Below are 223,341 nucleotides of genomic sequence, written 5' to 3'. Positions count from 1 at the left end.
TCTGAGCGCGTATGCGAGGAAGAACTCTCTTTCCTGCGCGAACCGCTCGCCCGTACGCGCCGCCGCCATCGACGCGGATGCGCGGTGGCGACGGTACCGGAAGGTGAGGGGGTCGAGGATGACCATTCGGCCACCGTCGAGAGCGATATCGAGGATCAGGCCGAGGTCGAGCGCGATCGCGTAGCGCTGATCGAAGCCCAGACGGCGTGCTCGTTCGGTCCGCCAGAGGAGCGAAGGGAAGTAGGCCCAGTCGGCGCGCGTGAGGCTGGACGCGAAGGACTCGCCCTGCAGTTCTCTGTCGCGCCGCCTCGTGCGTGGACGGAGCGCTGCTTTGACGATGTCGGGGAGCGGACGAGACGGCCGTCCTTCGTCGTCGATGATCTCCACGCGCGTCTGGATGAGATCCGCCTCGGGGTAGCGCCTGCGAGCAGCGTCGAGGACTTCGAGATGGTTTGGGAGCATGAGGTCATCACTGCCCATCATCACGAAGTGATCGGCTTCGACGAGCGCGAGGCACAGCGTGAAGTTTCCGGCGACGCCGAGATTGCGCTCGTTGCGCACGTGGACGACACGTGGATCGTGGAGCGAATCGATCCACTCTCCGGCATCGCCTTCCGGGCTCGCGTCCTCTACGCAGACGAGACGGAACCGCGTGAATGTCTGCGAAAGAACGCTCTGCACCGCCAGCCTGAAGTGGGCGCTGTCGCCGAAGTACGGCAGCATCACATCGATCGTGTCGGTCATGCGTCTGCCCTCTCGATGGCGCCTTGGGGAGCGAGGAAGCGGTCGGGGCGGTGTGATCTCGCCAGCGTCAGCCTGATGGAAAGAGTCTATCCGGGCAGGTTTCACACACTCGACGGACTGCAGGCCCGCTGACCGATGGCGCCCCGTGAATTCGTCCGTGACGCCGTGGGCTAAACTCTTCCGAGCGGTCGACCGGTTCCCGAGCCAGTGTCCCGCCCACATCTCACTCGACGAACGGCGTTATCCATGGATCTTCTCATCGTCGGCTCTGGTTTCTTCGGTCTCACGATCGCTGAGCGGGCCGCGGCGGCGGGCCGTCAGGTCACGGTCATCGATCGTCGCCACCACATCGGCGGGAACGCGTTCAGTGAGGCTGAGCCGACAACGGGAATCGAGGTGCACCGGTATGGTGCGCACCTGTTCCACACGTCGAACGCGACGGTGTGGGAGTACGTGAACCGGTTCACGACGTTCACGAACTACGTGCACCGCGTGTACACGAATCACCGGAACGTGGTGTTCCCGTTGCCGATCAATCTCGGCACGATCAACCAGTTCTTCCAGGCGGCGTACACGCCTGATGAGGCGCGCGCGTTGATTCATGAGCAGGCGGGGGAGTACGACCCGAAGACCGCGCAGAACCTCGAGGAGCGGGGGATCGGTCTGATTGGTCGTCCGCTGTATGAGGCGTTCATCCGCGATTACACCGGCAAGCAGTGGCAGACCGACCCGAAGGAGCTGCCGGCGGAGATCATCAGCCGTCTCCCGGTGCGGTACACGTACGACAACCGGTACTTCAACGACACCTGGGAGGGTCTCCCCACCGACGGGTACACGGCCTGGTTGGAGCGGATGGCAGATCACCCGAACATCGAAGTGAAGCTGTCGACCGACTACTTCGACGAGTCGCAGCCGCTGAACAAGAAGGCCACCGTCGGCCAGGTGCCCGTCGTGTACACCGGGCCGGTGGACCGGTACTTCGATTACACCGAGGGGGCGTTGTCGTGGCGCACTCTGGACTTCGAGGAGGAGGTGCTGGAGATCGGCGACTTCCAGGGCACCAGCGTGATGAACTACGCGGATGCCGCGGTGCCGTTCACCCGCATCCACGAGTTCAAGCACTTCCACCCCGAACGTGCTGACCGGTATCCGACCGACAAGACCGTGATCATGCGGGAGTTCTCCCGGTTTGCCACGCGCGAGGACGAGCCGTACTACCCCGTGAACACCCCCGACGACCGGGCAGGTCTCCTCGCCTACCGCGACCTCGCCAAGGGCGAGCAGGACGTCCACTTCGGCGGACGCCTGGGTACCTACCAGTACCTCGACATGCACATGGCCATCGGGTCCGCCCTCTCGATGTGGAACAACCAACTCGCCTGACGCGCACCTCATAGACTCGAACCCGTGACCACCGCCGTCGTCGGCGCCCCAGGCTCCGCCCGGCGCAACCTCCACTCGCTGTGGTTGTTGTCGGCGCGCGACCTCAAGGTGCGCTACTCGACCAGCGCGCTCGGCTATCTGTGGTCGATCCTCGATCCGCTCGTGATGAGCGCGATCTACTGGTTCGTGTTCACGCTGATCTTCCAGCGCGACGGCATCGGCGGCGAGCCGTACATCGTGTTCCTGCTCGTCGGGCTTCTCCCCTGGGTATGGTTCAACGCATCGGTCATCGACTTCACGAAGGCGTTCCGGAAGGATGCCAAGCTCGTCCGCTCCACGGCCATCCCACGCTCCATCTGGGTGGGCCGTATCGTCCTCAGCAAGGGCATCGAGTTCCTCTTCTCGATCCCCGTTCTCATTCTCTTCGCGCTGTTCGCGCAGCCCCGCGTGCAGTGGAACCCGCTCATCCTGCTCTTCCCGCTCGGCATCGTGCTGCAGGCGGTGCTGCTCGTCGGCCTCGGCCTGCTGGTGGCGCCGCTGTGCGCACTGTGGGGCGACCTGGAGCGGACCACCCGGCTCATCCTCCGCGCCCTCTTCTATGCGTCGCCCATCATCTACGGACTTTCCGACCTCCCCTCGCCCTTCCACGAGATCGCCCTCTTCAACCCCCTCTCGGGAATCTTCACGCTCTACCGATCCGGTATGTTCCCCGAGGAATGGAACCCGCTCGCGGTGTCCGTCGCCGCGGCGATGTCGCTGGCCTTCCTCGTGCTCGGCGCTCTCGTCTTCCGGCGCCTCGAGCCGTCGGTGCTGAAGGAGCTGTGATGAGGGAGGAATTCGCCATCCGCGTCGACGACCTCGGCGTGCGCTTCCGCCGTCGTCGGCGCGGTGGTCGGACCCTGAAGGATCTGTTCGGAGGGTCGGCGCGGCGCATGCGGCCGGGAGCGTTCTGGGCCCTCCGCCACGTGACGTTCGACGTCGCCCAGGGCGAGGCGATCGGCATCGTCGGTCGCAACGGACAGGGGAAGTCCACGCTGCTGAAACTTGTCGCGGGCGTCCTGCTGCCCGACGAGGGATCGGTCACCGTCCACGGGGGAGTGGCACCGCTCATCGAGATCACCGGCGGCTTCGTCGGCGACCTGACCGTACGGGAGAACGTCCGTCTGACCGCGGGCCTCCACGGCATGTCGAAGACGGCGATCGCTCGCCGTTTCGACGACATCATCGCGTTCGCCGAGCTCGACGACTTCGTCGAGACTCCCTACAAGCACCTCTCGAGCGGCATGAAGGTGCGCCTCGCCTTCTCCGTCGTCTCGCAGCTCGACGAGCCGATCCTTCTCGTCGACGAGGTGCTCGCGGTCGGCGACAAGGCGTTCCGCGAGAAGTGCTATCGCCGCATCGACGAGCTCCTCGCCGAAGGTCGCACGTTGTTCTTCGTCAGCCATAACGAGAAAGACCTGCGCCGCTTCTGCACGCGAGGCCTCTACCTCGACAAGGGCGCGCTGAAGCTGGATGCCCCGATCTCGGACGTCCTCGACGCCTACAACGCCGACTATAACCGCTGAGTCGCCGCCCGCTCGGACCTCAGCCCTCGGCGCCCACGAGCGCCGGCATCGGCTGCCAGTCGCGGTCCCGGGCGATCTTGCGGCCGTCGCGCAGCCCGCGGAAGAGGTTCGAGGTGCCCGACACCTTCCGCTCCACGAACAGCAGGCGGATGAGCTCCTTGCCGAAGGTGAGGGCGGTGCCGAGGCCGAACGCCACCGGGTGGTAGACGCCGGCTGCGCGGTAGTACTGCTTGATGAGGGCGCGGTTGCGCATGATGTAGTACCGGTAGGCATCCGATGACGCGTTCATGTGGCGGATGCCCATGTCCCACTGCTTGATCTCGCGCGTGCGGCGCAGCACGAACTCGTTCACGATCACCGACGTCGTCACCCGGGAGGCGAGCCAGCCGTAGGTCTGGTCGTCCCAGTAGATGAAGAACCGCGGGTCGGGCAGGCCGATCCGGCCGACGATGTCGCGGTGGATGAACATCCCCTCGAAGCAGCCCGAATTCATCTCCTTGTAGCCCGACGCGTCGAAGCCGCTCGGCGCGAACGGGATCGGGATGCCGAGACGCTCGGCTATGCGGTACTGCCAGTAGAACTCGCTGCCGTCGAAGTCGTAGCGCCGGCCCTGGATCGATTTGAACCGCGGCGCCCACGCGCCCATGCGCGCGAGCCCGTCGGGCATGACCTCGACGTCGTCGTCCATCACCCAGATCCAGGTCGACCCCAGCTCGTAGGCGATGCGCATGCCCTCGCTGAACCCGCCCGACCCGCCGGTGTTCGTGTCGAGGCGCCGGTAGACGATCTCGGTTCCGGACGCGCCGATCCGCTCGCGGTACGACTCGACGACCTCGGTGGTGTCGTCGGTCGACGCGTTGTCGACGATGACGACGTGCCCGGGCTTCGGGTCCATCGCGACGATCGAGTCGAGCAGCCGCGTCAGCAGTGCCGAGCGGTTGAACGTGACGACCGCGATCGTCGCGCTCGACGGTTCGAACGGCGCGGCGGAGGGCGCGTCACGCGAAGCAGGGCGCGGAGAAGTGGGGAGCGTCATGACCAGGCGATTCTACCCCGGCGGAAGTGTCGGGATCGTGCCCGTCGCCGGCGGGCCGCCCGCCCCCAGCCGCTCCCGCCACCCCCGCGACTGACCGGCGCGCACCGCGCACAGCACGAGCAGCAGCCAGCCGAGCCCGAACAGCGCCACCGACTCGAACACGCTCGTCACGGCGAGGGTGATCACCATCAGCGGCGTCCACGCGTACACCACCGAGCGCCGCTGGCTCGCGTCGACCCACGACCGCACGAGGGCGAGCCCGCCGAACGCGCACACGAGCAGCACCCCCACCCAGCCGAGCTGCAGCTGTACGTCGACGTACGCGTTGAGCGCCGTCGTGTGCCGCTGCGACAGCAGCTGGTTGATCGAGGCGAACGGCTGCTCGGAGACATCCCACGACCCGAACCAGCCCCACCCCTGCACGGGCCGCCGCGCCGAGAAGTACCGCGCCATCGCCCACAGGTTCGACCGCATCGCCAGATCGTCCTTCGCGCCGAGCAGGTCGATGATGCGCGCGCGCTGCAGATACACCACCACGGATGCCACGGCGACGACGGCTCCCACCGTCCACTGCACGCGCGTGCGCTGCGCCGCCGGCACCGCCCGCACGAGGGTGAGCACGGCGGTCGCCGCCCCCACCACGACCGCGAGCACCAGCACCGTCGGCGACGCCGACAAGAGCCCCAGCGCCGCGCCGAGCGACAGCGAGAACACCGCGACCCCGGGCCGCACCGAGTGGGTGCGCATCTCGACCGCGAAGGTGATGAGCGCCACCACCGCGACGAACCCCAGCATGTTGCGCGTGCCGAAGATGCCCTGGATCGGTCCGAACGAGGCGATGTTGCCCTGGATGCCGAGAAAGCGCAGCGGCGTGTCGAAGATGATCCCGCTCAGCACCTCGAGCACGAGTGAGACCGACAGCGCGGCCCGGAGCACGTCGCCGAGCGCCCGTACGGTCTGCAGCGTGTCGCGCACGTGCCCGATGGTGACGGCGAGGAGAGCCACGGCCGCCATGGCCGTCCACCGCCAGAAGCTCGAGAACGCATCGGTGCTCCAGAACACGCTCGCGAACGCCCAGGTCGTGAACATCAGGAGCGTCGTCGGCACGAGCCGGAGGAACGAGATCTCCTCGCGGCGTGCGACGAGGATGCCGATGGCGACGACGCACAGGCCCGCGATGATCGTCCGGAGGGTGACGATACCCGCCACCGCGACGATCAGGTGCGTCCCGACGAGCGTCGCGAATACGGTCAGCGTGAACGCCCGCGCGAAGTCGGCCGAGGCCGCGAGGCGCTCGAGCGCACCCGCGACGCCGTGCGCACCGGAGCGGCCCGGCGCACCGGCATCCGACGTCATCGCGGAGCCCGCTCCCACTCGCCCTGTTCCCCGACGAGCCGCTGCTCCGACGCGCCGCGGCCGACGAGCGGCGCCTGCTTGATCTTGAACGCCAGCATGACGAGGAACAGCCAGCCCCAGCCGAGCAGCGGCGCGGACTCGGCGAGCCCCTGCACGAGCAGGATCGCGCCGGTCAGCGTCGGAACGAGCGTGATCGGCGAGTACGGCCGGGTCGCCACGAGATCCCAGCGCGGGCGGTCCACCGCGAAGAACCACGAGCGCCATACGAACGCGAGCATCGTCAGGGCGATGAGCGCGACACCGATGGCGCCGAGCTGCAGGAAGACGTCGAGCCACATGTTGTGCGCCTGCATCACCGTCTCGCCGTGGTCGACGATCCAGCCGTCGAAGTGCGGCTCGGTCGGCACCCACGGGGTCGAGAAGCCCCAGCCGTGCCAGGGATGCTCGACGGCGCGCTCCCACACCGCCGCCCAGATCGTCTCGCGGCCGGTGAGGTCGGCGGAGCGCCCGAGCGCGGAGAAGATGCTCCCCCGCAGCAGCCAGAGCGTCGTCAGGCCGCCGAGCGCCACGACGGCGTAGGCGAGGTAGAACCGGGTGCGCCCGCCCGGCCGACGGGTGGTGCGCATGAGCAGCACCGCCGCGAGCACCACGACGACCGCCGCCGCCGCGAGCGACGCCGTCACCGACCCGGCGCGCACGAACAGGAACGCGGCGAGCAGGAACCACAGGGCGAGCAGCGTCCGCCGGGGCGCACGCGAGGCGAACTGCACCGCGAACACGATCATCGCGAGCAGCGCCGCGTAGGCGAGCGGGTTCGCGTTGCCGAACAGCCCCTGGATGCGCCCGCCGTCGAAGAGGTTGTCGCGCGACCAGTACACGATCGGGTCGTAGTGCACGCCCGCCTCGGGCCGCACGAAGCCGGGCAGAATCGGCCCGCCCCAGACGAGCGAGACCCACAGCTCGAACAGGATCGACAGCCCCAGGATCCACTTCAGCGCCGACGCGATCGCCCGGATCAGCTCGCGCCAGGTCAGCACCGCGCCGACGAACATCGCCTGCACGGTCGTCGTGAGCAGGAGCAGCAGCGTCAGCGCCGTCGCCGAGGGGTACGCGCTCCAGAGGAGGGATGCCACGGCCCACACGACGTACAGGACGGCGAACCAGGGCAGGCGCCGCCACTGCACCTCGGGCCGCAGGATCACCCACAGCACCCCCGACACGAGCCCGGTGCCGACGGCGACGATCGCCGAGACGAGGGGGCCGAACGCCATCAGCCAGGAGGTGCCGGCGACGGCCGCCGCGATGACGAAGATGCACCAGCCGCGCAGCAGCAGGTGGCCCGTCGTCTCGCGGAGCGGAGCCGAAGGCGGCGCCGCGACGGGATGCTTCGTGTGGACGACCATGGTCAGATCAGGCTATCGCGCGCGCGTCCTAGGCTGAGGGCATGCTCATCCCGATCTCGAACACCCCGCGCGACTACTCGTGGGGCTCCACCGACCTGATCGCCCGCCTGCAGGGACGGGAGCCAACCGGGTCGCCCGAGGCCGAGATCTGGTACGGCGACCACCCGGGCGATCCCTCCGACGTGGTCGGTGCCGGCGGCGGCACGCTCGACGCGGCGCTGAGCGCCGCCGGCGAGCCGCGGCTGCCGTTCCTCCTGAAGCTGCTCGCGGCGGGCTCGTCGCTGTCGATCCAGGCGCACCCCACCCGCGCCCAGGCCCGTGAAGGGTTCGCCCGCGAGGAGGCGGCGGGCATCCCGCGGGATGCCGCGGATCGCCTGTACCGCGACGACAACCACAAGCCCGAGGTCATCGTCGCGCTGAGCGACGAGTTCCGCGCCCTCGTGGGCATCCGCGACCTCGCCGCGACGCGCCGCCTGATCGCGGCGCTCGGCGACGGCCCCGCGCTCACGCGCCTCGACGCCCTCCTCGCGGGCGATGACCCGGAGCGGGCCGTGCGCGGGGCGCTGGAGTGGGCGCTCACCGAGGCGACCCCCGCCGACGTCGACGAGCTCACGGGCGATCTCGCGCGGGCGACGGATGCCGAGTTCGCGCCCGAGATCGAGGCGCTGCGCACCGCGGCATCCGACTTCCCCGGCGACCGCGGGCTCTTCGTCGCCCTGCTGATGAACCTCGTCGTGCTCCACCGCGGCGAGGCGCTGTTCGCGCCCGCCGGCGTGCTGCACGCCTACCAGTCGGGCCTCGGCGTCGAACTCATGGCCGCCAGCGACAACGTGCTGCGCGGCGGGCTCACGCCCAAGCACGTCGACGTGCCCGAACTGCTCCGGGTGCTCGACCCGACGGTCGGCCCCGCGCCGCTCGTCGCCCCGCGGGCCGTGTCATCGAGGGCGGGGGAGACCGGCGCTGCCGCGGAGTTCGCGCCTCCCGTCCCCGACTTCGCCCTCACACGCGTCGAGCTCGCCGGCGACCCCGTCGCCGTGCAGCTCCGCGGCGCGGCGATCGTGCTCGCCACGGCGGGCGAGGTGAGCGTCGAAGACGGCGACGAGCGGGTCGCGCTCGCCCCGGGCGACGCGGTGTACGTCGGCGGGGGAGTGCGCGAGGTCGTGCTCGCCGGCGCCGGCGAGGCATTCGTAGCGCAGCCCGGCGCCCTCGTAGAGGCCTGACTCCCCGCGCCGATGGGCGCGACACGCCGGTCGGATTGCGGGTGAAGGTTCAGGGACGCCTTGAGGGTTTACGATCTGCGACTTGACCCGAGCGAATGACAGCGGTGTAATTATTCGAACACGCGCACCGGCGTGAGGGGAATCAGTGGGGAGAACGATATGACGGGTTACCGTTCCGGAGTTCCCGAGAACTGGTTCGTCGATCCGGTCAACCTCGGGGTTCCCGGGGTCAGGCGGCCGGCCGCGACCGACGAGGACAGCGCCCTGGCCTGGCAGGCCGACGCGCTGTGCGCACAGACCGATCCCGAGGCGTTCTTCCCGGAGAAGGGCGGCTCGACTCGCGACGCCAAGCGCATCTGCACCACGTGCGACGTGCGCGACCAATGCCTGGAGTACGCGCTGCAGAACGACGAGCGCTTCGGCATCTGGGGCGGGCTCAGCGAGCGGGAGCGCCGCAAGCTCAAGCGACGCGCCTGATCCGTCGCCCGCGCGCCCCCGTGCACGCACCGACGATTGCGGCGGCGGCCGTGTCGCGGGGACGGGTGCGGGGCGGGCGCGCTTAGGCTGACCAGGTCATGCCCGCCCGAGTTCACGCGCTGCTGGTCGTGCGCCCCGACGGGCGCGTGGCCGCCGACATCCATCTGGAACGGACGCTCACCGCGCTCCGCGCACAGTCGCGCCCTGTCGACGCCCTGACGATCGTGCTGTGCGACGCGGATGCCTCGGTGCAGGCCGTCGCCGCCGCGTCGCACGCCGAGGCCGTGATCTCCGCCGACCGCCGCACGAGCTTCGCCGACGCGCTGACGCTCGGCTCGCACCGACTCGACGGCGACGCGGTCTGGGTGCTCAGCCACGACACGATCCCGGACCCCGACGCCCTCGCACGCCTCGCGGGCGCCCTCGAGACCGCCCCTTCTGTCGCGTTCGCGGCCCCCAAGCTCGTGCGCGCCGACGAGAAGGACCGCATCGTCTCGCTCGGTGTGTCGGTGACGCGGTACGGCCGCACGGTCGGCCTCGCCGACGGCGAGCACGACCAGGGTCAGCACGATGCCGGTGAGGACGTGCTCGGCACCGATGTGCGCGGCATCCTCGTGCGCGCCGACGCGTGGCGGAGGCTCGGCGGCATCGACCGGGCGCTCGCGGGCGCCGACGAAGGCCTCGACCTCGGCATCCGCGCCCGGCTGCGCGGCGGTCGCGTCGCGCTCGCGCCCACCGCGATCGTCGCGATCGCCGGCTCCGGGCCGTCGCCGGTGCGCGCCGCCTGCGCCGAGCGCACCGCGCAGCTGCACCGGCGCCTGAGCTACGCACCCGCCGCGGTCGTGCCGCTGCACTGGCTGAGCCTGCTGCCGCTCGCGGTGCTGCGCTCGCTCGGGGCGATCCTCGGCAAGCGGCCCGCCCGCACCCTCTCCGAGTGGGGCGCCGCCGTCACCGCGGCCGTCCGTCCCGGCGCCGTCGCCCGTACCCGTCGCGGCATCCGCCAGGAGCGCGCCGCCTCGTGGGCGCAGCTCGCGCCGCTCCGGGTGACCGGCACCGAGCTGCGCCACCGCCTCGACGACGACGTGCCCGCCGGCACCGGCCGGGGCGACCTGCACTTCTTCAGCGGCGGCGGAGCATGGGTCGTGCTCGCGGCGCTCGTCGTCTCGGTGATCGCGTTCCTCTCGCTCCTCGCCTGGCCGGTGCTGGGCGGGGGCGCCCTCGCGCCGATGCGCGCGACCCTCGGCGGACTGTGGGCGGATGCCTCGTACGGCCTGCGCCCGCTCGGCTGGGACAGCTCCGGTCCCGCCGACCCGTGGAGCGCGGTGATCGCCCTCCTCGGCTCGCTCTGGCCCGCCGCGCCGTCTCGCACCATCGTCGTGCTGTGGGTGCTCGCCCTCCCGCTCGCCGCTCTCGGCGGATGGTTCGCCGCGACCCGGTTCACCGACCGCGCGCTCCTGCGCGCCGTCGCGGCTGTCGCCTGGGCGCTCGCCCCGAGCCTCCTCGACGCGCTGATCTCGGGTCGACCCACCGTCGTCATCGCGCACCTGCTGCTGCCGTGGCTCGTCTGGACCGGCGCCGTCGCGCAGCGGTCGTGGAGCGCCGCCGGCGTGGCATCCATCGTCGCGGTCGGCGTCGTCGCCTGCGCCCCGAGCGTCGGCCCCGCCCTCGCGATCGTGTGGATCATCGGGATCGTGCTCACCGCGGCGCTCCGTCGCGGCCGGGGGATCGCGCGCATCATCTGGCTCGCGGTGCCCACGGCGGTCGTCTTCGCGCCGCTCCTCTGGCATCGCGTGCGCACGGGCGACCTCTGGAGCCTCCTCGCCGATCCGGGCGTGCCGCTCGCCGACTCGGGTGGCACCGATCTCGGTCGCCGGCTCGCGCTCGGCCTCGGCTTCCCCGGGGGCGACGGCTGGGCGGCGCTCAGCGGCCTGCCGGTGTCGACGTGGAGCCTGCTGCTCGTCGCGCCCCTGTTCGTGCTCGCGCTCGCCGCTCCCGTGATCGGCCGCACGCTCCCCGCCGTCGTGCTCGCCATCGCCGCTCTCGCCGGGCTGGGCACGGCGCTCGCGGCGATCGGTATCGCCGTGGCATCCGATGCCCAGCAGATCGTGACCCTGTGGCCGGGCGCCGCGCTGAGCCTCTACTGGCTGGCGGTGGTGTGCGCCGCCGTGCTCGCGCTCGACGCGCTGCCCGCGCGGCCGCCGCTGCGCACCGTGCTCGGCACGCTCGTCATGGTCGCCCTCGCCGTCAGTGCCGTGCCCGCCCTCACCGCGCCGCTGCGCGGCACGGCGGCGATCACCGAGTCGACCTCGAGCACCCTTCCCGCGTACGTCGAGGCCGAAGGCCGCGGCGGCCTCTCGACGGCGACCTTCGTGCTCACTCCGACCCCCGACGGCGCCGTCGTCACCGACGTGGTCTGGGGCGAGACCGCCTCCCTCGGCGGGCAGTCCACGCTCCGCTCGGCGCGGCTCTCCGCCGACCCCGGCGACGAACTGACCGCCCGCTACGCCGCCCAGCTGATCGCCGACCCGGAGGGCCCCGTCGTCGGCGACCTCGCCGCGCACGGCGTCGCGTACGTGCTGCTCGGCGGCGCCGACGTCGGCACGGACGCGGGGGTGGATGCGGCGACCGGCATGAGTCGGCAGGCCGAGACCTCGCTCGATCAGCGCGACGACCTCGAGATCGTCGGCGACACCGCCAAGGGCAAGCTCTGGCGCATCACCGCCGACGTCACCGCGCGTAGCGCCGACGACGACGGTGCGGCCTGGCGGGTCGGGCTGCTGCAGGCAGGCATCGTGATCGTCGCGCTGCTGCTGGCCCTGCCCACCCGGCGCTCGCTCGCCGAAGCCCGCCGGCGCCCGCGCATCGTCGGGCTGTCGCGGCGGGCGCCGCGGGCGCGGATGCGGGCCGCATCGAGCGTCGCGCCGGCTACGGCGACGGGCACGCCGGTCGAGCCGGAACACGTGGCGTCCGATCCGCTCGGGCCGGAATCGCTCGCGTCCGATCCGGTCGAATCGGCGCCGACCGACCGTGAGGGAGACGAGTCATGAGCCGCTTCTCGGCCGCCCGCACCGCCGGGTTCGTGATCGGCGGGGTGGTGGCCGCGGCATCCCTCGTCGGTGCCGCCGGCCTCATCTGGCTCGACCTGCCCGGACTCACCCGCGACACGGTCGAGGTGTCGGCGCAGCCGCCCGCCGCGGCGTCGGTCGCGACGTGCGCGGGGCCGCTCCTCGCGAGCGGTCGCGACGCCACGCAGGCCTCGCTGCTGACGGATGCCGCACCGCAAGCGGTCACCGCGGCCTCGTCGGCGAACGGCGAGGTGGCCGAGGCCACGCTCGCCGCCCCCGACGTGTCGGGCGGTGCGGGGCCCGCGTCGCTGACCGCGCCGCCGAGCCCGGGCGGTGACCGGGTCGATCTCGCCGCCGCGGGGTCGTCGACCGTCCGCGCCGACGACGCGACGGGCTTCGCCGCGTCGGCGTGCACGCGCGCCGAGATGGAGTCGTGGCTCGTCACCGGAACCGGCACCACCGGGTCGGCCGACCTCGTCGTCCTCGCCAACCCGGGCGACGTGGCCTCGCTCGTGACCCTCAGCGTCTACGGGGCATCCGGGCTCGTCCAGCCGGCGGCGGGCAAGGGCATCGTCGTCCCGGCGGGCACGCAGCGCGTCGTGCCGCTCGCCGCCCTCGCGCTCGGCGAGGAGAACCCCGTCGTGCGCGTCACCGCCGCCCAGGCTCCCGTGCAGGCCGCCCTGCAGTCGAGCCTCACCCGCGTGCTCGCCCCGATCGGCATCGACCAGTCCGCGGCCGTGGCCGCTCCCGCGACGACTCTCGTGATCCCCGGCGTGACGGTGACCGTCGCCCCTGGCGAGGCGGGCGCGAGCGACGTGTCGACGTATCTGCGGCTCGTGGCCCCGTCGACGGACGGCACGGCGACCGTGACCGTGCGCGGCGGCGCGGTCGGCAGCGGCGGCTCGGGCACGACGGCCCAGACGCAGACCATCCCGGTCGCGGCGGGCGTGCCCCTGCAGCTCGATCTCAGCGGCCTCGCGATCGGCACGTACACGGTCGGCGTCGAGGCGACCACGCCCGTCACGGGCGCGGTGTGGTCGACGACGGGATCGGCGGCCGGGAGCGACTTCGCCTGGTACACGCCCGCGCCGGAGCTCGCCGCGCAGACGCTCGTCGCCGTGGCCGCCGGCCCCGGAGCCGTGCTCACCGTCACGAGCGCGACCGAACAGGTCGTCACCCTCGACAGCGGCGCCGCGGGCGGCGGCGACGATCAGCTGCGCCTCGCCGCCGGCGGCTCGGTGAGCGTGCCGGTCACCGCGAACGCGACCTACCGCGTCCGCGCCGACGCCCCCGTGCGGGCGGCGGTGAGCTACAGCGGCACCGGGTCGCTCGCCGGCTACCCCGTGCCGTCGGGCGACGCCGCCGAGTCGGCGATCCGGGTCTACCCGCGCTGACGCGCGCGGCGCGCGGACCGCGTCAGGCTCAGAAGTAGCGGAACCGCTCCGGCCCGAGATCCCACGGGTCGCGGTCGAGGTACTCGGCCGCGGCGCGGAAGACCGCGCCCTCGATCATCATGCGCCGGTGCAGCTCGTCCTCGCGGTGCAGGTGGCTGAGCCGCTCGATCGGCAGGCGGTAGAGCACGATCAGCTGGTGCTCGGTGTGCACGCTCCAGCGCGGGATCCCGTCGTCGTCGGAGGCCGGCGGCATCGCCGCGACCTCGAACCGCACCTCGCGCAGCTCCGGCCAGGCGCTGCGCAAGAACTCCGCCGCGGTGCCCACGGCGAAATCGAACCGCTCCTCGCGGGTCTCGAGCGCCAGCAGCGGCGGGCGGACGACGGGGCTGCGGTCCTCGCGCCCGTGCCGGCCGTGCCGGGAGGGACGCCGGCGCGGGGTGCTCGTCGCGCGCCGCCTGACCATGCCCCCAGTCTAGAGCGGTGGGCCGGGGCGGGAGCGGGGACCTCTGCGGCGCGGCTCCGCCGCGGGGGCACGGGTCGCGGTTAGCGTGGAGCCGATGCGTACGAGACTCTGCTCGAAAGTCGGGTGTGCCCGCGAAGCCGTGACCACCCTCACCTACGACTACGGCGACCAGATGGCCGCCGTCGGGCCCCTGGGGGCGTCGGGCGACCCGCACGCCCACGACCTCTGCGCGATCCACACCGACCGCCTGTCGGTGCCGAAGGGCTGGCTCGTCGTCCGCCACGAGACGCTCCGCGCCTAGCCGGACGACGCTCCGCGCCTCGTCGCAGACGTCCCGACACACTCCGGATCACCGGGGCCCCGCGTGGGACAATGGCCGGATGCCGCATCGCCGGCCTCGAGGCGATCCCGGGCGTGGAGAAGATCGAGATCAAGCCGCAGGTGCACGAGTACCGGATGCCGGGCGGCGCGAGCATCCTCGTGCTCTCCGAGGGGCGGCTGCTGAACCTCGGCAACGCGACGGGGCATCCGTCGTTCGTCATGAGCGCCTCGTTCACGAACCAGGTGCTCGCCCAGCTCGAGCTGTACACGAACCGGGCGGCGCGAGCATCCTCGTGCTCTCCGGGGGGCGGCTGCTGAACCTCGGCAACGCGACGGGGCATCCGTCGTTCGTCACTACCGGTATTGACCTCGCCTTTTTTGAACTGATCAAATCATGCGCTACGCTGGAGGCGTGACCGATCTGCGCGCACCCGAACCCGCGGCAGCGGTCGTGGCCTCGGCATCCGATGCCCTGCGCGCCGCCGGCCTCCGGGTCACCGAGCCACGCCTCGCGGTGTACGACGCGCTCCGCGGCCTCCCGCACGCGAGCGCCGACGCCGTGCACGCGGCGGTGGCGGAGCGGATGCCGCGCGCCAGCATCCAGTCCGTCTACAACGCCCTCGGCGACTTCACCGACGCGGGGATCGTCCGCCGCATCGAGCCGGCCGGCCACGCGATGCTCTTCGAGCTGCGCATCGGCGACAACCACCACCACATCGTGTGCACCTCGTGCGGCGCCGTGCAGGACGTCGACTGCGCCGTCGGCCACGCGCCGTGCCTGCACCCGTCGGATGCGCACGGGTTCACCCTCAGCTCCGCCGAGGTCACGTACTGGGGGCTCTGCCCCTCGTGCGCGGCCGCAGCCGCCTGACCCTCGACCGCCCCCAGGAAGGAAAACCATGACCGAGAACGACCCGTCCGCCGCCGGCATCGGCGAGGACGTGACCGACATCGATCAGTCCGTCACCGTGACCGACACCGACGAGGCCTTCGCCGAAGAGGCGGCGACCTGCCCCGTCATCCACGCGCAGCCGCACCCCACGTCGGGTTCGGCGAACCGCGTCTGGTGGCCGAACCAGCTGAACATCAAGATCCTCGCGAAGAACCCCGAGTCGCGGAACCCGCTGGGCGGCGACTTCGACTACGCCGCCGCGTTCGAGGCGCTCGACCTCGCCGCGGTGAAGAAGGACATCGCCGAGACGCTCACCACCAGCCAGGACTGGTGGCCGGCCGACTTCGGCAACTACGGCCCCCTCATGATCCGCATGGCGTGGCACTCCGCCGGCACCTACCGCGTGACCGACGGTCGTGGCGGCGGCGGCGCCGGGCAGCAGCGCTTCGCGCCCCTCAACAGCTGGCCCGACAACGTCGGCCTCGACAAGGCGCGCCGCCTCCTCTGGCCCGTGAAGAAGAAGTACGGCCAGTCGATCTCGTGGGCCGACCTGATGATCCTCGCCGGCAACGTCGCGCTCGAGAACATGGGCTTCACGACCTTCGGCTACGCCGGCGGCCGGGCGGATGTCTGGGAGCCGGACGACGACGTGTACTGGGGCCCCGAGACGACCTGGCTCGGCGACGAGCGCTACACCCGCGACTCGGGCGAGCGCAAGATCGACGGCCCGCTCGCGGCCGTGCAGATGGGCCTCATCTACGTCAACCCCGAGGGTCCGGCCGGTCACCCCGACCCGCTCGCCTCGGCGCGCGACATCCGCGAGACGTTCGGCCGCATGGCGATGAACGACGAGGAGACCGTCGCCCTCATCGCCGGTGGTCACACCTTCGGCAAGACGCACGGCGCGGCCCCCGACTCGAACCTCGAGGACAACCCCGAGGCGGCGGGGCTCGAGATGCAGGGCCTCGGCTGGAAGAACAACAACGGCACCGGCAAGGGCGACGACCAGATCACCTCCGGCCTCGAGGTCACCTGGACCTACCACCCCACCCGGTGGGACAACGAGTTCTTCCACATCCTCTACGCCTACGAGTGGGAGCTGTTCCAGAGCCCCGCCGGCGCGCACCAGTGGCGCCCGATCAACGGCGGCGGCGCCGACATGGTGCCGATGGCGCACTCGAGCGGCCGTCGCGAGCCCCGCATGCTCACGAGCGACCTGGCCCTGCGCATGGACCCCGCGTACGACAAGATCTCCCGGAAGTTCAAGGACGACCCGGAGGCCTTCGCCGACGCGTTCGCCCGCGCCTGGTTCAAGCTGACCCACCGCGACATGGGCCCGATCGCCCGCTACCTCGGCTCCGACGTCCCGGCCGAAGAGCTCCTCTGGCAGGACCCGGTGCCGGCGCCGTCCGCCGACCTCATCGACGCCGCCGGCGTCGCCGAGGCCAAGCGCCGCGTGCTCGAGTCGGGTCTGACGGTCGCCGAACTCGTCGGGACGACCTGGGCCGCGGCATCCACGTTCCGCGGCAGCGACAAGCGCGGCGGCGTCAACGGCGCTCGCATCCGCCTGGCACCGCAGAAGGACTGGGAGGTCAACAACCCGGCCCAGCTGCACAAGGTGCTGGGCGTCCTCGGCGGCATCAAGAGCGACCTGGATGCCGCGGGCACGCCGGTCTCGCTCGCCGACCTCATCGTCATCGCGGGCAACGCCGCGGTCGAGAAGGCCGCGGCGGACGCCGGCGTCGAGGTCGAGGTCCCGTTCCACGCGGGGCGGACGGATGCCTCGCAGGAGCAGACCGACGTCGAGTCGTTCGCCTACCTCGAGCCCGCCGCCGACGGGTTCCGCAACTACCAGGGCCCCCTCGCGGAGATGCCCGCCGAGTACCACCTGCTCGACAAGGCGAACCTGCTGACCCTCACCGCGCCGGAGATGACGGTGCTCGTCGGCGGTCTGCGCGTGCTCGGCGCGAACTGGGACGGCTCGCCGTACGGCGTGTTCACCGAGCGCCCGGGCGTGCTCACGAACGACTTCTTCGTGAACCTCCTCGACCTCGGCACGACGTGGAAGCCGCTCGACCCGGGTTCGCACGCGTTCGCCGGGGCGAAGGACGGCTCGGGCGAGAAGGTCGGCGTCGGCACCCGCGTCGACCTGCTGTTCGGCTCGAACTCCGAGCTGCGCGCGCTCGCCGAGGTGTACGCCTCGGACGACGCGGCCGAGAATTTCGTGCGCGACTTCGCCGCCGCGTGGGGCAAGGTCACCGAGCTCGACCGGTTCGACCTGCACCGCTGAGCGCGGCTGCGCTCCGAGCGACACCTCGAGGGCCCGCCCCCGGATACGATCCGGGGGCGGGCCCTCGCCTGTGCGCGGCCCTCCGCTCGGGCAGGGCCGCTCGCTCAGATGTTGGTGCGTTCGAACAGCGCGCGGTGCGCGAACCCCGCCAGGAGTGCGCCCACGATCGGGAAGAGGATGAACACCCAGAGCTGTGCCAGGGCATCCGTCCCCCCGTAGATCGCCGCCGCGATCGAGCGCGCCGGGTTCACCGAGGTGTTGTCGACCGGGATCGAGATGAGGTGGATGAGGGTCAGGGTGAGGCCGATCGCGAGGCCCGCGAGGGCGGGCGTGCCGCGCGTCGCGTGGGTCACCCCGAGGATCACCAGCACGAAGATCGCGGTGAGCACGATCTCGACGGTGATCGCCGCGCCGAGCCCGAACCCGCCGGCGGAGTGGTCGCCGAAGCCGTTGCTCGCGAAGCCGCCGTCCTGCGCGGTCGCGAGCCAGCCGTCGGGGCCGAAGAGCCCCACCAGCACGATCACGCTCGTCGCCAGCGCGCCGCCGACCACCTGCGCGATGAGATAGCCGACGGTCTCGCGCCAGGGGAACCGGCCCGCCGCGGCGAGGCCGAGGGTGACGGCGGGGTTGAAGTGGCCGCCCGAGATCGGGCCCCAGGCGTACACGCCCGCGACGACGGTCAGGCCGAAGGCCAGGGCGACGCCGACGTAGCCGACGCCGACCGGGAAGCCGTTGGCGGCGAGGCCGTTGTTCGCGGCGATCAGCGCCGTGCCGCGATCTCGGTCGGGTCGATGGGGATGTCGGGGCGGGGGTCGTCGGTGCTCACGGTGGGTCCTCTCGTTCGAGTGGTCTCTGCTCGCGATTGTGCGCCCTCGCCAGCCCCGTGCGCGTGATCCGCGTCGGAATGTGTCGACACGGCACTGCACGGCGCGCCGTCAGGAGGGTCCGATACTGTAATTGGTGCGCATCCCCGTTGCGCGCTGCGGCATCCCGCCGACTCGAAGGACGTATCCGCCCCCATGACTTCTCGCATCCTGGTCGTCGATGATGACACCGCGCTCGCGGAGATGATCGGCATCGTGCTGCGAACCGAGGGGTTCGAGCCCGTGTTCTGCGCCGACGGCGCCGCCGCCGTCGACGAATGGCGCGCACAGCGCCCCGACCTCGTGCTCCTCGACCTCATGCTGCCCGGAATGGACGGTATCGAGGTGTGCACCCGCATCCGTGCCGAATCCGGCGTGCCGATCATCATGCTGACGGCACGCACCGACACCGCCGACGTGGTGCGCGGGCTCGAGTCGGGCGCCGACGACTACATCGTCAAGCCGTTCAACCCGAAGGAGCTCATCGCCCGCATCCGCACGCGCCTGCGCCCCGGCACCGCCGCCGACAGCGAGACGCTGCGGGTCGGCGACGTCGTCGTCGACGTCGCCGCGCACGAGGTGCGCCGCGGCAACGACGCGATCGCCCTGACGCCGCTCGAGTTCGAACTGCTCGTGGCGCTGGCATCCAAGCCCCAGCAGGTGTTCTCGCGCGAGATGCTCCTCGAGCAGGTGTGGGGCTACCACTACAAGGCCGACACCCGGCTCGTGAACGTGCACGTGCAGCGCCTGCGCGCGAAGGTCGAGATCGACCCCGACAACCCCAAGATCGTCTCGACCGTCCGGGGCGTGGGCTACCGCGCCGGCGCGGTGGTCTGACCGGGTCCTCATGCCGCCGACGACGGCCACCGTGCGCACGCCGGGCCTTCGGGGCTGGCGTGACTGGCGCAGCTGGCGCTCGTGGCCCGAGCGCTTCGCGCACGCGTGGCGCGGCTCGCTGCGGTTCCGCACCCTCGCCGTCACCCTCGCCCTCACGGCGTTCGCGATCCTCGGCGCCTTCGTGACGATGGCCCTCGCGATCCAGAACGACCTGTTCGAATCGCGCGTCGAGCAGGCGCAGGAGTCGGTGGCGCGCGCGACGGCGGCGACGCAGCGCACCCTCGACTCCGCGCAGGTCGACGGCGACTCGGCGGCGCTGCAGTCGCTGATGGATGCCGCGGTGCTGTCGATGACCCGGCAGGCCGGCACCGACATGATCGCGGGGTTCCGCATCTCGAACGAGCCGTCGGTGATCGCCCCGCAGGACTTCGCCCGGGGCGGCCTCACCGCCGACATGATCAGTGACGGCCTGCGGATGACGGTGCAGCAGGGGCCCGACAAGCGCTGGTGGCAGTCGATCGGCCTCCCCGAAGGCGACGACGGCCGCGCCGATGTGCCGGGCGTCGTGATCGGACAGCAGCTGATCCTGCCCGAAGTGGGGGCGTACGAGTTCTACTTCGCGTACGACCTCGCCTCGGAGGCGGAGACGCTACGGTTCGTGCAGGTGACGCTGTGGCTCGTCGGCGCGGGGCTCGTGCTTCTCATCGGGGCGATCTCGTGGGTCGTGCTGCGCACCGTCACCGTGCCGATCGCGCAGGCCGCCGAGACGAGCGCCATCCTCGCCGGCGGAGACCTGGGCGTGCGGCTCCCGGTGCGCGGCGACGACGAGTTCGCTGTGCTCGGCCGCTCGTTCAACGCGATGGCCGACTCGATCGAGGCGCAGATCAAGGAGCTCGCCGAGCTGTCGCTCGTGCAGCAGCGGTTCGTCTCGGATGTCTCGCACGAGCTGCGGACGCCGCTCACGACCATCCGGCTCGCCAGCGACATGCTCAACGATCGGCGCGACGAGTTCGACCCGTCGACGGCGCGCGCCGCGGAGCTGCTGCACGCGCAGGTGCAGCGCTTCGAGGTGCTGCTGACCGACCTCCTCGAGATCAGCCGCTACGACGCCGGCTCGGTGCAGCTGGAGAACGAGCCGACGAGCCTCGCGCACCTCGCCGAGGAGGAGATCGCCTCGATGCATCAGCTCGCCCTGCAGCACGGCTCCGACGTGCGCCTCGTGGCGCCCGGAGGCTACTCCCCGGTGGACATGGACCCGCGCCGCGTGCGACGGATCGTGCGCAACCTGCTCGGCAATGCGATCGAGCACGGCGAGGGGCGACCCATCGTCGTCACGGTCGACAGCGATCAGCGCGCCGTCGCGATCGGGGTGCGCGACCACGGCCTCGGCATGAGCGCGGCCGACTCCGAGCGCGTGTTCGACCGGTTCTGGCGCGCCGACCCGTCGCGGAAGCGCACGATCGGGGGCACGGGCCTCGGACTCTCCATCGCCCTCGGTGACGCCAGGCTGCACGGCGGCACCCTCTCGGTGTGGTCGGAGCTCGGCCGCGGCACGAACTTCGTGCTGACCCTGCCGCGACAGGGCGTCGTCGGAGACGGTGCGCTCGGCTCCCCGATCCCCGTCGACCCGGGCGACGACGGCGCCGCGCTCGACGACATCGGACTCACCCAGCCGATCGCGGTGCCGTCCGCGGCGGCGTCCGAGGCATCCTCGACCGCCTCCTCCTCGACCGCTTCCTCGACCGAGACGGCGGGGCGATCGTGATGCGCGCGGAGGTGCAGCCCGGATCGCGGGTGCGCGCCGCGGCGACCACGGTGATCGCGGCGCTGCTGCTGATCGTGCTCACCGCCTGCGGGGGCCTGCCGACGTCGGGCCCCGTCAACGCGGGAAAGTCGATCCCCGACGCCGGCACGAACGGCGGCGTGGTGTTCTTCCCCGACAAGCCGAGCCCGGATGCCACGCCGGAGCAGATCGTCGAGGGGTTCATCGCGGCGGGCTCGGGTCCGACCGACAACTGGGGCACCGCCCGTGAGTTCCTCGCCGGCGACCTGCGGAGCACCTGGAACCCGCGGGCGGGGGTCACGGTGTACCGCCCCGGCGATCGGGCGCTCCGCCAGGTGTCGGAGGGGGAATACGTTCTGTCGGTCACCCCCGTCGCCACGGTCGACGAGGCGGGGGATCTCGCCGTCGCAGGGGATGCGGGCGACATCTCGCTGCCGTTCACCCTCGCACGCCAGGACGATGGGCAGTGGCGCATCACGAAGGCGCCCGACGGCGTCGTGCTCGACCGCAACCGGTTCGAGCGGGTCTACAGCAGCTACGACCTCCAGTTCTTCGACCCGAGCTGGACCTACCTCGTGCCCGACACGCGCTGGTTCCCGATGCAGTACGCGGCCACGAGCATCGCCGAAGCCCTCGTGAACGGCGGACCGAGCACCTGGCTCGAGGGCGCCGTCTCGACCGCGTTCGTCGACGGGGCACGCCTCGCCCAGGTGGCGGTGCCGGTGCGCTCGAACGTGGCCTCGGTCTCTCTGCAGGAGGGGGCGCGCGCCCTCGGACGCGAGGCGCTCAGCCGCATGCAGACCCAGCTCGAGACGAGCCTCGCGCCGACCGGCATCGACCAGGTCGACATGCTCGTCGACGAGCAGCCGCTGGCCGCCGACACCGTCACGGTGCGGCAGACACGCATCGATTCGCGCCCGCTCGTGCGCACGGCCGACGCGTTCGGGTTCGCCTCGGGCGCCTCCGGCGGCTCGATCGAGGAGCTGCCCGGGCTCTCCAGCGCGCTGCTGCAGGTCGCCGCCGCCGACATCGAGATGAACGCCGACCGCACCGTCGCGGCGGTGCGCGACACGACCGGCGCGGTGTCAGAGGTCGGCAGCGACGGCACGGTCACCTGGCTCGACGCCCGACCGGGACTCGTCGCGCCGTCGGTCGACCCGGGCGGCTACATCTGGTCGGTTCCCGCCGGTGCGCCCTCGGCGGTCGTGGCGTTCGGTCCGGGCGGCACCGAGGTGCTGCTGCCCGATGCGTGGCCCGCGGCGTCGCAGCTCGCGGCGCAGCGCATCTCGCGCGACGGCACCCGCCTCGCGGCGATCGTGCGCGACGGGGAGCGGTGGGCGATCTGGGTGGCGGGTGTCCTCCGCGACCGCGATGGCGTGCCGACGGGGCTCGGCGCGACCAAGGTCATCGCCGTCCTCCCGGGCCCGGGCACGGCGCTGACGTGGCTCGACTCCTCGACCCTCGCCGCCGTGACCTCGAGCCAGGACACCCCGTCGCTCCTCACCCAGAAGCTCGGCGGCTTCGGTGACACTCAGCGCATCCCCGAGGCCGTGACGAGCGTCGCCGGCGGCACGCAGTCGGGCGCGGTGCGCGTGCGCGATGCGGCCGGGGAGCTGTACTCGCAGCAGGGCTCGAACTGGCAGAACGTCGCCTCCGGCATCGTCGTGCTCGCGGTCCAGCAGGGCTCGCCGCGCTGACCCGACCGCCTCGCGGCGACTTTGTCCCTCGCCTCCTCCCCAGGCGGCGATCGGCGGAATCCGTCCACAGATGCGGGCGACGCGCGTCCGTGCGGGCGCCGGGGCGGGGAGGCTGGGGCGATCATGCGTTCCGCCTCCTCCGGGCATCCGCCCGCCGCACCGACGCCCGTCGCGCCGCTCGCCGCGGCGGCACGCGACGCGCTGGCCGGTGCGCTCTCGCTCGTCTTCCCGACGTGGTGCGCCGGCTGCGACCTGGCCGATGCGACGCTGTGCGCGCCCTGCCGCGCGGCGCTGCAGCCCGAGGTGCGCACGCGGGCGCTCGGCGGGACCTTCACCGTGTTCGCGGGGCTGCCGTTCGAGGGGGTCGTCGCCCGGGTGCTCCGCGCCTATAAGGAGGAGGGGCGCACCGCCCTCGCCGCACCCCTCGCCGTCGCACTCCGCGCGGCCGCGCACGCGGCGCTCGCCGGCGGACCGGGAGAGCCGGTGATCGTCGTGCCGGTGCCGACGTCGCCCGGCGCGATGCGCCGCCGCGGATACCGGGTGGTCGAGCTGCTCGCCCGTCACGCCGGACTGCACCCGCAGCGCGCTCTTCGGGCGGGTGTTCGGGCGGCCGATCAGCGCGGGCTCGGCGCCGAGGATCGGGAGCGCAACGTCACCGGCAGCATGCGGCTCGGCCGCGGGTGGGACACGCGGCTCGCGGGGCGCGCGGTGCTCCTCGTCGACGACATCGTGACCACCGGAGCGACCCTGCGGGAGGCGGCACGGGCGCTGTCGGCCGGGGGCGCCCGCGTGGTCGGGGCGGCGACGGTGGCATCCACGCCGCGCCGACGGTTTCTCACGGCAACTGGCAGGTGACAGGGGGCGTGCACCCCGGTAGCGTGGGGAGACCAAGGCGAACTCAGGGTTCTCCCTTGACCTCGTGGGAAGGCGGAGAACCCGGAACTAGGGGGTCAAGGATGGAAACCAGCATCGTCGGCGTAGGTGTCAGCATCTCGGATCGATTCCGCACCGTCGCCGAAGAGAAATCCCTCCGCATCGAGAACATCGCCCCCCGGGCGCAGCGACTCGACATCAAGGTCACCCACCGGGCCTATCACAACGGTGCGCGCGAAGACGAGACGGTCGAGCTGACCGTCACCGGTACGGGCCCCGTCGTCCGGGCCGAGGCGACCGACAGCGACAAGTTCGTGGCGCTCGACCTCGCCGTCGACAAGCTCGCCGAGCAGCTCCGCCGCGCGAAGGACAAGCGCATCGACGCGCGCAACCACCCGCGAGGCGCGAAGCTCGACAAGGGCAGCGGCGCGATCGAAGGCATCGACGTGCAGCCCGCCTCGGTCGACGTGCTGCGTGCGGTCGCCACCGGCAGCATCCCGATCGTCGGCGACGGCGAGGACGGCGAGGACTACACGCCCGTCGTCATCCGCAACAAGCACTTCGATGCGGAGTGGATGACCGTCGAGGAGGCCGTCGATCGGATGGAGCTCGTCGGGCACGACTTCTTCCTCTTCATCGACGCGCGCAGTGACCACCCGAGCGTCGTCTACCGCCGCAAGGGCTGGGACTACGGCGTGATCTCGCTGCTCGCCAGCGCCCCGCCCGCCGCGGAGGAGCTCGCCTCCTGACGCTCGCCCGCGGGACGCGCGGGCAAGCAGAATCGGAAAAGCGCAACAGAATCGGATGCCACGGCTCGTGGCATCCGATTCTGCTGTCGTTCTGCGATTCTGCGCGGCGCCCGCGAGGGGCGCGCGTCAGTCGAAGATGCCGTCGAGGATCGAGCCGATGACGAGGCCGCCGAGGATGCCGCTGGCGATGCCGTTGCCGCCGCCGCGCTGACCGCCGGCGCCCGGGCCACCCCAGCCGCCGTCGTTCGGGCGCGACGAGTCGATGTCGCGCTGCGCGAGCTGCAGGGCCTCCGCGGCGAGCTGCCCGCAGCGCCGCGCGTCGGCGAGCGCCTGCTCGCGGTCGTCCTCGTCGATCGGCGTCGCCGCGAGGGCGCCAAGGTCGAGTCGCAGCCGCTCGGCTTCGGCGAGCCGGGTGCGCGCGTCGGCGCCGATCCAGCCGCGGTGGCCCGAGATGACGGTGCGGGCGACGCCCAGCTGGCGGTCGGCGTCGTCTATCGCGTGTCGCACGTGCGACTCGGGCGGCACGGGGCGGGCGGCACGCTCGCGGGCCTTCGCGACGATGGCATCCAGCGCCGCATTCGCCTCGCGCAGGCGCGTCAGCTCGGTGAACGGGTCAGGCTTGTCGCCGGCGGGCGTGAGGGCGCCGAGCTCGCGCTCGAGCGTCGCCATCGCGCTGCCGACCGCCGGGAGGTGCTCCAGATCGCGCGCGGCGATGAGGTCGTCGCGCGAGTCCTCCACGATCGCGTCGAGGGTCGACTCCGCCCGCAGGGCCTCGATCTCGAACGCGTCGACCGCGTCGAGGAGGGTCGTCGCGCGGCGGGATGCCTCGATCGCGGTCTCGAGTGCGAGGTTCGCCTGCTCGCGCTGACCCGACTCGCGCCGGGCCTCGGAGATGTCGGCGCCGTGCGTGGCGAACTCGAGCAGCTGCGCCGCCTCGCGCGGGTTCCCGGAGATCTTCCGCAGCGCCGCGGGGGAGTAGCGCGCCTCGACGCGGGCGAGCGTCGCCTCGGCGCGCGCGACGCGCGCGCGCTCGCGCGACACGTCGGCGCGGATGCCGGCGATGATCTCCGGGGCGCGCCGCGCGCGGGCGACCGGCTCGGCGAGCGCCTCGAGGCGGTCGTCGAGGAGCTCCTCGGCCCACTCGCACAGCTGCACGATGCGGGCGTTGCGGGTGCGCGCCTCCTCCGGGGTGTCGGGGATCTCGTCGTGGTTGAGCTGGTTCAGCTGGAACGCCTCGCGCAGATGCGTGCGGACGGCGACGAGCGCGTCGCGGAGATCCCGCGTCGCGTCACGGCCGAGTTCGAGCTCGGCGAAGGTGAGCTCGTCGTCGGTGGTGCGGAGCCTCTCGTCGGCGGCGACGAGGGCCGCGTCGGCCCGGCGGCCGAGGTCGGCGTCCTGCGCGGCGAGCTGTTCGCGCTCCTTCTTACGGGTGCCCCAGAATCCGGTCATGGCACGATCCTACGTCGGCGCCCTCCCGGCCGGGCCGGGGCGGCGCACACCCGCATACAGCGCGCATCAAGGTCACGACCGCATAACATAGGAAGTCGTGTCGCGCGTGCCGCGCGCGCCAACGGTGGCATCCCGTGCCGCCGGCCCCCGAACGTATGGAGATCCTCCGTGGCCAACCCTCTCGAGAAACTGCTCCGCGCCGGCGAAGGACGCATCCTCCGCAGGCTGCAGCAGGTCGTGAAGGCCGTGAACGCCCTCGAAGAGGACTACGCGCAGCTCACCGATGAGGAGCTGCGCGGCGAGACCGCGGAGCTGCGTGCGCGCTACGCCGCGGGCGAGTCGCTCGACAAGCTCATGCCCGAGGCGTTCGCCGCCGTGCGCGAGGCCGCCAAGCGCACCCTCGGCCAGCGGCCGTACGACGTGCAGATCATGGGCGGCGCGGCGCTGCACCTCGGCAACATCGCCGAGATGAAGACCGGTGAGGGCAAGACCCTCACGGCGACCTTCGCGGTCTACCTCAACGCGATCGCCGGCGAGGGCGTGCACGTCATCACGGTCAACGACTTCCTCGCGTCGTACCAGTCCGAGCTGATGGGCCGCGTCTACCGCGCCCTCGGCATGACGACCGGCACGATCGTCGCCGGGCAGACCCCCGAGGTGCGCCGCCAGCAGTACGAGGCCGACATCACCTACGGCACGAACAACGAGTTCGGCTTCGACTACCTGCGCGACAACATGGCCTGGCAGAAGCAGGACCTCGTCCAGCGCGGCCACTTCTTCGCCATCGTCGACGAGGTCGACTCGATCCTCATCGACGAGGCGCGGACGCCGCTCATCATCTCCGGACCCTCCTCGGGTGAGGCCAACCGCTGGTTCGTCGAGTTCGCGAAGATCGCGAAGACCCTCGAAGCGGGCGTCGACTACGAGGTCGACGAGAAGAAGCGCACGATCGGCGTGCTGGAGCCCGGCATCGAGAAGGTCGAGGACTACCTCGGCATCGACAACCTGTACGAGTCGGCGAACACCCCGCTCATCTCGTTCCTCAACAACTCGATCAAGGCGCTCGCGCTCTTCAAGCGCGACACCGACTACGTCGTCATGAACGACGAGGTCATGATCGTCGACGAGCACACCGGACGCATCCTCGTCGGCCGACGCTACAACGAAGGCATCCATCAGGCGATCGAGGCGAAGGAGGGCGTGCCGGTCAAGGCCGAGAACCAGACCCTCGCCACCGTCACGCTGCAGAACTACTTCCGCCTGTACGACAAGCTCGCCGGCATGACCGGCACCGCCGAGACCGAGGCGGCCGAGTTCATGTCGACCTACAAGCTCGGCGTCGTGCCGATCCCGACGAACAAGCCGATGATCCGCAAGGACCAGGCCGACCTCGTCTACAAGAACGAGCAGGCGAAGTTCGCGCAGGTCGTCGAAGACATCGCCCGCCGTCACGAGACCGGGCAGCCGGTGCTCGTGGGCACCGTCTCGGTCGAGAAGAGCGAGTACCTCTCTCGCCTCCTCGCCAAGAAGGGCATCAAGCACGAGGTGCTGAACGCGAAGAACCACGCCCGCGAGGCGGAGATCGTCGCGCGCGCGGGGCGCCTGGGCGCCGTCACCGTCGCGACGAACATGGCCGGCCGCGGCACCGACATCATGCTCGGCGGCAACGCCGAGTTCCTCGCGGTGCAGGAGCTCAAGGCGCAGGGCCTCGACCCCGTCGAGACCCCCGAGGAGTACGAGGCGGCGTGGGATGCCGCGTACACCGCCCAGCGCGACACCGTCGCCGAGGAGGCGGCGAAGGTCGTCGAGGCCGGCGGCCTGTACGTGCTCGGCACCGAGCGGCACGAGTCGCGCCGCATCGACAACCAGCTGCGCGGCCGGTCGGGCCGTCAGGGCGACCCCGGCGAGAGCCGCTTCTACCTGTCGCTGACCGACGACCTCATGCGCCTGTTCCAGTCGGGCGCGGCCGAGGCGATCCTCGCGCGGGCGAACTTCCCCGACGACGTCGCGATCGAATCGACGATGGTGTCCCGCGCGATCAAGAGCGCGCAGAGCCAGGTCGAGTCGCGCAACGCCGAGATCCGCAAGAACGTCCTCAAGTACGACGACGTCCTCAACCGTCAGCGCGAGGCGATCTACGCCGACCGCCGGCACGTGCTCGAGGGCGATGACCTGTCCGGCCGCGTGGAGCACTTCATCGAGGATGCCATCGGCGCGGTCATCGACGATCACACCGGCTCCGGCCACAACGAGAGCTGGGACTTCGACGCGCTCTGGACGGAGCTGAAGACCCTCTACCCCGTGAGCGTCACGATCGACGAGGTCGTCGCCGAGAGCGGCAGCAAGGGCCGCATCACGCCGGAGGGCCTCAAGCGCGAGATCCTCTCCGACGCGAAGATCGCCTACGCGAAGCGCGAGGAGACGCTCGGCGCCCCGGCGACCCGCGAGCTCGAGCGCCGCGTGGTGCTGCAGGTGCTCGACCGCCGCTGGCGCGACCACCTCTACGAGATGGACTACCTCAAGGACGGCATCGGCCTGCGCGCCATGGCGCAGCGCGACCCGCTGATCGAGTACCAGCGCGAGGGCTACCAGATGTTCCAGGCGATGATGGGGCAGATCAAGGAGGAGTCGGTCGGCTTCCTCTACAACCTCGACGTCGAGGTGCGCCAGACCGGTGACGGCCAGGTCGAGGCGAAGGGCCTCCAGGCTCCGCCCGTCGAGGCGCAGAAGCTGCAGTACACCGCAGCCGGCGAGGGCGGCGAGGTCGAGGTGCGCAACGACCGCGGCCAGGTGCAGCAGGCCGCGACCAGCAAGGTGCGTCAGGCGGCCGCCGCCGCCGCGGCCCCGGCGGCTCCCGCCTCCTCGTCCGAGGCGCCCCGCGGCGCGTTCGGGCAGCGGACGGATGCCGGGGCATCCACCCCCGCCCCGCAGAACCGCGCGGAGCGCCGCGCCGCAGGCAAGAAGAAGTGAGTCGCGGCCTCGAGGCCACGGCGCGGCGATTGGCCCGGTGAGGGCGGGGATATTCTGAACGGATGACCCCGCGCATCCTGGACCAGTCGTCGAAGCTCAAGGACGTCCTCTACGAGATCCGCGGCGCCGCACTGGTCGAGGCCGACCGGCTGGAGGCCGACGGGCACCGGATCCTGAAGCTCAACACAGGCAACCCCGCGATCTTCGGCTTCGAGGCGCCGTACCAGATCGTCCGCGACATGATCGAGGCCGTGCCGCACGCGCACGGCTACAGCGACAGCCGCGGCATCATGTCGGCCCGCCGAGCGGTCGTCTCGCGCTACGAGGAGGTGCCGGGCTTCCCGAAGTTCGACCCCGACGACGTCTACCTCGGCAACGGCGTGTCCGAGCTCATCACCATGACGATGCAGGCCCTCCTCGACACCGGCGACGAGGTGCTGATCCCCGCGCCCGACTATCCGCTCTGGACGGCGATGACGAGCCTCGCCGGGGGCACCGCGGTGCACTACCTGTGCGAGAGCGAGAACGGCTGGGAGCCCTCGCTCGACGACATCCGCGCGAAGATCACCGACCGCACCAAGGCGATCGTCGTGATCAACCCGAACAATCCCACCGGCGCCGTGTACTCACGCGAGGTGCTCGAGGGCATCGTCGAGATCGCCCGCGAGCACGAGCTGCTGCTCCTCTCCGACGAGATCTACGACCGCATCCTCTTCGACGACGCGGTGCACATCCCGCTCGCGACGCTCGCGCCCGACCTCCTCTGCCTCACCTTCAACGGGCTCTCCAAGACGTACCGCGTGGCCGGATACCGCTCGGGTTGGATGGTGATCACCGGGCCGAAGCGGCACGCCGAGGGGTTCCTGCAGGGCATCCAACTGCTCGCCTCGACCCGCCTGTGCCCGAACGTCCCCGCCCAGCACGCCGTACAGGCGGCGCTGTCGGGCGTGCAGTCGATCGACGCGCTCATCATGCCCACCGGGCGGCTGCACGAGCAGCGGGATGCCGCGTGGGAGGGCCTCGAGGCCATCCCGGGCGTCTCGTGCCACAAGCCCGCGGGGGCGCTGTACGCCTTCCCGCGGCTGGATCCCGAGGTGTACGAGATCCACGACGACGCGAAGCTCGTCTACGACTTCCTCGTCGCGGAGCACGTGCTGCTCGTGCAGGGCACCGGTTTCAACTGGCCGACACCCGATCACCTGCGGATCGTCACGCTGCCCGAAGCGCGGGTGCTCACCGAGGCCATCGAGCGCCTCGGGAACTTCCTCTCGTCGTACCGGCAGTGATCTCGCCGCGCCGGCCTGCAGGTGCGGCTGGCGCGGTGGTCAGAGCGCCGGGTCAGCGCGCCGCGCTCAGAGCGCCGCGAGCGACGTGGCGCGCCAGCGGCCGTCCCAGCCCTCCAGGCGCACGGCGACGGCGCGCGTGCGGGCGGGACCGGCGGTGATCACGACCCCCTCGACGACGCCGTCGGCGGGGGAGGAGACGTGGGTCGAGACGATCCGGTACGAGGGCCGTGCCGGGGCGACGCCGCGGGCGCTGCGCGCACGGGCGGACAGGTTCGACCGGGTCACGAGCGCGCGGAACGCGTCTTCGCCGAGCCACCGGGCCAGCTGATCGGCCTCGCGCACGCCGGCGAGCACCTCCAGCACGCCGATCGTGAGGTTCGCCAGCAGCGGTTCGGGGTCGGGCAGCGCCTGCGACGGCGTGCGCTGCGGGGCGAAGTACTCCTCGACCTCGAGTGCGGTGCCGGCCCGTGACGGCCGGGGCGCGGAAAGCGACGGCGACGGGACCATGGTGACCTCCTCCAGCGGTTGACGTGGGATCGAGTACAACACAGCCCGTTCACAGGGGGGATGAGAATCCCCTCACCTGTGGATAGTGGCAACGCCGCCGATCGCGGGTCGCGTACTGTCGCGACGTGCGATGGGATCGGTTCTTCGAGGACCTGGAAGATCAGCTCGACTCCGAGTGGGAGGCCGAGCGTGCGGCGCTGGACACCGAGGCCGAGCGGCTGCGGCTCTCGCGTGTCGCGCTGCGGGAACGGCTGGTCGCGCTGTGCCGCGAGCCGCGGGGCGTGGCGCTGCACCTGCAGGACGGTGGCGTGCACTCGGGGCGGCTCGCCCGGGTGGGCGCGGACTGGTGCGCGCTCGTCGGGGATGCTCCCGGCGGGGCCGGCAACGGTGCGGGCGCCGGCGCGGTCGTCGTGCCGCTCTGGGCGGTGACGGACGTTGCGGCGCCGATCGACGCGGTGCTGGCGAGCGTCCGCGACGCCGACCCGGGGCCGGCGCTCGCGCAGCGGATGGGCTTCGGCTTCGTGCTGCGCGATCTCGTGCGCCGCCGCATCCCGGTGGCGCTGCACCTCGAGGGTGGCCGCACCCTCGACGGCACGATCGACCGCGCCGGCGCCGACCACCTCGATGTCGCTCTGCACGAACCCGGAGCGCCGCGGCGGGCGGAGAACGTCACGGGGTATCGCATCGTGCCGTTCGCTGGCGTGCTCGCCGTGCGGCTCGCCTCGGCATCCGATCTCGCCTGACGCCGCTCGCGGGAGGTCGCGCTGGGACCGCCCTCGCGGTCAGTCGCGCGCACGCGAGATCGCCCTCCGCGGCAGGCTGCAACCGCCGGCAGTCGCCGCCGGTCAGTCGCCGCCGCGGGCGGGGCCGCGGCCCCACAGCTCGGGGAAGCTCGCCGCGTTCGACTCGCGCCACAGCGCCATCCGCCGCGCCTCCTCGGCCTGATCGTCGAGGTAGCCCTCGACGCTGTCGGCCTCGATGCGCCAGCGCGCGGGGGAGCCGACCTTCATGCCCCGAAGCCGCGCGTCGAGCACGAGCGCGATCACCTCGTCGACGGAGAGCTGGAGCATCTCCGCGACTTCGGCGGGCGTGAACAGTCGCGCACCGGCGTCGGGTGTGTCGGGCATGAGGCAATTATGACCGCCGTGGTCTTTGATGCGGCTGAGACGTTCCGGCTGTGGATAACCTCCGCGCCCGCCCCGCCGCGCGGTCACCATGGAACCCATGAGCGATCACACCGCTGCGCGCCCCCGGCCCCGCGCGTTCTGGGCCGACATCCGGTTTCTGCTGGGCATCGCCCTGATCATCGCGTCGGTGGCCGGCGTGTGGCTCGTCGTCTCGGCGGCGCGCCAGACCGCCCCGGTGTTCGCCGCGGCGCGCACGATCGTCGCGGGAGAGGCGGTCGGCGCCGACGATCTCACCGTCGTCGATGTGGCTCTCGGGCAGGTCGAGGGGGCCTACGCGTCGCCCGCGTCGCTCACCCCCGGTTCGGTGGCGACCCGCACGATCCCCGAGGGGCAGCTGGTGGCGAAGGATGCCATCGGTGACGCCGCGGGTCTTCGCACCACCACGGTCGTCGTGCACAGCGCGACCGAGCTGCCAGCCGCCGTCGGGCCCGGCTCGACCGTCGAGGTCTGGGCGGCGCCGCAGCTCGAACGGGGCCAGTACGACAAGCCCCGCATTCTCGTCGCCTCGGCGACGGTCGTCTCGGTGACCGCCGACGACACCATGATCGGCTCGGCGGGCTCCGCCGTCGAGCTCGTCATCGAGCGGGCCGAGGTCGCCGACACGCTCGCGGCCATCTCGGGTGGCGCGAGCCTGTCGATCGTGCCCACCTCGGCGGTGCAGCCGTGACCGGCGCGGGCGGGTCGATCGGCGCCTTCCGCCGCCGCGGTGAGGAGGAGCCGCGCGGCGGCCCCGCCGTGGTCGTCGCCGTCGCCGATGAACGTGGCGCGGAGCTCGCCGCCGATCTGCGCGACGCCGGCGCCGAGGTCCGGCTCGTCGTCGCTCCCGACGCCCCCGCCGCCGCGGCGGTCGACGCGATGAGCGGGCGGGCGGCGGCGGAGATGCTCGGCGAGCTCGCCCGCGCCGACCTGCTGGTGCTCGATGCGGACCGGCGCACCCTGACCGCCCAGCTCGTCGCGGCCTGCGATCGCTTCGGCATCCGGATCGTCGCCCTCTGCGCCGGCGCGGCCGAACGTCGGTTGGCGGGGGTGTTCGGCGTCGACGCCTGCGATGCGCAGGCGGACGCGGCCGAGGTGCTCGCGAGCGGTGCCCGCGCGCAGGATGCCGAGGCGCCCGAGCCCACGCGGGGCCGGGTGATCGCGGTGTGGGGCGCGGCGGGCGCCCCCGGGCGCACGACCACCGCGATCGAGCTGGCCTGCGAGCTCGCCCGCGACGGGCGCCGCGTCGCCCTCATCGACGCCGACGCGCACGCCCCGTCGATCGCGATGGCGACCGGCCTCGCCGACGAGGGACCGGGGTTCGCCGCGGCGTGCCGGCAGGCCGAGCGCGGCACGCTGACGGTGGCGGAGCTCGCCCGCATCGCCGCGCCGCTCGGCACCGTCGAGGTGCTCACCGGCATCAACCGTCCGGGGCGCTGGCCCGAGCTCTCCCACGACCGGGTGCAGGCGGCGCTCGAACGGTGCCGCGAGTGGGCCGACGACATCGTCGTCGACGTCGCCGCCTCACTCGAGCGCGACGAGGAGATCGTCAGCGACCTCGCCGGCCCACGGCGTAACGCCGCGACCCTCGCCGCGCTCGCCTCCGCCGACCTCATCGTCGCGGTGGTCTCGGCGGATCCGATCGGCGTCGCACGGTTCGTGCGCGCGCACGCCGACCTCCGCTCGGTCGTCGGTGCGACCCCGGTCAAGATCATGGTCAACAAGTCGCGCACCGGCCCGGTCGGCCTCGACGCGCGGGCGCAGGTGCGGCGCACCCTGGAGCGGTACACCGACGCGCGGGACGTGTGGTTCGTGCCGTGGGATCCGAAGGCGACCGACGCGGCGATGCTCGCCGCTCAGCCGGTGGCGCACGTCGCGGCCCGTTCGCCGCTCGCCGGCGCGGTGCGGCGGTTCGTCGGCGAGGCGATCGAACCCCCTGTGCCGGTGCGTCAGGCCGATCGCCGGCGCCGCGGCCGCGCTGGTCGCGGCGAGGCCACCGAGCCCCGCCGCGCCGGCACCGTGCTGTCACGGCGCCGCGCACGCACGGCATGAGCGCGGCCCAATAGGCTGGGGGCGTGTCGACGCTCAGCGATCTCGTGTACGCCCAGGGCCGCTCCACCGATGCGGACATCGAGTGGCTGCACCGCCTTGCGGGCGACGGGCAGCTGCTCGCCGATCTCGCCTTCGCCGACATCGTCATCTGGGTGCCGACTGCCGACGACTCGTTCATCGCCGTCGCGCACACCCGCCCGTCGGGGGCGGCGACGCTCTTCTACCGCGACATCGTCGGCGACCTCGTGCGCCCGCAGTGGCGCACGCAGGTGCGGGATGCCTTCACGCGCGCCACGATCGTCGATTCCGCCTCGCCCGACTGGTTCGAAGAGACGCCGACGCGCGTGCGCGCCGTCCCGATCGTGCGCGAGCGCGGCAACGCGGAGCATTCGCCGACGGTGATCGGAGTGCTCACGCGCCACACGAACCTCGGCGAGACCCGCACCCCGTCCCGGCAGCAGATCACGTTCAACGACTGCGCCGACGATCTCTTCGGCATGATCGCGTCGAGCGACTTCCCCGACCTCGCGGCGCCCACTTCGCCCCGCCGCGGCGCGCCCCGGGCATCCGACGGTCTCATCCGCCTCGACGTCGACGGGGTGACGACGTTCGCGAGCCCCAACGCGCTGTCCGCCTTCAACCGGCTCGGCTTCGACGACGAGCTCGAGGGCGAGTCGCTGCTCGAGGTGGCCACGAGCATCCTGCCCAAGGGTCGCGACTTCGACGAGTCGCTGCCGATCGTCATGGCGGGCCGGGCCCCCTGGCGGGCCGACCTGGAGGCGCGCGGGGTGACGGTGTCGCTGCGCACCATCCCGCTGAAGGACAACGGGCACCGCGTGGGCGCCGTGGTGCTCTGCCGCGACGTGACCGAGATCCGCCACCAGGAGCAGGAGCTCATCACGAAGGATGCCACGATCCGTGAGATCCACCATCGCGTGAAGAACAACCTGCAGACCGTCGCGTCGCTGCTACGCATCCAGTCGCGCCGCACGCACTCCGACGAGGCGCGCGACGCGCTCACCCACGCCATGCGGCGGGTGTCGGCGATCGCGGTGGTGCACGACACGCTGTCGGAGGGGCTCGCGCAGAACGTCGACTTCGACGACGTGTTCGACAGGGTGCTCAAGCTCGTCGCCGAGGTCGCCGCCTCACCGAACACGCGGGCGCGCACGATCAAGACGGGCACGTTCGGTACGCTGCCGAGCGAGTACGCGACCCCGCTCGCGCTGGCCCTCACCGAGCTCGTCACCAATGCGGTGGAGCACGGACTCGCCGATCAGGAGGGCGAGGTCGAGATCATCGCCGAGCGCACCGACGACCGACTGGACGTCAAGGTGCGCGACACGGGTGTTGGCCTGCCCGAGGGGCAGGTGGGCCGCGGGCTCGGCACCCAGATCGTGCGGACGCTCATCCAGGGAGAGCTGAGCGGCTCGATCGACTGGCACACGATCGTCGGATCGGGCACCGAGGTGACCATCGACATTCCGATGCGCTACCTCGACCGGGGCTGACGCCCGGCGCGGGTCGGTTCACCGGCGCGGGTCGGCGGAGGCGGCGGGTCAGCTGGCGCGGCGGGCGCGGGCGGCGCGACGCTTGAGGGCGCGACGCTCGTCTTCGGAGAGGCCGCCCCAGACGCCGGAGTCCTGACCGGTCTCGAGCGCGTACTGCAGGCACACCTCGGTGACGGTGCAGCGGGCGCACACGGCCTTGGCCATCTCGATCTGCTCGACCGCGGGCCCGGTGTTGCCGACCGGGAAGAACAGCTCGGGGTCGACCGTGAGGCAGGCAGACTTGTCGCGCCAGTCCATAGTGAATTGCTCCTTGAGTGGGGAAGTGACCGATGTCAGGGAGGGACTCGGGTGTCCGTTACCCTGGTGGGTGTGCGAGCTCGAGGGCTCGCCCCACTTCGCTGTGGGAGCACACTGGTTCTTCAATGGTCCCACGCACATTCGGATGAATCAAGAGTGAACGGCGCATTTCCCGGCGGGGATAGCTGTGCATTGGCTCCACGCGCACCCGCCGCACGTTGATCCCGCCCCGGCAGACGAGGAGCCGCCCGCATGCCGATCACCCCCGTCGAACGGGTCGCCGCGGCCCTGCTGGCCCTCGAGGGACTCGCCCTGCTGATGGTCGCGGGGTGGGAGGTCGTCGCCCTCGTCGGCGGCGACACCGACGACGTCGGCAGCTCGATCGCGCTGATCGTGCTGACCGTCGTGGGCGCCGCCGCGGTGGTGGCCTTCGCTGTCGGGGTCGCGCGCGGTCAGTCGTGGGGGCGCTCCGGCGGCATCGTCACGCAGCTTCTCGTGCTCGCGGTCGCCCTCGGCGCGCTCACCGGACCGGCTCCCTCGGCCGGGTTCGCGACGGTGCTCGCCGTGCCCGCGATCGTCGGGCTGATCGTGCTGTTCGCCGCCGCGCGTCGTGCGGGGGCGCGACGACGGACGGATGCCCCGGACCGGTAACGGCCTCGGCGGCGTCGGCACGCAGGCTTCGGCCTGGCGCGCTCGGCTCAGCCGACCTCGAGCAGCGCGCGCAGGCGCGCGACGTGGCCGGTGGCCTTGACGTTGTACAGCGCGTGCGTGACGGTGCCGCTCGGGTCGACGACGATGGTGGAGCGGATGACGCCGACCACGGTCTTGCCGTAGTTCGACTTCTCGCCCCACGCGCCGTACGCCTCGTGCACGGCGTGGTCGGGGTCGCTCAGCAGGTCGTAGGTGAGGCCGTCGCGCTCGCGGAAGGCGCGGAGCTTGGCCGGGGCGTCGCGCGAGATGCCGACGACCGCGTAGCCGGCCTCCTGCAGTGGGGCGAGGCTGTCGCGGAAGTCGCACGCCTCCTTCGTGCAGCCCGGCGTCATCGCCGCGGGGTAGAAGAACAGGATGACGCTCCGCCCGCCACCGGACTCGCCCGCCGCGTCGACGCCGCGGAGCTCCCGCAGCGACACGGGGCGCTCGTCCTGGTCGACGAGGGTGAAATCGGGGGCGGCGGCGCCGGGGGAGAGCTTCGTCATGGCATCCAGCCTAGGCGCGGCCCTGTTCAGTGCGCGAAGGTCGCGAGCAGGCGCTGCAGCGAGTCGAGTCGCGCCGCGCCGCGCTCGCCGAGCCGGCCCTCCTCGACCGCCTCGATGATCGCGCAGTCGGGTGCGTCGGGCAGATGCGTGCAGCCGCGCGGGCAGTCCTCGGCGACGACGGCGAGGTCGCTGAACGCTTTCAGGATGTTCGCGGGGTCGACGTGGCCCAGCCCGAACGAGCGGACGCCGGGCGTGTCGATGACCCAGCCGCGTCCGTCCTCGCCGACGTAGCGCAGCGACACCGTCGAGCTCGACGTGTGCCGCCCGCGCCCGGTGACCTCGTTGACGTGGCCCGTCGCGCGCTCCGCGGTGGGCACGAGCGCGTTGACGAGCGTCGACTTGCCGACGCCCGAGTGCCCGACGAACACCGTCGAGTGTCCGACGAGGTGCCGGCCGATCTCATCGACGGGCATGTCGCCCGTACCGCTCGTGAACACCGTCAGGTCGTCGACGCCCTCGAAGTGCGAGAGGAAGTCGGTCGGGTCGGCGAGGTCGGTCTTCGTCACGACGAGGAGGGGGTGGATGCCGGCATCGAGCGCCGCGATCAGGTAGCGGTCGACCAGGCGAGGCCGCGGCTCGGGGTCGGCCGCGGCGACGACGATGAGCATCTGGTCGGCGTTCGCCACGACGACCCGCTCGACCTGGTCGGTGTCGTCGGCGCTCCGGCGGAGGAGCGACGTGCGCTCCTCGATGCCGACGATGCGCGCGAGCGTGCCCTCGTCGCCGCTCGAGTCGCCGACCACCCGCGCGCGGTCGCCCGTGACGATGGGCTGCTTGCGCAGTTCGCGGGCGCGCGAGGCGAGCGCGACGTGCTCGTCGGGGCCGTCCTCGTCGGTCAGCACGGTGTAGCGGCCCCGGTCGACGCCGAGCACCCGCGTGATGCGGGCGTCGGCGTGGGCGGGGCGCCGCTTCGTGCGGGGACGATTCGCCTTGGGGTTCGGGCGCACCCGCACATCGGCTTCGTCGAACTCGGGTTCGTCGTCGTCGGCGTCGTCGAGCCAGCTCATCTCATGCCTGCTTCACGCGGCGTCGGAGTCGCCGTCGTCGGTCGCCAGCAGCTGTTCCCAGAGATGGGGGAACTGCGGCATCGTCTTGGCGGTGGTCGAGATGTCGTCGACCTCGACGCCGGGCACGCGCAGGCCGATCAGGGCACCCGCGGTCGCGATCCGGTGGTCGTGGTGTGCGTGCCACAGACCGCCGTGCAGCGGGCGCGGCGTGATCCGGATGCCGTCGGGCAGTTCCTCGGCCTCGCCGCCGAGGGCGCGGAGGTTGCCGATGAGGGCGTCGATGCGGTTCGTCTCGTGCCCGCGGATGTGTCCGATGCCGTGCAGCGTCGTCGGGGCGTCGGCGAACGCCGCGAGGGCGAACAGCGTCGGGGTGAGCTCGCTCGCCGCCGACAGGTCGAGGTCGACGCCGGCGAGCGGGCGCGCGGCGGTGACGGTGAGGGCCCCGCCGCGGCGGCCGGTGCGGGCGCCGAGGAGCGAGAGGATCTCGGGCAGGAGCGCGCCGGGCTGGGTCGAGGTGGGCGGCCAGCCCGGGATCGTGACCGAACCGCCGGTGAGGAGGGCCGCGGCGAGGAACGGCGCCGCGTTGGAGAGATCGGGCTCGATGACCGCGTCGCGCGCGCGCGGCACCCCGGCGGGCACGACCCATTCGTTGGCGTTCGGGCGCTCGACCTGGATGCCGCGCCGCGCGAGGGTCTCGACGGTCATGTCGATGTGCGGCATCGACGGCAGCCGCTCGCCGGAGTGGATGAGGTGCAGTCCCACGGCGAAGCGGGGAGCTGCCAGGAGGAGACCCGAGACGAACTGGCTCGACGCGCTCGCGTCGATCGTCACCTCACCGCCGCGGATGTGGCCGCGGCCGCGCACCGTGAACGGCAGCGCCCAGTGGCCGCCGTCGTCGATGTCGGCGCCGATCTCGCGCAGCGCCTTGATCGTCTCGCCCATCGGGCGGTGCAGGGCGCTCGCGTGCGCGGTGATCGTGACGTCGCCGGTCGCGAGTCCCGCGAGCGGCGCGATGAAGCGCATGACGGTGCCGGCCTGTCCGCAGTCGATCGTCACGTCGCCGCGCAGCGCGGCGGGCGGGGCCACGTACAGGTCGGGACCGAACGGTCCCTCGCCGGGCACCTCCTCGATGCCGACGCCGAGTGTGCGCAGCGCCTCGACCATGCGCGCCGAGTCGTCGGAGTGCAGCGGCGAGTTCAGCGTGCTGGGGGCGTCGGCGAGGGCAGCGAGCACCAGCTCGCGGTTGGTGAGCGACTTCGAGGAAGGCACCGCGATGGTCGCCTGCACGGGTTCGTCGGCGAGGGGCGCGGCCCACGGCGACGACGAAGCGGGCTGAGTGAGGGAATACCCGGTCTTGGTCATCGGGTTCTACCCTAACGAACCCGCCCGGAACCGGAGAAAGAAGAGGTCACAGTTGACAGCGACCCTCGCACCCGTTATCGCGGACCTGTCAGACGTAGACTGGGCCGCGATGGAAGAGCAGGCGGCCACAGACGCGCAGACGGCCCAGGACCCGCGCACCCAGTTCGAAGACCAGGCGCTGCCGTTCATGGACCAGCTCTACGCGGCCGCGATGCGGATGACGCGGAACCCCGCCGACGCGGCCGACCTCGTGCAGGAGACCTTCGTCAAGGCGTTCGCGTCGTGGGCCTCGTTCACGCAGGGCACGAACCTCAAGGCGTGGCTGTACCGCATCCTCACGAACACCTACATCAACACGTATCGCAAGAAGCAGCGTGAGCCCTACCAGGGCACGATCGACGAGCTCGAGGACTGGCAGCTCGGCGGCGCCGAGTCGACGACGGCGACCAGCTCGCGCTCGGCCGAGGCCGAGGCGATCGACCACATGCCGGCCTCCGTCGTCAAGGATGCGCTGCAGTCGATCCCCGAGGACTTCCGCCTGGCCGTCTACCTCGCCGACGTCGAGGGATTCGCGTACCAGGAGATCGCCGACATCATGAAGACCCCGATCGGCACGGTCATGAGCCGTCTGCACCGTGGCAGACGCATGCTGCGTGACCTGTTGGCCGATTATGCGCGGGAGCGCGGCGTCGACGTGCCCGTCCCCGCGACCTCGAAGAGCAAGAAATGACCGGGAGCGAGAAATGAGCGACTGCGGCTGCTCCAAGGCGCGCAAAGACCTGGAGGAGTACCTCCGCCACGAAGTCTGCAAGACGCAGCACTCCGACATCACCGAGCACCTCGAGAACTGCCCCGCGTGCCGTGACGAGGCGCTCGTGGCGACGACGCTCACCGCGGTGATCGCGCGGGCATGCAAGGAGACGGCCCCTGACCAGCTGCGCGACCAGGTGCTCGCGCGCCTGCGCGCCGAGCAGTCCACCCACCACTGACACGGAGCGGGGCATCCACGGATGGATGCCCCGCTCACCTCGTCAGAGGGTCGTGCTCAGACCGTGAGGGCCTGCTCGATGATCGCGGCCTGCTCGCGGGCGTGCACCTTGGGCGACCCGGTGGCCGTCGAGGCCGCCGCTGCGCGCGAGATGCGACGGATCGTCCGCCCGTGCAGGTGCTTGACCACCTCGAGGGCGATGAACGGCCACGCGCCCTGGTTCTCGGGCTCGTCCTGCACCCACACGAGCTCCGCGTTCGGGTAGCTGTCGATGACGGCGTTGAGCTCGTCGATCGGCGCCGGGTAGAGCTGCTCGAGGCGCACGAGCGCGATCTTCGGGTTCGGCTTCTTGTCGAGCTCGGCGACGAGGTCCCAGTGGATCTTGCCCGAGTGCAGCAGCACACGGGTCACGGATGCCTTGTCGACGCCGCGATCGTCGTCGAGCACGGGCTCGAAGCGGCCCGTGGTGAACGCCTCGACCGGGCTCGTCGCGCCGCGCAGGCGCAGCATCGCCTTCGGGGTGAAGACGATCAGCGGCCGGCGGGGGCGCGAGTAGGCCTGACGGCGGAGCAGGTGGAAGTGCGAGGCCGGGGTCGACGGGCGCGCGACGATCATGTTGTCCTGCGCGCACATCTGCAGGTAGCGCTCGATGCGCGCCGACGAGTGGTCGGGCCCCTGGCCCTCGTAGCCGTGCGGCAGTAGCAGCACGACGGACGACTGCTGGCCCCACTTCTGGTCGGCGGCGGAGATGTACTCGTCGACGACCGACTGCGCGCCGTTGGCGAAGTCGCCGAACTGCGCCTCCCACAGGGTCAGCGTGTCGGGGCGCTCGACCGAGTAGCCGTACTCGAACGCCATCGCGGCGTACTCGCTCAGCAGCGAGTCGTACACGTAGAAGCGGCCCTGGTTCTCGCCGAGGTTCGCCAGCGGCAGCCACTCCTGGCCGTTCGCGCGGTCGTGGATGACCGAGTGACGCTGCACGAAGGTTCCGCGGCGCGCGTCCTGCCCGGCGAGGCGCACGTTCGTGCCCTCCATGAGGAGCGAGCCGAAGGCGAGGAGCTCGCCGAAGCCCCAGTCGATCGAGCCGTTGCGGCTCATGTCGAGGCGCTTGTCCAGCAGCTGCTGGATCTTCGGGTGCACCGTGAAGCCGTCGGGCTTGTTGACGAACGCGTCGCCGACCTGCCGCACGACCTCGACGCCGACGCCGGTGGTCTCGGGCTGACCGACGGCCTGCTCGATCGCGCCCGTGCTCGGTGAGACGATGCCGGTGGCCCCGGTCTCGGCGGCGTGGGTCTCGGCGAACGCGATCTCCAGGCGGTTCTGGAAGTCGGCCTTCGCCTTGTCGTATTCCTCTTCGGTGATGTCACCGCGACCGACGAGCGACTCGGTGTACAGGCGGCGCACCGAGCGCTTCGCCTCGATGAGGTTCGTCATGTGCGGCTGCGTCATCGACGGGTCGTCGCCCTCGTTGTGACCGCGGCGGCGGTAGCAGACGAGGTCGATCACGACGTCGCGGGCGAACTCCTGGCGGTAGGCCACCGCGAGATCGGCGACCCGGACGACGGCCTCGGGGTCGTCGCCGTTGACGTGGAAGATCGGCGCCTGGATCGTCTTGGCGACGTCGGTGGCGTACACCGAGCTGCGGCCGTCCTGGGGGAGGGTGGTGAAGCCCACCTGGTTGTTGACGACGACGTGCACCGTGCCGCCCGTGCGGTAGCCGCGCAGCTGCGACATCTGCAGCGTCTCGACGACGACGCCCTGGCCGGCGAAGGCCGCGTCGCCGTGCACGAGGATCGGCAGCCACGGGAAGGTGCCGATCGGGGAGCGGTCCTGCTTGGCGCGGACGATGCCCTCGAGCACCCCGTCGACCGTCTCGAGGTGCGACGGGTTGGCGGCGAGGTAGACGGGCAGCTCCTCCCCGGCATCCGAGACGAACGTCCCCTCGGTGCCGAGGTGGTACTTCACGTCGCCCGAGCCCGACTTCGAGCCGATCGCGACCGATCCCTCGAACTCGCGGAAGATCTGGCTGTAGGTCTTGCCGGCGATGTTGGTGAGCACGTTCAGGCGCCCGCGGTGGGCCATGCCGATCGCGGCCCCGTCGAGGCCCGCGCCCGCCGCGCCCTGCAGGATCTCGTCGAGGAGCGGGATGAGCGACTCGCCGCCTTCGAGCGAGAACCGCTTCTGCCCGACGTACTTGGTCTGCAGGAAGGTCTCGAACGCCTCGGCCTGGTTGAGCTTGTCGAGGATGCGCAGCTGCTCGTCGTGGCTCGGCTTCTGGTACTTGACCTCGACCTTGTCCTGGAACCACTTGCGCTGGGCCGGGTCCTGGATGTGCATGTACTCGACGCCGATCGTGCGGCAGTACGAGTCGCGGAGGACACCGAGGATGTCGCGGAGCTTCATCGTGCGCTTGCCGCCGAACCCGCCGGTGACGAACTCGCGGTCGAGGTCCCAGAAGGTGAGGTCGTGGTTCTCGATCTCGAGGTCGGGGTGGGTGCGCTGCACGTACTCGAGCGGGTCGATGTCGGCCATCAGGTGACCGCGCACGCGGAACGAGTTGATGAGCTCGACGACGCGGGACTGCTTGTCGACGCGCTCGGCGAGGTCGACGTTGATGTCGCGCGACCAGTGGATCGGCGCGTACGGAATGCGCAGCGCCGCGAAGATGCCCTCGTAGAAGCCGCGCTGGCCGATGAGCAGCTCGTGCACGATCTTCAGGAACTCGCCCGAGCCGGCACCCTGGATGACCCGGTGGTCGTAGGTGCTCGTGAGGGTGATCGTCTTGCCGATGCCGAGCTCGACGAGGGTCTTCTCGCTGGAGCCCTGGAACTCGGCGGGGTACTCGAGGGCGCCGGCGCCGACGATGCAGCCCTGGCCCTTCATGAGGCGCGGCACCGAGTGCACCGTGCCGATGCCGCCCGGGTTGGTCAGCGTCACCGTCGTGCCCTGGAAGTCGGCGGCGGTGAGCTTGTTGGCGCGGGCGCGCTTGACGAGGTCCTCGTACGAGGCGAGGTATTCGTTGAACGTCAGCGACTCGGCCTGCTTGATGCTCGGCACCATGAGCGCGCGGGTGCCGTCGGGCTTGGGCAGGTCGATCGCGATGCCGAGGTTGACGTGCGCCGGCGCGACCACCGAGGGCTTGCCGTCGATCTCGGCGTACGACACGTTCTGGCTCGGGAAGGCCTTGAGGGCCTGGATCAGCGCCCAGCCGATCAGGTGCGTGAAGCTCACCTTGCCGCCGCGGGTGCGCGACATGTGGTTGTTGATCACGATGCGGTTGTCGATCATGAGCTTGGCCGGCACGGTGCGCACGCTCGTCGCGGTCGGCACGGTCAGCGACTCGTCCATGTTCGCCGCGAGGGTCTTGGGCAGGCCGCGCAGCGGCGTGACGACGTCTTCGCGGGCCTCCGCGGTCGTGCCCGGCTCCGCCTTCGGCGCCTGCGCCGGAACGGGCTGGGGCGCCGCGGGGCGGGTCGTCGTCTTCGCGACCGGCTGCGCGCCGACGACGGGGATGGGCGCGGTCAGCGGACGCGCGTCGGCGGTGGGGGTGGATGCCGCGGGCTTCGCCTGCGACGGCTCGGCGGGCTTCGCCGGCGCGGCGGTCGCCGTGTTCGCCTGCGCGGGCTTCGCCTCTGCCGGGGCGGCGGCCGAGGCATCCTGCTGCGTCTTCTCGTACGCTTCGAGCACCGGCCACCACGACCGGTCGACCGAGTCACGGTCCTTCGCGAACTGGTCGTACATCTCGGCGACGAGCCACTCGTTGGCTCCGAAGTCGCCGTCTGTCGAAGTACCCACGCCGGTCGCCTGACTGGACACGGTTTGCGCCTGCTTTCGTCGATGAAGTTCGTACGGTGCCGGGCCCGGACGGGCGCTCACGCACACATCCATCAAGGGTATCCCAGGTTTGTCGGCGGGTACCGTGGGTACATGCACTTGTCCGGCTCCCAACCGACCGTCGACCTGACCTACTCCGACGTCTTCCTCGTGCCGCGGCGCTCGGGCGTCACGAGCCGGCTCGACGTCGACCTGTCGCCGGGCGACGGCACGAGCGCCACGATCCCGCTCGTCGCCTCGAACATGAACTCCGTCACCGGGCCGCGCCTGGCGGCCGCCCTCGCCCGTCGCGGCGGCCTCGGCGTTCTGCCGCAGGACATGCCGCTGCAGGACATCGACGCGGCCATCCGCTGGGTGAAGGACCAGCCCGTGCGGTGGGACAGCCCCGTCGTGCTGCCCGCGTCGGCGACGGTCGCGGAGGCGGCGGCGCTCCTTCCCGCCACCGCGGGGCACGGCATCGTCGTGGTGAACGAGCCCGTCGAGCGCGTGCACGTCGACGACATCATCGGCGTCGTCGCGGCGACGCGGCTCGGCACGGCGCTCCCCGACGCGCGGCTCGGCGACCTCGCCCGCGGGCGCACCCCTTCGATCGACGCCGACGACGTGACCGACGCCCGGCACGCGTTCGACCTCATCGTCGCCGCCGAGGCCGAGACCGTCTGCGTGCTCCACCACGGCTACCTCGTCGGCACGCTCTCGCAGCGGACGGCGCTCCGCTCGACGCTCTACCGGCCCGCCGTCGACGGCGACGGGCGGCTCATCGTCGCCGCGGCCGTCGGCATCAACGGCGACGTCGCCGCGAAGGCGAAGTCCCTCGCCGCCGCCGGTGTCGACGTGCTCGTCGTCGACACCGCGCACGGTCACCAGGAGGGGATGCTGCGGGCGCTCGAGACCGTGTCGGGCCTCGGGCTCGGCATCCCGATCGCGGCGGGCAACATCGTCACCGCCGAGGGCGCGCACGACCTCGTGAACGCGGGGGCGTCGATCCTCAAGGTCGGGGTCGGCCCGGGCGCGATGTGCACGACCCGCATGATGACGGCCGTCGGCCGCCCCCAGTTCTCCGCGGTGCTCGAGACCGCGCAGGCGGCGACCGAGCTCGGCGCGCACGTCTGGGCCGACGGGGGAGTGCGCTACCCGCGCGACGTGGCGCTCGCGCTCGCCGCCGGCGCCGCCTCGGTGATGATCGGCTCGTGGTTCGCGGGCACGATCGAGGCGCCCGGGCAGCTGCAGGTGGACGAGGCGGGCCGCGTCTACAAGGAGTCGTGGGGCATGGCATCCACGAAGGCCGTGCAGGGACGCTTCGGCCGGCTGGACGCCTACGACCGCGCCCGCAAGGAGCTGTTCGCCGAGGGCATCTCGTCGTCGAAGATCTACCTCGACCCGCTTCGACCCTCGGTCGAGGACCTCATCGACATGATCACGTCGGGGGTTCGCTCCTCGTTCACGTACGCCGGGGCATCCACCGTGCCCGAGTTCCACGATCGCGCGACGGTGGGGCTGCAGTCCGCCGCGGGCTACGAGGAGGGCAAGGCGCTGCCCGTCAGCTGGTGACGCGGGGCGGGGCCTGGCCGCCGCGCGGGCTTCGGCATTCGCGGCCGGGCTTCCGCTACAGAAATCGGCATCCGCGCCAGGAGAATCCTGTGGCGCCTGCGGGTTGCTGTCGCGCCGGCGGCGCCGCGCGGGGGTGTGGGTCACGGTCGGGGCAGGATGCTGCGCAGGCCGTCGCCGGTGAGGATGTCGTAGACCCGTCGTGGATGCTCGGCATCCAGCGCGTCGAGGCGTGAGAACCCCCGCACGATCCGTCGGATCTCGTTCTCCCGGGCCTTCTCGTCGAGCACGATCTGGGCGGCGTCGCGGCCGCCGGTGTACTCGGGGCTGAGGTACTTGCCCCGGCCGTCGATCTCGACCCAGTGATCCGCGTCGGGAAAGTACAGGTCGCCGAAGGCGACGCGGCCGCTCCGCAGCACGCGCCGCTCCTGCACCGTCGGCAGGCCGAATCCGAGCTCCACGACGAGCACGCGCATCTGCGACTCGCGCACGTTCGCCGCGCCCGTCGAGGCGAAGGCGAGAACCCGGGATGCCCGTGCGTCGCCGCGCGGGGAAGGCTGCGCGGCGCGGAGATGCTCGATCTCGGCGAGATCCGTGAGCGCGCCGCCGGGCCGCTCGGTCCAGATCGCCTGATCGAGGGCCGCGACGCCGCGCACGAACGGCAGCGCGCGGGCGAGGTCGAGGGCGGTCTGCGCGGGAGTCGTCACCCGGTGTCGGCCGAACGGGGCCGTCGCGACGTCGTCCACGCCGAGCGGGTAGCGGCGGATCCGCCCGGTCGAGCGTCCGCCGCTCGCGCGCGGCACCCGGACATCCACCCGTTCCGGCCACCTCCCGAGCGTGTCGATGCCCCACGCCGCAGCCGCGGCATGGTGCGAGACGAGCGCGGGAGTCTCGAGGCGATGCGTCACCTCGAGGACACGGACGCGATGCTGCTCATGCGGACGCAGCGCGCGCCACGCCTCGGCGCGCGCGTAGACACCGGGAATGATCCGCACCCACGCGCCCGCCGCGACGGCCGCGCGCACCCGTCGGTCATCGATCGGGTCGAACCGGCCGCGGCGGCGGAACACCTCGATCGGACTGGAGGTCAGGGGTTCGTGCGTCAGGGTGTCCACGCCGCCAGCATGGCGCCCACGCCGCCCCGGCGGCCGCCGCGGGCAGCGATCTGTGGGATCTCGGCGAGAATCCGTCGCTGGGGAGGAGGCGGCGCGGAGCGGCGGTGCGATGTCTGACGCTACAGAAACCGGCATCCGCGTCAGGAGAATGCTGTGGCGGATGCTGATTCCTGTAGCGCGAGCGGGGAATGGATGCCAGGAGCTGTCGCCGATGCCGCAACCTGTCGCCGATGCCGCAACCTGTCGCGGATGCCGGGATCATCCCACCCCGCGCCGGGGCTTGACTGCCGGGGCGGGGCGTCGTGCCGTAGAATCGTTCGCACAATGGACGACCCTCCTAGTAGCAGACGATCGCCCCCCCCGACCCTCCCCGACCACGATCGGGGGTGATGCGTGATGGATTACGTCATGTTGGGCGTGGGGCTGCTGCTCACCATCGGGACCGGTCTGTTCGTCGCGAGCGAGTTCGCGCTCGTCAACCTCGACCGCGCCGACCTCGAAGCCCGCCGTGCGGCGGGCGAATCGCGTCTGTCGCTGACCATCGACGCGCTGAAGATGACGTCGACCCATCTCTCCAGCGCGCAGCTGGGCATCACGCTGACGACCCTGCTCACCGGCTACACGATGGAGCCCGCCCTCACGAACCTGCTGAGCCCGCTGTTCACCGCAGCAGGAGTGCCGGATGCCGTGGCCCGCACGATCTCCACGGTCGTCGCGATCGCGATCGCGACGACGTTCTCGATGATCATCGGCGAACTCGTGCCGAAGAACTTCGCCCTCGCGATCCCGCGCCAGACGGCGAAGCTCGTCATGCCGTTCCAGGTCGCCTTCACGACGGTCTTCCGCCCCGCGGTCGCGCTGCTCAACGGCAGCGCCAACGGGATCCTCCGCCGCATGGGCATCGAACCCAAGGAGGAGCTCTCCGGCGCCCGCACCGCGGAGGAGCTGTCGAGCCTCGTGCGCCGCTCCGCGAGCGCGGGCGTGCTCGAGCAGGACACGGCGTCACTGCTGAACCGCACCCTCACCTTCGCGCGGCTGACGACGGCGGATGTCATGACCCCGCGCCCGTCGATCCACGCGGTCGCCGCCAGTGACAGCGTCGAGGATGTCATCCAGCTCGCGCGCCGCACCGGCCACAGCAGGTTCCCCGTGTACGCCGAATCGATGGACGACATCACGGGCATCGTGCACCTCAAGCAGGCCGTCAGTGTTCCCCGCGACCGCCGCGCCGAAGTGCCCGCCGCCGCCATCGCCGAGGAGCCGCTGCGCGTTCCCGAGGCGGTGCACCTGGATGCCGTCATGGCGGAGCTGCGCGCCCGCGGCTACCAGATGGCGATCGTCGTCGACGAGTACGGCGGGACGGCCGGCGTCGTGACGCTCGAGGACCTCGTCGAGGAGATCGTCGGTGAGGTGCTCGATGAGCACGACCGGAACCGCGCGGGTGTCGTCCGCGTCGCGGATGCCGTCATCTTCCCCGGTGAGCTGCGCCCCGACGAGGTGCTCGACCGCACAGGCATCCGCGTGCCCGAAGGTGAGGTCTACGACACCGTCGGCGGGTTCGTGATGTCGACGCTCGAGCGGATCCCCAACGTCGGCGACAGCATCGAACTCGAGGACGGCACCCTCGAGGTGCAGCGCATGGACGGTCGCCGCGTCGACCGCGTGAAGTTCACCCCGCGTCCGCTGCCGGAAGGGTCCGAGATCGAGGGAGGTGAGCGGCGATGAGCGACTGGGCCGGACTCGCATGGCTGGTCGTGCTGCTGGCGATCAACGCCTTCTTCGTCGGGTCGGAGTTCGCCGTGATCTCCGCCCGCCGCTCTCAGATCGAGCCGCTCGCCGAGCGCGGGTCGAAGACCGCCAAGACCGCGCTCTACGCGATGGAGCACGCGACGCTCATGCTGGCCACCTGCCAGCTCGGCATCACGATCTGCTCGCTGCTGATCCTGAACGTGTCGGAACCGGCGATCCACCACCTGCTGGAGGGTCCGCTGGGCCTCACCGGCTGGAGCGAAGCCGTCATCGGCGGGGTCGCGTTCGCGATCGCGCTCGTCGTCGTGTCGTACCTGCACGTGGTGTTCGGTGAGATGGTGCCGAAGAACCTGGCGTTCTCGCTGCCCGATCGCGCCGTGCTGATGCTCGCGCCGCCGCTCGTGTGGGTGTCGAAGCTCTTCTATCCGATCATCGTGGCGCTGAACTGGATCGCCAATCACACGGTGCGACTGTTCGGCGTCGAGCCGAAGAACGAGGCCGCGTCGACGTTCACGCTGGACGAGGTCGCCACGATCGTGAACCAGTCGCGCATCGAGGGGGTGCTCGACGACGCGTCGGGCGCCGTCGCTGCGGCGGTGGAGTTCACCGACAAGAAGGCGCGCGACATCGCGGTGCCCCTATCGCAACTGGTGACGCTGCCCGAGGTGACGACACCCGACGAGATCGAGCGGGCCGTCGCCAAGCACGGGTTCTCACGCTATGTGATCGTGGATGCCGAGGGGGTGCCGGTCGGCTACGTGCACCTGAAGGACGTGCTGCGCGCGGCCGAGGGCCCCGATGCGGAGCGCGCGGTCGCCGCTCCCGTCAAGCCGAAGCGCATCCACCACATGGTGCCGGTGTCGGAGACGACCGACCTCGAGGACGCGCTCGCGCTCATGCGGCGGTCGAGCCGTCACCTTGCGCAGGTGCGGGATGCCTCGGGCACCGTGACCGGGGTGCTGTTCCTCGAGGACATCATCGAGGAGCTCGTCGGCGAGGTGCACGACGCGACCCGCCGCGAGTAATGATCCCGTGGCCCGGCTGACCCGGGCGACCCGGCTGATCCGCTGACCATGGCCCGGGATCGAGTCGGGCCGGTCAGCGGGCGGCGAGCACGGCGTGGCAGCGCTCGAGACGCGCCAGCCACCACGCGTGCCGGTCGGGGGATGCCGCGTGCTGCCGCAGCAGCCCGGCATCCGCCTCGACGCGTCCGGCGACGAGCGCGCCGCCCTGGGGGCGGAGCGGCGTCGCGGTGACGTCGGCGGCGAGGAGTGACGCCGTGCCGAGCCCGCAGTCGTAGGGGAGGTCGGGGAGTGCGGCGGCGAGGGTGAGACCCATCGAGAGGCCGATCGAGGTGTCGAGCGCGCTGGAGACGACCGCCGGCAGGCCGGATTCGGCGACGATCCGCAGGGCCGCGCCGACGCCGCCGAGCGGCTGCGCCTTGACGACCACGAGGTCGGCGGCGCCGGCGCGGGCGACGGCGAGCGGGTCGGCGGCCTTCCGCACGCTCTCGTCCGCGGCGATCGGGATGCCCCAGTCGGCGAGGCGCTCCCGGAGCTCGGCGAGCTCGGCGACCTCCGCGCAGGGCTGCTCGAGGTACTCGAGGTCGAACTCGGCGAGGGCGTGCACGGCGTGCTCGGCCTCGTCGATGTTCCAGCCGCCGTTGGCGTCGAGCCGCACACGGCCCTCCGGACCCATCGCGGCGCGCACGGCGCGCACCCTCGCGACGTCGTCGCGGAGGCTCTGGCCGCGCTCGGCGACCTTGACCTTCGCGGTGCGGCATCCGTCGTAGCGCGCGAGCACCGCCGCGACGTCCTCCGCGGCGACGGCGGGCACGGTGGCATTCACCGGCACCCGCTCCCGCACGGGCGCGGGCTGGGGGCGCCACCCGAAGTCGAGCGCGGCGGCGAGCCACACGGATGCCTCGGCGTCGTCGTACTCGAGGAACGGCGAGAACTCGGTCCACCCCTCGGGGCCGCGAAGGAGCAGCGCCTCGCGGTGGTCGATGCCGCGGAAGCGGGTGACGAGGGGGAGGGAGACGACGTGCGCCGCGGCGCGCAGGTCGGCGAGGTCGGGCAGGTCCATGGCATCCATCCTGCCGTGCCGGCCCGTTGCCGCGGGGCCCGGGGCCCGGGGCCCGGGCGTCAGCGCGCGTCGTACGCGGTGCGCGCCCGTTCGATCTCGTCGTGGTGCGCGACGGCCCAGTCGGCGATTGCGCGCGCGGGCACGAACAGCGTCTCGCCGAGCTCGGTCAGCTCGTACTCGACGCGCGGGGGCACCTCGGGGAACACCGTGCGGGTCACGATGCCGTCGCGCTCGAGCTGGCGCACGGTGAGGGTGAGCATGCGCTGCGAGATGCCGGGGATGTGGCCCTGCAGCTCACCGAAGCGCAGGCGCCCCTCGTGCAGCGTCGCGATCACCAGCAGCGACCACTTGTCGCCGATCCGGGCGAGGATGTCGCCGATCGCGCGCCCGTCGTTGCCGTGCGCGCGACAGCTGCCCTCGTAGCCGCTGCGCGGCTCGACGAGCTCGATGGTTCCCGCGGTGTGAGTCGGTGACATCCGTGTTCCTTTTGCACGCGTCCGCGAGATGACGCATGATGTGGTTGCTTACCGATAGTAACCAGAGAAGGAACCCCTCATGCTCATCGCCCTCTGGATCGTCAACATCGTCCTCGCCCTGCTCATGCTCGGCGCCGGCTTCGCGAAGGCGACCAGCTCGAAGGAGAAGCTCGCGGAGAACCCGCGCATGGCGTGGACCGAGGGCTTCTCGCCCGTCGCCATCCGCCTGATCGGCATCGCCGAGGTGCTCGGCGCGCTCGGCCTCATCCTGCCGCTGGCCACCGGCATCGCCCCGATCCTCACCCCGATCGCGGCCGTGGGCCTCGCGATCCTCATGCTCGGCGCGACCGTCGTGCACCTCCGCCGCAAGGAGTCGGTCATGCCGGCGCTGCCGCTGACGGTGCTCGCGATCGCGAGCGCGGTGCTCGGCTTGCTCGTCGTCCTCGGCTGACCCGGGCGAGGTGTGGCGGGGCCGGGCGACGCGGGGGCGGCCCGGCCCCGCTCAGTCGTTCTGCAGCGTCGGACGGATCAGCAGCTCGTTGATCGTCTGCCGCCGCGGGCGGGTGACGGCCCGGTCGGTGATGTCGGCGACGATCGCGAGGGCGCGGCCGCCGTCGGCGGTGATCTCCGCGGCCAGCGCGTCGAGGCGCGCGGCCGGGCGTCGCCGTCAGGCGACCTGCTGCCCGCACATGCCGCAGACGCCCGTCGGCGGCACCTGCACGAAGCAGTCGGGGCAGAGCACCACGGCGCGCTCGGGGATCGACGGCGCGGCGGGCTTGCGCGGGCCGGACGACGCGGCGCGGCGCGCGCGCTCGGGCGCGGAGACCGGGGGAGCGAGCTTCGGCGTCGGCTTGTGCTCGGCGCAGTAGTACCGCACGTAGCCGGCGGGGTTGGTCGGATGCCGGTGCTTCACGACCCACAGGGTTTCGCGCGGCCACGGCTCACTGTCCACGCCGCACCCCGCGCAGCGCGTCAGCTCGCCGGGCACCGCCTCGGCGGCCGCGACGGGCAGCTCGAAGGGGAGGGCGTCGCGCCAGTCCGAGGAGTTCCTGATCTGCACGATGAGCCTTCCCGGCGGCATCCGTTCGGGAGTGGATCTCGCCGTGTCTCATTCTTCCACGGCGTCGGAGCCCGCGGCGTCGGAGCCCGCGGCGTCGGAGGCCGAGTCATCGCCGTGCGCATGGACGACGCAGAAGCGATTGCCCTCGGGGTCTTCCATGATCACGTAGTCGGCGTCGGGCGGCCGCTTACTCCAGTGCACGCGTCGGGCGCCGAGCGTCTCGAGTCGGGCCACCTCGGCGGCCTGGGCGGAGGTGTACAGGTCGAGGTGGATGCGCGGCGGCAGCATGCGCGGCGAGGCCACCACGTCGAGCGAGAGGCCGACGCCCGCGCCCGTCCGCGGTCCGAGCAGGGCGAAGTCGTCCGCGATCAGCTGGCGTGGCACGTAGTCGAGCGCCGCCGTCCAGAACGCGAGCTGCGCGTCGAGATCGGTGACCCGGATGACGATCGACCCGACGGTGAGGCTCATCGCACCTCCGTGAAATGCTCGACCACCGGGAACGGCTCGTAGAAGCGGTGCAGCAGGTGCCGCCACCGGTCGTAGGCGGCCGATCCGCGGAAGCCCTCGGTGTGCGCCGCGACGCTGTCCCACTCGACGAGCAGCAGGTACTCGTTCGGCGTCTCGATGCTGCGGCGGAGCGCCACGCCCCGGCCGCCGCCCGCCGCCTCGATGAGCGGCCGCGCCTGCGCGAATGCCGCCTCGAAATCGGCCTCGAGGCCGGGGCGGACGGGAAGCAGGGCGTGCTCGAGGATCATGCGGATGCCTCTCGCGGCGGCATCTCGCACCGGTAGCGGCGGCGGGCCGGCCAGCGGGCGTCGCGCGGGGCGCCGGTCACCGTGAAGCCGAGCGTGCGGTAGAAGTCGACGGCATCATCGTCGGTCTCGGCGCGGAGCGGCAGCGGCGGGTCGGCGGCGCGGACGGCGTCGATGAGACGCGAGCCGAGCCCGGCGCCGCGGGCGGTCTCGGACACCGCGAGGTAGTGCAGCTCGAGGTGGTCGCGGTGACGCGCGAACGCCGCGAATCCCACGACGTCGCCCGCGTCGTCGGCGGAGCCGATGACCTCGAGATGCGGGAGCTCGACGTCGCGGATGTGCATCAGGGCGTCCGCATCGACGCTCGCCGCCTCCCACAGCAGCGGTCCGAACGCGGGCGACACGATCTCGGCGCGGGTCAGCGGGCGGATCGGCGTGTCCATGCGTCGACTGTACTCAGGGTGTGCGACAGAGCCCCCGGCACGGCCCGGACACCGCCCCGACATGACCGCGCGCGTAGGCTGGGCGGGTGACCGCGCCCTTCGTCTCCGACCTGTTCGACCCGGCCGAGTGGGCGCCCGCTCCGGGGTCGGTGACCGACGGGGCATCCGTCTACACCGACATCACGGCCCACGTGTCGACCGACGGCCGCATCGCCCGCATCGCGTTCGACCGCCCCGAGGTGCGCAACGCCTTCCGCCCGCACACCGTCGACGAGCTGTACCGCGCGCTCGACATCGCCCGGCAGGACCCGAAGATCGGCGTCGTGCTCCTCACCGGCAACGGCCCGAGCCCGAAGGACGGCGGCTGGGCGTTCTGCTCCGGCGGCGATCAGCGCATCCGCGGCCGCGACGGCTACACCTACGCCGCCGACGACGCGACGGCGCCCGACGCCGCCCGCGCCGGGCGCCTGCACATTCTCGAGGTGCAGCGGCTCATCCGGTTCATGCCGAAGGTCGTGATCGCGGTGATCCCGGGCTGGGCGGCCGGCGGCGGACACTCGCTGCACATCGTGTGCGACCTCTCCGTGGCCTCCGCCGAGCACGGCCGCTTCAAACAGACCGACGCCGACGTCGGCTCGTTCGACGCCGGGTACGGCTCGGCGTACATGGCGCGCCAGGTCGGCCAGAAGGTCGCGCGCGAGGTGTTCTTCCTCGCCGAGGAGTACTCCGCCCAGCGCGCCTACGAGATGGGGGCCGTCAACCGCGTCGTGCCGCACGCCGAGCTCGAGCGCGAGGCGCTCGCGATGGCGCGGACGATCCTCGGCAAGTCGCCGACCGCGATCCGGATGCTGAAGTTCGCGTTCAACGCCATCGACGACGGCATGGTCGGTCAGCAGGTGTTCGCCGGCGAGGCGACCCGTCTCGCGTATGGCACCGACGAGGCCGTCGAAGGGCGCGACGCGTTCCTCGAGAAGCGCGATCCCGACTGGTCGCCCTACCCGTACCACTACTGAGGCCGGGCGCGTGAGGCTCGAGCGGGTGGATGCCACCGACGCACGCGCCGTGCTGCGCGGGCTCCGCGGAGCCGTGCTCGGCGCGGGACCGGCGATCGCCTGCGGCGCCCCCGCCGGCACCCTCCCGGACGAGGTGCCGGCGGGCACCGCGGTCGTCGTAACGACGTCGGGCTCGACCGGCTATCCCAAGTCGGTCGCGCTCAGCCGCTCCGCGCTCACCGCGTCGGCGCTCGCGACCGCCGACCGGATCGGCGACGGCGCGTGGCTCCTGGCCCTGCCGGCCGGCTACATCGCCGGGGTGCAGGTGCTCGTGCGCTCGCTCGTCGCCGGGCGTGAGCCGGCGATCCTGGCCGGCTCCTTCTCGGCCCATGCGTTCGCGGCCGCGGCGGCGGCCATGGCCTCCAGCGACGGCGGCGTGCGCGTCCCGACCTACACCTCGCTCGTGCCGGCGCAGCTGCAGACCGTGCTCGACGCGGTCGACGGCGGCGACACCGCCGCCGCGCGGGCACTCGCCGGGTTCGAGGCGATCCTCGTCGGCGGGCAGGCGCTCGCCCCCGCCCTCGCCGCGCGCGCCGCCGCTGCCGGGGCCCGGATCGTCCGCACGTACGGGTCGAGCGAGACCGCCGGCGGGTGCGTCTACGACGGCGTGCCGCTCGTCGGCGTCGGCGTCCGCATCCAAAACGGCGAGGTGCAGCTCTCGGGGCCGACGCTCGCGGACGGCTACCTCGGCGACCCCGAGCGCACCGCCGCGGCGTTCGTGCGCGACGACGCCGGCACCCGCTGGTACCGCACGGGCGACCTCGGCGAGACGGACGGCGGGCGCCTGCGCGTCACCGGCCGCGCCGACAACGTCATCGTGTCGGGCGGGGTGAACGTCTCGCTCGACCGGGTCGAACGGGTCGTCCGTCAGATCCCCGGCTTCGCGGGCGCGGTCGTGGTCGCCGTCCCCGACGAGCGGTGGGGCGAGGCATCCGTCGTCATCGCCCCCGGCGACGCCTCTCGCCACGCGGATGCCACGGAGCGCGTGCGCGCGGCGGTCGAGGCCGCCCTCGGCAAGGCATCCCGCCCGCGCGCGGTGATCGCCGTCGACGCGGTGCCGATGCTGCGGAGCGGCAAGCCCGACCGGGTCGCGCTCGCCGGGCTCAGTCGAGCATTCCGCGACGGAGGAGCCGCCCGCGCGGAGTGACCCCGTCGATCGGCTCCCCGTGCAGGAACGTCGTGCGCACGACGCCCGCGAGCGGCTTGCCGTGGTACGGCGTGAGCGGGTTCTTGTGGTGCAGCTTGCCCACGTCGACGACGAACGCGTCGTCGGCGGCGACGATCGAGAAGTCCGCGTCGTAGCCGGGGGCGATCCGCCCCTTGCCGGTGAGGCCCGCGAACTGCGCGGGGCGCTCGCTCATCCAGCCGACGACCGTCTCGAGCGGGATGCCGCGCCGGCGCGCCTCGGTCCACACGAGCGACAGGCCGAGCTGCAGTGACGCCACCCCGCCCCATGCGACGGCGAAGTCGCCGTTGTCGAGGTCTTTCAGCTCGAGGGTCGAGGCGGAGTGGTCGGAGACGATGAAGTCATCGCCTCCAACAAGTTCCAGGGCTCCGCCACGGGCACGGACGTCGCCGCCGCGCTCGCCGCGGGCATCGCCGAGGTGCTGCCAGTTGCCGAGGACTCGGCCGTGCCCGTCGCCGACGGCGGCGAGGGCACGCTCGAGGCGGCGATCGCGGTGCGCGACGGCGAGGCGATCGTCGAGATGGCGGCGGTCAGCGGGCTCGACCTGCTGCCCGGCGGGGAGCGCGCGCCGCGCACGGCGACCAGCCGCGGCACGGGCGAGCTGATCCGGGCCGCGCTCGACCGGGGAGCGCGCACGATCGTGCTCGGGGTGGGCGGCAGCGCGAGCACCGACGGCGGCGCCGGCATGCTGCAGGCCCTCGCCGCGCGGCTGTCGACCGCCGCGGGCGAGGTCGCGCCCGGGGGTGCGGCGCTCGCCGAACTCGTCGAGGTCGACCTGTCGGGCCTCGATCCGCGCCTCGCGGAGGTGGAGGTCGTGCTCGCGAGCGACGTCGACAATCCGCTGCTCGGACCGCGGGGGGCGGCGGCCGTGTGCGGCCCGCAGAAGGGGGCGGATGACGACGATGTCGCCGCCCTCGAGCGCGGGCTGGCACGGCTGGCATCCCTCGTCGGCGCGCACCCGTTCGCCCGTCCGTCCGCCGCACCCGCCGCACCCGCCCACGCGGAATAGGATTTTCGGGTGGCAGGCAGCACCCGCAAGAAGAAGCACACCGGACGCCAGAGCGCCGGGGCGCAGAAGCAGAAACGGCACGGCAACCCGCAGCGCGCGCACGTCTCGCGCGACCTCGCGCACGTCGAGCCGGCGACCCTGCGCGACTGGATCGGCGCGGCGCGCCTGCGCACCCTGCCGCTCGCCGTCGCGCCCGTGATCATCGGCACCGGCGCCGCGCTCATCGTGCGAAGCGAGTTCCACTGGGTGATCGCCCTGAGCTGCCTCGTCGTGGCGGTGTCGCTGCAGATCGGCGTCAACTACGCCAACGACTACAGCGACGGCATCCGCGGCACCGACGACGAGCGCGTCGGACCCGCCCGCCTCACCGCCTCGCGCAAGGCGACGCCCCGCACCGTGCTGGCCGTCGCGCTGACCTGGTTCGCCATCGCCGCCGTCACCGGCACCGCGATCGTCGTCCGCACCGGCCACTGGTGGCTGCTCCTCGTCGGGGCGGCGTGCGTGCTCGCCGCCTGGTTCTACACCGGCGGCAAGCGGCCCTACGGCTACGCGGGCCTCGGCGAGCTGTTCGTCTTCGTCTTCTTCGGACTCGTCGCCACGGTCGGCACGACCTACGTGCAGGCGGCCTCCGTGCCGCAGGAGGCCTGGTGGGGCGGCACCGTCGCGGGCCTCCTCGCGTGCGCCGTGCTGCTCGCGAACAACCTCCGCGACATCGACCAGGACCGCCTCGCGGGCAAGAAGACCCTCACCGTGCGCATCGGCAAGCGCGCCACCCAGGTGCTGTACACGGTGCTCGTGGTCGCCGCGTTCCTGATCGTGGCGTTCCTCGCGCAGTTCTACCCGCTCGCGTGGCTCGGCCTTCTCGCCCTCATCCCCGCGGCGTGTGCGATCCTCATCGTCTGGACCTACCGCGCTCCGCGCGAGCTCGTCGTCGCCCTCGGGCTGACGTCGCTGACCTCGCTCGCCGTCGCGGGCTTCCTCTGCTGGGCGTTCGCCGGCTGAGGCATCCGCTTCTCTCAGGCGGCCGGGCTCGACGGCGTCGTCGGGGGCGTGGATGCCTCGTCGTCGCCCGGCTCGTCGGCGGAGATGTCGGTGGCGGCGTCCTCGACCTGCTCGTCGCTGACCCGGCGCGCGCTGCGCTCGCCGCGGCCGGCCGCGAGGTCGGCGGTCATGTCGGCGAGGGGACGGCGCAGGAACAGCGTCGACAGGCTCAGACCGATCAGGGCGGCGAAGATCGCCGACAGCCAGTAGTACTCGCGCATGACGGGGAACAGCATCATGATCCCGAACGGCACCAGAAAGGCCGCCAGGCGCAGCACGGTGTACAGGAGGGCCGAGCGAGCACGCATGGCATCGAGTCTACGTGCGCCCGCGCTGCGCGAGAACGCACGATAGCACCGTTCGCGGGCCTCGACAGGTGCTGTTGTGCGTTCTCGCGGCGGACGGGCGGCGTCCGTGGCGAGTGCGGCGCGCCTAGGATGGATGCGTGGTGCGCGTGCTTCTGCCGGTGTTGCTGCTGCTGATCGCGTTCTGGGTCTACAGCATCGTCGACTGCGCCCTCCTCTCGCCGACGCGGCACCGCGGGGTGAGCAAGCCGGTGTGGATCCTCATCGTCGTGCTGCTGCCCGTGCTCGGCGGCATCCTCTGGTTCATCGTCGGCCGCGGCCGCCAGCGCACGGCGCCCGTGTCGACCGCCCCCGACGACGATCTCGAGTTCCTCGGCAGCATCGGTTCGATCAGCGATCAGGACGAGCGCATCCGGCGCCTCGAGGCGGAGCTCGCCGCCCTCGACGCCGAGGACGCCGACCCCGACCGGCCGGGACCGCCGCCCTCGGCCGCCCCCGACGACGACCCCGACGGCCCGTCGCGCGGTGCGCGCGGCTGACATGGCCTCCCGACCCTCCGCGGCGCCGGCGACCGACGCCGCCGCCGCCCTCCTCGGCCGACTCGTCGAGCTCGGCGTGCGCCACATCGTGGTGAGCCCGGGCTCGCGCTCGCAGGCCCTCGCCCTCGTCGCCGCAGAGCTCGAGGCGCGCGGCGCGGCATCCGTGCACGTCCGCATCGACGAGCGCGTCGCGGGCTTCACCGCGCTCGGCATCGGACGGGAGAACGGGATGCCCGCGGTCGTGCTGTGCACGTCGGGGACCGCCGTGGCGAACCTCCTCCCCGCGGCGCTCGAGGCGCACCACGCGGGCGTGCCCCTGCTGCTGCTGACCGCCGATCGGCCGCCCGAGCTGCGCGGTGTCGGCGCGAACCAGACCACCCGACAGCCCGGGATGTTCGCCCCGAGCGTGCGGTTCGAGACCGATCTGCCCGTGCCCGACGAGGTCGACGAGGAGGGCACCGGCGAGCAGTCGGCGATGCTCCGCCGCGTCGCCGACGAGGCGATGGCCGCGGCCCTCGGCGCGGGCACCCGCCAGGCCGGGCCCGTGCACCTGAACCTGCCGTACCGCGAGCCCCTCGCGGGGGAGCTGCCCGGCTGGCTCGGGATGCCCACCGTCGAGCTCGCCGCCACCGCGCCGGGCCCTGATGACGCGCCCGCCGCGCCGGCTCCCGAGCAGGGCCCCTCCGGGGCGCTCTACCAGGGCGGCGGCGGTATCGGCGAGTCCGACCGGCCGAGCGATCCCGACGTCGACCCGCACGTGCTCGAGCGGGGTCCGCGCACCATCGTCGTCGCCGGAGCCGACGCCGGCGCGGGCGCCGAGGCCCTCGCGCACGCCGGCGGCTGGCCGCTCGTGGCCGAGATCGTCTCGGGGGCGCGGTTCGGTCGCAACCTCGTGCACGGCTACCGGACGCTCCTCGCCGACCCCGAGCTCGGCGGGCGCGTCGAGCGGGTGATCGTGTTCGGGCATCCGACGCTCAGTCGTGAAGGGACGGCGCTCCTGTCCCGCCCCGACGTCGAGGTGATCGCCGTGCGCGGCCCCGGCGAGCCGCTCAACCTCAACGACGCGACGACGGCCGTCGACGCGGTGATCGCCGCGATCGGCGATCAGGACCGGGAGTGGTTCGGGGCATGGATGCGCGCGTCGCGCGCGGCCGCCGTCGACCTCACCCCCGCTGCCCCCGACGCCGACGCCCTGGCATCCACCGTGCCGAGCGAGCGGCTCGGCGCGCTCGCTGCCGAGCTCGACGTGCTGCGTGCGCCGATCGACCGCGCCGCCCTCGTCGACGCGGTGTGGCGGGCGACGTGGCCGCACGACCGGCTGCTGTTCGCGTCGTCGCGGCTCGTGCGGGTGGCCGACCAGCTGCTCGCGGGCAAGAAGGTGCCTGTCCACGCCAACCGCGGCCTCGCCGGCATCGACGGCACGATCGCGACGGGGCTCGGCATCGCCCTGACGAGTCAGGCGGCCGGCGGACCCGGCCTCACGCGGGTCGTGATCGGCGACCTCGCGCTGCTGCACGACGTGGGCGCCCTGCTGCTGCCGGCGGGGGAGCAGGAGCCCCGCATCCAGGTGATCGTCGGTAACGACGGCGGCGGCACGATCTTCGACGGGCTCGAGGTCGCGCAGACCGCCTCTGCGGCGGCGATGGACCGCGTGCTTTACACGCCACAGGACGTGCGCGTCGACCTGCTCGCCGCGGCGTACGGCTGGGAGTACGTGCGCGCCACGACCCGCACCGAGCTTGACCAGGCGCTCGTCGCCCCGGTCACGGGACGCCAGCTCATCGAGGTGGCACTGGCCCGATGAGCGCGTCGTCGGCCATCATGGCTGAATGACTGCGAAGAGCCAGAAGCACTGGACGGGCGACCCCGCCGACCTGCTGCGCGTCGGTCAGGGCTTTCGCCTCGCCGACGTCGACCCCGACGCCAAGCCCGGCTACACGAAGGGCAAGAAGCGGGGGGCCGAAGACCTCTCCGCCGGCGCCGACGAGCTGGACGAGCTGCAGGAGCGCCTCTACGCCCAATCGCGCGTCGACGACGGCTCGCCCGCGGTGCTCCTCGTGCTGCAGGGGATGGACACCGCCGGCAAGGGCGGCATCGTGCGCCACGTGATCGGCGCGGTCGACCCGCAGGGGGTGTCGCTCGCGGCATTCAAGAAGCCGACCCCCGAAGAGCTCGCGCACGACTTCCTCTGGCGCGTCGAGAAGCACGTGCCGCAGCCCGGGTTCATCGGCGTCTTCGACCGGTCGCACTACGAGGACGTGCTGATCGGGCGGGTCCGCCACCTCGCCGATGACGCCGAGATCGAGCGGCGCTACGGCGCGATCAACGCCTTCGAGAAGGGGCTGGTCGACCGGGGAATCCGCATCGTCAAGGTGATGCTGCACATCTCGTCGGACGAGCAGAAGGCGCGCCTGGCCGAGCGCCTCGACCGCCCGGACAAGTATTGGAAGTACAACCCCGCCGACGTGGACGAGCGGGCGCTGTGGCCGCAGTACATGGATGCCTACCAGACGGTCTTCGACCGCACCTCGACGCCCGACGCACCCTGGTTCGTCGTGCCCGCCGACCGCAAGTGGTACGCGCGGCTCGCAGTGCAGGCGCTGCTGCTCGACGCCCTCGAAGACATCGACCCGCAGTGGCCGGCCGCCGACTTCGACGTCGCCGTCGAGAAGGCGCGGCTCGCCGCGTCGTGAGCCTGCCGCGGCTCGGGGGCCGGGCGCTCGCGCCGCGGCTCAGGCCGCGAGACCTCGTGCGGCTCAGGCCGCGAGACCTCGTGCGGCCCACGCGGTGCCGGTGATCTCCACCGGTCCGCCACCGAAGCGGTCGCGCGCGGCCGCGCGGATCCGCCCGATCGCCGCGTCGTCCAGGCCGTCGAGGGTGTGCGCCGTCGAGCCGACGCCGAGCGTGTGCACCCCCCACCACTCGTCGACGTCGTCGAAGACCGCCGTGACCGACAGTTCGGCCTCGGCGACGTCGCGGCATCCCGCGTCGCGCAGCCGGAGGGCGAGGTCGCCCCGGTCGGTGCCGGGCCGCGCCGCCCCGCGGCCGCGGCCGGTCTCGGCCGATGCGAGTGTGAGAAACGCGGAGTGTGGAGCGCGGGCGTTCTCGAAATCCCACACGCACGCCGCGACGACGGCGCCCGGGCGCGCGACCCGCACCATCTCACCGATCCCGGCGTGCGCGTCGGTCATGAAGTGCACGACGAGCTCCGCGTACACACCGGCGAAGGTGTCGTCGGCGAACGGGAGATGCTCCGCCGGGCCCACCCGCGCGTCGACGCCGGGCACGCGCAGGGCGAGCTCCGCCACGAACCCCGGCTTCGGATCGATCGCCGTCACCGCCGATGCGCCGCGTCGCTCGGCGAGGACGGCGGTCAGCGCGCCCGGGCCGCTGCCGACGTCGAGCATCCGCCCCTCGTCCGGAACGCCGGCCCACGTCGCGAACACGTCGGCGAGGGGGACCGAGAACCGTCCCATGAAGCGGTCGTAGTCGGCGGCGGCGACGTCTTCGAACACCATGGCGCGAGTGTACGCTGCGGCCTTCCGCCGTTCAGGCGAGAGCGCTGCTCAGGCGGCCACGCCGCTCTCGGCGCCCGGGCCGCTCAGGCGAGCGCGTCGACGATGGGGCGGAACTTCACCCGGGTCTCGAGCAGCTCGGCCTCCGGGTCGCTGCCGGCGACGATCCCGGCGCCCGCGTGCGCGGTGAACGGGATGCCGCGCTCGTCCGCCCCGGCGAGGTCGAACTGCGCGCCGCGGAGTGCGATCGCCCACTCCCCGTCGCCGTGCGCGTCGACCCAGCCGACCGGTCCGGCGTAGCGCCCGCGATCGGAGGGCTCGATGCGCGCGATGGCCGCGAGCGCGGCATCCGTCGGCGTTCCGGCGACCGCGGCCGTCGGGTGCAGCACTTCGATGAGGTCGAGCACCGAGGTCTCGGTCGAGGTCGTCGCCTCGACGTCGGTCGCGAGGTGCCACACGTTCGGCAGCGCGAGGGTGAACGGCTGCTCGCTCGTCGCGAGGGCCTTCGTGAGGGGAGCGAGGGCGTCGACGAGGCTCCGGACGGCGAAGCCGTGCTCGGAGAGGTCTTTTGCGCTGGATGCCAGGGCGAGCGCCGCCTCGCGGTCGGAGTCGGGGTCGGCGCCGCGGGCGAGCGTGCCGGCGAGCACGCGGGCGGTGACCGTACCCCCCGATACCGTCACGAGGGTCTCGGGGCTCGCGCCGATGAGGCCGTGCACCGCGTAGACCCACGTGTCGGGGTAGCCCGAGGCGAGGGAGCGGACGAGGCGGCGGAGGTCGGAGCCGGCCGGCACGGTGCCGGCGAGGTCGCGTGCGAGGACGACCTTGCTCACCTCGCCGGCGGCGATCGCGGCGAGGCCCGCGCGCACGGCGTCCTGATATCCCTCGGGCGTGAGCGCGCCCGGGCCGACGGCGGCCGACCAGTGCGGGCCGAACGGGACGACCCGCGGCTCGTCGGGGTCGGGCGCACCGGCATCCGGCAGCACCCACGTCGCCCACGTGCGATCGCCGGCGTGCCCGATCGTGAGCCGCGGCACGGTCAGCACCGCGGGCGCGGCCGAGTGCGCGTCGAAGGGCAGCGCGCCGAACGCGACGAGCCCCGACCCGGGCGTCTCGACGTGGTCGTCGACGTGCGCGGCGGCGGCGACCTCGCGCCAGCGCGCGGCGAGGGAAGCGGTGTCGGTGCCGGGGGCGGTGAGGGTCAGGGCGTCGCCGACGCCGACGAGCCACGATCCGCGGCGGCCCCAGACGAGCGGGTCGGCGGGATCGGCGTAGGCGAGCAGATCGCCGCCGAGGGGCGCGATCTCGCGGGTCACGACGCGCAGCCGAGCGGTGCGGGTTGCGGCGGAGATCACCCGTCCAGCCTAATCCGGCCCCGCCGCGCCCCGGCCGCCCGCCGGCCGCGCCGCCCGCCGGCTCTCGTCCGGACTGAGGTGCGAACGCGTAGGCTCGCGCACATGAGCACCGCGGCCCCCGCATCCCCGCCCGACCTGCCCGCGCCGGGCACCCGGCTCGTCTTCCGGTGGACCAAGTGGGACGGGTCACCGCACTGGGAGCACGACTGCGTGTTCCTCGGCAGCGACCGGTGGGGCGACTGGGTGGGGCAGCGGTCGGGGTGGCGGAGCGTCCGCCCCGGCTACGACTTCGGCTCCGACGGCGACAACGTCACCCTCATCCCGCCGACCGGCGAGTTCGCCGCGACGTTCAACGCCACGCACCCGCGCGTCGCGATCTACATCGACATCGCCTGGGACGTGCGATGGCAGGACGGCAGCCCGACCGGCATCGACATGGACCTCGACGTCATCCGCGCCCGCGACGGCCGCGGCATCTGGATAGACGACCGCGACGAGTGGGCCGAGCACCGTGTGCAGTACGGCTATCCGCTCGACATCGCCACGCGGCTCGAGCAGGTCGCCCTCGATCTCGAGCGCGAGGTCACCGAGGAGAGCACCCCCTACGACGGGGCGACCGCGGCGCACTGGCTGGCCGCGCTCGACCGCCTGGCGCCCGCCTAGGATCGAACGGTGACCGAGCCTCGCCCCGAGCATCCCGCCGACACGCCCCACCCCGACGCCGCGCCCGCCGCGCACGACGCCGCGCCCGCCGCGCACCGCGCCGACCTGGGCAAGGACCCGTCCCGCGTGAGCGGCATGTTCGACGAGGTCGCGAGCGGCTACGACCGCACCAACACGGTGCTGAGCCTCGGGCAGGACAAGCTCTGGCGCGTCGCGACGACCCGCGCCGTGGCGCCCCGCCCGGGGCAGCGCATCCTCGACCTCGCCGCCGGCACCGGGGCGAGCTCGGTGGCCCTCGCCCGGAGCGGCGCGGAGGTCGTCGCGGGCGACTTCTCGCCCGGCATGATCGCCGAGGGGCGCCGCCGGCACGGGCACGTCCCGAATGTCACGTTCGTCGAAGCGGATGCCATGGCACTGCCCTTCGGTGACGGCGAGTTCGACGCGGTCACGATCTCGTTCGGGCTCCGCAACGTCGCCGACCCGCACGCCGCGCTCGCGGAGATGCTGCGCGTGACCGCGCCCGGCGGGCGCATCGTGATCTGCGAGTTCTCGCACCCGCAGAACGCCGCGTTCGCGGGCCTCTACGGCTTCTACAACGACCGGGTGCTGCCGCTCGTCGCGAAGGCGGTGAGCTCGAACGCCGACGCGTACGACTACCTGAACGAGTCGATCCGCGACTGGCCCGACCAGAAGACCCTGTCGGGGTGGATGCGCGAGGCCGGGTGGACCGAGGTCGCGCACCGCGACCTCACGTTCGGCATCGTGGCGCTGCACCGCGGCGTCAAGCCGTTCGCGTGAGGCGAGCCGTTCGCGTGCGGGTGCGGGTCGGCGGCGGACCGCGCCCGGGCGGGCCCCGGTAGGCTGGAACCGTGACTGCGAGCCTTCCCGCCTCCGGCGAGCGCCTCTCGGCCCAGCTGGGCCTGACCGAGCGCGTGCTGGCCGGCCCCCGCATGCGCAAGCTGCTGCGGGTCGTCGAAGACGGCCTCGACCGCGTCGAGCAGACCCTCGCGCGCGAGCTGAAGGTCACCGACACCCTCGCCGACGCGACCACCCGCTACCTCTATGAGGCGGGCGGCAAGCGCGTGCGCCCGATGCTGACGCTCCTCACCGCCGAGCTCGGCGAGGGCGCCACCGACGACGTGATCGCCTGCGCCACGGCGCTCGAGATGACCCACCTCGGATCGCTCTACCACGACGACGTCATGGACGGCGCCGACGTCCGCCGCGGGGTGCCGAGCGCGCACGCGGTGTGGGGCAACAACGTCGCGATCCTCACCGGCGACCTCCTCTTCTCCCGGGCCAGCCAGCTGATGGCGCAGATCGGCGAGCGGGCGATCCGCCTGCAGGCCGACACCTTCGAGCAGCTCGTGCTCGGCCAGATGCACGAGACCGTCGGGCCGCAGGCCGGGGAGGACCCGGTGGACTTCTACCTGCAGGTGCTCGCCGACAAGACCGGATCGCTCATCGCGGCATCCGCGCACGCCGGCGCGCTCTTCTCGGATGCCCCGTCGGAGTACCGCGACCCCGTGCGCCAGTACGGCGAGAAGGTCGGCGTGGCCTTCCAGCTGCTCGACGACGTGATCGATCTGTCTCCCGACGCGGACGAGACCGGCAAGGTGCCCGGCACCGACCTGCGCGCGGGCGTGCCGACCATGCCGTACCTGCTGCTCGGCCGTTCCGGCGACCCCGCCTCCCAGGCGCTCAAGGCGACGATCGACGATGGCGTCCTCCGCATCGCCGACGGCGCCGACCCGGCGATCCTCGACGACGCGATCACGGCGCTGCGCGAGCACCCCGCGACCGAGGCCACCCGGCAGCAGGCGTACGAGTGGGCGGATGCCGCGGTCGAAGCCATCGACCCGCTGCCGGCCGGCGTCGTGCGCGACGCGCTGGTGAAGCTCTCGCACGTCATCGTCGACCGCTCCAGTTGAGGCATCCTCGACCGTCTCGACACGCTCACGACACCATCAGGGATCGACTCGCGGTCCCGCACTGCAAAGGAACACCATGACCAAGCTGAGGCTGGCCATCGTCGGCGCGGGCCCCGCCGGCATCTACGCGGCGGACATCCTGCTGAAGGCCGAGCGCAAGTTCGACGTCTCGATCGACCTGTTCGACCACCTGCCCGCGCCGTACGGCCTCGTCCGCTACGGGGTAGCTCCCGACCACCCGCGCATCAAGGGCATCATCACGGCGCTGCGCGACGTGCTCGACCGCGGGGACATCCGCATCTTCGGCAACGTGCGCTTCGGCGAGGACCTCACCCTCGAGGACCTCAAGCAGCACTACAACGCCGTCATCTTCGCGACCGGCGCGATCCGCGACGCCGCGCTCGAGATCCCCGGGATCGACGCGGTCGGCTCTTACGGGGCCGCCGACTTCGTCAGCTGGTACGACGGGCACCCCGACTTCCCGCGCGAGTGGCCGCTGGATGCCGCGTCGGTCGGCGTCGTCGGCGTCGGCAACGTCGCCCTCGATGTGGCGCGCGTGCTCGCCAAGCACGCGGAGGACCTGCTTCCCACCGAGATCCCCGCCAACGTGCAGGCCGGGCTCGAGGCATCCCCCATCACCGACGTGCACGTGTTCGGGCGCCGCGGCCCCGCGCAGGTGAAGTTCACGCCGCTCGAGCTGCGCGAACTCGGTGAGCTCCGCGACGTCGACATGGTCGTGTACGACGAGGACTTCGACTACGACGAGGCATCCCAGGCCGCGATCGCGTCGAACAAGCAGGTGATGGTCATCGACCGGGTGCTGCAGTCGTGGCGCAAGCGCGAATCGGTCAACAATCAGGGCGGGACGGCGTCGCGCCGACTGCACCTGCACTTCTGGGCGAAGCCGGTCGAGGTGCGCACCGATGACGACGGCCGCGCGGCGGCGCTCGTGTACGAGCGCACCCGCCCCGACGGGCAGGGCGGCGTCGAGGGCACGGGCGAGCTGCGCGAGATCCCGCTGCAGCAGCTGTACCGGGCCGTCGGCTACTTCGGGTCGCCCCTGCCCGGCGTGCCCTTCGACAAGAAGCACGGCGTGATCCCGAACCACGAGGGTCAGGTCCTGCGCAAGGACTCGAACGAGCGCGTCCCCGGCGTCTACGCGACGGGCTGGATCAAGCGCGGTCCGGTCGGTCTCATCGGACACACGAAGTCGGATGCGATGGAGACGGTCAGTCACCTCATCAACGACCAGGGGTCGTGGTGGCAGCCGGCCGATCCGTCACCCGAGGCGATCCCGGCGCTCCTCGAGTCGCGCGGCGTGGTCTGGACCGACCTCGACGGCTGGCACCGTCTCGACGCGCACGAGATCGCCCTCGGTGAGCCCGTGGGTCGCGCGCGCATCAAGGTCGTCGACCGCGACGAGATGGTGCGGGTCTCGCGGGCCGAGTAAGCCGCGCGGCGGCGTTCGGGAGGACATCGGCATTCGGGAGGACTCCTGAGCCGCATTCGCCCTCCCGAGTGCAGAAACCCTCCCGAACCACACCCGCATCGCGTTCTCCCCAGGCGCCGATCCGGGGGATCTGTCCACAGATGCGCCGGATCGGCATCCGCCGGGGCGCCCCCGGGTCGAGCATCGTGTCGTGGACGTTTCAGCATGGACGGCAGCGCGCGGCGGGGTCGTGCGCGTGTCGGCGCTGATGGATGCAGGGGCATCCCGACACACGATCGCCACCGCCCGCGAGTGCGGGACGCTCGTCCGTGTCACGCGCGGGTGGGTCGCCCTCCCGGGCGCCGACGACCTTCTGGTCGGGGCGGCGCGGCGGGGCGTCGTGCTCACGTGCGTGACTCAGGCCGCCCGGCTCGGGCTCTGGGTGCTCGCGAGCGGGCCCCGCCCGCACGTGGGCGCGTCACCGCACGCCGGGCGGGCGCCGACGCAGGAGGCGGTCGTGCATCGTCACCGCCCGCTCGTGCCTCGGCATCCGGATCATCTCGTCGATCCCGTCGAGAACGTGCTCCTCACGGTCGCGCACTGCCAGCCCTTCGAAGCCGGGCTCGCCGTATGGGAGTCGGCGCTGCGACAGGGGCTGGTCTCCGCGCTGACGATGCGCCGGCTCGCGTTGCCGTCGTGCGCGCGGCGGCTGCTGGATGCCGCGGACGTCTGGTCGGACTCGGGCCTTGAGACACTCGTGCTGCCGCGGTTGCGATGGATGCGCCTGCCGCTGCGCCGCCAGGTGTGGATCGCGGGGCATCGGGTGGACCTGCTCATCGGGGACCGGCTCGTCCTCCAGATCGACGGGGCGCACCACACCGGCGCGCAGCGCGACGAGGACATCGCGCACGATGCCACGCTCACCCTCATGGGCTACCACGTCATCCGCGTGAGTTACCGGCACGTCGTGGATGACTGGGCATCGGTGCAGGACACGATCATGCGTGCGGTTGCGCAGGGCCTTCACCGGGCCCGGTGAGCGGATTCCGGGCGCGGCGTTCGGGAGGACATCGGCATTCGGGAGGACTCCCGAGCCGCATTCGCCCTCCGGAATGCAGAAGCCCTCCCGAAAGCGGGCCGGCGGCGGACCGCCGCGGAGGCCTCGTTAGGCTGGCGGCATGACCGACGTGCAGAAATGGGTGCCCGACATCCTGGGTGCGCCGTTCGAACAGCTGACGCTGCTGCTCGGGACGGATGCCGAGGGTGACGTCGTCGCGACGCTCGTGCGGTCGCGGCCGCGCGCAGCGGCGCTCGCGCCCCTCGTCGACGTCGACGTCCTGTACGTACACGGCTGGTCGGACTACTTCTTCCAGACCGATCTCGCCCGCTTCTGGAACCGGCTCGGCGCGCGCTTCTACGCCCTCGACCTGCGCAAGTACGGCCGGAGCATGCGGCAAGGTCAGACGCCGGGCTATGTCGCGAGTCTCGACGAGTACGATGCCGACATCGCCGCCGCCCTCGACGCGATGCGCGCGCGCTCGCGCGGGCGCGCGCGCCGGTCGCCGCGGCGCCTCGTGCTGATGGGGCATTCGACGGGCGGACTGACCCTGAGCCTGTGGGCCGCACGTCACCCCGGCGAAGCGGCGGCGGTCGTGCTGAACAGTCCCTGGCTCGAGCTGCAGACCGGGGCCATCGGGCGGCAGGCGATCGCGCCGCTGGTCGCCGCGCGGGCGCGTTTCGATCCGCTCGGCACGAATCCCGTCGTCGACCTGGGGTTCTACACGCGCGCGCAGCGCGAGCTCGGCACGCTCCCGGACAGTCCCGAGGGATGGCGCCCCGAACGCGGCTTCCCGACGCATCCGGGCTGGCTCGCCGCCGTCATGAAGGGGCACTCGACCGTCGCCGCCGGGCTCGACATCGACTGCCCGGTGCTCGTGCTGCTGTCGAAGGGATCGACCTCGCCGATCCAGTGGTCCGACGCGATGACGACGACCGACAGTGTGCTCGTCGTCGACGACATCGCCCGCACCGCGACGCGGCTCGGCAATCGGGTCACGGTCATCCGCGTCCCCGACGCGATCCACGACGTCGTCCTGTCGGGTGCCGAGCCGCGCGCGCACGCCCTCGCGGCGCTCCGCGCGTGGCTGATCGAGGGCGCCCTGGCGCCGATCGAGGCGCGGGTGTGAGCGACGCGGATGCCGGGGCGGACGCGACGCCGAGCGAGTTCGACCAGGCAGTCACGTGGCTGCAGCGCCTCACCGGCGACCCGCTCGCCGACGCGGTGCCCGGTCGGATCCGCATCGATGAGGTGACGGACGCCTCGCCCCGCCCGCGCTACCAGGAGTGCCGCATCGAGGCCACCGCCGAGGCGCCGGGCGTTCCGCCGACGCCGGTGACGCTGCACGTCGTCATCGACCGACGGTTCTGGCCGCGCGTGGGTCAGGTGCTGCCGGCGCGGGTGCCGCCGGGCAGCCCGGCCGCGCTCGAGGTGTCGTGGGACGCGCTGCGTCGGGCTTGACCCGCCGCAGCGTGGCTCGCGCGCGACGCCCCGCGCGGCGCGGCGCCCACCCCGCGCGGTGCCCGCGTCAGCCCAGCAGCTCGGCCGGATGCGTGAGGCGCCACCAGTCGGTCGGCGGCTCGATCGTGCCGCGCACGCGGAGCGCGGCCGTGGTGTACGCGGGGCCGGCGGTCCAGGTGACCGATCCGACCTGCTCGCCGTCGCGGTACTCCGTCGGGTTCGTGATGTCGGTGGCGATCGTGATCGGGGTGTCCGACCAGGTTCGCAGTGAGGCGGCGTCCGCGACAACCAATTGAGCGGTGGCGCCCCAGGCGGTCGTGTACGAACCGACGAGCGTCTCGGCGGAGACGAGGGGCACGTCCCGGAACCCGGCGCGGATGCTGTCGAGGAGGCCCAGCACCGCGGCATCCTGCGACGATCGCGAGGCGCCGCCGAGGGTGATGCCGGTGACGTCGAGGGGCTCACCGACGCCGGTGTCGACCGTCGCGGTGAACAGCAGGCTGAAGGTGCCCTCGCCGAGGTTGCCGGTCTTCAGACCGGTGACGCCCCCCTCGCCGAGCAGCGTGTTGGTGTTCGTGAGGTGCCCCGGCCCGGGCAGGGTGATGTCGGGGGTCGCCGCGATGGCGCGGATCGTCGAGTTCGCGGCGGCGAGCTGCGCGATGCGCAGGAGGTCGCTGGGCGTGCTGACGTTCCGGGGGCTGATGCCGGTCGGCTCGACGAGGGTCGTGCCGGTCAGGCCCTCGCGGGCGAGGAACTCGTCGGTCGCGGCGAGGAAGGCGCTCCGTGATCCGTAGGCCCAGGTCGACACCGCGTCGGCGTAGTTGCTCGCCGACGGGATGAGCATCGTCGCGAGCGCGTCGCGCAGTGTCATGGAGCTGCCGGTGGGCATCTCGGCGACCGCCGCATCCTGCACGTAATAGACGTCGTACAGGTCGTGGGCGGCCTTGTCGAACGTGACGGTCGGGCCGGCCTCGCCGTCTCCGATCGGGTGCGCGTCGAGCACGACCAGCGCGGTGACCACCTTGCTGATGCTCGCGATCGGGCGCGGCGAGTCGTCACCGGTGCTGAGGTGCAGGCCGTCGGCGCCGAGATAGTCGGGGGCGCCGGTCACGGTGACCGTGGTGGCTCCCTCGGCGGGCAGGGCGAACGCCGCCGGCGCGACGACCGGCGCCGTGAGGCTGCGCGTGTTCGCGACGGGGGAGGGGAGCGGGGCGTTCAGCGCCCAGGCGACGTAGCCGACGATGGATGCCGCGATCACCGTCACCACGATGGCGAGGGTGAGGAGCGCTCGCCGCACGCGACGACGCCGCGCGGCGCGCGCCGCAGGATCGGGCGCTGCCTGAACGCCCGGCTCGAAGAGGTCGGAGAGATCCGGCAGCAGGTCGGGGTCGTGCACGCCTTACCGGTAGTTGACGAATTGCAGGTCGACGTCGAGATCGGCGGCCTTCAGCAGGCGCTGGACCTCCTGGAGGTCGTCGCGGGACTTCGACTGCACGCGCAGCTCGTCGCCCTGGATCTGCGACTTGACCGACTTCGGAGCCTCGTCGCGGATCATCTTTGAGATCTTCTTCGCGTCTTCGGAGGAAATCCCTTCCTTGAGCGTCGAGGTGATGCGGTACTCCTTGCCGGAGGCCTGCGGGTCGCCCGAGTCGAGCGACTTCAGCGAGATCCCGCGCTTGATGAGCTTCGACTGGAAGACGTCGAGGATCGCCTTCGCGCGCTCTTCGCTGTTGGCCTTGATCAGGATCGCGTCGCCCGACCATTCGATCGAGGCATCCGTGCCCTTGAAGTCGTAGCGCTGCTCGACTTCTTTGCGCGCCTGGTTGAGGGCGTTGTCCGCCTCCTGGCGGTCGATCTTGGAGACGATGTCGAACGAAGAGTCAGCCATGCCGCCAATCTACCCACCTCGCGCCCGCGCGGTCACCTCGCCCGCTGTGCGGGTGGCGCGTGCTCGCTGCGTTCTCGCCGGCTGCTCGCCGTCGTTCGCCGTTCACAACGTCGGAGATTCTCGGACCCGCGGCCCGGGAATGCCCCATACGGACCCCCGGGCACGAAATCTCCGACGTTATGAACACGGCCCGCGCCACACTGGTCGGGGAGCAGCCTGATTTCCCGAGCCGAAGGACACCCCGGCATGAGTGAGTTCGTCTATCACGCGGTCGTGGATCTGCTGCCCGGGACCGACGCGCTCCTGCCGGTGTCGGCGCTTCGGGGCATCGACGAGGCGGCCTATCGGCGTGCGATCTCGAAGTATGACGACACCCCTGAGCGTCGCCGGCTGGCGCAGACGCAGATCCCGGTCATCGATCGCGGGTGGACCGAGGTGGTCTTCCTCTCGCCGGTCCATCCGCACGCGATCTGGTCCGCATGGATGAAGATCGCCCCGCCCCGCCGCCGCCGCCGATGGAGTTCTGGCAGATTCCCGTCGAGTCCTTGCAGGCGCCGCCGGCGAACCGCGCGTGGCTGGCATCGCTCGCTGCGGCCGGCCGGCGGGGCGCGTGGTTCAACCGCACGCCGCACGTGGTGACGGCCGGACCCGTGCTGCTCGGCGCGGCGACCAGTGTCTCGTCGGATGCCGCGCCCGCGCCCTGAGCGCCGATGCGCGCAGCCGCCGGTTCGCAACGTCGGAGAATCGGCCTTCAGCGGCCTCAGAAGGCCCGAATCCGGGCCCCGCGCACACAGTCTCCGACGTTATGAACGCGGCCCGCGCCGCACCGGCTGCGGGCCCATACGCAAAATCTCCGACGTTATGAACGCGGCCGCGCCGGCGCCGGCACCGCCGGCACCTCGACGAGGTGGAACCAGCGGCCGGTCGGGCCGAGGCGGGTCCACACCGGCAGGAAGTGCGGGTCCGACACGTGCCCGTCGAAGACGACATCGGTCTCGCCGCGCGCGGCGAGCACGTCGAGAGAGCGCCGGACGCAGCCTTCCACGAGGCGCTCGCCGTCGGGGGTATCTGCAGCGGTCGTCTCGGCAGTGACGACCGGGGGTGACTCGTCAAGATAGACCATGCAGTTTGCGACGACCCGCCCCGCGACGACCCGCCCCGCGACGACCGCCACCGACGTCGCGTCGCGGTCGAGCTCGTCGGCGAGGTCTTCGTTCAGCGCCTCTGCGAACTGCGGGCCCACGGGACTCCACGCCGCGTGCGTCCAGGCGTAGACGGCGGCATTCGCCTCGGCGATCTGCAGCCACTCGACATCGGCGGCGCTCCGCACCGCGGGGTGGTGTCGCAGCGCGGTCCGGGACGCGACGGCGATGTCGGCGGGCGGCACGACCTGGATGGTCCGAGCGGCGAGTGCGCGCGCGAACGCCATCCGGTCGTCGTCGACGTAGCCTCTCGTCATGAACGCGAGGTCGTCGCCGCGTAGCGCGCTCAACCGCGCGGACATCTCGCGCCCGAGTCCGCGCCGCCGGCGATAGGGCGCGACGGCGATCTCGAACCAGTACCGATCACCGTGCACGCGCGAGGTCCAGAGGATGCCCGCAGCCACGGCATCCTCGCCCTCGATCCCGACGACGGAGCGCGTGTGCGCGTCGCGCCACCGATCGGGTCGCAGCGGGATCTCGCGCATCCACTCGGGCGCCGCGTCGATCGCGTCCTGCGTCAACGGTCGGAAGTCCACCCGATCACCCTCGCACAGCGCGCCGCGGCCCAAGCGCCCCCGCCCCGGCACCGCCACCCCGGTCACACCGCCGGCCAGCCCTCCTTCGGCGTGCGGTCGTCGGTGCGGAGCATCTCGCCGGTCCAGCACTGGATCGGCGACCCGTCGCGGTTCGGGATGCGTCCGGTCTGTTCGCCGGTGAAGCGGAATCCGCACTTCTGCGCGACGCGCATCGAGGCGACGTTGCCGACGGTGCACTCCCAGCGCATGCGGTCGACGTCCGTGCGGGCGAACGTGGTGTCGATGACGGCCTCGAGCGCTTCGGGCAGGATGCCTCGCCCGCGATACGGCGAGCCGAGCCAGTAGCCGACCATCCCGCCCTCGAGGCGCACGCTCACCACTCCGAGCAGCGCCGACTCGCCCCGTTCGCGGATCGCCCACGTCCATTCCCGGTCGGTCGTCCATCCCTTCGGCGCGTAGCCCTCGATGAAGCCGACCGCGTCGTTGCGGGTGTACGGCCACGGCGTCACCATGAACCGCTCGAAGACGGGTTCGGCGCAGTAGCGGGCGACGTCGTCGACACCGGCGTCCGTCAGCTGGTCGAGGGTGAGGCGCGCGGTCTCGAGTGCGAAGGGGGTCATCCCTCGATCGTAGGGATCGGTTCGCGGCCCCGCGCCCGTGCCGCCGCTCGCTCATAGACTGGACGGATGCTGGCGCTGACCGATGACCAGGTGCGCGCGGCGCTCGTGAACGCGACGCCCGACGAGCGCGCACGCTTCGCCGCACCGTTGTCGCTCGTGCTCGCCGACTGGGATCACCTCGACTTCCTCGCCTGGACCGACCCCGAGTTCCGCGGGCGCGGCTACGTCGTGGTCGAGCACGACGGCGTGCCGACGGGAGTCGTGCTGCGCGCAGCATCCGGCGCTCGTCCGCGCGCTGCGATGTGCAACCTCTGCCACACCATGCAGCCGGGCAACCAGGTCGCGCTGTTCACCGCCCGCCGCGCGGGCGAGGCTGGGGAGCGCGGCGACAGCGTCGGCACGTACATGTGCGCAGACCTCGGATGCCACGACAACGTGCGCCTGGCCGCACCGCTCGCTCCGAGTGAGGTGCGCGCGAGCGTCGATCGCCGCATCGACAGCACGCGGGAGCGCGTCGAGGCGTTCGTCGAGCGCGTCGTGGACCCGGTCTGAGGGCTCGGTTTTTCGCATCGCGCGCGGATGAGTAAGATAGGTGATCGCGCCTCCGCTCGACTGTACAAGCCGGTCGGGTGCGCACCCGGCGAGTTACCCAAGCGGCCAAAGGGAGCTGACTGTAAATCAGCCGTCTTAGACTTCGGGGGTTCGAATCCCTCACTCGCCACCCGGAAAATCCCCGGTGAGACCGAAAAGTCTCGCCGGGGATTTCGGCGTTTCGGGCCTCGCCCCGGTGCGGTGTCGGCCATTCGTGTCAGGATGGGAGCGACGCCCGCCGGATGCTCCGGCCGCCCCGCCGAAGGGACCGATATGAGCCAACCGATCACCTCACCCGAGTCGAACAAGATCCTGCGCGCGTCGATCTGGGTCGCGATCGGCGCCCTGATCGCGGCCGCCCTGGTCTGCGTCGTCTGGGTGCTCATCGGCGACGAGAACGGCATCGTCGGCAAGGCGTTCCTAACGGTGCTGCTGCTCGCGGCCTTCGCGGGGGTCGCGATCCTTGAGACGAACCTCGCCGCCCGGCGCCCCGCGTGGCTCGCCCTCGCGAGCATGCTCGCGTGGGTGCTGATCCTGCTGATCGGCGCATTCCTGATCTGGATGCCGACGAGCGGGCACTTCGGCGTCGGAGCCGAGCGGTTCTTCCGCTTCATCCTCATCGCGCTCATCATCCAGGGCGTGCTGCTGCACGCCCGACTCCTGCTGCAGGCGTACTCGCGGCACCAGACCGGGTTCACGACGGCGGTCACCTCCGTGACGATCGGCCTCGTCGTGATCCTCGGGGTGATGCTCGTGCTGCCGCTCATGACCGACGAGTTCGTCCACTACCGCCCGCTGTACTGGCGCGTCGTCGTGGCGCTCGCGATCCTCGCGGCGGTCGGCACCGCGATCGTCCCTCTGGTCAACGCGCTGTTCGCCCCCAAGGCGCCCCGCGCGGCGGCGCCCGCTCCCTACAACGGCGTCCCTCCCGCGTACGGACGAGTTCCCGCTGCAGCGCTGACGCCCGCGCCGCTGCCTTGGCCGACCTTCGCCGACGGCGTGACCCCGCTCCCGGCACTGCCCGACGGCACTCCCGACTGGAACGCCTACTACACGGGCCGTCCGACGTACGCACCCGCGGCCTCGGCCGCGCAGGCGTCGCAGCCCATGTCGGCCGCCGCGGCTGCGCCCACCGCCGCCGCTCCCGCGGCCCCTCCCACCGGCGCCCCGGCATCCGATCCCGCCGCCGCGCCCTGGTACCGCGGATACCCGCCGCCCCCGCCCGTACCGACGCAGCCTCCGGTCGCCCCGCGGGATTGACGGAGCCATGGTGGATGCGTCCGACCTGCTGCTCCTGGCCGAGCAGATCGCCCGTGAGGCGGGGGAGCTGGCACGTCGCCGCCGCGACGAGGGAGTGCGGATCGCCGCGACAAAGTCGGCGCTCGCCGACATCGTCACCGAGGCCGATCGCGAGGTCGAGACCCTGATCCGGGCGCGGCTGGCCGCCGCGCGTCCCGGCGACGGCTTCCTCGGGGAGGAATCCGGGGCGGAGCGCGGCTCGACGGAGATCACGTGGGTCGTCGACCCGATCGACGGCACGGTCAACTACGCCTATGGCATCCCGCACTACGCCGTCTCCATCGCTGCGGTCGCCGGCGACCCCGATCCCGAGCTGTGGTCGGTGCAGGCCGGCGTCGTCTTCGCGCCCGTGACCGGTGACCTCTTCCGCGCGGCGCGGGGGAGCGGCGCCTGGCTCGGCGCCGACCGCCTCGCGGTGTCGCGGCCGACGGATGCCGGGGCGCTCCTCGCGACCGGATTCGGCTACGACCCGGCCACCCACGCCGGAGACCTCGAGCGCGTGCGCACCGTCATGCCGCTCGCCCGCGACCTGCGTCGCGCGGGCGCCGCGTCGCTCGACCTCGCGTACGTCGCGGCGGGGCGGCTCGACGGTTACTTCGAACGCGGCCTGGCGCCGTGGGATCACGCCGCCGGTGCGCTCCTGGTCGAGGAGGCGGGCGGCGTCGTCGGCGGTGCGCCCGGCGGTCGCCCCGGCAGGCAGATGACGATCGCCGCGGGGCCGGACCTCTACGCCGCCCTCGACACAGCGATATACCACTGACCATTCGTGGCATTCCCGGACCCGCAGGGGTAGTGTTTACCCGATCGTTACCTTCGCCGCCCGAACGGTGCAGGTGATCAGAAGCCCGATTCACGACGCCGCTGCCCCCGGAGCGGCCGGACGAGAGCCAGCATTTGACGTTCGACACCCCCCAGGCTGACGCCGCGCCCACGCACCGCTCCAGCCGCCGACCCTCCGCGCCTGTCGCGGCGGAGGCGCCGGGTGCTCCCCTCACCCGCGCCGAGCTCCGCCGCCGGGCCGCTGCAGCCCAGGCGGCACCGTCCTCCGTCGACGCGCCGTCCGCGGACGCCGCCATCGGCGTCGAGCAGGTCGCCCCGTTCGGCGCCGAGATCTCCGTGGCCGAGGCCGTGGTCGCCGACGTCGCCGCCGCCATCATCGGCGAGACCGTCGGCACCGAACCCGACGCCGCGTCGCGCCGCCGCCTCCGCGAGGCCACCGAGGCCGTGTTCGCCCACGTCGCCGAGAGTGAGGCGGCGACGCCCGAGCGCGCGGCGGAGCCGGCCCCCGAGGCATCCACGTCGGCCTTCGTGAACCCCGAGCCGTGCCACCTCGACGAGTTCGAGTTCGCCGCCCGGCTCTTCTCCTTCACGGGCGAGACGCCGGTGCAGCGCACCGCGGCGTCGACCGCCGACGAGGCCGCGGAGACCGCCGCGCCGGTGTCGGCCTCGACCGTGCATCTCGCCGCCCGCCGGCCGCGCCGCGGACGCGTCGTCTTCCAGCGCGTCGCCGCCGCCTCGTTCTCGATCGGCGTCATGACGATCGTCGGCATGCTCGCCGTGGGCACGACGACCCCCGCCGCGGCCGTCGCCTCCGCCTCCTCCGCGCTGACGACCGACATCTCGGCGTCGGCGAAGGGCGCGGCGAAGAAGTCGGACGGCACTGTTCAGGCGTTCGTCACCTCAGGCGCGAAGGATGCCACGGCACTCGACCGTCCCGAGGGGTACAACGTCGCCTCGATGTCGGAGATCGCCGCCGACTCGGGGGTCACGATCTTCGCGGGCACATGGGTGAACAACCCGTCCGCGCCGATCCAGTGGCCGTTCCCGGTCGGGGTGCCCGTCTCGGCGGCCTACGGCTCGTCGTCGTACCTGGCGGAGTTCTCGTCCGCGCACAGCGGCGTCGACCTCACGCCGGGCGAGGGTGCCGAGGTGCACGCGGTCGCCGCCGGCACCGTGCGCATCGCGACCGAATCGGGCGGCGACTACGGCGTGACGGTGCTCATCGACCATGTGATCGACGGCCAGGTCGTCTCGACCCGGTACGGCCACATGCAGTACGGCTCGCTGCAGGTCTCGCAGGGCGAGATGGTCACCGCAGGGCAGGTCATCGGCAAGGTCGGGCAGACCGGCAAGGCGACCGGTCCGCACCTGCACCTCGAGGTCCTCCTCGGCGGCACCACGACCACCGACCCCATGCCGTGGCTCGCCGAGCACACGACGGGCACGCACACCGTCGGCTGACGGTTCGGCACAGCGCTTCGGCTCTGATATTCTTTTCTGGTTGCCCGCTCGCGGGCAGCACGCCCCGATAGCTCAGTGGCAGAGCACTTCCATGGTAAGGAAGGGGTCGTCAGTTCAATCCTGACTCGGGGCTCGCAGCATCCGCATCTCGCCGTGCGGGTGCAGCGCGGCAGGGTAGCTCAGTTGGTGAGAGCGCACGACTCATAATCGTGAGGTCGCGGGTTCAAGCCCCGCTCCTGCTACCAGACGAAGGGCCCCGATCGGGGCCCTTTTCGCCTCTCCGGAGGCCCGTGACGAAAGTCACCTTTGCCGCCTGCGGCGTGCACCTGGTATCTCTGGGGTGATCGGTCTGGGGCCGGTCATGGGGAGCGGCGCCGTGGGGGCGCAGCACCATCGAGGACGGGGGTCCGATGGAGCAGACCGTATTGATCCCGGCGGCGTATCGCTGCCCCGATCACGACAACCAGCAGGCCGTCACCGACGGGGTGCGCCGACTCGTCGAAGTCGAGCGGGTCGTGCACGCCGACCAGACCAGCGGCCCGTTTCGCGTGAGCGTGACCTGCCCCGGCCGCGCCGGCGACCCGGCGAGTGCCCACCGCCGGGTCTGCGAGGGGTCGTGGCGGGTCGCCGACCTCGCCGTACCCCGAACGCGCGCCGCGCACCGCGCGCCGCGCACCGCGCAACGCGCACCGCGCGCGGCGCCCGCGCCCGCGCCCGCTGAGGCATCGCGGCTCACCCCGATCCGCGCCCGTGTCGGACCTGGATCGTGTCAGATTAGTGCCCCACGCCCGGCCGGAGTGCGGCGATGATGTCGGCGGCTTCCTCCGTTGGCGGGGTGGTCGCGGTGAGTTCGTGTCCGTCGATGGTGATCGTGACGTCACGCAGCGGGCGCAGCGCGCGGACGATACGGCGGACCGTCACGCCGGTGGTCTTGTAGAGGTGCCGGCTGATCGCGAGAGCGCAGAACACGACGGTGAGGTGCGCGTGGATCGAGTCCGCGGTCGACGCGAACATCGGCCTCGCCCGCAGGTCGGTCTTTGCCATCCGGAACGTCGCCTCGACCTGGAACAGGTCATGGTAGGCCGCCACGATCTCTGCAGCGGAAGCCGTCGCGGTGCTGAGGTTGGTGACGTACCCCTTGAGGCCGATGTATTCGCGGGCCTTCTCGACTCTTGCCCAGTTCACGCCGGGCCCCGTGCCGAGGGTGACGAACCGGTCCTTCTTCGCCGGGCGGGTGCCGGCAGCGATCTGCTCGGCGCGTTCGATCTGCTTGTTCAACGTGATGTTGTCGCGGATCTTCCGTTTGTGGGAGTACTGCCACACCACTTGCCGCTCCCGCGCGTTCACATCCGCACCCATGGTTCGGGTGGTCTCGACCGTCTCCCCATCGGTGACGATGTTCCCGACGGTCGCGTAGTGCTCGGCGAGATCGTATGGCGCGGAGGAGGTGCGGGAGCCGACGATGAAACCGAACCCGGCGTCCTCCAGCCGGTTCAGGTTCGCTGCGGACAGCATGCCGGCGTCCGCGACGACCACGACCTCGGTCGCGGAGTGACGTTCGCGGAACTGGTCGAGGACGGGCAGCAGGGTGAGGGTCTCGCCCCTGTTGCCCGCGAACTCGTGGACTTCGAGGGGGAACCCGCCCTGGTCCACGAGGAGGCCGACGAGGATCTGCGGGTCGACGCGGCGCTCTTTGCTCATCCCGACCTTGCGGAGCTTGTCTTCACGCTCCGCCTCGAAGTAGAGGGTGGTGACGTCGTAGAGCACGACGGTGAGCGGGCCAGATCGGGTCGCATGCGCGTAGGCTGCGGCGGCGATCTTCGACCGCCAGTCCTGCTCAACGCTGCGGGCGAGGGTCCGCCACACGGTCGACAGCGACGGCGCACCCGGGACACCGAGCTCGTCCCACACCCGCAGCGTGTCCGCCTTGCTGGTCGGCTCGACGACGCGGGCCAGGACCAGCTTCATGAATGTGTCGTTGCCGACCGCGTCGAACCCGAGACGGGCGTAGGCGTCCTCGAGGACATCCCACAACAACCTGGACCTCGACCCGGTCACCGTCGGCGCGGTCGTGGCCGGCGGCGTCGCGCCCAGCCCGTCCAGATCGAACGGGACATGCCCGGCCAGCTCCGCGATCCGCTCCCGCGCGATCGCGACCAGCACCGCGAGCTGCTCATCGTCGTGCGCGGAGCCGAGGTGCTCCACGATCGTCCGCACACCACGGGTCTTCGACGCGATCTGCACCGCCGTCGCACCCGACGCGGTGCGCACCTTCCGCACGAACCACCCCACCGAGCGAGTCTAGATCGACGCCATTAGTGCCCCGCACGAGGCACCAGCACCCCCGGAAAATCAAGCCTCAACGATCCTCAACCCGCGAAATCACCCGACGGTGACACGATCCAGGTCGGAGCCCGGCGATAGCATGTAGCGTCCCCTCCTCGCCGCACTTCGGGAGACCGCGCATGCTGGGAAAGCTCCTCGTCCGGTACCTCCGGACCTACAAGTGGTGGCTCGTGGGGGTGCTCGTCTTCCAGTTCGCCTCGGCCATGGCGTCCCTCTACCTGCCGCGCCTCAACGCCGACATCATCGACAAGGGCGTGGCCGCCGGCGACACCGCGTACATCTGGTCGCGCGGCGTCTTCATGCTCGCAATCGCCCTCGGGCAGATCGTCGCCTCGATCATCGCGACCTATTTCGCCGCCCGAGCCGCCATGAGCGTCGGCCGCGACATCCGCCGCGACGTCTACGAGAAGGTGAGCGGATTCTCCGAGCGCGAGGTGTCGTCCTTCGGCGCGGGCACGCTCATCACCCGCAACACCAACGACGTGCAGCAGGTGCAGATGCTCGCCATGATGGGCGCCACCATGCTCGTCACGGCACCGCTGCTCGCCATCGGCGGCATCATCATGGCGCTGCAGCAGGACGTCGGGCTGAGCTGGCTCATCGCCGTGGCCGTGCCACTCCTCCTCGTCATCGCCGGGTTCATCGTCAGCCGCATGGTGCCGCTGTTCCGCAGCTACCAGGAGCGCCTCGACGGGGTGAACCGCATCATGCGCGAGCAGCTCACCGGCGTCCGCGTCGTGCGCGCGTTCGTGCGCGAGCGCATCGAAGAGGCGCGCTTCCGGGTCGCCAACACCGGCATCCTCGTCGTCGGGCGCAAGGTCGGGTCGCTCTTCGTCATCATGTTCCCGCTCGCGATGCTCGTGCTGAACGTCACCGTCGTCGGGGTGATCTGGTTCGGCGGCATCCAGGTCGACGCCGGCCACGTGCAGATCGGCACGCTCTTCGCGTTCATGCAGTACGTCGGTCAGATCCTCATGGGCGTGCTCATGGCGACCTTCATGACGATCATGATCCCGCGCGCCGCCGTCTCCGCCGACCGCATCGGCGAGGTGCTCACCTCGAACGACGCCCTCGAGCGGCCGGAGAACCCCGTCGCCACCTTCCCCGAGCGCGGCGTCGTCGAGTTCGACGACGTCTCGTTCACCTACCCCGGCGCGGAAGCGCCGGTGCTCGAGGACATCACCTTCCGCGCGGATGCCGGGGAGACGGTCGCGATCGTCGGGTCGACCGGCTCGGGAAAGACGACCCTCGTCTCCCTCATCCCGCGCCTGTTCGACGTCACCGGCGGCACGGTCCGCGTCGGCGGCGTCGACGTGCGCGCCGCCGACCTCGACCTCATGTGGCAGGGCATCGGCTACGTGCCGCAGAAGGCGTTCCTGTTCACCGGCACCGTGGCATCCAATCTGCGCTTCGGCCGCGAAGAGGCCACCGACGACGAGCTCTGGCATGCCCTCGACATCGCCCAGGGGCGGGACTTCGTCGCGGAGATGGAGGGCGGGCTCGGCGCCCGCATCGCGCAGGGCGGCACGAACGTGTCGGGCGGCCAGCGCCAGCGCCTCTCGATCGCACGCGCGATCACGCACCGCCCCGAGATCCTCGTGTTCGACGACTCGTTCTCGGCGCTCGACGTCGCCACCGACGCGCGCCTGCGCGCCGCGCTCTGGCGGGAGCTTCCCGAGGTGACCAAGATCGTCGTCGCGCAGCGCGTCTCGACGGTCGTCGACGCCGACCGGATCATCGTGCTCGACGGCGGCCGCATGGTCGGCGCGGGCACCCACACCGAACTCCTCGAATCCAACGAGACGTATCGCGAGATCGTCCAGTCGCAGCTGGGGGTGGACGCATGAGCGCCTCGCCCGGTCCGGACACCGCGCGCGAGACGCCGCTGTCCGAAGAGGAGCAGTACGAGCTCGAGCTCGCCGAGCAGGCGCGGCTGAACTCCGGCGACTGGGATTCGGTCGCCCCGGGCAAGGCATCGAACTTCCGACAGAGCTTCTTCCGCATGATCGGGCTGCTCGCACCCTACAAGTGGGCGTTCGCGTTCGTCTCGCTCCTCGGCGCGATCGGCGTCGTGCTCGCCGTCATCGCGCCGAAGGTGCTCGGCGAGGCGACCAACGTCATCTTCGAGGGCATCGTCTCGGTCGCCCTCGGCGACCAGTTCCCGCAGGGCACGTCGCAGGCCGACGTCGTCGCGGCCCTCCGCGCGGCCGGTCAGACCGACATCGCCAACATCGTCTCGGCGATGCAGAACTTCCAGGTCGGCGCGGGCGTCGACTTCGACCGCCTCCGCGGCGTCGTGGTCGCGGTGCTCGCGATCTACATCGCCTCGGCGTTCCTCACCTGGGTGCAGGGCTACGTTATCAACGTGATCATGGTGCGCACGATGTGGCGGCTGCGCGAAGAGGTCGAGGCGAAGATCAACCGCCTGCCGCTGGCCTACTTCGACCGCGTGCAGCGCGGTGAGCTGATCTCGCGCGTCACGAACGACATCGACAACATCACCCAGACGATGCAGCAGTCGCTCTCCACGGCGGTCACGAACGTGCTCACCGTCGTCGGTGTGCTCGTCATGATGTTCTCCATCTCGTGGCAGCTCGCCATCGTCGCCCTGATCGCGCTGCCGCTCATGGCCGTCGTGTTCGGCGTGATCGGCCCGAAGTCGCAGAAGGCGTTCAACACCCAGTGGCGCAAGGTCGGCCGCCTGAACGCACGCGTCGAGGAGTCGTTCTCCGGCCACGCCCTCGTGCGCGTGTACGGGCGCGAGAAGGACTCGCGGGAGAAGTTCCAGGAGGAGAACGAGGAGCTCTACGAGGCCGCGTTCAAGGCGCAGTTCCTCTCCGGCCTCATGATGCCCGCGATGATGTTCATCGGCAGCCTGAGCTACGTCGGCATCGCCGTGCTCGGCGGTCTCATGGTGGCATCCGGTCAGCTGCGCCTCGGCGACGTGCAGGCGTTCATCCAGTACTCGCAGCAGTTCACCCAGCCCCTCTCCGAGCTCGGCGGCATGGCCGCGGTGGTGCAGTCGGGCACGGCATCGGCCGAGCGCGTGTTCGAGTTGCTCGACGAAGACGAGCAGGAGCCGGATGCCCCGGGCGCGCCCGCGCTCGTCGAAGGCCCGGGCGTCATCGAGTTCGAGCACGTCGCCTTCAGCTACAGCCCCGACAAGCCGCTCATCCGCGACCTGTCGTTCCGCGTCGAGCCGGGACAGACGGTCGCGATCGTCGGCCCCACCGGCGCCGGCAAGACGACCCTCGTCAACCTGCTGATGCGCTTCTACGAGCTGGACGGCGGGCGGATCCTGCTCGACGGGCAGGACATCGCCGCGCTCACCCGCGACGACGTGCGCTCGCGCACCGGCATGGTGCTGCAGGATCCGTGGCTGTTCGCCGGGTCGATCCGCGACAACATCCGCTACGGCAACGAGGATGCCTCGGACGAGCAGATCGTCGAGGCCGCGGTCGCGACCCGCGTCGACCGGTTCGTCCACTCGCTGCCCGACGGCTACGACACGATTCTCGACGAGGACGCGGCGAACGTCTCGGCGGGGGAGAAGCAGCTCATCACGATCGCCCGCGCGTTCGTCGCCTCGCCCGGCGTGCTCATCCTCGACGAGGCGACCAGCTCCGTCGACACCCGCACCGAGCTGCTGCTGCAGCACGCGATGGCGGCCCTGCGCGAAGGACGCACGTCGTTCGTGATCGCGCACCGGCTCTCGACCATCCGCGACGCCGACCTCATCCTCGTGATGGAGCACGGCGACATCGTCGAGAAGGGCACCCACGACGAGCTGATCGCCGCCGAGGGCGCCTACTGGCGGCTGTACCGCTCGCAGTTCGAGCAGGCCGCGACGAGCGACGACACCGTGGCCGACGAGGCGACCGCGTGAGCGCGGTCGCCTCCCGGCGGAGCCCCCGCTTCGTGCTGTCGTGTATCGGCATCGGGCTCGCCGCGGGACTGTTGTCGGGCCTGTTCGGCGTCGGCGGCGGCACCGTCATCGTGCCGATGCTCGTGCTGCTGCTGCATTTCGACCAGCGGCTGGCCGCCGGCACGTCGCTCGCGGCGATCGTGCCGACGGCGACGGTCGGGGTGATCTCCTATGCGATGCACGACTCGGTGGCGTGGATCCCCGCGCTCATCCTCGCCGCCTTCGCCGTGATCGGCGCGCAGATCGGCACCTGGCTGCTCGCGCGGCTGCCGCAGAATGCGCTGCGCTGGGGCTTCGTGGTCTTCCTCGCCTTCGTCATCGTGATGATGTTCGTCGTCGTCCCCTCCCGTGACGCCGAACTGGTGCTCACGTGGGGGACGGGCATCGCCCTCGCCGCGCTCGGTCTGATCACGGGCATTCTCGCGGGCCTGCTCGGTGTCGGCGGCGGCGTCGTCGTGGTGCCGGCGCTCATGATCTTCTTCGGCACGAGCGACCTCATCGCCAAGGGCACGTCGCTGCTGATGATGATCCCGACCGCCATCTCGGGCACGATCGGCAACCTCCGGCGCGGCAACGTCGACCTGCTCGCCGCGGCGCTGATCGGGGGAGCAGCCTGCACCACGACGGCGCTCGGCGCGTGGCTCGCGGCCCTCCTCGATCCGGCGGTCGCGAACATCCTCTTCGCGGTGTTCCTCGTCTTCATCGCCGTGCAGATGGCGTTGCGTGCCCTGCGCTCGCGCCGTGCCCGCTGATCGGGTGTCCCGGCATCCTCGGTAGAATCGACGGGTGTCCGTGAATCCTGAGCTGGTGGGTCGTGCCTTCCCGCCGACCGCCCCCTACCTCGTCGGGCGTGAGAAGGTGCGCGAGTTCGCGCGCGCCGTCTTCGCCACCGACCCGCAGCACACCGACCCGGCCGCCGCCCGCGCCCTCGGCTACGACGACGTCGTCGCGCCGCCGACCTTCGCGATGGTGATCCAGGACCTCACGCTGCAGCAGCTGCTCGCGCAGGAGGACTCCGGCATCGCGCTCGAGCGCACCGTCCACGCCGAGCAGCGCTTCCACTACACCCGCCCCATCGTCGCGGGCGACGAGCTGGTCGCGCAGCTGCGCATCACCAACGTCCGCCCGTTCGGAAAGGGTGCGATGGTCACGAGCGAAGCGGAGATCGCGGATGCCACGGGCGCGCACGTCGTCACGGCCACCTCGGTGCTGCTGATCGGAGGAGAGGTCGCATGAGTTCTTCGACGAACCAGAACACCGCAGCCGCCGCGAACGCCGTCGCCGTGGGCGACGTCGTCGCCGAGCGCACCGTGCACCTCACCCGTGAGTCGCTGGTGCGCTACGCCGGGGCATCCGGAGACTTCAACCCCATCCACTATCGCGACGACGTCGCCGAGCGGGTGGGCCTGCCCGGTGTGCTCGCGCACGGGATGCTCACGATGGGCCTCGCCGTCGAGACGGTCGTGCCGTGGCTCGGCGACGCGGGTCGCATCGTCGACTACGGCGTGCGCTTCACCCGCCCCGTCGTCGTCGACGCCGAGTCGGGCGCCGACGTCGTCGTCGCCGCCACCGTCGGCCAGGTCGACGACGAGTTCCTGCGCATCGACCTGACGGTGTCGGCCGGTGAGACGACCGTGCTCGGCAAGGCCCAGGTGCGCGTGCGCCGGGACGGCTGAGAGATGCCCGAGATCGAACCGGTCGCGCTCGCGGACCTCACGACGCTCCGCGTGGGCGGGATGCCGGAGCGCATGATCGAGGCGCAGACCCGCGACGAGCTCGTCGCGGCGCTGCGCGACGTGTGGGCGAGCGGCGAGCCATGGCTCGTCGTCGGCGGCGGGTCGAACCTGCTCGTCGGAGACGACCCGTTCGAGGGCACCGTGGTGCTCGTGCGCACGAGCGGCATCGAACGCCTCCCGTCGCCCCGCGAGGGCCACACGCGAGTGCGCGTCGAAGCCGGGCACGACTGGGACGACCTCGTCGAGTACGCGACGCGGGAGGGGCTGTCGGGCATCGTCGCGATGTCGGGCATCCCGGGCACGGTCGGTGCGGCTCCCGTGCAGAACATCGGGGCGTACGGCCAGGAGATCGTCGAGACCCTCGTCGAGGTCGAGCTGATCGACGAGGCGACGGGGGAGGTCTCCACCGTGCCCGCCGCCGATCTCGCGCTCGGGTTCCGCACGTCGGTGCTGAAGAACCACTACGGCTCGGTCGCGCCGCGGCCCGCGGTTGTGCTCTCCGTCACGCTCGAACTGCGCGACGTCGGCGACGAGGCGTTCGAGCTCTCCGGCGCGCAGCTTCGGCAGGCGCTGGGCGTCGCCGAGGGGGAGCGGGTGACCCTCCGATGGGTGCGCGAGACCGTGCTCGCGACGCGGGCGCGCAAGGGCATGGTGCTCGACGACACCGACCCCGACACCCGGAGCGCCGGCTCGTTCTTCCAGAACGCCATCGTCTCGGCATCCTTCGCCCGCACCCTCCCCGACGAGTGCCCGCGGTGGCCGATCTCGACGACGGCGGCGCCGCTCGCCGCGCCGGACCGGGTCATCCCGCTCGACGACTACGCCGGCCTCTACCCCGTGCCGGTGCCCTCGCTCCCCGACGTTAAGGTGAGCGCCGCGTGGCTCATCGAGCACGCCGGCCTGCGCAAGGGATTCCACCTGCCGCGGTCGCGGGCGGGGCTGTCGACCAAGCACGCGCTCGCGCTGACGAACCGCGGGGATGCCTCGGCGGGCGAGCTCGCCGAGCTGGCGCGCTACATCCAGAGCCGTGTGCAGAGTGAGTTCGGCCTCATCCTGCAGCCCGAACCCGTGCTCGTCGGCGTCGAGCTCTGACGCGGGCGCGCGGCGCACCAGAATCGGAGATCAGCAACAGAATCGGATGCCGCGGTCGTGATCGTCCGATTCTGTTGCGATTCTCCGAATCCGCTGCGCCCGCGCCCGCGCGACGCGGGCCGTGCTCAGGCGAACAGGCGCTGCAGGCGCTGCACGCCCTCGAGCAGCTGGTCGTCGCCGAGCGCGTACGACAGGCGGAGATATCCCGACGGGCCGAAGGCCTCGCCCGGCACCACGGCGACCTCGGCCTCGTCGAGGATGAAGTCGGCGAGCTCGAGCGAGGTGTCGATGCGAGTGCCCCGCCACTCGCGGCCGAGCAGGCCGCGGACGTCCGGGTACACGTAGAACGCGCCGAGCGGCACCGGCACCGTGACCCCGGGGATCTTCGCGAGTTCGGCGACGATCACCTGACGGCGGCGGTCGAAGGCCTGGCGCATCTCCTCCGCCTCGGTCTGCGGCCCGGTGAGGGCCGCGAGCGCGGCGCGCTGGGCGATGTTGTTGACGTTGGAGCTCAGGTGCGACTGCAGGTTGCCGGCGACCTTGATGGCGTCGGCGGGCCCGACCATCCAGCCCACCCGCCAGCCCGTCATGGCGTACGTCTTCGCCACCCCGTTGACGAGGATCGTCTGGCCGGCGAGCCCGGGGACCGCCTCGACGATCGAGACGGCGCGCACGTCCTCGTAGACGAGGTTCTGATAGATCTCGTCGCTGATCACCCAGATGCCGTGCTCGAGGGCCCACTGCCCGATCGCGGCGGTCTCCTCGGGCGTGTACACCGATCCGGTGGGGTTCGACGGCGAGACGAACACGAGCGCGGTGGTGCGATCGGTGCGCGCCGCCTCGAGCTGCTCGACGGTCACCTTGTAGTCCTGATCGGCGCCGGCGAACACCTCGACCGGAACGCCGTCGGCGAGGGCGATCGCCTCGGGATAGGTCGTCCAGTACGGCGCGGGCAGCAGCACCTCGTCGCCCGGGTTCACCACGGCCTGGAAGGCCTGATAGACCGCCTGCTTGCCGCCGTTGGTGACGATCACCTGCGACGGGGAGACCTCGAGACCCGAGTCGCGGAGGGTCTTCGCGGCGATCGCCTCGCGCAGCACCGGCAGGCCGGCGGCGGGCGTGTAGCGGAAGTTCGCCGGGTCGCGCAGCGCCTCGGCCGCGGCATCCACGATGAACTGCGGTGTCGCGAAGTCTGGCTCGCCGGCGGCGTACGAGATGACGGGCTTGCCCTCGGACTTGAGGGCCTTCGCCTTCGCGTCGACCTTGAGGGTCGCCGATTCGGCGATGGACGACAGCTTGCGGGAGACGGGGGGGCGTTCGGTCACGGCACCCAGCGTAGTCGGCGGGGTCAGGCCGCGAGCGCGCGCCGCTTGCCGTTCACGTGCGCACGCCACACGAGCGCGGCCGACAGCGCCGCGATGACGGCGCCCGCGACGAACAGGGTCGGGTAGCCGATCACGGGACTGATCGCCGCGAGGACGGCGGGCACGAAGAAGCCCACGTAGCTCAGCGAGTAGAACACCGCGGTCAGGCCCGCGAGATCGTCGGGGCCCGCGATCCGCTGCACCTCCATGAGCCCGCCCACGAGCAGCAGCCCGTAGCCGATGCCGAGGGCCGCTGCGGCGACGAGGGCGAGGGCGACCGACCGGGTCAGCGCCGTCGCGGCCGCCAGCAGCATGCCCGGCACGACGGCCGCGAGGGCCGCGGTGACGCCGCGGCATCCGCCCGGCAGGTCGATGCGGCGCGCGAGCGTCTGGGCCCCGACGCCGCAGCCGAGGCTCACGAGGCACATGAGTCCCGCGAAGCCGACCTCGAACCCGGCGACCCGGTCGACCAGCAGCGCCGGGAGGATCGCGTAGGCGGATGCCGCAGTGCCGAACACCCACGGCGACATTGGCGCGACGACGCCGAGGAAGCGCCGGTGGCTCGCCGACGGGATGCGCAGATCGTCGCGCAGCCGCCCGCCGCGGGCCGGGTCGCGCGGGTGCGACTCGGGGGTGCGCAGCGCGAAGGCGAACGACGCCGCGCACAGCGCCACGTTGACGAGATAGGGCAGCACCTCGGGGAGCGGGGCGAACTGCGCGAGCGCCGCCGCGACGGCCGCGCCGAGCGCGAACCCCGTCGTGAGCGAAAGGGCCGCACGCCGCGCGCCCGACCCCGATGCGGAAGCGTCGAAGGGGGCCTCGGAGAGCTCTTTGATCCAGGCCGTCCCGACGGCCATCACGAGGCCGAGCGCGACGCCGGAGAGCACCCGGCCCGCGAACAGAAGCACGGGCTCGCCCGCCGCGGCGGCGAGCACGGCCGAGCCCGCGAGCGCGATCAGGGGGGCGGGCAGCAGGAGGGGGCGACGGCCGAAGCGGTCCGACAGGGGCCCGCCAAGCAGGAGCGCGGGGACGATGCCGATGACGTAGGCGCCGAGCAGGACGTTCACCGTGAGCGCGCCGAGGTTGTCGTGCAGCCGGTAGGTGACCAGCAGCGGCGTGAACTCGTTGCCGCCCCATGCGACCGCGAACAGCGCGGCGGCGGCGCGCAGCCACGGCTTCGTGCGGTGCCGACCTGCGTCGGCGATCGCGATCGGCGTCGTCGCGGCGCTCATCGGGCCGCTCCCGCCGTCTGATCGGCGGGCGATGTGCCCGCGCGCACGCCGTGGGCGGCCTCGAAGTGGGCGTCGAGCGTCGTGCGGAACGCGTCCGCGTCGCCCGCGGCGATCGCGGCGGCAAGGCGCTCGTGTCGGGCGACGACGGCCGTCATCCGCTCGGGGGTGCGGATGGAGGTCGCGGTGACGCGCTGCTGCCGCTGGCGCAACCCCTCGGCGAAGGTCGCGAGGAGGGTGTTGCCGGCGGAGCGGATGATCGCGTTGTGGAAGTCCGCGTCGGCCAAGACGAAGGCCTCGGTGTCATCGGCCTGCGCCGCGCGGCGCTGCGCGTCGACGGCGCGAGCCAGCTCCGCCGCGAGGTCCTGCCGGGTGTGCTCGTCGCGGACCGTGCGCTGCACCGCATAGTTCTCCAGTAGGCGCCGCGCCTCGAGCACCTGCGCGATCTCGCCGGGCGTGGATTCGACCACGAGCGCGCCACGCTTCGGGTACAGCCGCATCCAGCCCTCGGCCTGCAGCCGGAGGAACGCCTCGCGCACGGGCGTGCGGCTCACGCCGTGCTCGGCGGCGAGTTCGCCCTCGCTGAGCATGCGGCCCCCTTCGAGGTCGCCCTGCAGGATGCGCTGCTTGACGCGCGCGTAGACGAGGTCGGCGGCATTCGGGGTCGTTTCGTTCACAACATAGATACTAGTCGTATTCAAGGCGAGATGCAGAGGGGGCGGATGCCTCGGCATCCGCCCCCTGGCCCCCGTCCCCCAGGGGGGTCGGTCAGCCGAACTGGTTCATCGTGTTGTCCTTGCCGCCGGCCTTCAGGGCCGCGTCACCGGCGAAGTACTCCTTGTGGTTGTCGCCGATGTCGGAGCCGGCCATGTTCTGGTGCTTCACCGTCGCGATGCCCTCGCGGATCTCGCGGCGCTGTACGCCCTTGACGTAGGCGAGCATGCCCTCGTCGCCGAAGTAGCCCTTCGCCAGGTCATCGGTCGACAGCGCGGCCGTGTGGTAGGTCGGCAGCGTGATGAGGTGGTGGAAGATGCCGGCGCGGGCCGACCCGTCCTTCTGGAACGAGCGGATCTTCTCGTCGGCGAGCGTCGCGAGCTCGGTGTCGTCGTACGCGACGTTCATGAGGTCGGCCCGGTCGTACGCCGAGACATCCGCGCCCTGCGCCGCGAGCGCGTCGTAGGCCTGCTGGCGGAAGTTCAGCGTCCAGTTGAACGACGGGCTGTTGTTGTAGACGAGCTTCGCGTTCGGGATCTCCTCACGGATGGCATCCACCATCCCCGCGATCTGCTCGACGTGCGGCTTCTCGGTCTCGATCCAGAGGAGGTCGGCGCCGTTGCGCAGCGACGTGATGCAGTCGAGCACGCAGCGCTCCTCGCCGGTGCCGGAGCGGAACTGGTACAGGTTGGATGCCAGGCGCTTGGGGCGCAGGAGCTTGCCCTCACGGCGGATGATGACGTCGCCGTCGCTCAGCTCGGCGGCGTCGATCTCCTCGACGTCGAGGAACGCGTTGTACTGGTCGCCGAGGTCGCCCGGCTCCTGCGAGACGGCGATCTTCTGCGTGAGACCGGCGCCCAGCGAGTCGGTGCGGGCGACGATCACGCCATTGTCGATGCCGAGCTCGAGGAACGCGTAACGGACCGCGTTGATCTTCGCGAGGAAGTCCTCGTGCGGCACGGTGACCTTGCCGTCCTGGTGGCCGCACTGCTTCTCATCCGAGACCTGGTTCTCGATCTGGATGGCGCACGCGCCCGCCTCGATCATCTTCTTGGCGAGCAGGTACGTCGCCTCGGGGTTACCGAAGCCGGCGTCGATGTCGGCGATGATCGGCACGACGTGGGTCTCGTAGTTGTCGATCTGCGACTGGATGAACTCCACCGCCGTGTCGTCGCCCGCCGCGCGCGCCGCGTCGAGCTTCGTGAACAGCAGGTCGAGCTCGCGGGCGTCGGCCTGACGGAGGAAGGTGTAGAGCTCCTCGATCAGCGCGGGAACGGCGGTCTTCTCGTGCATCGACTGGTCGGGGAGGGGCCCGAACTCGCTGCGCAGCGCCGCGACCATCCACCCCGAGAGGTAGAGGTAGCGCTTGTTGGTCGACTTCAGGTGCTTCTTGATCGAGATCAGCTTCTGCTGCCCGATGAAGCCGTGCCAGACGCCGAGCGACTGCGTGTAGACCGACGAGTCGGCGTCGTACTCGGCCATGTCGGCGCGCATGATGTCGGCGGTGTACTGCGCGATCTCGAGGCCCGTGCGGAAGCGGTTCTGGGCCCGCATTCGGGCGACGGCCTCGGGGTCGATGGCGTGCCAGCTGTCCCCGTTCTCGTCCTTGAGTGCCCGGATGGCGTCGATGTCGTTCTGGTAAGCGGTCATGATGTGTCCTTTGTTGCGGTGTCCAAGCTGTTGCGGTGTCGGTGCGTGGTCGGGTCGGGTCAGGCCGACTCGACGAGGAAGCGGTTGTAGGCGGGGATCGTGAGGAAGGAGGGGAAGTCCTCGCCGAGCGCCACCTCTTCGAAGATCGCCGCGGCGTCGTCGAAGCGGTCGCCCTCGGTGCGGGTGACCTCCTCGAGCACCCGGGTGATGAGGCCCTCGATGTACTCGCGGGTGATCTTCGTGCCGTCGTCGGTGGAGCGGTCCTGGTGGATCCACTGCCACACCTGCGAGCGCGAGATCTCCGCCGTCGCGGCATCCTCCATCAGGTTGTCGATCGCGACGGCGCCGAGGCCCCGCAGCCACGCCTCGATGTAGCGGATGGCCACGGACACGTTGGCGTGGACGCCCGCCGTGGAAATCGGCAGTCCGATGTGCACGTCGATGAGCTGGGATGCCTTGACCTGCACCTCTGGACGCTGACGGTCGACCTGGTTCGGCCGGTCGCCGAGCACCGCGTCGAACTCCGCGCGGGCCACCGGGATGAGATCGGGGTGGGCGACCCACGTGCCGTCGAAGCCGTCGCCGGCCTCGCGCTTCTTGTCGGCCGACACCTTCTCGAACGCCTGCGCCGTGACCTCGGGGTCGCGCCGGTTCGGGATGAACGCGCTCATGCCGCCGATCGCGAAGGCGCCGCGCTTGTGGCAGGTCTTGACGAGCAGCTCGGTGTAAGCGCGCATGAACGGCACCGTCATCGTCACCTGGCTGCGGTCGGGCAGGACGAACCGGGCGCCGCGGCCGCGGTAGTTCTTGATCATCGAGAAGATGTAGTCCCACCGGCCGGCGTTCAGGCCCGCGATGTGGTCGCGCAGCTCGAAGAGGATCTCGTCCATCTCGAACGCGGCCGGCAGCGTCTCGATCAGCACGGTCGCGCGGATCGTGCCGTGCGGGATGCCGATGTAGTCCTCGCTGAACGTGAACACGTCGTCCCACAGCTTCGCCTCTTCGGACGACTCGATCTTCGGCAGGTAGAAGTACGGGCCGACGCCGTTCTCGATCAGGCGCTTGGCGTTGTGGAAGAAGTACAGGCCGTAGTCGACGAGCGAGCCGGATGCCGCGAGCGCGCGCCCCGCGCGGTCGGTGAAGGTCACGTGGTTCTCGGTGAGGTGCCAGCCGCGCGGACGCATCACGATCGTCGGGGTCTGCGCGGCGGTGACCTCGTACACCTTGCCCTCGGGGGAGGTGTAGCGCAGCTGCCCGCGAATCGCGTCGTAGAGCGAGAGCTGACCCTCGATGACGTTCCGCCAGGTGGGGCTCGTCGCGTCCTCCTGGTCGGCGAGCCAGACCTTCGCGCCCGAGTTCAGGGCGTTGATGGTCATCTTCGGGTCGGTGGGGCCGGTGATCTCCACGCGACGGTCCTCGAGGCCCGGGCCGGCGCCGGCGACGCGCCAGTCGGCGTCGTCGCGGATGTGGGCGGTGTCGGGCCGGAACTGCGGGTCGTGCCCGTTGCCGATCTCGAACCGGCGGCGCAGCCGATCGGCGAGCCGGTCGTGCCGGCGCCCGGCGAAGCGGGCGTGCAGCTCGCCGAGGAAGGCGAGCGCGTCGGGGGTGAGGATCTCCTCGTACCGCTCGCGGATCGGACCCGTGACGACGATCGCCGCGGTCGGGATCGGCCCGGTCGTCGGGCGAGTGGTCTCATCAGGCGCGGTGCCCGTGGCGGTCGGAGTCATGGACTTGCCTTTCGTGTCGGATGCCTCGCGGTCGGGAAGCGGTGTGCGAACCGTGCCGCGGTGGCTGGTGACACCACTCTGGGTGAAGATTCGGCGCCTCAGTGACCAATTGCGCTGTGAAGATTGACGCTTCTTCTGCTTTCGTGACACACTTCGGGACATGACGAACGTCGATGTTCCTTCCGCCACCGCCGCGACGGACGCCGCGATGGATGCCTCGGGAGACGCGGACGCCCTGACGATCGGACGCCGGATCCGTCAGCTGCGGACCGCTCGCGGCATGACCCTCGATGAGCTCGCCGCCGCGGTCGAGCGGGCGCCCAGTCAGCTGTCGATGATCGAGACCGGCAAGCGCGAGCCGAAGCTCACCCTGCTCCGCGCGATCGCGCGCGCACTCGGCGCGACCGTCGACCAGCTGCTCGAGGCCGAGACCCTCGACGAACGCGCGACGCTCGAGATCGCCCTCGAGCGCGCGATGAAGGGGCAGACCTTCCGCGCGCTCGGCATCGAACCGTTCCGCATCGGAAAGTCGGTGCCTGACGAGGCGCTCCGCGCCCTGCTCGCGCTGCAGGGCGAGATCCAGCGCCTCGGCGACGAGCGGTCGGCGACCCCCGAGGAGGCGCGTCGGGCGAACGTGGAGCTCCGTCACCTCATGCGGCGGCAGGACAACTACTTCGCCGACCTCGAGGAGCACGCGCGGGCGATCCTGCGCGCCGTCGACCACCCGGGGGGTCCGCTCACCCAGCGCACGGCGTCGGATATCGCCGCCCACCTGGGATTCTCGCTGCACTACGTGGCCGACCTGCCGGCATCCACACGCTCCGTCGCCGACATCCGGCACGGCCGGCTGTACCTCTCGAGCACGGTGCCGATGAAGGGCGATTCGCGCACCGCGGTGCTGCAGGCGCTCGCCAGCCGCATCCTCGGGCACAGCGAGCCGCGGTCGTACGCCGAGTTCCTGCGCCAGCGCGTCGAGACCAACTACCTCACCGGCGCGCTCCTCATCCCCGAAGAGCATGCGGTGCCGGTGCTGCGCGACGCCAAGGAGCGGCGCGCGATCTCGATCGAAGACCTCCGCGACGCGTACTCGGTCTCGTACGAGACCGCCGCGCACCGGTTCACGAACCTCGCGACCGAGCACCTCGGCATCCCGGTGCACTTCCTCAAGGTGCACGAGTCGGGCACCATCACGAAGGCGTACGAGAACGACGACGTCAACTTCCCCGCCGACCGGATCGGTTCGATCGAGGGGCAGCTGTGCTGCCGGCGGTGGACGAGCCGCACGGTGTTCGACATCCCCGACAAGTTCAACCCGTACTACCAGTACACCGACACCGGGAACGGCACGTACTGGTGCACGGCGCGCGTCGAGGCATCCAGCGAAGGCGCCCACTCCGTCTCGGTCGGGGTGCGCTTCGACGACACGAAGTGGTTCCTCGGGCGCGAGACGACCAATCGCGGCGTCTCGCGGCACGCGGTCGAGGTGTGCTGCCGGCGTGCCCCCGCCGAGCTCGAATCGGCCTGGCGCGACCAGGCCTGGCCGAACGTGCGCACGCCGCGGACGCTCCTCGCCACGCTGCCGTCGGGCTCGTTCCCGGGCGTCGACACGACCGACCTGTACGAGTTCCTCGAGGCGCACGCGCCGCGCGGCTGACGCCGCCAGCGTCACGGAGGCAGGAGATCTCACGGAGGCAGGACGGCTTCGGGGGGATCCGTCCTGCGTCGGTGATTTCTCCTGCCTCCGTAAGGCGGGCGGGGGGGTGGCGGAAGGGCGGGTCAGCGCAGCGCGACGAGCGCGGCCCACAGCTCCGCGCGGGCGGGGAAGGAGCCGAGGTCGACGCCGAGCAGGCGCTGAGCCTGCGCCACCCGGGCGCGGACGGTGTGCCGATGGATGCCGAGGGCCTGCGCCGTCTCGTCGATGCGGGCGTCGCTCTCGAGCCACGTGCGCACCGTGTCGACGAGGGCGGTCGCGTGCGCGTCGTCGTGCTCGCGCAGGGGCGCGAGCCGCGCCTCGGCCAGGGCGCGCGCGGCGGGGGAGTCGAGGGCGCCGAGGAGCCCCCGCGCCGCGTCGTCGGCGAAGCGGGCCGGGATGCCGGCAGCCGCCCGGCGGCGCGCGGCGACCGCCTGGACGTGCCCGGTCGCGAAGCCGGCGTAGTCGACGGGCTCCGACACGCCGCAGGCGGCGTCGAACAGCGCCGCGAAGGCGGGGATCGTCGCGGTGTCGGCGGCGGGCACCACGAACACGACCCCGTCGGGGCCGCGACCGTGGAAGAGCGCGCCCCGCGCCTCGGCGGCCCGCAGCTCGAGCCAGTCGACGGCCGCGTCGAGCCGCGCTGGGGCGACGGTCGCGACGGCCACGATGACGGGGGCGGCGGGCAGCGGCCCCCACAGCTCCCGCGACACGCGCCGGGCGAGCCCCGCATCCCCCTCGAGCAGCGCGTGCACGAGGCCCGCGCGCAGCGCCGACCGCGCCCGCCCGAGGCCGACGTTCTGCTCCAGCGCCAGGCCCGCCATCGCGATCACCGAGGTGACGACGCTCCGGCCCTCGAGGTCGAGTTCGGCGCCGGCGATCGCGATCAGCCCGCGCAGGTGGCCGCCCCGGCCGAGCGTCTGCATCGTCACGCGCGCCCCGTCGATCTCGAACTGCGACGCGGCGCGGCTGCCCCGCCGCAGTACGGCGCCCGCCTCGGCATCCAGCGCCGCGCGCGCCGCCCCGCCCGGCCCCTCGTGCGGATGGCTCTGGGTGAGCACGCCCGCCGCGTCGTAGAGTCCGACCCACGCGCCCAGCTGCTTCGCCAGCTCGGCGACCGTCGCGGCGAGCCCGTCGGGGCGGAGGGCGGCGAGCGAGATCGCGCGCCGCGCCGACAGCGCCCACGTGCGCCGCGCGTACGCCTGCGCGGCGATCGCCTCGGCGTTGGCCCGGGCGAGCGCGATGAACGGTGTGCGGTAGGGCACCTCGAACAGCGGCATGCCCGCGGCGCGGCACGCGCGCTCGAGGGTCGGCGGGATGCCGTCGCGCACGACCTCGGTGCCGAACCCCAGGCCCCGCACGCCCCGGGCGCGCAGGCGCGCCACGTACGCCTCGGCCGTCGTGGGTGCCGTGCCGGTCCGGGCGTCGGGCGCGAACTGGGTGCCGGTGGTCAGCAGCAGCAGATCATCGGCGAGGAACGGCGTCGGGTCGGCGAGATCGGAGGAGTGCACCCACCGCAGCGGTGCGTCGAGCGCGTCGCCCGGCAGGTCGCCCTCGCGCGAGGCGAGCCGCAGCGCCAGCTCGGTGCGGGCGAGGAGAGCCCGCAGCGTCGGCTGCGTCTCGGTCGTGGGCATCGTCGCTCATCTCGGGTCGGTGGTGCTGTCCGCGACGTACGCGTCTCGCAGCAGAATGTACACGACGGCGAGTGTGAGCGGCGCGCGCGCCGCCCTACGCTCCCAGGCATGAGCACTCCCACCACGACCCTCCTCGGCGGACCCACCCTCCCGCAGCAGCGTTCCCTCGTCACCGCGATCCCCGGTCCGCGCTCCCAGGAACTGCTCGCGCGCAAGGCATCCGCCGTCGCCTCAGGCGTGGCGCACACCGTGCCGATCGAGGCCGTCGCCGCCGGCGGCGGGGTCGTCGTCGACGCCGACGGCAACTCGCTCATCGACCTCGGCTCGGGCATCGCCGTCACGAGCGTCGGCAACGCGCACCCCGCCGTCGTCGCGGCCGTGCAGAACGCCGTCGCCCAGATGACCCACACCTGCTTCATGATCTCGCCGTACGAGTCGTACGTCGCCGTCGCCGAGCGCCTCAACCGGCTCACCCCCGGCGACCACGCCAAGAAGTCGGCGCTGTTCAACTCGGGCGCCGAGGCGGTCGAGAACGCCGTCAAGATCGCGCGCAGGTTCACCGGCCGGCAGGCGGTCGTCGCGTTCGACCACGCCTACCACGGCCGCACGAACCTCACGATGGCCCTCACCGCGAAGTCGATGCCGTACAAGAGCGGTTTCGGCCCGTTCGCCTCCGAGGTCTACCGCGCTCCCGCCTCCTACCCGTTCCGCGACGGCCTCTCCGGCGCCGAGGCCGCGGCTAAGGCGATCTCGCTGATCGAGAAGCAGATCGGCGCCGACAACCTCGCCGCCGTCATCATCGAGCCGATCCAGGGCGAGGGCGGGTTCATCGTGCCCGCCGACGGGTTCCTCCCGGCGGTTGTGGACTGGTGCCGCGCGAACGGCGTCGTCTTCATCGCCGACGAGGTGCAGACCGGCTTCGCCCGCACCGGCGCGATGTTCGCGAGCGAGCTGTTCGGCATCGTGCCCGACCTCATCACCACGGCCAAGGGCATCGCCGGAGGCATGCCGCTCGCGGCCGTCACGGGCCGCGCCGAGATCATGGATGCCACGCACGCCGGGGGCCTCGGCGGCACCTACGGCGGCAACCCCGTCGCGTGCGCGGCGGCCGTGGCATCCATCGACGCGTTCGAGAACGACGGTCTCGTCGGCCGCGCGACGGAGATCGGCGAGGTGCTGCGCGCGCGGCTCGACGCGCTGCAGGCGGCCGACCCGCGGATCGGCGACGTGCGCGGCCGGGGCGCGATGATCGCGGCCGAGTTCGTCGACCCCGTGACCGGGGCGCCCGACGCGGCGCTCACCTCGGCCGTGGCGAAGGCCGCGATCGCGGAGGGCGTCATCGTGCTCACGTGCGGCACCTACGGCAACGTCATCCGCTTCCTCCCGCCGCTGTCGATCTCCGACGAGCTGCTCGGCGAGGGCCTCGACGTCGTCGCCGCCGCCCTCGCCGCCGCCTGACCCCCATCCGCCACCACGCACGCCGCCCCACCGACCCCATCACCACCGAAGGAGATGCACCTATGACGGAGATCACCCGAGACGTCGTCATCGTCGGCGCCGGCGCCGCCGGACTCACCGCCGCCAACGAGCTGAAGAAGGCGGGCCTGTCGGTCGCCGTGCTCGAGGCGCGCGACCGCGTCGGCGGGCGGCTGTGGACCGACACGATCGAGGGCGCGATGCTCGAGATCGGCGGGCAGTGGATCTCGCCCGACCAGACCGCGCTCATCGAGACGGTCGCAGACCTCGGCCTCGACACCTTCAGCCGGTACCGCGAGGGCGACAGCGTGTACGTCGGTCCGGAGGGGACGGCGCACCGCTTCACCGGCGAGATGTTCCCGGTCTCTCCCGAGACCGAGGCGGTCATCGCCCGCCTCACCGAGCGACTTGACGCGATGGTCGCCGAGATCGACCCCGACCGGCCCTGGGCGCACGAGAAGGCCGCCGAGTGGGACAGCGTGTCATGGGATGCGTGGCTGCGCGCCCAGACCGACGACGACGAGGCGGTGCGAAACCTCGCCTTCGCCACCGGCTCGGCCATGCTCACGAAGCCCACGCACGCGATCTCGCTGCTCGAATCGCTCCTGATGGCGGCATCCGCGGGGTCGTACTCGAACCTCGTCGACGCCGACTTCATCCTCGACAAACGGGTCGTGGGCGGCCTGCAGCAGGTGCCCCTGCTGCTCGCCGAGCGCCTCGGCGAGGACGTCTTCCTGAACCAGCCCGTCCGCACGCTGGAGTGGTCCGACGAGGGCGTCACCGCCGTCGCCGACGGGATGACGGTGCGCGCGCGCCAGGCGATCCTCGCGCTCGCGCCCGTGCTCTACAGCCGCATCTCGTTCGTGCCGGCGCTGCCGCGCCTGCAGCACCAGATGCACCAGCATCTGTCGATGGGCTTCGTCATCAAGGTGCACGCCGTGTACGAGACGCCGTTCTGGCGCGAGAAGGGCCTGTCGGGCACCGCGTTCAGCCCGTACGAGCTCTCGCACGAGGCGTACGACAACTCCAACCACGGCGAGGAGCGCGGCACGCTCGTCGGCTTCGTCAGCGACCTGAACGCCGACGGCGTGTTCGAGCTGTCCGCCGACGAGCGCAAGCAGCGCATCCTCACCTCGCTCAGCCACTATTACGGCCCGGAGGCGCTCGACCCGGTGGTCTACTACGAGAGCGACTGGGGGAGCGAGGAGTGGACCCGCGGCGCCTACGCTGCGAGCTTCGACCTCGGCGGGCTCTCGCGCTACGGCAAGCACCTGCGCTCGGCCGTCGGCCCGATCCACTTCGCGTGCAGCGATCTGGCCGGCGCCGGCTATCAGCACGTCGACGGCGCGATCCGCATGGGGCGCCTGGTCGCCGCGCAGATCGTCGACGAGGTGCGCGCATGACGAGCCACGTCGTCGTCGGCTACACCGCGACGAAGACGGGGCGGGATGCCGTGGCGTTCGCCGCGCGTCTCGCCCGGGCGACCGGGGCCGTGCTCGACGTGTCGATCGTGCTGCCGAGCGCGGATCGCAGCGTCATCACCCCGCCCGCCGACGGCTACAGCCGGGTGCTCCTCGACCAGGCCCAGAAGTGGATCGCCGCGGCGATCGACCGCATCCCCGACGACGTCGTCGCACACGCGCACGTGCGCGCGGCGGAGTCGTTCGCCGAGGGGCTGGTGGAGATCGCCGACGGCCTGGATGCCGCCTACATCGTCGTCGGCGCCGCCGACGGCGCGTCGCGCGGTCACCACAGCCTCGGCTCGACCACGACCGAACTGCTGCACTCGTCGGACGTTCCGGTCGTCCTCGTGCCGCGCGGAGCGCGCAAGGTCGCGCCCGAGACCGGGATCACCCGCGTCACGGTCGCGATCGGCACGCGTCCGGGGGCCGATGCGCTGATCGGCGCGGCCGCCGACCTCGCGGAGGCCGCCGGCGTCGCCGTGCGCCTGCTGTCGCTGCTGCCCGTCGATCTTCCAGCGACCGCCGACACGGCCGCGATCCGCATCGCGGGGTCGACCGAGGCAGACCAGGTCCTCGCGGCGGCGAGGGCCGAGCTTCCCGCAGGCATGGCGGCTTCGGTCGTGGTCGCTGCCGGTGACAGCATCGAGGACGCCGTCGCCCATCTCGACTGGCAGGGTGGCGAGGTCGTCCTCGTCGGCTCGAGCCGCCTCGCACAGCCGCGACGCCTGTTCCTGGGCTCGACCGCGGCCAAGATGCTCAAGGAGATCACCGTGCCGGTGATCGTCGTGCCCCGCACCGCGCGCAGCGCCGGGGCGGCAACCCCCGAGGAGACGCAGCGATGACCCCTCCCGAAGCCGTCCCGCCCGTCGCCGCCACCGGTGAGAACGCCGGCGGGCTCTCCAGCAAAGGCCTCAGTGCCGGCACGATCGGCGTCGTCGGCGCCGTCGTGATCGGCATCTCGACGATCGCCCCCGCCTACACGCTCACGGCATCGCTCGGCCCCACCGTGTCGGAGGTCGGCTTCCAGGTTCCGACGATCATCATCGTGGGGTTCCTCCCGATGCTGCTGGTCGCCTTCGGCTACCGCGAGCTGAACAACCGGATGCCCGACTCGGGGACGTCCTTCACGTGGGCCACCCGCGCCTTCGGCCCCTGGATCGGATGGATGGCGGGCTGGGGTCTGGTGGCGGCGACGGTCATCGTCCTGTCGAACCTCGCCGGCATCGCCGTCGAGTTCCTCTTCCTGCTGATCGATCAGCTCGCCGGTAGCCCCGGCTGGATCGCCGACCTCGCGTTCAACCCGTTCATCAACGTGGCCGTCTGCCTGTTGTTCATGCTCGGCGCCACCTTCGTCTCGTACCGCGACCTGCAGACCACGCAGAAGCTGCAGTACGTGCTCGTCGGCTTCCAGGTGCTCGTGCTCGTGATCTTCCTCGTCGCCGCGTTCGTGCACGTGGCCAACGGCACCGCCTACGACGGCACGCCGGTCGACTGGTCGTGGTTCAACCCGTTCGCGGTCGGCGACTTCGGCGCTGTGGTCGCGGGCCTCTCGCTGTCGATCTTCATCTTCTGGGGCTGGGACGTCGTCCTGACCATGAACGAAGAGACGCGCAACCCCGAGAAGACGCCGGGGCGCGCCGCGACCGTCACGGTCCTCATCGTGGCGGGCCTGTATCTGCTGCTCTCGATGTCGCTGCTCTCGTTCGCGGGAACCGGCGACGGCGAGCTCGGACTCGGCAACCCCGACATCCAGGGCAACGTGTTCTTCTACCTGTCCGGCCCGATCCTCGGCCCGCTCGCCTTCCTCGTCTCGCTCGCCGTCCTGACGAGCTCGGCGGCGTCGCTGCAGTCGACGGCCGTGGGTCCCGCCCGCACTCTGCTCGCGATGGGGCACTACGGCGCGGTGCCGCCGGCGTTCGCGCGCGTCAACCCGCGATTCTTCACGCCGGGCTACGCGACCGTGGTGTCGGCGATCGTGGCATCCGTGTTCTACGCGGTCATGCGCTTCGCGAGCGAGAACGTGCTGTGGGACACCATCACCGCCCTCGGCATGATGATCTGCTTCTACTACGGCCTCACCGCATTCGCGTGCGTCTGGTACTTCCGCAAGCAGTGGTTCGACTCTGTGCGGATGTTCTTCTTCTCGTTCCTGTTCCCGCTCGTGGGTGGCGCGATCCTCGCGATCCTCTTCGTCATCACACTGCGCGACAGCATCGACCCCGACTACGGCAGCGGCTCGAACATCGGCGGCGTCGGGCTCGTCTTCCTGCTCGGCGTCACCGTCATCGGCGTCGGCGTCGTCCTCATGATCTGGCAGTCCATCAAGCGCCCCGCCTTCTTCAAGGGTGAGACGCTGGGAATGGATGCACCCCCCAGCACCCGTCGCCTGAAGGAGGCCGCACGTTGATCACCGAAACCGCCCTGCTCGAGAAGCTCCCCCGAGGACTGTTCATCGGCGGCGAATGGGTCGACGGGTCGGCCGGGACGTTCGCGGTGCACGATCCGGCGACCGGCGACGTGCTGGTCGAGATCGCCGACGCGTCGCCGGAAGACGGCATCCGCGCCCTCGATGCGGCGGTCGCCGCGCAGGATGCCTGGGCCGCCACCGCCCCGCGCACGCGCTCCGACATCCTGCGACGCGCGTTCGACCTGCTGACCGAGCGCGCCGACGAGTTCGCGCTGCTGATGACGCTCGAAATGGGCAAGCCCCTCGCAGAGGCCCGCGGCGAGGTCACCTACGGTGGTGAGTTCCTGCGCTGGTTCAGCGAGGAGGCGGTGCGCATCGCGGGGCGCTACGGGTCGAACCCGGAGGGCACCGGACGCATGGTGATCAGCCAGCGCCCCGTCGGCCCGTGCTTCTTCATCACGCCGTGGAACTTCCCGCTCGCGATGGCCACCCGCAAGATCGCACCCGCGCTCGCCGCCGGCTGCACGGTCGTCGTGAAGCCGCCGGAGCTCACGCCGCTGACGACCCTCGCGTTCGTGCAGCTGCTCGTCGAGGCGGGCCTGCCCGCGGGTGTCGTCAACGTCGTCACCACGACGACCTCGAGCGCCGTGTCGGGCCCCATCATCGCCGACCCGCGCCTGCGCAAGCTGTCGTTCACGGGCTCGACGCCGGTGGGCAAGAAGCTCATCGCGCAGGCCGCCGAGGGTGTGCTGCGGGTGTCGATGGAACTCGGCGGCAACGCCCCATTCGTCGTGTTCGACGACGCCGATCTCGACAAGGCCGTCGATGGCGCGATGGCGGCGAAGTTCCGCAACATCGGCCAGGCGTGCACCGCCGCCAACCGGTTCATCGTGCACGAGGCCGTCGCGGGCGAGTTCGCCGACCGGGTCAGCGAGCGGGTGCGGGCCATGAAGATCGGCCGCGGCACCGAGGAGGGCGTGCAGATCGGTCCGCTCATCGACCAGAAGGCCGTCGACGGCACCGCCGCGCTCGTGAAGGACGCCGTGGACCGCGGCGCGGTCGTCCGCGCGGGCGGCTCGGCGATCGAAGGTCCCGGCACCTTCTTCGAGCCGACCGTCATCACCGAGGTGGCCGCCGGCAGCGACATCCTGCGCGAGGAGATCTTCGGCCCGGTGCTCGCGATCGCGACGTTCGCGAGCGAGGACGAGGCGGTGCGCCTGGCCAACGACACCGAGTACGGGCTCGTCTCGTACGTCTTCACCGAAGACCTGCAGCGGGGCGTGCGCATGATCGACCGCCTCGAGACCGGGATGATGGGCCTCAACATCGGCGTCGTCTCCAACGCGGCCGCGCCCTTCGGCGGCGTCAAGCAGTCGGGCGTCGGCCGCGAGGGCGGCCTCGAGGGCATCCACGAGTACCTGTCCACGAAGTACACGCTGATCCCGGCATCCTGATCCGGGCATCCGCCCGCCTTCTCCCATCGACCGCATCGACGCGAAACGAGCAGCCCATGACCGACTACGCCGTCACCAACCCCGCCACCGGTGAGGTCCTCGCCACCTATCCCACCGCGACCGACGCCGAGGTGCAGGCGGCCCTCGCGGCCGCGGACGAGGCCTTCCGCACCTGGGGGCGCACCTCGGCGCCCGCGGAGCGCGCAGACCTGCTGCGCAAGGTCGCCGAGCTCCACCGCGAACGGCGCGACGAGCTCGCCGCGATCATCGTGCGCGAGATGGGAAAGCCGCTCGCCGCGGCCGAAGGCGAGGTCGACTTCGCCGCCGACATCACCGAGTACTACGCCGACCACATCGACGAGATCACCGGCGACACGCCCCTCGACATCCTGGGGGAGGGCACCGCCGTCATCCGGCGGGCGCCGCTGGGCGTGCTCCTCGGGATCATGCCGTGGAACTTCCCCTACTACCAGGTGGCCCGCTTCGCGGCGCCGAACCTGGCGGTGGGCAACACGATCCTCCTCAAGCACGCGCCGCAGTGCCCCGAGTCGGCCGCGGCGATCGCGCAGATGTACGCCGACGCGGGGTTCCCGGCGGGCGCCTACGTCGACGTGCGGCTCACGAACGACCAGGCTGCGGAGGTCATCGCCGACCGCCGCGTGCAGGGCGTGTCGGTCACCGGCTCCGAGCGGGCGGGCGCGGCGGTCGCCGAGATCGCCGGCCGGAACCTCAAGAAGGTCGTGCTCGAGCTCGGCGGGTCAGACCCCTTCCTGCTCCTGTCGACCGACGACCTCGACGCGGCCGTGCGGGCGGCCGCCGAGGCGCGCCTGGACAACAACGGGCAGTCCTGCAACGGCGCGAAACGGTTCGTCGTGGCATCCGACCTGTACGACGGGTTCGTGGAGAAGTTCAGTGCGGCGATGGCGGATGCCACGGTCGGCGACCCGTTCGACGGCGACACCGTGCTCGGCCCGCTCTCCTCGCTCGCGGCCGCCGAGCGCCTCGCCGAGCAGGTCGACCGCGCCGTCGCGCAGGGCGCCACCCTCGTCACCGGCGGCGTCCGCGACGGCGCCTTCTACCCGGGCACGGTGCTCACCGGGGTCACCCCCGAGATGAACGCGTACCGCGAGGAGTTCTTCGGCCCCGTCGGCGTCGTCTACCGCGCCGAGGGCGAGGACGAGGCCGTCGAGATCGCCAACGCCACCCCGTTCGGGCTCGGGTCGTACGTGTTCACGACCGACGCCGAGCAGGCCGACCGGGTCGCCGACCGCCTCGATGCGGGCATGGTGTACGTCAACGTCGTGCTCGCCGACTCGCCGGAGCTGCCCTTCGGCGGCGTCAAGCGCAGCGGCACCGGGCGCGAGATGGGCCTCCTCGCCGCCGACGAGTTCGTGAACAAGAAGCTCGTCCGCGTCGGCTGACACCGCAACCCGCCGCGAGCGGCGTTTTCCCTGCGGGGACGCCTTCCCTTGCGATGCGCCCGGGGGCAGGATGGGGGCATGAGCAACGAGTCCGATGCCGTCGTCTTCCTCACCGATCGCGAGTGCTGGGACCGCCTCGCCGAGCAGCAGCTCGGCAGGCTCGTGACGCACGTGGGCGACGTGCTCGACGTCTTCCCGGTGAACTACATCGTCGACGGGCAGAGCCTCGTCTTCCGAACCGCGGAGGGCTCGAAGCTCACCGAGGTGACGATCAACGACGACGTGCTGTTCGAGGTCGACGAGTACACCGACACGGATGCCTGGAGCGTCGTCGTCCGCGGGCGTGCGCACCGCCTCGAGACGACCGAGGAGGTCGACGCCGCCGATCGGCTGGCCCTCACGCCGTGGGTGCCGACGCTGAAGTACAACTACGTGCGGATCGTGCCGACCTCGCTCTCGGGCCGCGACATCCACCGCGGCGACGAACCCGATCGGTACGGGGTGCAGCAGTACTGACCGGGCCCGTGCGTTCGCGTGCCCCTGGGCCATGACGTACACTGGACAGTGCAGTGGAAGTCTGCATTCTTTCGCCGTGCCTGCCGGGCACGGCCGGGGAGATGGCAGACTCTCCTGAGACCGGAACGGTCTCTAGGGCGGTAGCTCAATTGGCAGAGCAGCGGTCTCCAAAACCGCAGGTTGCAGGTTCGATTCCTGTCCGCCCTGCGCGTCAGCGCTGAGTTGACACAGAAGGCGTGTCGGCTGATGCCGGCACGGAATGCAAGTCCGAGCAATTCACACGGGTGGGTACATGGTCGAGGAAGAGGCGCACGGCGAGGTCGTCGCAGCAGGCGGCGCGCCCCGCGACAAGAAGCTGAACTTCTTCCAGCGGATCGCCCTCTTCATCCGTCAGGTGTTCGGCGAACTTCGCAAGGTCGTCACGCCGACCCGGCAGGAGCTCGTCAAGTACACCCTGGTCGTGCTGGGGTTCGTCGTCGTCATGATGGCGATCGTGTACGGCCTCGATCTGCTCTTCACCTGGGTGGTCAACCTCGTCTTCGGTGTTCCCGCCTGACGCGGGCACCAGACCGACAGCCCGCCCCCGATGGAAGTGAACACACGTGTCTGAAAAGTATGTCGACGACGCCGACCGGGCCACCGCCGCCGAGCAGTCCAGTGAGGACGACGAAGCCCAGGAGGGCAACATCCTCGCCGCCGAAGAGCGATCCTCGGCTCCCGCCGAGCACCTCGCCGTGCACGTCGTAGACGACGACGAAGACGACGACAGCCAGGACGACGACGAAGACATCGACATCGACGACCCGGAGGCAGACGCCATCGTGAACGACGCACTCGAGATTGACCAGGCCGCCGAGGCCGAGGCCGCCGCTGAGGTGCTCACCGACGCGCTCGCCGAAGAAGAGGCCGAAGCCGCCGCTGCGGCCGCCGACGACGTGACCCCGTACGACGGTCCCGACGTCAACGGCGAGCCCGACGAGCCCGTGCTCGACGAGGATGCCGTCGCCGAGGTGGCCGCGGCCGCCGAGATCGTCGACGCCGCCGAGGTCGAGGCGGAGACCGAGCCGGCCGAGCCGGAAGACCCCTACGAGGCGTTCCGCGCCGAGCTGCGGTCGCTGCCGGGCAAGTGGTACGTCATCCACTCCTACGCCGGCTTCGAGCGCAAGGTGAAGGCGAACATCGAGCAGCGCAAGAACACGCTCGAGGTGGAAGAGGACATCTACCAGGTCGAGGTCCCCATGGAGGACGTCGTCGAGATCAAGAACGGTCAGCGCAAGATGGTCACGCGCGTCCGGATCCCCGGCTACGTGCTCGTGCGCATGGAGCTGAACGAGGACACCTGGTCGGTCGTGCGTCACACGCCCGGCGTCACGGGCTTCGTCGGCAACGCGCACAACCCGACGCCGCTGCGCTTCGAAGAGGCGTTCAACATGCTGCGCTCGCTCGTGCAGGTCGCCGAGACGGCGCCCGCGAAGGGTGCGGCCAAGGGCTCGGCCACGCAGGCGCGTTCGGTCGTCACCGAGGTCGACTTCGAGATCGGCGAGACCATCACGATCAAGGAGGGCTCGTTCGCGGGCCTGCCCGGCTCGATCAGCGAGATCAAGCCGGAGAGCGGCAAGCTCACCGTGCTCGTCTCGCTCTTCGAGCGCGAGACCCCGGTCGAGCTGTCGTTCGACCAGGTCACCAAGCAGTAATACAGACTCCTGTCGTAGAATAGGCAGGTTGTCCGCGTGCACGCGGACGTACCGCTGTCCGGAGAGGCCGGATTCGCGGGAGAACGGATGCCTCGGCATCCGTTCGAGGAAAGGACAAGGAAATGGCACCCAAGAAGAAGGTGACCGGCCTGATCAAGCTTCAGATCAACGCCGGTGCCGCCAACCCGGCGCCGCCGATCGGGCCCGCGCTCGGTCAGCACGGCGTCAACATCATGGAGTTCTGCAAGGCGTACAACGCCGCGACCGAGTCGCAGCGCGGCAACGTCATCCCCGTCGAGATCACCGTCTACGAGGACCGCAGCTTCACGTTCATCCTGAAGACCCCGCCCGCGGCAGAACTCATCAAGAAGGCCGCCGGCGTGCAGAAGGGCTCGAAGACCCCGCACACCGTCAAGGTCGCGAAGCTCACCAAGGACCAGGTGCGCCAGATCGCCGAGACGAAGATGCCCGACCTGAACGCGAACGACATCGAGGCCGCCTCGCTGATCATCGCCGGCACCGCCCGTTCCATGGGCATCACGGTCGAGGACTGAGGGGGAGACGACAATGGCTAAGTCCAAGGTTTACGAAGCAGCCGCGGCGAAGATCGACCGCGACAAGTTCTACACGTCCACCGAGGCGGTGAACCTCGCGAAGGAGACCGGTTCGAAGAACACCGACTCCACCGTCGAGGTCGCCCTCAAGCTCGCGGTCGACCCGCGCAAGGCCGACCAGATGGTCCGCGGCACGGTCATCCTGCCGCACGGCACCGGCAAGACCGCCCGCGTCATCGTGTTCGCCACCGGCCCCGCGGCCGAGGCCGCGATCGCCGCAGGCGCCGACGAGGTCGGCGGCGCCGAGCTCATCGAGAAGGTCGCCGGCGGCTGGACCGCGTTCGACGCGGCCGTCTCGACGCCCGAGCTCATGGGCCAGGTCGGTCGCCTCGGCAAGGTGCTCGGCCCCCGTGGCCTCATGCCGAACCCGAAGACCGGCACCGTGACCCCCAACCCGGCCAAGGCCGTGGAGGAGATCAAGGGCGGCAAGATCGAGTTCCGCGTCGACAAGCACGCCAACGTGCACTTCGTCGTCGGCAAGGCCTCGTTCACGGCCGAGCAGCTCGACGAGAACTTCAAGGCCGCGGTCGAGGAGATCGTGCGCCTCAAGCCCTCGAGCTCGAAGGGCCGTTACATCCAGAAGGGCGCCGTGTCGACCACGTTCGGCCCCGGCATCCCGCTGGACGTCGCTTCGCTCGCCTGAGCATCCGCTCGCACCGAGCAGACGGAAAGGCCTCACCTTCGGGTGGGGCCTTTCCCGTTCCCGCGCTAGCGTTGCGACATGGCTCCCCGCGCTCTCCGCGACGTCCTCAGCACGGACTCTCCGATCGTCCTGGGGCCGTTCGGCGGACTCTCCTCCATCGATCTGACCGCCGCGGTGAGCGAGGCCGGCGGCCTCGGCTCCTACGGGCTGTACGGCTACGACGGCGCGCGCATCGCCGAGACCGCCGCGCAGATGCGGGCCGCGACGACGCGACCCTTCGCCCTGAACCTGTGGCTGCCCACCGGCGACGAAGCGGCTGTGGATGACGGGGACCTCGAGCGGGTGCGGAGCGCGCTCGCGCCGCTGTTCGCCGAGCTCGGCCTCCCGCTGCCCGAGGCGCCGGCCCGGTTCCTGCCGCCGGTCGAGGAGCAACTCGACGCGGTGCTCGCGGCGCGGCCCGCCGCGCTCAGCGTCGTCTACGGTGTGCCCGCCCCCGATGTCGTCGCGGCGGCGCGGGAGCACGGCATCGCCCTGATCGGCACGGCGACCACCGTGGCGGAGGCGCAGGCGCTCGCGGCGGGCGGCGTGGATGCCGTCGTCGCCACCGGTGCCGAGGCCGCCGGGCACCGGGTGTCGTTCCTCGCCCCGCCGGAGGACTCCCTGGTCGGCACGTTCGCGCTGGTGCCCCAGGTCGTCGACGCGGTCGACGTGCCGGTCATCGCCGCCGGCGGCATCGCCGACCGGCGCGGCGTCGCCGCTGCCTTCGCGCTCGGAGCGAGCGGCGTCCAGGTGGGCACGGCGTTTCTGCGCACCCGTCAATCGGCCGCGACGGCCGGGCACCGCCGCGCGATCACCCACGCGCACGACACGAGCGCCGTCCTCACGCGGGCGATGAGCGGGCGCCTGGCCCGGGGCCTCCCGAACGCGGCGATGCGCCTGCTGGAGCAGCACGAGATCCTGCCGTTCCCGGCGCAGAACTGGCTCACCGGGCAGTTCCGCGCGGCGGCCGCACAGCAGGGTCGCGCCGACCTCGTGAGCCTGTGGGCAGGGCAGGCGGCGGCGCTGAGCGTCCACGACGACGCGGCTGACGTGTTCGCGGAGCTCGCGGCGGGACTGCCCGCCTGAGTCAGCCGTCCCGGCGCACCTCGAACCCGGTGCCGCCGGTGGGGGAGAGCTCGGCGACCTCGACGCCGGTCACGTCGCCGCCGCGCGGGCCTTCCCGCATCCAATCGAGCACGGCCTCCACCGCGGCATCCTCGCCCTCGATCTCCGCCTCCACGCTCCCGTCGCGGAGGTTCCGCACCCACCCGGTGGCATGGGCGCGCTCGACGACGTGCTGCAGCGTGAAGCGGTAGCCCACGCCTTGCACGGTTCCGGTCACGATCGCGTGCACTCGTCTCATGCTCCCATCCTGGCGCGGACCTTCCGCCGGCGCACCGGAGCGGGAAGGATGCCCCTATGGGAACCATCGACGACTACCTCGCGACCCTCGACCCGGCCGACAGCGCGGTCATCTCGCACACGTACGACCTCGCGCTCGAAGTGGTGCGGGAGGCGGAGCAGGGCCTCGGCTACGGCATGCCCGCGCTCGTCTACCGCGGTTCGCCGCTGCTGTCGGTGATGCGCGCGAAGAAGCATTTCGGCATCTACCCGTTCAGCCCCGGGGCGATCAACGCGGTGCTGCCGCTGCTCGACGGCGTCGATCACGCGAAGGGCACCATCCGGTTCACCGAGCCGCTCCCCGACGACACCGTCCGTGCGCTCGTCGCGGCGCGGAAGGCCGAGATCGACGGCTGATCCCGCCGGGGAGCCGCCCTGGTCTCAGCGCGGCCAGACGAGGCTCACCGCGAGGGCCATCATGACGACGGCGATCACACCGTCGAGCACCCGCCATGCCCGCGGGGTGGCCAGCCAGCGGGCGAGGTAGCGCGCGCCCAGCGCGAGGGCCGAGAACCACAGCAGAGACGCCGCCATCGCGCCGGCGGCGAACCACCATCGGTGCGCGCCGTGCGTGTTCGCGACCGAGCCGAGCAGGAACACCGTGTCGAGGTAGACATGCGGGTTCAGCCAGGTGAGGGCGAGGCAGGTGAGCAGCACCGGCAGCAGCGGGGCGCCGCGGCGGCCTGGGGCGCGTGCGGCGCCCGCGTCGAGCACCTCCGCGCCGGGGCGGAGCGACCGCCGGGCAGCGAGGACGGCGTAGACGGCGAGGAAGACGGCACCGGCCCACCGCACCGCGTCGATCAGCCACGGCACGGCGTGCAGCACCGCGCCGAGACCCGACACCCCCACGGCGATCAGGATCGCGTCGGAGGCGGCGCAGACGAGTGCGACGGCGAGGGCATGCTCGCGGCGGATGCCCTGGCGCAGCACGAACAGGTTCTGCGCCCCGATCGCGACGATGAGGGAGAGCCCCAGGGCGAGACCGGAGGCGGTGGAGGCGAGCATGGCTCGAACATACGGGCAGCCGCTGATACAGTCCAGCTCAGGATTCTTATGTCGATGAAGGAGCGCTTATTCATGCCGATTCCCGCCCTGGGAGCCGCGACCCTCGCCGCCGTGCTCGACGCGGGCAGCATGGAGGGCGCCGCCCGTGCACTGCACATCACGCCGTCCGCGGTCAGCCAGCGCATCCGGGCCCTCGAGGACGAGGTGGGCCGCGTGCTCCTCGTGCGGACGAAGCCGCTTCGGCCGACCGCCGAAGCGCACGCCGTCGTCCGCTTCGCGCGGCAGGTCGCGCTGCTCGAGCACGATGCCGCCGTCGAGCTCGGTCAGGGCGCGGGCCCCGTCGCCCTGCCGCTCGCGGTCAACGCCGACTCGCTCGCCACGTGGTTCCTCGCGCCGCTCGCGCGGCTGAGCGCGCGGCATCCGGTGGTCTTCGACCTGCACCGCGACGATCAGGACTTCACGGCGGGCATGCTCGAAGACGGCACGGTGACCGGCGCGGTCACCTCGCGCGCGGTGCCGGTGGGCGGATGCCGCGTGCAGCCCCTCGGCGTGCTGCGCTACGAAGCCGTCGCCACGCCTGCGTTCGTCGGCACCTGGTTGCCGGGGGCGGGCGGAGGTGGCGCAGACCCCGCCGATTCCGCCGCGCTCGCCGAGGCGCTGACGCGGGCGCCGCTCATCGACTTCGACCGTCGCGACGATCTGCAGACCCGATGGCTCGCCTCCCGTGGCGTCGACCCCGCGCTGCCGCCGCGGCACCGGGTGCCCGCCTCGCACGACTTCGCCGAGGCGACCGTGCGGGGGCTCGGCTGGGCGCTCCTGCCGACGCTGCAGTCGGCGGATCACCTGGCCGACGGGCGGCTCGTGCGGCTCGGCGGCGCGCCCGTCGACGTGCCGCTGTACTGGCAGCAGTGGAACCTGCGGTCCGCCCTGCTCGACGCCGTCGCAGTCGAGGTCGTCGCCGAGGGGCGGCGCGTCCTCGCGGTGTGAGACCGCCCGGCCGGTGCCGGCCGCGACGCCGGCCGCGCGCGATCAGCCCGCGCTGACCGCCAGCACGATCTTGCCCCGCGTGCGACCCTGCTCGAGCGCCTCGTGCGCGGCGGCCGCCTCGTCGAGGGGGAACACCCGGTCGACGTACACCTGGATCGCGCCGGAGGTCAGCAGGCGGCCGATCGTCGCGAGCGCGCCGCCGTCGGGGATCACGGTGTACGCGGTGGCGCGCACCCCGGCATCCGTCGCCGCCTGCGCGTAGCCGGGCCACGACCCGGTCGGCACGACGATGTACAGGCCGCCCGGTCGCAGCACCGTGAGCGAACGGGTGCCGGTGTCGTCGTGCACGTTCCCGACGAGGTCGATCACGACATCGACGTCGCCGACGACGTCTTCGAAGGCCATCGCGGTGTGGTCGATGACGACGGATGCCCCGAGTTCGCGCAGCCATGCGAGGTTGCGCGGCGAGCAGGTGGCGCTCACGTGCGCGCCGAAGTAGGCGGCGAGCTGCACCGCGAAGTGCCCCACTCCGCCCGAGGCGCCGTGGATGAGGATCCGCTGCCCCTCGTGCGCGTGGGCCGTCTCGACGACGAGGCCCCACGCGGTGAGCGCGGCGAGCGGCACGCCGGCCGCCTCGACGTGGGAGAGCGCGCTGGGCTTGCGCGCCACCGACAGCGTCGGCACGACGGCGTACTGCGCGTAGGTCCCGCCCGAGCGGGGGAAGGGCACCATTCCGAACACCTCGGTGCCCGCGGGGAACGGATGCGTCTCGTAGGGGGCGCGCACGACCACCCCGCTGAAGTCGTAGCCGAGCGTCGAGGGGAACTGCTCGATCGCGCCCGAGACCCCGCGGCCGGCACGTGTCTTCGCGTCGATCGGGTTGACGCCCGCGGCGACGACCCGCACGAGCAGTTCGCTCAGCACCGGCGCGGGTGTGGGGACGGCGGTCTCGCGGAGCGATTCTGCGGGCCCGGGCGCGTCGAACACGACCGCGCGCATCTCTTCGGGGACCTCGTGCGCCCCTGCGGCAGCGGCCAGGGCCGGGGCGGGCGTGCCCGAGTCGACCGGGGCGGAGAGCGAGGAGGCTCGGGGAGAGCGGAAGCGGCGGAGGCGATCAGGAGACATGCGCGTCCTTCCGGTTGCAGGTCGACGGCGCCGGCGGAGTGCCCGGTCGTCACAGTCAACCGCGCGATTGTCTCCGCCGTGTTACGCGGGTGCTACCGGGTCGAGAAGGCTCTGCGAGGCGGGCGCTCGGTCATCGGATGCGGGGGTGCCGGTGCCGGCGGCGGCCTCGGCACCCGGGAGCGCCCCGGCCGAGAGGGCGTGCAGCAGGCGCGTGAGGTTGTGGATGTCGTCGAGCGGCCAGTCGCGCAGGGTTCCCATCAGGGTGTGCTCCTGCGGGGCGCGCGCCGCGGCGAGACGCTCGAGGCCGAGCGCGGTGGGGGAGAGGATGCTCGCCCGGCCGTCGTCGGGATCGGACTCGCGCTGGATGAGCCCCAGTTGTTCGAGCTCGCGCGCCGTGCGGCTGAGCTGCCCCTTGTCGACCATCAGGACCTCGGCGAGGGCCGACTGCGAGATGCGCTCGCGGTTCACGACCGTGGTGAACACCTTGTAGGCGCCGGGGAGCATGCCCGGACTCACCCGCTGCGCGTTCTCGGTCAGCACGCGGCGCATCCGGTTGATGAGCTCCCCGAACTGCGCCTCCAGCGCCCGCACCGCCTCGGTGCGGGTCGGGAGGTCGTCAGTGGTCATGATGCCGTCGAGTCTACCGAGCGTCGCCCGCGGAGCCGTTGTCGTCACCGGCATCCACCGTGCGCACCGCGCCCGTCGCGGTGAGGGTCGCCATGCCCTCGGGGACCGACACCGTGGCGAGGTCCGCTTCGCCGGCCTGCAGGCGCTCGGACGTCGTCATCGTCGTGAGCGACCGGTTCGGCAGGAAGACGATCGCGAGCAGCGAGACGACCGCGAACGGCACGGCGATCAGGAACGAGTGCGAGATGCCGTTGGCGTAGATGTCCTCGAACACCACGCGCAGCGCCTCGGGCATCGCCGACACCTTCGGCAGGGCGCCCGACTGCAGCTGCTCGCCCCAGTACTGCGCCTTGTCCCCGAGGCTCATGAGCGCCGCGGTGATGTCGTCCTTGCGCTCGGCGACGAGGTCGATGACGCGCGCCGACAGCGCCGCGCCCATCACCGAGACGCCGATCGTGCCGCCGAGGCTGCGGAAGAAGGTCACACCCGAGCTGGCGACGCCGATCTGGTCGGGGCGCGCCTGGTTCTGCACCACGAGCACCAGGTTCTGCATCGTCATGCCGACGCCCGCACCGAGGAGGAACATGTAGACCGACACGAGGAAGAAGTCGGTGTCGTAGTGGATCGTCGACAGCAGGAACGAGCCGGCGACCAGCAGCACCGAGCCGACGATGAGGTACGGTTTCCAGCTGCCGTACTTCGTCACGAGCGCGCCGACGCCGATCGACGAGATCAGCAGGCCGCCGATCATCGGGATCGTCATGAGGCCGGCCTCGGTGGGCGTCGCGCCGCGCGCGAGCTGCATGTACTGGCTGAGGAACACCGACGCGCCGAACATCGCGATGCCCGTGGCGATCGAGGCGATCACCGAGAGGGTGAAGGTGCGGTTGCGGAACAGGGTCAGCGGGATGAGCGGCTCCGCGGAGCGCAGCTCGACGATCACGAAGAGGATCGCCGCGAGGACGGCGCCGCCGAGCATCAGCACGGTGGTGAGGCTCCACCAGTCGTTGTTGTTCGCGAGGTCGTTCCAGGCGCCCGTGGTCGTGGTGCCCGCGTTCGTCACCCAGATGAGCAGCAGCGAGACCGACACCGACAGCAGCACGATGCCGAGGTAGTCGATCGTCGTCTTCTGCTTCGGGCGGGCGGGCACGTGCAGCGTCGCTTGCACGAGGATCAGCGCGACGATCGCGACGGGGAGGGCCACGAAGAAGTTCCAGCGCCAGCCCCACGCGTCGGTGATGACGCCGCCGAGGAGCGGCCCGCCGATCGTCGCGAGCGCCATGACGCCGCCGAACAGGCCCATGTACCGGCCGCGTTCGCGCGGGCTGATGATGTCGGCCATGAGCACCTGGCTGAGCGCGGCGAGGCCGCCCGCGCCGATGCCCTGCACCGCGCGGCATGCGATCAGCCATTCCGGGTTCTGCGCGAAGCCCGCCGCGGCGGTGGCGAGCACGAAGATCACGATCGCGAGCTGGTAGAGCACCTTGCGGTTGGTGAGGTCAGCGAGCTTTCCCCAGATCGGGGTGGAGATCGCGGTGGTCAGCAGGGTCGCGGTGACGACCCACGTGAACGCGGTCTGGTTGCCGCCGAGGTCGTGGATGATGACGGGGAGCGAAGTGGACACGACGGTCGACGCGAGCATCGACACGAACATGCCGAGGATGAGGCCGGAGAGGGCCTCGAGCACCTGGCGGTGGTTCATGCGCGGCCTCGCCGCGGTGTCGGGAGGCGTGACGGACATACGGGTTCCTTTGCGAGGACGAGGGCTGCGGTGCCGAACGGCGGATCGTTGATCGACGTCAATGGTTGAGACCGGTCAACTATAAACCTGTGGTTGATCAGTGTCAACCATCCCCGGTGGCGGAGTGTCAGTCGCCGAGTGCGAGGGCGCGGTAGGGCTCGCGCGGGCGCACAGGGCGGCTCGCGTCCTGCGCCTGGCGCAGCACCGTTCGCCGGTACAGCTCGTCGATCAGCTCGGTCGCCAGGCGCACCAGCTGACCGATCTCGCGTTCGTCGCGCTCGACCCAGGCGCATCGGGGTTCGTCGCCGACGGGCACGAAGCCGTCGTGCTCCTCCCAGACCACCAGCGTGCGCTCGGCGCCCAGCACGTGCTGCTGCCACCACACCTGACGGAGGTAGGTGCGGGGGATCGACCGCCAGGACTTGTTCGTCGTCTTGATCTCGGAGAGGGTGACGCGTCCCTCGGCATCCACCGCGATCCCATCGGGGGTCGCGAGGTGCCGCTCCTCGACGACGGCGTGGAACAGCGCCGACGAGGGGTGGATGCCATGGGTCGCCGCCACCCACGCGGCGATCTCGGGCTCGCGGCGCCGGCCGTGGTCGGTGTAGGCGTTGCCGGAGAACCCGCGCCCCGCGCCGAGCTTCGCATCGGCCGCGCGGGCGATCGAGGTGTGACTGGTGAGCTGGGCGACGTCGGTCGCCGTGATGCCGCGCGAGCGCGCACGCATCCAGCCCACCCGATCGCGCGAGTCGGCGACGATCCGGGCGGCGAGTTCGGGGGCGACGCTCGCGATGACCTCCGGACTCATGTCTTCGAGGCTAACCCCGAGTCGGGTCAGCCTCGCGCGCGGCGCGCGAACGTCCAGGGATCGCGCGCGGTGTAGCCGTTCTGGATGCGCTGGACTCCGCCGCACTGGCCGACGCACACGGAGACGAGCAGCGCGGAGAGGGCGACGGATGCGGCGACGCCTCCGGCCGACGGGTCGACGGCGATCGAGTAGTACACGCTCGACACCGTGAAGACGGCCGCGAGGCCCGCGAGCGCCGAGGTCAGCACGCGCAGGAAGAGGTCGCCGGAGAAGGCGAGGAAGCGCACGGAGAACCAGTCGCCCCGCGTCGCCGCGCGGCGGCCCTGACGGTAGGGGAGACCGGCCCAGAAGCCCGCCGCGCGGGCGAGGCGACGACCCGAACGGTGCAGCGCGACGAGCAGCCAGACCGACGGGACGAGGGCGAGCGCGGCGACGATCGCCACCACGACGGCCGTGATCCCCGCGGAGACCGGCTCGCGGGCCGCCTCGGCGTCTGTCCAGGCGGCGCCGGGGTAGGAGCCGGGGCGTCCCCCGGGGCGAGGAGCCGGGTGGAGTCCAGGGCGAGGGCGGCGTAGGGCCCCAGCTCGTCGAGCCGGTCGGGGTCGAGGCTCAGCGCGAGGATGAAGACCGTCCCCCGCTCAGCGTCCGGGAGTGGGATCTCGCCCGTGATCGCCCCGACGATCGTGCCGTCTTCCAGCGTCGCGCGCCCGAGCGAGGCCGAGCCGACGTGCCCGTCGAGCGCGACGAACGACTCGGTGCGCATGTCGTCGCCGAAGCGGACGAGTCCGACCAGGCTCGCAACAGTCCGGGCCGCGTCTCGGTCGTCGGGGGCCGGAAGGATCGTCGTGCCGAGGAAGAACACCGTCGGCTCGCCGTCGAGGTAGGGGAAGATGCCGGCGACGGCATACGGGCTCGTGCGGAGCGTCTCGCGTGCTGTGTCGAAGGCGCGGGTCATCGCCGCAGCCGCCGACGAGCTCGATCCAGCCCTGGGGCACCCGCTGCCAGACGATCGGCGCGTCAGTCTCCGTCACGGTCGGCGATCTCCTGGTCGGTGCGCGGGCACTGGCCCTGGATGAGGTTGCGGCCGCGCTCGACGAGGTTCACCGCCGGCTGAGCGAGTGCGCCGGCGAGGTCGTTGCCCGACATCTGCGCCTCGCGGTCATCAGGCGATCGCGCGGGCGTCGGCTTCGGCCTCGAGGGCGCGGGCGCGCCGACGGATGCCATCGAGTGTCGCCTCTGCGGCGCGGGCGCGCCGATCGGCGTCGGCCAGGTCGGTGCTGCCGGCGGCGGCGATCGGGTCGGCCAGCGCGTCGCTGCGCGCCTGTGCGCGTTCGCGGTTCCGCCGGTCGAGTGCTCCTGCGGCGAGGCTCGCCTCGTTCTCGAGGTCGCGGGCACGGCTCTGGAATCCGTCGAGTTCGTTCGCCCAGGCGGAGAGAGCGTCGCGCGACGACCCGAAGGCCTCGTGCACGTCGCTCAGCTGCGGTCGGAAGCCGTCGTCGAGCGAGGCGCGGAACGCCCGCGCCGGAACTCATCGTGCGCTCCCGCCTCCGGGCGCCGACGCAGCTCCTCTTGGGCGACGCTCGCGCCCGACACCGAATCGAAGCCCGCCATCGCGGACTCCAGCCTGTCGCGGATGTCGCTGAACGTCGCCTGACTGCGCCGGATCGCGCCCGTGTCCACTCTGAGATCGACCATGTCCCCTCCGCGTCGGCTCGACCCTAGGTGGGCTCGGTTCCGGACGCGTATGGGGAGAACTGCCCATGCCCCGAGCGGTGCGCCGGTGATTTTGTGCGGGACATCCGACTCGCGTACACTGGAGGGAGCCAAAGACCGCTGGTCTCGGCGTGCGCGCGAGTGCATGTCGACGAAGCCTTGCATCGCAGGGGCCCGCGCAGGTGTCACAGAATTCCCGGGAAACCGGATCAGAAGCTCCGTGCGCATGCGCCGGAGCTTTTTCGTGTTGTGGGGGGACAGCGTCGATGGCGACGTCTCGCTCCCGCGGGGCGTCTCGTAGACATGTCTGATGAGACATAAGGAGTGGCCATGGCGCAGAAGGAAGCATCGGTCGCCGAGCTCACGAAGAATTTCGAGGGTTCGACCGCCGTCCTGCTGACCGAGTACCGCGGTCTGACGGTTGCCGAGCTCAAGGAGCTCCGCAACAGCATCCGTCAGGACGCGGAGTACGCCGTGGTGAAGAACACGCTGACCAAGATCGCGGCGCAGCGCGCCGGGGTCGAGGGGCTGGACGACGAGCTCAAGGGCCCGTCTGCCATCGCTTTCGTGCACGGTGACCCGGTCGCCGTCGCGAAGGGCCTGCGTGCCTTCGCCAAGGCACACCCTCTGCTGGTGATCAAGGGCGGGTACTTCGACGGTGCCGCCCTGACCGCCGACGAGGTGAACAAGCTCGCCGATCTCGAGAGCCGTGAAGTCCTGCTGGCGAAGCTCGCCGGTGCGATGAAGGCCTCGCTGACCAAGGCGGCATACGTCTTCAACGCGCTCCCCTCGAAGACCGTTCGCACGGTCGACGCGCTGCGCGTGAAGAAGGAGTCCGAGGCCTGATTCGGCCTCGGCGTAGAAGAACCCCAACTCAAGGAGAAAATCATGGCAAAGCTCAGCACTGAGGAGCTGCTCGACCAGTTCAAGGAGCTCACGCTCATCGAGCTCAGCGAGTTCGTGAAGGCGTTCGAGGAGGCCTTCGACGTCACCGCCGCCGCGCCCGTCGCGGTCGCCGCCGCGGGTGCCCCCGCCGGTGGTGCCGGCGACGCCGCCGCCGAGGAGGAGAAGGACTCGTTCGACGTCATCCTCGAGGCCGCCGGTGACAAGAAGATCCAGGTCATCAAGGTCGTCCGCGAGCTCACCTCGCTCGGCCTCGGCGAGGCCAAGGCCGTCGTCGACGGTGCCCCCAAGGCCGTCCTCGAGGGCGCCAACAAGGAGACCGCCGAGAAGGCCAAGGCTTCCCTCGAAGAGGCCGGCGCGACCGTCACCCTCAAGTAATCGAGTCTCTTCGGAGAATCGCAGCGAAGACCCCCGGGCGATGCCCGGGGGTCTTCCGCGTTCCACGGGGCGTGAGGTTGTCCCTCAGAGACCGAACGCGTCGTCCTGGAGGGCCGCCGTCGAACTGCGGACGACCAGGCGCGCCGGCATCCGGAGCTCCGTGCGCTCGCGCGCCGGATCGGCGATCTCCGCGAGGAGCACGGCGACCGCGCTCCGCCCCTGATCTCGCGGCACCTGCTGCAGGGTGGTCAGCGCGAACATCTCGGCGAACTCGTGGTCGTCGATCCCCACGACGCTGAGCCCCGACGGCACCTGGATGCCGAGCCGCCGCGCGGCGATGATCGCGCCGATCGCTACCTCGTCGCACACCCCCACGATCGCCGTGGGGCGGTGGCGCGTGTCGCTGAGCAGGTCGGGCGGTGTGCCTGATCGAGATCGTGCGGCTCGTGCAGCGCCGCTACGTCGCCCGCACGCTCGTCGACGCCTCCGCGCACCCGACGGTGCCGCATCCGCAGACCGTATCCCGTCCGGTTCCGGTGACCCTCGCGGTCGTGGCGGTCTACCTCGGCGGGCTCGCGAGCGCGATGTTCGGCGTGCTGTTCCTGCTGAGCCGCTACGAGGTGCCCGCCGACCTCGTCGTGATCGTCTCGCTCGTCGGCGCCGGGATCATCCTGTTCGGACTGCTCTCGGTCGCCGCCGCGGCGGGGCTGTCGCGGGGGAGCGGACTGTCCCGCCTGTTCGTCACGCTCCTCGCCGCCGCGCTGATCGTGCTGCAGGCGTGGACCCTCGCCCTCGCCCTCGCGCGGGAGTGGAGCTGGTGGGCAGCGGCGCAGATCGTGGTCTACCTGCTCGTGCTCATCGCGCTGTGGGCGCCCCCGGCCGGGCGCTTCTTCCGCCCGGTGCTGCACGCCGGGTGAGGGTGGCCCCGGGTGAGGGCTGCACGCCGGGTGAGGGCGGCGCCGGTGCGAGGGCGGCGCGTCAGTCGGTGCAGGCGAGGCCCGCGCGCAGGCTCGTCATCAGGTCGATCTCGGCCGACTGGGTGGCGCGGATCGATTCGGCGACCTGCAGCGCGCGCGGCTCGCTGCCGAGGTCGAGGAGGGCCTCCGCCATCGGCACCGCGCCCTCGTGGTGGCGGATCATCAGCCGCAGGAACGTGCAGTCGGCGGCGGTGCCCGACTCGGCGCGCAGCTGGGCGAGGTCGGCGGCGCTCGCCATCCCCATCTGGGTCATGAGCTCGGCCTCGGATGCCGGCGCGGACCCGCCGCCGTGCTCGTGATCGGAGCCCGAGGCATCCGTCCACCCCTGCATCCAGGACATGAGCGGGGCGCCGCGCTGGGGCAGGTTCCACTTCACGAGCCAGTCGTAGAACTCGCCCTTCTGCGCCGACTGGGTGGTCGCGATGTCGTAGGCGAGCACCCGCACGTCGTCGTTCTCGGTGGTGCGGTAGATGTCCATCGCCATCTCGACCGCCTGCCCGTGGTGCACCTGCATGTCGCGGGCGAACCCCGCCTCGGGCGAGTCGGTGCCGGGCGTGGCCGGGGCGGCGGCGAACGTCGTGAACCGGCCGATCGCGAAGGCGACCCCCGCCACGGCGATCGCCACGAGCAGCACCGCCCACCACGGCGGCAGGCTGCGGCCGGTGCGTTCTGCGGGCGCGGCCCCGGGCGCCGAGGTCACGACGTCTTGCCGGGCCCGTCGATGGCGCCGGTGCACGCGGCGCCGGGCTCGGGCACGTTCTGGCTGCGCCAGTACTCCTCGAAGAACTCGCCGATGCGCGGGTCGGAGGCGCTGTCGAGCTTCAGCTGCGCGTTCCACGCGGACAGCACGATCGGGCTCGGCAGGCCCTCGTACGGCGAGAGGATCGCGTAGCTCGACGGCAGGTGCGAGGTCAGGGTGGCCAGCTCGTCGCCGCTCACCCGCGACGCGTCGTAGGTGACCCAGACGGCGCCGTGCTCGAGCGAGTGCACCGCGTTCTCGTTCTGCTGCGGCTGGTCGTAGACGCCGCAGTTCAGCCAGTACTGGTTGTGCGGGCCGCCCGCGGGCGGGTTCTGCGGGTAGTCGACGGCGCCCTCGACGTGCTGAGTCTCGTTCGTGAACGTCTCGACGCCCTCGATCTCGGCGCCTGTGCCGCCGGCGTCGTAGGTCGCGGGCTTCGGCGTGAAGATGATGGATGCCGCGATCAGCGCGATCACGACGAGGCCGGCGGCGGAGCCGACGATCCACCAGGTGAGGCGGCCGCGGCGGCGCCGGGCGAGCTGACGCTCGTATTCGGCGAGCTTCTGCTGCTTCTGCTGCTCGCGCTGCTGCTTGACGGTGAGGTCGATCGCGGCCTGCGTGGCGGGGTTGCCGCTCTGACGCGTGCCGGAGGAGGTCGGGGTCATGTGCGTGATCTCGGCTCGGGTGCGGTCCGCGGAGCGGGAGGACAGCACGATTCTATGCGCTCGGATACGACCCCGGCCGGGGAGAAGGCTGGGAGCGATACGATGGACGGGTTTTGCCGAATCGTTTCGAACGACGGGACCCCGTGCGCGACACCGCTTCGCCCTCCACCTCCTCCACGCCCGCTGCCCAGACCGGCGCGATCCGCACGCTCGGCGCGAACCCCGCGACGGCGCCGATCGTGCTGCACCCGGGCGACGCCATCGGCACCGGCCGCCGGGTCGTCTACATCATCCTGCTCGGCGCGCTCACGGCGCTCGGCCCCTTCACGATCGATCTGTACCTGCCCGCGTTCCCGGTGCTGCAGCAGGACTTCCAGACGACGGCCGCGGCGATCCAGCTCACCCTCACCGGCACGATGATCGGCTTCGCGCTCGGCCAGCTCATCGTCGGCCCGCTGAGCGACAAGGTCGGCCGCCGCCGGCCGCTGCTCGCGGTGACCGCACTGCACGTGATCGCGAGCATCGGCGCGGCGCTCGCCCCCGATCTCACGCTCCTCGCCATCGCTCGCGTGCTGATGGGCATGGGCGCCGCCGCCGGCGGCGTCGTCGCCATGGCGATCGTGCGCGACCTGTTCGGCGGCCGTCGCCTCGTGGTGATGCTGAGCCGGCTCGCCCTCGTCTCCGGCGTCGCGCCCGTCATCGCGCCGCTCATCGGCTCGGCGCTTCTCGCGGTCATGCCCTGGCGCGGCATCTTCGTCGTGCTCGCCGTGTACGGCGCCGTCATGCTCGTCTCGGCGATCGCGCTCGTGCCCGAGACGCTGCCCAAGGCCCGCCGCGGCGCGAACGGCGGCGCGACGGTGCTGCAGCGCTACCGCAGCGTCTTCAGCGACCGGGTGTTCATCGGCGTGCTGATCATCGGCGGCATGACCTTCTCCGGCCTCTTCTCCTATCTGTCCTCCTCGTCGTTCCTCTTCCAGGAGGGGTACGGCTTCGACGCGCAGCAGTACGGGATGCTGTTCGCGGTCAACTCGCTCGGCGTGGTGCTCGGCGTGCAGACCGCGTCGCGGCTCGCCGCCCGCTTCGGGCCGCAGTGGGTGCTCGCGTTCTCGACCGCCACGCTCGTCCTCGCCTCGGCCGCGATCATCGTGTTCGATCAGCTGGGGCTCGGCCTCTGGCCGACGATGGCCGCCCTGTTCGTCTTCATGACCGCATGCGGCTTCACCTTCCCGTGCGTGCAGGTGCTGGCGCTCGACCGGCACGGCAAGGCCGCCGGCACCGCGGCATCCATCATCGGCGCCTGCAACTTCGGCGTCGCCGGGCTCATCTCGCCGATCGTCGGCTGGATCGCCCGCGACGCCGGCATCACCGCTACGACGATGGCTTCGGTCATGGTCGGCTGCGCTGTGATCGGATGCCTGTCGTTGTGGCTGATCGTCCGCCCGCGCACCGTGCAGCGGCTCGCGCCGTGAGTGTCCGCGGCGCGGGGGTTCGCGCCACGCCTGCCACAATGGGTCGATGAGCGCACCGGTGGACGACGAGGTCGAGACGACGGGACTGCAGCGCCTGGTGATCGGGGTCGTGCTGATCGTGCTGGCGATCGGCCTCGGCATCCAGATCACCCTCGAGGTCGACATCGACATCGACGACTGGTGGAACTCGTTCGTCGACGTGTTCTCCTTCCTCCGGCCGCTCGCGCTCGTGCTGAACTTCCTCGGCGGCGGCTGGTTCGCGACCTTCGTCGTGCCGCTGGGCACGGCGGCGATCCTGCTCGCCCTACGGCGCCCGTGGGGCGCGTTGTTCGCGCTGTGCGCCTCGGCCGGCAGCGCCCTGATCGTGCAGGTGCTGAAGGCGATGTTCGGCCGCGCGCGCCCCGAGGACATGATCGTCGTCTCCGACCACGGCTCGTACCCCTCGGGGCACACGGCCAACGCGGCGACCCTGGCGGTCATCGCGGTCGTGATCGTGCCGCGGCTGTGGGTCGCGATCGTCGGAGCCGCGTGGGTGTTCGCCATGGCGTTCAGCCGCACCGGCGTGCACGCGCACTGGTTCACCGACACCGTCGGCGGCACGCTCGCCGGGCTCGGCGCGGCGCTCGTGGTCGCGGCGTTCTTCACGCCCGCTCTCGACCGTGAGGCCCGTCGCCCGGATCGCTAGGCTGAGCGCCATGAACGCTGCCGACGACGCGGAACTGGCCCGACTGCAGGCCGAAGCAGAAGCGGCCGAGGCCGCCCTCAAGCTCGCTCAGGCGAAGGCGGCGCTCGCCGCCGCCCGCGCCGCCGCCGATGCCGCGGATGCCGCGGATTCACCCGCGGAGCCCGCCGACGCGGCGCCGGCGCCTGCCGAACCCGCTCCCGAGCCCGCACCGGCCGCCGCCGACGCGGCATCCGGCCCGCTCGGCGCCGACGAGATCGCCGCGATCACCGCGGGGTACACGTTCACGGGCGAGACCCTCGACCTCGGCGCACTGATGAACGGCGACCCGGTGCCGACCGCGCAGATCCGCATCCCGCTCGGCATGATGAACCGGCACGGGCTCGTCGCCGGCGCCACCGGCACGGGCAAGACGCGTACGCTGCAGGGCCTCGCCGAGCAGCTCGCCGCGAAGGGCGTGCCCGTGTTCGCCGCCGACATGAAGGGCGACCTGTCGGGCGTCGCGACGCCGGGGGAGTCGAACGAGAAGCTCCTCGCCCGCACGCAGGCGATCGGGCAGGACTGGAAGCCCGAGGCATCCGTCACCGAGTACTTCGCCCTCGGCGGCATCGGCAAGGGCGTGCCGGTGCGCGCGACCGTGTCGGGGTTCGGGCCGCTGCTGCTGAGCAAGGTGCTCGGGCTCAACGCGACGCAGGAGTCGAGCCTCGGCCTCGTGTTCCACTACGCCGACGAGAACGGTCTCGCCCTCGTCGACCTCTCCGACCTGCGCGCCGTGCTCAGCTACCTCACGAGCGACGAGGGCAAGGGTGAGCTGAAGGAGCTCGGCGGGCTGTCGTCCGCGACGGCCGGGGTGATCCTGCGTGAGCTCATCACCTTCGCCGACGACGGCGCCGACGTGTTCTTCGGCGAGCCCGAGTTCGACGTGCACGACTTCCTGCGCACCGCCCCCGACGGGCGCGGCGTCATCTCGCTGCTCGAGGTGCCGGGCGTCGCCGACAAGCCGGCGCTGTTCTCGACGTTCCTCATGTACCTGCTCGCCGAGCTCTACGAGCTGCTGCCCGAGGTCGGCGATCTCGACAAGCCCAAGCTCGTGTTCTTCTTCGACGAGGCGCACCTGCTCTTCAAGGATGCCTCGAAGGACTTCCTGTCCTCGATCACCCAGACCGTCCGCCTCATCCGCTCGAAGGGCGTCGGGGTCTTCTTCGTGACGCAGACCCCGAAGGACGTGCCCTCCGACGTGCTCGGGCAGCTCGGCTCGCGCGTGCAGCACGCGCTCCGCGCCTTCACCCCCGACGACGCGAAGGCGCTCCGCGCGACCGTCGGCACCTACCCCAAGAGCGGGTACGACCTCGAGCGGGTGCTGCAGGAGCTCGGCACCGGTGAGGCGATCGTCACCGTCATGAGCGAGAAGGGCGCGCCGACGCCCGTCGCGTGGACCCGCCTGCGCGCCCCGCAGGGGCTCATGTCGCCGACGCCCGACCCCGACATCGAACGCGCCGTGAAGGCGTCGCCGCTGCTGGCGAAGTACGGCACGCCCATCGACCGCGAGTCGGCGCGCGAGATCCTGACGGCCAAGATGAACGCGGCCGCCGAGGCGGATGCCGCGGCGGAAGCCGCCAAGGCCAAGGCTGCCGCCGACAAGGAACTCGCGAAACAGCAGGCCGCGATCGCGAAGGCCGACGCGGCCGCCGAGAAGGAGCGCCAGCGCGAGTACGACCGGCTCATGAAGGCCTCGGGGGGCACGTCGCGCACGACCCGCACCTCGCGCAAGAAGGAGACCTCGCCCCTCGAGCAGGTGCTCAACGCGAAGTCGACCCAGACCATCCTCACCTCGGTGATCCGCGGCATCTTCGGCACGGGGAGGCGCTGAGTCGTGCTGAGCAGCGCTGAGCCGCGCTGAGAAGTGCTGACCGACCCCGCGCGGCTTACTGCGCGGGATGCCGGGGCGCAAGCCCGTCGCCCGCTGCCGCCGCTCGTCGTACGCTCGCGGCATGACCGAGCAGTCGACCCCTACGGGGCGCGAAGAGGCCCTGCGCGCCGTCCCGCGCCCGGACGGCACGGCGCCGCGCGCGCTCGTGCTGGGCGCCACCGGCTACATCGGCGGCCGGCTCGTGCCGCGCCTGCTCGCCGCGGGCTACCGCGTGCGGGTGCTCGTGCGCGACCCCGCCCGCCTCGCCGCGTTCGACTGGGGCGATGAGGTCGAGGTCGTCGCCGGGTCGGCGACGGATGCCGCGGCGCTCGCCGAGGCCTCCGCGGACGTCGACGTGCTGTACTACCTCATCCACTCGATGGCGCAGGGGCGCGGATTCGAGCAGGCCGACCTCGCGGCGGCGCACGCCGTCGCCGACGCGGCGGCCGCGGCATCCGTGCACCGCATCGTCTACCTCGGGGGCCTCCACCCCGACGGGGCGCCGCTCAGTCCGCACCTGCGCTCGCGCGTCGAGGTGGGGGAGGTGTTCCTGCGCAGCGGCGTGCCGACCCTCGTGCTGCAGGCCGGCGTCGTGATCGGGTCGGGCTCGGCCTCGTTCGAGATGATCCGCCACCTGACCGACGTGCTGCCGTACATGCCAGCGCCGCGTTGGGTGCGCAACCGCATCCAGCCGATCGCCGTGCGCGACGTGCTGCACTACCTGCTCGGGGCGGCGCGCGTCGATCCGGATGTCAACCGGGCGGTCGACATCGGCGGCCCGGACGTGCTCCGCTACGGCCAGATGATGAACGGCTATGCGGTCGAGGCGGGCCTGCCGCAGCGGCCGATCGCCCCGCTGCCGGTGCTGACCCCCGGACTCGCCTCGCACTGGGTGAACGTCGTCACGCCGGTGCCGCGGTCGATCGCGCGCCCGCTCATCGCCTCGCTGCAGAACGAGTGCGTCGTGGACGACCATGCCGTCGACGAGCTCATCCCGCGCCCCGAGGGCGGCCTGACGTCGTATCGCAGCGCCGTCGCGCTCGCGCTCGGCCGCGTCGAAGCCGACACCGTCGAGACGAGCTGGCAGGATGCCGAGGTCACGGGCGTGCCCTCCGACCCGCTGCCGTCCGACCCCGACTGGGCGGGGCGCACCGTCTTCACCGACGTGCGGGTGGCCTCCACGACCGCCTCGCCGGAGCGCCTGTGGGCGGTGATCGAGGGGATCGGCGGCGACAATGGCTGGTACTCGGCGCCGCTCCTGTGGGCGGTGCGCGGGTGGATGGATCGCCTCGTGGGCGGCGTCGGCCTCGCCCGCGGACGACGCAGCCGCTCGCGGGTGGCCGTAGGCGACGTGATCGACTTCTGGCGCGTCGAGAAAGTCGAGCCGGGGCACCTGCTGCGCCTGCGCGCCGAGATGAAGGTGCCGGGCCTCGCCTGGCTCGACCTGGAGTGCGATCCCGCGCCGGGCGGGGACGCAGGTGGCGCGGGCTCGGCGCCGGGCGGCTCGCGGTATCGGCAACGGGCGGTGTTCTTCCCCGCCGGGCTCGCCGGACGGCTCTACTGGCTCGCCGTGCTGCCCTTCCACGGGTTCATCTTCCGCGGCATGGCGAACCGCATCACCGCGGCGGCCGAGGCGCCGGACTCGCCCGCGGCGACTGCGGCTTCCGAGGCATCCACGTCTTCCGGGGCATCCGCGTCCGACCGTTCATAGACTGGTCGGATGCCCCACATCCGTCCCTTCCGTTCCGGTGACGAGCCCGCGCTCGCGGAGGTCCGCCTGCGAACCGCCGACGCCGGCGCCGATGCCACCGGCATCCTCGTCGACGACGACCTGTGGGCGGCCGTGTTCGTGCTGCCGTACGTGGCGCGGCATCCCGATCTCGCATTCGTCGCCCTGACCGACGACGGCCGCGTCGCGGGGTACGTCGTCGGCACGGATGACACCCGCGCGTTCGAGGACTGGTTCGCCACCGAGTGGTGGCCGCGGTTCGCGCAGCGCTGGCCGCGCCCCGTTGCGGCGGTGACCCGCCAGGACGGCATCCTGACGTACGCCTACGGGCGCCGCGCCGGGGCCGAGCCGTTCGGTGACAGCTATCCCGCGCACCTGCACATCGACCTGCTGCCCGAACTGCAGGGGCAGGGCGTCGGCCGCGAACTCATCGAAACCCTCATCGCGGCACTGCAGGCACGCGGCGTCACCGGCCTGCACCTGGCCGCCGACGTGCGCAACACCGGCGCGATCGCGTTCTACCCGCGGCCCGGGTTCACCCGCATCCCCTCGCACGACGATGTCGTCGCGTTCGCCCGGGAGCTGTAGCCGCCGGAGCCAAACGCCGGAGATAACCACGGTCATCTTCGGCCCGCCGCCGCGCCCAGGGGCCTACCGTCGGAGTATGGACACCTCCGCGCGCCGCCGCACCTGGCCGCGCCTGCTGCTGGTGATCCCCGCCGCGGGGTTGCTCGTGCTGGGCCTCGTCGCGGGGCTGCTGCTCATGGGCGTCGCGCTGCCGATCGTCAGCGCGCGGCTGCCCGAACTGCACTCGGCGCTCATGGTGTTCGGGTTCGTCGGCACTCTCATCAGCCTCGAACGCGCCGTCGCGCTTCGCGCGGCGTGGGCCTATGCCGCGCCCGCACTGCTCGCGGCGGGTACGATCCTCGCGCTCACGCCGGTGCCGGTCATCGCCGGCCAGGCCGCGATCGCCGTCGGTATGGCGGTGCATGCGCTGCAGTACCGCGCGATCTGGGCGCGCCAGCCGATGACGGCGACCGCGATCCAGGGACTCGGCGCCGTGACGGGGCTCGTCGCGGCGGTCGTGTGGTGCGCCGGCGTTCCCGCTCCGCGGCTCGTGCCGCTGCTTGCGGTCTTCCTCATCCTCACGATCACGGGCGAGCGGCTCGAGCTCGCCCGCATCGCGGCTCCCGGCATCCGCGCCGAACGCCTCTTGTTCGCCTTGTCGCTCGCGCTGTCGGCGGTCGCCATCCTGAGTCTCACGACCCCCGTGGTCGCGGTGCCGGTGGCAGGCATCCTGTTGCTGGGCGTCGTCGCGTGGCTGCTGCGGTACGACGTCGCCCGTGCGACGGTGCGGATGCCGGGGCTGCCGCGGTACGTCGCGGTATGCCTGCTCGCGGGCTACGCGTGGCTCGCTGTCGCGGGTGCCGGGTGGTTGCTGGGCGGCGCGCGCACCGAAGGAGTCATCTACGACGCCACGACGCACGCGGTCTTCCTCGGGTTCGTGATCACGATGATCATGGCGCACGCGCCCGTCATCCTCCCGGCCGTCCTTGGCGTGCGGATCCCGTACCACGTCGCGCTGTACGTGCCGGTCGCCCTCCTGCAACTGTCGCTGCTTGTGCGCGTCGTCGTCGGCGACGCGTGGGGTCTGACGCTCGGGCTGCGAGCCGGTGGCATCGGCGCCGCCGTCGCGATCCTCGGATTCGGCGTGACGGTCGTCGTCGTCTTGCTGCGGGCCGGCCGCGCCGCCCGCGCCGCGCGCACTGCCCCCACACGTGAAAGGAGCCGCGGTCGTGTCCCGGCGTAACTGGTATCTGCTGACCAACGCGGTCGTGCTCACGTGGATCGTGCTGACGGTCGTCGCCGTGACGATCCACCGATTCGTGTCGCAGCCGATGTGGCTCATGGTGCACGTGCCGCTGCTGGGCGCCGTGACGGCGGCGATCCTCATCTGGTCGCAGCATTTCTCCGACACGCTGCTGCGGCGTGAGGCGCCGGCGGGCCGTGCCGGACTCGGCATCCGATTGGGCCTGCATACGGTCGGCGCGGGCCTTGTCGTGGCGGGCGTGCTCGCGGCATCCGTCCCGCTCGTGATCGTCGGCGCGTCGGTCGTCGCCGCCGCGATCCTCGCGCACGCCGTCGTGCTGTTCCTGCAATTGCGCCGTGCGCTGCCGTCGCGGTTCGGGTCGCTCGTGCGGTACTACGTCGCGGCGGCCGTCGTGTTCCTCGGCGGCATCGCGATCGGCGCCACGATGAGCGCCGCGGGCGACCCCGACCTCACCGACCGGCTCGTGACGGCGCACCTCGTGCTCAACGCCTACGGCTGGATCGGCCTGACCGCACTCGGCACGCTCGTGCTGCTGTTCCCGACCGTGCTGCACGCGCGTATGGCAGACACGGCGGATGCCGGGGCACGATTCGCCCTGCCCGTGCTCATCGCGGGGCTCGTCGTCGCGGCATCCGGACCCCTCCTCGACCTGCGCCTGCTCGTGACCCTGGGCATGGCGATGTGGATCGTCGGGGCGGCCCGCATCGGCATCGAGGGCTGGCGGCAGGCGCGCAGCATGCCGCCGGGCACCTTCGCCGGCTGGAGTCTCGCGGCCGCGTACGGCTGGGTCGTCGTCGCGGCGGTATGCCTTGCGGTGATCGCCGCGCTCAGTCCCGACTGGGTGACGCTGCGCGAGAGCTACCTCATGGTGCTCGGTCCCCTCGTCGCCGGGTTCGCGGTGCAGTTGCTGACCGGAGCGATGAGCTATCTGCTGCCTGTCGTCGCGCTCGGCAGCCCCGCCGCCGCCAAAGCGGGTGCCGAGGTGCTCGATCGCGGCGCCGCGTTCCGCGTCACGGCGTTCAACGGTGCGATCGTGCTGTACCTGCTGCCGATGCCGTCGGTCGCGCGCGTGCTGCTGTCGTTCGTGGCGGCCGGGGTCGTCATCGCGTTCCTGGTCCTCGCGATCCGCGCGATCGTCGTGGGGCGCCGCGTGCGCCGTGCCGAGGGCGACAGCCCCGACCGCAGCGGGCGGGTCGGCCTCGGAGTGCCCGTGGCGGCCGCTCCCACGGCGCCCCCGCGCCGTGTCGGCATGGTCGCGGCCGCCTTCACGGTGCTCGCGCTGTGCGTCGCCGGGGGAGTCGCCGCTGACCCCGCCGCCGTCGGCATCTCAACGGCAGCCGGGGGCGACGTCACGGCATCCGGCGAGGTCACCGAGATCACGGTCGAGGTGTCGGGTATGCGTTTCACGCCCGCCGAGATCGAGGTGCCGTACGGCGACGCGCTCGTCGTGACGTTCCACAACACCGGCACCGACGTGCACGACCTCACCTTCGCCAACGGCGTGCGCACGCAGCGGCTCGCCCCGGGCGAGAGCGAGACGGTCGAGGTCGGCCTCATCGGCGCCGACATGGCCGGCTGGTGCTCGATCGCGGGGCACCGCCAGATGGGTATGGAGCTGACCGTCGTCGTGACGGGCGCACCCGCGGGTGGCACCGGCGGCAGCGCCGGCACGGCTTCCGGAAGCGGCTCGATGTCGGGCCACGACCACGGCAGCACGACGGGCGCTGCCTCGGCCGCCGACGACATCGACCTCGAGGCCGAGCCCGACGCCGACTTCGAGCCCTGGCCGGCCGCGCTGGCCCCGGCATCCACCGACACGGTCCATCGCATCACCCTCGACGTGAGCGAGGAGGAGGTCGAGGTGGCCCCCGGGGTCGCGCAGACGCGGTGGATGTTCGGCGGCAGCGCGCCCGGGCCCGTCATCCGCGGGAAGATCGGCGACCGCTTCGAGATCACGCTCGTCAACGATGGGTCGATCGGGCACTCGATCGACTTCCACGCGGGCGCACTCGCACCCGACGCGCCCATGCGGACGATCCAGCCGGGGGAGACCCTCACCTACCGCTTCACCGCGACGCAGGCGGGCATCTGGATGTACCACTGCTCGACGATGCCGATGTCGATGCACATCGCGAACGGCATGTTCGGCGCCGTCATCATCGACCCTCCCGACCTCGCCCCCGTCGACCGCGAGTACGTGCTCGTGCAGGGCGAGCTGTACCTCGGCCCGCAGGGCGAGACGGCCGACGCCGACCGCATCGCGACGCAGCTTCCCGACCTCGTGACCTTCAACGGGTACGCGAACCAGTACGCGTACCGCCCGCTGACGGCGGCCGTGGGCGAGCGCGTGCGCATCTGGACCCTGGATGCCGGACCCAACACGCCCTCGTCGTTCCACATCGTCGGCGGCCAGTTCGACACGGTCTACTTCGAGGGCGCGTACACGCTGCGCCCCGGAGACGCCGGCGGATCGCAGGCGCTCGCGATGCAGCCCGCGCAGGGCGGCTTCGTCGAGCTGTCGTTCCCCGAGGCGGGGAACTATCCTTTCGTCACGCACATCATGAGCGACGCCGAGAAGGGGGCGAAGGGGATCTTCCATGTCGACGACTGACCGCGTGCATCTCGATCAGAAGGGCCGCCTCGTCATCGGCGACCATGCTGAAGTCGTCCGCCTCGCGCACGACCCGGAGACCTTCTCGAGCATCGTCTCGCGCCACCTGCAGGTGCCCAACGGGCTCGACGGGGCGGCGCACGCCGAGATGCGCCACCTGCTCGACCCGTTCATGGATGCCGACGCCGTCGCCCAGCTGCTGCCCGAGCTCGAGCGCATCGCCGCCGACCTCGTCGCCCGGCTCGACGCCGCCGATGCGCCCTTCGGCGCCGTTGCCGACCTCGGTGCGCGCTTCGCCGTGCGCGCCCAGTCGGCGTGGCTCGGATGGCTGCCCGAGTGGGAGGAGCCGCTGCTGCAGTGGGTCGCCGACAACCGCGTCGCATCGCGCACGGGGCACCCGCGGGCGACCGCCGAGATCGCCGACCGGTTCGACGCCATCATCCGGGAGCTGCTGCGACGGCGTCGGGAGCATCCGCGCGACGATGTCACCACCCGGCTGATGGGGCTGCGGCACAGTGACGGCTCGGCGCTGCGCGACGACGAGCTCGTGTCGATACTGCGCAACGTCACGGGCGGCGACCTGGGCTCGCTCGCCCTGTGCACCGGCGTCATCGTGCACTGGCTCGCCGTGCACCCGGAGCATCAGGATCATCTCGCGGCGGCATCCGACGCCGACCTCGACGCCGCGATCGACGAGATCCTGCGCGCCGACGACCCGTTCGTCTCCAACCGACGCCGCGTCACGCGACAGACCGAGGTCGGCGGCTGCCCCGTGCACGCCGGCCAGATCGTCGTGCTCGACTGGCGCGCCGCCAACCGCGACCCGGCCGTCTTCGTGGAACCCGACGCCTTCGACCCTGCCGCGCACGCCGCCGCGAACCTCGTCTACGGCACCGGCCCGCACGTGTGCCCGGGACGCCTGCTCGCGACCGGCGAGCTGCGCGTGCTCGTGCGGGCGCTGCTCACGGCGGGCCGCATCGAGCCGGCGGGCGACCCGGAGCGTGAGCAGGCACCCGTCGCCGGCTTCCGCGCGGTGCCCGTCCGGCTGGTCTAGAACCTAGAGCTTGTGCAGGCGCTCGGGGTCGGGGGCCTTCACCGGGTCCCAGCCGCGGCGGGCGGGGCGCGCGCCGCGCTCGGCATCCCGCGAGCGGTACACGACGTAGGGACGGAACAGGTAGCCCACCGGCGCGGAGAAGACGTGCACGAGCCGTGTGAACGGCCACAGCGCGAACAGGGCGAACGCCGTCAGGATGTGCAGCTGGAACAGCAGCGGCACCTCGGCCATCAGCTCGACCTGCGGTTGGAACAGGAAGATGCTGCGGATCCACGGCGAGATCGTCTCGCGGTAGTGGAATCCGCCGCCGAACACCTGGTACACGACCGTCGCGGCGGTGCCGAACAGTAGCGTCGCCCCGAGGAAGACGTACATGACCTTGTCCATCGTGGTCGTCGCGAGGAACACGGGGCCGACGGTACGCCGGCGGTAGATCAGGATCGCGAGCCCCGCAAGCGTCAGCACGGCGGCGAACGTCCCGAGCACGGTCGCGCCGATGTGGTACATCTCCTCGTTGATGCCGATCGCGTACAGCCATTCGCGGGGGATGAACAGTCCGACGACGTGACCCGCGATGACCATGAGGATGCCGAAGTGGAACATCGGCGACCCCCAGCGCAGCAGCCGGTTCTCGTACGTCTGGCTCGACCGGGTGGTCCAGCCGAACTTGTCGTAGCGGTAGCGCCAGATGTGCCCGACGACGAACACCGCGATCGAGGCGTACGGGATCGCGACCCAGAGGATCATCTGCAGCGTGGTCATGGTGCCTCCTGCGAGACGGGACGGAAGGGCGGAAGCTGCCCCAGGAAGCTGAGGCCCACCGTCTCGGTGGGCGGCCCCTCGTTGATGAGGTCGAGGTAGCGCTCGCGGGTCGCGGCGTCGATGGGGGGAAGCGACTGCGTGACGGTGCGCACGACGAGCGCCCACGGGCTCGACATGCCCTCGAGCGCGGCGCGCAGTACCTCGATGCCCTCGCGGTGCGAGGCGAGCAGCGCGCCGGCGATCTGAGCATCGGCGGTCGCGGCGTCGGCGCGGGCCGAGAACTCCAGCACCGCCGGCAGGAAGTCGGGCAGGTCGTCCGCGTCGAACTCCCACCCCGCGGCGCGGTACGCCTCGAGGAACGTGACCAGCGCGACGCCGCGGCGGCGCGTGTCGCCGGTCGCGTAGTAGCTCAGGTACAGGCTGCACTTGCGCTTGAGGTCGAATGTGACCACGTAGCGCCGCTGCCATTCCGCCTCGCCGGCCGCTTCGGCCTGATCGACGAAGGATGTCAGGGGTTCCGAGATCGCGGACGGAAGCGCGTCGATGTGCGGACGCAGGGCGGGCAGGCGCCCGAACCACGCGGCATCGGGGTAGTCGAGCAGGAGCGACGCGAGCATGTGGGTGGCGGCGCGGTCGACGGCCGACAGCCGCAGGGCGGGCACCTCGGGGGGCAGGGCGCGGCGCGGGGTGACGCGGGGCAGGACGGAGCTCATGGGCCGCCCTCACCCGCGCCCTGGTTCTTGTCCTTGCCCTTGCCGGTCTCGCGCACCGCCGTCATCGAGGTCGGCGGGAAGAGCCCGTCGGCGTTGCCGTTGCCGTCCCAGTTGAGCAGGTTGACGCGCCCGGGCGACGACGGTCGGTCGGCGGTCTGCCGGTCGGCGAGGATGTGGAAGTTCTCCACCGCGACGGGCACGCTCGGACCGCTCGAGGAGCCGAACGGACCGGCGCCGCCCATGCCGGGGCCCCCGTCGAAGTCGAGCGAGCACGCCATCTCCTCGAGGGCGTGAGCCTGCTCCGTGTGCGCCGAGGGGATGACGTAGCGCTCCTCGTACTTCGCGATCGCGAGCAGCCGGTACATCTCCTCGACCTCGGTGCCGCTCATGCCGACCGCCCGTGCGATGCGCTCGTCGCGCTCGTCGTCGAGGTTCACGCCGCGCATGTACGAGCGCATCGCGGCGAGGCGGCGCAGGGCAAGGTCGACGGGGGCGATGTCGCCCGCCGTGAAGAGCTCGGCGAGGTAGCCGATCGGGATCCGCAGCTTGTCGATGGCGGCGAACAGGGTCCGCGCGTCCTCGCCGTCGTTGCCCGAGCCGGTCACGACGTCGACGACGGGGGAGAGCGGCGGGATGTACCAGACCATCGGCATGGTGCGGTATTCGGGGTGCAGCGGCAGGGCGACCTGGTACTGCATGAGCTTCCAGATCGGGCTGCGCTGTGCGGCCTCGATCCAGTCCTCGGGGATGTCGCCCGCGCGTGCCGCCTCGATGACGGCGGGGTCGAACGGGTCGAGGATGATGTCGCGCTGCGCCCGCAGCAGCGCCTTGTCGTCCTCGACGGCCGCCGCCTGCGCCACCCGGTCGGCGTCGTACAACACGATGCCGAGATAGCGCAGCCGCCCGACGCAGGTCTCCGAGCACACGGTGGGCAGGCCCACCTCGATGCGCGGGTAGCACATCGTGCACTTCTCGGCCTTGCCGGTGCGGTGGTTGAAGTAGACCTTCTTGTACGGGCATCCCGACACGCACATGCGCCAGCCGCGGCACTGGTCCTGATCGACGAGCACGATGCCGTCCTCGGCGCGCTTGTACATCGCGCCCGACGGGCACGAGGCGACGCACGAGGGGTTCAGGCAGTGCTCGCAGATGCGCGGCAGGTAGAACATGAAGGCCTTCTCGAACTCGGCCTTCACCTCTTCGCTCATCTTCTTGAGGATCGGGTCGTCCTGCATCGTCTCGAGCGAACCGCCGAGGTCGTCGTCCCAGTTGGCCGACCACGAGATCTTCATGTCCTCGCCGGTGAGCAGGCTCTTCGGCCGAGCGACGGGCGTCTGTTGCCCCTTCGGGGCGTTGAGCAGCATGTCGTAGTCGTAGGTCCACGGCTCGTAGTAGTCGTGGATCTCGGGCAGCTTCGGGTTCGAGAAGATGCGCGCGAGCTTCGACAGCCGGCCACCGCTGCGCAGCTTCAGGCGGCCGCGCTTGGTGCGCACCCAGCCGCCGCCCCACTTCTCCTGGTCCTCGTACGTGCGGGGGTAGCCCACGCCGGGGCGCGTCTCGACGTTGTTGAACCAGACGTACTCGACGCCGGTGCGGTTGGTCCACGCCTGCTTGCACGTGACCGAGCACGTGTGGCATCCGATGCATTTGTCGAGATTCATGATCATCGACATCTGAGCCATGACCTTCATCAGTACTCCACCTCCTGGCTGCGGCGGCGGATCTGCGTGATCTCGTCGCGCTGGTTGCCGGTCGGACCCAGGTAGTTGAACGCCCATGCGAGCTGCGCGTAGCCGCCGATCAGATGGCTCGGTTTCAGCAGGATGCGGGTGAGCGAGTTGTGGATGCCGCCGCGCAGGCCGCTGGTCTCGGCGATCGGCACATCTACCGTGCGGTCCTTCGCGTGGTACATGTACACCGTTCCCTCGGGCATGCGGTGCGAGACGATCGCGCGGGCGACGACGACGCCGTTGCGGTTGTACGACTCGATCCACTCGTTGTCGCGGACGCCGATCTTCGCGGCATCCTGCGTGCTCATCCAGATCGTGGGGCCGCCGCGGCTCAGCGACAGCATGAACAGGTTGTCCTGGTACTCGGAGTGGATCGACCACTTCGAGTGGGGAGTAAGGTAGCGCACCGTCACCTCGGTCTGCCCGGCGGCGCCCGGCCCCGCGATGCGCTTGGTCGTGCCGACCTTCTCGGAGTCGAAGAGGCGGTGCATGTCCAGCGGCGGTCGGAACACGGGCAGGCTCTCGCCGAGCTCGCTCATCCAGTCGTGGTCGAGGTAGAAGTGCTGGCGGCCGGTCAGGGTGTGCCACGGCTTCAGGTGCTCGACGTTGATCGCGAACGCGGTGTAGCGACGGCCGCCGTGCTCGGAGCCCGACCACTCCGGCGAGGTGATGACGCTGCGCGGCTGCACCTGAACGTCCTGGAAGGTGATGCGCGAGCCCTCGTGGTCTTCGGCGAGCTGCGCGATGCGCTGGCCCGTCTTCTTCTCCAGTTCGCGGAAGCCCTGCACGGCGAGGCGGCCGTTGCTCGTCCCCGAGAAGGCGAGGATCATCTCGCACGCCTTCTTGTCGGTGTCCAGCAGCACGCTGCCGGTGTACGGGCCCGACTGCACGACGCCGTTCTTCTGCTTCAGCTGCTCGATCTCGCGGTCGGGGTGGTACGTGATCGCCTTCGTCGTCATGCCGAGCTTGGCCGTCAGCGGGCCGAGGGACTTCCACCTCTCGTAGAGGTTGGGGTAGTCGCGTTCGACGACGATGAGCTTGGCCATCGTCACGCCCGGTACGAGCGGCGCGTCCTCGGGGACGGTGCCGTGCGGGGTCGCCATGGCGTCGGGGGTGTCGTGCTGCAGCGGCGAGGCCACGACGTCCTTGCGGACGCCCAGGTGCACCGCCGCGTACTCGCTGAATTTCTCGGCGAGCGCCCCGAACAGATCGAAGTCGGTGCGCGTCTGCCACGGCGGGTTGATCGCCGGCGTGAACGCGTGGATGAAGGGGTGCATGTCGGTCGAGGACAGGTCGTACTTCTCGTACCAGGTCGCCGCCGGCAGCACGAGGTCGCTGAACAGCGTCGTCGAGGTCATGCGGAAGTCCGCCGTCATCAGCAGGTCGAGCTTGCCTTCGGGTGCGTTCTCGTGCCACACCATGTCCCGCGGGCGCGACCCCTCGGGCGACTCGGGCGCGCGGACGGCCGAGTCGGTGCCGAGCAGGTGCTTGAGGAAGTACTCGTTGCCCTTGCCCGACGAGCCCAGCACGTTGGCTCGCCAGATGGAGATGACGCGCGGGAAGTTCTCCGGGGCGTCGGGGTCTTCGACCGCGTAGTGCAGCGACCCGTCGGTGAGGGCGTCGACGATGTGCGCGGCGGGCTCTTTGCCGGCCGCCTCGGCCTCGTCGCACAGGTCGAGCGGGTTGCGCGAGAAGGTCGGGTAGGCAGGCATCCATCCCCGCTTGACCGACTCGACGAGGCAGTCCGCCGTCGTCCGGTCCTCGAACTGGCCGCGGGCGAGCGGAGAGGCCAGGGCGGATGCCGGCAGGCCGTCGTAGCGCCATTGGTCACTCGCGAGGTACCAGAACGCCGTGCCGATGTTCTGCCGGGGCGGGCGGTTCCAGTCGGCGGCCGTCGCGTACTGCGAGTAGCCGGTGATGGGGCGCACCTTCTCCTGCCCCACGTAGTGCGCCCAGCCGCCGCCGTTGACGCCCTGGCATCCGGTCATCGTCGTCAGCGCCAGGAACGTGCGATAGATCGTGTCGGAGTGGAACCAGTGGTTGGTGCCCGCTCCCATGAGGATCATCGAGCGGCCGCCCGAGCGCTCGGCGTTGTCGGCGAACTCGCGGCCGATGCGCGCGGCCTGCGCCGCGGGCACGTTCGTGAGCTCTTCCTGCCACGCGGGCGTGCCGGGCGTGGTCGGGTCGTCGTAGCCGGTCGGCCACTGGCCCGGCAGTCCGTCGCGCGCGACGCCGTACTGCGCGAGCAGCAGGTCGAACACGGTCGTGACGAGGCGGCCGGCGACGCGGCGCACGGGCACGCCGCGGGTGACGGTGCCCGTCCCGCCGGCGTGCGCCTCGTCCTCGCCGCCGGGCGTGACGTCGAAGCGGGGGAGGACGATCTCGACCGATTCGGTCGTGTCGTCGAGGTCGAGCAGCGACAGGGGCGGCACGACGCCCTCGAGGTCGAGGTTCCACCGCCCCTCGTCCTCGGGCGTGAAGCGGTGGCCGAGAGACCCGTTCGGAACGACGGGGGTGCCGTTCTGATCGAGCAGGACGGTCTTGAAGTCGGCACGCGGGACGGCGGCATCCTCGCCGCCCAGGTCGCTCGCGGTGAGGAACTTGCCGGGGACCAGACCCGACGGGTGCTCCTCGAGCGCGACGAGGTAGGGCGCGTCGCTGAAGCGGCGCATATAGTCCTCGAAGGGCGCGGTGCGGCGCTGCACGAAGAACTCCGTGAGGATGACGTGACCCATCGCCATCGCGAGCGCGGCGTCGGTGCCCGGGTGCGGTGCGACCCACTCGTCGGCGAACTTCGTGTTGTCGGTGTAGTCGGGTGAGACCGTGACCACCTTCTGGCCGCGGTAGCGCGCCTCGGCCATGAAGTGCGCGTCGGGCGTGCGCGTGACGGGTACGTTCGAGCCCCACATCATGAGGTACCCGGCGTTCCACCAGTCGGCGGACTCGGGGACGTCGGTCTGGTCGCCGAACACCTGCGGGCTCGCGACGGGGAGGTCGGCGTACCAGTCGTAGAAGGACAGGATCGTGCCGCCGACGAGGTTCAGGAACCGGGCCCCGGCACCGTGGCTGACCATCGACATCGCGGGGATCGGCGAGAACCCGGCGACCCGGTCCGGGCCGTACTCCTTGACGGTGTACACGTGTGCGGCGGCGGCAATCTCCATCGCCTCGTCCCACGTCGTGCGCAGCAGGCCGCCCTTGCCGCGGGCGCTCTTGTAGGCGCGCGACTTCTCGGGATCCTCGACGATCGAGGCCCACGCGTCGACGGGGTCGGGATGCGTGCGCTTGGCGTCGCGGTACAGCTCGGCGAGCGTGTCGCGGATGTACGGATACCGCACGCGCGTGGGGGAGTAGGTGTACCAACTGAACGCGGCGCCGCGGGGGCATCCGCGCGGTTCGTACTCGGGCGAGTCGGGGCCGACGGACGGGTAGTCGGTCTGCTGCGTCTCCCACGTGATGATGCCGTCCTTGACGTACACCTTCCACGAGCACGACCCCGTGCAGTTCACGCCGTGCGTCGAACGGACGACCTTGTCGTGCGCCCAGCGGTCGCGGTAGAAGACGTCGCCGCCGCGCCCACCCTCGAGGAAGACCGCCCGCAGATCGGGGCTCGTCTCGCCGCGGCGCAGGAACCTGCCCATCGTCAGCAGGGTGTCGGCCAGCGGCCCGTCCGTCGCGGGAGTCGTGCGGATCTGGGGCGTCATCGGTCCTCCTGGCTGCCGGTGTCACCCCAGTATCGACAGAAATCCCCGGGGCGAGCGCGTGCTTCACCGTATTTAATCGCGACTGAAGGTTGGTCACTATGGGGACACGGCGATCCGCGTGAATTTCAACGGTGAACCTCTGTGGCGCGCCCTGTTCGTGGGTCTACCGTGAGCGTGACGATTGGAGTCGCCGTGACAACGAAGGTCCCCGACGCGCCGCCGGCCGCCGATCCCCGCCTGAAAGGCGGGCTCGGCCAGGTCATCCTGGCCACGCTCGCCTCGACAGCGGGCTTCTGGGCCTGGATGGCCATCGCTCCGCTGCAGAACATCTACGCGGAGAAGATGGGCCTCGACCAGGGGCAGGTCTCGCTCATGCTCGCGACACCCGTCCTCGTCGGTGCGCTCGGCCGCATCGTCGTCGGCGCCCTCACCGACCGATTCGGCGGGCGGAAGATGTTCACGGGGGTCCTGTTGGCGGCGGTCCCCGCTGTGCTGCTCGTGGCGCTGGCCGGATCGATCGGCAGCTTCTGGCTGCTCGTGGTCGCGGGGTTTCTGCTCGGCATCGCCGGCACGATCTTCGCCGTCGGCATCCCCTTCTCCAGCGCGTGGTTCCCGCCCGCGCGGCGCGGCTTCGCGAACGGCATCTTCGGCATGGGCATGATCGGCACGGCGGTATCGGCCTTCGCCACGCCGCGCCTCGCGCAGAGCATCGGCTACTTTCCGACCCATCTGCTGATCGCCGGTGTCCTCGTCGTCATGGCCGCACTCGTCTGGTTCTTCCTGCGCGAATCGCCTGCCTGGCAGCCGAGCCGACAGCCCCTCGTGCCGAAGGTGAAGGGCGCCCTCAAGCTCGCCGTCACGTGGCAGATGTCGTTCCTCTACGCGATCGTCTTCGGCGGCTTCGTCGCGTTCTCGACGTACCTGCCGAAGTACCTGGTGACCATCTATCCGGACGACGTGGATGCCGTCGGCGCCGGCACGCGCACGGCGCTGTTCGCCGCGGTCGCCGTCATCGCCCGCCCGATCGGCGGTGTGCTCGCCGACAAGTTCGGGCCGAAGATCATCTCGCTGGTGTCTCTCGCCGGGATCGTCGCGGCGGCGTACGTCGTCGGGCAGCAGCCACCTGAGGGGGTGCTCACCGGGTTCGTGTTCCTCTTGATGGCATTCGCCATGGGCCTCGGCATGGGCGCCGTGTTCGCGTGGGTCGGCCCGTCCACCCCGCCCGACAAGGTCGGCGCCGTCACGGGTGTCGTCGCCGCGGCCGGGGGCCTGGGTGGCTACTTCCCGCCGCTCGTGATGGGTGCGACCTACCACGCCGAGACGAACTCGTACGCGCTCGGCCTGTGGCTGCTGGTGCTCGTCGGGGCTGCGGCGCTCGTCGTGGCCGGCATGCTGCGCGACGCGCGACCGGCGAAATAAGCGCGGGGCGCGCTTCAGGCGTCAGCGGGGCGCAGGCGCAACAGCAGCTCGCACTGGTGGTCGGTCACCAGGGGGAGCAGGCGGTCGACCTCGAGGGGGCCCTCGGCGCGGTCGAGCACGTCGCGGATGAGGCCCTCGTGCACGCGGCACACGGCGTGCCCTTGCTCGGCGACGAGCGTGTGGAACCGGCACGGCGACAGCGCGACCTCGAGGTTCTTCTCGTCGAGATCGGGTTCGAGCCCCAACTCGTCGAGGTGCTCGTAGAGCGCGTCGAGCTGGTGCATGGCATCCTCATCGAGCTCGGGCGCTTCGGATGCCATGATGCGGCGTAGCAGGTCGCCGTGGCGCTTCGCTTGGTCGACGCGGCGCTGCGCCATCTCGTTGTCGGTCGTCGCGCGCACGGGGAAGTACACGGCCGGCGGGCGTCCGCGGGTGGGCCGGCGCTCGGTCTCGCTGCGGATGATCCCCTCGGCGATCAGCACGCGCACGTGGTCACGCAGGGTGTTCGCATGAAGGCCGGTCTCTTCGGAGAGCTCGGCGAGCGAGATGCCGGGACGCTCCATCACGAGGTACGCGACCTCGAGGCGGCTGGCTTGTGCCAGTCCGCGGTGGGCGTGCATCGGGCGGGGCATGCTTCATTATCCGTCGGATTCTCCCGTGCCGGGGCCGGACGGGGCCTGGTCGGCGCGGCGTAGGCTGGCGATGTGTCGACCCCCGCCGCCGTCATCACCGTCTCGGACCGCTCTGCCGCGGGCATCCGTGCCGATGCGGCGGGCCCCATCGCGGTCGCGGCGCTGCGTGATGCGGGCTTCGACTGCGCCGAACCGGTCGTCACGCCGGACGGGGCGGATGCCGTGCAGAGTGCGCTGCAGGCGGCGCTCGCCGCAGGGGCACGCCTGATCGTGACGACGGGTGGCACGGGCCTGTCGCCGCGTGATCAGACTCCCGAAGGCACGGCGCGCGTGCTCGAGCGCCTCGTTCCGGGGATCGCGGAAGAGCTGCGCCGGCTCGGCGCCGCCGCGAAGCCTGCCGGCATGCTGTCGCGGGGCCTTGCCGGTGTCGTGGGAGACGCCCTCGTCGTCAACCTGCCCGGGTCGCCCGCCGCCGTCGCCGACGGGATGCCCGTGATCCTGGCCGTCGCGGCGCACGTCCTCGACCAACTCCAGGGAGGAGACCACTCATGACCGCGATACGCATCGCCCGGATCAGCGACACCCCACTCGACATCGCGGCGCACCTCGCCGCCGTCGAAGACCGCGCAATGGGTGCCGTGGCATCCTTCGTCGGCACCGTCCGCGATCACGACCCGGAGGCTGCGGGCACCGTCGTCGCGCTCGAGTACTCCGCCCACCCCGATGCCGAGGCGACGCTGCACGACATCGCCCTCGCCGCGATCTCGACGCGCCGCGCCGCGGTCGCCGTGAGCCATCGCATCGGGCGCCTCGAGGTCGGAGATGCCGCGGTGGTGATCGCCGTCGCGACGCCGCACCGAGATGAGGCGTTCACAATCTGTCGCGAGATCATCGAGGCGATCAAGCGCGAGCTTCCGGTGTGGAAGCGTCAGCTCACCGACGACGGCGCCGCGACCTGGAAGGGCATCGGCGGGTAACGGGTCGCCCGCTCAGCCGCCCGCGAACGGCGGCAGCACGTCGACGGTCGCGTCGATTGCCAGCACCGTGTCATCGCCGACGCGGCGGCCGCCGACGAGCACGGCGCATCGCGTGAGGATGCGCCCGAGCGCCGGGTACTCCGCCGTCAGCGCGCGGCGCAAGGTCGCGACATCGGGTTCGACGCGGTGCTCTTCGGCGCGGCCGGCGAACTCCTCCGCGGCGGCGAAATAGCGCACGCGGGCCATCAGGTCGCGTCCTCGGCAGACCGCTGCGCCCACTGCGCGGCAAGCTCGACGACGGCGGCGACGGCTGCCTCGGCGTCGGCGGGAGTGCCGCCTGCGCGCCCCGCGACCAGGCCTGCGACGAACGCGCTGAACGGCGCGGCCGGTCGGGCGACATCGTGCGCGACGTCGCGCGCGAGGTCGAGGATCAGCGGGATCGGCAGATCTTCGGATGCCAGGCCGAACCGCTCGCGCAGGGCGGCGGCCCACTCGTCGAGCGCCTCGGGCGGCAGGGTGCGGGAGCTGTCGCTCATCGTGTCTCCTCCAGTCGGGCGCGGGCCTGGGAGAGATCCTCCCACGTGTCCACGTCCTGCGTCTCGGGGTCGGGGGCTGCGATCACGGCTATCGCCGCGTCATCGAGCAGCGCGCGCATCGAGGCATCCTGCCCCTTGTTCGGCAGCGCGTCGGCACCGCGGCGGAGAGCCGCCGTGCGGTACAGGCCGATGAGCCACTGCGGGCGACTGTCTGCCGCCGACAGGCACACGCCGTCGGTCTCGCGGGGCAGTAGGGGGCGTGCGTCAGCGAGGCGGGATGCCGCGGCGACGGCTTCGGGCAGATCGCACGCGAGCAGGTACGTCCACTCGGGGTCTTCACTCCAGGTCGCGAGTGCGGCGACGGCGGCGGCGGCGGGTCCGCCGAATGGGGGGTCTTCCCTCGCCCACGCGACGCCCGCGACACCGGGCACCGGGTCGCCGACGACCGTGATCGGGTCGGCGCCCGCGACGGCGTCGACGGCGCGCTGCAGCAGCGTCGTACCGGCGAGGGCGAACAGCGTCTTGTCGGCTCCGCCGACACGCGACGCGCGGCCACCCGCCAGCAGGATCGCGCCGGTCACTGCTCGGCGCCCTCCCGCACCCAGTCGCCGCTCTTGCCGCCGGTCTTGGCGATGAGGCGCACGTTCTCGATCGACGTGCCCTTGTCGAGCGCCTTGACCATGTCGACGATCGCGAGGGCGGCGACCGAGACCGATGTCAGCGCCTCCATCTCGACGCCCGTGCGGTCGGCCGTGCGGACGGTCGCCGTGATCTCGACGCCCTCATCTGCGATCTCGAGGTCGACGGTGCAGCCGTGCACGCCGATGACGTGCGCGAGCGGCAGCAGTTCGGGGGTGCGCTTGGCCGCCTGGATGCCCGAGATGCGCGCCACGGCGAGCACATCGCCCTTGGGCACCGACCCGTCGCGCAGCGCCGCGACGACGTGCGGGGCGCACCGCACGAACCCGCGCGCGGTCGCCGCGCGGACCGTCGGCTGCTTGTCGGTCACGTCGACCATGCGGGCGTGACCTGCGGCATCCAGGTGCGTGAAGCTCATGCGTCCCATCCTTCCAGCAGCCACACGTCGACCTCATCGCCGACCGCGACGGCATCGACCTCGGCGGGGACGATCGCGACGGCCCGAGCCTGACCGAGCCCGCCGGCGAGGTGCGAACCGGACCCGCCGGCGGTGGCGGGGCGCACCGACCACGCCGCGTCCGTGTCGACGACGGCGGGAAGATACTGGCGCCGACCGGGCGGCGTGCGCCACGCGACGGATGCCGGCAGGCGCAGCACCGGCCGGTGGATCGCCGTGCGCCCCTGCAGTGCGAGGAGCGCGGGCCGGACGAACACCTCGAACGAGATCGCGGCGCTCACCGGGTTTCCAGGCAGGCCGAACAGCAGCGCCGAGTGCCCGTCGGCGACCGGCAGCACACCGAATCCCTGCGGTTTGCCCGGCTGCATGCCCACGCGCGAGAATGTCATCGTCGCCGAAAGTTCGTTGCGGACGACTTCGAACGCACCCGCGCTGACCCCGCCCGAGAACACGATGACGTCGACGGATGCCGCGGCGCACGCGTCGACGACATCGCGCAGCGCGCCACCTTCGTCGTCGACGCTCGTGCGGCCGTCGACCTCGGCACCGGCGGCTTCGGCCATCGCCGCCAGCAGCACGCTGTTGGACTCGGGGATCTGTCCGCGGCGCAGGGGCGCGCCGGCCTCGACGAGTTCGCTGCCGGTCGAGACGATCGCAACGCGCGGGCGGCGGGAGACGACGACGTCCGTGATGCCCGCGGCGGCGATCGCGCCCAGCTGCAGCGGCCCGAGCAGGGTGCCCGGGCCGAGCACCGGATCGCCCGCGCGCAGGTCTTCGCCCGCGCGGCGGATGTGCGCGGCCGGGCGCGGCGCCCGCAGCACGGTCGTCTGGGTCAGCGAGTCGGCGAGGCCGCCGACGGTGTCTTCGAACGGGACGATCGCGTCGGCGTCGGCCGGGACGGGCGAGCCCGTCATGATGCGTGCGGCCTCGCCGGGGGCCAGGATCGGGTCGGCGTCGCTGCCGGCGGGGATGTCGGCGACGACGCGCAGCGTGACGGGGTGGTCTGCCGAGGCATCCGCGACATCGGCGTGACGGACGGCGAACCCATCCATCGCGGAGTTGTCGAACACGGGGATGTCGACGGTGGCGCGTGCCGTCTCGCGCACGGTCATCCCGCGCGCGTCCGCGACGGCGCGCGTCTCGACGGGCAGCGGGTGCACCGCCGCGAGCACGTCGCCCAGGTGCTCTTCGACGGTGCGGTGCCCGCTCATGCGCGCTGCCATCGCGCCAGGCCGCCGGTGAGGATCGACGCGTCGATGCCGCGGGTCTGCAGCACCTCTGCCGCGGTGCGGGCACGGATGCCGTGCGCGCAGATGACGACGACGGGCCCGTCGTCGTCGCGGTGCTCGTCGAGCAGGCCCGGGTCGTCGAGGAAGTCGCCGAGCGGGATCACGACCGACCCCGCAACGATGCCCGACTCGGTCTCCCACGGTTCGCGCACGTCAAGCAGGGTCGCCCCGGCCTCCTGCGCGGCGAGCATCTCGCCCGCCGTCAGTTCGGCGATCTCGGGTGGGGCGGCGGCTGCCATCGGCGCAGCGGTGACGGGCGCGGCATCCGCCGCTGCGAGTGGCACCTCACGCTGGGTGCCGCTGAGCGCATCGATCACGACGACGCGGCCCAGCAGCGGTTCGCCGAGCCCCGCGATGAGCTTGATCGTCTCGATCGCCATGAGCCCGCCGACCTGCAGGCACAGGGCGCCGAGCACCCCGACGACGGCGCACGAGGGCGGTTCGCCGACGGCATCCGGCGGGTGGAGATCCGACAGGCGCACCGCCGGCACACCTTCGGGCGGCGCGCTCCAGAACACCGTCACCTGGGCGTGGAACTCCTGCAGCACGCCCCACACGAGCGGCACGCCGAGCGCTTCGGTCGCGGCCGCGACGAGGCCGCGGGTCGCGAAACTGTCGCTGCCGTCCACGACGATGTCGGCACCGGCGAGCAGGCGCTGCGCGTTGTCTGCCGTCAGGCGCTCGCGCACCGCGATCACGGTCGTCTCGGGGGAGAGGCCGGCGGCGGCGCGGACGGCGGAGGCGACCTTGTCGGCCCCGACGTCGGCGTGGCGGTGCAGCACCTGGCGCTGCAGGTTCGAGGCATCCACGACGTCGTCGTCGATGACGGTGAGCGTCCCGACCCCGGCGGCCGACAGCGCGAGGATGACCGGAGATCCGAGCCCGCCCGCGCCGATCACCGCCACGTGCGCCGCGGCCAGGCGGCGTTGGCCCGTCTCGCCGAGCCCCCGCAGCGAGGCGTGCCGCGCGGTGCGCGCGCGCTCGGCGTCGCTCAGTGCGGCGACAGGCTCGACCAGAGGTGGCAGGGGCACCGTTCCAGCGTAGGCCGCACCGGGGGCGGCAGTGGCCGGGATGCCGTGAGTATTCGCGGCGGCGCGGCGCGGGGCATCCGGCACCGCGTTTCGCACTGCACCCGCATCTGCGGAATAAGCACGCTCATCTGCTCCGCATCTGCGCGATAGTGTCGACGCATGGATACCTTCCGCATTGCCGAAGCCGCGCGGCTGCTCGGTGTCAGCGACGACACCGTGCGCCGATGGGTCGATCACGGCACGCTGCCGACGACGGGGGATTCGCCCACGCGGATCCCCGGCGACGCGCTCGCTGCACGCGCTGTCGAGCTCGCCCACGCCGCCAAAGACCCGACCGATGTGCTCTCGAGCGCGCGCAACCGGTTCGTCGGCATCGTGACCCGTGTGCAGGTCGACGGGGTGATGGCGCAGGTCGACATCCAGGCCGGCCCGCACCGCGTCGTCTCGCTCATGTCGGCCGAAGCCGTGCGCGAGCTCGGGCTCGAACCGGGCTCGCTCGCCGTCGCCGTCGTCAAAGCCACCACCGTCATCGTCGAAACCCCGACGGACTGATCTATGCGCACTCTCCGATTCGCGGTTGCGGCCGCCGCCCTGCTGCTGCTCACCGGCTGCTCCACCGCTGCCTCTGACGCCGACCCGACCGCGACATCGGATGCCTCCGCGAGCGCCGAGCCGCAGCTCGAGGGCGAGCTGACCGTCTTCGCGGCCGCGTCACTGAAGACCGCGTTCGACGAGCTCGCGACACAGTTCGAGGCCGAGAACCCCGGTGTGACGGTCAACCCGATCAGCTACGACGGCTCGTCGACCCTCGCGACGCAGATCATCGAGGGCGCGAGCGTCGATGTGTTCGCATCGGCCGACGAGAAGAACATGCAGAAGGTCGTCGACGCAGACCTTGCGACCGACCCCGAGCTGTTCGCCACGAACGTGCTGACCCTCGTCACGCCGGTCGGCAGCCCCGGTGGTGTGACGGGCCCCGCCGACCTCGCGAACGCCGACCTCACGGTCGTGCTGTGCGCCACCGAAGTGCCGTGCGGCGCGGCGTCCGCAACGCTGCTCGAGAACGCCGGCGTCACCGCGAGCGTCGACAGCTACGAGCAGAACGTCACCGCCGTGCTGACGAAGGTCGCGAGCGGCGAAGCCGACGCGGGCCTGGTCTACATCACCGAGGCCGCGACGACCGACGAGGTCGAGACCGTCGACACCGAAGCGGCGGATGCCGTCGTCAACCGCTACCCGATCGTCGCCCTGACCGGCGCCCCCGATTCCGAGGTCGCCGCCGCGTTCGTGGCCTTCGTGCTCAGCGACACCGGTCGCTCGGTGCTCAGCGGACTGGGCTTCGGCGCTCCTTGAGTCACACCGTGAGCGGCCGGCCGAGCGCCCTCGCGCGGCGCGGGCGGGGGGAGAGCGGATTCATGCCGCAGATCCTCCTCGTTCCCGCGCTGCTCGGGCTGGCGCTGCTGGTCGTGCCGCTCGGGGCGCTCGTCGCCCGCGTCGAGTGGACGACGCTGGGGGCCGACATCACCTCACCCGAGGCGTTGTCGGCCCTCGGCCTGTCGCTCGCGACGGCGCTTGTCGCGACCGCTATGTGCCTGCTGATGGGCGTGCCGCTCGCGCTGCTGATCGCCCGCTCGGGCGGACGCACCGCGTCGGTGCTGCGTGCGATCGTCACGGTGCCGCTCGTGTTGCCGCCCATGGTCGGTGGTGTCGCGCTGCTGTTCCTGTTCGGCCGCAACGGCGCCCTCGGGCAGCTGTTGCTCGAGTTCGGCGTCCGCATCCCGTTCACGACGACCGCCGTCGTGCTCGCCCAGACGTTCGTCGCGATGCCGTTCCTCGTCCTCGCGCTCGAGGGGGCGCTGCGCTCGACGGGAGCCGAATACGAGCGTGCCGCCGCGGCGCTCGGCGCGGGCCGCTGGCGCATTCTCGGGCAGGTCACGCTGCCCCTGGCCGCTCCCGGGCTCGTCTCGGGTGTCGTGCTGTGCTTCGCGCGCGCCGTCGGAGAGTTCGGCGCGACGGCGCTATTCGCCGGTAACGCGCCGGGAGTCACGCAGACGATGCCGCTCGCGATCTACACCGCCTTCAACGGCGCCGGCGTCTCGCAGGGCACGGCCGTCGCGCTGTCGCTGCTGCTGCTCGTCACAGCGATCGCGGTGCTGCTGCTCGTGCGCGCGTGGCGGCCCGGCAACGTCGCGGGAGGCATCCGGTGAGCGGGCTCGAGGTCACAGCCGTCGTCGACCGCGGCGCGTACCGGCTCGACGTCGAACTCGCGGTCGCCGCGGGGGAGACCGTCGCGGTGCTCGGGCCCAGCGGCGCGGGCAAGTCGACGCTGCTCGACGTCATCGCGGGCCTGGCCGGCGTCACCGAGGGGCATGTGCGTGTCGGTGGTCGGGAGCTCACCTCGCCGCGGCAGGTCGTCGCGCCGCAGCGCCGCGGCGTCGTGCTGCTGCGACAGGACCCGCACCTGTTCCCGCACCTCACGGCGCGCGAGAACATCGCGTTCGGACTGCGGGCACGCGGCACGGCGAAAACGGATGCCCTTGCCGAAGCCGACGAGTGGCTCACGCAGGTGGGGCTCGCAGATGTGCAGGCGGGCGACCGTCGCCCCCGCGAGCTTTCCGGGCTCTTCGGACTTTAGGTGGGGGTGGTGGGGTCGAGGCCGCCGGCGATGAGGAGCATGCGGAGTCGGTAGTTGTCGTAGTTGCGGAAGCCGCGGGCGACGCGGCGGGCGAGTTCGATGAGGCCGTTCACGGCCTCGGTGCCGCCGTTGGATGACCGGTCGGTATCCCAGTAGGACAGGAACGCGGCCCGCCACTGACGCAGGGTGCGGCCGAGTCGGGCGATCTCGGGGATCGGGCAGGTCGGGAGCGATTCGAGCACGTGCTCGGCGATCTTGCGCCCGGTGGCGAGGTCGGCATGCCGGTAGGCGTCGCGGAGTTGCTGCGCGGCCTGCCAGGCGACGTCGACCTCGACGTGCTCCTCGCGCTGCGTGAACGCGGCATCGAGCCGGGCCTTCTGCCGGTCGGTGAGTCGTTCCTGCCCGGCGCGGAGGATGTTGCGGATCCCGTAGAGCGCATCACCTCTGCGTCCGCGGTGCCCGAGGGTGTCTTGCTGGACGCGGCGGCGGACCTCATCGACCGCGGTGGTGCCGAGCTTGACGACGTGGAACGCGTCGAGCACCGCGACGGTATCGTCGAGCTCGTCGTCGAGGGCCTTCTTGTAGCCGGCGAACGGGTCCAGCGTCGCGACCTGCACCCCGTCGCGGAACTCCTGCCCGCGCTCTTGCAGCCAGTCGGCGTAGGCCTTCGCGCTGCGCCCGGGCACGAGGTCCAGCAGGCGGGCCCTCACCCGCCCGGACGCATCGCGCGACAGGTCGACCATCCCGGTCAGTTCCTTCGGACCCCGCCCGCCATCGGCGACGGGTCTGGTGGACACGTGGTGCCAGAGGTGCTCGTCGACGCCGAGCGTGGTGACCCCGTCGAAGCGGGACCCGTCCGCGGCGCGCGTCTCGAGCACCGGCCTGACGTGTCGCCAGACCGTGCGCCACGACACCCCGAGCTGGCGGGCGACGCCCTGCACCGACGCGTTCTCCCTCCGCATCTGCCCCACCGCCCAGATCACCGCTCGGGCCGTGAGCTTGGCGCGAGGCGCGGCGACCAGAGCGTTCTGCTCGGTGAACGACTCCCTCGGGCACGCCTCATCAGCGCACCGGAACCTGCGCTTGCGCCACCGGACCCGCACCGCAGCGGCGCTCATCGGCGCATCGACCAGCACGAGCGCCTTCCGGCCCCGCGACTCGGCGACCTGCCCGCACCCCGGGCACCCGACCGGCCCCGGCGGGGACTCGACGTCGATCAGGAGCACGCCGTCGCGGCAGCGCTCGACAGCCACCACGTGCAGCCCGCCGAGGCCGACGAGCACATCGCAGCGATCACAGTAGACAGCAGAAGACGGGCACGCAGCGGCGCACCCCGTAGCATCGGGCACGGGTCGAGGTCTCCGAACGGAAAGGAAGCTTGATCGCTACCGATCCTCGGGGCCTCGACCCGCCCCACCCCGTCACCACGCGGCCCCGCACATCACCCACCCCCACCTAAAGTCCGAAGAGCCGCTTTCCGGCGGGCAGCAGCAACGCGTCGCGCTCGCGCGCGCGCTCGCGACGCGGCCCGACGTGCTGCTGCTCGACGAGCCGCTGACGGCGCTCGATGCCGAGACGGCGTCGGGCGTGCGGGCACTGCTCGCCGAGCGCCTGGCGGCGACGGGCACGACGACCGTCATCGTGACGCACGACGCCGTCGATGCTGTCGCGCTCGCCGGTGACATCGTGCTGCTCGAGGACGGCCGGGTCACACAGACAGGGCCTGTGCGCGCTGTGTTCGCGGCGCCGGCGACGCCCTTCGGGGCTGCGGTCGCGGGCGTCAACCGGGTAGCCGGAGAGATTTCGGACGGTGTGTGGTCGGCGGGTGCGCTGCGGGTCGCGGTGACTCGCCGCACTGCCGGCACCGCCGGTAGGCCCGAGCCCGCCGTCGCATTGTTCCCGCCGTCGGCCGTGGGGATCGAGCCGGCGGCGGGAACGGAACCTGCCGGCCCCGGTGCACCGGTCGCGCGCATCGCGCGGCTGGAGCAGACGCCCGCGGGCGTCCGCGTGCACACGACCGAGCCGGCGCTCGCCGCCGACGTGTCGGTCGAGACGGTCGCCGAGCGTGGTCTCGCCGTCGGCGCGGCGGTGCGGCTGTCGGTGCCGCCCGAGGCGGTGCGCCTGCTGGCGTGACAGCGGGCCGGAGCGCCGAGTCGTGCCGGGCCGAATGTCGGGCCGGAGGAAATACCCCGGTCGTGGCGGGGCGGGTGCCCGCGCACGGCGGGTAGCCTCTCACTATGGTGGCCGTCAATCTCTCGCCCACGCGCCCAGCGCGTGCGGTCGACGAGCGTGCCACCGTGGGGGCGCCGGGCGACGCCCTCGTCGACCGGTTCGGACGGGTGCACCGCGACCTGCGCATCTCGCTGACCGACCGCTGCTCGCTGCGCTGCACCTACTGCATGCCCGAGCAGGGCAACGAGTGGCTTGCCCGCTCAGGCCTCATGACCGCCGACGAGATCGTGCGGGTCGCGGGCATTGCCGCGGCATCCGGCATCACGACGTTCCGCCTCACCGGTGGCGAGCCGCTGCTGCGCACCGACGTCGTCGACATCGTCCGCCGTTTCGCCGCGATCTCGGGGCCGCACGGCCCCGTCGAGATCGCGATGACGACCAACGGCATCCGCCTCGCTGACATGCTCCCCGACCTCGCCGCGGCGGGCCTGGATCGCCTGAACATCTCGATCGACACGCTGGATCGAGAGCGCTTCCGAGAGCTCACCCGGCGCGACCGTCTCGAGGATGTGCGTGCGGGGATCGCCGCCGCCGCGGCATCCGGCCTTCGTCCCCTCAAGCTCAACGCCGTCGCGATGCGCGGCGTCAACGACGACGAACTCGTCGACCTCGTCGAGTTCGCCCTCGCGCACGGCGCGCAGATGCGGTTCATCGAGCAGATGCCGCTGGATGCCGGACACACGTGGGATCGCCGTCAGATGGTGACGCGCGACGAGATCCTCACGGCGCTGCGCGCCCGCTGGGACCTCGAGCCGGTGCCCGGCCGCGGGGGAGCGCCCGCCGAGCGGTTCCTGCTCGACGGCGGGCCGGCGTCGGTCGGCGTCATCGCGTCGGTCACAGCTCCCTTCTGCGGCGACTGCGACCGGCTGCGCCTGACCGCCGACGGGCAGTTGCGCAACTGCCTGTTCTCGCTCGACGAGTACGATCTGCTGCCGGTGCTGCGCGCGGGGGTCGACGACGTCGCCGTCGACCGGATGCTGCGCGGGTGCGTCGCGGGAAAGCTGCCCGGACACGCGATCGACGACCCGAGCTTCCTGCAGCCGGCGCGCGGGATGAACGCGATCGGCGGCTGACGGCCTCAGGCGTGCAGGCAGCCGGCGGCGTCAGGCGTGCAGGCGGCCGGCCTCGAGGCGCACGGTGCGGTCGACGAGACCTGCGGGCACCGCGACGTGCGAGATCAGCACGACCGCCTGGTCGCCGTCGACGGCGGTCAGCAGGTCGGTGAGCAGGGCGTCCGAGGCATCCGCGTCGACGCCCGCCGTCGGCTCGTCGAGCACGAGCACGGGGAAGCCGCGCAGCAGTGCCCGCGCGAGCGCGATGCGTTGCGCCTGCCCGCCCGACACGAGCGCGCCGCGCTCGCCGACGCGGGCGTCCAGGCCGCCGCGCTCGTGCAGCCACTCGCCGAGGCCGACGCGGTCGAGCACGGCCTCCAGCTCGGCATCCGTCGCCGTGTCGCGGGCGAACAGCAGGTTCTGGCGGATGTCCTCGTCGAACAGCATGGGCTGCTGTTCGCAGAGGCCCACCGTGGCGCGGACGGCATCGGGATGGGCCGTGACGACGTCGCGGCCGCCGAGGTCGTACTCGCCCGCCACGGGCTGCAGGAACCGCACCAGCACGTGCGCCAGCGTCGTCTTGCCCGCTCCGCTCGACCCGACGACGAGCAGTCGCTCGCCCGGCCGCACGTCGAGATCGACGCCGCGCAGCGAGTCTTGGGCGCTGCCGGGCCAGCGCGCCGACACGTCCCGCAGCACGATCCCGTCGCCGAGCGGCAGGGCGGGGGCGGCCTCGTGGTCCTCGCGGGTCTCGTCGCCGTGGTCGGTACCGGCGGTCTTGTCGGTCTCGTCCGGCAGCTCGGGCGGGATCGTCTGCGGCACGGCATCGGCGATGCGGGTCGCCGCCCCGCGCACCTGCCGCCACGCCGACGCGGCGAGCGGCACGGCCGTGAACACCTCGAAGACGGCCATCGGCACGAGCACCGTGACCGCGAAGGCCGGGGCGGTCAGGGCGCCCCCGACGGCCGGCGCGGCGACGATCACGGCGAGCAGCGACGCGAGCCCCGCGAGGACCGACACGACCGCCGTCGTCCCCGCCTGCGCGACGGCGCGCCGGGTGACCGCACGGCGGAGGGCCGCATCGGCGGCGGCGATGCGCTCGCGCCCCGCGGCTTCGGCGCCGTAGGCAATCAGCACGTCGAGGCTGCCGAGCTGGTCAAGCACGGCGTCGGCGAGGCGCGCCCGGAGCGGCGCGATCGCGCGTTCGGCCCGCGACCCCGCGGCCCAGCCCCAGAGCGTCGCGACGAGCCCCGCGACGACGAGGCAGGCGAGGAGGGTGAGGGCCGCCGGCCACCAGATGAACGCGATGAGGACGACCGCGCCGAGGGCGACCGCGGCCGAGGAGACGAGCGGCAGCACGACGCGCAGCGGCAGGTTCTGCAGCTCGTCGACGTCGTCGACGAGGGCGCCGAGCACCGATCCGCGACGCGTGCGCGCGAGCCCGTCGGGGGCGAGCGGCACGAGCCGGCGCACGAGGTCGCTGCGGGTGACGGCGAGCTGGCGGAGCGCCGCGTCGTGGCTGGCGAGCCGCTCGGTGTACCGGAACGCGGCACGGCTCAGCGCGAAGGCGCGCACGCCCACGACAGCGGCGCCGAGGAACATCACCGGCGGCTGCTCGCTCGCGAACACGATGAGCCACGCTGAGCAGGCGAGGAGGGCGACTGCGGATGCCTCGGACAGGAACCCGCTCGCGGCGCCCGGCCAGAACCGCCGGAGCGGCGGCATGGCGCGCCGGAGCACCGCATCGGCGCCCTCGGAACGTGTGCTTGTGCGCGCCGTGGCGCTCGCCTGCCGGGTGTCGGCGCTCACGCGATCACCTCCGCGGGCTGCGGGTGCAGGCGCACGACGTGGTCGGCGACCCCGCGCGCCGTGCGGCGGTGCGAGACGAGCAGCACCGTCGCGCCGTCGTCGGCCAGGGCGCGCACGGAGAGCCAGAGCGCCGCCTCGGTGTCGGCGTCGAGGGCGGAGCTCGGCTCGTCGAGGGCGAGCACGGGCGCGCGTCCGCGCAGATGCCGGAAGAACGCGCGGGCGATCGCGACGCGCTGCGCCTGCCCGCCCGACAGCCCCGCGCCCTGCACGCCGAGCGACAGGCGCGGGTCGAGGTCGCCCGCCTGCGCCAGCTCGAGCGCGCGGGCGACGAGGGGGCCGTCTGTGACGCCGTCCGCGTCGCCGAGCGTGACGTTCTCGGCGATCGTGCCGGTGATGAGCCCCGGCTGCTGCCCGCACCAGGCGAGCCACTGCGTGGGGGAGAGGGCGGACACGGGCATCCCGTCGACCGTCGCGTCGCCTTCGAAGGATGCCGCGCCGCGGAGGGCCGCGAGCAGGCTCGACTTGCCCGAGCCGCTCGGACCCTCGATGAGGGTCACGGTGCCGGGCTCGGCGGTGAAGGTCACGGGCGCGAGGAGCGCCTCCCCGCGCCGCACGCGGAGGCCGCGCACCTCGACGCGGGCCCCGCGCTCCTGCGGAGATCTGCCGTCCTGCGGAGATCCGACCTCGGATCGGTCCGCAGCAGCGCCGATCTCCGCGGCTGCTCCCCCCTCGGCGCCGGCACCCACGCGGCCCGGCACGGCGGCCGCGGCATCCAGCACCTCGAAGAGGTCTTCCGTCGCGGCGACGCCCTCGGCGGCGGCGTGGAACTGCACGCCCACCTGTCGCAGCGGCAGATACGCCTCGGGCGCGAGGAGCAGCACGAAGAGGCCGACGGTGAGCCCGAGCGACCCGTCGATGAGGCGGAAGCCGATCGACACCGCGATGATCGCGACCGAGATCGACGCGAGCAGCTCGAGGGCGAAGCCGGAGAGGAACGAGACCCGCAGCACCCGCATGGTCTCTTTGCGGTACGCGTCGGTGACCCGCTCGATCGAGGCCGCGGCGCGGTGCTGACGGCCGAAGATCTTGAGCGTCGACAGGCCTCGCACGGTGTCGGCGAAGCGCGCGGCGAGGGTGCCGAGGGTCTGCCACTGCTGCTGCTGCACGGCGCGCGTGGCGAGGCCGATCAGCACCATGAAGAGCGGGATGAGGGGGATGGTGAGGATGACCGTGAGCCCGGAGATCCAGTCCTGCCACCACATCACGACGATGATGATCGGGGTCGCGATCACCGTCAGCACGAGCTGGGGGAGATAGCGCGCGAAGTACGTGTCGAGGGCTTCGAGGCCCCGCCCGGCGGTGACGGCGAGGCGGGCGGTGTTGCGCCCCGCGAGCCAGTCCGGCCCGAGCCGGCCGATCGCGCCCAGCAGCTGGGCGCGCAGCTGCGCCTCGACGCGCGCGGCGGCGCGCGCGCAGATCACTTCGCGCAGCCACAGCAGCACGCCGCGCACGATCACGACGGCCGCCAGCGCGGTGAGCAGCCCCGAGATCTCTTCCCAGGGGCGCCCCGCGATCACGCCGGTGATCACCGCGGTCATGAGCCACGCGAAGGCCACGATGACGACGGTCTGCAGGGCGCCGACGGCGGCGATCGCGACGAAGAACCCCCGCGAGGCCGACGCGTAGCGCAGCAGCCGCGGATCGACCGGGCGCACGCGCGTGCGCTCTGGTCGCTCGTCGGTGTCCGGCATCCTTCGATCCTCTCAGATGGCGCTTCGCGTTGACGCCCGGGAACGCACCGATCGGCGACCGGCGCGGGTCCCCACCGCGCCGGTCGCCGACCGCGACCCGGGGTCTCGCCCGGACCGTCAGTGGGCCTCGGCGAGTTCCGCCTTCTCGATCGCCCCGCGCGTGACGCGCTTGCGGAACACCCAGTAGGTCCAGCCCTGGTACGCGAGCACGAGCGGCAGGAAGATCAGCGCGGCCCAGCTCATGATCTCGAGCGTCATCTGGGTCGACGACGCGTTCGCGATCGTGAGGCTGTTGGCCGGGTCGTTCGAGGCCGGCATGACGTACGGGAACAGCGCGAGCCACAGGGTCAGCACCGCGAAGACGATCGTGACGGCGCCCGCGGCGAACGCGCTCCCGTCGCGGTCGATCCAGTTGAAGGCGACGGATGCCAGGAGTGCGACGGCGGCGATGATGCCGCACGCGATCACGGCCCAGAGGAGCGGCGCCTCGCGGCCCGCGGCGATGATGATCGTCCACACGACCGTGCCCGCAGCGAAGACCACCGTCGGGGCCGCGAGCTTCTTGCCGAGCGCCTGCGCGTCATGGTGCACCTGGCCGTCGGTCTTGAGCCCCACGAAGTACACGCCGTGCAGGAAGAACAGCAGCAGCGTCGTGACACCCACCCACAGTCCGTACGGGTTGAGCAGCGTGAACAACGACCCGGTGAAGTTCTTGTCGGCGTCGATCGGCACGCCCTGCACGATGTTGCCGACGGCGACGCCCCACAGCAGTGCGGGGACGGCGGAGCCGATCGTGATCATCTGGTCGAAGCGGCGCTTCCACGTGGCATCCTCGCGCTGGTGTCGGTACTCGAACGAGACACCGCGCAGGATCAGCGCGAGCAGGATCAGCAGCAGCGGCAGGTAGAAGCCGCTGAACAGCGTCGCGTACCACTCGGGGAACGCCGCGAACAGGCACGCGCCGGCGACGATCACCCAGGTCTCGTTGAGGTCCCACACCGGGCCGATGGTGTTGATCACCTGGCGGCGCGAGACCTCGTCCTTGCCGAGGAAGGGCAGCGCCATACCGACGCCGAAGTCGAAGCCGTCGAGCACGAAGTATCCGACGAAGAGCACTCCGACGATGAAGAACCAGAGGGTTGCGAGGTCCATGTCAGCCAGCTCCTAGTACACCGTCGAGGGGACGTCGTCGACCTTCAGATGCCCCTCGGGCGTCAGGTCGTCGGGGTCGGGGAGGGCCTGCGGACCCTCGCGCACCGTCTTGAAGATGAGCCCGAACTCCACGACCGCGAGGATCGCGTAGATCAGGGTGAACGCGATGAGTGAGATCAGCACCGTCCAGCCCGGCACGTTCGGGGAGACCCCGTCCTGCGTGAGCATGAGACCGAACACGATCCACGGCTGGCGGCCCATCTCGGTGAAGATCCATCCGACGAGGATGCCGAGGAGCGCGAGCGGCGCCTGCCAGATCGCGATCTTCCACATCCAGCCGGCGACGGGGCGCTTCGCGTTCCTGCGGGTGACCCAGAGGCCGACCACGGCGACCGCGGTGGCGAGCAGGCCGAAGCCCATCATCCAGCGGAATGACCAGTACGTGACCCAGAGGATCGGCGCGAAGTTGCCGTCGACCTGGTCGGCGAACTGCGGGAAGAGCTGGGTCGTGTAGAGGTTGTTGAGGTCGTTGATGCCCTCGACGCAGCCGTTGAAGTCGTGCGTGGAGAGGAAGGCGAGCACATACGGCACGCGCAGCGACCAGACCTCGCCGGTACCGTCGGGCGTGCCGATGGAGAACAGCGAGAACGAGGCATTCGCCCCGCACGCGGAGTTGAACATCGCCTCCGCCGCCGCCATCTTCATGGGCTGGGTCTGCACCATCACGAGGCCGAGCTGGTCGCCGGAGAGGAAGACGGCCACGAAGCCGATGATCATCGCCCAGAGGCCGAAGCGTAGCGACGTGCGCATGGTGTCGAGGTTGCGTCCGCGCGACAGGTGCCAGGCGGAGGCGGCGATCATCACCCCGGCGGCGAACATGATCGCCGACGAGAGCGTGTGCGGCAGCTGGGTGAGGGCGACCGGGTTGGTCAGCACTTCCCAGAAGTTCGCCATTTCGGCACGGTGGCCCTCGGTGGACATCTGGTAGCCCTGCGGGTTCTGCATGAACGCGTTGGCGGCGAGGATGAAGTAGGCGGAGAGCCACGTGCCGGCCACGGTGATCCAGATGGTGGCGAGGTGGATGCCCTTGGGCAGGCGGTTCCAGCCGAAGATCCAGAGGCCGATGAACGTCGCCTCGAAGAAGAAGGCCATGAGGCCCTCGAAGGCGAGCGGGGCGCCGAACACGTCGCCGACGAAGCGGCTGTAGCTCGACCAGTTCATGCCGAACTGGAACTCCTGCACGATGCCGGTGACGATGCCCATCGCGAAGTTGATCAGGAAGATCTTGCCGAAAAAGCGCGTCAGGGCGAGCCACTTCACGTTCGCGGTGCGGTACCAGGCCGTCTGGAAGATCGCGACGAACAGCGACATCCCGAGCGTCAGCGGCACGAAGATGAAGTGATACAGCGTCGTCAGGCCGAATTGCCAGCGGGCCAGCAGCAGCGGATCCAGGAAGTCCATCGCGGTCCCCTCTCGACGGCCCGGCGGGGCCGATCTTCCTTATGACTGAAGCTACCCAGCCGGTTGTCAGGCTCGTAAGTGACGGGCCGTGAATAACCCTCCGGCCGGGTCAGGGGCGCTGCGACGCGTGCAGCAGCTGCACGATGCACTCGCGCGGGTCGCACGAGGAGCGCATGCCGTCGACCGAGAGCGGGCCGCCGGCCGAGCTGAGCACGCTCTGCATGATGCCGAGGTGCACGCTGCAGAGCACCTCGCGGTGCTCAGCCTGCGACGAGGCGTGCGCGCAGGGGGTGAGTTCGACGGTGAGTTCGCTCTCGTCGACGAGCGGGTCGAATCCGGCGTCGACGAGGTCTTCGACGAGGGCGTCGATCTGGTGCAGGGCGGCGGTGTCGAGCTTGGGCGCGTCGCCCGGCAGCACTCGGCGCATCACGTCGCCGCGCTGGGCGGCGGCGCGGGCCTTGCGGTGCTGCACGGGGCTGCAGGCGGTCACCCCGTCGGTCGCGCTGTAGAGCACGCGGGGGCGGCCGCGCGTCGTGCGGTGCTCGGTCGCCGACACCACATAGCCGTCGTCGATCAGGCGCTGGAGGTGCTCGCGGACGGTGTTCGGATGCAGGTCGGTGGCCGAGACGAGCTCGGCGACCGTGCGGTCGGATCGCTCCTGCACGAGATGGAGGATCTCGACACGAGAGTAGTTGGAGATGGCGCTGTACCCCGCGGGGCGACCTGTGGTCATACCACTATTATTCACGGCTTCGCTCCTTCCCGCCAGTACCGCGCGGGGCGGGTTTCTTCCGGCGTGCCGGAAGGCGCCGGGCGGCGCGCTCCGGAAGACGCCGGGGGGCGCGCTCCGGCGCGTCCCCGGTCCGCCTTCAGGTGACCGATATGAGGGTGTCATACAGTCGGCGCATGGATCTGTGGCAGGTACCGATCGCAGAGGGTCCGGTGCCGGTGACAGTGTTCGCCCTGGCCGTGATCCTGCTCGCGATCCTCGCGGTGCGCCGCTGGCGCACGCGGCGGCGCGTCTGGGCGCTCGCCGGAGCGGCGGCGGGCGCGGTGATCGGCTATGGCACCTACCGCCTCGTGAACGCCACGAACGTGTTCGGCGACGCGGTACCGCCGTTCGTGTGGCACTGGACCGCGGCCGCCTTCGCCGCGGTCGGCTTCGCCCTCGGCGGCATGGTCGGTGCGCGCACGTGGCGGCGCGTGCTGGCGGGTGTCGGCGTCGTCGTCTTCGTCGTCGCCGGCGTCGTCGGGGTCAACATGCGGTTCGGCATCAACCCGACGCCCGGCAGTCTGCTCGGGGTGGCGGATTCCATCGATCTGCCCACCGACGCCGGCGGCGCCGGCAGCACCGCCGCGCCCGCACAGCCGCTGTACACGACGTGGCAGGCCCCGGCCGGCATGCCCGCGGTGGGGTCCCGCGGCAGCCAGGAGATCCCCGCCACGGCATCCGGGTTCGACGCGCGGCCCGCGGGCATCTACCTTCCGCCGGCGGCGCTCGTGCCGGGCGCGCCCGCGCTGCCCCTCGTGATCATGATGATGGGGCATCCGGGTGCCCCCGACCCGACCGTGATCAGCAACGTGCTCGACGGGTTCGCCGCCCAGCACGACGGGCTCGCTCCGATCGTGATCGTCGCCGACCTGCTGGGCGCTGCGGTCAACGACACCGCCTGCGCAGATTCGGCCGCCTACGGCAAAGCGCGCACCTACATCACCGTCGACGTCGTCGACTGGGCGAAGAAGAACCTGCACATCATCGACGACCCCGCGTACTGGACGATCGCGGGCTACTCGAACGGCGGCGGGTGCGCCGCGACCTTCGGGGCGCAGTCGCCGCAGCTGTGGAAGAACATCCTCAGCGTCTCCGGCGAGCCGTTCGGCGGGTCGGAGCAGGTCGCGAACGTCACGAAGACGATCTACGGCGGCAGCGCGGCCGCGTTCGAGGCATCCAAGCCCGTCAACATCATGGCGGCCGCGGCGCCCGGCACCTACGCGGGGATGACCGCGATCTTCACCGCCGGCGCGCAGGACCCGGCCTACATCTCCGCGGCCGACACGGTCGCCGCGCAGGCGCGCGCGGTCGGCATGACCGTCGTGCGGTACGACGTGCCCGGCGCCGGGCACGTCGGCGACGCCCTCACGGGTGGCCTCGCCGAGGGTTTCACCGTGCTCTACCCCGTGCTGGGGCTCTCGGCAGGGTAGGGGTGGGTAGGGGTGCCCCGCGCCGCGTGTTCACAACGTCGGAGATTCGCGCCCCGCGGCGGCGCGGGACCCCGCCATTGTGTGGGGGGGTCGGCGCCGCCGCGCCGGATCTCCGACGTTGTGAACCGCGCCTCGGCGGCACCGCGGCGCGGGCGCGGGCGCGACGTCGGGCCACGCCGGGGCGGCGCAGCGCGGGCGCGGGGACGTACGCTGGGCGGGTGCCTGAGGTCGACGCTGCGGCGGTGCGCACGTTCTGGGCCCGAACGCGCCTCGCGGTGCCCGAGCTGGCCGGTTGGCCGGACGACCCGCCGGCCGCGTGGGCGTTCGGGGCGACCCCGGCGCACGCGGACGAGCTGCTCGGCCTCGTGCTGTCGGGGGTCAAGACCGGCACCGCCTCGTCTCTGTGGGACTACGAGCACGCCGGCGACCCGACCCCGAGGTGGGGGAGCTGAGCATCATCCTCGATGGCCGGGGCGCGCCGCGCGCCGTCATCGAGACGACGGCGGTCCGCGTCGTGCCGTTCGGCGACGTCGACGCGGACCACGCGTGGTCGGAGGGGGAGGGCGACCGCTCGCTCGCGGCGTGGCGCGAGATCCATGAGCGCTACTGGCGCGCGCACTCCGAGAGCCCGCGCGGGTTCGCCCCCGACATGCCCGTCGTGTGCGAGCGGTTTCGGCTCATCGCCTGAGCGGGCCGGTCAGGCCTCGGTGTTCGGCTTCCAGCCGAGCGCCGGAGCGACGTGCTTGGCGAACTCCTCGACGACGTGCAGGTTGAACGCGACGCCGAGCTGATTCGGGATTGCTAATGGTGTAATGTGAAGATTTCATGGCCACCAAACGCAGGACACGAGCGCCCGGCGCAGCGATCTACACCAGGATTAGCCGCGACCCCGAGGGCGACAAGATCGGCGTCTCGCGTCAGGAGAAAGACTGTCGGGATCTTGCTGACCGTCTAGGCCTCCCAGTCGTGGCCGTCTACACCGACAACGACATCGGAGCCAGCAACAGGACCGGCAACAAGCCCCGGCCCGAATACCAGGCCCTCCTCGATGCCGTTCGGGATGGGCTCATCGGCACCATCATTGCCTACAGCAACAGTCGACTCACCAGGCGCCCCCTCGAATGGATCGAGCTCATCGGTCTGGCAGAGTCGGGCGCCCTGGAGATCAAAACCGTAGTCTCGGGCAGCCATGACCTCACGACGGCAGACGGCAGAGCAGTTGCCCTGACCGTGGCGGCCTGGGATGCCGCCGAAGCAGATCGAATCTCCGAGCGCCAGACCGCCTCCTTCCACCACAAGGCACTCCAGGGAAAGCCCAAGCTCCAGCGGCAACGGCCCTTCGGCTGGAGGGAAGACGGCGTCACCATCGAGCCCACAGAGGCCGAGCTTATCCGTAGAGCGCTCAAGGAGATCCTGGAGGGCGCAAGCATCACCTCCATCGCCCGACGCTGGGAAGAGGAGGGGGTGCTCACCGCAGCGGGAGGAGAGAAGTGGGAGCATTCAGTTCTCAAGAAAGTCCTTCTCGGCTGGCGCACCGCTGGAGTTCGCACTTACCACCGGGAACCGCTCTATGACGGGACCGGCCAACCCATCATGGGAACCTGGGAACCCATCATCACCCTCAGGGAAAGACGGGAAGCGCTACGAGCGCTCCAGGCCCACTCCCGGGTCAAAGTCCGCCAGGGCACCTGGCCCCTCGCCGGCCTCCTTCGCTGTGGCATCTGCTCGAAGCCTCTCTATGGGGCTACGCCGAGCGGCACACGAAACCGGGCAACCTACGGCTGCAAGACGGGCCACCTGGGGATCTCGGCCGGAATCCTGGAGGCCTATGTCATCCGGCGTTTCTTCGAATACCTCTACTGGAAAGAAGAGACCGGGAGCTACATCCAGCCCAAGGCCACGGAGCCGAGCCCCGAAGACCTCCAGCGCGTGGATGAGATCAGCGAACAGATTGCGGAACTGATGGAGGGTTACCGAACCAAGGCACTGCCCGCCGCCATCGCCTTCGCCGAAGTGGATCGGCTCTACGCCGAGAGAGACGAGTTACAGGAGCGGATCGAAGCCGCCAGCGCAGCGCCTCCCCCCGCAACTATTCCCCTGAGCACCGAGACCCCGCTAGAGGAACAGATCAGCGAGTATCAGGCAGACTATGCGCGGCCCCGGGCAGATCCCCAGAGCGAGGACGGCATTGAGCAGCCCATACCCCTCCACCAAGGAACCATCGACTCGCTCAATCAGCTCTTCAAGCTGGTCATCGACCACATTGAGGTGGCGAAGGCGGGACCGGGCCACCGGACAATGGAGGATCGCACCGCCTTCCGCTGGCGGGACTGACGGGCAGCACGCTGCACACATGAGCCCGGGGCATCCATGCCCCGGGCTTTGTCGTAGCTGCCCGCTCCTGCGCCCATCACGCCGAGGGCGAGCAATCGCATCGACTGCGGTGCTCGGGCGCTGAGATCGCCTCCTATGGTCAGTCGCTCGCGACCGCGTGTTTGGCCGAGAGGTCGTAGCTCGGTAGGCCGAAGTGACGCTCGTAGATCTCGCGATACTCCTTCGCCAGCCGTCCCATCTGGTTGTACTCGATGCCCTGCTGAGTCAGCCACTCTCGCGCGGCGATGGTGTCATAGGGCTTCTTGCCGAGCCGCAGGTTCCGCTTCGCTTCGGCCTGCAACAGCTTCGCCATTTCTCGATCAGCCTCATCGGCGGCCAAGGGTGGCTCACCGTTGAGCGAGTCCAGCACCTCTGCTTCCTTCGCCTTTTCGATGTAGGGGCTGAGCAACGATGCCAGCTCCTCCTCGTGGGCTGAGGTCAGATCGATGGCGTACTCCTTGCCCCGGAATCCGAAGCGGACAGTTCCGCCCTGGCCGGGAGGGATCGGGGTTCCGTCGAGGTCATCGATCTTCATCACTACATCTGCCATGTGCTCATTCTACCTCCGATGTGCGAGTGAGATGGATCAATCTCGGCGATTGCGAGGCTACTCAGGGTGCTCGAAATGGGCGCGGAGGCCGTTCAGGAAGGTCTTTAGATTTTTTTCTTTTTGCAGATCTGCGAAATCACCCCCGGAATCATGCGGCAAAACGAGGCATTTTCCCCTCCCTGTTGAAAGGGGCGGATCCGAGCTTGAATCTAAGAGATTCATTCCGTAAAGTCGAAGACACGAAGCAACCCCGGGGAGGAGACGAGGAACCGGTCAAGGGCTTCTGAACCTTGAAAACTGAATCCGATTTTTCCGAGAGAGGCCGCGAGTGGCCTAGCTCAAGAGAGCGCCGTTGGCGCGACAACAGACCTCGGCGGGGCACAGGTCCCGTCCGACCCAAAGAAAACCGGCTCACGAGAGCCACCAATCAAACCCGCCCGCAAGGGCAGAAAAGAGAACCACTATGTCCGAGATCGTTTTCGATTCTCTCCCCACCCCCGGCTACACCCTCAAGGAGAAGGGCCGGACCTACCTGAACGATGCCTCCGTCAAGAAGGCGAAGAAGAACCCCGGCAAGTACATCCTTCTCGGAGACGGCCACCTGATGGATAAGGCCTACTTCGGCACGCTGGAGGGCCAGGCAGCCAAGATCGATCCCCGCCTGGAGCTGCACTTCGTTCTCGAAGATCGCAAGGAGAACCGGAACACTCCGAGCGGCATCCCCAGCTACTCCTACAAGGGCAAGGTCTTCGCCCGCTACATGGATGCCGTCGAGGATGTGAAGGCCGTCGAGCTGGAGCGTAAGCGCCGGGCCAAGGAGGCCAAGAAGCGTGCGAGGCGTGAGGCGAGGGAACTCGCCGAGCTGGAAATGTCCGAGCAGGCAGCCGCCTAACCCCGAGCAGTAATCGGGGCCGCTACCCACACAACGGGTAGCGGCCCCGCACTAAGACAAGGAGGCCCACGATGGGCAAAGCAGTACGAAACAAGCGCAAGCGCACTACTAACAAGAAGACTCCGATTCGCTGGGACAACCTGTTCGGGCTCGACAGCAGAGAGAGTCGATTCGCCAGACAGGAGCGGCTGGAGCTCTGGACGAGATCCGCCCCCTGTGGTCGGCTTCAGCTACTCGTCGACTACAACGAAGATGTGATCTCCCCCGCGAACAGCGCGGAGGTCATGGATCGATTCCACGCGGGAGCAGTGAGCTACCGAACCGCCGTCGAGACACTGATCGGGTATGTCGCGGTCAAGATCCTATCCCGCCACTTTGCGCTCTGCGAGCAGCGGCGGATGCGAACTCTCGATGATCCGCTCGACTTCATGGCCAACTTCATGGATCCGCGCAACGGTGCGGATGTGGGCACCAGTGAGCAGGCTAAGTTCCTCCTTCTGATGACCTTCATCTTCCACGACGGCTTGCCAGGCCGCGAACTCTTCCCCGATGAGAACTGGGCTGACATCTACCGAGGCGTGATCGTGTCGGCGGTTGATTTCAACTACCGCTTGGCTTCGGAGGCTCAGAAACAGCTCGACTCGGGAGCCGTTTCCTGGGCACAGGTGCATGGTCCCTGTGAGTACAGCCAGCGAGCGGCAGCATGATGAGTGAGGCCACAATCTGGCAGCAGATCACCCGCGCCCATGCCGAAGCGGCCCTCGGCCTGGAGATCGATGCAGAGAGCTGGATCTCAGCGGTGGAAACACTGGAGCGGGAAGGAAGCCTTCACGAGGAGCTAGCCTCGATCATCTTCGAGTATCTGCGCGAAGCGCTCTGACGAGCAAGAGCCCCCGGCCAATGGCCGGGGGCTCTTTGCGTTGGTGCGGGGAGATCACCCAGCAAGGCGGTCAGCGAGCCACTGGGCACCTTCCTGGAGATGCGGACGGCTGATCTCCCAGCCGTCTTGGGCTGCCTGCAGGGCGATCTCGATAGCTCGTCTCAGCAGCTCTAGGAGATCCTGGAAGGTCATGGCTGCTTGTCCCTCACTGAGTAGAGCAAGGGCACGCCGTTGCCGACGATGACCGAATAGACCTCCTGCCCCTGCGCCTCAGCGTCGGCCAGGGTCTTCTTGAACTCAGCCATCAGCTCGGGCTTGATGTGCTTGTGGGCCTCAGTTGCATCGTAGGTTGCCATCAGTTCTCCTCCTCCTCGGGGCTGTAGAAGAGATCGGTGGAGGGCGAGTCGATGATCGAGCCGTAGGTTGCGCCGTAGCGCTGGCCGTTGTTGAGCACGATCACGGAATCAGCACCGTAGACCTCGATGGCCTGCTCGACTTCTTCGCGGAGTCGGGCCAGCGTGAAGTTGGTGCTGATCTGATCGGGGGCGTAGCCCTGGTTGTCGGAGATGTTGAGAAGAACCTGCGAGGCCATGATCTGCTTTCTTGGTAGATGGTTAACGAGGAAGGGCCGGGGATGATCCCCGGCCCTGCTGGTTCCGATCAGTCCTGCTTCTTCAGCACATCGATCCGGTCGGCCAGCTCGGTGAGCACCTTGACGGCAGCATCGCGCTTGGCGGCTGCTTCCTCCTTGCTCTTGGCGTAGAACGGACGGGTCCGATCAGCGTCCTGGACCAAGCCGCCGACCTCGTGCTTCAGGCGAGCGAACATCCGAGTGATCTCGGAGCGGTCGAAGGCCTCAGCCTTGGGAGCGGTGGTGGTCTGGGGAGCGGTTGCGTTTGCCATGATGGTTGCCTTTCGAGCGGTGGTTGTGGTGTGAACATGGCCAACAATATTGAGTAGCTACTAGGAGTCAACTCCTCTGCAAAAATACTTTTGACCTGGGTTTTTCCTCTCGTCAGCATCCGCGTATCGTCGCCGCATGGACAACTACTGGAAGCAGTATCAGCACACGCTCGACCGGATCGAGAAGGAGAAGCCGCAGACCTTTGACGGGCTGAAGGCGATCCTTGATCTCTTCGAACCGCCCTCCTCCGGGGAAGCCTTCTTCCCTGGAGGAGCTGATGAGACTCTCGGCGATTCTCTCTCCAAGGCTGGCTGGCACATCGACTGGCGGGAGGGAGACTACCTCTGGCTCGGAACCTCACAGACGGGCGAGCTGATCAGCTATGTGGAGGGCGATCTCTGCCGGGGCAACGCCTTCAAGCCGCGCCGGGACTGACCATCGGCAGGGTGCAGAGAGGCTGTTCTGAGCGCGCAGGCTAGAGCCGCGATGGGACCGACCCTCTGGGCTGTCCTTCGCTGTCTCGCGGGCAACCGTAGGCTGAGATGGGCGTTCCTTGATGATGATGCACGAGCGATCGTTCCTGGAGGAAAGTGCCACCATCGAGCGGGCATGAAAGAGGGCGACGATCCAGCCGAAGCCGAACCGCCGCCCTGGGTGGTCATGGGTTAGTTGCGGTGAGGATCGAGGTAGTCAGTCCTCGGGAACTTCATCACCAGCTCGGCGACCTCCTCGTCTGAGGTGTGGGCGAAGTGGACCTTCTTGGGGCTACCCGTCTCGTCTGAGACATAGGCGATGCCAGCAGTGAGGTAGTCGTTGGCCTTGGTGGCGACGGGGATCGCCGTGGAGTCGAAGCCGCGATCAGCAGCACCCACCCCAAGAAGGCGGTCATTTGCGTACTTGCTGTCCTGACCGAACAGGGCGGGCCGGAAGTTGTCTCGCATCCTCCCCAGAAGATCCATCTCAACAGCTTGCGTGGCTGCGAAAACATAGACGCCCACAGAGCGCCCCATGGACAGAATCTTCGAGAGCTGGCCTTGGGCATCCTCCGCCAGCTCTCCCAGCGTGATGGTTGCGGCGGTATGGGCTGTGTCAAGCTTCGTAGACGATCTCTTTGTGGATTTCAGGCCGCGGTTGCGGTCTGGGCGTAGTAGGCGGCCCGGGTCTCGGCGGGGGTGCGGTAGCCGAGGGTGGAGTGCAGCCGGCGGCGGTTGTAGAACACCTCTATGTACTGCATCACGGCGAATCTCGCTCGCCGCCGGGTCGCGAAGGACTGCCGGTAGTACATCTCGTTCTTGAGCATCGAGAACCACGATTCGGCGACCGAGTTGTCCCAGCACACCCCGGTCCTTCCCACCGACAACCGCACCCCGAAACGGCCCGCGAGCTTGGCGTACTCGTCAGAGGTGTACTGGCTTCCGCGGTCCGAGTGGAACAGAGCGCCCGACTCGATGCGCCCGTGGGTATGGGCCATCGTGAGGGCGTCGCCGATCAGCTCGGTGCGCATGTGCTCAGCCATCGACCAGCCCACGACCTCACGGTTGAACAGGTCGATCACCGTCGCCAGATACAGCCACCCTTCCCCGGTGCGCAGGTAGGTGATGTCGCCGACGAAGCGGACCCCGGGCCGGTCGGCGGTGAAGTCCCGCTTGAGCAGATCGGGGCGGGTCACCACGTCGTCGGCGGGGATCGTGGTGCGCTTCTTGGAGCGGGGCTGGATCCCGAAGATCCCCGCCTCCCGCATGATCTTGCGGACCAGACCCTCCGACGCGGCGATCCCGCGGCGAGACAATTCGGCGAGCACCCGCCGGAACCCGTTCACCCCGTGCGAGTCGTCGTGGATCTGCGTGATCACACCAGACAGCCACACCCTCCGCGCCGTGGTCGGCGGGATCGTGTCCCGCCGCTTCGCCCACGCGTAGTAGCCGGCGCGTGAGACGCTGAGCAGGCGCGCCATCAGCTCGATCGTGAAGGTGGCCTTCTCCGCGTGCATCAGCGTGAACTTCTCGCTCACCGCTGCTCCTTCGCGAAGAAGGCCGCGGCTTTTTTCAAGAACGCGTTCTCCTCCGCGAGCCGCCGGTTCTCCGCTTCCAACCGTGCGATCCGCGCGGCCTCCACCGGTGGCGGCGCCGTCTCCGGGTCGGGGTGCTGGGCCCGATACGCCTTCACCCAGTACCCGAGCGAGCTCTCGTTGATCTCCAACTCCCGCGCGACCTGCGCGATCGGGCGGCCGCCCTGCACGACGAGCTGGACCGCGTCGGCCTTGAACTCCTCAGTGAACTTCCTGCGATTCGTAGACATCTCTGCCTGTCGTTCCTTCCTGGTAACGACCGTCTACAAGAAGTGTCACACCCCAGTAAGGACTGTGATCTTCTCGCCATCCTCCTTGTTCTTCGCGGCTGCCTCCCGACCAGTCTGTGCCATTTTCTGGAGGCCGAGCAGGAGACTTGCGAACTCCTCGATGATGAGCACAGCGGTAGGGGCCGGGGCGCTCCTATCCTCGGCGCTCTCGAAGGAGACAGTGCGAGCATCGAGCACACTAGTCAGCTCCCCGTGGACCTGGTCAATCACTGAAATCGCGTCGACCGCCTGGTCAAGAGCGATGTCCTCGAAGAGGCTGGACTGTCGGTAGACGCGTAACTCGGATGCCTTTGGGTCGATGCCGTAGAGCCTGACCCTGCCCTCCTCGACGAAGGGCGCGAGCTGACGGATCAGGCCATGAACCACGGAACTCTTGCCGGAGCCGGGACGCCCAAAGAGCATGGCGTGGCCGTCAGGGAGATTGAGTTTCCATGCGCTGCCCTCGGTGTCGATTGCGAGGGGGACGGATGCTGGAGTCTCGGCGGGGTACTTCGAGAAGAAGTTCTTGAGTCGAGCATAGATTTGTACCATCGGATTACTCCTCTGTAGTGCTCCTTTCTAGGAGCGTCTAGGTCGAGCCGGGTGGCTCATGGAGCTATATCAAAACGGTGAAGATCGAGCCCCAGGGGGCATAGCAAAGGGCCGGGATCCGCATGGATCCCGGCCCTAGCTAGTTGTACTGACCCAGATCGTTGTTGACGTAGGAGAGACCTCCGGGGTCGAGTTGGAGCTGTCTAAGTTCTTCAGCTCAAACGCACGGAGGTCTCTCTTGTCTCACGCTAATGCCCGGCTGACTCCGGCCGGCCGGTTGATCATGGTTCAGCGCATCCAGTCGGGGCGTGCGGTCGCGCATGTTGCCGCGGAAATGGGGATCTCCCGCACGACCGCGTGGCGGTGGTGGCGCAGGTTCCGGGAGTGCGGCCCGGCGGGCCTGATCGATCGTTCCAGCGTCGCCCGCTCCCACCCTCGCCAGACCAAAGCGTGCGTGGAGGCGAGGGTGCGGATCATGCGGCACCTCACTCGGCGTGGGCCGGTGTTCATCGCTGACAAGCTCGGCTTGCAGGCCTCAACGGTCGGTAGGGTGTTGCGCCGCCACCACGTGCCGTTGCTGCGGGAGCTGGACCCGGTCACGGGGTCCGTGATCCGCGCGACCCGCCGATCCGCGCAGCGTTACGAGCATGATCATCCCGGGTCCCTGATCCACGTTGATGTGAAGAAACTCGGCCGTATCCCCGACGGCGGCGGATGGCGTCTGCATGGCCGCGGGCAACGTCCTGCGCGCAAGCGGGGCCTGGGTTACGACTACGTGCACACCGTCATCGACGACCATTCCCGAGTTGCTTACGCGGAGATCCACGACGACGAGAAAGGCACCACCGCGGCGGGCGTCCTCGACCGCGCGATCGCGTTCTACGCGCGCCTCGGCGTCACAGTCGAACGCGTCATCAGCGACAACGCGTTCGCTTACCGCCACTCGGCCGCGTTCAAGGCAGTGGTCGACGCGCACGGCATCCGACAGCGGTTCATCAAACCGCACTGCCCCTGGACCAACGGGAAAGTCGAACGCCTCAACCGCACCCTCGCCACCGAGTGGGCCTACGCCCGCCCCTGGAGCTCGAACGACGACCGAAAAGCAGGGTTGACGACCTGGCTCGACTACTACAACCTAGACAGGCACCACCTCGGCATCGGAGGCAAAACCCCCATCGACCGAATCAACAACGGTCGAGGTCAGTACAGCTAGTCGGCCTAGAGGATTCTCGAATCAGCCTCCCCGTCGATCTCCTCGATGGTGAATGTCTCCAGCCCATCGTTGAAGAAATCCAGCTCGTCAGTGATAGCCAGCTCCTCCCGCAGGATCTCGCTGACCTCCTCGGCATCTACACCCGCCTTGAGGTTGTCCATGATGAGCGCAGAGATGTCCTCATCACCGGAGTAGGCGAAGCGCACCTTGACGGGCACTCCAGTCTCTTCCTTGACAAAGCGGCTCTTCGGACTTTAGGTGGGGGTGGTGGGGTCGAGGCCGCCGGCGATGAGGAGCATGCGGAGTCGGTAGTTGTCGTAGTTGCGGAAGCCGCGGGCGACGCGGCGGGCGAGTTCGATGAGGCCGTTCACGGCCTCGGTGCCGCCGTTGGATGACCGGTCGGTATCCCAGTAGGACAGGAACGCGGCCCGCCACTGACGCAGGGTGCGGCCGAGTCGGGCGATCTCGGGGATCGGGCAGGTCGGGAGCGATTCGAGCACGTGCTCGGCGATCTTGCGCCCGGTGGCGAGGTCGGCATGCCGGTAGGCGTCGCGGAGTTGCTGCGCGGCCTGCCAGGCGACGTCGACCTCGACGTGCTCCTCGCGCTGCGTGAACGCGGCATCGAGCCGGGCCTTCTGCCGGTCGGTGAGTCGTTCCTGCCCGGCGCGGAGGATGTTGCGGATCCCGTAGAGCGCATCACCTCTGCGTCCGCGGTGCCCGAGGGTGTCTTGCTGGACGCGGCGGCGGACCTCATCGACCGCGGTGGTGCCGAGCTTGACGACGTGGAACGCGTCGAGCACCGCGACGGTATCGTCGAGCTCGTCGTCGAGGGCCTTCTTGTAGCCGGCGAACGGGTCCAGCGTCGCGACCTGCACCCCGTCGCGGAACTCCTGCCCGCGCTCTTGCAGCCAGTCGGCGTAGGCCTTCGCGCTGCGCCCGGGCACGAGGTCCAGCAGGCGGGCCCTCACCCGCCCGGACGCATCGCGCGACAGGTCGACCATCCCGGTCAGTTCCTTCGGACCCCGCCCGCCATCGGCGACGGGTCTGGTGGACACGTGGTGCCAGAGGTGCTCGTCGACGCCGAGCGTGGTGACCCCGTCGAAGCGGGACTCGTCCGCGGCGCGCGTCTCGAGCACCGGCCTGACGTGTCGCCAGACCGTGCGCCACGACACCCCGAGCTGGCGGGCGACGCCCTGCACCGACGCGTTCTCCCTCCGCATCTGCCCCACCGCCCAGATCACCGCTCGGGCCGTGAGCTTGGCGCGAGGCGCGGCGACCAGAGCGTTCTGCTCGGTGAACGACTCCCTCGGGCACGCCTCATCAGCGCACCGGAACCTGCGCTTGCGCCACCGGACCCGCACCGCAGCGGCGCTCATCGGCGCATCGACCAGCACGAGCGCCTTCCGGCCCCGCGACTCGGCGACCTGCCCGCACCCCGGGCACCCGACCGGCCCCGGCGGGGACTCGACGTCGATCAGGAGCACGCCGTCGCGGCAGCGCTCGACAGCCACCACGTGCAGCCCGCCGAGGCCGACGAGCACATCGCAGCGATCACAGTAGACAGCAGAAGACGGGCACGCAGCGGCGCACCCCGTAGCATCGGGCACGGGTCGAGGTCTCCGAACGGAAAGGAAGCTTGGTCGCTACCGATCCTCGGGGCCTCGACCCGCCCCACCCCGTCACCACGCGGCCCCGCACATCACCCACCCCCACCTAAAGTCCGAAGAGCCCGATGGGCTCTTCGGACATTCGGTGGGGGTCATGGGGTGAGGCCGCCGGCGGCGAGGAGCATGCGGAGCCGGTAGTTGTCGCGGTTGCGGTAGCCGCGGGCGAGGCGGCGGTGGAGCTCGATGATCCCGTTCACCGCCTCAGTGCCGCCGTTCGATGATCGTCCGGTCGTGAAGTAGGCCAGGAACGCGGCTCGCCAGCGGCGGAGGGTGCGGCCGAGGCGGGCGATCTCGGGGATCGGGCAGGTGTGGAATGTGTCGACGACCTTCTCGGCGATCCGCCGCCCCTCGGCGAGGTCCTTCTGGTGGTAGGCGGAACGCAGTTGCTGGGCGCACTGCCATGCGACGAACACCTCGTCGTGCGCGGGGTCGGCCTCGATCGCTGCCGCGAGCCTGGTCCGCTGCTTCTCGGTGAGGTTCTCGGCGCCGGCGCGGAGGATGGTCTGGATCCCGTAGAGCGGATCGCCCTTCCGGCCGCGGTGACCGAGGGTGTCCTGCTGGACACGTCGGCGGACCTCGTCGACGGCGGCGGTGCCGAGCTTGACGACGTGGAACGCGTCGAGCACCGCGACGGCGTCCTCGAGCTTGTCGTCGATCGCGGTCTTGTATCCGGCGAACGGGTCCAACGCCGCGACCTTCACGTTGTTCCGGAACGCGTCGCCGCGCTCGTCGAGCCAGGCCGCGTAGGCCTTCCCCGATCTGCCCGGCACGAGGTCGAGCAGCCGGGCACGGGTGCGACCGTGCTCATCCCGGGTCAGGTCGACCATCCCGGTCAGCTCCTTCGGGCCGCGCTTGCGGGAGTCGACGTGATGCCAGATGTGCTCGTCGACGCCGAGGGTGGTGACGTTCTCGAACCGGGACTCGTCGGCAGCCAGCTTGACGAGTTCGGGCTCAACGGCCCGCCACACCGTCTTCCACGACGTGCCCAGCTGTCGGGCCAGGCCCGCGATCGTGGCGTGCTCGCGGCGCAGCTGCCCGATCGCCCACGTCACCGCGCGCATGGTGATCGACCCGCGCGCGGCGACCAGGGTCGGGACCTGCTCCACGAACGTCCTCCTCATGCAGTCGGGATCATCACAACGCCACACCCGCTGCCGCCAGATCAGTCGCACCCGCGTCGCGCCGGGCACGTCGTGAAGAACGCGGCGGCGGCGACCCCGACCGACAGCGAGCACCCCGCACGACGGGCAACCGGCCGGCGCCGCGGGGCTCGAGACCGTCACCACCAGCAGCCCGTCCAGACGCTCGACCGCCTCGACATGGACGCCGTCGAGACCGAGCAGCAGATCGCAGCGGGAGCACGGGCAAGCGGCAGAGCGCGCATCAGCGCACCCCGAACTATGGTGAGACACGTCGAGGTCCTCGGTTGGAGCAGCAGTTGGCGCTACTGATCCTCGGGGACCTCGACCCCTACCCGCCCGAACTCACCCGGCGAGCCTCACCCCCACCGGAAGTCCGAAGAGCCGACAAAGCCGATACCGGCGTAGGCGTACCTGTTCGCCTTCGTGCTGAGCGGAATCTTCGTAGAGTCGAATCCCATGGCCCGGGCTCCCTCTCCGAGGTAGAGGTCGTTGAAGTACTCGGAGAGCTGGCGGAACATGATGATGTTGGCGAAGTTGCCTCGCATCCTTCCCAGAAGCTCCTTGTCGACCTCCTGGGTGGCTGCCACCACATAAATGCCGAGGGATCGACCCTGAGCAAGGATCTCGGTGAGCAGCGTCATGGATGCCGCGCCCTCCTGCTTCATGCCCTTGAGAGCGATGAGCAGGGATAGGAACTCATCGATCATCAGAACGATCATGGGGTTCTCGCGAGTCGCCTCGAGGGAACGGCCAAGGTTCGCGTTCGCCACATCCACGGTCTTCGTCTTGGCCCGCATCTTCATGAGGGTGTGAATCTGCTTGATGACTGTTTGAGCGTCGGTGTTCTCGTAGACCACATCCTTGAAGAGCGTGGAGTACTCGTAGGGCTTCAGCTCGGATGCCTTTGGGTCGATGCCGTAGAGCTGCACAGTCCCGTTATTCACGAAGGGCGCGAACTGCCGGATCATGCCGTTGAGCGGGCTCCCCTTCCCGCTCCCTGTCATTCCATATATGAGTGTGTGGTGCATCGGGAGGAACCAGGCCTTCCCGTTCTGCCGGATCGCAAGCGGAAGCAGATAGGGCGCCTCTGCGGGGTAGTTCTCGAAGAACTCGATACCCACCTTGTGAGCGGTGAGCACATCGAGCGGTTCTGTCCTATGGGCGGCATAGCTCAGATAGAACGCGTTCCCGCTCGGGAACTCCTGGAGGCTGTGGAGACCGAGCTGCGAGGCCATCTTGCCTTCGAGCTTCCGCACATCGGCCGGGTCTCGCCCGTCGAGGGGCACATCGATGCGGAAGTGATTGCGCTGGAGCTGGCACGCTATGCGCTTCTCCCGCTTTTCCTTCTGCTTCTCAGTCTCATCCTCTGGCACCTTCTCCGCCTTCTCCACCACGCTCTGCGATTCCGGCAGCTCGTACACGGTGAAGAACTTGGATGCCTCTGACACCTGTTGCTTGACCTTGTAGACCTTGCCTCGGGCCAGTCCTCGGTTTGCCTTCGCAAGCGACCGGACGGCCCGGGGGTGTGGCGAGAGCCAGGCAGGATCGTAGGTGTATTCCTTCGATTCCCGGGGGTGCATGTGGGCATTGGAGTCGGTGTGCGCTGTCACCAGAGCAGGGTTCGCAAGTAGTTCCCCCTCGATTTCGAAGTAGACCTTGGGCTGCACCTTGAACCAGGTGGCTGGATTCAACCCACGCTTGCCCCGGTAGTTGAGCCAGCGCTGTTTGAGCTTGACGAGGGCCGCGAGGCCGAAGCGCAGCACGAGCGCAACCACCACGAGCACTGTGAGGATCAGCGGCAATAGCTCGATTAGCCGGTCGAATAGTTGGAATAGGGGTGCGAATAGTTCGCTCATGATAGCCCTCCTAGGGGGACTCGGTTGTTGTTCTTGAGGGGGACTCCATTCCTGTCGCGGATTGGGAGTAGGGTGAGCTTTCCGTCTCGGATGAGGTTGTAGCCTGTCGCATCCACACGCTTCAGAAGGCTTGGAACATCGTTGTCGATGTAGAAGTAGACGCCGCGCTCGTAGATCAATCCGAGTTCAAACTCGCGCTTGAAGGTGGCGAGAATCGAGTCATAGTCGGCCCAGCTCTTCTTGCTGATCTCAACTTCCATGAGGATGTTCTTGGCGTTTCGGTCTGTCCGATCACCATCGAGCACAACCGCGAGGTCCGGTTGATGGACCGCCTTGAGCTTGCTTCCTTCGCGCAGCGGAGTGCCGATCGTGAGCAGCGCGGGCTTCGATTCCACGATGTCTGACCACTGAAGCCGGCCCTCGCTCGCGGCCTTTTCAGCAGAGCTGAGCATGGCATTTCGCCACCTTCCGAAGTCAGCTACACCATCTTCCTCGGCCTTCTTCTTCAGCATCTCGCGCACTGGTGAGTAGGTGGCTCGCATCATTTTTTCGCTCACGAGCTGTTCAAGAGCGACTGGTTCAATGCCCAGGGAGTCCCTGAAGAAGCCTTCAGGAGAGATGAGTAGAGCCCCCACATGGGCGATCATTCTGTAGTGGTAGAGCCGCTTGAGGGACAGGCCAGCCATGTAGTCCACATAGTTCATCGGGTAGCCGAAGCTCCAGGCTGCGCCGACTCCTCGCTTAGTGATTCCGTAGTGAGTTGTCCTCGTGGCGGTGTTTCGGAACCGCTGGAGAGCACCGAGGCGGACAAGTTTCTCAAGCCGCTTATCCGTTCCTCCGACCTGGATCGTGTCACCGTCGGGTGATTTCGCGGGTTGAGGATCGTTGAGGCTTGATTTTCCGGGGGTGTTGGTGCCTCGTGCGGGGCACTAACGGCGTCGATCTAGATGTTCTTCCCACGGTGGTTGTGAGCAGCGTGGCGTGACGGGATGAGGTGAGGACCTCCGGTATCGATGTGGGTTACCACACTCACTCGATCCACGGAGGTCCTCGTGTCATACGTTACCCACGCTCGCGCCGCGCTCACCGTCGATGGGCGGATCAAGATCGCTCGGCTGGTGATCGAGGACGGCTGGACGCAGGCTCGTGTCGCGGAGCGGTTCCAGGTCGCCCGTGGCACGGTCTCCAAGTGGGTCGCCCGGTATCGTGCCGGCGGACGCGCGGCGATGCAGGATCGCTCCTCACGGCCGGCGAGCTCGCCATCGCGGACGCCGCAGCGTATGGAGCGGCGGATCATCGGGTTGCGGGTGACCCGACGTTGGGGCCCGCATCGGATCGCGTACCACCTGCTGCTGCCGCAATCCACGGTCTCGAAGGTGCTGAAGCGGTACCGGGTGCCGCTGCTGGGGCAGGTCGACAAGAACACCGGTGTTCGGGTGCGCAAGCCGAAGCCGGTCCGGTACGAGCGACAGGCGCCGGGCGAGCTGGTGCACGTGGACGTGAAGAAGCTCGGCCGGATCCCTGACGGTGGCGGCTGGCGCACGCTGGGACGTGCCACGGGCCGCAAACGCCGCTCCGGGGTCGGCTACTCGTATCTGCATTCCGCGATCGACGACCACGCCCGACTGGTCTACTCCGAGATCCTCCCCGACGAACGCAAGGACACCGCCGGCGGGTTCTGGCAGCGCGCCAGCGCGTTCTTCGCCGGGCACGGCATCACCGTGCAGCGGGTGATGACCGATAACGGCTCCTGCTACCGGTCCAAGGTGTTCAACGAGGCGCTCGGCGAGAACGTGAAGCACAAATACACGCGGCCCTATCGGCCGCAGACCAACGGGAAGATCGAGCGATTCCACCGCACCCTCGCCGACGAATGGGCCTACGCCCGCCACTACGACTCAGACCAGCAGCGAGCCGCCAGCTACGACGCCTGGCTGCACCACTACAATCACCATCGACCCCACACCGGCATCGGAGGCCGAGCACCCATCGACCGCGTCCACAACGTCAGTGGGAAGAACATCTAGACTCGCTCGGTGGGGTGGTTCGTGCGGAAGGTGCGCACCGCGTCGGGTGCGACGGCGGTGCAGATCGCGTCGAAGACCCGTGGTGTGCGGACGATCGTGGAGCACCTCGGCTCCGCGCACGACGATGAGCAGCTCGCGGTGCTGGTCGCGATCGCGCGGGAGCGGATCGCGGAGCTGGCCGGGCATGTCCCGTTCGATCTGGACGGGCTGGGCGCGACGCCGCCGGCCACGACCGCGCCGACGGTGACCGGGTCGAGGTCCAGGTTGTTGTGGGATGTCCTCGAGGACGCCTACGCCCGTCTCGGGTTCGACGCGGTCGGCAACGACACATTCAAGAAGCTGGTCCTGGCCCGCGTCGTCGAGCCGACCAGCAAGGCGGACACGCTGCGGGTGTGGGACGAGCTCGGTGTCCCGGGTGCGCCGTCGCTGTCGACCGTGTGGCGGACCCTCGCCCGCAGCGTTGAGCAGGACTGGCGGTCGAAGATCGCCGCCGCAGCCTACGCGCATGCGACCCGATCTGGCCCGCTCACCGTCGTGCTCTACGACGTCACCACCCTCTACTTCGAGGCGGAGCGTGAAGACAAGCTCCGCAAGGTCGGGATGAGCAAAGAGCGCCGCGTCGACCCGCAGATCCTCGTCGGCCTCCTCGTGGACCAGGGCGGGTTCCCCCTCGAAGTCCACGAGTTCGCGGGCAACAGGGGCGAGACCCTCACCCTGCTGCCCGTCCTCGACCAGTTCCGCGAACGTCACTCCGCGACCGAGGTCGTGGTCGTCGCGGACGCCGGCATGCTGTCCGCAGCGAACCTGAACCGGCTGGAGGACGCCGGGTTCGGTTTCATCGTCGGCTCCCGCACCTCCTCCGCGCCATACGATCTCGCCGAGCACTACGCGACCGTCGGGAACATCGTCACCGATGGGGAGACGGTCGAGACCACCCGAACCATGGGTGCGGGTGTGAACGCGCGGGAGCGGCGAGTGGTGTGGCAGTACTCCCACAAGCGGAAGATCCGCGACAACATCACGTTGAACAAGCAGATCGAACGCGCCGAGCAGATCGCTGCCGGCACCCGCCCGGCGAAGAAGGACCGGTTCGTCACCCTCGGCACCAAGCCCGGCGTGAACTGGGCAAGAGTCGAGAAGGCCCGCGAATACATCGGCCTCAAGGGGTACGTCACCAACCTCAGCACCGCGACGGCTTCCGCTGCAGAGATCGTGGCGGCCTACCATGACCTGTTCCAGGTCGAGGCGACGTTCCGGATGGCAAAGACCGACCTGCGGGCGAGGCCGATGTTCGCGTCGACCGCGGACTCGATCCACGCGCACCTCACCGTCGTGTTCTGCGCTCTCGCGATCAGCCGGCACCTCTACAAGACCACCGGCGTGACGGTCCGCCGTATCGTCCGCGCGCTGCGCCCGCTGCGTGACGTCACGATCACCATCGACGGACACGAACTCACCGCGACCACCCCGCCAACGGGGGAAGCCGCCGACATCATCGCCGCACTCCGGCCGGGCGTGGGGCACTAAACTGACACGATCCAGGTCCGATGGTCGGCAGCTCTCCTCCAGGCGCGAATCTGGAGGCGTCTCGGTAGCTGAGCACAGAGAAAGCTTCGTGATCGGCGGCAGGAAATGCGGCCGCAAACGCAAGTAGTTCGGCGTTCTTCTCGGTGATTCTCTCGCCCGCGTTGCCGTGGGTGCTGGCCTTCTTGATCGGTTTCGGCTGCTCCTCCGGCGCGCTTACAACAGCTTCGGGCAGGACAAGTTCGGGGATTGTTGGCAGTCCCATGGCTGGCTCTCCTTCAGTTCCGAGGGCTCCTACTGTCTCCTCGGATCTCGGTTCGAGTTCCCTTTGAGCCCTTCGCTAGCCATATCGTTTTGCCTATTCGAATCGCGGTTCGCTCACCCATTCAGGTGATGGTTCAACGGGCTCCGAATAGAGATCCGTGTAGATCTCGCGCCTCTGGCGACGAAAAGCGAAGAATGATGTCTACCTCGCTTTGCTTAGAGGAAGACACTCCTACTTCTCCTATGGATGAGCCCCGCCGAGCCCGAGACCGCAGCCCCTTCCAACAGGCTTCCACCACTGTTGTCAGCAGTCTTCAGCCAGCCCTCCTCCTCAGCCTCAGCAGCAGAACTCAGCAGCAGAACAGCAGTGTTGGCGTCGCACCACAGTAGGAGCACGGCATCGGCAGCCGTGGCGTCGCATCACGGCATCGGTAGGCTCAGGGCATGGCGTCTGAAGACAGGAACATGACTGGATGGTTCTCCCCCGCACAGGTGGCGGAGGCGATGCACCTCAGTGAGCAGGAGTTCCTGCGGGCCTACCTCGACGGGCCGGATGATGAGCTTGTCTACGCCGAGGGTGAGCCGAAGGTTCATTGGTTCTCGCTTCTGCGCTGGGTGGAGAAGCACTACTACGAGACCAGCACCATCGGAACCGAAAGCCCGATGGTGAAGTACCACATCGACCGAGGAAGCGACCCCGCCAAGACGGTCGAGAGCCACAAGCGCGAGGACGCTACCGAAGGTGCTCGAATGCTCCTCGAAGAGCTTCTCGGGATCGATGACTGGTTGGACGGGATCAGCCGCCGTGTGGCCACCAACTGGAACATGGACACCCTCGACTACGAGGTTGAGACGATCCTCGACTGAGCCGTGGTGTCGCACTGCTCTTTCTTGTCGCAAGTGCGCCGATGGATTTCCGGCCTCTCGGGGCAGCGCCGAGCGCCCTCCCGCGGTGGTGTCGCATCACTGTAGAGCCGCCTAGCCGCGGTGGTGTCGCGCAACCCTAGGAGGATCTAGACCTCTCGGTTGGTGTGCGGCGATATGGCTACAGGTGTCGGATGCGGGATGGTCCGGCATCGCATGTGGATTGCTCCTTGAGTCAGCCGGGGGCGCGGGTCTTTCTCTTTCACTTCGCGCTCCCGGCTTTCGCTGTCTCTGGGCGCCCCTCGGATCTTGCCCGTTTTGATATAGATCTCGATTCGCCGCGCTCGGTGGTGATCTGAGATCAGGAGATCAATCCCATGACTAAATCCACAGATGCGTTCGCGCAGACCCAGCAGAACAGGAAGAAGAACAGACCTGCGCTCATCGCGGTGGTGGCTTTCGCCGCTGCTCTCGGCGTCGTTGCTCTTCCCCTACTCACTCCCCAGGCTGACGCCGCGCTCTCCAACGGAGGCTTCTGCATCGGCTCCACCTACGACAGCCATCCCGAGATCAAGGGCGTCGCTGGCGGTGAGCACTGTGGGGCTCCTAGCACTACTCCGACGGCTGAGCCTGAGCTAATGACTAAGTACTACTCTGAGGCGATCCAAATCTTTATCTGGTCGGCTGACTTCCTCAAGCGTGATACTAGAGTCTCGATTACTCGGATCATCGATGGTAAGCGCACTGTGGTCTACGACCAGGGTAGCACTGTGATCAACGAGCCTGGGATCCGCATGGATTACCACTTCGATGACTGGACTTCTTTTGAGCAGCCGACCCCGGTGAGCCAGTACGCTCCTACCTATGAGATCGTTGTGGCTGTGCCAGGTGTCGGCACCTTCACTAAGACGGTAGACCTCCATACCGTATCAAGCAGCACAGCTAGCGTGGAGCGCTACATAGCGCTGAGGCTAGACGGTCCCGACCTCTGGGTCGATACTTCCAAGGGCTAACGCAAACAGAAACCGCCCGGCACTCCCACAGTGCCGGGCGGTTTTGTGTGCCCGAAGCGAGTGGCCCAGGCGCCTCCTTTCGGAGCATGCTGACGGATGCTGAAATCACCTTCTGAGCGCGCAGCCTAGAGCGTCGGTCCCCTCGACGCTGTAGCGCGCATCTCAGCCCGTAGCCTGCGACCTCGGGCTGTTTCTCGTCGGCGCGCATGGACATGCATCATCGACGCCACAAGCACCAAAGTTCAGCGAGTTTCCTCAGCGTCCAGCATCCGAAGCGCTGCCTGGTAGAGGGACGAGTCTCGATCTGCGGCTGGGAAGGTTACGAGTTCCACGAACGCCTGACCCTTGTGGAACGAGGTCTCGAAGACAGCGATCTCCTGAGTGAACCCGAGGTAGGCGGGCACGCTGATGTGGTCACCACGGTGGGGGTTGTCCGTATACCCCTTCTCGTAGTTGTCCTTACTGCGGAAGTGGTGCGAGAGGGCGAAGACAGGATGGATCTCATCATTCTCGGGGTTTCCCGCGATGGGGATCATCATCGTGCTGTCGCGCGGTTCCCTGTAGGGGATCGGCTCTCGATTGGGCTTGCCGAACTCAAGAACCATCGCCTCGAAAGCCGTGCGAATCAGTTCGGTGCGGTCGCCAGTTTCCATATTCATCTCCTTGCTCGGGAAGTGAGCCCCACGAACAGCGTGCTCGGCCATTTGCGGGGTGTTGAACTTCTATTCTACCAGCGGGGCTTGACCCCTGATCTTGGACACGGTGTCATTTCGGTTATGCCGCTTCCGTGAGGGTAGCTGATCTCGCGGCCGCGTAGGTGTTCTCGTAGCTGTTCGGGGTGATCTGGCCGATCGCGGAGTGGCGTCGGCGCGTGTTGTATCGGTTCGTCCACCGGAACACGGCCCGGTAGGCGGTGGCTTGATCGGGGAACGCCGACGCGCCTTGGAGGAGCTCGCGTTTGAGCGCGGCGTTGAAGCTCTCGGCCAGCGAGTTGTCGGCGCTCGTGCCCACCGCGCCCATGGACTGGGTCACCTTGAGCTGCTCGCAGAGTGCTGCGTAGGCTTTCGACGCGTAGACCGAGCCGTGGTCGCTGTGGAACACTGCGCCGGCCAGCGATCCGCGGTCGCGGTGCGCGCCGCGGAGAGCGCCTTCGACGAGTTCGGTGCGCATGTGGTCGGCGACCTGCCAGCCGGCGAGCTTGCGCGACCCGAGGTCGATGCAGGTCGCCAGATACAGGTTGCTGCCGTCCGCGATGGGGAGGTAGGTGATATCGCCGACATACCTGCGGTTCGGCTCCCCGGTGCTGAAGTCCCGCCCGATCAGGTCGGGGAACTTCCGTCCGGACTGGTCCGGGATCGTGGTCTTCACCCGGCGGCGCAGTCGGATCCCCGCGAGCGCGTGTTCCCGCATCACCCGAGCGACCCGCTTATGATTCACCCGCCCGGCGGCGGGGACGCCGTCGTTGAGGTCGGCAGTGATCCTCGGTGCCCCGTAGGCGCGGTCACCACCCTGCGCGGGGTCCTGCAGCACCCGGATCCGTGCCGCCAACCGGGCGTCGTCCGCGGCTCGCGCGGCCCGTCCCGGGGCTGCGGCCAGCCACGCGTAGAACGAGGACCGGGCGATCTCGATGACCTCACACAACCGCTTCACGCCGTAGGCGTCCTTGTGGTCCTCGACGAACTGGAAGCGGTTCACCAGTTCGTCTCCGCAGCGAAATACTTCGCCGCCTGACGGAGGATGTCCCGCTCCGTCTCGAGCTTGACCTGCTCCGCTCTCGAGACCGCTAACTCGGCTTCCAACCGGATGATCCTCGCCGCCTGCGACTCCGACCGCACCGACACCGGCGGCGACACCGAACCGGCCGCAGCGGTCCCGGATCCGAGCTTGTCGACCCATTCCTTCAACGCACCACGGGAGATCCCCAAATCGGCCGCGATCGCTTTCAGCGTCGCGCCCGGCGTGGACTCGTACAAATCCACCGCACGCTGCCGGAACTCGTCCGTGTAGTTCTTCCTTGCCATCCCTCAGATTCTCGCTTCCCCAGCATCGTGCTGGAATCAGCGTGTCCAAGATCAGGGGTCAAGCCCCAGCCGCCCGAATCAACATTCCGGCTTCTGTGCGACACCACGGCTCGGCGTCGTAAGTGCGCCGATATGGCTCCGGTCAAAGGAGGCATCCCCATGAGTACCCTGCACCAATCAACACGAACCGGGCGCTGGCAGCGCTGTGTGGCTCGAAGCTCTTGCCCCTACGGAGAGCACAGGACCATCCCCGATCTCGCCCGGGGCGGCGGCGCGGAGATCGAGCCCAGCGGCCACGGTCAGACCCAGACCGTCTCGCCCCTGCTCGCCGGTGTCTACAGCGTCGGCACGGGTAAGCGAACTCAGTTCTACCGGGAGGATGGATCGAAGCTCTCACCGAAGGACGCGCGACAGCGGAAGAGCCGAATCCGGCGAGTACTCCGGGCAGCAGGTGGGGCATCGAAGCGGGCCGCGCAGCGACAGCTCAAGCGCACCATGACCCGGGCGAAGCTCCGGACAAAGTGGGCGGTGCAGGATAGTTCCTCCGCGATGCTCCTAGGGATTGCTCGGGCGCTGGAGGCTACGGCTGAGGGCTTCGCTGAGGAGGTGGAAGCCCTGGCGGCAGAGTTCGGGGATGAGTGGGAGCTTCAGCTCGCAGCCTTCGAGGAGATCATGAATCCTCCCGGCACGGACTGTTGAGCGCCACCCCCTCGCCCGAGCCTGCGATCTGAGGCGCTTTCCGCCCGTGATCGCACAACCTGCCCGCCTGAGCATCATCGACACTTAGGCGGGCAGCGCTGTGTGGCGAGCACGAAAAGCGCGAAATCTGGCTCACTTCTGTGTCAACGATCTCCCTCTGTGCCGGGAGCGCCCGTCACCGAAGTGTCACCGAAGTGTGACCGAATGTCACCGAACCTACAGAAACGGTCACAAGCAGGAATCCCGATCTCATCGATGCTCCAGGCTGTTTTTCGAGACCCTGTTACCGATGTGACCGTTTTTCTGAAACCTAAACAGCTAAAGGAAAAATCTCTTCTTAGAGCCGAGGAGCTTTTTTGGCGTTCGGTAACAGGGTGCTCAGCCAGAATCGCGGGAATCCCGATCTCATCGATGCTCTGGCAGGTTTGGCGGTCCTTCGTTTCGGTCACAGAAAAGGGCAAGAAGCGCGATCTCATCGGGGCTGTAGCGGGTTGTGACCGTTTGCGTGGATTCGGTAACAAGATCGCTCCACTTCGGTCACAAGCGCTCCGGCTGAGCGGTGGCGCGACACCACTCCCGATCGTCGCCGTTTTGATATAGCAGTAATGCACCGCCGGGTGGGGTTGAAGCCTCGTCATCTTCAACTTACGGCTCGGAGTAGTGGGTCGAGTTGGGTTAGTGTCCCCATTTTTCCTCCCCACTGCTCCGGGCCGTTTCTTCGTCCATGGCCATTTTGATGGCTCTTCGGACTTTAGGTGGGGGTGGTGGGGTCGAGGCCGCCGGCGATGAGGAGCATGCGGAGTCGGTAGTTGTCGTAGTTGCGGAAGCCGCGGGCGACGCGGCGGGCGAGTTCGATGAGGCCGTTCACGGCCTCGGTGCCGCCGTTGGATGACCGGTCGGTATCCCAGTAGGACAGGAACGCGGCCCGCCACTGACGCAGGGTGCGGCCGAGTCGGGCGATCTCGGGGATCGGGCAGGTCGGGAGCGATTCGAGCACGTGCTCGGCGATCTTGCGCCCGGTGGCGAGGTCGGCATGCCGGTAGGCGTCGCGGAGTTGCTGCGCGGCCTGCCAGGCGACGTCGACCTCGACGTGCTCCTCGCGCTGCGTGAACGCGGCATCGAGCCGGGCCTTCTGCCGGTCGGTGAGTCGTTCCTGCCCGGCGCGGAGGATGTTGCGGATCCCGTAGAGCGCATCACCTCTGCGTCCGCGGTGCCCGAGGGTGTCTTGCTGGACGCGGCGGCGGACCTCATCGACCGCGGTGGTGCCGAGCTTGACGACGTGGAACGCGTCGAGCACCGCGACGGTATCGTCGAGCTCGTCGTCGAGGGCCTTCTTGTAGCCGGCGAACGGGTCCAGCGTCGCGACCTGCACCCCGTCGCGGAACTCCTGCCCGCGCTCTTGCAGCCAGTCGGCGTAGGCCTTCGCGCTGCGCCCGGGCACGAGGTCCAGCAGGCGGGCCCTCACCCGCCCGGACGCATCGCGCGACAGGTCGACCATCCCGGTCAGTTCCTTCGGACCCCGCCCGCCATCGGCGACGGGTCTGGTGGACACGTGGTGCCAGAGGTGCTCGTCGACGCCGAGCGTGGTGACCCCGTCGAAGCGGGACCCGTCCGCGGCGCGCGTCTCGAGCACCGGCCTGACGTGTCGCCAGACCGTGCGCCACGACACCCCGAGCTGGCGGGCGACGCCCTGCACCGACGCGTTCTCCCTCCGCATCTGCCCCACCGCCCAGATCACCGCTCGGGCCGTGAGCTTGGCGCGAGGCGCGGCGACCAGAGCGTTCTGCTCGGTGAACGACTCCCTCGGGCACGCCTCATCAGCGCACCGGAACCTGCGCTTGCGCCACCGGACCCGCACCGCAGCGGCGCTCATCGGCGCATCGACCAGCACGAGCGCCTTCCGGCCCCGCGACTCGGCGACCTGCCCGCACCCCGGGCACCCGACCGGCCCCGGCGGGGACTCGACGTCGATCAGGAGCACGCCGTCGCGGCAGCGCTCGACAGCCACCACGTGCAGCCCGCCGAGGCCGACGAGCACATCGCAGCGATCACAGTAGACAGCAGAAGACGGGCACGCAGCGGCGCACCCCGTAGCATCGGGCACGGGTCGAGGTCTCCGAACGGAAAGGAAGCTTGATCGCTACCGATCCTCGGGGCCTCGACCCGCCCCACCCCGTCACCACGCGGCCCCGCACATCACCCACCCCCACCTAAAGTCCGAAGAGCCAAAGCGGCTCTTCGGACTTTAGGTGGGGGTGGTGGGGTCGAGGCCGCCGGCGATGAGGAGCATGCGGAGTCGGTAGTTGTCGTAGTTGCGGAAGCCGCGGGCGACGCGGCGGGCGAGTTCGATGAGGCCGTTCACGGCCTCGGTGCCGCCGTTGGATGACCGGTCGGTATCCCAGTAGGACAGGAACGCGGCCCGCCACTGACGCAGGGTGCGGCCGAGTCGGGCGATCTCGGGGATCGGGCAGGTCGGGAGCGATTCGAGCACGTGCTCGGCGATCTTGCGCCCGGTGGCGAGGTCGGCATGCCGGTAGGCGTCGCGGAGTTGCTGCGCGGCCTGCCAGGCGACGTCGACCTCGACGTGCTCCTCGCGCTGCGTGAACGCGGCATCGAGCCGGGCCTTCTGCCGGTCGGTGAGTCGTTCCTGCCCGGCGCGGAGGATGTTGCGGATCCCGTAGAGCGCATCACCTCTGCGTCCGCGGTGCCCGAGGGTGTCTTGCTGGACGCGGCGGCGGACCTCATCGACCGCGGTGGTGCCGAGCTTGACGACGTGGAACGCGTCGAGCACCGCGACGGTATCGTCGAGCTCGTCGTCGAGGGCCTTCTTGTAGCCGGCGAACGGGTCCAGCGTCGCGACCTGCACCCCGTCGCGGAACTCCTGCCCGCGCTCTTGCAGCCAGTCGGCGTAGGCCTTCGCGCTGCGCCCGGGCACGAGGTCCAGCAGGCGGGCCCTCACCCGCCCGGACGCATCGCGCGACAGGTCGACCATCCCGGTCAGTTCCTTCGGACCCCGCCCGCCATCGGCGACGGGTCTGGTGGACACGTGGTGCCAGAGGTGCTCGTCGACGCCGAGCGTGGTGACCCCGTCGAAGCGGGACCCGTCCGCGGCGCGCGTCTCGAGCACCGGCCTGACGTGTCGCCAGACCGTGCGCCACGACACCCCGAGCTGGCGGGCGACGCCCTGCACCGACGCGTTCTCCCTCCGCATCTGCCCCACCGCCCAGATCACCGCTCGGGCCGTGAGCTTGGCGCGAGGCGCGGCGACCAGAGCGTTCTGCTCGGTGAACGACTCCCTCGGGCACGCCTCATCAGCGCACCGGAACCTGCGCTTGCGCCACCGGACCCGCACCGCAGCGGCGCTCATCGGCGCATCGACCAGCACGAGCGCCTTCCGGCCCCGCGACTCGGCGACCTGCCCGCACCCCGGGCACCCGACCGGCCCCGGCGGGGACTCGACGTCGATCAGGAGCACGCCGTCGCGGCAGCGCTCGACAGCCACCACGTGCAGCCCGCCGAGGCCGACGAGCACATCGCAGCGATCACAGTAGACAGCAGAAGACGGGCACGCAGCGGCGCACCCCGTAGCATCGGGCACGGGTCGAGGTCTCCGAACGGAAAGGAAGCTTGATCGCTACCGATCCTCGGGGCCTCGACCCGCCCCACCCCGTCACCACGCGGCCCCGCACATCACCCACCCCCACCTAAAGTCCGAAGAGCCGGTAAAGCTCTCGATCTTCATCCGTGATGTCTGCATACGGCACGAGCCGGTAGTGCGCTTCCCGGATCACCGCGACTTGGAAGTCCTGCAGACCTAGCTCGAACATCGCGATCTTGTCGTTATCCATGAACTGCACCGCAATAGCGCGAGCCGCCATGTGCGGCCATTTCTCCCCGCAGACACCGAGGTCCTGCTCGATCTGTGTGAGGCCGATCTCGTCCGAACCGCCCTTGGCTTGAACCGGCAGTATGTACTGCACGCCGAATCGGTCGAGACCTACATAGACCTCATCGACCTCGACCTGACCGACGCCCTTGACGGTGGTTCGGAGGTGGTTCTGCAAGGAGTAGGTAGTCAGCCCAAGGAAAATGTCTAGCAGCCGGTTGTACCGAACTAGAGCGAGTAGTGCTTGCTCGTCACCGAGTGCCGAAGCACGAATGATCTCGGGCGTGGAATCCGGCACCTTCGTGGTGATGAGGCCTTCTCGAGGCAAGACTCTCACCTGATTCGGCACGGCCACGAGCTTGTACTTGCCCTTACCAGCGCCACGGATGATCCATTCGAATCCCTCCGGAGCCTTGCTCGTGATGCTGATTGGGAGGGGCTTTCGGAACCGGAAGTAGTAAACCAGGTCCGCCGGGTTTTCGACCCGTTCCACTCCGATTGCGTCGGCGGCGTGATTGAGTTCAGACTTCGCGAAGGCCACTTCAGTTGCGCCCTCGGTGTACGCCATGTCGAAGACCAGATCGAGGATCTGCACATACCGATTGGGCTCGCGCTTGGTTGTCACGCTCAGCCGACCTTACGGTCTCGCTGCGGGATAACGCGCTCGACGAGACCGAAGTAGTCGTGCGCCTGACCGGCTGTCATGTAGAGCAGATCGGTGGAGCCGAGCTTTACGGGCTTTCCCTTGATCGGAGTAACCTCGTCCGCTTCCAAGATCGCGGCACCGACTGCCCGACCCAGACGAGCGGGGACGGAGTTGCCAATCTCTCGGAACCCGTTCCACTTGGTCACATGGAACCGGAACCAGTCGGGGTAGCCGTGCAGACGAGCGGCCTCTCGCACGGTGATGACACGAGGATAGACAGGGTGAATCGGTCGGGGAGCGGTGTATGCCCCCCGGTCCGAAGCGGTGCCCGCTCGGAGCGTGTTACAGAGACCGTCCGGGTGAAGGCGCAGGAATCGGCTCACCGTCTCAGTCGTTCCAGGCTCAGCACTTGCAAAGCGGTCGATGGATTTCTTGGTGTGAACAGTTCGAGCGGAAGAGGTCAGTTCGTCTGCGAGCCGAGGGCGCGGGCGCGAGTAGTCGGAAGCATCCTTTTTCGATCCGCGGAGTTTCGCTGCATAGTCACTTGGCTTCCCATAGGTCACACCGGATGTGTTGTCGTCGTGAAGAAGTTCGGGGAACTGATCGGCATCCGGAAGGTCACCAAGTGCCTCGATAACGCTCGGCCCCAGCGGGAGAGCGGTGCTCTTGGGCACGACACCCTTGATCGTCCTAGGAGTGTGCGTGGCTTCTGGGTAGCTGGGAAGCGCAACATCCTTCCGAGCGCCCATTACGAAGACCCGTCGCCGTGATTGCGGCGAACCATAGTCAGCGGCCTGGAGGACCTTGATCGGGGCTACAACCCGGTACTCTCCGTCCGCCTCAACCATCTCGACAACTTCATCGACGAGCTGTCGGTGTCCGCCGACCATGAGGCCAGCGACATTCTCCATCAGGAAGTAGCGGGGCTTGAGTTCCAGCACCACTCGCACGAACTCTTTCAGGAGCGCATTGCGAGGGTCGTCGATAGCGCGGCGCCCGATCATCGAAATCCCCTGGCAAGGCGGTCCACCAGCTACGAGGTGGATTTCGCGGTCACCGATCTCCGACTGTTCGCGGATCTGCTTGCCGGTGATCTTCGAGACATCTGCGGCGAAGGTCTTCCCATATGGGAAGTTGAACTCGTGCACCGCGGCGTGAATCGGGTCGAACTCAACCGATGCCGCGATCTCGAAGCCTGCTTGCTCCAAACCGAGCGAAAGACCGCCTGCTCCTGCGAAGAGATCAACAGCGAGCGGGCGGCGAACATCGATCGACATGGGGACCACTCTAGCGAAGATATGTTCGTAGTTCTTCGCCGCCCTCGGTGCGTCGCTGGAGACCGTCATCGAAGCCTGATCGCCGTACTCGCGAGGCCTTCTGCATGCCCTCAGCGCGCCTAGGCTGCGATCTCAGCCCGTCCTAGACGATCCTCGACAGTGTGCGCATGGCGACGAGGAGACGCGCTCAGATCGCGTCTCCCTGAACGGGGCCTTCCCAATTGGGCTTCCAACCCAGCTCGGGCGCTACATACTTCGCGAACGACTCCAATATATGTACACAATAAGCAACCCCCAACTGGCTCGGGATCGTCAGCATGAGCGTGTCGGCGCTCATGACCGCGGCATCCTGCTTGAGCTGCTCGACGAGCACGTCGGGCGAGGCCGCGTAGGTCTTGCCGAATGTGGAGCGGAAGCCGTCGATGTAGCCGATGCCGTCGCCCTCCTGGCTGTGCCCGAAGTACAGCTCGTCCTCGGCGGTCGTGATGGGGAACACCGAGCGGCTCACCGAGACGCGCGGGGTGCCGGGGTGTCCGGCCTCCGTCCACGCGGCGCGGAAGCGGTCGATCTGCTCGGCCTGCAGCAGGTCGAAGTGCCGGCCGTCGGCCTCGGTGAGGAGCGTGGACGACATGAGGTTGAGGCCTGTGCGCCCAGCCCATTCGGCGGTGTCGCGCGATCCCGCACCCCACCAGATGCGCGAGCGCAGGCCCTCGGACTGCGGCTCGATCTGCTGCAGACCCGACCCGCCGCCGAACGGCGATTCGGGGTCGCGCTCGGCGATCCCCTCGCCGCCGATCGCACGCCAGAAGAGGTCGAAGTGCTCGCGGGCGAGGTCGGCGCCGCGGGGGTCCTCGGCGCTGTAGCCGAACTTCTCGTAGCCGCGGACGACTGTCTCGGGTGACCCGCGGCTCACGCCGAGAGCGAGCCGTCCGTCGGAGATGAGGTCGACGGCCGCGGCCTCTTCGGCGAGGTAGAGCGGGTTCTCGTAGCGCATGTCGATGACGCCGGTGCCCATCTCGATGCGCTCGGTCTTCGCGGCGATCGCGGCCAGCAGCGGCATGGGCGACGCCTGCTGCCGGGCGAAGTGGTGCACGCGGAAGAAGATGCCGTTCGCCCCCAGCTCGTCCATGCCCTGGGCGAGGTCGATGGCCTGGTGCAGCGTGTCGCCGGCGGTGAGCTGACGACCGCCGCCGAGCGGCCCGTAGTGGCCGAAGGAGAGGGTTCCGAAGCGTTGCATGATGGCCTCAACTGTACGCCGCCGAAATTCATTCCGCAGAATGGATGCCGGCGCATCCGCCCGTCGGATCGGGCGGGTCGCCGCGGTCAGACCCCGTCGCGCACCGCCCGCACGAAGGCCGTGACGTTCTCACGCATCGCCGCGATGCGCGCTGCGCGCGCCGCCTCGACGTCGAACCCGGTGTAGGCCTCGCGCGTGCGCGGCTTCGCCTCGGCCTGCCGCAGCAGCAGTCCGGCCGGCTCGTCGTCCACCAGGGCGACGACGTATCCGACGAGGGCGAGCTTGCAGTCGCGCGCGTCGTAGAAGTCCATCTCGTCCCACGGCGACTCGGCGAGGTCGGCGGGGAGCGTCACGTTCTTGCGCTCGGACTGGCTGACGTTGAGGAGCGACGCACGGATCTGGTTCTCGGTGAGGGCCTGCATGGTGAGCCACGTTACGCCGCGGGGCGCGCATCGTGCTTGGATCTGTGCATGACCCGCATCGGAAGCAGTGACCTCGACGTCTTTCCCCTCGCCCTCGGCGGCAACGTGTTCGGCTGGACGGCCGACCGCGACGCCTCGTTCGAGATCCTCGACGCGTTCCACGCGGGCGGTGGCGACTTCATCGACACCGCCGACTCGTACAGCGCGTGGGTCGACGGCCACGAGGGCGGCGAGAGCGAGCGCATCATCGGGGAGTGGCTCGTGAGCCGCCGCCCCGAGGGCGTGACGGTCGCGACGAAGGTCAGCCAGCATCCGCAGTACAAGGGGCTCGCCGCCCCGACCGTGCGCGCCGCCGCCGAGGCATCGCTGCAGCGCCTCGGGGTCGAGCAGATCGACCTCTACTACGCGCACTTCGACGACGCCGAGACCCCGCTCGAAGAGACGGTGGCGGCCTTCGGCGCGCTCGTCGCCGACGGGCTCGTGCGCTACACGGCGGTGTCGAACTACTCCGCCGACCGCATCCGCGAGTGGGTGCGCATCGCGCGCGAGCTCGGCGTCGCCGAGCCGGTCGCGATCCAGCCGCACTACAACCTCGTGCACCGCGAGACCGAGAACGACATCGTGCCCGTCGCCGAGGAGCTCGGCCTGTCGCTCGTGCCGTACTTCGCGCTCGCAAAGGGATTCCTGACCGGAAAGTACCGGTCGACGGATGCCTCGGCGGAGGCCTCGCCGCGCGCCGAGGGCGCCGCGAAGTACGCGACGCCGCAGGGGCTGCAGATCCTCGAGGTGCTGGAGCGCGTCGGCGACGCACACGGCGTGTCGATGGCCTCGGCCGCCCTCGCGTGGCTGCGCGCCAAGCCGACCGTCGTCGCGCCGATCGCGTCGGCCTCGAAGGTGTCGCAGGTGCCCGACCTGCTCGCGGGCGCGACGACCGACCTGACCGCCGACGAGGTCGCCGCCCTCGACGAGGTCTCGGAGTGGACCCCGCTCGACATGTGAGCGCGGCGGCCCCGCTGACCGCCCCGCGCCCGGTGTTCGGCCAGGATGGTGCCATGCCCGACGCCTACACCCACGGCCACCACGAGAGCGTGCTGCGCTCGCACCGCTGGCGCACCGCCGAGAACTCCGCCGCCTACCTGCTGCCCGAGCTCGCGCCGGGGCTCGACGTGCTCGACGTGGGCGCCGGCCCCGGCACGATCACCCTCGACCTCGCGGCGCGGGTCGCGCCGGGGCGCGTGCGCGGCGTGGATGCCTCGGCGGACGTCGTCGCGCAGGCCGACGCCGACCGCGTGGCATCCGGTGCCGAGAACGTCGAGTTCGCCGTCGACGACGCCTACTCGCTGTCGTCGCCGGACGATGCGTGGGACGTCGTGCACGCACACCAGGTGCTGCAGCACCTCGGGCGGCCGGTCGACGCGCTGCGCGAGTTCCGTCGCGTCGTGCGGCCCGGCGGCGTGGTCGCCGCTCGCGACGTCGACTACGAGGGCGTGATCTGGTGGCCGCTGCTGCCCGGGCTCGCCGAATGGCTCGAGGTGTACCTCGCGGCGCACCGCGCGACGAGCGGCGAGCCCGCCGCGGGCCGGCGCCTGAAGGCGTGGGTGCACGAGGCCGGGTTCGACGACGTGCGCTCGACGGCGTCGGTGTGGCTGTTCGAGACGCCCGAGGATCGCGCCTGGTGGGGCGGCATGTGGGCCGATCGTGCCCTGCATTCGGCGTTCGCCGAGACCGTCGTCGGTCGCGGCATCGCCGACCGGGCCGCGCTCGAGCGGATCAGCGCCGCCTGGCGCGAATGGGCCGAGCACCCGGACGGCTGGGTGCTGCTGCCGCACGGCGAGATCCTCGCCCGCGGCTGATCCGCCGTCGCACCCGTCAGGCGGGGCGCGGGGCGAGTCGCTCGATCGCCGCGATGAACGCGTCGATGTCGAACGTGAACTGCTCGACGCCGTTGTTGTCGACGCGCGCGTCGACGAGCCGGCGGAGGGCGGGGTAGCCGCGGCGCTCCGCCGCGAACGCGGCGCGCAGGTCCTCGAACTGCGGATGCCCGCCCGCGCGGGCGCCGATGACCGCGTCCTGGGCGAAGCCGCGGCAGATGGTGACGAGCAGGTGCATCGCACGGCTCACGACGACGCGGTCGAACCCGGCGGCCAGCATCCGTTCGGCGATCACCTCGGCGGGGGCCGCGATCGCGAGGTCGCGCGGGGTCGTGAAGCGGAAGTGCGCGAGCCACTGACCGGTGTCCATGAGGCTTGCCACATGTTCTCCGCGTAGGTGCGGCAGGCGTCCTGCCAGGTGTCGCCGAGATCGACGTCGGCCTCGGCGAAGCGCGTGCGGAAGGCGTCGATCGCGAGCAGCTCGAGCAGGCTCTCACGGTCGGTCACGTGGTGATTGAGGGCCTTGCGGTCGACGCCGAGCGCGTTCGCGACCTCTTGCATCGTGAGTTCTTCGGGGTCGAGTCCGCGCGCCGCGGCGACGATGGCCTCGGCATCCAGGCCTGCACGCGTGCCGCGTCCGCGACGGGAACTCGGCGACGGAGCCTGGCTCGACAGCGAGGTCGGCGGACCGCTCGTGCGCGGCCTGCTCGCCGCGTCGGGAGCGGGGGAGGAGACCCTCGCGCCGCTGCGCGGACTGCCGCTGCAGCAGCTCGTCGCGCTCAGCCAGGGCCAGATGCCGCAGTCGGTCGTCGACGACCTCGTGCTGCAGGCGAACGGCGGGGTCGCGCCCGAGGAGTCGGCGCCGACCGGCTGGGTGGAGAAGGTCACGCCGGGCCGCTTCGCCGGCAAGACCGTCATCGTCACCGGCGCCGCGAGCGGCATCGGGCGGGCCACGGCGTCGCGGGTCGCGCGCGAAGGAGGCCGCGTGATCGCGGTCGACATCTCGGCCGAGAAGCTCGACGCGTTCGCCGCCGACCTGCGGGGCGCCGCCGCCGAGATCGTCACGGTCGCGGGCGACATCACGGCCCAGGAGTCGGTCGACGCGATCGTCGCCGCCGCGGGGGCGCGCATCGACGGCCTCGCCAACGTCGCGGGCATCAACGACGACTTCTCGCCGCTGCACGAGACGACGGATGCCATGTGGGAGCGCGTCATGGGCGTCAACGTCACGGGCGCGTTCACGCTCACCCGCGCGGTGCTGCCCGCGACGATCGCCGCCGGCGCCGGATCGATCGTCAACATCGCCTCGGAGGCGGGCCTGCGTGGCTCGGCATCGGGCAACGCCTACACGACGAGCAAGCATGCCGTCATCGGCATGACCCGATCCGCGGCCTTCATGTACGGGCCCGACGGCATCCGCGTGAACGCCGTCGCCCCGGGCGGCGTCGCGACGGGCATCCCGTTCCCGCCGCACGTCTCGGAGGCCGGTCAGGCGCGCCTGCAGCCGTTCCAGTCGTCGATCCCGACCCTGGCGACGGCCGAGCAGCTCGCGGCATCCATCACCTTCCTCCTGTCCGACGACGGCGTGAACCTCAACGGCGTGGTGCTGCCGAGCGACGGCGGCTGGTCGGTGCGGTGACGCCAGTGCGGTGACGGCAGTGCGGTGACGGCAGTGCGGTGACGCGAGGGCAGTGACGGCGCGACGTACGCTGGAGGCATGACCTCTTCGCGCACCGCATTGGCGGCGCTCGGTGTCGACACCGCGTTCGTCGTCGTGTTCGCGGCCACCGGGCGGCTCAGCCACGCCGAGAACGTGCTCGTGGGGCTCTGGACCACGGCGTGGCCGTTCCTCGCGGCGTTCGCAGCCGGGTGGCTCATCGCCCGCGCATGGCTGGCGCCGCTCGCCCCGGTGCGCACGGGCCTGCCGGTGTGGGCGATCACCGTGGCGGGCGGGATGCTGCTTCGCGCCGCGACGGGTCAGGGGGTCGCGGTCTCGTTCATCGTCGTCGCGGCGATCGTGCTCTTCGTGTTCCTCGTCGGCTGGCGTGCGCTCGCCGGTCTGGTCTCCCGGCGGACGCATCGCCGGCCCGTCCGCGCGGGATCCGACGCCGAGCGCGTCGGCTGATCGGATCCTCGCCGGCCGCACGCGGCGCCTCGCCGCCCGCCCGCCCGGTGCCCACCGCGCGCCGTGTCGGCGCCCGGCGGTACGCTCGCGAACGTGTCGGAGACTGTGCACCTCAGCCGGGATGACGCCCGCCGCCTCGTGGTGCGCGCGCAGCTGCTCGATGCCGCGCGGCCCGGCGACGTGGTCGAGGTGGCCGAGCAGCTCGGCGCGATCAAGATCGACCCGACGGCGACGATCGCGCCGTCTGAGCAGACGATCCTGTTCAGCCGCATCGGCTGGGGCTACGAGCCGGGCCAGCTCGCGAGCTCGGTCGAGCGCGACCGGACCCTGTTCGAGTTCGACGGGCACTTCCGCCCCGCGTCGCTCCTGCCGGCGCACCTCGCGCGCATGCGCGGACGCGTGTTCCGTACGCAGGCGACGCAGTGGCTCGAGGCCAACGCCCGCTTCCGCGCCGACGTGCTCGACCGGCTGCGCGCCGAGGGCCCGATGCTCGCGGCGCAGATACCCGACACGAGCCAGCTCGCGCACAAGAACGAGGCCGGCTGGTACGGATCGAACCAGGTACCGCGCATGCTCGAGCTGCTCTCGTATCTCGGCGAGACGGCGATCGTCGGCCGTCAGGGCCGCCAGCGGGTGTGGGATGTCGGCGAGCGGGTCTTCGCCGAGGCGCCGGTGCTCGACTACGACGAGGCCGGTGCCGTGCTGGAGGAGCGCCGGCTGCAGGCGGCCGGGATCGCGCGGCAGCGCTCGCCCTGGACGCCCGTCGGATCCGCCGGGGTGCCCGCGACGGTCGACGGCTCGACATGGAAGTGGCGGGTCGACCCCGCCGCGCTGGCGAACCTCGACGACGACCCGGGCGGCCGCGTCGCGATCCTGAACCCCTACGACGGCATGCTCTTCGACCGGCCGCGGCTGACGGAGCTGTTCGGGTTCGAGTTCGTGCTCGAGCAGTTCAAGCCGAAGGCGCAGCGCCGCTACGGCTACTTCGTGCACCCGGTGCTCGTGGGCGACCGCTTCGCGGCCCTCCTCGACGCGCAGCTCGACAAGAAGAAGGAGAACCTCGTCGTGACCGCGGTGCACGAGCTCGACGTCACCGACCCGCGGCTCGCTCTCGACGACGAGGAGCGCGAGATGGTGGATGCCGAGATCAGCGACCTGGCGGAGTGGCTGGGCGTGCCGGTCGCGCGCCCGCGCTGACCCTCAGACCCGCTCGTAGCGGCGGAGGGCCCGCCCCCACCCGACGATCTCGCGCCCGCCGGGGCGTAGCCCCGCCGCCTCGGCGAGGGCATCCAGCCGGCTCTCGGTGCGCAGGGCGCCGCCGTGCACCGCGAGCAGCTCGAGGTCGTGTTCGAGTTCGTGCTCGTCGTCGGTCTCGTCGGTGTGCGGGTCTTCGAGCACGAGCACGCCGCCCCCACGGGTCGACGCGGCGGCCTCGGCGAGCACGTGCGCGGCGTCGTCGTCGCCGAACTCGGCCAGCGCCCCGACGAGCAGGTAGGCCTCGGCGAGCTCCGGTCGACGGTCGAGCAGTCCGCCGGTCTCCACGACGATCTCGCCGGCACCGGCACCGGCGCCGGTGTCGCCGGCGGCCAGGTCGGCGGCGGCGCGCGCCTGCGACGGCGGCACGAGCAGCCGCAGGAGGGCATCCTGCAGCAGCGTCGTGGTGCCCGCGGGGCGACCGTCGCGGCTCAGCCACGTGATGTCGACGTCGCCGGCGGTCTCGAGCTGCTGGATGTGCACACCGGCAGCGCGCGCCACTTCGGCGACGCGCCGGCACTCGGCCACGATGCGGCGTACGACCGCGCCGAGGAGTGGCTGAGCGGCATTCGCGCCCTCTGGCGCTCGTGGGGCGAGGGGGCCCTCGTCCGCGACGCCCCGTCCGGCGTCTACGCCGACGGCACGCGACTGGATGCCACGGCGCACCGCGGCGAGTACTACGCCTTCGACGGGCCGCTGAACGCGGTGCCGTTCGAGCGCGGCGACCCGGTGATCGCCTCGCCGGGCGGGTCTGGGCGGGGACTCGCGTTCGCGGGGACGAACTCCGACATCCAGCTGGCGCTCGCGCCCCTCACGGAGAGGAGCGTGCGGGAGTACCGCGCCCGTATCCACGCGGCGGCCGTCGCCGCCGGCCGTGCCCCGTCGGACGTCACGATCATGTTCGCGATCCAGCCCGTGATCGTGTCGTCGCCGGAGGAGGCCGACCGGCTCGTCGCCGCGTCTGCGCAGCCCGACGAGGCGACGCTGCGCCAGATCGCGCAGCGGCAGTCGAGCGACCTCGAGACCGACCTCACGGCGCTCGACCTCGACGCGCCGCTGCCCGAGGCACTCTTCGCCGAGCACGTGTCTCAGGGCTCGCTGCGCCGGCTCATCGGCGACCGCGACCGGGCGACGACGCCGCTGCGTGCGCACCTCACGGCCCTCGCGAGGCTCGGCCGGATCGCCGACCGCACCGGCTTCGTCGGCACGGCCGACGAGTTCGCCGACCTCGTCGAGGAGCTCGGCACGTGGGGCAACGACGGGGTGCTGCTCTGGGGAGACCTGCACCCCGTGACGGTGCACCGCACGCTCGACGAGCTCGTGCCGGTGCTGCGCCGCCGCGGCATCCTGCGCCGGGAGTACACCGGCGCGAGGCTGCGCACCGACCTCGCCGCGTTCTGATCTGCGGGCCGCGAGCGTCCGCGCGGGTTCGCACCGTCGCGCCGCCCGCGGCCAGCGCACACGAAAACGGCCGGGGGCACGCCCCCGGCCGTTCCGCGTCGGTGCTCAGCCGAGGTCGTTGGCCTTCAGCCAGGCGGCGGCGATGTCCTTCGACGACTTCTGGTGGACTTTCGACTCCACGTTGAGTGCCACGAGACCGTCGGGAGTCAATGCGGCGCTGATCTTGTTGATGACGTCGGCGGCATCCGAGGGGAATGCCGCGTTGACGAGCGGTACGACGTGCGACGCGAGGAAGAGGCCCTTCGGGTCTGCGAGGGTCACCAGGTTCTTCGTCTTGATGTCGGGCTCCGCGCTGTACACGTTCGCGACCTGGATGTTGCCGGCGACGAGTTCGTCGACCGTCGTGTCGGCGGTGGCCCGGAAGGTGACGTCGACGCCGTACTTCTCCTTGAGACCTGTCGGACCGTACGGGCGCTGCTCCAGCTCGGGCGGACCGCCCAAGACGAGCGGCGAGATGCCGGCGAGGTCGCCGATGCTCTTCAGGTTGTGCTCCGCCGCGAACGCCGCCGTCACGTTGTACGAGTCCTGATCGGTGGCGGGCGACTGGTCGAGCACGGCGAGCCCCTCGGGCAGCGCCTTCTTGAGGGCCGCGTAGACCTCGTCGGTCGTCCTCGCGGTCGTCGTCTTGTCGAAGTACTGCAGCAGGTTGCCGGTGTACTCGGGCGTGAGCTGGACGGTCCCGTCCTGCACCGCCGGGATGATCGCCTCGCGCTGCCCGATGTTGAACTTACGGTCGACGGTGAACCCGGCGCCCTCGAGGGCCTGCGCGTAGATCTCGGCGATGATCTCGTTCGAGTAGTACGCCTGCGAGCCGATGAAGATGGTGTCGGATGCCGGGGCCGAGCTCTCGCCGCCGCCGGTGAGCGGGTCGGACGAGGCGCAGCCGGAGAAGGCGAGGGCAGCGACGGCGGCCACGCCGACGGCGGCGGCGAGGCGGGTGCGGATGCGGGACATGGGATCTGCCTTTCGTTGGACGTGCGAGGGTGCTGTGGACGGTGGAGCGGGATCAGGAGGCGGCCGCGCGGACGGCCGATGCACGGGCACCGCTGCGTTCGCCCTGACGGCGGGCGTCGCGCCCGGCGACCCCGCGGGGGACGACGAGACGCTGGAGCAGGGCGAACAGCCCGTCGAGGGCGAGCGCGAGCACGACGACGATGAGGGAGGAGCCGAGGATCTGCGGGAAGCTCCGGAGCTGGATGCCCTGGATGATGAAGAACCCGATCCCGCCGAGCCCCACGTAGGCCGCGATGGTCACCGTCGCGACGACCTGCAGGGTCGCCGACCGGAGCCCGCCGATCAGGAGCGGGAGTCCGAGGGGCACCTCGATCTTCCAGAGCACCTGCCAGCCGGTCATGCCGACCGCCCGCCCCGCGTCGATGACGGTGCGGTCGATCGCCTCGAACCCGGCGTAGGCGCCGGCGAGGATCGAGGGGATCGCGAGCAGCACGAACGCCACCATCGCCGCCTCGGTCTTGTGCACGACGCCGAGCACGAGCACGAGCAGCACCACGAGACCGAGCGAGGGCAGCGCGCGCGCCGCGCCGGAGAGGGCGACGGCGATCTCGCGCCCGCGGCCGGTGTGGCCGATGAGCCACCCGAGCGGGATCGCGATGATCGCCGCGATCGCGACCGCCCCGAACGTGAAGGCGAGATGCTGCCCGACGGCGAGCGGCAGGGGGAGCGACCCCGAGAGCCGTTCGGGCGAGAAGATCCAGGCGAAGGCATCCGCGAAGACGTTCATGCGACCCCCTCCGCTAGACGGGCGCGGGCCGCCGAGCGTTCGCGGCGGGTGAGGGTGCGCCGCGGCAGCCACGGCATGGCGATGCGACCGGCGATCACCAGCAGCAGGTCGACGAGCAGCGCGATGACGACCACCGCGACGACGCCGGCGAGGATCTCCGGCACGATGCGGCGCTGGAAGCCGTTGGTGAAGAGGTAGCCGAGGTTCGACTGCCCGATGAGCACGCCGACCGTCGCGAGCGAGATCGTCGAGGTGGCGGTGACGCGCAGGCCCGCCAGCAGTACGGGGCCGGAGAGGGGCAGATCGACCGTCCAGAAGCGCCGCCACGGCCCGTAGCCGACCGCGATGGCCGCGTCGCGCGTGGCGGGATCGACCGATTCGAGGCCGTCGGTGACCGATCGGGTCATGATCGCGACGCCGTAGATCGTGAGCGCGACGATGAGGTTCGTCTCTGAGATGAGCGGCACGCCCGCCGCGGCGAGGAGGGCGAACAGTCCCAGCGAGGGGATCGTGTAGAGCAGCCCGATCGTCGTGAGCACGGGCCCGCGCAGGATCGTGTAGCGCCAGGCGGCCCAGCCGATCGGGAGGGCGATCACGAAGCCGAGCGCGATCGCGATGACGCTCTGGCGCACGTGGTCGAGCGTCAGCGACCAGATGAGGTCCAGGTTGTCGAGCACCCACGTCACGGGGCGGCCTCCGGCGTAGCGGCTGCCTCGTCGACGAGCACGCCCTGGGTGCGCCCGGCGGCATCGACGAGCACCGTGCCGCGCGCCGTCCGCTTGGCGTGCAGGGCACGCGCCCCGCGTTCCACCCCGATGAACTCGGCCACGAAGTCGGTCGCCGGGTTCTCGATGATCTCCGACGGGCTGCCGACCTGGGCGATGTGGGCGCCCTTCTCGAGGATCACGACCTGGTCGCCGAGCAGGAACGCCTCGTCGATGTCGTGCGTGACGAACACGACCGTCTTGTCGAGGTCGCGCTGCAGGCGGAGCGTCTCGGTCTGCAGTTCGCTGCGGACGATCGGGTCGACCGCGCCGAACGGCTCGTCCATCAGCAGGATGTTCGGGTCGGCCGCGAGCCCGCGGGCGACGCCTACCCGCTGCTGCTGGCCGCCGGACAGCTGACGGGGATAGCGGTCGGCGAGCGCGCGGTCGAGGCCCACGATGTCGAGCAGCTCGAGGGCGCGCCGACGGGCCTCGGCCCTCGGCGTGCCGTTCAGGCGCGGCACCGTGGCGACGTTGTCGATGACGGTGAAGTGGGGGAGCAGCCCCGCGTTCTGCATGACGTACCCGATGCCGCGGCGCAGCCGGACGGGGTCGCGGTTCTGGATGGGTTCGCCGTCGATCGTGATCTCGCCGCTCGTCGGTTCGATGAGCCGATTGATCATCCGCAGCAGCGTCGTCTTGCCGCACCCCGATGAGCCCACGAAGACGGTGGTCTTGTGGGCGGGCAGCACGAGACTGAAGTCGTCGACCGCCACGGTGCCGTCGGGGAACTGCTTCGTGACGGAGCGGAATTCGATCGCCATGCATCCTCCGGTTCGGGTGGGATCAACCCAACCACACCCCTCCGACATTCTCACAGGGGGCTGGCACGGGACGTCACACTCGGGTAAGGCTGGGCAGATGGATGCCACGGAGTACGACCTCATCGTGATCGGCGCCGGTCCTGTCGGCGAGAACGTCGCCGACCGGGCCGTGCAGGGCGGTCTCACCGCCGTCATCGTCGAGTCGGAGCTGGTCGGCGGGGAGTGCTCGTACTGGGCGTGCATGCCCTCGAAGACGCTGCTGCGGCCGGTCGCGGCCCTCCGCGCGGCGCGGGCGGTGCCGGGCGCCGCGCCCGCGGTGACCGGCGGGGTCGACGTCGCCGCGACGCTCCACGCGCGCGACCGGATCGTGCACGAGTGGAACGACGCCGGTCAGGTCGACTGGCTGAACGGCGCCGGCATCGACCTGGTCCGCGGGCACGGCCGACTGGACGGCGAGCGGAGGGTGCGGGTGGAAGCGCCGGACGGCACCGAGCGCGTGCTCACCGCGCGGCACGCGGTGGCGGTGTGCACCGGGTCGGCGGCGCTCCTGCCGGACATCCCCGGCCTCCTCGACGCGGAACCCTGGATGAGCCGGGAGGCGACCGCGGTGGCCGAGGTGCCCGCCTCGCTCGCGATCCTCGGCGGAGGCGTCGTGGCGTGCGAGCTCGCGACGGCGTTCGCGTCGTTCGGGACCCGCGTCACGGTCATCGCGCGGTCCGGGCTGCTCGGCCCGTTCGAGCCGTTCGCCGGCGAGGCGGTCGCGCAGGAGCTCCGTGCGGCGGGCGTCGACGTGCGCCTGCACACCGACGTGCAGGCGGTGCGCCGCGACGGCGCTGCGCGCGTGGTCGAGCTGAAAGGCGGCGACGAGGTGCGCGCCGACGAGCTGCTCGTCGCGACGGGCCGTGTGCCGCGGACGGGCGATCTGGGCCTCGAGACCGTGGACACCGGCGCGACGCCGCTCACGGCGGGGGAGTGGATCGGGGTCGACGACACCCTGCGGGTGCCGGGGACATCGTGGCTCTACGCGGTCGGCGATGTGAACCATCGCGCACTCCTCACGCATCAGGGCAAGTACCAGGCGCGCGCGGCCGGGGATGTGATCGCGGCCCGCGCGACCGGCGGCGAGGTCGACGACCGCCCGTGGGGTGCGCACGTCGCCACGGCCGACCATTCCGCGGTGCCGCAGGTCGTCTTCACCGAGCCGCAGGTCGCGTCCGTCGGGCTCACGCAGAAGCAGGCTCAGGATGCCGGGGTGCGCGCCCGCACCCTCGACGTCGACCTCGGCGGCATCGCCGGCGCCGCCACCCACGCGCCCGGGTACGCCGGGACCGCCCGGGCGGTCGTCGACGAGGATCGCGGCGCGCTGATCGGTGCGACCTTCGTCGGCGCCGACGTCGCGGAGATGCTGCAGGCGGCGACCATCGCGGTCGTCGGTGAGGTGCCGCTCGACCGTCTCTGGCACGCGGTGCCCGCCTATCCGACGATCAGCGAGCTGTGGCTGCGCTGGCTCGAGGCGTACGGCCGGCCGAGCTGAGGGATGCCTGCGCGCTGACGCTCACGGCGAACTCACGGCCTCGACGACACATGAACGATATATCGTTATATATCGTTCACGATTCGAGGGAGGGTGCTCATGAACAGTTCATTCGGTGGTCAGGGGTTCGGCGGTCAGGGCTACGGAGGCCAGGGCTTCGGCGGTTTCGGCGGCGGTGACGGGCGCGGAGTGTTCGGCGCCGCCGGCATGGGCGACCTGTTCGAGACGCTCGGCCAGCTCAAGCAGAACTTCGAGGAGTCGATCGGTCAGCGCTTCGACCAGAAGGCCGGGTCCCGCATGGGCCGCGGCGACGTGCGCGTCGCGATCCTCGCGCTCCTGTCCGAGCAGCCGATGCACGGCTACCAGATCATCCAGCAGATCGAGGAGCGTTCCGGCGGCTCGTGGAAGCCGAGCCCGGGCTCGGTGTACCCGACGCTGCGGCTGCTCACCGACGAGGGCGCCGTCGAGGTCGAGGAGGAGGGTGGGCGCAAGACCTACTCGATCACCGAGGCCGGCCGCGCCGAGGCATCCGACCGCCCCGCCCCGTGGCAGGGTCAGCAGACCGGCGCCGCGGGCGAGTCCGCGGCCGGTTCGCACGGTGCACGTCCGAGCGGCCCGGGCTTCGGGGCGCTCCCCAAGGCGGGCGCCAACCTCGCGCAGGCCGCGATGCAGGTGGGACGCACGGGCACTCCCGAGCAGGTGCAGCAGGCCGTCGACATCATCGACGAGGCACGCCGCAAGCTGTACGCGATCCTCGCCGAGGGCTGAGCCGCACCGATGCCGGCGTCGCGCGCCCGGTATCGCCGGATCGTCCGGTTCGCGACCGGCGTGATGCTCTCCACGTGGTGGTTCGAGGTCGTGCTGCCCCGGATCGGCTTCGCCGGGGTCGCCGAGCGCGGTCGTACCGCGCGGCTGCAGCGCATCTCGCGCCGCTTCCGCGTACTCGCGATCGAGCTCGGCGGCCTCATGATCAAGGTCGGCCAGTTCCTCTCCTCGCGGCTCGACGTGCTGCCGCCCGAGGTGACGAGCGAGCTCGAGCAGCTCCAGGACGAGGTGCCTCCGGTGCCGTTCGACGAGATCCGCGCGCTCGCTGAGGCGGAGCTCGGGGTGGCGCTCGGCCGCGTCTACGCCTCGTTCGACGAGGTGCCGGTGGCAGCGGCATCCCTCGGCCAGGCGCACCGCGCGCGGCTCTCGGCCGAAGATGAGCGCATCGTCGGGTTCCGTGACGTCGTGGTCAAGGTGCAGCGGCCCGGCGTCGACGAGATCGTCGAGATCGATCTCGCGGCGCTCTGGACGATCGCCGACCGGCTCAGTCGGTCGGGTTCGTGGCGCGGCGGGTCGATGTGCCGGCGCTCGTCGAGGAGTTCGCCGCGACCAGCCGCGAAGAGATCGACTATCTCCACGAGGGCGTGTCGGCGGAGCGGTTCGGGCTGGAGTTCGCCGACGGCGCGCGCGTGGCCGGGCCGACCGTCGTGTGGGAGCGGACGACGCGCCGCGTGCTGACCCTGTCCGACGTCACGGCGATCAAGGTGAACGACGTCGCGGCGCTGCGGGCGGCCGGGATCGACCCCGCCGAGGTCGCGCAGACCTTCGCCGAGGTGATGTTCGAGCAGCTGTTCGGCGCGGGCTTCTTCCACGCCGACCCGCACCCCGGGAACGTCTTCGTCACCCCGCACGCGCCCGACGCCGCCGGGCGAACCTGGACGCTCACCTTCATCGACTTCGGCATGATGGGCCACGTCCCGCCCGAGCTGCGCGCCGGGCTCCGGCGCATCGTGATCGCCGTCGCCGCGCGCGACGGCAAGGGTCTCGTCGCGGGCATCCAGCAGATCGGGGTGCTGCTGCCCTCGGCCGACACGACCGAGCTCGAGCGTGCGCTCACCGAGCTGTTCGCGCGGTTCGGCGGGCTCGCCTTCGCCGAGCTGCAAGACCTCGACCCGCGCGAGTTCCGCGCGTTCGCCGACGAATTCGGCGAGGCCATGCGCGAGCTGCCGGTGCAGCTGCCCGAGAACTTCCTGCTGATCACGAGGGCGGTCTCGCTCACCTCGGGCGTGTGCAGCGCGCTCGACCCGGGGTTCAACGTCTGGAGCTCGGTCGAGCCGTTCGCCCAGCGGCTGCTGCGCGAGGAGAGCCGCGGTGCGGTGACGGATGCCGCGAAGAGCGCGCTCTCGTACGCGAAGACCGTGCTGGGTCTGCCGGTGCAGATCGACCACGTGGCCGCGCGGATCGACCGGGGCGAGCTCGCGGTGGACACTCCCGAGATCGACCGTCGCCTCGACCGGCTCGAGGGGATGCTGCGGCTCGTGATCGCCGCGGTCGTGTTCGCCGCGATGGTCGTCGGCGGCTCGCTGCTGTGGACGGCGGCGCCGCCGCTCGCGGTGACGCTGCTCGTCGTGAGCATCGTGCCGCTCCTGATCGCCCCGTCGGGGCTCACTCGACGGCGCGGGCGGCGTCCGCACCGCCGCGCCCATCGCAGCCCGCACGTCACCGCGCGCCGCTGATAGTCTCCTCAGCGACAGCGCCTAGGGTTCCGGGGTCTCGCACCCGCCTGAGTGCGGGGCGTCATCTGACAGGACAAAAGCCCGGAGGACCCCGTCCGTCGCGCCCGCCGCCGGACCGAAGGGTCTGATGTCTCCGCTCGCACTCCTCCTCGTCCTCGGCGCCGCGTGCGCCCACGCCGGCTGGAACGTGCTCGCCCACGGCACGAGCCGTCTCGGCGTCCCGTTCCTGTGGTGCGGCGCCGTCGCGAGCACCCTCCTCTGGGCGACCGTGGTGCCGCTCACCGGCGGTCTCGGCAAGGCCGGCCTCGCCGGGTTCCTCTGGGGCGTCGGCGTCTCGGCGGTCGTGCACGTCGCGTACATGCTCGTGCTGCAGCGCGGCTACCGGTCGATCATCCGCGAGATCCCCGGGATCGCGTACTCCGACAGCGCGTTCGTCTCGAGGCTGGGCGCGCACGCGCGCGCGACGCCGGTCGTGCCGTGCTGCCAGGCGAGCGTCGTGCGGCCGCCGCTCGGGGCCGGCGCGGAGGGGAGTGCCACCACCGCACTGGCGACGGCGGGCGAGCCATCGGCGCGCTCGGTCGCGTACAGGATGCGGAGCGCGGTCGAGCCGACGGGGACCTCACCGTCGTACGCGCCGACCCGCAGCAGCGCGCCGGGCTCGGCGGCAACCGGCTCCGTCCACGTGTAGCCGCGGCGACGACCCAGGCGAACAGCAGCAGCCCCACATCCGGCCAGAGCCACACGAGCACCGCCGCGGCGAGGCTCGCCGCGGCGGCGGCCCACACCGTCACCTGCAGCGTCGTGAGGGGGCGGAGCGCCAGGAACACGCCCAGCGCGACGGCCGCGGCGCCGAGCACGCCGGTGAGGATCCGGGCGGTCGAGGCGGGTCGCCCGCTCATCCTCTCAGCGTAGGGTCGCCGCGGGAGCGCGAACTACGCTGGGAGGATGTCCGCCCCCGTCACTGCCGCCGCCCTCGCCCACGCCGACGACCTCGCCGGGTTCGTCGCCGCCGCACCGTCGAGTTTCCACGCCGCGGCCGAGGTCGCACGGCGCCTGACGGATGCCGGGTTCGAGCCCCTCGACGAGACCGAGGCCTGGCGCGTGACTCCCGGCGACCGCCGGCTCGTCGTGCGCGACGGCGCCGTGATCGCGTGGGTCGTCCCGGGCGGTGCGACCGCCGATACACCGTTCCACATCTTCGGGGCGCACAGCGATTCGCCCGGGTTCAAGCTCAAGCCGCAGCCGACGACGGGCCGCGCCGGGTGGCTGCAGGCCGGCGTCGAGATCTACGGCGGACCGCTGCTGAACTCATGGCTCGACCGTGAGCTGCGCCTCGCCGGGCGGCTCGTGCTCGACGACGGATCCAGCGTGCTGACTGCGACCGGGCCGCTCCTGCGCCTCCCGCAGCTCGCGATCCACCTCGACCGCGAGGCGAACGACCACCTCGCGCTGCACAAGCAGACCCAGACCCAGCCCGTGTGGGGTCTCGGCAACGCGGCATCCGCCGACCTCCTCGCCGAACTCGCCGCCGCCGCCGGCCCGGACGTCGATCCGGCACGCATCCGCGGCTACGACATCGTGACCGCCGATGCGGCCCACGGCGCGGTGTTCGGCAAGGACGACGCGTTCTTCGCGTCGGGTCGGCTCGACGACCTGGCATCCGTGCACGCCGGTCTCGTCGCCCTCGAAGCACACGAGCACGCGGATGCCTCGCACATCGCGATGCTCGCCGTCTTCGATCACGAAGAGGTCGGGTCGGGCACCCGTTCGGGCGCCGCGGGGCCGTTCCTCGCGGACGTGATCGAGCGCATCCAGCTCGGGCTCGGCGCCGATCGCGAGCAGCAGCTGCGCGCGCTCGCCGCGTCGTGGTGCGTCTCGAGCGACGTCGGCCACTCCGTGCACCCCAACTACGTCGAGAAGCACGACCCGGTCGTGCAGCCGCTGCTCGGCTCAGGCCCGATCCTCAAGATCAACGCCAACCAGCGCTACGCGACCGACGCGGCCGGCGCCGCCGCCTGGCACGGGTGGTGCGACGCGGCGGGCGTCACGAGCCAGGAGTTCGTCTCGAACAACGCTGTGCCGTGCGGGTCGACGATCGGACCGATCACCGCGACGCGGCTCGGCATGCGCACCGTCGACGTCGGCATCCCGATCCTGTCGATGCACTCCGCGCGCGAGCTCGTCGGCACGGCCGACCTCCTCGCGCTCAGCCGCGCCGCGGCCGCCTTCTTCGCCGGCTGATCACGCCTCGGCGCGGGCGGGGAGCACCCACCCGGCACGCGGGAAGTGGCACGTGTACCCGTTCGGGATGCGCTGCAGGTAGTCCTGGTGCTCGGGCTCGGCCTCCCAGAACGGGCCGGCGGGCTCGATCGTGGTGACCGCCTTGGCCGGCCACAGTCCCGAGGCATCCACGTCGGCGATCGTGTCGCGGGCGACCTGCTCCTGCTCGCTCGTCAGCGGGAAGATCGCGGAGCGGTAGCTCGTGCCGATGTCGTTGCCCTGCCGGTTCAGGGTCGACGGGTCGTGGATCTGGAAGAAGAACGCGAGGATGTCGCGGTAGCTGGTCTTCGCCGGGTCGAACACGATCTCGACCGCCTCGGCGTGACCGGGGTGGTTGCGGTAGGTGGCGTGGTCGTTCTGGCCGCCGGTGTAGCCGACGCGGGTGTCGAGCACGCCGGGCTGGCGCCGGATGAGGTCTTCGACCCCCCAGAAGCAGCCGCCGGCCAGTACTGCCGTCTCGGTGCCCGCGGTCCGGGTGATGCTGCCATCGTTCGACATGGTGTCTCCTTCGCTCGCACAGGTCGTGGATGCCGCGGCAGCGGCGTCTTCTCCCACAACATCTGCTGCATCGATTCTGGTCCCTCCCGAACCTCACAGGTCGCTGGGAGTCGATCCACGGTAGAATGGATGCCTCCGCAGCGCCGTTTCGGCGCGGCGAGGTGCATCTACCAGCTCGATGGAACCGGGAAACGGCGGCACGTGAAAACGAGCCCTTTTCCGGAGGAGAGCGTGACAAGCACCCTGAAGCACGACGCCGTCACCGGCGGTGACGAGGCGACGCTGATCGATCACACCGGGTGGATCTACTGGCCCATCGCGTTCATCGCGCGGCTGCCGTTCGCGATGATGACCGTGGGCGTGCTGATGCTCGTGGTCGCTGCGACCGGATCGGTGGGCCTCGGCGGCCTCACCTCCGCCGCCGTCGGCATCGGCGTCGTCATCGCCGGCCCCCTCATCGGCGACCTCGTCGACCGTCACGGTCAGCGCCGCGTGCTCGTGCCCGTGGGCCTCGTCAATGGCATCCTGCTCGCCGTGTTCCCCTTGATCGTGATGAGCGACGTCCCCGAGGGCGTGCTGCTCGCCGCAGCGCTCGCGATCGGGCTCACCGCCCCGCAGGCGGCCGCGATGTCGCGCAGTCGCCTGCTGACGATCATCTCGGCGCGGCTCGCACCGGGCCGCCGCGCGCAGACCACGAGCCGGATCATGGCCTACGAATCGGCCGCGGACGAGACCGCGTTCGTGATCGGGCCGTTCCTCGTGGGCATCCTGGCCGCCCTCATCGCGCCGTGGGCGCCGATCGCGATCGCGGCGGCGCTGAGCTTCGCGTTCGTCACGGCGTTCGCCCTGCACCCGACCGCGCGAGTCGTCACCGTCGGTGACGACGCCACCGCCCAGCGTGCGCCCCTGCGCGAGGTCTTCTCGGCGAAGGTGCTGGTGCTGGTCGCCGCGACCTTCGCGGTCGGCATGTTCTTCGGGTCGACCCTGACCTCGCTCACCGCGTTCGCGCAGGCGCACGGCGACGAGGCGCAGGCGGGGCTCCTCTACGGCCTCATGGGGATCGGCTCGGCCGTGCTCGCGCTCGGCGTGGTGCTGCTGCCGGCGCGGTTCGCGCTGGCGCGGCGGTGGATCGTGTTCTCCCTCGTGGTCACGATGGCCTCGGTCGGCTATTCGACGGCCGACTCGCTCGCCGCGATCATCGTCTGGCTGCTGCTCATGGGGCTCGGCGTCGGACCGACCCTCGTCACCCTGTTCTCGCTCGCGGGTCAGCGTGCGCCGCTCGGCCGCGCCGCGACGACGATGACGCTGCTCGGATCGGCGCTCACCCTCGCGCAGGCGCTCTCGTCGGCCGTCACCGGCTGGCTCGCCGAGGAGGTGTCGCTGCACGTCGCGATGATCGTCCCGGCCGTCGCCGGCGTGCTCGTGCTGACGTTCGGGGTGGTCAACGCGGTGGCCGAGCGGCGCGCCGCGACCGGCTCCGTCGCCGCGGCCGAGCAGGTCGCCGCATAGCGGAGCGCGTCGCCGCATAGCGGAGCGCGTCGCCGCGCGAGCGGTCGGCGTCGCCGCGCGAGCGGTCAGACGAAGCGCACCCAGTTGGCGCCGCGGCCGGTCTCGGCGCGGTCCCGGAGCGTCAGCGCGTCGCCGTCGATGCGGTAGAGCGAGACCGAGGTCGACTTCTCGCCCGCCGCGACGAGATACCGGCCGTCGGCGCTCACGCCGAACCCGCGTGGCTGCTGCTCGGTCACGGTGAAGCGGTCGGGCGGAGAGAGCGAGCCATCGCCCGCGATCGCGAGCGATCCGAGCGTGTTCGCGGCGCGCTCCGACGCCCACAGCCGGTCGCCCGCACGGTGCAGGTCGGCGCCCCAGAGGTAGTGGTTCGCGAGGGGATCGGCACCGAACACGCCCCGCCCGAGCCCGGCCGCGGGGTCGAAGGCGGCCGTCGCCTCCTTGAACTCGAGCGCGCCCTCATCGCGGTCGCGCCGGTAGCGGAGCACCTCGGCGGAGAACTCCGTCAGCACGTACACCGCGCCGTGCTCGTCGTCGATCACGAGGTGACGCGGCCCGCTGCCGGTGGGGGCGGCGGCCGTCGGCGGATCGAGCGGGGTGAGCGCGAGGTCGTCGCCGAGCGCGTACTGGGCGATGAGATCGGCGCCGAGCGAGACGAAGTAGGCGAAGCGCCCGTCGGGGCTCGGCAGCACCGAGTGCAGGTTCGGGTACGACACGCGCGCGCCGGGTTCGCCGACCGAGCCGGATGCCACGGGGCAGACGACGCCGTAGCCGCCGCCATAGCTGGCGCCGAGCAGCACGGAGCCGCCGCGCGCGAGCGCGAGATAGTTCATGCCGCCCGCGGGCAGGTCGAGGCGGGAGCGCTCGGTGAGCGTGCCGGAGGAGCGGTCGAGCGCGAGGGTGACGATGCCCGCGGGCTCGCCCTTGACGCCTGCGTAGACGAGGTCGCGCTCCGTGTCGACGACGAACGTCGAGCATCCGGTGAGGCCCTCGGTGACTGCGAGTCGCTCGAGCCGGTCGCCTTCGCCGCCGCCCGTGCCGCCCGTGCCGTCCGTGCCGAGGCGGAAGGTCGAGATCGAGCCGTCAGCGGCGTTGGCCACGAGAACGAGGGAATCGGTGCCGGTCATGCTTCCAGCGTAGGCGCGGAGCGTGTACGGCGGCACCGTGGGGGAGACCCCTCCTAAGATGAGGGGGCAGGGATGCCACGGAGAAGGAGACCAGCGTGACCGATGACGGCCGCACGACCTGGGTGCTCATCGACGGCGAGAACATCGACGCCACGCTCGGCAGCTCGATCCTCGGCCGCCGGCCCCAGCCCGACGAGCGCCCGCGGTGGGACCGCATGCTCGCGTTCCTCGCGGCGCAGTGGAACCAGCAGACGCGCGGCCTGTTCTTCCTGAACGCCTCGACCAACCTGCCGATGTCGTTCATCCAGGCGCTCCTCGCGCTCGGATACCAGCCGATCCCGCTGTCGGGCGACGCCGACGAGAAGGTCGTCGACATCGCGATCCAGCGGACGCTCCAAACCCTCCGCGATCGCGCGGGCGACGTTGTGCTCGTCAGCCACGACGGCGATTTCGTCGACGACCTCGCGATGCTCGCCGACGGACGCCGGCTCGGCGTGCTCGGTTTCACCGAGTTCCGCAACGCCGGGTTCGGCGACATCCCCGGCATCCAGTTCTTCGATCTCGAATACGACGTGCACGCGTTCGACGCGCAGCTCCCGCGCGTGCGGATCATCCCGATCGACGAGTTCGACCCCGCGCAGTTCCTGCGCTGAGCGGGCGCGCATGCCGGGCTCCGACGCGACGACCTCGCTGCAGCGCACCTACCGCTACCTGCGGCTGGCGATCGCCGGCGCGGTCGTCGTCCGTCGGAGCGCTGATCGCGGTGTCGGTGTGCTTCTTCGCGCTGTCCGGCCGCGGCGCCGAGCGGGTGCTGCTCGACGCCGCGGCGACCGTCGTGCCGCTCGTCGCGATCGTGCCGACGATGATCTCGCCGGGGTCGGTCCCCGGCATCGACGCGCACTGTCCGCCGGGGCGCGGATCGTGCGTCCCCGCATCGTTCGATGCGGCGGTCCACGGCGGCGTGCTCACCTCCCTGATCGTCGGCGCGGTGTTCGTGCTCGTCGCGGTCGGGCTCGCGCTCGCCGGTCAGGTCGACCGCCCCGGCACCGCGCTCTCGCTCGCGATCGCCGGCGTCGTACTCGCGACGGTGGGGCTCACCTGGTGGCTCGCGCGCGACGCGTTCCTGCGGTGGCGATCGCCCTCGCGGTCGTCGTGATCGGGATGCCCTTGTACGGGTCGCTGCACGTCGGACACCTGTTCGGCGTGTTCGTCGGCGAGGTGCTCGCGCTGGTGCTCTTCGCCGCGTTCTGGGTGCTGCAGTCGGTGCAGTACTGGCGCGTCGACGACCCCGCGATCCGCGCGCAGGTGTGAGGAAGGGCGCGATCAGCCCGTCGCGGGCGGGGCGAGCACCGTGACGATCTCATCGAGACCGCGCAGGTCCGCGGGGTTGAGTGTCAGCAGCACGCGACCGCGTGCCGCAGCGATCGCGGCAATCATCCGGTCGGTGCGGTGGGCCCTCGGATCACCTCCGCGGTGGGATGCCCGTGTGGTGATCATTCCATAGCGCTGCGCCGCGGCATCGTCGAAGGGCAGCCCTTCTCCGAAGATCGCCTGCGCCTGTTCGAGCGCGCTCGCACGACCGCGAGCGATGTTGGCGGTGCGTGCCATCGACACTCCCAGCCGCAACTCCGCATAGGTGAGACTGCTGATCGCGAGGTCGCTGAACGAACTGAGGTCGAAGACTCGCCGTTCGTGGAACAGGGCGATGACCAGCGAAGAGTCGAGCAGCGCCCGCGTCATCGCCAGTAGTCGCGATCAGCCGCGGCGCGGGCGTCGGCGAGATCCTCGAGCCAGTCGGCATCCGCGGTCAGTATGCGCAACCGCGTCATGAACTCTGCGCCGCTGATGCCGGGCTCGGGTCGGTGAGGCACGACTGTCTACGCCCTGCGGGGACGGGCGACCCGCCGTAGGCTCGGGGTGACGGAAGGAGCCCCCATGGCCCGCATCCTGCTCATCGGCGGTCACGGCAAGGTCGCGCTGCTGCTCGAACCGCTGCTCGTCGCCGCCGGTCACCACGTCACCGCCGTCGTGCGGAACCCCGCTCACGAGGCCGACGTCGCCGCGACCGGCGCGACGCCGCTCGTCGCCGACGTCGCGAGCTTCGACCTCGACCAGCTCACGAGCCTCGTCAGCGGCAACGACATCGTCATCTGGTCGGCCGGCGCCGGCGGCGGATCCGCCGAGCGCACCTACGCCGTCGACCGCGACGCGGCGATCCGCTCGATCGACGCCGCCGCCGCCGCCCGCGTGCCGCGCTACCTGATGGTGTCGTACTTCGGCGCGGGGCCAGACCACGGCATCGACCCGAGCGACTCCTTCTACGCGTACGCCGAGTCGAAGGCCGCCGCCGACGCGCACCTCCGCGCGAGCGCGCTCGACTGGACGATCCTCGCGCCCTCGAGTCTCACCCTCGACCCGCCCACCGGGCGCATCGACGTCACCGCCGACACCTCGCGCTCGGTTGCGCGCGCCGACGTGGCCGCCGTCATCGCGGCATCCATCGACGAACCAGCGACGATCCGGCGCTCCGTGCGCTTCAACACGGGCGACGTCCCGATCGCCGAGGCCCTGCAGACGCTCCCCGTCGCGAGCGCGTGACCCCGACGATGCCCCGCACGATCGTCATCACCGGCGCGAGCGACGGCGTCGGCGCAGCCGCCGCGCGGCAGCTACACGCGGTCGGCGAGCACGTGGTCGTCGTCGGCCGCAATCCCGACAAGACCCGCGGCGTCGCGGAGAGCATCGGCGCGCCCTGGCACGTCGCCGACTACGCCGATCTCGACCAGGTGCGGCAGCTCGCCGCGACGTTGCTCGACCGCCATGAACGCATCGACGTGCTCGCGAACAACGCCGGCGGCATCTTCGCGGGGCGCACGCTCACCCGCGACGGATTCGAGACGACCTTCCAGGTGAACCACCTCGGCGGGTTCCTGCTCACGAACCTGCTGCTCGAGCGGCTCCTCGCGAGCGGCGCCTCGGTCATCCAGACCTCCAGCATCGCCGCACAACGCTTCTCGCGGTTCGACATCGACGATCTGCAGGGCGAGCGCCGCTTCTCGCCGAGCACCGCCTACGGCAACGCGAAACTCGCGAACATCCTCTTCACCAAAGAGCTCGCGCGCCGGTTCAGCGGCGAGGGCCTGAACGCCGTCGCCTTCCACCCCGGCGCGATCGCGAGCAGTTTCGCCGGCTCGGCGCGCGGGGCGTGGCACTGGCTGTACACGAACCCGCTCGCGTCGCGGCTGCTCACCTCGACCGAGGTCGGCGGCGCGCGGCTCGGCTGGCTCGCCATCGGCACGCCCGGTGTCGACTGGCAGTCGGGCCAGTACTACGCGAACAACCGTCCGGCCCGCACGAGTCCGCTGGCCGCCGACCCGCTGCTCGCGGCGAAGCTGTGGCAGCGGAGCGCGGAGATGGTCGGCCTCGACGCGGACTGACGCCTCGGGGTCTGCGTGCGCCTGCGCGCGCCTATGCGCGCAGGATCGCGTCGACGACCGCGGCCGTCGCCTCCGGCGCAACATGCAGGTTGAGCGCGGGTTCGACGAGCTCGACCTCGAGCACGCACAGGCCGTGTGCGGCCGAGTCGACGGTGTCGATCCGCGCATAGAGCGGGACCTCACCGGTGACCGATGCCACCGCGGCGAGCACCTCGCCGGCGAAGGCGCGTTCGGCGTCCGTGGCCGGCACGGGCTCGGGGTTCTCCTGATAGACGCCGCCGCGCAGACCGCCGCCCGTCTCGAGCAACGCACCCTTGGCGATCGCGTGCGTGAAAATGCCGTCGATGGCATACAGCGCCTTCTCGTGCCCCGCCGACAGCTCGGCGACCTCGGGCTGGACCATCGCCACGCCACCCCGCTCGACGATGCGGGCGGCGAGATCCCGGGCGCGCGGGTCGGATGCCTCGAAGAGCCCGGTATCGCGGGCGCCGGCCGACACCACCGGCTTCACGACGACGCGGCCGTCGCCCCGGCTCTCGGCGCGGACCTCGGCGCCGGCGACCTCGGCGATGGCCGCCGTCGCGGCATCCATCGTCGTCGCGTATCGGGTGGGAACGACCCGCACGCCGGCGTGCTCGAGGTCGGCGAGGTAGTGCTTGTCGAGGTTCCAGCGCACGGTCGCGGGGGCGTTCACGACGCGGCTCGCCCGCTCGGCGCGGTCGAGCCACGCGAGGAACTCGGGGAGGCGATCGGGGTAGTCCCACGGGGAGCGGAGCACGAGCAGGTCGAACCCGCCGAGGTCGATCGCGGCGTCATGCCACACGACCCGTTCCGCCTCGGCCCCGCGGGCGCGGAGGGCGTCGAGGATCACCGGGGTGTCGTAATCGGGGTCTTCGTCGGCGTACGCGTCGGTCACGACGATGCCGATGCGGCGGGGCGAGACGGGCACGGCTGCCGCCGTCAGAGGATCTTGCCGATGGGTTCGCGCTTCTCGGCCTGGAAGCGGTCCTCGGTGCGCCCGCGGGCCCAGTATCCCGACAGCGACACCTGTGCGCGGTCGAGGCCGCGCTCCTCGAACAGCACGCGTCGCACGGCCTTCATCGACTCGCGCTCGCCGTGCGCGAAGACCTGCACGGTGCCGTCCGGCCAGTCGAGCTGGCCGAGCACGGAGGCGAGCGCCTCGACGTCGTGGCCGGGATCGATGATCCACTCGACGCGCACGCCGTTCGGCGCGGGGACGGGCACGATGGCCGTCTCGCTGTCGACCTCGATGACGACGTGCCCGCGGGCATCCGGGTTCAGCGCCTCGAGCCGCTCGAGCCCTGCGGCGATCGCCGGCACCGCCGACAGGTCGCCGGCGAACAGGTGTGCGTCGGCCGTCGGGTCGGGGGAGTAGCCGCCGCCCGGTCCCATCAGGCTGATCCGGTCGCCGGGTCTCGTGCGCGCCGCCCACGGTCCCGCCAGCCCTTCGTCGCCGTGCACGACGAAGTCGACGTCGAGGGTGCGCGCCTCGGCGTCGACCCGACGCACCGTGTAGGTGCGGGTGACGGGGAGGGATTCGGGCTCCGGCGTCGTGAACTTCAGCTTTACGTACTTGTCGGTCTCGGGGCGGTCTTCGAACTGAGCGAAGCCCTCCCCGCCGAGCGTCACCCGTACGAGCTGGGGCGACAGATGCGAGACCGCGACGACCTCGAGCTCGACGGTGGGGCGGGGTGCGCGGGGAGCGGTGCGTGAGGAGAGAGCCACACCTCCACGGTAGCGGCCGGGCGCGGTGGCGGGCCGGTTGACATCGACGGCGCCGGACGGGGAGGGTGGAGAGGACCACGGCGAGGAGGACCGATCATGCAGCGGAGTGTTTCGGTCAGCGCGCGCCCGGCCGCCTCGTGAGCGGCGTGCCCCGAGCCGCGCACGCCGAGCTCGCCGCCCTCGCCGCCGCGCGTTCGCCGTGGAATGCCAGGCTGCGCGCGCTCCCCGCCAGTGAGTCGCCGCGAGCGGCCGCGGTGCTCATGCTCTTCGGCGTGCTCGATGCGCTGCCCGCACTGCGCGATGCGCAGGATGCCGCGGTCTCGCGCGACCTCGATGTGCTGCTGCTCGCGCGGGCGACGACGCTCCGCGCGCATCCGGGTCAGGTCGCCTTTCCCGGCGGACGCCTCGATCCGGGCGACGACGGCCCCGTGGGCGCGGCCCTGCGCGAGGCGGAGGAGGAGACCGGGCTCGACCCGTCCGGCGTAGAGGTGCTCGGGGTTCTTCCCGAGGTGCCGTTGGAGTTCTCCGGGCATCTGGTCACGCCGGTGCTGGGGTGGTGGCGGCATCCGTCGCCCGTGCGCGTCGTCGACGTCGCCGAGTCGGCCGACGTGTTCCGGGCTCCGGTCGCCGATCTGCTCGACGCGCGCAACCGCGGCGTGACGGTCATCCGTCGTGGCGGTCAGGAGTGGCGCGGCCCCGCGTTCGAGGTCGGTGGCCATCTCGTCTGGGGGTTCACGGCCGCGCTGCTGGACGCGCTGTTCGACGCCCTCGGCTGGACCGAGCCCTGGGATGACGGGCGCGAACTGCCGCTGCCGGGGTGAGGGTGGCGCGCTTGGGCGCCGGCCGGCCCGCCCGCCGATGATAGGATCTCCCCTTGGAAGTGTGTCCGAGCGGCCTAAGGAGCATGGCTGGAATCCATGTAGGCGGGGTAACCCGCCTCGCAGGTTCAAATCCTGTCACTTCCGCCAGTACGGCAGAGAACCCCGCCCGGGGAGGACTTCGGGCGGGGTTCTTCTTTGGCGCGGCGGCGCTCACTCCGCCCGGGCGTCCGCCTGCCATTGCCGATATGCACTCTCGAGGTACTGACCGGCAGGTTTGCCATACGGACAGTAGTCGTCGTTCGACTCCGCGTCCGCCAGGGCGTACAACCGGGCTGGCCGGTCCCACAGCATCAACCCGCCGACCCAGGGCCGTGCCCGGCACGCGGCGAACATCGTGGTGTAGTACCGCAGCTGCTCCTCTCCCGACGGCGCCCCCGGCAGCGCCCAGGAGACCGTGCTCCCCGGGGTGGTCGCGCGCCGCTCAGCCCCCGAACGCGGTCACGCCGGTCTCGCGCAGACCCAGGGGTTTCGCACTCCCGTGCAGCTGGTGCAGGAGATTGCGGGCGTGACCCGTGGCGCGGCGATCCGTGTCCTCGAAGTGGGTGAGCGGCTCGGCGAGGCGCTGCTCGGCGGGCGCTCCGGTGGCTGTTCGACCCGCCCGAGCGCCGACCCTGGCGCGTACCGCTGGCCGCCTGAGGGAATGGACGGGCGGCGTCCCCCGTTGTCATTCCCCGTCACATCGGCCCGGGTCATCCGCGCGCCGTCGTAGCGTCGAGAGCGGTCCGCCTTCTGCGGGCCATCGCACCAACCGGCATCCGCCGCCTCAGGAGACACACCCCCCATGAGTTCCACCCGCACCGCCGTGCCCGCGTCGAACCCCGCCGCCCGCGCGCCGAAGCCGAAGAAGCCGTCTACCGGTCGTTCGGCTTCCAGATCACGATCGCCCTGATCGCCGGCATCCTGCTCGGCATCCTGGCGCTGAACCTCGGCCCCGACGCCGAGGGCAACCCGAACGGACTCGCCGCGACGCTGTCGACGATCGGCAACGCCTACGTGACGCTGCTGAAGGTCGCGGTGGTGCCGCTCATCTTCCTCGCGATCGTCGCGAGCATCACCCAGCTGCGGGTGGACGACGGCATCCGCACCGAGGCGGCTCCGACCCGGGGCTGACCGCACGGCGGGGGAGCCCGGTCGGCGAGCGCCGGCCGGGGCTCCCCGCCGATCGCGTTCAGGCCACGGCGTCGCGGTCGGCGAGCGCCGAACCGGGGCGGATCACCAGCGACCGCGGCAGCGCGACCGCGCGCAGCCGCTCCCGCGGGTCGGCGGCCGCGAGCATCCCGCGCCGGATCGCCTCCGCGTCGGCGAAGGCGCCGGCCGCGGGGCTCGCGCCCGCGCGACTGCCCGTGCGATCGTCCGCGGCGGCCGCCCGCCTCGTGCCCGTGGCGCCAGGGCCAGCGGCGGCGCCGGAACCGGGGCCGCCCGCCGCCGGCGCGTAGCTCAGCCGCTCCATGACCCCCACGAGGTGGTTCGTCTCGGCGGCGGGCGCCCCGTGCTGCGCGATCAGACGCGCGCCGAACGCGCGCGGCGACTCCGACAGCGGCACCGCGATGCCGAGGTCGATCGCCGTGTCCTGCACGGCGCGCCACGCACCACCCACGCCGCCGCGCGCCCGCTGCACGCGGCGCCGCGCCCACCCTGCCGCGGCGGGCGCGGCGGCGAGGGCGAGAACAATGAGCACCGTTGCCGAGAGCGGCCACAGGTCGATGCCCCGCGCGGCGACCGGCGACGCATCGCCACCGGAGTCGGGGCGCTCGGTCGGCGCCGCACTCGCCGCAGCCGACGACGTCGGCGTGGCGGTGGGCGCCGTGACATCCTCGCCGGCGTCGTCCACCGGCTCGCTCGCGCTCACGAACTGCGTGGGCGTGCCGAGGCTCTTCGTCGGCTCGAACGCGACCCAGCCGACACCCGCGAAGTACACCTCCGGCCACGCGTGCAGCTGACCCGTGGTCACCTCGGCCACCCGCTGCCCGTCGACCGTGTCGCCGGTGTACCCGCCGGGGAGAAACCCGACGACCACCCGCGACGGCATGCCGAGCGTGCGTGCCATCAGCGCGAACGCACCGGCGAAGTGCATGCAGTACCCCTCCTTGCGATCGAGGAAGGCGGCGACCGCCTCGACGCCCGCCCCGTCGAAGCCCTCCTCGACGGGGGTGTCGAGCGAGTAGCGGAACTCGGGGCCGCGGAACCAGCTCTGCAACGCCACGAGCCGGTCGTAGTCGGTCGCGGCGCCCGCGGTCACCTCACGCGCCGTGTCGGAGATGATCGCGGGGGTGTCGGCGGGCACCGAGGTGACATCGACCGCGGTGTCATCCATCCGCGCCGACGTGCCGCGGATCTGCTCCAGCGTCGGCCGCGGCACCTGCGAGACCACCTCGTACCGCTGGCCCCGCGCGTTGCTCTGCCCAGTGAGGAGCGTGCGGCTGTACGGCACCGCCCGCCAGTCGCCCTCGAGCCCGGTGACCCCCACCGCCGGGTAGGGCACGGGCAGGTAGGCCGACGAGAGCCGGCTGACGTCGACGTTCGTGCGGTATTCGGTGATGCGGATGCCGTCGGCCGCCGTCACCGGATCGAATGCCGCCTCGCTGAGCTCGACCGACCGCGGCCGGTCGGGCTGCCACACCTCGCCGTCGAAGAGCGACAGGGTCGCCACCCGCAGGTTGGGCAGCTGCGGGGCGTCGCTGCGGAACGTCAGCACCGTGACATCGTTCGGCTGGCGCAGGTCGTCGCCCAGGTCGAGGGAGGCGTCGATGCTCGCGGCGAGCCCGGCCCCACCGGCCGTCGCGGTCGGCGGCGGCAGCACGGGGCCGCCGATGACGGCGCCGACGATCGCGACCGCGCCGATCGCCAGCGCTACGGCGCTCACCCCGCCCGCCCGCGCCACCGAGGTCTCGCGCGTGCGCGTCTCGGCCCGGATCAGGAAGAGCACCGCCGCGGCGAGCACGACGAAGGCGACCACGTCGACGCCGGCCGGCACCGCAATCGCCGGGATCAGCCACACGATCACGAGCGCCACCGCCGCCAGCAGCGGCATGCGCGCCGTGAGCACCACGTGATCGAGCGCGATCGCGAGCAGCCCGAGCGCCGCGACGATGACGAAGCTGAGCGAGCTCGTCGCGGCGAGCGGAGCCACCCCCTCGAGGATCTCCTGACCCGCCTGCTGCACGATCTCGGGCACCGCCTGCACCACGCCGCCGGTGGGGATGACCCGCAGAAGCGCCGTCTCGGGCAGGAACACCCCCGTGATCGCGACTGTCCAGACGGCGAGCTCCGTGAGGGTGACCGCGATCGCCGGCATCCGGCGCCGACGGCGCAGCGCGAAGCCGACCATCAGCAGCACCGCCATCAGCAGCGCCGCGCCGGGCAGCCACGCTCCGCTGTGTACGACGCGCAGGAGCGGGATCGTCGTCGCGACCAGGGCGATCCAGAGCGCGATCGTCAGGCGGAGCTCGCCCCGAGGGCGGCCGCGCCGAGCCGTGTCGGGCCGGGCGTCAGACACCGGCACGACGCGCTCCTCGGTCGGCCACGGCGTTCCACGCCGCGGCGAGGTCCGCCCCCGCGTCGACCTCGGCCACCCGCCACCCGGTCTCGGCGGCGTGCCGCAGCGCGCCCGGCACCGGGCCGCTCGGGTCGAGAGGCCCGGTCGACGTCACGGCCAGCAGCATCGGCAGCGAGGTGTGGTGGACGAGGGGAGTGAGCGCCGCGGCGTCCGCCTCGCTGATCGCCCCCGTGACGACGACGAGCGGACCCGTCGCGCCGCCCGCGAACAGGGCGACGAGACCCCCGAGGCTTCCCTCGCGGCGCGCCTTCACCGTCGCGAGGTCGATGGCGAGCCGCTCGATGCCGGTGGTGTCGCCCGCGTCGATCGTGTCGCTCAACGCCGCCCCGTCGCCGTCGAGCACCGCGACCGTGTACCCCTCGCGCACGAGCAGCGCGGCCACCGACAGGCACGCCGACACCGCCGCCTCGAAGCGGTCGTCGGTGCCGGGCGCGCGCGTGGCATCCACCGACCAGTGCGCGGCGGTGCGATCGAGCACGACGACCGCCTCCGGGGTCGTCTCCTGCTCCTCCTGACGCATCATCAGCTCGTCGCGGTGCGCGCTCGCGCGCCAGTGGATGCGCCGCATCGAGTCGCCGGGCACGTAGTGGCGCGGAATGAGGTTGTCGGCGCCCTGACCGAGCTGATCGGTCGCCGTGTGCATGCCGCCGCCGAGGTCGCCCGATCGATCGGCGAGCACGCCCAGCTCGACGAGGGCGGGCGTGATCGTCAGCGGCAGCGCGCGGCCGATGGTGCGGCGCCGGCGCGCGAGACCGAATGGATCGGTCGCGACGACGGACAGCGGGCCGATGTTCCGGATGCCTCGTCGCTCGGCCGTCGCCGTGTACGCCAGCCGCGCGTCGTGCCCCTTCACCCGCACACCGGACGTGGTCTGCGGGAACACCCCTGTCGCGTCGCCGTGCACCCCGGTCGGGAGCGCGTCCTGCCACTGGCCCTGGGCGGCCGGCAGCGCGGAGCGGATCTCGACGCGAAGGCCCACGACGACCTCCCCGCCCACCGGCACGACGGCCGGGTCGAACGACCGCGTCACCCGCTCGGTGCGGCGCACGAGGTACAGGGTCGCGATGCTGCCGGCCACCAGCAGCACCAGCAGCACGGCGAGGTAGAGCAGTTCCGCGAGCGCGAACCGCTGCGCGAGCACGAGGCAGAGGACGGCGAGCACGGCCGCACCCGTCCCGCGGACGGTCAGCGGCCAGCGCGAGAACACGGGGTCACCGGGTCGCGAGCGGCACGCGCACGCTGCCGACGATCCCACGCAGGATCGCCGAGATCGTGTCGGCGCTCGAGCGGCCGCGCGAGGACACCGAGCCGCGCGCGGGGATCATGCGGTGCGCGAAGACGGGCTCGACGAGCGTCGCCACGTCGTCGGGGATGACGAACTCGCGTCCGTCGAGAGCCGCCCACACCTTCGCGGCGCGGATGAGCTGCAGCGTCGCGCGCGGGCTCGCGCCCAGACGCACGTCGGGGTGTTCGCGCGTCGCGCGGGCGAGGCCGACGGTGTACTCCTCGACGGCGGGGGAGACGTGGATGCCCCGCGCCCACGCGATCAGGCCGCGCACCTGATCCGTGTCGACGATCGGCGCCACGCCGTCGAGAGGGTTCGCTGTGTCGCGCTGACGCAGCATGAGAGCCTCGTTCGCGGCGTCCGGATACCCCATCGAGATGCGCATCATGAAGCGGTCGCGCTGCGCCTCGGGGAGGGCGTAGGTGCCCTCCATCTCCAGCGGGTTCTGCGTCGCGACGACCAGGAACGGGTCTTCGAGCGCGTGCGAGGTGCCGTCGACGGTCACCTGACGCTCCTCCATCGCCTCCAGCAGCGCCGACTGCGTCTTCGGGGAGGAGCGGTTGATCTCGTCGGCGATCACGATGTGCGCGAAGATCGCCCCCGGCTTGAACTCGAACTCGCGGTCGACCGGGTTGTAGACGCTCACGCCCGTGACATCCCCGGGCAGCAGGTCGGGGGTGAACTGGATGCGCCGCACCGTCGCGTCGACCGACGCGGCGAGCGCACGGGCGAGCATCGTCTTGCCCACTCCCGGCACGTCTTCGATGAGCAGATGCCCCTCGGCGAGGAGACACACGAGGGCGGCGCGCACGGCGGCGGGTTTGCCGTCGATCACTCGGGAGACCGACGCGAGCACGGCGTCGGTGTCTCGGGCGAACGTCTCGGCGGTCGTCGGGGCGTAGGGCATGCGTGGCCTGTCTCGCGGCGTCGGTGTCGCCGCATCGTCGCGGTCGTTCTTGCTCGATGCTAACCCGCGATGTCTTCGGGCGGGTCAGACGTCGGGTAAACTCGGACTAGCTCTCCGCGAGGCGGCATCCAGGCCAAATCCCCCAGGACGGAAACGTAGCAAGGGTAACCAGGCTCTGCCGGGTTCGCGGAGAGTCTTACTTTTCCCGGTTGGGATCCACCCGGGCGGTTTTCCCCGGGGCCACTCCC

Annotated in this window: 218 protein-coding genes, 5 tRNA genes, 1 other RNA gene and 8 pseudogenes (1 of these 232 cut by a window edge); 129 read left to right on the top strand and 103 right to left on the bottom strand. The window is 70.9% G+C overall.

Going from position 1 to position 223,341, the window contains the following annotated elements; translation table 11 throughout:
* Window positions 1–849, bottom strand: partial view of a glycosyltransferase family 2 protein gene (locus tag FHX68_RS08215; RefSeq protein WP_244926841.1) — the 5' portion only. 150 nt of this gene lie to the left of the window's left edge; 849 of the gene's 999 nt are visible here — the first part of the coding sequence; it begins with the start codon at window positions 847–849; the stop codon falls past the left edge of the window.
* Window positions 850–990: 141 nt separating this feature from the next.
* Here FHX68_RS08215 and glf point away from each other — a divergent pair, with 141 nt between their 5' ends.
* Genes glf through FHX68_RS08200 form a run of 3 tightly spaced genes read left to right on the top strand, consistent with a single transcriptional unit; the run spans window position 991 to window position 3,692 of the window.
* The gene (glf, locus tag FHX68_RS08210; protein WP_141380220.1) at window positions 991–2,127 is read left to right on the top strand and encodes a UDP-galactopyranose mutase; all 1,137 of its coding nucleotides are present in this window, start codon (window positions 991–993) and stop codon (window positions 2,125–2,127) included.
* Between the two features lie 24 nt (window positions 2,128–2,151).
* Window positions 2,152–2,952: an ABC transporter permease gene (locus tag FHX68_RS08205; RefSeq protein ID WP_141380221.1), complete on the top strand. Its 801-nt coding sequence runs from the start codon at window positions 2,152–2,154 to the stop codon at window positions 2,950–2,952.
* Window positions 2,952–3,692 (top strand): ABC transporter ATP-binding protein, encoded by a 741-nt coding sequence (locus tag FHX68_RS08200; RefSeq protein WP_141380222.1) that lies wholly within the window; start codon window positions 2,952–2,954, stop codon window positions 3,690–3,692. The genes FHX68_RS08205 and FHX68_RS08200 overlap by 1 nt, the downstream gene beginning before the upstream one ends.
* Window positions 3,693–3,711: 19 nt before the next feature.
* Here the strand turns inward: FHX68_RS08200 and FHX68_RS08195 are convergent, their stop codons facing one another.
* Genes FHX68_RS08195 through FHX68_RS08185 form a run of 3 tightly spaced genes read right to left on the bottom strand, consistent with a single transcriptional unit; the run spans window position 3,712 to window position 7,487 of the window.
* Window positions 3,712–4,728 (bottom strand): glycosyltransferase family 2 protein, encoded by a 1,017-nt coding sequence (locus FHX68_RS08195; protein ID WP_141380223.1) that lies wholly within the window; start codon window positions 4,726–4,728, stop codon window positions 3,712–3,714.
* A 12-nt stretch (window positions 4,729–4,740) separates the two neighbouring features.
* Window positions 4,741–6,102 (bottom strand): O-antigen ligase family protein, encoded by a 1,362-nt coding sequence (locus FHX68_RS08190; protein ID WP_244926840.1) that lies wholly within the window; start codon window positions 6,100–6,102, stop codon window positions 4,741–4,743.
* On the bottom strand, window positions 6,081–7,487 hold the full coding sequence (locus FHX68_RS08185) for an O-antigen ligase family protein (RefSeq protein ID WP_141380224.1): 1,407 nt from the start codon (window positions 7,485–7,487) through the stop codon (window positions 6,081–6,083). The genes FHX68_RS08190 and FHX68_RS08185 overlap by 22 nt, the downstream gene beginning before the upstream one ends.
* Before the next feature lie 41 nt (window positions 7,488–7,528).
* Here FHX68_RS08185 and manA point away from each other — a divergent pair, with 41 nt between their 5' ends.
* The 4 genes from manA to FHX68_RS08165 all read left to right on the top strand — a co-directional run bounded on the left by manA (window position 7,529) and on the right by FHX68_RS08165 (window position 13,643).
* Window positions 7,529–8,707: a mannose-6-phosphate isomerase, class I gene (manA, locus tag FHX68_RS08180; protein ID WP_141380225.1), complete on the top strand. Its 1,179-nt coding sequence runs from the start codon at window positions 7,529–7,531 to the stop codon at window positions 8,705–8,707.
* A gap of 159 nt (window positions 8,708–8,866) precedes the next feature.
* Window positions 8,867–9,184 carry a WhiB family transcriptional regulator gene (locus FHX68_RS08175; RefSeq protein ID WP_141380226.1) on the top strand — a complete coding sequence of 106 codons (318 nt, stop codon included), beginning with the start codon at window positions 8,867–8,869 and terminating at the stop codon, window positions 9,182–9,184.
* Between the two features lie 98 nt (window positions 9,185–9,282).
* Entirely contained in the window at window positions 9,283–12,231 is a 2,949-nt protein-coding gene (locus tag FHX68_RS08170; RefSeq protein WP_141380227.1) for a glycosyltransferase family 2 protein, read from the top strand.
* On the top strand, window positions 12,228–13,643 hold the full coding sequence (locus FHX68_RS08165; RefSeq protein WP_141380228.1) for a DUF5719 family protein: 1,416 nt from the start codon (window positions 12,228–12,230) through the stop codon (window positions 13,641–13,643). The genes FHX68_RS08170 and FHX68_RS08165 overlap by 4 nt, the downstream gene beginning before the upstream one ends.
* A 28-nt stretch (window positions 13,644–13,671) precedes the next feature.
* Here the strand turns inward: FHX68_RS08165 and FHX68_RS08160 are convergent, their stop codons facing one another.
* Complete coding sequence (locus tag FHX68_RS08160; RefSeq protein WP_170214214.1) at window positions 13,672–14,106, bottom strand: metallopeptidase family protein; 435 nt, start codon at window positions 14,104–14,106, stop codon at window positions 13,672–13,674.
* 94 nt (window positions 14,107–14,200) lie between these two features.
* Here FHX68_RS08160 and FHX68_RS08155 point away from each other — a divergent pair, with 94 nt between their 5' ends.
* The 4 genes and pseudogenes from FHX68_RS08155 to katG all read left to right on the top strand — a co-directional run bounded on the left by FHX68_RS08155 (window position 14,201) and on the right by katG (window position 17,609).
* Window positions 14,201–14,407, top strand: coding sequence for a DUF3499 family protein (locus FHX68_RS08155; protein ID WP_141380229.1), 207 nt, complete (start codon window positions 14,201–14,203; stop codon window positions 14,405–14,407).
* Window positions 14,408–14,493: 86 nt separating this feature from the next.
* A pseudogene (locus FHX68_RS08150) lies at window positions 14,494–14,703 on the top strand (adenosylhomocysteinase); the annotation flags it as partial.
* Window positions 14,704–14,839: 136 nt separating this feature from the next.
* The gene (locus FHX68_RS08145) at window positions 14,840–15,298 is read left to right on the top strand and encodes a Fur family transcriptional regulator (RefSeq protein ID WP_280525024.1); all 459 of its coding nucleotides are present in this window, start codon (window positions 14,840–14,842) and stop codon (window positions 15,296–15,298) included.
* Window positions 15,299–15,326: 28 nt separating this feature from the next.
* Window positions 15,327–17,609: a catalase/peroxidase HPI gene (katG, locus tag FHX68_RS08140; RefSeq protein WP_141379906.1), complete on the top strand. Its 2,283-nt coding sequence runs from the start codon at window positions 15,327–15,329 to the stop codon at window positions 17,607–17,609.
* 104 nt (window positions 17,610–17,713) lie between these two features.
* Here the strand turns inward: katG and FHX68_RS08135 are convergent, their stop codons facing one another.
* Window positions 17,714–18,373 (bottom strand): aquaporin, encoded by a 660-nt coding sequence (locus FHX68_RS08135; protein ID WP_141379959.1) that lies wholly within the window; start codon window positions 18,371–18,373, stop codon window positions 17,714–17,716.
* Window positions 18,374–18,628: 255 nt separating this feature from the next.
* Between FHX68_RS08135 and mtrA the strand changes: the two genes are divergently transcribed.
* The 5 genes from mtrA (at window position 18,629) to hpf (ending at window position 24,411) form a co-directional block, all read left to right on the top strand.
* Window positions 18,629–19,309: an MtrAB system response regulator MtrA gene (gene mtrA, locus FHX68_RS08130; protein WP_141379907.1), complete on the top strand. Its 681-nt coding sequence runs from the start codon at window positions 18,629–18,631 to the stop codon at window positions 19,307–19,309.
* 10 nt (window positions 19,310–19,319) lie between these two features.
* Window positions 19,320–21,074, top strand: a complete 1,755-nt coding sequence (gene mtrB, locus FHX68_RS08125) for an MtrAB system histidine kinase MtrB (RefSeq protein WP_141379908.1) — start codon at window positions 19,320–19,322, stop codon at window positions 21,072–21,074.
* Complete coding sequence (locus FHX68_RS08120; RefSeq protein ID WP_141379909.1) at window positions 21,074–22,789, top strand: LpqB family beta-propeller domain-containing protein; 1,716 nt, start codon at window positions 21,074–21,076, stop codon at window positions 22,787–22,789. The genes mtrB and FHX68_RS08120 overlap by 1 nt, the downstream gene beginning before the upstream one ends.
* A 123-nt stretch (window positions 22,790–22,912) precedes the next feature.
* A complete protein-coding gene (locus FHX68_RS08115; protein WP_141379910.1) occupies window positions 22,913–23,644 on the top strand; it encodes a ComF family protein in 732 nt (243 codons plus the stop codon).
* Between the two features lie 101 nt (window positions 23,645–23,745).
* The gene (hpf, locus tag FHX68_RS08110) at window positions 23,746–24,411 is read left to right on the top strand and encodes a ribosome hibernation-promoting factor, HPF/YfiA family (protein WP_141379911.1); all 666 of its coding nucleotides are present in this window, start codon (window positions 23,746–23,748) and stop codon (window positions 24,409–24,411) included.
* A gap of 126 nt (window positions 24,412–24,537) precedes the next feature.
* Here hpf and FHX68_RS08105 read toward each other — a convergent pair whose 3' ends face one another.
* Window positions 24,538–25,860, bottom strand: coding sequence for a coiled-coil domain-containing protein (locus tag FHX68_RS08105; RefSeq protein WP_141379912.1), 1,323 nt, complete (start codon window positions 25,858–25,860; stop codon window positions 24,538–24,540).
* A gap of 168 nt (window positions 25,861–26,028) precedes the next feature.
* Here FHX68_RS08105 and secA point away from each other — a divergent pair, with 168 nt between their 5' ends.
* Together secA and FHX68_RS08095 are read left to right on the top strand one after the other, a co-directional pair.
* Window positions 26,029–28,830, top strand: coding sequence for a preprotein translocase subunit SecA (gene secA / locus FHX68_RS08100; protein WP_141379913.1), 2,802 nt, complete (start codon window positions 26,029–26,031; stop codon window positions 28,828–28,830).
* Between the two features lie 62 nt (window positions 28,831–28,892).
* On the top strand, window positions 28,893–30,116 hold the full coding sequence (locus FHX68_RS08095; protein ID WP_141379914.1) for a pyridoxal phosphate-dependent aminotransferase: 1,224 nt from the start codon (window positions 28,893–28,895) through the stop codon (window positions 30,114–30,116).
* Between the two features lie 66 nt (window positions 30,117–30,182).
* Here FHX68_RS08095 and FHX68_RS08090 read toward each other — a convergent pair whose 3' ends face one another.
* Window positions 30,183–30,623 (bottom strand): Rv3235 family protein, encoded by a 441-nt coding sequence (locus FHX68_RS08090; RefSeq protein WP_141379915.1) that lies wholly within the window; start codon window positions 30,621–30,623, stop codon window positions 30,183–30,185.
* Window positions 30,624–30,748: 125 nt separating this feature from the next.
* Here FHX68_RS08090 and FHX68_RS08085 point away from each other — a divergent pair, with 125 nt between their 5' ends.
* A complete protein-coding gene (locus tag FHX68_RS08085) occupies window positions 30,749–31,366 on the top strand; it encodes a hypothetical protein (protein WP_141379916.1) in 618 nt (205 codons plus the stop codon).
* Window positions 31,367–31,468: 102 nt separating this feature from the next.
* On the opposite strand, the gene FHX68_RS08080 is transcribed toward FHX68_RS08085, so the two are convergent.
* On the bottom strand, window positions 31,469–31,750 hold the full coding sequence (locus tag FHX68_RS08080) for a helix-turn-helix domain-containing protein (RefSeq protein ID WP_141379917.1): 282 nt from the start codon (window positions 31,748–31,750) through the stop codon (window positions 31,469–31,471).
* 97 nt (window positions 31,751–31,847) lie between these two features.
* On the opposite strand from FHX68_RS08080, the gene FHX68_RS08075 reads away from it, so the two are divergent.
* The 3 genes from FHX68_RS08075 to FHX68_RS08065 are packed head-to-tail and all read left to right on the top strand — an operon-like array spanning window position 31,848 to window position 35,349.
* Complete coding sequence (locus FHX68_RS08075) at window positions 31,848–32,477, top strand: SAF domain-containing protein (protein ID WP_141379918.1); 630 nt, start codon at window positions 31,848–31,850, stop codon at window positions 32,475–32,477.
* Window positions 32,474–33,838, top strand: a complete 1,365-nt coding sequence (locus FHX68_RS08070; protein ID WP_229661401.1) for a CpaE/TadZ family protein — start codon at window positions 32,474–32,476, stop codon at window positions 33,836–33,838. Before FHX68_RS08075 ends, FHX68_RS08070 begins: the two co-directional genes overlap by 4 nt.
* Window positions 33,839–33,861: 23 nt before the next feature.
* On the top strand, window positions 33,862–35,349 hold the full coding sequence (locus tag FHX68_RS08065) for a sensor histidine kinase (RefSeq protein WP_141379919.1): 1,488 nt from the start codon (window positions 33,862–33,864) through the stop codon (window positions 35,347–35,349).
* Window positions 35,350–35,397: 48 nt separating this feature from the next.
* Here FHX68_RS08065 and FHX68_RS08060 read toward each other — a convergent pair whose 3' ends face one another.
* A complete protein-coding gene (locus FHX68_RS08060; protein ID WP_141379920.1) occupies window positions 35,398–35,646 on the bottom strand; it encodes a WhiB family transcriptional regulator in 249 nt (82 codons plus the stop codon).
* 252 nt (window positions 35,647–35,898) lie between these two features.
* Here FHX68_RS08060 and FHX68_RS08055 point away from each other — a divergent pair, with 252 nt between their 5' ends.
* A complete protein-coding gene (locus tag FHX68_RS08055) occupies window positions 35,899–36,297 on the top strand; it encodes a histidine kinase (RefSeq protein ID WP_141379921.1) in 399 nt (132 codons plus the stop codon).
* Window positions 36,298–36,344: 47 nt separating this feature from the next.
* Here FHX68_RS08055 and bcp read toward each other — a convergent pair whose 3' ends face one another.
* The 3 genes from bcp to aroA are packed head-to-tail and all read right to left on the bottom strand — an operon-like array spanning window position 36,345 to window position 39,271.
* Window positions 36,345–36,842, bottom strand: coding sequence for a thioredoxin-dependent thiol peroxidase (gene bcp / locus FHX68_RS08050; RefSeq protein WP_141379922.1), 498 nt, complete (start codon window positions 36,840–36,842; stop codon window positions 36,345–36,347).
* A 26-nt stretch (window positions 36,843–36,868) separates the two neighbouring features.
* On the bottom strand, window positions 36,869–37,909 hold the full coding sequence (gene rsgA / locus FHX68_RS08045; RefSeq protein WP_141379923.1) for a ribosome small subunit-dependent GTPase A: 1,041 nt from the start codon (window positions 37,907–37,909) through the stop codon (window positions 36,869–36,871).
* 12 nt (window positions 37,910–37,921) lie between these two features.
* Window positions 37,922–39,271: a 3-phosphoshikimate 1-carboxyvinyltransferase gene (gene aroA / locus FHX68_RS08040; RefSeq protein ID WP_141379924.1), complete on the bottom strand. Its 1,350-nt coding sequence runs from the start codon at window positions 39,269–39,271 to the stop codon at window positions 37,922–37,924.
* Window positions 39,272–39,380: 109 nt separating this feature from the next.
* Here aroA and FHX68_RS08035 point away from each other — a divergent pair, with 109 nt between their 5' ends.
* Together FHX68_RS08035 and FHX68_RS08030 are read left to right on the top strand one after the other, a co-directional pair.
* Complete coding sequence (locus FHX68_RS08035; RefSeq protein ID WP_170214202.1) at window positions 39,381–40,001, top strand: sigma-70 family RNA polymerase sigma factor; 621 nt, start codon at window positions 39,381–39,383, stop codon at window positions 39,999–40,001.
* Window positions 40,002–40,014: 13 nt separating this feature from the next.
* Complete coding sequence (locus tag FHX68_RS08030) at window positions 40,015–40,260, top strand: zf-HC2 domain-containing protein (RefSeq protein WP_141379926.1); 246 nt, start codon at window positions 40,015–40,017, stop codon at window positions 40,258–40,260.
* A 56-nt stretch (window positions 40,261–40,316) separates the two neighbouring features.
* Here the strand turns inward: FHX68_RS08030 and FHX68_RS08025 are convergent, their stop codons facing one another.
* Window positions 40,317–44,075 carry a multifunctional oxoglutarate decarboxylase/oxoglutarate dehydrogenase thiamine pyrophosphate-binding subunit/dihydrolipoyllysine-residue succinyltransferase subunit gene (locus FHX68_RS08025; protein ID WP_174799094.1) on the bottom strand — a complete coding sequence of 1,253 codons (3,759 nt, stop codon included), beginning with the start codon at window positions 44,073–44,075 and terminating at the stop codon, window positions 40,317–40,319.
* A 111-nt stretch (window positions 44,076–44,186) separates the two neighbouring features.
* On the opposite strand from FHX68_RS08025, the gene guaB1 reads away from it, so the two are divergent.
* A complete protein-coding gene (guaB1, locus tag FHX68_RS08020) occupies window positions 44,187–45,644 on the top strand; it encodes a GMP reductase (protein ID WP_141379928.1) in 1,458 nt (485 codons plus the stop codon).
* A gap of 140 nt (window positions 45,645–45,784) precedes the next feature.
* Here the strand turns inward: guaB1 and FHX68_RS15850 are convergent, their stop codons facing one another.
* The gene (locus tag FHX68_RS15850) at window positions 45,785–46,756 is read right to left on the bottom strand and encodes a type IV toxin-antitoxin system AbiEi family antitoxin (RefSeq protein ID WP_229661400.1); all 972 of its coding nucleotides are present in this window, start codon (window positions 46,754–46,756) and stop codon (window positions 45,785–45,787) included.
* 396 nt (window positions 46,757–47,152) lie between these two features.
* Here FHX68_RS15850 and FHX68_RS08010 point away from each other — a divergent pair, with 396 nt between their 5' ends.
* Window positions 47,153–48,481, top strand: coding sequence for a hemolysin family protein (locus FHX68_RS08010; RefSeq protein ID WP_141379962.1), 1,329 nt, complete (start codon window positions 47,153–47,155; stop codon window positions 48,479–48,481).
* On the top strand, window positions 48,478–49,530 hold the full coding sequence (locus FHX68_RS08005; RefSeq protein ID WP_141379929.1) for a hemolysin family protein: 1,053 nt from the start codon (window positions 48,478–48,480) through the stop codon (window positions 49,528–49,530). The genes FHX68_RS08010 and FHX68_RS08005 overlap by 4 nt, the downstream gene beginning before the upstream one ends.
* Window positions 49,531–49,603: 73 nt before the next feature.
* Here FHX68_RS08005 and FHX68_RS08000 read toward each other — a convergent pair whose 3' ends face one another.
* The gene (locus FHX68_RS08000) at window positions 49,604–50,590 is read right to left on the bottom strand and encodes an o-succinylbenzoate synthase (RefSeq protein ID WP_141379930.1); all 987 of its coding nucleotides are present in this window, start codon (window positions 50,588–50,590) and stop codon (window positions 49,604–49,606) included.
* A gap of 59 nt (window positions 50,591–50,649) precedes the next feature.
* On the bottom strand, window positions 50,650–51,066 hold the full coding sequence (locus FHX68_RS07995) for a winged helix-turn-helix transcriptional regulator (protein ID WP_141379931.1): 417 nt from the start codon (window positions 51,064–51,066) through the stop codon (window positions 50,650–50,652).
* Between the two features lie 79 nt (window positions 51,067–51,145).
* Here FHX68_RS07995 and FHX68_RS07990 point away from each other — a divergent pair, with 79 nt between their 5' ends.
* Window positions 51,146–51,517, top strand: a complete 372-nt coding sequence (locus tag FHX68_RS07990; protein ID WP_141379932.1) for a DoxX family protein — start codon at window positions 51,146–51,148, stop codon at window positions 51,515–51,517.
* A 216-nt stretch (window positions 51,518–51,733) separates the two neighbouring features.
* Here the strand turns inward: FHX68_RS07990 and FHX68_RS07980 are convergent, their stop codons facing one another.
* From FHX68_RS07980 to FHX68_RS07965, 4 genes are read right to left on the bottom strand one after another with little or no spacing between them, the layout of a single operon-like run.
* A complete protein-coding gene (locus tag FHX68_RS07980) occupies window positions 51,734–52,126 on the bottom strand; it encodes a glucose-6-phosphate dehydrogenase (RefSeq protein ID WP_141379933.1) in 393 nt (130 codons plus the stop codon).
* A gap of 48 nt (window positions 52,127–52,174) precedes the next feature.
* Window positions 52,175–52,594, bottom strand: coding sequence for a VOC family protein (locus FHX68_RS07975; RefSeq protein WP_141379934.1), 420 nt, complete (start codon window positions 52,592–52,594; stop codon window positions 52,175–52,177).
* Window positions 52,591–52,881, bottom strand: coding sequence for an antibiotic biosynthesis monooxygenase family protein (locus FHX68_RS07970; protein ID WP_141379935.1), 291 nt, complete (start codon window positions 52,879–52,881; stop codon window positions 52,591–52,593). The genes FHX68_RS07975 and FHX68_RS07970 overlap by 4 nt, the downstream gene beginning before the upstream one ends.
* Window positions 52,878–53,321, bottom strand: coding sequence for a GNAT family N-acetyltransferase (locus FHX68_RS07965; protein ID WP_170214203.1), 444 nt, complete (start codon window positions 53,319–53,321; stop codon window positions 52,878–52,880). The genes FHX68_RS07970 and FHX68_RS07965 overlap by 4 nt, the downstream gene beginning before the upstream one ends.
* A gap of 86 nt (window positions 53,322–53,407) precedes the next feature.
* Between FHX68_RS07965 and FHX68_RS07960 the strand changes: the two genes are divergently transcribed.
* Window positions 53,408–54,334: a 1,4-dihydroxy-2-naphthoyl-CoA synthase gene (locus FHX68_RS07960; protein WP_141379937.1), complete on the top strand. Its 927-nt coding sequence runs from the start codon at window positions 53,408–53,410 to the stop codon at window positions 54,332–54,334.
* A gap of 10 nt (window positions 54,335–54,344) precedes the next feature.
* Entirely contained in the window at window positions 54,345–55,520 is a 1,176-nt protein-coding gene (locus FHX68_RS07955) for an AMP-binding protein (RefSeq protein ID WP_141379938.1), read from the top strand.
* Here FHX68_RS07955 and FHX68_RS07950 read toward each other — a convergent pair.
* A pseudogene (locus tag FHX68_RS07950) lies at window positions 55,477–55,905 on the bottom strand (amidohydrolase family protein); the annotation flags it as partial. The gene FHX68_RS07955 and the pseudogene FHX68_RS07950 sit on opposite strands and share 44 nt — an antisense overlap.
* Between FHX68_RS07950 and FHX68_RS07945 the strand changes: the two are divergent.
* On the top strand, window positions 55,882–56,568 hold the full coding sequence (locus FHX68_RS07945; protein ID WP_141379963.1) for a glycerate kinase family protein: 687 nt from the start codon (window positions 55,882–55,884) through the stop codon (window positions 56,566–56,568). The pseudogene FHX68_RS07950 and the gene FHX68_RS07945 sit on opposite strands and share 24 nt — an antisense overlap.
* Window positions 56,569–56,577: 9 nt before the next feature.
* Entirely contained in the window at window positions 56,578–57,570 is a 993-nt protein-coding gene (locus tag FHX68_RS07940) for a 1,4-dihydroxy-2-naphthoate polyprenyltransferase (RefSeq protein ID WP_141379939.1), read from the top strand.
* Between the two features lie 14 nt (window positions 57,571–57,584).
* Here FHX68_RS07940 and FHX68_RS07935 read toward each other — a convergent pair whose 3' ends face one another.
* On the bottom strand, window positions 57,585–57,917 hold the full coding sequence (locus tag FHX68_RS07935) for a DUF4229 domain-containing protein (protein WP_141379940.1): 333 nt from the start codon (window positions 57,915–57,917) through the stop codon (window positions 57,585–57,587).
* Between the two features lie 137 nt (window positions 57,918–58,054).
* Here FHX68_RS07935 and FHX68_RS07930 point away from each other — a divergent pair, with 137 nt between their 5' ends.
* From FHX68_RS07930 to FHX68_RS07920, 3 genes are read left to right on the top strand one after another with little or no spacing between them, the layout of a single operon-like run.
* Window positions 58,055–58,453, top strand: coding sequence for a PLD nuclease N-terminal domain-containing protein (locus tag FHX68_RS07930; RefSeq protein WP_141379941.1), 399 nt, complete (start codon window positions 58,055–58,057; stop codon window positions 58,451–58,453).
* A 1-nt stretch (window position 58,454) separates the two neighbouring features.
* The gene (gene menD / locus FHX68_RS07925; protein WP_141379942.1) at window positions 58,455–60,257 is read left to right on the top strand and encodes a 2-succinyl-5-enolpyruvyl-6-hydroxy-3-cyclohexene-1-carboxylic-acid synthase; all 1,803 of its coding nucleotides are present in this window, start codon (window positions 58,455–58,457) and stop codon (window positions 60,255–60,257) included.
* 25 nt (window positions 60,258–60,282) lie between these two features.
* The gene (locus tag FHX68_RS07920) at window positions 60,283–61,146 is read left to right on the top strand and encodes a polyphosphate kinase 2 family protein (protein ID WP_141379943.1); all 864 of its coding nucleotides are present in this window, start codon (window positions 60,283–60,285) and stop codon (window positions 61,144–61,146) included.
* Window positions 61,147–61,209: 63 nt separating this feature from the next.
* Here FHX68_RS07920 and FHX68_RS07915 read toward each other — a convergent pair whose 3' ends face one another.
* Both FHX68_RS07915 and FHX68_RS07910 read right to left on the bottom strand, forming a co-directional pair.
* Complete coding sequence (locus FHX68_RS07915) at window positions 61,210–61,971, bottom strand: class I SAM-dependent methyltransferase (protein ID WP_141379944.1); 762 nt, start codon at window positions 61,969–61,971, stop codon at window positions 61,210–61,212.
* Window positions 61,972–62,054: 83 nt separating this feature from the next.
* Window positions 62,055–63,320, bottom strand: coding sequence for an isochorismate synthase (locus FHX68_RS07910; RefSeq protein WP_141379945.1), 1,266 nt, complete (start codon window positions 63,318–63,320; stop codon window positions 62,055–62,057).
* Between the two features lie 102 nt (window positions 63,321–63,422).
* Between FHX68_RS07910 and FHX68_RS07905 the strand changes: the two genes are divergently transcribed.
* The 7 genes from FHX68_RS07905 to FHX68_RS07875 all read left to right on the top strand — a co-directional run bounded on the left by FHX68_RS07905 (window position 63,423) and on the right by FHX68_RS07875 (window position 69,861).
* On the top strand, window positions 63,423–63,983 hold the full coding sequence (locus FHX68_RS07905; RefSeq protein WP_141379946.1) for a DUF402 domain-containing protein: 561 nt from the start codon (window positions 63,423–63,425) through the stop codon (window positions 63,981–63,983).
* A gap of 135 nt (window positions 63,984–64,118) precedes the next feature.
* Window positions 64,119–64,781, top strand: coding sequence for a class I SAM-dependent methyltransferase (locus FHX68_RS07900; RefSeq protein ID WP_141379965.1), 663 nt, complete (start codon window positions 64,119–64,121; stop codon window positions 64,779–64,781).
* 71 nt (window positions 64,782–64,852) lie between these two features.
* Complete coding sequence (locus FHX68_RS07895; protein ID WP_141379947.1) at window positions 64,853–65,914, top strand: polyprenyl synthetase family protein; 1,062 nt, start codon at window positions 64,853–64,855, stop codon at window positions 65,912–65,914.
* Between the two features lie 76 nt (window positions 65,915–65,990).
* The gene (locus FHX68_RS07890) at window positions 65,991–67,364 is read left to right on the top strand and encodes an FAD-dependent oxidoreductase (RefSeq protein WP_141379948.1); all 1,374 of its coding nucleotides are present in this window, start codon (window positions 65,991–65,993) and stop codon (window positions 67,362–67,364) included.
* 190 nt (window positions 67,365–67,554) lie between these two features.
* Entirely contained in the window at window positions 67,555–68,382 is an 828-nt protein-coding gene (locus tag FHX68_RS07885; RefSeq protein WP_229661399.1) for an endonuclease domain-containing protein, read from the top strand.
* Between the two features lie 139 nt (window positions 68,383–68,521).
* Window positions 68,522–69,529 (top strand): alpha/beta hydrolase, encoded by a 1,008-nt coding sequence (locus FHX68_RS07880; protein WP_141379949.1) that lies wholly within the window; start codon window positions 68,522–68,524, stop codon window positions 69,527–69,529.
* On the top strand, window positions 69,526–69,861 hold the full coding sequence (locus FHX68_RS07875) for a hypothetical protein (protein WP_141379950.1): 336 nt from the start codon (window positions 69,526–69,528) through the stop codon (window positions 69,859–69,861). Before FHX68_RS07880 ends, FHX68_RS07875 begins: the two co-directional genes overlap by 4 nt.
* A 67-nt stretch (window positions 69,862–69,928) precedes the next feature.
* Here FHX68_RS07875 and FHX68_RS07870 read toward each other — a convergent pair whose 3' ends face one another.
* Together FHX68_RS07870 and FHX68_RS07865 are read right to left on the bottom strand one after the other, a co-directional pair.
* Window positions 69,929–71,257, bottom strand: a complete 1,329-nt coding sequence (locus tag FHX68_RS07870) for a D-alanyl-D-alanine carboxypeptidase family protein (RefSeq protein WP_141379951.1) — start codon at window positions 71,255–71,257, stop codon at window positions 69,929–69,931.
* Between the two features lie 3 nt (window positions 71,258–71,260).
* Complete coding sequence (locus tag FHX68_RS07865; protein WP_141379952.1) at window positions 71,261–71,749, bottom strand: YajQ family cyclic di-GMP-binding protein; 489 nt, start codon at window positions 71,747–71,749, stop codon at window positions 71,261–71,263.
* Between the two features lie 479 nt (window positions 71,750–72,228).
* On the opposite strand from FHX68_RS07865, the gene FHX68_RS07860 reads away from it, so the two are divergent.
* Window positions 72,229–72,453, top strand: coding sequence for a hypothetical protein (locus FHX68_RS07860; RefSeq protein ID WP_141379953.1), 225 nt, complete (start codon window positions 72,229–72,231; stop codon window positions 72,451–72,453).
* A gap of 155 nt (window positions 72,454–72,608) precedes the next feature.
* On the opposite strand, the gene FHX68_RS07855 is transcribed toward FHX68_RS07860, so the two are convergent.
* Both FHX68_RS07855 and FHX68_RS07850 read right to left on the bottom strand, forming a co-directional pair.
* Window positions 72,609–73,487, bottom strand: coding sequence for a GNAT family N-acetyltransferase (locus FHX68_RS07855; RefSeq protein WP_141379954.1), 879 nt, complete (start codon window positions 73,485–73,487; stop codon window positions 72,609–72,611).
* A gap of 62 nt (window positions 73,488–73,549) precedes the next feature.
* On the bottom strand, window positions 73,550–74,107 hold the full coding sequence (locus FHX68_RS07850) for a GNAT family N-acetyltransferase (protein WP_141379955.1): 558 nt from the start codon (window positions 74,105–74,107) through the stop codon (window positions 73,550–73,552).
* A 66-nt stretch (window positions 74,108–74,173) separates the two neighbouring features.
* Between FHX68_RS07850 and FHX68_RS07845 the strand changes: the two genes are divergently transcribed.
* The 8 genes from FHX68_RS07845 to FHX68_RS15545 all read left to right on the top strand — a co-directional run bounded on the left by FHX68_RS07845 (window position 74,174) and on the right by FHX68_RS15545 (window position 79,047).
* Window positions 74,174–74,659: an FBP domain-containing protein gene (locus FHX68_RS07845; protein ID WP_141379956.1), complete on the top strand. Its 486-nt coding sequence runs from the start codon at window positions 74,174–74,176 to the stop codon at window positions 74,657–74,659.
* 87 nt (window positions 74,660–74,746) lie between these two features.
* Window positions 74,747–74,828: transfer RNA gene (locus FHX68_RS07840), tRNA-Tyr, on the top strand.
* A gap of 143 nt (window positions 74,829–74,971) precedes the next feature.
* Window positions 74,972–75,958: a hypothetical protein gene (locus FHX68_RS07835; RefSeq protein ID WP_141379957.1), complete on the top strand. Its 987-nt coding sequence runs from the start codon at window positions 74,972–74,974 to the stop codon at window positions 75,956–75,958.
* A 7-nt stretch (window positions 75,959–75,965) separates the two neighbouring features.
* Window positions 75,966–76,757, top strand: coding sequence for an inositol monophosphatase family protein (locus tag FHX68_RS07830; RefSeq protein ID WP_174799096.1), 792 nt, complete (start codon window positions 75,966–75,968; stop codon window positions 76,755–76,757).
* A gap of 134 nt (window positions 76,758–76,891) precedes the next feature.
* Window positions 76,892–78,238, top strand: a complete 1,347-nt coding sequence (locus tag FHX68_RS07825) for a M23 family metallopeptidase (RefSeq protein ID WP_141379958.1) — start codon at window positions 76,892–76,894, stop codon at window positions 78,236–78,238.
* A 61-nt stretch (window positions 78,239–78,299) separates the two neighbouring features.
* Window positions 78,300–78,371, top strand: a tRNA-Thr gene (locus FHX68_RS07820).
* A 35-nt stretch (window positions 78,372–78,406) separates the two neighbouring features.
* Window positions 78,407–78,483, top strand: a tRNA-Met gene (locus FHX68_RS07815).
* Window positions 78,484–78,648: 165 nt separating this feature from the next.
* Window positions 78,649–79,047, top strand: a complete 399-nt coding sequence (locus tag FHX68_RS15545; protein WP_211345071.1) for a hypothetical protein — start codon at window positions 78,649–78,651, stop codon at window positions 79,045–79,047.
* Here the strand turns inward: FHX68_RS15545 and FHX68_RS07810 are convergent.
* Complete coding sequence (locus FHX68_RS07810) at window positions 79,013–80,530, bottom strand: IS1634 family transposase (protein ID WP_141920153.1); 1,518 nt, start codon at window positions 80,528–80,530, stop codon at window positions 79,013–79,015. The genes FHX68_RS15545 and FHX68_RS07810 overlap by 35 nt on opposite strands.
* 173 nt (window positions 80,531–80,703) lie before the next feature.
* Between FHX68_RS07810 and FHX68_RS07805 the strand changes: the two genes are divergently transcribed.
* Genes FHX68_RS07805 through FHX68_RS07780 form a run of 6 tightly spaced genes read left to right on the top strand, consistent with a single transcriptional unit; the run spans window position 80,704 to window position 87,337 of the window.
* On the top strand, window positions 80,704–82,431 hold the full coding sequence (locus FHX68_RS07805; protein WP_141379778.1) for an ABC transporter ATP-binding protein: 1,728 nt from the start codon (window positions 80,704–80,706) through the stop codon (window positions 82,429–82,431).
* The gene (locus tag FHX68_RS07800; RefSeq protein WP_141379779.1) at window positions 82,428–84,470 is read left to right on the top strand and encodes an ABC transporter ATP-binding protein; all 2,043 of its coding nucleotides are present in this window, start codon (window positions 82,428–82,430) and stop codon (window positions 84,468–84,470) included. The genes FHX68_RS07805 and FHX68_RS07800 overlap by 4 nt, the downstream gene beginning before the upstream one ends.
* Window positions 84,467–85,261: a sulfite exporter TauE/SafE family protein gene (locus FHX68_RS07795; protein WP_229661476.1), complete on the top strand. Its 795-nt coding sequence runs from the start codon at window positions 84,467–84,469 to the stop codon at window positions 85,259–85,261. Before FHX68_RS07800 ends, FHX68_RS07795 begins: the two co-directional genes overlap by 4 nt.
* 34 nt (window positions 85,262–85,295) lie before the next feature.
* Window positions 85,296–85,745, top strand: coding sequence for an FAS1-like dehydratase domain-containing protein (locus FHX68_RS07790; protein WP_141379780.1), 450 nt, complete (start codon window positions 85,296–85,298; stop codon window positions 85,743–85,745).
* Window positions 85,742–86,185, top strand: a complete 444-nt coding sequence (locus FHX68_RS07785) for a MaoC/PaaZ C-terminal domain-containing protein (RefSeq protein ID WP_141379781.1) — start codon at window positions 85,742–85,744, stop codon at window positions 86,183–86,185. The genes FHX68_RS07790 and FHX68_RS07785 overlap by 4 nt, the downstream gene beginning before the upstream one ends.
* 3 nt (window positions 86,186–86,188) lie before the next feature.
* Entirely contained in the window at window positions 86,189–87,337 is a 1,149-nt protein-coding gene (locus tag FHX68_RS07780; protein ID WP_141379782.1) for a UDP-N-acetylmuramate dehydrogenase, read from the top strand.
* Window positions 87,338–87,462: 125 nt separating this feature from the next.
* Here the strand turns inward: FHX68_RS07780 and FHX68_RS07775 are convergent, their stop codons facing one another.
* The 5 genes from FHX68_RS07775 to aceB all read right to left on the bottom strand — a co-directional run bounded on the left by FHX68_RS07775 (window position 87,463) and on the right by aceB (window position 94,021).
* Entirely contained in the window at window positions 87,463–88,662 is a 1,200-nt protein-coding gene (locus FHX68_RS07775; RefSeq protein WP_170214195.1) for a pyridoxal phosphate-dependent aminotransferase, read from the bottom strand.
* 23 nt (window positions 88,663–88,685) lie between these two features.
* Window positions 88,686–89,933 (bottom strand): MFS transporter, encoded by a 1,248-nt coding sequence (locus FHX68_RS07770; protein WP_141379783.1) that lies wholly within the window; start codon window positions 89,931–89,933, stop codon window positions 88,686–88,688.
* Window positions 89,930–90,607, bottom strand: a complete 678-nt coding sequence (locus FHX68_RS07765; RefSeq protein WP_211345070.1) for a GntR family transcriptional regulator — start codon at window positions 90,605–90,607, stop codon at window positions 89,930–89,932. The genes FHX68_RS07770 and FHX68_RS07765 overlap by 4 nt, the downstream gene beginning before the upstream one ends.
* 91 nt (window positions 90,608–90,698) lie before the next feature.
* Entirely contained in the window at window positions 90,699–92,294 is a 1,596-nt protein-coding gene (locus FHX68_RS07760) for an isocitrate lyase (protein ID WP_141379785.1), read from the bottom strand.
* A gap of 59 nt (window positions 92,295–92,353) precedes the next feature.
* On the bottom strand, window positions 92,354–94,021 hold the full coding sequence (aceB, locus tag FHX68_RS07755; protein WP_141379786.1) for a malate synthase A: 1,668 nt from the start codon (window positions 94,019–94,021) through the stop codon (window positions 92,354–92,356).
* 160 nt (window positions 94,022–94,181) lie between these two features.
* On the opposite strand from aceB, the gene FHX68_RS07750 reads away from it, so the two are divergent.
* Window positions 94,182–95,675, top strand: a complete 1,494-nt coding sequence (locus tag FHX68_RS07750; protein ID WP_373288687.1) for a helix-turn-helix transcriptional regulator — start codon at window positions 94,182–94,184, stop codon at window positions 95,673–95,675.
* 122 nt (window positions 95,676–95,797) lie between these two features.
* Here FHX68_RS07750 and FHX68_RS07745 read toward each other — a convergent pair whose 3' ends face one another.
* Window positions 95,798–97,345 carry a helix-turn-helix domain-containing protein gene (locus FHX68_RS07745; RefSeq protein WP_141379787.1) on the bottom strand — a complete coding sequence of 516 codons (1,548 nt, stop codon included), beginning with the start codon at window positions 97,343–97,345 and terminating at the stop codon, window positions 95,798–95,800.
* A 108-nt stretch (window positions 97,346–97,453) separates the two neighbouring features.
* Here FHX68_RS07745 and gabT point away from each other — a divergent pair, with 108 nt between their 5' ends.
* From gabT to FHX68_RS07680, 13 genes are all read left to right on the top strand, one after another.
* Window positions 97,454–98,803 (top strand): 4-aminobutyrate--2-oxoglutarate transaminase, encoded by a 1,350-nt coding sequence (gene gabT, locus FHX68_RS07740; protein ID WP_141379788.1) that lies wholly within the window; start codon window positions 97,454–97,456, stop codon window positions 98,801–98,803.
* 62 nt (window positions 98,804–98,865) lie between these two features.
* Window positions 98,866–100,224, top strand: coding sequence for a flavin monoamine oxidase family protein (locus tag FHX68_RS07735; protein WP_141379789.1), 1,359 nt, complete (start codon window positions 98,866–98,868; stop codon window positions 100,222–100,224).
* Window positions 100,221–101,126, top strand: a complete 906-nt coding sequence (locus FHX68_RS07730) for a universal stress protein (RefSeq protein WP_141379790.1) — start codon at window positions 100,221–100,223, stop codon at window positions 101,124–101,126. The genes FHX68_RS07735 and FHX68_RS07730 overlap by 4 nt, the downstream gene beginning before the upstream one ends.
* Complete coding sequence (locus FHX68_RS07725; protein ID WP_141379791.1) at window positions 101,123–102,691, top strand: APC family permease; 1,569 nt, start codon at window positions 101,123–101,125, stop codon at window positions 102,689–102,691. Before FHX68_RS07730 ends, FHX68_RS07725 begins: the two co-directional genes overlap by 4 nt.
* Complete coding sequence (locus tag FHX68_RS07720) at window positions 102,688–104,145, top strand: NAD-dependent succinate-semialdehyde dehydrogenase (protein ID WP_141379792.1); 1,458 nt, start codon at window positions 102,688–102,690, stop codon at window positions 104,143–104,145. Before FHX68_RS07725 ends, FHX68_RS07720 begins: the two co-directional genes overlap by 4 nt.
* Window positions 104,146–104,201: 56 nt before the next feature.
* A complete protein-coding gene (locus FHX68_RS07715) occupies window positions 104,202–105,566 on the top strand; it encodes an NAD-dependent succinate-semialdehyde dehydrogenase (protein WP_141379793.1) in 1,365 nt (454 codons plus the stop codon).
* Window positions 105,567–105,644: 78 nt separating this feature from the next.
* Complete coding sequence (locus FHX68_RS07710; RefSeq protein WP_141379794.1) at window positions 105,645–106,082, top strand: pyridoxamine 5'-phosphate oxidase family protein; 438 nt, start codon at window positions 105,645–105,647, stop codon at window positions 106,080–106,082.
* A 134-nt stretch (window positions 106,083–106,216) separates the two neighbouring features.
* Window positions 106,217–106,289 (top strand) — tRNA-Trp (locus FHX68_RS07705).
* Window positions 106,290–106,374: 85 nt separating this feature from the next.
* Window positions 106,375–106,638 carry a preprotein translocase subunit SecE gene (gene secE, locus FHX68_RS07700; protein WP_141379795.1) on the top strand — a complete coding sequence of 88 codons (264 nt, stop codon included), beginning with the start codon at window positions 106,375–106,377 and terminating at the stop codon, window positions 106,636–106,638.
* Between the two features lie 46 nt (window positions 106,639–106,684).
* Window positions 106,685–107,776, top strand: a complete 1,092-nt coding sequence (nusG, locus tag FHX68_RS07695) for a transcription termination/antitermination protein NusG (protein WP_141379796.1) — start codon at window positions 106,685–106,687, stop codon at window positions 107,774–107,776.
* A 122-nt stretch (window positions 107,777–107,898) separates the two neighbouring features.
* The gene (gene rplK, locus FHX68_RS07690) at window positions 107,899–108,330 is read left to right on the top strand and encodes a 50S ribosomal protein L11 (RefSeq protein ID WP_005050009.1); all 432 of its coding nucleotides are present in this window, start codon (window positions 107,899–107,901) and stop codon (window positions 108,328–108,330) included.
* A 13-nt stretch (window positions 108,331–108,343) separates the two neighbouring features.
* On the top strand, window positions 108,344–109,033 hold the full coding sequence (gene rplA, locus FHX68_RS07685; protein ID WP_141379797.1) for a 50S ribosomal protein L1: 690 nt from the start codon (window positions 108,344–108,346) through the stop codon (window positions 109,031–109,033).
* A gap of 78 nt (window positions 109,034–109,111) precedes the next feature.
* The gene (locus FHX68_RS07680) at window positions 109,112–110,158 is read left to right on the top strand and encodes an NAD(P)H-dependent flavin oxidoreductase (RefSeq protein ID WP_141379798.1); all 1,047 of its coding nucleotides are present in this window, start codon (window positions 109,112–109,114) and stop codon (window positions 110,156–110,158) included.
* A 1-nt stretch (window position 110,159) separates the two neighbouring features.
* On the opposite strand, the gene FHX68_RS07675 is transcribed toward FHX68_RS07680, so the two are convergent.
* Entirely contained in the window at window positions 110,160–110,435 is a 276-nt protein-coding gene (locus FHX68_RS07675; RefSeq protein WP_141379799.1) for an acylphosphatase, read from the bottom strand.
* 56 nt (window positions 110,436–110,491) lie between these two features.
* On the opposite strand from FHX68_RS07675, the gene FHX68_RS07670 reads away from it, so the two are divergent.
* On the top strand, window positions 110,492–110,830 hold the full coding sequence (locus tag FHX68_RS07670; protein ID WP_141379800.1) for an iron chaperone: 339 nt from the start codon (window positions 110,492–110,494) through the stop codon (window positions 110,828–110,830).
* A gap of 24 nt (window positions 110,831–110,854) precedes the next feature.
* On the opposite strand, the gene FHX68_RS07665 is transcribed toward FHX68_RS07670, so the two are convergent.
* Complete coding sequence (locus tag FHX68_RS07665; RefSeq protein WP_141379801.1) at window positions 110,855–111,478, bottom strand: LysE/ArgO family amino acid transporter; 624 nt, start codon at window positions 111,476–111,478, stop codon at window positions 110,855–110,857.
* A gap of 72 nt (window positions 111,479–111,550) precedes the next feature.
* Between FHX68_RS07665 and FHX68_RS07660 the strand changes: the two genes are divergently transcribed.
* Complete coding sequence (locus FHX68_RS07660) at window positions 111,551–112,465, top strand: LysR family transcriptional regulator ArgP (RefSeq protein WP_141379802.1); 915 nt, start codon at window positions 111,551–111,553, stop codon at window positions 112,463–112,465.
* Window positions 112,466–112,507: 42 nt separating this feature from the next.
* On the opposite strand, the gene FHX68_RS07655 is transcribed toward FHX68_RS07660, so the two are convergent.
* The 8 genes from FHX68_RS07655 to FHX68_RS07620 all read right to left on the bottom strand — a co-directional run bounded on the left by FHX68_RS07655 (window position 112,508) and on the right by FHX68_RS07620 (window position 118,461).
* Window positions 112,508–113,464 carry an NADP-dependent oxidoreductase gene (locus FHX68_RS07655; protein ID WP_373288688.1) on the bottom strand — a complete coding sequence of 319 codons (957 nt, stop codon included), beginning with the start codon at window positions 113,462–113,464 and terminating at the stop codon, window positions 112,508–112,510.
* 207 nt (window positions 113,465–113,671) lie between these two features.
* Window positions 113,672–114,217: a MarR family winged helix-turn-helix transcriptional regulator gene (locus FHX68_RS07650; protein ID WP_141379804.1), complete on the bottom strand. Its 546-nt coding sequence runs from the start codon at window positions 114,215–114,217 to the stop codon at window positions 113,672–113,674.
* Between the two features lie 13 nt (window positions 114,218–114,230).
* The gene (locus FHX68_RS07645; protein WP_229661477.1) at window positions 114,231–115,958 is read right to left on the bottom strand and encodes an MDR family MFS transporter; all 1,728 of its coding nucleotides are present in this window, start codon (window positions 115,956–115,958) and stop codon (window positions 114,231–114,233) included.
* Window positions 115,959–116,085: 127 nt separating this feature from the next.
* Window positions 116,086–116,766 carry a YqaJ viral recombinase family protein gene (locus FHX68_RS07640; protein ID WP_141379805.1) on the bottom strand — a complete coding sequence of 227 codons (681 nt, stop codon included), beginning with the start codon at window positions 116,764–116,766 and terminating at the stop codon, window positions 116,086–116,088.
* Between the two features lie 26 nt (window positions 116,767–116,792).
* Window positions 116,793–117,209 carry a hypothetical protein gene (locus FHX68_RS15190; RefSeq protein WP_170214196.1) on the bottom strand — a complete coding sequence of 139 codons (417 nt, stop codon included), beginning with the start codon at window positions 117,207–117,209 and terminating at the stop codon, window positions 116,793–116,795.
* 574 nt (window positions 117,210–117,783) lie between these two features.
* Entirely contained in the window at window positions 117,784–117,912 is a 129-nt protein-coding gene (locus tag FHX68_RS16145) for a hypothetical protein (RefSeq protein ID WP_255314011.1), read from the bottom strand.
* A gap of 16 nt (window positions 117,913–117,928) precedes the next feature.
* Window positions 117,929–118,234 (bottom strand): hypothetical protein, encoded by a 306-nt coding sequence (locus FHX68_RS07625; RefSeq protein ID WP_141379808.1) that lies wholly within the window; start codon window positions 118,232–118,234, stop codon window positions 117,929–117,931.
* Between the two features lie 5 nt (window positions 118,235–118,239).
* A complete protein-coding gene (locus tag FHX68_RS07620; protein WP_141379809.1) occupies window positions 118,240–118,461 on the bottom strand; it encodes a hypothetical protein in 222 nt (73 codons plus the stop codon).
* A gap of 348 nt (window positions 118,462–118,809) precedes the next feature.
* Here FHX68_RS07620 and rplJ point away from each other — a divergent pair, with 348 nt between their 5' ends.
* Window positions 118,810–119,325, top strand: a complete 516-nt coding sequence (rplJ, locus tag FHX68_RS07615) for a 50S ribosomal protein L10 (protein ID WP_141379810.1) — start codon at window positions 118,810–118,812, stop codon at window positions 119,323–119,325.
* A 42-nt stretch (window positions 119,326–119,367) separates the two neighbouring features.
* Entirely contained in the window at window positions 119,368–119,760 is a 393-nt protein-coding gene (gene rplL / locus FHX68_RS07610; protein WP_141379811.1) for a 50S ribosomal protein L7/L12, read from the top strand.
* A gap of 84 nt (window positions 119,761–119,844) precedes the next feature.
* On the opposite strand, the gene FHX68_RS07605 is transcribed toward rplL, so the two are convergent.
* Complete coding sequence (locus tag FHX68_RS07605; protein ID WP_229661481.1) at window positions 119,845–120,282, bottom strand: substrate-binding domain-containing protein; 438 nt, start codon at window positions 120,280–120,282, stop codon at window positions 119,845–119,847.
* Between FHX68_RS07605 and FHX68_RS07600 the strand changes: the two genes are divergently transcribed.
* Window positions 120,180–120,677 (top strand): hypothetical protein, encoded by a 498-nt coding sequence (locus tag FHX68_RS07600; protein ID WP_229661478.1) that lies wholly within the window; start codon window positions 120,180–120,182, stop codon window positions 120,675–120,677. The genes FHX68_RS07605 and FHX68_RS07600 overlap by 103 nt on opposite strands.
* 61 nt (window positions 120,678–120,738) lie before the next feature.
* On the opposite strand, the gene FHX68_RS07595 is transcribed toward FHX68_RS07600, so the two are convergent.
* Both FHX68_RS07595 and FHX68_RS07590 read right to left on the bottom strand, forming a co-directional pair.
* Window positions 120,739–121,437 (bottom strand): DUF305 domain-containing protein, encoded by a 699-nt coding sequence (locus FHX68_RS07595; protein WP_141379812.1) that lies wholly within the window; start codon window positions 121,435–121,437, stop codon window positions 120,739–120,741.
* Window positions 121,434–122,141 carry a thioredoxin-like domain-containing protein gene (locus FHX68_RS07590; RefSeq protein WP_141379813.1) on the bottom strand — a complete coding sequence of 236 codons (708 nt, stop codon included), beginning with the start codon at window positions 122,139–122,141 and terminating at the stop codon, window positions 121,434–121,436. The genes FHX68_RS07595 and FHX68_RS07590 overlap by 4 nt, the downstream gene beginning before the upstream one ends.
* A gap of 143 nt (window positions 122,142–122,284) precedes the next feature.
* Between FHX68_RS07590 and FHX68_RS07585 the strand changes: the two genes are divergently transcribed.
* The 8 genes from FHX68_RS07585 to FHX68_RS07550 all read left to right on the top strand — a co-directional run bounded on the left by FHX68_RS07585 (window position 122,285) and on the right by FHX68_RS07550 (window position 133,426).
* Window positions 122,285–123,610 (top strand): multidrug effflux MFS transporter, encoded by a 1,326-nt coding sequence (locus tag FHX68_RS07585; RefSeq protein WP_174799082.1) that lies wholly within the window; start codon window positions 122,285–122,287, stop codon window positions 123,608–123,610.
* A gap of 46 nt (window positions 123,611–123,656) precedes the next feature.
* The gene (locus FHX68_RS07580; protein WP_141379815.1) at window positions 123,657–124,295 is read left to right on the top strand and encodes a phosphatase PAP2 family protein; all 639 of its coding nucleotides are present in this window, start codon (window positions 123,657–123,659) and stop codon (window positions 124,293–124,295) included.
* Window positions 124,296–124,305: 10 nt separating this feature from the next.
* The gene (locus FHX68_RS07575) at window positions 124,306–126,162 is read left to right on the top strand and encodes a helicase HerA-like domain-containing protein (RefSeq protein ID WP_141379816.1); all 1,857 of its coding nucleotides are present in this window, start codon (window positions 124,306–124,308) and stop codon (window positions 126,160–126,162) included.
* A gap of 121 nt (window positions 126,163–126,283) precedes the next feature.
* Window positions 126,284–127,912: an SDR family oxidoreductase gene (locus FHX68_RS07570; RefSeq protein WP_141379817.1), complete on the top strand. Its 1,629-nt coding sequence runs from the start codon at window positions 126,284–126,286 to the stop codon at window positions 127,910–127,912.
* A 9-nt stretch (window positions 127,913–127,921) separates the two neighbouring features.
* On the top strand, window positions 127,922–128,518 hold the full coding sequence (locus tag FHX68_RS07565) for a GNAT family N-acetyltransferase (RefSeq protein WP_141379818.1): 597 nt from the start codon (window positions 127,922–127,924) through the stop codon (window positions 128,516–128,518).
* 76 nt (window positions 128,519–128,594) lie between these two features.
* Window positions 128,595–129,740, top strand: coding sequence for a hypothetical protein (locus FHX68_RS07560; RefSeq protein WP_174799084.1), 1,146 nt, complete (start codon window positions 128,595–128,597; stop codon window positions 129,738–129,740).
* On the top strand, window positions 129,727–132,372 hold the full coding sequence (locus FHX68_RS07555; protein ID WP_141379819.1) for a multicopper oxidase domain-containing protein: 2,646 nt from the start codon (window positions 129,727–129,729) through the stop codon (window positions 132,370–132,372). The genes FHX68_RS07560 and FHX68_RS07555 overlap by 14 nt, the downstream gene beginning before the upstream one ends.
* Complete coding sequence (locus FHX68_RS07550; RefSeq protein ID WP_170214197.1) at window positions 132,359–133,426, top strand: cytochrome P450; 1,068 nt, start codon at window positions 132,359–132,361, stop codon at window positions 133,424–133,426. The genes FHX68_RS07555 and FHX68_RS07550 overlap by 14 nt, the downstream gene beginning before the upstream one ends.
* A gap of 3 nt (window positions 133,427–133,429) precedes the next feature.
* On the opposite strand, the gene narI is transcribed toward FHX68_RS07550, so the two are convergent.
* The 4 genes from narI to FHX68_RS07530 are packed head-to-tail and all read right to left on the bottom strand — an operon-like array spanning window position 133,430 to window position 140,335.
* The gene (gene narI, locus FHX68_RS07545) at window positions 133,430–134,188 is read right to left on the bottom strand and encodes a respiratory nitrate reductase subunit gamma (RefSeq protein ID WP_141379820.1); all 759 of its coding nucleotides are present in this window, start codon (window positions 134,186–134,188) and stop codon (window positions 133,430–133,432) included.
* Window positions 134,185–134,901 (bottom strand): nitrate reductase molybdenum cofactor assembly chaperone, encoded by a 717-nt coding sequence (gene narJ, locus FHX68_RS07540; RefSeq protein WP_141379821.1) that lies wholly within the window; start codon window positions 134,899–134,901, stop codon window positions 134,185–134,187. Before narJ ends, narI begins: the two co-directional genes overlap by 4 nt.
* On the bottom strand, window positions 134,898–136,592 hold the full coding sequence (gene narH / locus FHX68_RS07535; RefSeq protein WP_141379822.1) for a nitrate reductase subunit beta: 1,695 nt from the start codon (window positions 136,590–136,592) through the stop codon (window positions 134,898–134,900). The genes narJ and narH overlap by 4 nt, the downstream gene beginning before the upstream one ends.
* Entirely contained in the window at window positions 136,592–140,335 is a 3,744-nt protein-coding gene (locus FHX68_RS07530) for a nitrate reductase subunit alpha (RefSeq protein WP_141379823.1), read from the bottom strand. The genes narH and FHX68_RS07530 overlap by 1 nt, the downstream gene beginning before the upstream one ends.
* 192 nt (window positions 140,336–140,527) lie before the next feature.
* Between FHX68_RS07530 and FHX68_RS07525 the strand changes: the two genes are divergently transcribed.
* A complete protein-coding gene (locus FHX68_RS07525) occupies window positions 140,528–141,754 on the top strand; it encodes a nitrate/nitrite transporter (protein ID WP_280525015.1) in 1,227 nt (408 codons plus the stop codon).
* Between the two features lie 14 nt (window positions 141,755–141,768).
* Here the strand turns inward: FHX68_RS07525 and FHX68_RS07520 are convergent, their stop codons facing one another.
* Window positions 141,769–142,386, bottom strand: coding sequence for a winged helix-turn-helix transcriptional regulator (locus FHX68_RS07520; protein ID WP_141379824.1), 618 nt, complete (start codon window positions 142,384–142,386; stop codon window positions 141,769–141,771).
* A 72-nt stretch (window positions 142,387–142,458) separates the two neighbouring features.
* Here FHX68_RS07520 and FHX68_RS07515 point away from each other — a divergent pair, with 72 nt between their 5' ends.
* Together FHX68_RS07515 and FHX68_RS07510 are read left to right on the top strand one after the other, a co-directional pair.
* Entirely contained in the window at window positions 142,459–142,938 is a 480-nt protein-coding gene (locus FHX68_RS07515) for a MogA/MoaB family molybdenum cofactor biosynthesis protein (RefSeq protein ID WP_141379825.1), read from the top strand.
* A complete protein-coding gene (locus tag FHX68_RS07510; RefSeq protein ID WP_141379826.1) occupies window positions 142,935–143,363 on the top strand; it encodes a molybdenum cofactor biosynthesis protein MoaE in 429 nt (142 codons plus the stop codon). The genes FHX68_RS07515 and FHX68_RS07510 overlap by 4 nt, the downstream gene beginning before the upstream one ends.
* A gap of 12 nt (window positions 143,364–143,375) precedes the next feature.
* Here the strand turns inward: FHX68_RS07510 and FHX68_RS07505 are convergent, their stop codons facing one another.
* The 6 genes from FHX68_RS07505 to FHX68_RS07480 are packed head-to-tail and all read right to left on the bottom strand — an operon-like array spanning window position 143,376 to window position 147,315.
* Entirely contained in the window at window positions 143,376–143,609 is a 234-nt protein-coding gene (locus FHX68_RS07505) for a MoaD/ThiS family protein (protein WP_141379827.1), read from the bottom strand.
* Window positions 143,609–143,899 (bottom strand): DUF6457 domain-containing protein, encoded by a 291-nt coding sequence (locus FHX68_RS07500; protein WP_141379828.1) that lies wholly within the window; start codon window positions 143,897–143,899, stop codon window positions 143,609–143,611. Before FHX68_RS07500 ends, FHX68_RS07505 begins: the two co-directional genes overlap by 1 nt.
* Window positions 143,896–144,480, bottom strand: a complete 585-nt coding sequence (gene mobA / locus FHX68_RS07495) for a molybdenum cofactor guanylyltransferase (protein ID WP_229661479.1) — start codon at window positions 144,478–144,480, stop codon at window positions 143,896–143,898. Before mobA ends, FHX68_RS07500 begins: the two co-directional genes overlap by 4 nt.
* Complete coding sequence (moaC, locus tag FHX68_RS07490) at window positions 144,477–144,956, bottom strand: cyclic pyranopterin monophosphate synthase MoaC (protein ID WP_141379830.1); 480 nt, start codon at window positions 144,954–144,956, stop codon at window positions 144,477–144,479. Before moaC ends, mobA begins: the two co-directional genes overlap by 4 nt.
* A complete protein-coding gene (locus FHX68_RS07485) occupies window positions 144,953–146,206 on the bottom strand; it encodes a molybdopterin molybdotransferase MoeA (RefSeq protein WP_141379831.1) in 1,254 nt (417 codons plus the stop codon). The genes moaC and FHX68_RS07485 overlap by 4 nt, the downstream gene beginning before the upstream one ends.
* The gene (locus tag FHX68_RS07480) at window positions 146,203–147,315 is read right to left on the bottom strand and encodes a ThiF family adenylyltransferase (protein ID WP_229661480.1); all 1,113 of its coding nucleotides are present in this window, start codon (window positions 147,313–147,315) and stop codon (window positions 146,203–146,205) included. The genes FHX68_RS07485 and FHX68_RS07480 overlap by 4 nt, the downstream gene beginning before the upstream one ends.
* A gap of 159 nt (window positions 147,316–147,474) precedes the next feature.
* Between FHX68_RS07480 and FHX68_RS07475 the strand changes: the two genes are divergently transcribed.
* From FHX68_RS07475 to FHX68_RS07460, 4 genes are all read left to right on the top strand, one after another.
* Entirely contained in the window at window positions 147,475–147,867 is a 393-nt protein-coding gene (locus FHX68_RS07475; protein WP_141379832.1) for a TOBE domain-containing protein, read from the top strand.
* Between the two features lie 3 nt (window positions 147,868–147,870).
* Entirely contained in the window at window positions 147,871–148,668 is a 798-nt protein-coding gene (gene modA, locus FHX68_RS07470) for a molybdate ABC transporter substrate-binding protein (protein ID WP_141379833.1), read from the top strand.
* A gap of 62 nt (window positions 148,669–148,730) precedes the next feature.
* Window positions 148,731–149,522, top strand: coding sequence for an ABC transporter permease (locus FHX68_RS07465; RefSeq protein WP_141379834.1), 792 nt, complete (start codon window positions 148,731–148,733; stop codon window positions 149,520–149,522).
* A complete protein-coding gene (locus tag FHX68_RS07460; protein WP_141920151.1) occupies window positions 149,519–149,950 on the top strand; it encodes an ATP-binding cassette domain-containing protein in 432 nt (143 codons plus the stop codon). Before FHX68_RS07465 ends, FHX68_RS07460 begins: the two co-directional genes overlap by 4 nt.
* On the opposite strand, the gene FHX68_RS07455 is transcribed toward FHX68_RS07460, so the two are convergent.
* On the bottom strand, window positions 149,947–151,299 hold the full coding sequence (locus FHX68_RS07455) for an ISL3 family transposase (RefSeq protein ID WP_425325858.1): 1,353 nt from the start codon (window positions 151,297–151,299) through the stop codon (window positions 149,947–149,949). The genes FHX68_RS07460 and FHX68_RS07455 overlap by 4 nt on opposite strands.
* 91 nt (window positions 151,300–151,390) lie before the next feature.
* On the opposite strand from FHX68_RS07455, the pseudogene FHX68_RS16345 reads away from it, so the two are divergent.
* From FHX68_RS16345 to moaA, 3 genes and pseudogenes are all read left to right on the top strand, one after another.
* Window positions 151,391–151,459 (top strand): annotated as a pseudogene (locus FHX68_RS16345) (hypothetical protein); the annotation flags it as partial.
* A gap of 24 nt (window positions 151,460–151,483) precedes the next feature.
* A complete protein-coding gene (locus FHX68_RS16140; RefSeq protein ID WP_425325862.1) occupies window positions 151,484–152,083 on the top strand; it encodes an ATP-binding cassette domain-containing protein in 600 nt (199 codons plus the stop codon).
* Window positions 152,084–152,187: 104 nt separating this feature from the next.
* The gene (gene moaA, locus FHX68_RS07445; RefSeq protein ID WP_141381200.1) at window positions 152,188–153,255 is read left to right on the top strand and encodes a GTP 3',8-cyclase MoaA; all 1,068 of its coding nucleotides are present in this window, start codon (window positions 152,188–152,190) and stop codon (window positions 153,253–153,255) included.
* 30 nt (window positions 153,256–153,285) lie between these two features.
* On the opposite strand, the gene cydC is transcribed toward moaA, so the two are convergent.
* The 5 genes from cydC to FHX68_RS07420 form a co-directional block, all read right to left on the bottom strand.
* Window positions 153,286–154,959 carry a thiol reductant ABC exporter subunit CydC gene (cydC, locus tag FHX68_RS07440; RefSeq protein ID WP_141381202.1) on the bottom strand — a complete coding sequence of 558 codons (1,674 nt, stop codon included), beginning with the start codon at window positions 154,957–154,959 and terminating at the stop codon, window positions 153,286–153,288.
* 80 nt (window positions 154,960–155,039) lie between these two features.
* Complete coding sequence (cydD, locus tag FHX68_RS07435; protein WP_141381199.1) at window positions 155,040–156,794, bottom strand: thiol reductant ABC exporter subunit CydD; 1,755 nt, start codon at window positions 156,792–156,794, stop codon at window positions 155,040–155,042.
* 117 nt (window positions 156,795–156,911) lie between these two features.
* Window positions 156,912–157,946: a cytochrome d ubiquinol oxidase subunit II gene (gene cydB, locus FHX68_RS07430; RefSeq protein WP_141381198.1), complete on the bottom strand. Its 1,035-nt coding sequence runs from the start codon at window positions 157,944–157,946 to the stop codon at window positions 156,912–156,914.
* A gap of 12 nt (window positions 157,947–157,958) precedes the next feature.
* Window positions 157,959–159,407 carry a cytochrome ubiquinol oxidase subunit I gene (locus FHX68_RS07425; RefSeq protein ID WP_141381197.1) on the bottom strand — a complete coding sequence of 483 codons (1,449 nt, stop codon included), beginning with the start codon at window positions 159,405–159,407 and terminating at the stop codon, window positions 157,959–157,961.
* A gap of 109 nt (window positions 159,408–159,516) precedes the next feature.
* The gene (locus FHX68_RS07420; RefSeq protein ID WP_141381196.1) at window positions 159,517–160,140 is read right to left on the bottom strand and encodes a helix-turn-helix transcriptional regulator; all 624 of its coding nucleotides are present in this window, start codon (window positions 160,138–160,140) and stop codon (window positions 159,517–159,519) included.
* 173 nt (window positions 160,141–160,313) lie between these two features.
* On the opposite strand from FHX68_RS07420, the gene FHX68_RS07415 reads away from it, so the two are divergent.
* Entirely contained in the window at window positions 160,314–161,609 is a 1,296-nt protein-coding gene (locus FHX68_RS07415) for an alpha/beta hydrolase (RefSeq protein WP_141381195.1), read from the top strand.
* 218 nt (window positions 161,610–161,827) lie between these two features.
* A pseudogene (locus FHX68_RS07410) lies at window positions 161,828–162,297 on the top strand (ASCH domain-containing protein).
* A gap of 9 nt (window positions 162,298–162,306) precedes the next feature.
* Here the strand turns inward: FHX68_RS07410 and FHX68_RS15840 are convergent.
* A pseudogene (locus tag FHX68_RS15840) lies at window positions 162,307–162,414 on the bottom strand (LLM class flavin-dependent oxidoreductase); the annotation flags it as partial.
* A gap of 20 nt (window positions 162,415–162,434) precedes the next feature.
* Between FHX68_RS15840 and FHX68_RS07400 the strand changes: the two are divergent.
* Window positions 162,435–163,943: a recombinase family protein gene (locus tag FHX68_RS07400; RefSeq protein ID WP_141381194.1), complete on the top strand. Its 1,509-nt coding sequence runs from the start codon at window positions 162,435–162,437 to the stop codon at window positions 163,941–163,943.
* 139 nt (window positions 163,944–164,082) lie between these two features.
* Here the strand turns inward: FHX68_RS07400 and FHX68_RS07395 are convergent, their stop codons facing one another.
* Window positions 164,083–164,532 carry an Lsr2 dimerization domain-containing protein gene (locus FHX68_RS07395; protein ID WP_141381193.1) on the bottom strand — a complete coding sequence of 150 codons (450 nt, stop codon included), beginning with the start codon at window positions 164,530–164,532 and terminating at the stop codon, window positions 164,083–164,085.
* Between the two features lie 463 nt (window positions 164,533–164,995).
* Here FHX68_RS07395 and FHX68_RS07390 point away from each other — a divergent pair, with 463 nt between their 5' ends.
* From FHX68_RS07390 to FHX68_RS15185, 3 genes are all read left to right on the top strand, one after another.
* Entirely contained in the window at window positions 164,996–165,424 is a 429-nt protein-coding gene (locus FHX68_RS07390) for a hypothetical protein (protein WP_141381192.1), read from the top strand.
* A 71-nt stretch (window positions 165,425–165,495) separates the two neighbouring features.
* Window positions 165,496–166,131 (top strand): hypothetical protein, encoded by a 636-nt coding sequence (locus FHX68_RS07385; RefSeq protein WP_141381191.1) that lies wholly within the window; start codon window positions 165,496–165,498, stop codon window positions 166,129–166,131.
* Window positions 166,131–166,304: a hypothetical protein gene (locus tag FHX68_RS15185; protein ID WP_170219051.1), complete on the top strand. Its 174-nt coding sequence runs from the start codon at window positions 166,131–166,133 to the stop codon at window positions 166,302–166,304. Before FHX68_RS07385 ends, FHX68_RS15185 begins: the two co-directional genes overlap by 1 nt.
* A gap of 188 nt (window positions 166,305–166,492) precedes the next feature.
* On the opposite strand, the gene FHX68_RS15180 is transcribed toward FHX68_RS15185, so the two are convergent.
* From FHX68_RS15180 to FHX68_RS07375, 3 genes are all read right to left on the bottom strand, one after another.
* Window positions 166,493–166,660, bottom strand: coding sequence for a hypothetical protein (locus FHX68_RS15180; protein ID WP_170214276.1), 168 nt, complete (start codon window positions 166,658–166,660; stop codon window positions 166,493–166,495).
* The gene (locus tag FHX68_RS07380; RefSeq protein ID WP_141381190.1) at window positions 166,660–166,896 is read right to left on the bottom strand and encodes a hypothetical protein; all 237 of its coding nucleotides are present in this window, start codon (window positions 166,894–166,896) and stop codon (window positions 166,660–166,662) included. Before FHX68_RS07380 ends, FHX68_RS15180 begins: the two co-directional genes overlap by 1 nt.
* Before the next feature lie 68 nt (window positions 166,897–166,964).
* Window positions 166,965–167,207 (bottom strand): hypothetical protein, encoded by a 243-nt coding sequence (locus tag FHX68_RS07375; RefSeq protein WP_141381189.1) that lies wholly within the window; start codon window positions 167,205–167,207, stop codon window positions 166,965–166,967.
* Window positions 167,208–167,343: 136 nt separating this feature from the next.
* On the opposite strand from FHX68_RS07375, the gene FHX68_RS07370 reads away from it, so the two are divergent.
* A complete protein-coding gene (locus FHX68_RS07370) occupies window positions 167,344–167,643 on the top strand; it encodes a hypothetical protein (RefSeq protein WP_141381188.1) in 300 nt (99 codons plus the stop codon).
* 230 nt (window positions 167,644–167,873) lie between these two features.
* On the opposite strand, the gene FHX68_RS07365 is transcribed toward FHX68_RS07370, so the two are convergent.
* From FHX68_RS07365 to FHX68_RS07355, 3 genes are all read right to left on the bottom strand, one after another.
* Window positions 167,874–168,218 (bottom strand): hypothetical protein, encoded by a 345-nt coding sequence (locus FHX68_RS07365; RefSeq protein WP_141920147.1) that lies wholly within the window; start codon window positions 168,216–168,218, stop codon window positions 167,874–167,876.
* A 110-nt stretch (window positions 168,219–168,328) separates the two neighbouring features.
* Window positions 168,329–169,506, bottom strand: a protein-coding gene (locus FHX68_RS07360) for an IS3 family transposase (protein ID WP_141920053.1) whose coding sequence is annotated in 2 segments (ribosomal slippage) — window positions 168,329–169,248 and window positions 169,248–169,506 — 1,179 coding nt in all. Because the reading frame shifts where the segments join, the coding sequence is not laid out codon by codon here.
* A gap of 45 nt (window positions 169,507–169,551) precedes the next feature.
* Complete coding sequence (locus FHX68_RS07355; RefSeq protein WP_141920145.1) at window positions 169,552–170,097, bottom strand: FtsK/SpoIIIE domain-containing protein; 546 nt, start codon at window positions 170,095–170,097, stop codon at window positions 169,552–169,554.
* 238 nt (window positions 170,098–170,335) lie between these two features.
* Here FHX68_RS07355 and FHX68_RS07350 point away from each other — a divergent pair, with 238 nt between their 5' ends.
* Window positions 170,336–171,310 (top strand): IS481 family transposase, encoded by a 975-nt coding sequence (locus FHX68_RS07350; protein ID WP_141920133.1) that lies wholly within the window; start codon window positions 170,336–170,338, stop codon window positions 171,308–171,310.
* Window positions 171,311–171,315: 5 nt separating this feature from the next.
* Here FHX68_RS07350 and FHX68_RS07345 read toward each other — a convergent pair whose 3' ends face one another.
* The 5 genes from FHX68_RS07345 to FHX68_RS07325 all read right to left on the bottom strand — a co-directional run bounded on the left by FHX68_RS07345 (window position 171,316) and on the right by FHX68_RS07325 (window position 176,679).
* Entirely contained in the window at window positions 171,316–171,528 is a 213-nt protein-coding gene (locus FHX68_RS07345; protein WP_141920143.1) for a hypothetical protein, read from the bottom strand.
* A gap of 36 nt (window positions 171,529–171,564) precedes the next feature.
* Entirely contained in the window at window positions 171,565–172,917 is a 1,353-nt protein-coding gene (locus tag FHX68_RS07340) for an ISL3 family transposase (RefSeq protein ID WP_425325861.1), read from the bottom strand.
* Window positions 172,918–173,069: 152 nt separating this feature from the next.
* Window positions 173,070–174,389: an ISL3 family transposase gene (locus FHX68_RS07335; RefSeq protein ID WP_425325860.1), complete on the bottom strand. Its 1,320-nt coding sequence runs from the start codon at window positions 174,387–174,389 to the stop codon at window positions 173,070–173,072.
* Between the two features lie 86 nt (window positions 174,390–174,475).
* Entirely contained in the window at window positions 174,476–175,975 is a 1,500-nt protein-coding gene (locus tag FHX68_RS07330) for an FtsK/SpoIIIE domain-containing protein (protein WP_141920139.1), read from the bottom strand.
* Window positions 175,972–176,679: a hypothetical protein gene (locus FHX68_RS07325; protein WP_141920137.1), complete on the bottom strand. Its 708-nt coding sequence runs from the start codon at window positions 176,677–176,679 to the stop codon at window positions 175,972–175,974. Before FHX68_RS07325 ends, FHX68_RS07330 begins: the two co-directional genes overlap by 4 nt.
* Window positions 176,680–177,027: 348 nt before the next feature.
* Here FHX68_RS07325 and FHX68_RS07320 point away from each other — a divergent pair, with 348 nt between their 5' ends.
* From FHX68_RS07320 to FHX68_RS07305, 4 genes are all read left to right on the top strand, one after another.
* Entirely contained in the window at window positions 177,028–178,002 is a 975-nt protein-coding gene (locus FHX68_RS07320; RefSeq protein ID WP_244926839.1) for an IS481 family transposase, read from the top strand.
* 9 nt (window positions 178,003–178,011) lie between these two features.
* Window positions 178,012–179,529 (top strand): IS1634 family transposase, encoded by a 1,518-nt coding sequence (locus FHX68_RS07315; RefSeq protein WP_076689818.1) that lies wholly within the window; start codon window positions 178,012–178,014, stop codon window positions 179,527–179,529.
* A 705-nt stretch (window positions 179,530–180,234) separates the two neighbouring features.
* Entirely contained in the window at window positions 180,235–180,657 is a 423-nt protein-coding gene (locus FHX68_RS07310) for a hypothetical protein (protein WP_141381599.1), read from the top strand.
* A 374-nt stretch (window positions 180,658–181,031) separates the two neighbouring features.
* Window positions 181,032–181,667, top strand: a complete 636-nt coding sequence (locus FHX68_RS07305) for a hypothetical protein (RefSeq protein ID WP_141381598.1) — start codon at window positions 181,032–181,034, stop codon at window positions 181,665–181,667.
* A 242-nt stretch (window positions 181,668–181,909) separates the two neighbouring features.
* On the opposite strand, the gene FHX68_RS07300 is transcribed toward FHX68_RS07305, so the two are convergent.
* Complete coding sequence (locus FHX68_RS07300) at window positions 181,910–182,371, bottom strand: hypothetical protein (protein WP_141381597.1); 462 nt, start codon at window positions 182,369–182,371, stop codon at window positions 181,910–181,912.
* A 70-nt stretch (window positions 182,372–182,441) separates the two neighbouring features.
* Window positions 182,442–183,688 (bottom strand): IS3 family transposase gene (locus tag FHX68_RS07295; RefSeq protein WP_141920043.1). Its coding sequence is split into 2 segments (ribosomal slippage): window positions 182,442–183,376 and window positions 183,376–183,688, totalling 1,248 coding nucleotides; the frame shifts between segments, so codons are not numbered across the junction.
* 159 nt (window positions 183,689–183,847) lie between these two features.
* Between FHX68_RS07295 and FHX68_RS07290 the strand changes: the two genes are divergently transcribed.
* A complete protein-coding gene (locus FHX68_RS07290; RefSeq protein ID WP_141381643.1) occupies window positions 183,848–184,387 on the top strand; it encodes a hypothetical protein in 540 nt (179 codons plus the stop codon).
* Window positions 184,388–185,138: 751 nt separating this feature from the next.
* Here the strand turns inward: FHX68_RS07290 and FHX68_RS07285 are convergent.
* From FHX68_RS07285 to FHX68_RS07260, 6 genes are all read right to left on the bottom strand, one after another.
* Window positions 185,139–186,491 (bottom strand): ISL3 family transposase, encoded by a 1,353-nt coding sequence (locus FHX68_RS07285; RefSeq protein WP_425325858.1) that lies wholly within the window; start codon window positions 186,489–186,491, stop codon window positions 185,139–185,141.
* A gap of 141 nt (window positions 186,492–186,632) precedes the next feature.
* A complete protein-coding gene (locus FHX68_RS07280; RefSeq protein WP_425325858.1) occupies window positions 186,633–187,985 on the bottom strand; it encodes an ISL3 family transposase in 1,353 nt (450 codons plus the stop codon).
* A gap of 106 nt (window positions 187,986–188,091) precedes the next feature.
* The gene (locus tag FHX68_RS07275) at window positions 188,092–188,898 is read right to left on the bottom strand and encodes an endonuclease (RefSeq protein ID WP_229661424.1); all 807 of its coding nucleotides are present in this window, start codon (window positions 188,896–188,898) and stop codon (window positions 188,092–188,094) included.
* A 2-nt stretch (window positions 188,899–188,900) separates the two neighbouring features.
* A complete protein-coding gene (locus FHX68_RS07270) occupies window positions 188,901–190,196 on the bottom strand; it encodes a DNA cytosine methyltransferase (RefSeq protein WP_141380826.1) in 1,296 nt (431 codons plus the stop codon).
* 187 nt (window positions 190,197–190,383) lie between these two features.
* Window positions 190,384–191,433: an LLM class flavin-dependent oxidoreductase gene (locus tag FHX68_RS07265; protein ID WP_141380825.1), complete on the bottom strand. Its 1,050-nt coding sequence runs from the start codon at window positions 191,431–191,433 to the stop codon at window positions 190,384–190,386.
* A gap of 86 nt (window positions 191,434–191,519) precedes the next feature.
* Complete coding sequence (locus FHX68_RS07260; RefSeq protein WP_141380824.1) at window positions 191,520–191,855, bottom strand: FBP domain-containing protein; 336 nt, start codon at window positions 191,853–191,855, stop codon at window positions 191,520–191,522.
* A gap of 48 nt (window positions 191,856–191,903) precedes the next feature.
* On the opposite strand from FHX68_RS07260, the gene FHX68_RS07255 reads away from it, so the two are divergent.
* Window positions 191,904–192,854 carry an aldo/keto reductase gene (locus FHX68_RS07255; RefSeq protein ID WP_141380823.1) on the top strand — a complete coding sequence of 317 codons (951 nt, stop codon included), beginning with the start codon at window positions 191,904–191,906 and terminating at the stop codon, window positions 192,852–192,854.
* A gap of 53 nt (window positions 192,855–192,907) precedes the next feature.
* A complete protein-coding gene (locus FHX68_RS07250; RefSeq protein WP_141380822.1) occupies window positions 192,908–193,708 on the top strand; it encodes a methyltransferase domain-containing protein in 801 nt (266 codons plus the stop codon).
* Between the two features lie 16 nt (window positions 193,709–193,724).
* Here FHX68_RS07250 and FHX68_RS07245 read toward each other — a convergent pair whose 3' ends face one another.
* Together FHX68_RS07245 and FHX68_RS07240 are read right to left on the bottom strand one after the other, a co-directional pair.
* The gene (locus FHX68_RS07245) at window positions 193,725–194,096 is read right to left on the bottom strand and encodes a hypothetical protein (RefSeq protein ID WP_141380821.1); all 372 of its coding nucleotides are present in this window, start codon (window positions 194,094–194,096) and stop codon (window positions 193,725–193,727) included.
* The gene (locus FHX68_RS07240; RefSeq protein WP_141380820.1) at window positions 194,018–194,287 is read right to left on the bottom strand and encodes a hypothetical protein; all 270 of its coding nucleotides are present in this window, start codon (window positions 194,285–194,287) and stop codon (window positions 194,018–194,020) included. Before FHX68_RS07240 ends, FHX68_RS07245 begins: the two co-directional genes overlap by 79 nt.
* Window positions 194,288–194,327: 40 nt before the next feature.
* Between FHX68_RS07240 and FHX68_RS07235 the strand changes: the two genes are divergently transcribed.
* From FHX68_RS07235 to FHX68_RS07225, 3 genes are all read left to right on the top strand, one after another.
* Window positions 194,328–195,365 (top strand): SDR family NAD(P)-dependent oxidoreductase, encoded by a 1,038-nt coding sequence (locus tag FHX68_RS07235; protein ID WP_141380829.1) that lies wholly within the window; start codon window positions 194,328–194,330, stop codon window positions 195,363–195,365.
* A 78-nt stretch (window positions 195,366–195,443) separates the two neighbouring features.
* Window positions 195,444–195,851 (top strand): DUF3054 domain-containing protein, encoded by a 408-nt coding sequence (locus FHX68_RS07230; RefSeq protein ID WP_141380819.1) that lies wholly within the window; start codon window positions 195,444–195,446, stop codon window positions 195,849–195,851.
* Between the two features lie 93 nt (window positions 195,852–195,944).
* A complete protein-coding gene (locus tag FHX68_RS07225; RefSeq protein ID WP_229661425.1) occupies window positions 195,945–197,048 on the top strand; it encodes a DNA glycosylase AlkZ-like family protein in 1,104 nt (367 codons plus the stop codon).
* 3 nt (window positions 197,049–197,051) lie between these two features.
* Here FHX68_RS07225 and FHX68_RS16340 read toward each other — a convergent pair whose 3' ends face one another.
* A complete protein-coding gene (locus FHX68_RS16340) occupies window positions 197,052–197,606 on the bottom strand; it encodes a methyltransferase (RefSeq protein WP_141380818.1) in 555 nt (184 codons plus the stop codon).
* Here FHX68_RS16340 and FHX68_RS07215 point away from each other — a divergent pair.
* The gene (locus FHX68_RS07215) at window positions 197,583–198,506 is read left to right on the top strand and encodes an LLM class flavin-dependent oxidoreductase (protein ID WP_373288677.1); all 924 of its coding nucleotides are present in this window, start codon (window positions 197,583–197,585) and stop codon (window positions 198,504–198,506) included. The two genes, FHX68_RS16340 and FHX68_RS07215, sit on opposite strands and share 24 nt — an antisense overlap.
* 105 nt (window positions 198,507–198,611) lie before the next feature.
* On the opposite strand, the gene FHX68_RS07210 is transcribed toward FHX68_RS07215, so the two are convergent.
* Genes FHX68_RS07210 through FHX68_RS07195 form a run of 4 tightly spaced genes read right to left on the bottom strand, consistent with a single transcriptional unit; the run spans window position 198,612 to window position 201,835 of the window.
* Complete coding sequence (locus FHX68_RS07210) at window positions 198,612–199,520, bottom strand: ABC transporter substrate-binding protein (RefSeq protein ID WP_141380817.1); 909 nt, start codon at window positions 199,518–199,520, stop codon at window positions 198,612–198,614.
* A gap of 52 nt (window positions 199,521–199,572) precedes the next feature.
* On the bottom strand, window positions 199,573–200,307 hold the full coding sequence (locus FHX68_RS07205) for an ABC transporter permease (protein WP_141380816.1): 735 nt from the start codon (window positions 200,305–200,307) through the stop codon (window positions 199,573–199,575).
* Window positions 200,304–200,993: an ABC transporter permease gene (locus FHX68_RS07200; RefSeq protein ID WP_141380815.1), complete on the bottom strand. Its 690-nt coding sequence runs from the start codon at window positions 200,991–200,993 to the stop codon at window positions 200,304–200,306. The genes FHX68_RS07205 and FHX68_RS07200 overlap by 4 nt, the downstream gene beginning before the upstream one ends.
* Entirely contained in the window at window positions 200,990–201,835 is an 846-nt protein-coding gene (locus FHX68_RS07195) for an ABC transporter ATP-binding protein (RefSeq protein ID WP_141380814.1), read from the bottom strand. Before FHX68_RS07195 ends, FHX68_RS07200 begins: the two co-directional genes overlap by 4 nt.
* A gap of 97 nt (window positions 201,836–201,932) precedes the next feature.
* On the opposite strand from FHX68_RS07195, the gene FHX68_RS07190 reads away from it, so the two are divergent.
* From FHX68_RS07190 to FHX68_RS07170, 5 genes and pseudogenes are all read left to right on the top strand, one after another.
* Entirely contained in the window at window positions 201,933–203,369 is a 1,437-nt protein-coding gene (locus FHX68_RS07190; RefSeq protein ID WP_141380813.1) for a dihydrolipoyl dehydrogenase family protein, read from the top strand.
* A 99-nt stretch (window positions 203,370–203,468) separates the two neighbouring features.
* Window positions 203,469–204,137, top strand: coding sequence for a PadR family transcriptional regulator (locus FHX68_RS07185; RefSeq protein ID WP_141380812.1), 669 nt, complete (start codon window positions 203,469–203,471; stop codon window positions 204,135–204,137).
* A 9-nt stretch (window positions 204,138–204,146) separates the two neighbouring features.
* Window positions 204,147–205,870: pseudogene (locus FHX68_RS07180) on the top strand (ABC1 kinase family protein).
* Window positions 205,871–205,997: 127 nt separating this feature from the next.
* Window positions 205,998–206,558: a hypothetical protein gene (locus FHX68_RS07175; protein ID WP_141380811.1), complete on the top strand. Its 561-nt coding sequence runs from the start codon at window positions 205,998–206,000 to the stop codon at window positions 206,556–206,558.
* Between the two features lie 257 nt (window positions 206,559–206,815).
* The gene (locus FHX68_RS07170) at window positions 206,816–208,111 is read left to right on the top strand and encodes a M18 family aminopeptidase (RefSeq protein WP_141380810.1); all 1,296 of its coding nucleotides are present in this window, start codon (window positions 206,816–206,818) and stop codon (window positions 208,109–208,111) included.
* Here the strand turns inward: FHX68_RS07170 and msrA are convergent, their stop codons facing one another.
* On the bottom strand, window positions 208,112–208,648 hold the full coding sequence (msrA, locus tag FHX68_RS07165; RefSeq protein ID WP_141380809.1) for a peptide-methionine (S)-S-oxide reductase MsrA: 537 nt from the start codon (window positions 208,646–208,648) through the stop codon (window positions 208,112–208,114).
* A gap of 231 nt (window positions 208,649–208,879) precedes the next feature.
* Between msrA and FHX68_RS07160 the strand changes: the two genes are divergently transcribed.
* Window positions 208,880–210,157: an MFS transporter gene (locus tag FHX68_RS07160; protein ID WP_229661426.1), complete on the top strand. Its 1,278-nt coding sequence runs from the start codon at window positions 208,880–208,882 to the stop codon at window positions 210,155–210,157.
* 65 nt (window positions 210,158–210,222) lie between these two features.
* On the opposite strand, the gene FHX68_RS07155 is transcribed toward FHX68_RS07160, so the two are convergent.
* Window positions 210,223–211,281: a lactonase family protein gene (locus FHX68_RS07155; protein ID WP_141380807.1), complete on the bottom strand. Its 1,059-nt coding sequence runs from the start codon at window positions 211,279–211,281 to the stop codon at window positions 210,223–210,225.
* Window positions 211,282–211,376: 95 nt separating this feature from the next.
* Between FHX68_RS07155 and FHX68_RS07150 the strand changes: the two genes are divergently transcribed.
* The 3 genes from FHX68_RS07150 (at window position 211,377) to FHX68_RS07140 (ending at window position 212,592) form a co-directional block, all read left to right on the top strand.
* Window positions 211,377–211,934 carry an NYN domain-containing protein gene (locus FHX68_RS07150; protein ID WP_141380806.1) on the top strand — a complete coding sequence of 186 codons (558 nt, stop codon included), beginning with the start codon at window positions 211,377–211,379 and terminating at the stop codon, window positions 211,932–211,934.
* Between the two features lie 110 nt (window positions 211,935–212,044).
* A complete protein-coding gene (locus FHX68_RS07145) occupies window positions 212,045–212,437 on the top strand; it encodes a hypothetical protein (protein WP_141380805.1) in 393 nt (130 codons plus the stop codon).
* The gene (locus FHX68_RS07140) at window positions 212,410–212,592 is read left to right on the top strand and encodes a hypothetical protein (protein ID WP_141380804.1); all 183 of its coding nucleotides are present in this window, start codon (window positions 212,410–212,412) and stop codon (window positions 212,590–212,592) included. Before FHX68_RS07145 ends, FHX68_RS07140 begins: the two co-directional genes overlap by 28 nt.
* A 12-nt stretch (window positions 212,593–212,604) precedes the next feature.
* Here the strand turns inward: FHX68_RS07140 and FHX68_RS07135 are convergent, their stop codons facing one another.
* Window positions 212,605–213,021 (bottom strand): PIN domain-containing protein, encoded by a 417-nt coding sequence (locus tag FHX68_RS07135; protein ID WP_141380803.1) that lies wholly within the window; start codon window positions 213,019–213,021, stop codon window positions 212,605–212,607.
* Window positions 213,022–213,216: 195 nt separating this feature from the next.
* On the opposite strand from FHX68_RS07135, the gene FHX68_RS07130 reads away from it, so the two are divergent.
* Both FHX68_RS07130 and FHX68_RS07125 read left to right on the top strand, forming a co-directional pair.
* Entirely contained in the window at window positions 213,217–213,879 is a 663-nt protein-coding gene (locus tag FHX68_RS07130) for an SDR family oxidoreductase (protein WP_141380802.1), read from the top strand.
* 8 nt (window positions 213,880–213,887) lie between these two features.
* Window positions 213,888–214,718 carry an SDR family NAD(P)-dependent oxidoreductase gene (locus FHX68_RS07125; protein ID WP_141380801.1) on the top strand — a complete coding sequence of 277 codons (831 nt, stop codon included), beginning with the start codon at window positions 213,888–213,890 and terminating at the stop codon, window positions 214,716–214,718.
* Between the two features lie 31 nt (window positions 214,719–214,749).
* Here FHX68_RS07125 and FHX68_RS07120 read toward each other — a convergent pair whose 3' ends face one another.
* Window positions 214,750–215,667 carry an ATP-grasp domain-containing protein gene (locus FHX68_RS07120; protein ID WP_141380800.1) on the bottom strand — a complete coding sequence of 306 codons (918 nt, stop codon included), beginning with the start codon at window positions 215,665–215,667 and terminating at the stop codon, window positions 214,750–214,752.
* An 11-nt stretch (window positions 215,668–215,678) separates the two neighbouring features.
* Window positions 215,679–216,464 carry a siderophore-interacting protein gene (locus FHX68_RS07115; protein WP_141380799.1) on the bottom strand — a complete coding sequence of 262 codons (786 nt, stop codon included), beginning with the start codon at window positions 216,462–216,464 and terminating at the stop codon, window positions 215,679–215,681.
* Between the two features lie 137 nt (window positions 216,465–216,601).
* Between FHX68_RS07115 and FHX68_RS07110 the strand changes: the two genes are divergently transcribed.
* Entirely contained in the window at window positions 216,602–217,285 is a 684-nt protein-coding gene (locus FHX68_RS07110; protein WP_425325859.1) for an NUDIX hydrolase, read from the top strand.
* 55 nt (window positions 217,286–217,340) lie between these two features.
* Window positions 217,341–217,432 (top strand) — tRNA-Ser (locus FHX68_RS07105).
* A gap of 63 nt (window positions 217,433–217,495) precedes the next feature.
* Here FHX68_RS07105 and FHX68_RS16335 read toward each other — a convergent pair.
* A pseudogene (locus tag FHX68_RS16335) lies at window positions 217,496–217,735 on the bottom strand (glycoside hydrolase family 113); the annotation flags it as partial.
* Window positions 217,736–218,126: 391 nt separating this feature from the next.
* Here FHX68_RS16335 and FHX68_RS07095 point away from each other — a divergent pair.
* Window positions 218,127–218,410, top strand: a pseudogene (locus FHX68_RS07095) (cation:dicarboxylate symporter family transporter); the annotation flags it as partial.
* Between the two features lie 103 nt (window positions 218,411–218,513).
* Here the strand turns inward: FHX68_RS07095 and FHX68_RS07090 are convergent.
* Genes FHX68_RS07090 through FHX68_RS07080 form a run of 3 tightly spaced genes read right to left on the bottom strand, consistent with a single transcriptional unit; the run spans window position 218,514 to window position 223,093 of the window.
* Window positions 218,514–220,847 (bottom strand): transglutaminase TgpA family protein, encoded by a 2,334-nt coding sequence (locus FHX68_RS07090; RefSeq protein ID WP_229661427.1) that lies wholly within the window; start codon window positions 220,845–220,847, stop codon window positions 218,514–218,516.
* A complete protein-coding gene (locus tag FHX68_RS07085; RefSeq protein ID WP_141380144.1) occupies window positions 220,834–222,108 on the bottom strand; it encodes a DUF58 domain-containing protein in 1,275 nt (424 codons plus the stop codon). Before FHX68_RS07085 ends, FHX68_RS07090 begins: the two co-directional genes overlap by 14 nt.
* A 4-nt stretch (window positions 222,109–222,112) precedes the next feature.
* Window positions 222,113–223,093 (bottom strand): AAA family ATPase, encoded by a 981-nt coding sequence (locus FHX68_RS07080; protein WP_141380143.1) that lies wholly within the window; start codon window positions 223,091–223,093, stop codon window positions 222,113–222,115.
* Window positions 223,094–223,198: 105 nt separating this feature from the next.
* Between FHX68_RS07080 and ffs the strand changes: the two genes are divergently transcribed.
* Window positions 223,199–223,295: signal recognition particle sRNA small type (ffs, locus tag FHX68_RS07075), an RNA gene on the top strand.
* Window positions 223,296–223,341 lie beyond the last annotated feature (46 nt).

Origin of the sequence: Microbacterium lacticum (assembly GCF_006716815.1) — a bacterium.
In the GTDB taxonomy this organism is placed as follows: domain Bacteria; phylum Actinomycetota; class Actinomycetes; order Actinomycetales; family Microbacteriaceae; genus Microbacterium; species Microbacterium lacticum.
This window is presented reverse-complemented; position numbering and strand designations above follow the sequence as displayed.

Bases quoted from the DNA above. Each gene is read 5' to 3' on its own strand.
- FHX68_RS07530 (WP_141379823.1), bottom strand. From the start codon at position 140,335: ATGACGCCCCAGATCCGCACGACTCCCGCGACGGACGGGCCGCTGGCC.
- FHX68_RS07715 (WP_141379793.1), top strand. From the start codon at position 104,202: ATGACCGACTACGCCGTCACCAACCCCGCCACCGGTGAGGTCCTCGCC.
- FHX68_RS07135 (WP_141380803.1), bottom strand. From the start codon at position 213,021: ATGACGCGGGCGCTGCTCGACTCTTCGCTGGTCATCGCCCTGTTCCAC.
- bcp (WP_141379922.1), bottom strand. From the start codon at position 36,842: ATGACGAAGCTCTCCCCCGGCGCCGCCGCCCCCGATTTCACCCTCGTC.
- FHX68_RS07665 (WP_141379801.1), bottom strand. From the start codon at position 111,478: ATGCTCGCCTCCACCGCCTCCGGTCTCGCCCTGGGGCTCTCCCTCATC.
- FHX68_RS07365 (WP_141920147.1), bottom strand. From the start codon at position 168,218: ATGGGGCGCTCTGTGGGCGTCTATGTTTTCGCAGCCACGCAAGCTGTT.
- FHX68_RS07125 (WP_141380801.1), top strand. From the start codon at position 213,888: ATGCCCCGCACGATCGTCATCACCGGCGCGAGCGACGGCGTCGGCGCA.
- FHX68_RS07660 (WP_141379802.1), top strand. From the start codon at position 111,551: ATGCCGATTCCCGCCCTGGGAGCCGCGACCCTCGCCGCCGTGCTCGAC.
- FHX68_RS07860 (WP_141379953.1), top strand. From the start codon at position 72,229: ATGGATGAAGATCGCCCCGCCCCGCCGCCGCCGCCGATGGAGTTCTGG.
- FHX68_RS07750 (WP_373288687.1), top strand. From the start codon at position 94,182: ATGACGAACGTCGATGTTCCTTCCGCCACCGCCGCGACGGACGCCGCG.
- FHX68_RS07325 (WP_141920137.1), bottom strand. From the start codon at position 176,679: ATGAACTATGTGGACTACATGGCTGGCCTGTCCCTCAAGCGGCTCTAC.
- FHX68_RS07385 (WP_141381191.1), top strand. From the start codon at position 165,496: ATGGGCAAAGCAGTACGAAACAAGCGCAAGCGCACTACTAACAAGAAG.
- FHX68_RS07310 (WP_141381599.1), top strand. From the start codon at position 180,235: ATGGCGTCTGAAGACAGGAACATGACTGGATGGTTCTCCCCCGCACAG.
- FHX68_RS08060 (WP_141379920.1), bottom strand. From the start codon at position 35,646: ATGGACTGGCGCGACAAGTCTGCCTGCCTCACGGTCGACCCCGAGCTG.
- FHX68_RS07785 (WP_141379781.1), top strand. From the start codon at position 85,742: ATGAGTTCTTCGACGAACCAGAACACCGCAGCCGCCGCGAACGCCGTC.
- FHX68_RS07255 (WP_141380823.1), top strand. From the start codon at position 191,904: ATGACCCGCATCGGAAGCAGTGACCTCGACGTCTTTCCCCTCGCCCTC.
- FHX68_RS07920 (WP_141379943.1), top strand. From the start codon at position 60,283: ATGACTGCGAAGAGCCAGAAGCACTGGACGGGCGACCCCGCCGACCTG.
- FHX68_RS07900 (WP_141379965.1), top strand. From the start codon at position 64,119: ATGTTCGACGAGGTCGCGAGCGGCTACGACCGCACCAACACGGTGCTG.
- FHX68_RS07580 (WP_141379815.1), top strand. From the start codon at position 123,657: ATGAGCGCACCGGTGGACGACGAGGTCGAGACGACGGGACTGCAGCGC.
- FHX68_RS08165 (WP_141380228.1), top strand. From the start codon at position 12,228: ATGAGCCGCTTCTCGGCCGCCCGCACCGCCGGGTTCGTGATCGGCGGG.
- FHX68_RS07890 (WP_141379948.1), top strand. From the start codon at position 65,991: ATGACCAAGCTGAGGCTGGCCATCGTCGGCGCGGGCCCCGCCGGCATC.
- FHX68_RS08105 (WP_141379912.1), bottom strand. From the start codon at position 25,860: ATGACCGGATTCTGGGGCACCCGTAAGAAGGAGCGCGAACAGCTCGCC.
- FHX68_RS08000 (WP_141379930.1), bottom strand. From the start codon at position 50,590: ATGGACCTGCCCGACCTCGCCGACCTGCGCGCCGCGGCGCACGTCGTC.
- FHX68_RS08115 (WP_141379910.1), top strand. From the start codon at position 22,913: ATGCGTTCCGCCTCCTCCGGGCATCCGCCCGCCGCACCGACGCCCGTC.
- secE (WP_141379795.1), top strand. From the start codon at position 106,375: ATGGTCGAGGAAGAGGCGCACGGCGAGGTCGTCGCAGCAGGCGGCGCG.
- FHX68_RS07620 (WP_141379809.1), bottom strand. From the start codon at position 118,461: ATGGTCGATCTCAGAGTGGACACGGGCGCGATCCGGCGCAGTCAGGCG.
- katG (WP_141379906.1), top strand. From the start codon at position 15,327: ATGACCGAGAACGACCCGTCCGCCGCCGGCATCGGCGAGGACGTGACC.
- manA (WP_141380225.1), top strand. From the start codon at position 7,529: ATGCTCATCCCGATCTCGAACACCCCGCGCGACTACTCGTGGGGCTCC.
- FHX68_RS07680 (WP_141379798.1), top strand. From the start codon at position 109,112: ATGGCTCCCCGCGCTCTCCGCGACGTCCTCAGCACGGACTCTCCGATC.
- gabT (WP_141379788.1), top strand. From the start codon at position 97,454: ATGAGCACTCCCACCACGACCCTCCTCGGCGGACCCACCCTCCCGCAG.
- FHX68_RS07425 (WP_141381197.1), bottom strand. From the start codon at position 159,407: ATGGACTTCCTGGATCCGCTGCTGCTGGCCCGCTGGCAATTCGGCCTG.
- FHX68_RS07195 (WP_141380814.1), bottom strand. From the start codon at position 201,835: ATGGCGATCGAATTCCGCTCCGTCACGAAGCAGTTCCCCGACGGCACC.
- FHX68_RS07485 (WP_141379831.1), bottom strand. From the start codon at position 146,206: ATGAGCGGGCACCGCACCGTCGAAGAGCACCTGGGCGACGTGCTCGCG.
- FHX68_RS07650 (WP_141379804.1), bottom strand. From the start codon at position 114,217: ATGACCACTGACGACCTCCCGACCCGCACCGAGGCGGTGCGGGCGCTG.
- FHX68_RS08200 (WP_141380222.1), top strand. From the start codon at position 2,952: ATGAGGGAGGAATTCGCCATCCGCGTCGACGACCTCGGCGTGCGCTTC.
- mtrA (WP_141379907.1), top strand. From the start codon at position 18,629: ATGACTTCTCGCATCCTGGTCGTCGATGATGACACCGCGCTCGCGGAG.
- mtrB (WP_141379908.1), top strand. From the start codon at position 19,320: ATGCCGCCGACGACGGCCACCGTGCGCACGCCGGGCCTTCGGGGCTGG.
- FHX68_RS07780 (WP_141379782.1), top strand. From the start codon at position 86,189: ATGCCCGAGATCGAACCGGTCGCGCTCGCGGACCTCACGACGCTCCGC.
- FHX68_RS07355 (WP_141920145.1), bottom strand. From the start codon at position 170,097: ATGGTACAAATCTATGCTCGACTCAAGAACTTCTTCTCGAAGTACCCC.
- rplJ (WP_141379810.1), top strand. From the start codon at position 118,810: ATGGCGCAGAAGGAAGCATCGGTCGCCGAGCTCACGAAGAATTTCGAG.
- FHX68_RS07080 (WP_141380143.1), bottom strand. From the start codon at position 223,093: ATGCCCTACGCCCCGACGACCGCCGAGACGTTCGCCCGAGACACCGAC.
- FHX68_RS07670 (WP_141379800.1), top strand. From the start codon at position 110,492: ATGGGAACCATCGACGACTACCTCGCGACCCTCGACCCGGCCGACAGC.
- FHX68_RS07845 (WP_141379956.1), top strand. From the start codon at position 74,174: ATGCTGGCGCTGACCGATGACCAGGTGCGCGCGGCGCTCGTGAACGCG.
- moaA (WP_141381200.1), top strand. From the start codon at position 152,188: ATGGTGGCCGTCAATCTCTCGCCCACGCGCCCAGCGCGTGCGGTCGAC.
- FHX68_RS07240 (WP_141380820.1), bottom strand. From the start codon at position 194,287: ATGCAAGAGGTCGCGAACGCGCTCGGCGTCGACCGCAAGGCCCTCAAT.
- FHX68_RS07390 (WP_141381192.1), top strand. From the start codon at position 164,996: ATGTCCGAGATCGTTTTCGATTCTCTCCCCACCCCCGGCTACACCCTC.
- narJ (WP_141379821.1), bottom strand. From the start codon at position 134,901: ATGAGCTCCGTCCTGCCCCGCGTCACCCCGCGCCGCGCCCTGCCCCCC.
- FHX68_RS07300 (WP_141381597.1), bottom strand. From the start codon at position 182,371: ATGGCCGAGCACGCTGTTCGTGGGGCTCACTTCCCGAGCAAGGAGATG.
- FHX68_RS07770 (WP_141379783.1), bottom strand. From the start codon at position 89,933: ATGAGCGCCGCGACGACGCCGATCGCGATCGCCGACGCAGGTCGGCAC.
- FHX68_RS07935 (WP_141379940.1), bottom strand. From the start codon at position 57,917: ATGCGTGCTCGCTCGGCCCTCCTGTACACCGTGCTGCGCCTGGCGGCC.
- FHX68_RS08120 (WP_141379909.1), top strand. From the start codon at position 21,074: ATGCGCGCGGAGGTGCAGCCCGGATCGCGGGTGCGCGCCGCGGCGACC.
- FHX68_RS07725 (WP_141379791.1), top strand. From the start codon at position 101,123: ATGACCCCTCCCGAAGCCGTCCCGCCCGTCGCCGCCACCGGTGAGAAC.
- FHX68_RS07865 (WP_141379952.1), bottom strand. From the start codon at position 71,749: ATGGCTGACTCTTCGTTCGACATCGTCTCCAAGATCGACCGCCAGGAG.
- FHX68_RS07415 (WP_141381195.1), top strand. From the start codon at position 160,314: ATGGATCTGTGGCAGGTACCGATCGCAGAGGGTCCGGTGCCGGTGACA.
- FHX68_RS07710 (WP_141379794.1), top strand. From the start codon at position 105,645: ATGAGCAACGAGTCCGATGCCGTCGTCTTCCTCACCGATCGCGAGTGC.
- FHX68_RS08155 (WP_141380229.1), top strand. From the start codon at position 14,201: ATGCGTACGAGACTCTGCTCGAAAGTCGGGTGTGCCCGCGAAGCCGTG.
- FHX68_RS07735 (WP_141379789.1), top strand. From the start codon at position 98,866: ATGACGGAGATCACCCGAGACGTCGTCATCGTCGGCGCCGGCGCCGCC.
- FHX68_RS07675 (WP_141379799.1), bottom strand. From the start codon at position 110,435: ATGAGACGAGTGCACGCGATCGTGACCGGAACCGTGCAAGGCGTGGGC.
- FHX68_RS07395 (WP_141381193.1), bottom strand. From the start codon at position 164,532: ATGGCAGATGTAGTGATGAAGATCGATGACCTCGACGGAACCCCGATC.
- FHX68_RS15180 (WP_170214276.1), bottom strand. From the start codon at position 166,660: ATGGCAACCTACGATGCAACTGAGGCCCACAAGCACATCAAGCCCGAG.
- FHX68_RS07520 (WP_141379824.1), bottom strand. From the start codon at position 142,386: ATGCCCCGCCCGATGCACGCCCACCGCGGACTGGCACAAGCCAGCCGC.
- FHX68_RS07565 (WP_141379818.1), top strand. From the start codon at position 127,922: ATGCCCCACATCCGTCCCTTCCGTTCCGGTGACGAGCCCGCGCTCGCG.
- guaB1 (WP_141379928.1), top strand. From the start codon at position 44,187: ATGCACTTGTCCGGCTCCCAACCGACCGTCGACCTGACCTACTCCGAC.
- FHX68_RS07475 (WP_141379832.1), top strand. From the start codon at position 147,475: ATGGATACCTTCCGCATTGCCGAAGCCGCGCGGCTGCTCGGTGTCAGC.
- FHX68_RS07270 (WP_141380826.1), bottom strand. From the start codon at position 190,196: ATGTCGATCGATGTTCGCCGCCCGCTCGCTGTTGATCTCTTCGCAGGA.
- FHX68_RS07175 (WP_141380811.1), top strand. From the start codon at position 205,998: ATGTCTCCGCTCGCACTCCTCCTCGTCCTCGGCGCCGCGTGCGCCCAC.
- FHX68_RS07575 (WP_141379816.1), top strand. From the start codon at position 124,306: ATGAACGCTGCCGACGACGCGGAACTGGCCCGACTGCAGGCCGAAGCA.
- narH (WP_141379822.1), bottom strand. From the start codon at position 136,592: ATGAAGGTCATGGCTCAGATGTCGATGATCATGAATCTCGACAAATGC.
- FHX68_RS07995 (WP_141379931.1), bottom strand. From the start codon at position 51,066: ATGTCACCGACTCACACCGCGGGAACCATCGAGCTCGTCGAGCCGCGC.
- FHX68_RS07745 (WP_141379787.1), bottom strand. From the start codon at position 97,345: ATGCCCACGACCGAGACGCAGCCGACGCTGCGGGCTCTCCTCGCCCGC.
- FHX68_RS08095 (WP_141379914.1), top strand. From the start codon at position 28,893: ATGACCCCGCGCATCCTGGACCAGTCGTCGAAGCTCAAGGACGTCCTC.
- FHX68_RS07880 (WP_141379949.1), top strand. From the start codon at position 68,522: ATGACCGACGTGCAGAAATGGGTGCCCGACATCCTGGGTGCGCCGTTC.
- modA (WP_141379833.1), top strand. From the start codon at position 147,871: ATGCGCACTCTCCGATTCGCGGTTGCGGCCGCCGCCCTGCTGCTGCTC.
- FHX68_RS07400 (WP_141381194.1), top strand. From the start codon at position 162,435: ATGGCCACCAAACGCAGGACACGAGCGCCCGGCGCAGCGATCTACACC.
- FHX68_RS07570 (WP_141379817.1), top strand. From the start codon at position 126,284: ATGACCGAGCAGTCGACCCCTACGGGGCGCGAAGAGGCCCTGCGCGCC.
- FHX68_RS07235 (WP_141380829.1), top strand. From the start codon at position 194,328: ATGGCCTCGGCATCCAGGCCTGCACGCGTGCCGCGTCCGCGACGGGAA.
- FHX68_RS07245 (WP_141380821.1), bottom strand. From the start codon at position 194,096: ATGGACACCGGTCAGTGGCTCGCGCACTTCCGCTTCACGACCCCGCGC.
- rsgA (WP_141379923.1), bottom strand. From the start codon at position 37,909: ATGAGCTGGCTCGACGACGCCGACGACGACGAACCCGAGTTCGACGAA.
- FHX68_RS08030 (WP_141379926.1), top strand. From the start codon at position 40,015: ATGAGCGACTGCGGCTGCTCCAAGGCGCGCAAAGACCTGGAGGAGTAC.
- FHX68_RS07375 (WP_141381189.1), bottom strand. From the start codon at position 167,207: ATGGCAAACGCAACCGCTCCCCAGACCACCACCGCTCCCAAGGCTGAG.
- FHX68_RS07975 (WP_141379934.1), bottom strand. From the start codon at position 52,594: ATGAGCCTCACCGTCGGGTCGATCGTCATCCGGGTCACCGATCTCGAC.
- FHX68_RS07305 (WP_141381598.1), top strand. From the start codon at position 181,032: ATGACTAAATCCACAGATGCGTTCGCGCAGACCCAGCAGAACAGGAAG.
- FHX68_RS07905 (WP_141379946.1), top strand. From the start codon at position 63,423: ATGAGCACCGCGGCCCCCGCATCCCCGCCCGACCTGCCCGCGCCGGGC.
- FHX68_RS15185 (WP_170219051.1), top strand. From the start codon at position 166,131: ATGAGTGAGGCCACAATCTGGCAGCAGATCACCCGCGCCCATGCCGAA.
- aceB (WP_141379786.1), bottom strand. From the start codon at position 94,021: ATGACTCCGACCGCCACGGGCACCGCGCCTGATGAGACCACTCGCCCG.
- FHX68_RS07185 (WP_141380812.1), top strand. From the start codon at position 203,469: ATGAACAGTTCATTCGGTGGTCAGGGGTTCGGCGGTCAGGGCTACGGA.
- FHX68_RS07990 (WP_141379932.1), top strand. From the start codon at position 51,146: ATGCTCATCGCCCTCTGGATCGTCAACATCGTCCTCGCCCTGCTCATG.
- FHX68_RS08175 (WP_141380226.1), top strand. From the start codon at position 8,867: ATGACGGGTTACCGTTCCGGAGTTCCCGAGAACTGGTTCGTCGATCCG.
- FHX68_RS16145 (WP_255314011.1), bottom strand. From the start codon at position 117,912: ATGTCGGGCAACGACCTCGCCGGCGCACTCGCTCAGCCGGCGGTGAAC.
- FHX68_RS07330 (WP_141920139.1), bottom strand. From the start codon at position 175,975: ATGAGCGAACTATTCGCACCCCTATTCCAACTATTCGACCGGCTAATC.
- FHX68_RS07500 (WP_141379828.1), bottom strand. From the start codon at position 143,899: ATGAGCGACAGCTCCCGCACCCTGCCGCCCGAGGCGCTCGACGAGTGG.
- FHX68_RS07265 (WP_141380825.1), bottom strand. From the start codon at position 191,433: ATGCAACGCTTCGGAACCCTCTCCTTCGGCCACTACGGGCCGCTCGGC.
- FHX68_RS07170 (WP_141380810.1), top strand. From the start codon at position 206,816: ATGTCCGCCCCCGTCACTGCCGCCGCCCTCGCCCACGCCGACGACCTC.
- FHX68_RS07155 (WP_141380807.1), bottom strand. From the start codon at position 211,281: ATGACCGGCACCGATTCCCTCGTTCTCGTGGCCAACGCCGCTGACGGC.
- FHX68_RS07915 (WP_141379944.1), bottom strand. From the start codon at position 61,971: ATGGTGTTCGAAGACGTCGCCGCCGCCGACTACGACCGCTTCATGGGA.
- FHX68_RS15545 (WP_211345071.1), top strand. From the start codon at position 78,649: ATGGAGCAGACCGTATTGATCCCGGCGGCGTATCGCTGCCCCGATCAC.
- FHX68_RS08055 (WP_141379921.1), top strand. From the start codon at position 35,899: ATGCCGATCACCCCCGTCGAACGGGTCGCCGCGGCCCTGCTGGCCCTC.
- FHX68_RS07260 (WP_141380824.1), bottom strand. From the start codon at position 191,855: ATGCAGGCCCTCACCGAGAACCAGATCCGTGCGTCGCTCCTCAACGTC.
- FHX68_RS07505 (WP_141379827.1), bottom strand. From the start codon at position 143,609: ATGGCCCGCGTGCGCTATTTCGCCGCCGCGGAGGAGTTCGCCGGCCGC.
- rplK (WP_005050009.1), top strand. From the start codon at position 107,899: ATGGCACCCAAGAAGAAGGTGACCGGCCTGATCAAGCTTCAGATCAAC.
- FHX68_RS08080 (WP_141379917.1), bottom strand. From the start codon at position 31,750: ATGCCCGACACACCCGACGCCGGTGCGCGACTGTTCACGCCCGCCGAA.
- FHX68_RS08010 (WP_141379962.1), top strand. From the start codon at position 47,153: ATGGATTACGTCATGTTGGGCGTGGGGCTGCTGCTCACCATCGGGACC.
- FHX68_RS07970 (WP_141379935.1), bottom strand. From the start codon at position 52,881: ATGATCCTCGAGCACGCCCTGCTTCCCGTCCGCCCCGGCCTCGAGGCC.
- FHX68_RS07655 (WP_373288688.1), bottom strand. From the start codon at position 113,464: ATGCGCGCGGTCGTGTTCGACGCGCCCGGGCCCGCAGAATCGCTCCGC.
- rplL (WP_141379811.1), top strand. From the start codon at position 119,368: ATGGCAAAGCTCAGCACTGAGGAGCTGCTCGACCAGTTCAAGGAGCTC.
- FHX68_RS08005 (WP_141379929.1), top strand. From the start codon at position 48,478: ATGAGCGACTGGGCCGGACTCGCATGGCTGGTCGTGCTGCTGGCGATC.
- FHX68_RS07290 (WP_141381643.1), top strand. From the start codon at position 183,848: ATGAGTACCCTGCACCAATCAACACGAACCGGGCGCTGGCAGCGCTGT.
- cydD (WP_141381199.1), bottom strand. From the start codon at position 156,794: ATGCCGGACACCGACGAGCGACCAGAGCGCACGCGCGTGCGCCCGGTC.
- FHX68_RS07645 (WP_229661477.1), bottom strand. From the start codon at position 115,958: ATGTCCGTCACGCCTCCCGACACCGCGGCGAGGCCGCGCATGAACCAC.
- FHX68_RS07800 (WP_141379779.1), top strand. From the start codon at position 82,428: ATGAGCGCCTCGCCCGGTCCGGACACCGCGCGCGAGACGCCGCTGTCC.
- FHX68_RS07230 (WP_141380819.1), top strand. From the start codon at position 195,444: ATGACCTCTTCGCGCACCGCATTGGCGGCGCTCGGTGTCGACACCGCG.
- cydC (WP_141381202.1), bottom strand. From the start codon at position 154,959: ATGCCGCCGCTCCGGCGGTTCTGGCCGGGCGCCGCGAGCGGGTTCCTG.
- FHX68_RS07560 (WP_174799084.1), top strand. From the start codon at position 128,595: ATGGACACCTCCGCGCGCCGCCGCACCTGGCCGCGCCTGCTGCTGGTG.
- FHX68_RS07965 (WP_170214203.1), bottom strand. From the start codon at position 53,321: ATGGACACGCCGATCCGCCCGCTGACCCGCGCCGAGATCGTGTCGCCC.
- FHX68_RS08090 (WP_141379915.1), bottom strand. From the start codon at position 30,623: ATGGTCCCGTCGCCGTCGCTTTCCGCGCCCCGGCCGTCACGGGCCGGC.
- FHX68_RS07465 (WP_141379834.1), top strand. From the start codon at position 148,731: ATGCCGCAGATCCTCCTCGTTCCCGCGCTGCTCGGGCTGGCGCTGCTG.
- FHX68_RS07210 (WP_141380817.1), bottom strand. From the start codon at position 199,520: ATGTCCCGCATCCGCACCCGCCTCGCCGCCGCCGTCGGCGTGGCCGCC.
- rplA (WP_141379797.1), top strand. From the start codon at position 108,344: ATGGCTAAGTCCAAGGTTTACGAAGCAGCCGCGGCGAAGATCGACCGC.
- FHX68_RS07805 (WP_141379778.1), top strand. From the start codon at position 80,704: ATGCTGGGAAAGCTCCTCGTCCGGTACCTCCGGACCTACAAGTGGTGG.
- moaC (WP_141379830.1), bottom strand. From the start codon at position 144,956: ATGAGCTTCACGCACCTGGATGCCGCAGGTCACGCCCGCATGGTCGAC.
- FHX68_RS07590 (WP_141379813.1), bottom strand. From the start codon at position 122,141: ATGACCCCGACCTCCTCCGGCACGCGTCAGAGCGGCAACCCCGCCACG.
- FHX68_RS07850 (WP_141379955.1), bottom strand. From the start codon at position 74,107: ATGACCCCCTTCGCACTCGAGACCGCGCGCCTCACCCTCGACCAGCTG.
- FHX68_RS07640 (WP_141379805.1), bottom strand. From the start codon at position 116,766: ATGAGTCCGGAGGTCATCGCGAGCGTCGCCCCCGAACTCGCCGCCCGG.
- FHX68_RS08075 (WP_141379918.1), top strand. From the start codon at position 31,848: ATGAGCGATCACACCGCTGCGCGCCCCCGGCCCCGCGCGTTCTGGGCC.
- menD (WP_141379942.1), top strand. From the start codon at position 58,455: ATGGCCTCCCGACCCTCCGCGGCGCCGGCGACCGACGCCGCCGCCGCC.
- FHX68_RS07730 (WP_141379790.1), top strand. From the start codon at position 100,221: ATGACGAGCCACGTCGTCGTCGGCTACACCGCGACGAAGACGGGGCGG.
- FHX68_RS07420 (WP_141381196.1), bottom strand. From the start codon at position 160,140: ATGACCACAGGTCGCCCCGCGGGGTACAGCGCCATCTCCAACTACTCT.
- cydB (WP_141381198.1), bottom strand. From the start codon at position 157,946: ATGGACCTCGCAACCCTCTGGTTCTTCATCGTCGGAGTGCTCTTCGTC.
- FHX68_RS07190 (WP_141380813.1), top strand. From the start codon at position 201,933: ATGGATGCCACGGAGTACGACCTCATCGTGATCGGCGCCGGTCCTGTC.
- FHX68_RS07550 (WP_170214197.1), top strand. From the start codon at position 132,359: ATGTCGACGACTGACCGCGTGCATCTCGATCAGAAGGGCCGCCTCGTC.
- FHX68_RS08195 (WP_141380223.1), bottom strand. From the start codon at position 4,728: ATGACGCTCCCCACTTCTCCGCGCCCTGCTTCGCGTGACGCGCCCTCC.
- FHX68_RS07760 (WP_141379785.1), bottom strand. From the start codon at position 92,294: ATGACCGCTTACCAGAACGACATCGACGCCATCCGGGCACTCAAGGAC.
- FHX68_RS07250 (WP_141380822.1), top strand. From the start codon at position 192,908: ATGCCCGACGCCTACACCCACGGCCACCACGAGAGCGTGCTGCGCTCG.
- FHX68_RS08185 (WP_141380224.1), bottom strand. From the start codon at position 7,487: ATGGTCGTCCACACGAAGCATCCCGTCGCGGCGCCGCCTTCGGCTCCG.
- msrA (WP_141380809.1), bottom strand. From the start codon at position 208,648: ATGTCGAACGATGGCAGCATCACCCGGACCGCGGGCACCGAGACGGCA.
- FHX68_RS07510 (WP_141379826.1), top strand. From the start codon at position 142,935: ATGACCGCGATACGCATCGCCCGGATCAGCGACACCCCACTCGACATC.
- aroA (WP_141379924.1), bottom strand. From the start codon at position 39,271: ATGACCAAGACCGGGTATTCCCTCACTCAGCCCGCTTCGTCGTCGCCG.
- FHX68_RS07835 (WP_141379957.1), top strand. From the start codon at position 74,972: ATGAGCCAACCGATCACCTCACCCGAGTCGAACAAGATCCTGCGCGCG.
- FHX68_RS08035 (WP_170214202.1), top strand. From the start codon at position 39,381: ATGGAAGAGCAGGCGGCCACAGACGCGCAGACGGCCCAGGACCCGCGC.
- FHX68_RS07205 (WP_141380816.1), bottom strand. From the start codon at position 200,307: ATGAACGTCTTCGCGGATGCCTTCGCCTGGATCTTCTCGCCCGAACGG.
- glf (WP_141380220.1), top strand. From the start codon at position 991: ATGGATCTTCTCATCGTCGGCTCTGGTTTCTTCGGTCTCACGATCGCT.
- FHX68_RS07370 (WP_141381188.1), top strand. From the start codon at position 167,344: ATGGACAACTACTGGAAGCAGTATCAGCACACGCTCGACCGGATCGAG.
- FHX68_RS07380 (WP_141381190.1), bottom strand. From the start codon at position 166,896: ATGGCCTCGCAGGTTCTTCTCAACATCTCCGACAACCAGGGCTACGCC.
- FHX68_RS07130 (WP_141380802.1), top strand. From the start codon at position 213,217: ATGGCCCGCATCCTGCTCATCGGCGGTCACGGCAAGGTCGCGCTGCTG.
- FHX68_RS08160 (WP_170214214.1), bottom strand. From the start codon at position 14,106: ATGGTCAGGCGGCGCGCGACGAGCACCCCGCGCCGGCGTCCCTCCCGG.
- narI (WP_141379820.1), bottom strand. From the start codon at position 134,188: ATGACCACGCTGCAGATGATCCTCTGGGTCGCGATCCCGTACGCCTCG.
- FHX68_RS08170 (WP_141380227.1), top strand. From the start codon at position 9,283: ATGCCCGCCCGAGTTCACGCGCTGCTGGTCGTGCGCCCCGACGGGCGC.
- FHX68_RS07830 (WP_174799096.1), top strand. From the start codon at position 75,966: ATGGTGGATGCGTCCGACCTGCTGCTCCTGGCCGAGCAGATCGCCCGT.
- hpf (WP_141379911.1), top strand. From the start codon at position 23,746: ATGGAAACCAGCATCGTCGGCGTAGGTGTCAGCATCTCGGATCGATTC.